We start from the raw sequence: 227,825 nt of genomic DNA on the forward strand, positions 1-227,825 counted from the left end.
TCCGTAGCGGACGTAGTACCCAGGCGGGAGCTGCACGTCGCGGTCGATGGCCGCCATCGCGTCGTGCACGTAGCTCCCGACGTCGCGCTGGCGCACGTTCGCCTGAACGACCACGCGGCGCTTGGCCCACTCTCGATTGATGGCGGTCGGCCCCTCCGCGAGCGTGATCTTCGTGAGCTTGGCCAGCGGGACGCGGTCGCCGTTGGCGGCGGTGACGGGGATGCGGCCGATGGCGGCGGCGTCGAGGCGATAGCGATCGTCGATGCGCAGCGTGATCGGGAAGCGGCGCTCCCCCTCCTGAAGCACGCCGACCTCCCGCGTCCCCAACGCCTCGACGACCTCCAGCACTTCGCGCGCGGCAATGCCGTGGCGGGCGATCGCGGCGCGGTCGACCTCGATCTGGAGCGTGGGCTGCCCGGTCAGCTGCTCCGTCGAGACGTCCGCGGCGCCGGGGATCTTCTTCAACACCGCTTCGACCTCCTTCGCTTTCACCTTCAGCACCTCGAAGTCTTGGCCGAAGATCTTGACGGCCACGTCGCCGCGTACGCCCGCGATCATCTCGTTCACGCGCATCTCTATCGGTTGCAGAAAGGAGGCGCGCATCCCCGGCAGCGTGGAGATCTCCTCCTGCATCTCGCGGACGAGCTCCTCCTGGGTCGTCGCCCGCTTCCACTGCTTCCGCGGCTTGAGCGTGAGGAACACGTCGGAGACCTCGAGGCCCATCGGATCGGTCGCCACCTCGGGTGTCCCCGTCCGCGTCCAGGCCCGCTCGATCTCGTTGGGGAAGGCCTCGAGCAGGCTGCGCTCGATCTGCATGCCGTACCGGGCGGACTCGTCCGCAGACACGCCCGCCAGGCGTACGGTGTTGATGACGATGGTGCCTTCTTGCAGCTTCGGCACGAACTCGGAGCCCAAGCGGGTGGCCACGAAGGCGGCGTTTCCCAGGAGCAAGAGCGCGCCGCCCAGCACGACCCAGCGGAAGCGGAGCGCGGCCCGGAGCACGGGCGCGTAGACCCGCCGGAGGGCGCGCATCACCGCGTTTTCGCCCTCCTTCACCCGCCGCGGCAGGAGCAAGCTCGCGAGCACCGGCATCAGCGTGAGCGAGAGCACCATCGAGCCGAACAGCGCGAAGATCACCGTCAGCGCCATCGGTCGGAACAGCTTCCCTTCGACCCCCTCGAGCGCCAGGATCGGCAGGTAGACGATCATGATGATGAGCTCGCCGAACATCGTCGGCTTGCGCACCTCGAGCGCCGCGTCGCGGACGACGGCCAGCTTGTCGCGCTCGCTGTGGTCCTCCGCCAGGCGCTTGACGGAGTTTTCGACCATGATCACCGAGCTGTCCACGACCAGACCGAAGTCGATGGCGCCCAGGCTCATCAAGCTCCCGGCGATTCCGGCCCGGAGCATCAGGTCGAACGCGAACAGCATCGACAGCGGGATGGCCGCGGCCACGATCAGCCCCGCACGCAAGTTACCCAGGAAAATGAAGAGCACGGCGATCACCAGGAGGGCGCCCTCGAGCAGGTTGGTGCGCACCGTGCCGAGGACGCGGTCGACCAGCGTGGTTCTCGCGTAGACGGGCTCCACGCGGACGCCCTCAGGTAGCGTCTTCTCGATCTCGGCCAGGCGCACCTGAAGGCGTTTCGTCACCTCGTGGCTGTTCTCGCCCATGAGCATGAATCCGAGGCCGAGGACCACCTCACCCTTGCCGTCGGCGGTCACCGTCGCTCGGCGAATCTCGCGACCTTCGACCACCTTGGCCACGTCACGGACGCGAATGGGCACGCCGCCGTGGGCCGCGACGACGATCTCCTCGACGTCGCTCGGCCGCGTGACGATGCCGAGCCCCTGGATCAGGCTGGACTGCCCGGCCTGATCCAGCGTCCCGCCGCCCACGTTCATGTTGTTCTGCTCGAGCGCCTCGGCCAGCTCGGCCAGCGTGAGCCCGCGCGCGTGGAGCTGGGCGGGATCGACGACGACCTGAAGCTGGCGCTCGTCGCCGCCCCAGGCGTTCACCTCCGCCACGCCACGCAGCGGTTTCATCTGCGGTCTGATGATCCAGTCGTGGGCCGCGCGCAGCTCGACCAGGGAACGCTCACCCGTCACCAGATAGTGAAACACCTCGCCGAGCCCCGTGGCCACGGGCCCGAGCTGGGGCTGGGCGATCCCAGGCGGCATCACCACGCTCCGGAGGCGCTCCGACACCACCTGGCGGGCGAGCCAGATGTCGGTGCCGTCCTCGAAGATCACCGTGACCTGGGATAAGCCGAAACGCGTGAGCGAGCGGACTTCCTCGAGTCCGGGCAACCCCGAGATCGCCTGCTCGACTGGGAACGTGACCTGCCGTTCGAGCTCGAGCGGCGAGAGCGCTGGGGCGACCGTGTTGATCTGGACCTGGATCGGCGTGGTGTCCGGAAAGGCGTCGATCGGCAGGCGGCGAAAGGCGATTGCACCCGCGACCACGACCGCGAGCGTCCCGAGCAGCACGAAGAACCGGTGCCGGAGCGAGAGATCGATGAGACGATTCAGCATCGGCGGTCAATCTCCATCGCAGCAGCCCGCGCCGATGCTTTCCTTGGACGTCTCCGTCTTGAGCAAGAAAGCTCCGGTCGTGACGACGTCTTCGCCGACTCGCACCCCCTTCAGGATCTCGACGAAGTCGGGATCCGTGGCGCCCACCTGTACTCGGCGGGTCTCGTACTCGTCCTCTGCGATCTGCACGAAGACGAGCTGCACTTCCTTGGTACGCTCGAGCGCGGCACGCGGCACGAACACGCTCGAACGCGACTCGCCCGCGGCCACCCGCGCCTGACCGTACATGTTCGCGCGCAGCACTCCGTCGGGATTGGCCAGCGGAACGCGGACCTTCGCCGTGCGAGTGTGCGGGTCCACGGCGGGCGCGACGTAGGTGATGCTGCCAGAGAGCTCGCGCTCCCCCAGGCCATCCAGCCGCAGGGACACCGCTTGCCCGACCGCCACCGCGAGCAGGTCGCTCTCGGCGACGTCGAGCTCGGCCCACATCGAGCGCGTGTCCACGATTTCGAGCAGGACTTCCTCGCTGCTCACGAGCTTACCGATCGTCACCTTGCGCTCGGTCACGACGCCGTCGATGGGCGAAGCTCCAGCGTGGCAACTGCCCGCGCCACCGCCGCCCGCACCGAGCACGGAGAGCGAAGCGCGCAGGGCGGCGTATTCGGATTTCGCCTGATCGTGCTCTTGTTGCGCGTCGAGCAGGCTCTTCTTCGACCCGATGCCCTCGGCCTGGAGCTTCTTCGCCCGGTCGTGGTTCTCGGCGGCCACCTGAACGCGCGCCTTGGCGCCAGACAGCCGTGCTCGGTCCGCCCCGACATCCGGACTGTCGATGACGACCAGCGGCTGGCCCTTCTTGACCGCCGTCCCGACATCGACCTTGAGCGCACGCACAACGCCGGGGGAGCGCGGGTTGACCTGGGCGAGCTTCATCGCGTCGTAGGTGAGTCGCGCCGGCGCCGTGAGCGCGGCGGCGTTCGGCCGCGCCGTCGCCTTGACCGTGACGATGCCGGCGCGCTTGGCCGTGTCCTTGCGCTTGAACCGGATCCGAGTGCCGTCCGCGGGCGCCCGTCCGACTTCACCTCGAGCGAGGGCTTTCCACCACGCTCGGGGTGGCAGACGGGGCAGAACGACTCGGGGAAGCCGTGCTCCGCGCACCAGTCACCTTTGGCCTGGAAGACCGGCGCGAGCTTCGGGTTGCACTTGGTGCAGACCGCCTCGAGGACGCCGTGCTCCTTGCACATGGCGCCCTCGGCAGGCGCTTCGCTCTTCGTCTCCGTGCGCTGCTCGCCGGCGCTCGCCTCCGGCTTCGAGCGGCAAGCCACGGCCAAGCCGAGCAGTGGGATGAGCAACATCGAGAGTCTGAGCCGCATGACGAGCCCCTAGTTTGCCTTGGGCGGACGCACGATCTTCAGGTCCGGCTTGCACTTCTTGCACTGCGATTCGGGCAGCCCGTGCTCGTTGCACCAGTCCCCGGTCGCCTTGAACGCTGCGGCGAGCGACGGATTGCACTGAGTGCACTGCGATTCCGGAACTTGGTGCTCCTCGCACCAGTCCTCGTGCGAGCCTGGCTTGACGGTTGCAGCTGCATGGCCCGCCTTCGCCGGCTCGGCCGACGGTGCGGCGCCAGAGGCCGACTCCTTGGAGCAGCCGATGGCGAGGAACAGGAATGCCCAAATGACGGGACGAAACATGACGAAGTCCTTTCTGGTCGTCTCGGTGTGTGGCCCGAGAGACATCTGTGCCGTGCCCCCCTCGAGGCGTGCTCCAGCACCACGCTGGAGCCGCGGAACCGCTCAGCAGCGAGCTCAGGCGCGCGGAGGGTGAAAGACTTCGCTGGCGTAGTCGCAGAGGACGAGCGCCTCAGGAGCGGCGAGCACCGCGAAAGCAGACTCTGGCGGCGGAGCCACTGCCGCCTCCGGACCCGGAGGCACCGCTTGCGGGACCTTGGCGCACGCGCCGTAGGGGCAATTCGGCGGACAGCTCCCTCGTTCATCCGAGCCGCCGCAGTCGCACTCGCAAGAATCCCCGGCGACGCCGAGGAGCTCCGCCGCGTACACCGGCAGACCGGACACGAGCACGAGCAGCAACGCAGCGAGCAGCGGCCACAACGAGCGGCGAAGCGAGCGCCTGCCCCTGCGCATCACCGGCCGTCCTTCGCCCGGCGCTCGAGCGCTTCCCGCACCAAGAGGCGCGCCAGCGGGCTTTCGAGGCGGTAGATGGCCAGCTTGCCGGACATCCGAAAGCGCACCAGGCCCATCCGGCGAAGGCGCTGGAGCTGCTGGGAGGTCGCCGGCATGGAGCGCCCGAGCAGCTGCGCCAGATCACAGACGCAGAGCTCGCGCTCGGAGAGCGCAAACAGGATCTTCAGCCGGGTCGGATCCGACAGCGCGCTGAACTCCTCCGCGACCTGCTCGAACGCCTCCTCGCCTGGCATCGCGGATTGCACCTCCGCGACGTGCGCTCCGTCGACGCAGTAGACCTGGCACTCGCCCTCGGAGGCGTGGGTGGCCTTCACTTCCACGATTCCGAAAGCTAGCAAACGTCGTCTGGCTGTCAAGCGTCGAGAATTTGGGGCTCAGTAGCATTTCCCGGGGTCGTAGGCGGGAGCGCACTCGCACTCGCACACGGCCAGCTCCCCGGCGGTTCCTGCCGCGCAAGACGGAGTCACCGTGAGCTCCGCGCTGGCGCCGCGGCGTTCGGCGTCCGCGGTCGTCACCTCGAGCACCAGACGGAGCTCGCGCCGGAAGACCGGCAGGGCGTCGTTCACGGGACAGGCCGGCACATGGACGATAGCCCCACGCAGATCCAGATCCGGCTCGAAGAAACCCGGCGCGCCTTGGCTCGGCACGAATAGGCCCGTGCGTCGCTCGGCGAACACCGGGTCGGGAGAATCGGTCCCGTAGAGCCTGGCCCGCACTTCGACTTCGCCGCCTTCGATGCCTCGAACCCGCGCGCTGACGAAGGCCCAGTGTCCGCCCTGCGGTGCCTGGCGCAAGGGCAGAGCACCGCCGTCTTCCAGCAGCCGAATCGGCAGGTTCAGCGATTCGTACCAGCCCGGAAGGACCTCGACCTCCTCGAACGTGGGCGGCAGGCGCTGCTCGGGCTCTTCAGCCGAGCACGAGAGCGCCGCGAGCGCGAGCAGCGCACAGGCCAAACGCAGCGGGGTCACCGCGGTGCACGCTCGCGCTGGCGCTGCAGCCCACCATATTTCCACGTTTCCGAAGGCTAGCAAGCGTCGTCGGGGCGTCAAACCCAGGCGAACACGAGCGCCGCGGGCTCACCGTGGCGCGCGCTTGCGCTGTCGCTCGACCTTGGCGATGAGGGCGTCCACGGCTTTGACGTCGGCGCCCGCCGCCGCGCGCTCGCTCTGCAAGAGGTCCAGCGTCTGCGGGTGCTCCACCAGGATCACGGACTCGCCTGCCAGCGTGCGCAGGTTACCCTTGGCGCGGGCGTAGCGCGGCACCAGGGCGTCCGCACAGACCGTGCGCACCTGGAGACCCGTCGCGGCCGCCTTCGGGCCGAGCGACTTCCAGGCCCAGCTCGACCCCAGGCTGCCCAGGGCCGTCGCTGCGGCTTCGGCCACGGCGACGTCCTTGGTGGTCGCCAGGACCTTCGCCACGTGCTTCGCGCTCTCCAAGCGCATCATCTCGCCCAAACCGTGGATGGCCGCCAGCTCCAGCGGATCGCCGCTCTTGGCGTGGGAGGTGAGGGCTTTCAGCTCTGCGTCGCCGCCCAGCCGGCCGGCAGCGCGCGCCGCGGCCAGGCGCACGCCGTTGCGGACGTTGCCCGACTCGAAGATGGCGATCACGACCGCGCTCGCGCGCGCGTCCTTGAGCACCCCCACCGCCTCGAGCATGCCGATGGCGAGGGCGTCCCACTCGGCGTCGTTCAGGCCCCCGCGCTCGGGGCTTTGAGCGCCAGTGCCTCGAGCATGGGCAAGAGCGCCGGCGCCCCGAGCCCGCGCAGCTCGCGCGACACGGTCGGGTACGGGTTGCGGTTCTTCCCGTAGTGCTCGGGGCGATGTCCCTTCACGTTCTTCACTGCGAGGAAGGCCTTGGGCTGCGCGGCGCGCGCCGCGGCGATGTCGTTCTCGAGCTTGGCCCGCGCTTCGCTCGGCAGAGCCGACGACGCGACGCTGATCCCGTTGGCGAGGGCGGAGGGCGCGACCAAGAGCACGCTACCCACGATCGTCGAGACCAACAAATTCCTGAGCGTGCTCATTTGCCACTCTCCCACCAGAAGCTCGGAGCAAAGGGCGCCGGAGCGCTCTCGTTCGTCGCGCAGTGAACCTCCCCCAAGGCCTCGTGATAATACCAATCGTCGGTGAAGAAGATCTTCAGACCTAAACCGTCGGAACCGAGCTCGCTCGCCGGCGAGCCGATTCGAGCGAGCATGTCCTCCTCGAATGGATCCTTGCCGCCGATGTCGGGCCCGAAGGGCTTGGCGACGTCGGCGATGTTGCCCAGCATGCGCATGTTCACCATGCCGGGGTTCCACGCGACCTTTTCGTTGACGCCGAGGTCCTCGAACCAGGTCGGCATCTCGATGATCTCGGCGTCGGTGATCCCCGTCTCGGCCTTCATGATCTCGATCTGGCCCTGGATCTTGGCATCGGCCGTCTGGCTCCACTGAACGAGTTGCGTGTCCGCCAGCGCCTCGTCGACGGTCTTCTCGAAGTTGCCACCGGCTCCCTGGTGCAGGCGGCCCGAGCCGTTACCCTTGGCCTTCATGTCCTCGAGCATCTTGGTCATCAGCGCCGGGGAGGCGACCAGGAGCTTCCAACCGAGCGCCGTCTTGGCGGGAACCCAGTGGAAGAACTCGTCCACGTGCTCGACAGCGAGCCAGGTGGTGTCGACCACGATGGGCGGTCCTTGGACGCCCTGAGCGGCATAGAAGTCCTGCGTCGTCTGCTTCATTTTGCTGCCGATGATGATGCGCCCCAGTTTGTAGTCCTTGTGGGGCGGGACCACATCGTGGTTGCCGTGCGAGTCCTGCGTGTTGCCGCTTTGGCGCTCGGACAGGTTGTAGAACTCGGCAGCGCCCTGGTCGGGCCCGAAGGCCGCGGGCGGCCGCGACTGCTCGGGGTTGCCCATGATCCAGTGGATGGGCCAGTAGTCCTCGACCACTTCCGCGCTGGCGTTCTGCGGCGGCCGGCCCCAGGGGCGCGCGTTGTAAATGCGCATGCCCTGCACCGTGCCGTTCGGGCCGGGGAACGCCGTCCAGCCGGTCTGGAAGAAGTCCTCGGTCCAGATGTCCTGCCAGCCACCGGGCTGCTGCGGGCTCGTCGCGTAGGGCGTGTAGGCGACACCGGCGGCCTGCGCCGCGGTCGAGTTGCCTTCGACCAGCGCGGAGGACGCCTCCGACGAGTACATGACGTCGTGCGCTCCCATGCTGCCGAACATCACCCAGGGCGCGACGCGCAGCTTCACGCGATCGAAGCCATCCGGCACCTCTTTGGTGGCATACCGCTCGGCGGTGCCGGCCTTCTCGACCGCGTAGGTCAGATCGACGAAGCCCGTCCAGAGTAGCTTCTTGCCATCGTCCGCTGGGCTCAGCGTGGGCATGTCCATGCCCTTGAAGCGCCGGGCCTCGATGCGGAAGGTGACGCCGGTGACGACCTCTGCGTTCGGGAAGCGGTACTCGAGCGCGTAGCTGCAATCCGACGCCGACGTGCAGGCGCCCATGCTGCCCAGCACGAGCTTGGTGGTCCCGTCGGGGTTGTCGCGGAAGATGCGCACGCTCTCCGCGGCCTCCGGGTCGATGCGCAACACGCCCTCGCCGTCCTTCGGTGCCGAGGGCCAGGGCGTCACCTTGAACACCGCGAGGTCGAGCAGGTCGGCTGGGCCGTTGACGATCTCGTCCTCGCAGTCGCGCTTGCCGTCGGAGTCGTCGTCATCGAGGTTGGCGATGAAGGACGCACCGACGGTCGCGTCCCACTCGGCCTCACGATCTTGATCTTTGGGGTCACTGGCGTTGACGACGCCGTCTCGATTCGTGTCCGCCACGATGTCGAGCACGTCTGTTTGGGCGGGCGACCCACCTCCGCCCGGGTCGTCGCTCCCGCAAGCGACCAGACCAAGGCCGACGACTCCGGAGGTTAGCCAACGGTATCGGGACATAGCGCGCTCCTTGCGTCGAAGGCCGACGCTGTATGGAGCGTATCCCGCGACCGGAAGCCAACCAGCGAAATCCCTGCGCTGCCAGCGCACACTGTTCCCGCGAGGGACGCTGATCAGCTTCGGACGCGCGCGGGTTGGCCTGGTCGGGCACACCCCAACCCAATGCCCTCGCCGTCTCGCGTTCATCGGTGGGCGAAACGTGGGGCGCTCGCCCGCGGGTTCGAGCGCGCGCAGGTGCGAGCTCAGCGCGTTCCCCTTCGTCCAACGGTGATCTTCGCAAGGCCCGCGAGCGCGGAGCGGTGAGCGAGCGGCGCGATGTTCGCTTGCTGGAGCGCGGCGTCGAGATCGGAGCGCACGAAGCTCGCGTACGTCGCGTGCTCGAAGAGCTCGATCAGGTGGCACCCGAAGAAGCGCACGACGCGATTTCGTGGCAGCGCGTAGTCGACGACGATCAGCGAGCCGCCGGGCGCGGTGACCCTCGCCATTTCCCCGAGCACCCGCTGGCGGACGCTCGCCGGCATCTCGTGGAGCGCGAACGACACGCAGGAGGCATCGAAGCTCTCATCCGCGAAGGGCATGTCGGCGGCGTCGGCCTCCTCGAACGCGACGTTCGCGAAGCGATTCTTTCGGCGCGCGACGCGCAGCATCGCGCGCGACAGATCGATACCCACTACTTCCCGCGCCTTGCGGGCAAACGCGAACGCCTGCGCACCGGTGCCGGTCGCGACGTCCAGCAGCCTCGCGTCGGGGGGAACGGCCGCCGTGTCCGCGACGGTCTGCCTCAGCCTCTGGAACGGGAAGACGACCGCGTCGTAGACGTACGCGAAGATCGCATAGGCGCGCTGACTGAACGCGTAGTACCTGCTCTCCTCATCGGTCCTGCCGCGAGGGGTCGTCGCGCCGCTCTGACCGCCTCCGCTTCGTCGGACTGACGCAGAGTCGGCATCGTGCTGGTAGTCGAGCGGATGCATGTGGGGATTGGAAGCAAGGCGTATGCCCCGCGCCGTGGCGGCGCTTGGTGGATTTTCAAGGCGCGATCGGGCGCAGCTTCTGCGTCAGCACGACAGCGTTGCGCGGACGCAAGCAAGCTCGCCCCGTTGCGCACCCCTCGCGTCAGCGCACCTTTGGGGGGTGATTCACGCGAGTCGCTCGAGCACGCGCGCCAGCTTCTCGCGAACGGTCTTCGCGATCGTCGCGAGACGCTCGTCGCCGGCGGCGATGGTCTGCATGGGATCGATGGCGTGCACGACGGCTCGTCCGTCGTCGCCCTCGTAGACGACGACATTGCAGGGCAACATCGCGCCGATCTCCAGATTCGTCGACAGCGCCTTGTGCGCGAGCCCCGGGTTGCAGGCGCCGAGGATCTTGTAGCGGCGGAAGTCCACGCCGAGCTTGTTCTTGAGCGTCTGCTGGACGTCGATCTCGGTGAGCACGCCGAACCTCTCGCTCTTCAGGGCGTCCGGCAGGCGCTCGAGCGTTTGCTCGTAAGTCGATCCGAGCTCTTTCTTCATCGTGAAGGTCATGGTCTTGCTCCTAGCACGTGAGAGCGCCTGCGGACGAATACGGTTCGTGAAGTGGCTCGCTTCTGCGGCATTGCTGCTCGGCTGCCGTCGGGGCGGCGGGAGCATCACAACCGACCACGGTTTCCGGGTTCAGCGAGCTCGTTCTCGCTGCGCATCGAACGTCGGGTCCAACGGCCGAGAAGCCGCGCCACATGCCGAGGCTAGCCCAGTGGTTCTGCCGGATGATGCTGCGGGCACCACGACCAAGCCCCGCGGCAAAAGGTACCGCGCGGAGGTCGTCGGCCATGAGCGCGACGTCGGTGGCGCGCTGCGCTCGAGACGACCGACGCGCCCGAAAGCCACGAGCAAGCGACTGGTCGTACCTCGGCCCGTTCGGATGGGCTTGGCCGCTATTCGTAGGTTCCACCCGGGATCTTCGGGCCCTTGTGGATGAGCACACCGTTCACCAGTGGGAAGCTGAGGATGTTGCCCCCGGCGATCCAGACGCCGCCTTTCGGGTCGATCCACACGGAGTGGAAGTCCGCGAACACGTCGAACCCGAGGGGCTCGTCGACCCAGCTTCCGGCTTTGCGGCGCATCACGCTGCCGGCGGAGCCGGCGGCATAGCCATCTTCGCCGACCGTGCGGATGCCGATCATCGCATGGTTCGGCGGTGGAGGGCTCACGTCCTGCCAGCTCGCGGAGCCGTCTTCGAGGATCACGGCTTGGCTGACGCCGCCGACCGCGGTGTAGCGGCCGCCGGGCTCGGCGAAGACCGTCAGCAGGCGGCGGTCGGTAGGGGACTGGATTTGCTCGAAGCTCTTGCCGTCGAAATGCACGATGGCGCCGTCCATGCCCACGAAGCGCACGTCGTCGGCCGCGCGTCCCCAGACCTTGAACCACGCTGCGATGGGCACGACCGGAAAGCCCTGGGCCGCGCTCCACTGCGTGCCGTCGAAGCGCCAGACAAAGGCCTGGCCCGACTTTGCCGGATCGCCGCCGACGGCCCACAGCTGGTCCGGCGCCGGTCCCCAGATGCCGAACACGGTGGCGGTCCCAGGTGTGGGCAGCTTCTCGAAGCTGTCGCTCTCGTAGCGCAAGATGGTCCCACCGCTGCCGCCGAAGAAGGCCGGACCACCCGCGAACGCGTGCATCCACCACAGGTCCCCGTCGTGCCCCGTCGCCTTCCGCGCCCACTTTCCGTCGAAGTGCAGCACGAACGCTCCGCTGCCGTCGCCAGGGTTGCCGCCCACAGCCCACACGTCGTCGTGGCTCGTCCCGGAGATGCCGATCAACGCGCCGGGCAGGGACTCGAAGGTCATCACAAACTCGTTGGGATCGTGGCTCGGCTGGGTGCCGCCGTCGTCGTCTCCGCACGCGGCGAGGGTGAGGGCAGCGACCAGGAGCACGGGCGAGCGGCGCATGGCGTTGAAGCTAACCGCTTTCGCGCCCCCGCACACGCGCGTTCCGCCGTGGTCCACGACGCCTGTGGGTTTTTCCTACTCCTGCCGATCGTGATCTGATTATGGCAAGACTGAGACGGGGTCGGGGGAGGGGGGGGGGGGCCCCGGGCGGGAAGGTGAGGGGGGGCGGGGCGCGGGGGGGGGGGCGGGGCGGGGGGGGTAGAAGCAGTTCACGTCGTCGGCCTTCGGATAGTAGTACGCGAAGATATTGCAATGCTCGGAGCGATCCACGACTCCGCCGAAGGTGTAACAGCAGTCCGGCTGCGCTCCGGGATTCGCCTTCTGGTCCAGCGCGTTCAGGCCTTCGCACCCGATGGATGGCGGCGGCGGCGCCCACTGGTATGCGCACGTGTACCAGATGCCGGCGCCTGCCGGCACGGGCAGGTCGAGGTCGGGGGACTTCATCATCGGCGGATCGTCCCAGCTCTCCGAGCTGTAGAAGCGCGCATCCGCAGCGGGCTGGGTCGATGAAGTGCCATCCCACGCGAACATGTCGAAGGACTTGCCGCGGCTGTGAAAGTGGGCGTTCGCACCGATGATGTTGACCGGCTGGGGGCTGTTGAATTGGCAGCTCCCGCTGAACTTCGGCGTCGGATTGGACTGGCAGACACGAATGGACTGCTTGGTGGCGAAGAGCGTGCCGAGCTGGTGAACGAGATCCGCCTTCGGCATGTTCCAGAAGTTGACTTCGACCTTGGCGCTACCCGGAGTCACCTGCGTGGTCGCGTTCACGTAGTGGGTCTGGAGCATCAACCACTCGTCGGGCATGAGCTCGTTGCCGACGCCTTCCGGGTAGGTCCAGTCGAAGCTCTCGTCGTTTTGCGAATTCGCGAGCAGCGGCCAGTCAGCCCAGTTCGGGCTCTTGAAGCACTCTCCCACGCCGTCGGTGCCCGGCTGCACCGCACCGTTCGCCGGATCGAGCCCGACGATGGTACGCACGCGGAAAATGTTCATGTGGTGGCTGCCGTCCCTGAAGGCGATCTCGGTGCGATGCAGCACGAACGGGTCATTCTCGGGGAGCCCCGCCAGCTTGTTGAGCTCGCGAACCTGGAAGAAATGACAGTTCTGGATTTCCGTCCCGGGTGGCACTTCGAACTCACCGGTCGAGAGCTGGACTCCTTTTCCCTGGGGTGGCGGCGTGAGCAGCTCGTCGGGCTTCGGTTGCTCGTCGCTGGCGCCACACCCGAGCACGGCTAGGCCCATTGCGAAGCACCATGGCAAGCGTGGTCTGGTCATCCGATCCTCCGAATTGTGTGCGCCCACGGCGGAAGGCACTGACCTTCTCTTGGCGAGACTACCACTGCGGCGCGCGCTTGCGCTGGCGCTCCACCTTGGCAATGAGGGCGTCGACGGCCTTGCGGTCGGCGCCGGACATCGAGCGTTCAGAGCGCAGTAAGTCCAGCGTCTCCGGGTGATCGACCATCAGTAGGGCCTCGCTCGCGGCGATCCGCAGGCTGCCCTTGCTTCGCGCGTAGCGCGGGATCAGCGCGGCGGAGCACAGCCTGCGGACCTCACGCCCCGTCGGGGCCGCCTTCGGTCCCAGGGACCTCCAGGCCCAGCTCGAGCCGAGCGTGCCGAGGGCGGTCGCCGCGGCGGTCGCGACGGCGTCGTCCTTCGTGGTCGAGAGGATCTGCGCGAGGTGCTTGGCGCTCTCGAGGCGCATCATCTCGCCCAGGCCGTGGATGGCCGCGAGCTCGAGCGGGTCGCCGCTCTTGGCGTGGGAGGTGAGCAGCTTGAGCTCCGCCTCGCCACCGAGCCGACCGGCGGCGCGGGCCGCGGCCAGCCGCACGCCGTCGCGTAGCCCCTGGGCCTCGAAGATGGCGTCGACGACGGCGCTCGCGCGCGTGTCCTTGAGCACGCCGACCGCTTCGAGCATGCCGAGGGCGAGGGCGTCCCACTCGACGTCCGTGAGGCTGCCGCGCTCGGGCGCCTTGAACGCCAGCGCCTCGAGCATGGGCAAGAGGGCCGGCGCACCGAGGCCGCGCAGCTCGCGCGAGACCGTCGGGTACGGGTTGCGGTTCTTGCTGTAGTGCTCCGGACGGTGGCCCTTCACGTTCTTCACCGCCAAGAACGCCTTCGGCTGGGAGGCCTTGGCGGCAGCGATGTCGTTCTCGAGCTTGGCGCGCGCGTCGTTCGGCAGCGCCGAGGACCCGATGCCGATGCCGTCAGCGAGAGCCGCCGGGGCGATCAGGAGCACGCTCCCGAGGATCGCCGAAGCCAACAATTTACGCAGGGTCCTCATTTTCCACTCTCCCACCAGAAGCTCGGAGCAAAGGGCGCCGGAGCGCTCTCGTTCGTCGCGCAGTGAACCTCCCCCAGAGCCTCGTGATAATACCAGTCGTCGGTGAAGAAGATCTTCAGACCTTGACCGTCGGAACCGAGCTCGCTCGCCGGCGAGCCGACTCGAGCGAGCATGTCTTCTTCGAAGGGATCCTTGCCGCCGATGTCGGGCCCGAAGGGCTTCGCGACGTCGGCGATGTTGCCCAGCATGCGCATGTTCACCATGCCGGGGTTCCACGCCACCTTCTCGTTCACACCGAGGTCCTCGAACCAGGTAGGGATCTCGATGATGTCGGCGTCGGTGATGCCGGTCTCGGCCTTCATGATGTCGATGTAGCCCTGGATCTTGGCGTCGGCCGTCTGGCTCCACTGCACGAGCTGCGTGTCCGCCAGCGCCTCGTCGATGGTCTTCTCGAAGTTGCCACCGGTGCCCTGGTGGAGTGTGGCGCCGCCGTTGCCCTTGGCTTTCATGTCCTCGAGCATCTTGGTCATCAGCGCGGGTGATGCCACGAGCAGCTTCCAGCCGAGCGTCGTCTTGGCGGGGACCCAGTGGAAGAACTCGTCCACGTGTTCGACGGCGAGCCAGGTCGTGTCGATCACGATGGGCGGACCCTGGACGCCTTGCGCGGCATAGAAGTCCTGTGTTGTCTGCTTTGCTTTGCTGCCGACGATGATGCGCCCCATCTTGTAGTCCTTGTGGGGCGGAACCACGTCGTGATTGCCGTGCGAGTCCTGCGTGTTGCCGCTTTGGCGCTCGGAAAGGTTGTAGAACTCCGCGGCGCCACGGTCGGGCCCGAACACCGACGGGGGCCGCGACTTCTCGGGGTTGCCCATGATCCAATGGATGGGCCAATACTCCTTGACCACGTCCGGGCTGGCGTTCTGTGGCGGCCGCCCCCAGGGGCGCGCGTTGTAGATGCGCATGCCCTGCACTGTGCCGTTCGGGCCAGGGAACGCCGTCCAGCCGGTCTGGAAGAAGTCTTCGGTCCAAATGTCCTGCCAGCCGCCGTCCTGATTGAAGCTCGTCGGATACGGCGAGTAGCCCACGTTGGCCGCCTGCGCGGCCGCCGTGTTGCCCTCCACCAGCGCCGGCGACGCCTCCGACGAGTACATGACGTCGTGCGTGCCCATGCTGCCGAATAGCACCCACGGCGCGACCCGTAGCTTCACGCGGTCGAAGCCGTCGGGCACATCCTCGGTCGCATAGCGCTCACCCTTCCCGCTCTTCTCCACCGAGTAGGTGAGATCGACGAAGCCGGTCCACAGGGACTTCTTGGCATCGTCGTGCGGGTTCAAAGTCGGCATATCCATGCCCTTGAAGCGGCGAGCCTCGATGCGGAACGTGACCCCGGTCACGACCTCGGCGTTGGGAAAGCGATACTCGAGTGCGTAGCTGCAGTCGGTCGAAGCCGTGCAGGCGCCCATGCTCCCCATCACGAGCTTCGTGCTGCCGTCTGGGTTGTCCCGGAAGATGCGCACGCTCTCGGCCGCTTCCTGGTCGATCCGCACTACGCCTTCGCCGTCCTTCGGGGCGGTGGGCCAGGGGGTCACCTTGAAGGTCGCGAGATCGAGCTTGTCGGCCTCGCCGTTGATGATCTCGTCCTCGCAGTCGCGCTTGCCGTCGGAGTCGTCGTCATCCAGGTTGGCGATGAACGACGCACCCACCGTAGCGTCCCACTCGGCCTCACGATCTTGATCCTTGGGATCGTCGGCGTTGACCACGCCGTCTCGATTGGCGTCAGCGACGATGTCGATGATGTCGGCCGGACCCGAGCTTCCGCCGCCCGAATCGTCGCTGCCACACGCGACTACACCAAGAGTAATGACTCCGGAAGTAAACCAACGATAACGAAACATCGCTCGCTCCTCGCATCGGACAGGGACACCTCGAGGGAGGCTGCCCTCCGACCGGCACGTAGGCAACCCGTTCGGCGTTTTTTGCGCGGTTGGTGCGATCTGGCGACGAAATCGCTACGAGCCTTGCCCGCTCGTACCGGCCACCAGGCCCCCGTTCATGCAAGCATTCGGGGACGCCCGCCGTTTCAGGAAGCGACTCAGGTTTCGCTGCCCGAACCCACGTGCCCAAGGGTACCTCTCCGACCTGAGTGCGCGAGCGCGCCGGGTACGGGCCACGCGCAACCTCCCCGGCGCAGCCACCGGAGCCAGTCGGCTCGCTGGCGCCGGTGGCACGGCCCCCCACAAAGCCCACAAAGGGGCCGTGCACGGCGCCACGTCATCGGTCTTGGTAGCGGCAGCAGCCGTGCCTAGTCGTTTCGGGGAAGCTTCCCCGAAACCCGTGCGCCATCACGCGTTTGCACGGCCCGTCGCGCATCGAAGGTGCGCAGCCATCGCCTTGAGGTGCTCGCGGGGTAACTCCGAGTGAGGTTCGAGTCCTCTCCATTCTGGGGACGTGCCTGATTCAACTCAGTGCGAAGCTGCGCGGGCGCCATCCGAGAACGGCACCGTTCGCTCCCATCGGTTCTTGTCGACCTCAGCGCGGATGTGCATGCTCACCGCGCATGGACCCGTAGCAACAGGCGTGCCACAGGTGTTAAGGAGGAGACTATGTCAGGGTCGCCGCTCCGAACGCTGATCGTGCGCTGGCGTGAGGATCCGGCCGGGGCGTACCACGCCTGGTTCCTGTGGGAAGAGCGGCTGAAGAACTTCCGCTCGATTCGGCGGGGGATCGCCGAGGTCATCCACGAGATCGAAGCGGGGACGTTCGGCAACGTCTACAAGGGGTCTTCACTCGAGACGGTGGTTGGCTCGATCGCCGAGCAGCGTCAGATCTTCCGCGGCGCCGACCACGCGTTCTTGTGGAAGCCGAAGCTCCGGATCCCCGACATCTACGAGGCTCCCGAAAATCAGCGAGCGTTTGGCGCATTCCTGGCGACCTGCGCTTGTTGCGCGGGCGGCGACCCACTGGTGCTTGCGATACGGCAGCTCGACGCAAAGCGGATCAAGGGCCTCGGCCCGGCCGTAGCGAATCTCCTCTACTTCTTGCACCCGACGCTGATGCCCCCGTTCAACACGGCGATCGTCAAGGGCTACAACGCGCTGACGGGGGCGCGCGTGAAGCTCGGTTCATGGGAGGAGTACCTCGCGATGCGAGAAGGTATCCTCCGGCTGAACGCTGACCATCGCGACCTGTTGTCGAACGACCTCGGAGCGATCGGCGGCGTGCTGTTCGACGTGGGCTCGGGGCGGTACCTTGCACCACCCCGCGAGAGCGACGCCGAGGCGCGCGCCGCGTGGGCAGCGGACCTGCTGAAGGTCCGTGAAGAGACGGCGACACAGCGCAAGGCGAGCGCGGCAGCGCGAGACGGGGACAGGACGCACACCGAGATCCAGGGCTGGCTTCGCGATCTGGGCCGCTCGCTGGGATTCGGCGTTTGGGTTGCTGCCAACGACCGCAATCGTCCCTTCGCGGACGGCAGGCTCGCGGACGGGTGCGTGGAGTCGCTGGCCGCCGAGATCACGAGCGCTCCGGGTGCCGACGCCGTTCGACTCATCGACGTCTTGTGGTTGGATCCGGAATCGGGCGGTGTTCAGGCCGCCTTCGAGGTTGAGCACACGACCTCGATTTACTCGGGGATCGTCCGATTGCTGGACCTGGCGCTCGGAGCTTCCGGGGAAGCGACGCGCGCGCTCTACCTCGTGGCGCCGGACAAACGCGAAGACGAAGTACGCGCTCAGCTTCAGCGTCCGGCGTTCCATCACGTGAGAGAGCTGCAAGTCCGGTTTCTGCCCTACAGCGAGCTCGAGGAGAACCGTGGGATGATGGCGCGGTTCGGCGCGGGCCTAAAGGCCATCGAGGCCGTTTCGCGGGTCTTGGTCTGATGTGACCGGCTCCGTCACTCTCGCGTCGGAGTGTCACACGCAATCACCGCGCAGGGGCCGTGAGCCTTTGAGCGCGCGCCAAACCCTCGCGCGCCGTCGCCCCATCGCTCGCCCGAATGCGGACCGCGAATTCGCTGCCAGTGGACGAGACCCGTTTCGTTGAAAAGGCCCAAGAGCGTGGGCGTGACTAACCGATTCGTGACGTTGGCTCACGATCCCTGCGCCGCGAGCGACGGCGTGCTCCTGGCGCGTATTCTCGCTAGCCACTTCCAGAGCTCGAACGCCGGAACGACCGCCAGACACGCGACGGAGAGCTTCGCCACGTCGGCCCAATCCAAGGGGTACGTCTTGAAGACAGGTCTCAGCGGCGGGACGAGCACGGCGACGGCGTGGACCGCCGCACTCACGACGATTGCGATCGTTAGCGGCCTCTTGAACACGCTCAGCTTGAAGACCACCGAGCCTGCGGAACTGCAGCTGAACGCATGGAGAAGCGCGCCCAGGGCAAGGTAGGTGAATCCCAGCGCGCGCGCGCGCAGCATGAGCTCGGGTGGCGACGAAGGGTGCACATGAAAGAGCGCGCTGGTCGCGGTCATCAGCACGCCGACCACGCCGATGGCCACCCAGTCCTTGGTGAGGAGGAGCGGCTGGCCAAGCGCACGGGGCGCCGTCGTCATCACGTCCTCCTTCGTTGGATCGATGCCGAGCGCGAGCGCGGGAAGGCCGTTGGTCACCAGGTTGACCCAGAGAAGCATCAGGGGGGTGAACGGAGGCCAGTCGGAGATGATGGCCGCGAGAAAGACGGCCCCGGAAAGCCCTGCGTTCGCCGAGAGAAGGAAGAAGATGAACTTCTGGATGTTGCGATAGATGACCCGCCCCTCACGGATGGCGTGAACGATGGTAGAGAAGTCGTCATCGGCGAGCACGATGTCGGCCGCCTGTCGCGCCACGTCGGTGCCGCCCAGGCCCATGGCCACGCCGATGTGGGCCTCGCGCAGCGCCGGCGCGTCGTTCACTCCGTCGCCCGTCATCGCGACAACGTGCCCCAGTGCCTTGAAGGCTCGCACGATGCGAAGCTTCTGCTCGGGGCTTGTTTGAGCGAAGATGCGCGCGGGTTCCACACGTGATCGGAACTCGTCGTCGGACAGCGCGTCGAGCTCCGCCCCGGTCATGGTCACATCGCCGGTGCGAAAGAGGCCGATCTCTTTCGCGATCGCCGTCGCGGTCGTGGGGTGATCGCCTGTGATCATGGCCACGACGATGCCGGCGCACTGACACAACACAATCGCCTCTTTCACGCCTGCGCGAGGCGGGTCCATCAGCCCGACGAGGCCGAGAAACGTGAGGCCCGCCTCCACGTCCCCCTCGGGATCCGCGCGATACGCAATGGCGAGTACCCGAAGCCCGCTCTGCGCCAGCTGCTCGGCGCCCGCCTCGACCGCGGCGCGAAGCGCTGGGGTGAGTGCCATCGGCCCCGCCGTGCGCGCGACCGTCGCGCAGTGATCGAGGACGACGTCGAACGCGCCCTTCATCCACGCGAGGCGTTTGCCACCCGCCTCGGTGAACACTGTCATACGCAGGCGCGCGCTCCCGAAGGGGATCTCCTGGACGATGGGATACTGACTGCGAACTTGGTCGGTCGAGAGACCGCCGCGCGCCGCGAGCGTCACCAGCGCGGCCTCGGTCGGGTCCCCCACCGGGCGCCAGGCGTTGGCTTCCTGCTCGAGAGCTGCGTGGTTGCAGACCAGCGCGCCGAGGAGTAGCTCGGGCGCTAGTGGAGGAGCGTTGGGCTGCGACTCGGCGGAGTGCACCGAGCCCTCGGGCGCGTACCCGTCTCCTTCCACGGCGTAGCTCCCGTCGAGCGTCCACACGGCCCGCGCCATCATCAGGTTCTGGGTGAGCGTCCCCGTCTTGTCGGTGCAGATGAAGGTGGCCGCGCCCAGCGTCTCGACCGCGGGCAAGTGGCGAACGATGGCTCCACGCTTCGCGAGGCGCTGCGTCCCGAGGGCGAGGGTGATCGTCGTGATCGCGGGAAGCCCTTCGGGAATAGCGGCCACCGCCAAGCTGACCGCCGCGAGCAAGAGGAGATGCCAAGGTTGTGCGACCGAACCCGAGAAGATCCACGGCCGAGCGAGCCCCCAGAGAAAGAGCAAGAGCGACAGGGCCAGGCAAACCACGAGCACGCGCCGTCCGAACTTCTCGAGCATCGCCTCGAGCGGCGTCGTCTCCTTGGTTGCGGACGTGATCAGCGTGCCGATCCGACCAAGCTCCGTCCGGGCGCCCGTCGCGGTGACCACAGCGGTGGCGCGCCCCCCAACCACCGCGGTGCCGAGAAAGACCATGTTCAGACGATCGGCGAGCGGCGTCTCGCCGGCGAAGACGGGCCCCGCGTCCTTCTCGACCGGCAGGCTCTCCCCGGTCAGCGAGGCTTCCTGGACTTGCAGCTCCGTCATCTCGAGGAGTCGCGCGTCCGCGGGAATCGCGTCGCCCGCCTCGAGCTCCAAGATGTCCCCCGGCACGAGCTCTTCCGCCGAGAGCGTGACGGTGCGCCCTTCGCGCCGCACGCGTGCGCGAGGGACCGACAGCTTCCCGAGCGCGCTCACCGCGGACTCGGCCTTCGATTCCTGCACGAACCCGAGAGCGGCGTTGAGCAGCACGATCAGAAGGATCGCTATCGCATCCCCGTATCGGGTAAAGAGGCCGTCTGCGGCGGAGCCCCTCGCTCCCACCACGACGCTGATCACGGCGGCGCCCAGGAGCGTGAGCACGATGGGGCTCGAGATCTGAGACACAATTCGACGCCAGAGCGGCGCGCGCTTCGGCGGCGGGAGCGAGTTCGGCCCAACGCTCGCGCGCAGCGTCGCGCTCTCGGCGTCCGAGAGTCCATTCTGCGGGTCCACGCCCAGCTCGGCGGCGACTGCATCGCCGCTCTTGGCGTGAGGGCTATCGGCCTTCACCGCGTCGGTTCCGGACACCGGCGCGGCAGCAGCAGCGTCTGGAGCTGATTTCTCCGTGGCGGCCGCAGGCGCGGCCGGCGCGGAACCCGGCCGGCCTGGCGCGGGGTGGCCTTCGTGACCGTCGCTCGCTGAGGTGGTCGCGGGCGCGGCGGACTCGTACCCGCGCTGGCGCACGACCGACTTGATATCGCCGACATCGAGTCGCGTTTCGTCGTAGCGCACAGTGGCACTCCGCGCGGCGACATTCACCGTCACGCTTGCGACACCCGGCACCTCGCCAATCCGCCTTTCCACTTCCTCCACGCTCCACACCGACAGCATGGCGTGCGTTCCAATGACGCTCGTTTTCATCGCATTTCCTTGGTCGACTTGCCGGCGGCGTTCAATCGGGAAGCGGTCAGCGACCTGCACGATCCGAGCCGCTCCAAGCGCTCGAGTTGCTCGGCTCGCCGTCGCGGCCGCCGTCTCACTCGGCGCCATTCGATGAGCTCTTCCGAGCGTCCCGATTCCGAACAGTTGCCATACCTGTGGCGTCATGGGGGCACGACACGAGCCCGGATGCGCTCAGCGCGGCTCGCTCCTTGCAACCGCCCGAACATGCCGAGGATGAAGAACTTGATGGAAAAGCTTGCATCAGAGCGAAGGAGACGTCCGCGCTCAACGCGCGAACCATTTTCGCCACGGTGTGGCGAGAATGCTCACTCCGGCAACGTCTTCCGAGAACTTTGCTGTGCTCGCCCCGCGCCAGCAACGCCATCCGGAGCGGCGACGAGCGGAGATCGAGCGGAGATCCCACCTGCGCCATGAGGGTGCGACTCGCGTGCCGCTGCCGCTGCGTCGCTCGAGTCTATCCGGGGATGAGCGAAGACCACCGCAAGCATCTCCTCGATGTGAAGGAGCCATGGAAAAACGAACGGGACTCGAGCGAACAGCTCATGAAGAAGGATACGCAATGAAAACCAGCGTCATTGAAGTGCACGACATGCTGTCGGTGTGGAGCGTGGACGGGGTAGAAGAGCGGATCGGCAAAGTGCCGGGTGTCGAAAGCGTGACGGTAAATCACGCTGCGGGGAGTGCCACTGTGCGCTACGACGAAACCCGACTCGAGATTGCCGATATCAAATCGGCTGTGCGCCAACGCGGATATGACTCCGCCGCGCCGGCCGCCGCTTCGACGGGCGGACACGAAGGCCACGCCGCATCGGACGCGACGCCTGCTGCCCCCGCAAGGCCGAAGACGCCGCCGGCCTCACCTGCGGGCGCCCTTTCTGCGGAACCCGCAAAGCAAGGCACCGCGTCTTCGGCGGTGGCACCTGTGCCCGCGGGCGCCCCTTCCGCGACTGCCGCAAAGCAAGACAAGGCGGCGCCAGAATGATGTGAACTGCGACAACTCCAGCTCGCAAGGTGATTGGAGCAGTCGCGCGATTCTCGAAGACGAAGCCGACCGAGGAAGCAATGAAAACGAGCGTTATCGAAGTGCACGCCATGCTGTCGGTATTGAGCGTGGACGAAGTGGAGAAGCGGGTTGGTGAGGTGCCCGGCGTCGAGAGCGTGACGGTGAATTGGGCTGCTGGAACTGCCACCGTGCGCTACGACGAAACCCGGCTCGAGATCGCCGATATCAAGTCGGCCGTGCGCCAACGCGGGAATGAGTCGGCCCCGCCCGGCCCCGAATCGGCGGGCGACGGTCACGGAGGCCGCTCAACGCAGGGCGCGCCGGTTGCAACCGCCGCGTCCGTCGTGCCGAACCCGCACGCGGTCGCACCTGTCGCCGCCGGCGCCGCTTCCGCCGGCAGCGCAGAACAAGACAAAGCGACGCCGGGGGCGACGCCTTCGGAGCCCGCCCCACCAAAACCTTCGCCGCCTGCCGCACCCGCGCCCTCAGCCCCGGCCGCCGCTGTCGGCGCGCCCGCGGCTGCCGCAGGCAAAGGCCACGAAGGTCACGGAGCGCCGAGCGCGCAGCCCGCCATGTCGGCGGACATGGCCCACGACATGGGGCATGGCGGCAAGGACCTGCCCGCGATGGTCCGGGACATGCGCAACCGGTTTCTGGTCTGCCTGGTCTTCACCGTGCCGATCTTCATCTACGCGCCCATGGGAGGCTTCTTCAAGCCGCCGGCCCCGCCGTTCGGACTGGAGCTCAACCTGTGGCTGTTCTTCCTCGCGAGCGCCGCGATTCTCTATCCGAGCTGGCCGTTCTTCGTCTCGGCCTGGCGCGCGCTCATCAAGGGCACTTTGGGCATGTCGGCGTTGATCGTCCTGAGCGTCGGCACCGGGTATCTCTTCAGTGTCGGCACCACTTTCTTTTTCAAGCGGGGCGGGCAGTTTTTCGAAGCCGCGGCAGTCCTGCTTGTCTTCATTCTGCTCGGGCACTGGCTGGAAATGCGTGCGCGGGCGGGTGCGTCGTCGGCCATCAAGGCGCTGATGAATCTCACGCCCGCGAAGGCCTCCGTTATTCGCGACGGCGCCGAGATTGAAGTTCCGACGGCGGAAGTGGTAGCGGGCGAGATTGTGGTGATCCGGCCCGGTGGCAAGATCCCGGTCGATGGCATGGTGGAGACCGGCGAATCACTGGTCGACGAGTCCATGCTCACCGGCGAGTCGATGCCGGTGCAGAAGGGGCCGGGCGCCACGGTGATCGGCGCGACCATCAACAAGAGCGGCAGCTTTCGCTACAAGGCGACCAAGGTTGGGGCCGACTCGACGCTCGCGCAGATCGTAAAACTGGTGCAGGACGCTCAGAACTCGAAGGCACCGGCGCAGCTCCTGGCGGACAAAGCGGCTCAATGGCTGGTGATCGCCGCCATCGTGATCGGTCTTGCGACCTTTGCAGTGTGGTTCTGGCTGATCGGACAGCCGCTGCTGTTCGCGGTGACCATGACCATCACCGTCTTTGTGATCGCCTGCCCGGATGCGTTGGGACTCGCGACGCCGATGGCGGTCATGGTGAGTACCGGCTTGGGCGCAGCGAACGGCATTCTGTTCAAGAACGCCTCGGCGCTCGAAGACGCGACCAGGCTCAACGTCATCGTCTTCGACAAGACCGGCACGCTCACGGTCGGCCAGCCGGAGGTCGTGGAGATCGTGACGGCGGACGGGGTCACCGAAGACGTCCTGTTGGCAGCCGCGGCCGCCGTAGAGCAGGGCTCCGACCATCCGCTGGCGCAGGCGATCCTTCGCCGGGCGACCAACCTCACCGTCGCGGCACCGACAGGATTCGAGAGCCTCGACGGCATGGGGGCACGCGCCGAAACCGCTGACGGAACGGTTTTCCTCGGCAACCGGCTGCTCATGGATACGCAAAAGCTCACTCTCGGTCCACTCGAAGCAGACGCCGCGCGCCTGCAGGGGGACGGGCGCACCGTCGTTCATGTGTCTCAGGCCTCTCGAGTGATCGGACTCATCGCCATCGCCGATGCGATCAGGCCGAGCTCGAAGGCGGCGGTGGCAAAGCTGCGCGAACGCAAGATCGAAGTCGTGATGTTGACTGGTGACAACGCGGCCACGGCCAAGCGTATCGCAGCCGATCTCGGCATCGAGAGGGTGTTGGCGGACGTGCTGCCGGCCCAGAAGGCCGACAAGGTGAAAGAGCTGCAAGCCACGGGGAAAAAGGTCGGGATGGTAGGCGATGGTGTCAACGACGCGCCCGCGCTGACCCAGGCCAACGTGGGGTTCGCCATCGGCGCCGGCACTGACGTCGCGATGGAGAGCGCTGATGTCGTGCTGATGAAGAGCGACCCCTACGACATCGTCGCTGCGATCGAACTGTCGCGCGCAACGGTGCGCAAGATGCACCAGAATCTCTGGTGGGCGGTGGGCTACAACGTGGTCGCGTTCCCGCTCGCCGCGGGCGTCTTGTTCCCATTCGTACTCAGCCCGGAGGTCGCAGCGCTGTCGATGTCCGGTAGTACGCTCTTGGTGGCGATCAATGCGCTGATGCTGAAGCGCACCAAGCTGGCAGGCATGCATAAGGCCGCCAAGAACGTCGCGCCCTCGACCACCGGGCGTGGTGGGTCCGTGCCCTCAAAGCAACCCAAGGTTTCTTCGGGACCCGACGAGAGAGGCGCTGTCGAGGCGGTACCCGCAACCGCAGCGCCACAAGGGAGATAGCCATGCAGGTTGGGCCGCAGGCGGCGGAGCGACGGAATGAAGAAGCTCATTATTTTTCGACCTGGACGGCACGCTTGCTGAAAGCAAAGCATCTCTCGATGCCGAGATGGCCACGCTACTCGGTGCTCTGCTGCGCGTTGTAAAGGTGGCCGTCATATCCGGCGGGGGCTGGCCACAGTTCGAGACGCAACTGCTTTCCCAGTTGTCTCACGACGAGCGCCTGAAGGATCTGTCGCTCCTTCCTACGTGTGGAACGCAGTTTTTCCAGTACGCCTCGGGCTGGACACTGCTTTACGCGGAAAACTTCTCCGACGAGGAGAAGGAGAAAATTGTCCATTCATTGAAAGAAGCGATCGAGTCGTCGGACCTTCGGATCGAAACCACGTGGGGAGAGCAGATCGAAGATCGGGGAAGCCAGATCACGTTCTCCGCGCTGGGGCAGCAGGCTCCCATCGAAGAAAAGGAGAAATGGGACCCTGACTTCGCCAAGCGCAAGAAGATGCAGGCCCGTCTCGAGCACCTTGTCCCAGGGTTTTCTGTGCGCCTGGGCGGCACGACCTCTGTCGATGTCACGAAGCTTGGCATCGACAAGGGCTACGGCATGCGAAAGCTCCGAGACACTCTTGGAATTGGGCTCCATGAAATGCTTTTCATCGGGGATGCCTTGTTCCCTGGTGGAAATGACTATCCGGCGAAGGAAGCAGGCGTCGAGTCGATCCAGGTCAGGGATCCCAACGAGGCGAAGCGAGTGATTGAAGCGATCCTCGCGTGTGTGGGGCGCGTCCGACACGGAAGGCTCCGCGAGGACGAGGCGCGATGAGCGGCTTTCAGTTGCAGCGCCTTGGACTGATCATGGAAGCCGGAACCGGGCAATCCGCTCGAGATCGAAGGCGTGCTGAATCTGGCGGCCGTTCGTGGCCCAGATGGCGGATATGGCAGCCCAGAGCAACGCGGGAGCCGACGTGAAGGCAGATGAAAGCGGCTGTGCCGAGAAGGCAAAGGGGCGATGATGCCTCGCATTGAGGCCCGGGCTCTCGGCATCAGCGGCGCGGTTCGTGCCGAGTGCCCTACCGGATTGGAGCTCGGCGGGGCAGGATTCGTCGTTGCTGGCACGTCCATCGCGGCGCGCCGGACCAAGGCCGCGCGTGCCTCGACGCGGCCGGTGGAGACATCCGCCTGATGCCCCATCGAGGTGACCCGCGTCATGATCGCGGCAACGGTCCGCGGCCCTGGGAGACCCGATTCGCATGGTTGCTCCGGGCACTCATCGTCGGCACCGCGGTGGGCCACGTCCTGCAAGGCAAGTACCTGTACGCATTGCTCTGCGTGGCGGTGAGCGCGGTGCTCGTCGCTCCGCCGCTGCTCGCACGAACGAGCCTCGGGAACATACCGGTCGAGCTCGAGCTCGCAGCCCTGTGGGGTGCGGTCAGCGACATGACCCTCGGCCGTATGGCGGGCCTCTACGCGGGAACGATCTGGTTCGACAAGGTGCTCCACTTCGGCAACTCGCTACTCGTCGGCCTCCTGGCCTTCCTCATCGTCTACGCCCTCCGCTTCACGGGTCGGCTTCAGATCTCTTCAGTGGCCAACGCCGTTGTCATCCTCCTGCTGGCGCTCGGCATGGGTGCCTTCTGGGAGATTGCCGAGTACGTCGTCGACTTGGCCTTTCAAGAGGGATCTCAGGGATCACCGGCGATGAAACCGCTCGACGACACGATGTGGGACCTTATCCTCGACGGCGCCGGCGGTGCACTCGGCGGACTACTCGGCTCGGTATACATGCGCCTGTCCAAACGTACGGCGCGCCGGATCGTGGCCTTCGCTCAGGTCGTTCCTCGTGGCGAGCGGCACGCAGGGTAGGACGACGTGGGCGCGGCGCCATCGACCACCTCCTCCGCGCTGTGGAACGCGGAAGGCGTGATGGCCGTGGGTTTCAGGCGGCGCCGAACGAAGGTTCGCCCGCGCCGAGCCCGAGCCCGTAGTCATTACAAGCGGCGCCAGGCTCGCGTGGTGGGCATCCTTCCGCCTGCGCGATCTCGTCGTCGGCGTGCGTCCGCAGCATCGACCTGTGTCCACCACCATTCTCGTCTTCAGCGTCGCGACCGCTGAAAGCACGATAGGCGGCAAACCCTCGGTGGAGGGCACGCAGGCCGAGGCCGGCACGTGGCTCGAACGCCCGCAGCCATTCTACGGGGATGCGCGTTGCTCGCGCTCCGCAGGGTGGCACGCGCGATGCTTGCAGCAAGGAGGAATTCCGCGGACAACTGCCGACACACGAGTCATGCTCGCCGACAAAGGAGGGACGATGGGACGAGTGAGCGAACGAGTCGAGCTCGGAGCCGCGCCGAGGGAGCTCTGGGAGTTCGTGACGGACCCGGACAATTTCAGCCGTTACGTGTCGGGATACGTGACGGGTCGAGCCCTCTCAGACGAGGCGCGTGGTCCTGGCGCTCGGTACGAGTGGACCGCAGCGCTCGGTCCGCTTCGCCTCAGGTGCGCGAGCGTGTCAGCGAGTGGCACGACGAACGCCGAGTCGACTACGAAGGCGAGCTGGCGCACGTGCCTTTCCACTCCTCGATGGAGCTTTCTGCGACCGACACGGGTACCGAGCTCGAAGTTGCAATCGAATATCAGCCACCGCTCGGACGCCTCGGCAGCTTTGCAGACCCGCTGCTTGGGCCGTGGCTCGAGCGCGACATCCGGCAGTCGCTCGAACGGCTTCGACGCCGTTTCCCTCTGCCGGGCGCCGCCGAAGCCGACGTCGAGGCGCTCTATCGCCGCCGCGCCGCCAGCTACAACGCCATGACAGAGCTCTACCGTCTGCTGGGCTTCGACCTCCCGCGCTACCGGCGCTTGGCGGCCGATGCTCTCTCGCTGCGGAAGGGCTCGACCGTTGTCGAGATCGGGTGCGGTACCGGCGCCAACTTCGTCAACTTGCGAAAACGTGTCGGAGAAAGCGGGCGCGTGATCGGCATCGATCTGACTGACGCCATGCTCGCCCAGGCAGCCGACCGCATCCGCCGGGAGGGTTGGCGCAACGTCGAGCTCGTGCGCTCGGATGCCGCGAGGTACGAGTTCCCAAGTGGCGTCGACGGCATTGTCTCGACGCTGGCGCTCAGCTTGAGCCCGGCCTACGACCAAGTGATCGAGCGCGGCACCCGTGCTCTCGCGCGCGGGGGTCGCTGGGTCATTTTCGACCTGAAGCTGCCCGACCGCTGGCCCTCCTGGCTCGTGGAGGCAGCGCTGGTCGTGGCCCGTCCCTACGGCGTCGAGCTCGAGCTCGTCGACCGGCGCGCTTGGGAGTCACTCGAGCGGCACCTGCCCCATACTCGGATGCGCGAGCTATTCTTCGGAAGCGCGTACCTGGCCGTCGGTTGGCGCGATGACCCACTCGGTCACCCGCTGTAACGCCCGCGGTCACAAATCGTCGTCTTTCCCCGAGCTCAAGCTCGAGAAGGACCTTTCCGCTCAACCAGGCCGTCGAAATCCCAATTCCGACCGACACGACGCGGCAGGTCGGCTTCCAGTGCGGCATGGGGATGTACAAGTCGTCCGTCGTAGTCAACTGAGCGCGAGTGGCGCCGAACCGCGCCATGGCTTCGCGGTGTCGCGCGATCGAATGGCGCTTAGTACTGCTCGGGAGGCATGTTTCAGCGCGCCGCCCCGGGTTCCCGGGTGAGGCGCGTGGCGCGGGCGAGCACCTCCGTTGCCGTTTTGCGATCGTCGGCGCGCACGTTCACTGAAAATCCACGGCCGCTCGACTCCACCTTCGCCGAGACGCCGCGGAGAACCAGTGGGCAGTCTGGCATGTTGGGCGAGGAGTGGCCCAGAGCCGCATTGCGGGCGAGGTGACAGTCGATCACCCGCTGCAACCACTCGGCCGTCATCCCCGGCACCGCGTGGAACCTGATGACGGCACCCACGGTCCGCTCCACGTCTGCGAGGGAGTCGCCCGCCAGATCCGGCACGCCGAGGCGTTCGACGCTTGCGATGTCCTCCGTGTGGGCAAATGGACTGATGTCTCGCTCGTCCGACGCAATTCCAGCGCACGACCGCGCTTCGGCAGCGCGCAGCGCTTGGGAGGCAGCACGGTGATCTGCGGCATGCTTTCGATGGCGCTCGGCCTCGTCGAGGTGATGCTTGGTCGGATTGAAGGTCGACGTCCAGCAAACGTCCACGAAGTCGGAGCCCCGCGAGCACTCGCCCGTGCTCTTGCTCGACTTCGGGTCGTAGGCCGCCTGGTGGGTTTTGGCGACCGCTTGGTGTTCTCTTGCGCTGTTTTGGTGTTGCGCGGCGCTCATGTCGTGCGGATCCGCGCCCGGCGTCGACGCGCACGCCGCCGCGAGCAAACCAATCGTGAGCTGCGCGTTCATTGTTTGACGCATTTGGTTCCCTCCTGTCCTCGCGGACGCATCGCCCGTGCCACGCGCGCGCTTCCGATCTCCGCTGCTCCAACGAGCGCACTGCCCGGAAGTGCTTTGAGTGGTGACTCAATCGGTCACGAAGCGAGTGAACGATCGAAGCACGCAATTCGAGCACGCTGGCCGGTGTAATCAAACGGAACAGCGTCGGTCACACCCGAGCTCGCCATTGTGGATTCGCGACTCCGCTGGTGCGGAGGCTCGACGAGTGAGTGATCGGCTCCGCGCCGGCAGATCGCGCTGTGCGCGAGGCACTTGCCCGGCGCGGGCTGCGCAACGGCATCGAGCCACGGCTTGCGCACGACCGACCACAGCCCCGCTGTTTGGCGTTTTGTGACTGAATCGGTCACGTGAGATCGACGTCTACATGCACGATCGAAGGCCTACGGGCCGTGGGCGCGGGCGCGTGATCGGATTTGCTCGACTTCCGGAGCCGTCGCGCTCGTCAGCACTACGCTCTCTCCGTCCTTTGCAACGGCAACCTCGAGGCCCGGAACGTACGACGGACAAGCGGCCATGTGCTCGTAGTGCTGAGAGCGACCGAACGCGTGGTGGCACCTGATGTGATCTGCGACTGCCTGGGCGGATATCCCGCTAGCGACCACGACCCGGGCGCCGTTGGGAATGTTTGGACATCTTTGACGACCGATAACAGCGGGCACACTGCCCGGGTGGCCGGGCGAAAGCGCTTGCACTCCGCTTCCTCGAACGACTCGAGTGCTTTGGCAGCGGCCCTGTGCTCCGCGGCGTGCTCGCGCTGTTCCTCGGCATGCCCGAGATGGACGGCGGTGGGATTGTATTCGCTGTCTTCGTAGTCCGGGAGGGCCAGTCCGGAAGTCCCGGAAACCCGGATCGGGCTCCTGCGCGCGTCGCGGGCGTTCGGTTCGTAGCGCCCCGCGTGCGCATCGGACTGGGACTCCTGCTGCCCGCGTGGGCGCGGTGCTCCGCGGCGCTCATGTCGTCGGGGTGGGCACCAGGGTTGGAGGCGCAGCCAGCGACGACGAGAAGCGCGAGAATGGACGATGTGATGTTGTTCTCCATGCATGAGCCCATACAATCGGCGTGCCAAGCGGACCGCTTTGCTAGCCGTCGACGAGCCGCTTGCACTTCGCCAGGGTGTGGCGAAAGTGCTCATGGCGCCATCGCTCGTCTCGTTTAGGAATCCCCACGGCGGCGCCGACGGGGACCTTCACGAGCGCTGAGCTCGACCTCGTGGGCTTAGCAGCGGCTTGCTTCGTGCATGCCCCATGGGGGGATAGGTCATGCACGCGGCGAAATACATCCATGATGGACTCCGAGAGGAAGAAAGCCGCCGGCCGGTACAAGCGCATCCGCGAGCAGTGACCGCGTCGGGAGCACGGATCTAAACCATGCAAGAGCAGACTGGACTCCGCGAGCATCGATCCGAGCCGGCCACGCCGATGGCTACCGATCCAGTCTGCGGCATGAAGGTCCCGGTCGCGAGCCCGCACCGCTATTCGCCGAACGGGTCAGAGGCGGTTTTCTGTAGCACCCGTTGCCGCGACCGCTTCGCGAGGGACCCCTCGAAGTACCTGTCCGCCGAGCAGCAAGAGCCCCAGCAGCCCCCGGTCACGCAGCCGAATACTCCGCCCGCCAAGGCACCGAGCACGCGCGCGTACACCTGCCCGATGCACTCTGAGGTCCGAGTCGACCAGGCCGGTTCCTGCCCGAAGTGTGGAATGGCACTCGAACCCGTGTCGCCTCGCTCGGCGGCCAAGGCCGAGTGGACCTGCCCGATGCACCCGGAGATCGTTCGGGACGCGCCAGGCACCTGTCCGATCTGCGGGATGGCGCTCGAGCCGCGCGCCGGCACCGGGCAGGAAGAAGACAACTCCGAGCTCCGCGACATGTCGCGGCGTTTCTGGCTCGCGGCGCTGTTCACGGTTCCGCTCGTCGTCATCGCCATGGGCGATCTCCTTCCCGGCCGTCCCATCTCCCAGCTCCTGTCCATGCGAACGCGGACGTTCGTCGAGCTCGGGCTTGCGACGCCCGTGTGCCTTTGGTCGGCGTGGCCCTTCTACGTGCGGTTCGTCGCGTCGCTCAAGAACCGAAGCCTCAACATGTTCACGCTCATCGGTCTCGGCGTCGGCGTGGCGTTCGTGTACAGCCTGATCGCCGCCCTCTTGCCGGACGCGTTTCCGGCGTCCTTTCGCGGCGAGGGTGGCGAGGTCGCCGTCTACTTCGAGGCAGCCGGCGTCATCGTCACGCTGATCCTGCTCGGTCAAGTGCTCGAGCTGCGGGCGCGCAGTCAGACGAGCCAGGCCATCAAGAAGCTGCTGGGCATGGCGGCCAAGTCCGCCCGCCGAATTCGGGATGACGGCTCCGACGAAGACGTGCCCCTCGAGGCCGTTCAAGTCGGCGACCGGCTGCGCGTGCGCCCGGGCGAGAAGGTGCCGGTCGACGGCATCGTGCTCGAAGGAGCGAGCTCGGTCGATGAGTCGATGGTCACCGGCGAGCCGATCCCCGTCGAGAAGCACGACGGCGACCGCGTCATCGGCTCCACCGTGAATGGCACCGGTGGCCTCGTCATGCGCGCGGACAAGGTCGGCGCCGAGACGCTGCTCTCGCGCATCGTCGCGATGGTGGCCGAGGCGCAGCGCAGCCGCGCGCCCATCCAGAAGCTCGCCGACGTCGTGGCTGGCTACTTCGTCCCTGTGGTCATTCTCATCTCCGTCACGACTTTCATCGTCTGGGCGCTCGTCGGGCCAGACCCTCGCATGGGCCATGCGCTCATCAACGCGGTCGCGGTGCTCATCATTGCCTGCCCCTGCGCGCTCGGCCTCGCGACTCCCATGTCGATCATGGTGGCGACCGGCAAGGGCGCCACCATGGGCGTGCTGTTCAAGAACGCCGAGGCAATCGAAGTGCTGCGCAAGGTGGACACGCTGGTCGTCGACAAGACCGGCACGCTCACCGAGGGCAAGCCCAAACTCGTGAGCGTAGTCACGGAGCCGGGCATCGACGAAGCAACTCTGCTCCGGCTGGCTGCCACGCTCGAGCGCGGCAGCGAGCATCCGCTCGCCGCGGCCATCGCCCAGGGCGCCGAGGATCGCAAGGTCGCCCTGGCCAACGCCGAGGACTTCGACTCGGTGACCGGCAAGGGCGTCAAGGGACGGGTCGATGGGCGTGAGGTTGCGCTCGGCAACAAGGCAATGATGGCGAGCCTCGGGATCGAGTCAGCGCACCTGGTCGCGCGCGCGGAGGCGCTCCGCGCCGACGGTCAGACCGTGATGTTCGTGGCTGTCGACGGAAAGCCCGCGGGTCTCGTGGGCGTGGCCGATCCGATCAAGGAGAGCACGCCGGAGGCCATTCGCACGCTTCATGAGGAAGGCATCCGGATCGTCATGATGACGGGTGACAGCGGTACGACCGCGAAAGCGGTGGCGAAGAAGCTCGGCATCGACGACGTGATGGCCGAGGTATTGCCCGACCAGAAGGCCGACAAGGTCAAAGCGCTTCAAGGCGAGGGACGCATCGTCGCGATGGCCGGCGACGGAGTGAACGACGCGCCCGCGTTGGCGAAGGCGCATGTCGGTATCGCGATGGGCACCGGCACCGACGTCGCGATGGAGAGCGCCGGCGTCACGCTGGTCAAGGGCGACCTGCGCGGGATCGTGCGCGCCCGCCGGCTGTCGCGCCGGACCATGGGGAACATCAAGCAGAACCTGTTCTTCGCGTTCGTCTACAACGCCGCCGGCATCCCCATCGCTGCCGGCGTCCTCTACCCATTCTTTGGGCTGCTCTTGAGCCCGATGATCGCGGCGGCCGCCATGAGCTTCAGCTCGGTCTCCGTGGTTGGCAATGCGCTCCGTCTACGGCGCGCGAAGGTTTGAAAGGAAAGACGTCATGAGGAGCTTGGTCATTATTGGGTTCGCGGTCGGAGCAGTGCTCGCGGGCTGTGCATCGACGAGAGGCGCCCGGAGCGAGCCCACAACGAGTGCTGCCGCAGCACCCGCGCTTCAGCACGATCAGGGAGACGGAGGCCAAGCGCTCGGCAGCGGTGGCGAGCCTGCTCCCGCCAATGCGGGCGACGCGGACCACGACGCTCACCACCCGGGGAAGTGAGGACGAAACCATGGCTCAATTCATGGCGGACATCGCAGGCATGCTCGAGCTCTTCGCCATCGCGGCCGGACTCGTCTTGCTTCACCGGGCCGGCAAGGAAGCGCCGGCGAAGTTGCTCAACGTTGCGGGCTGGGCGCTCGTCACCGGCGGCATGGTCGTCGGCGCCTGCACGACGTTCTACTGGTTCAAGTACCGGTCGCGCGGAGAGCTTGACAGCGTGCACATGGGCTACCCTGGAATGATGCACGCCCCCGCGACGGGCATGGGCACTGGAGCGATGGGCCACGGCATGACGGGCCCAGGGATGGGCTCGATGCCGCGCGGCATGACGCCTCCGCCGCAAAGCGATGGAGCGAGGTGAGCCATGCATTGGTGGAACGGAGACGGACACATGGGCTGGCTCCGCCGGGGGCATGAAGCGGATAGATCACTTAGCCGGGTGCGGGCCTCGATCTTGCTTGGACACACATGAGGATCGCTGGGGCCGTTGATTCAGGCGCGCCGGCGACATTTCTCCCATGAACGAGATCCGGGCAGTCACACTCAGAAACCTGGACAAGCAGGGGTTCGACGGTCTCGATGATGCCGCCAAGTCACGTCAGGCGTGGCCGCTACGGTTCACACCCGCCGTGAGCGTCAGCCTGATCGTGATCGGGCTGGCTCTTCGGTCACCGTGGTGGTTGGTGGGCATGGCGCTGGTGGCGCTGAGTGGCGTGTTGCTGCCGGGAGGCATGCTGATCGACACGCCGTACAACATCGGCGTGCGGCATCTGTTCCGTGCGCCCCGTTGCCCCCGACGCCGAAACCCCGTCAGTTCTCCTACCTCATCTCGACAGCGTTCTTGACCGCCTCGGCCGTGCTCTTCTACGCCGGGTTGCCGGTGCTTGGAGCCGTCGTGGGTGGGCTAGTAGCCATCGCCGGCACCATCCTCGCCACGACGCATTGGTGTCTCGGCTCCTTCTACTACCGGCTGATCTTCCGCCGTGCCGCAGGGACCGAGTAGGCGACCGTTCCTGCCGCCGGCCGGGCTAGTCCATTCCCTTTCTGCCGCCGGTCGAGGGCGCTCCAGCACCAAGAACGCCCCCTCGAGGCAACCCGCTCGGGCCAGCTGACGACCCGTCGCCGGCCCTGATTTGGAGGGCGTCGCGGTGAGGCCGGCTCGATTCGTGCATCCCATGGGGAGAGCTCGCGTTTGGCAGCCAGGAGCGAGATGAAGGTCGCAGTCACAATCTCCCCGCGGGGCTACGACGTCGTGCTCTTCGACCGGGCGCATGAGATCAAGACCGGACGGTCGATCTAGTGCAGCGCGTCTCAACGGGTATCGAAGTCAGGGGCGAAGTCCTTCATCTCGCGCCGGAATTGCCGCAGGAGGACGCGGCTACAACAACTACGAAACAACGAAAGAGGCATGCCCATGAATAGTGCGATTACATCCACGACCAAAGACCCTGTGTGCGGAATGACCGTGGACCCAGCGACGGCTCTCCACGCCGAGCGCGATGGGAAGACGTTCTACTTCTGCCGCGAGCACTGTCGGGAAAAGTTCTTGTCCGCACCCGCCGGTGCCAAGCCGGAGGTCAAGTCTGGAGGCTGCTGCTGTAGCTAAGAACGCGGAGACGATGGTGCGATTGTCGGCGTCACGCCGGGCAGTCCGTGCCAGTCGCGCGACCGAGAGCGCATGGCCGCGCGCCCGGCAGGCTGCGCTCTCGGGACGAAGAGGAACGTGGAACCCATGAAGACCAACACACTCACGCCGGAGCTGCTCGACGCGATCGACGCCTACTGGCGCGCCGCCAACTACCTATCGGTGGGCCAGATCTACCTCTTCGACAATCCGCTGCTCAAGAGGCCGCTGACGCTCGCCGACGTGAAGCACATGCTGCTCGGACACTGGGGCACGACCCCCGGGCAGAACTTCATCTACGTGCACTTGAATCGGGTCATCAAGAAGTACGACCTCGACATGATCTACGTCTCGGGGCCTGGGCACGGCGGTCCAGCCGTCGTGGCCAACACGTACCTCGAGGGCACGTACAGCGAGATCTATCCGGACATCAGTCGGGATGAGGCCGGGCTGCAGAGGCTCTTTCTTCAGTTCTCGTTTCCCGGAGGCATTCCCAGCCACGCCTCGCCGGAGTGCCCCGGCTCGATCCACGAGGGCGGTGAGCTCGGCTATTCGCTCAGCCATTCCTTCGGGGCCGTGTTCGACAACCCCGATCTCGTCGTCGCCTGCGTCGTCGGCGATGGCGAGGCGGAGACCGGACCGCTGGCCACGGCCTGGCATTCCAACAAGTTTCTCGATCCCGCGACCGACGGCGCGGTGCTGCCGATCCTGCACCTCAACGGCTACAAGATCGCCAACCCGACGCTCCTCGCCCGCATCACCCGCGAGGAACTGGAGCAGCTCTTGCGCGGCTACGGCTGGACGCCCCTCTTCGTCGAGGGTCACGAACCCGGAGCTGATGCACGAGGCGATGGCCAGGCGCTCGACACCGCGGTCGAGCAGATCAAGGCAATCCAGCAGGACGCCCGCGTTCGCGGCAACCTCAGCCGTCCGCGCTGGCCGATGATCATCCTCAACTCGCCCAAGGGCTGGACGGGGCCGAAGGTGGTTGATGGTTTGCAGGTGGAAGGCACCTTCCGGGCGCATCAGGTTCCGCTCCACCCACGAGCCCATCCCGAACACCTCAAGCTGCTGGAAGACTGGCTTAAGAGTTACCGGCCGGATGAGCTTTTTGATGAGCAAGGCCGCCTGAAACCGGAACTGGCCGAGCTCGCGCCCAAGGGGCATCGACGCATGGGCGCCAATCCGCACGCCAACGGCGGCGTGCTGCTTCAGGAACTGCGGATGCCGGATTTTCGCAAGTACGCGGCCGACGTGCCCACGGCCGGCGTGAACGGCATCGGCGACACGCGTGTGCTCGGGCCTTTCCTGCGCGACGTGGCGAAGCTCAACAGGGAGCAGCGAAACTTCCGGGTCTTCGGACCAGACGAGACGGTCTCCAACGGTCTCGGAGCCGTCTTCGAGGCGACCAACCGCCAATGGGACGCCGCGACCCTGCCAAACGATGAGTTTCTCGCGCCGACCGGACGCGTGCTGGACTCGATGCTCAGCGAGCACCAATGCGAGGGCTGGCTCGAGGGCTACCTGCTCACCGGGCGGCATGGCCTCTTCAACTGCTACGAGGCGTTCATCCACATCGTCGATTCGATGTTCAACCAGCACGCCAAGTGGCTGAAGGTCACGGCGCACCTGCCGTGGCGGCGCAAGATCGCCTCGCTGAACTACCTGCTGGCCTCGCATGTCTGGCGTCAGGATCACAACGGCTTCACCCACCAGGACCCCGGCTTCATCGACCTCGTCGTGAACAAGAAGGCGGAGGTAGTGCGAGCCTACTTTCCGCCGGACGCCAACTGTCTGCTCTCGGTGATGGACCACTGCCTGCGCAGCCGCCACTACGTGAACCTCGTGATCGCGGGCAAGCACCCGGCCCCGCAGTGGCTGACGATGGATGCCGCCATCAAGCACTGCACCGCGGGCATCGGTGTCTGGCAGTGGGCCAGCAACGATCAGGAAGTCGCGCCCGACGTGGTCATGGCCTGCTGCGGCGACGTGCCCACGCTGGAGACGCTCGCCGCTGTCTCCATCATGCGCGAGCACCTGCCCGACCTGAAAATCCGGGTGGTCAACGTCGTCGACCTGATGAAGCTGCAGCCGCAGCACCGAGCACCCGCACGGGCTGAGCGACACGGATTTCGACGAACTCTTCACCAAGGACAAGCCGGTCATCTTCGCCTTCCACGCCTATCCGTGGTTGATCCACCGCCTGACCTACCGCCGCACCAACCACGACAACATCCACGTCCGCGGCTACAAAGAGGAGGGCACCATCACCACGCCTTTCGACATGGCCGTGCTGAACGACCTGGACCGCTTCCACCTCGTAATGGACGTCATTGACCGCGTGCCGCAAACCGGCGCCAGGGGCATCGCCCTGAAGCAGCAACTCAAGGACAAGCGGGTCGAGCACAAGCGATACATCAACAAATACGGGCAGGACATGCCGGAAATCCGCGACTGGCGCTGGGACTCAGGTTGGGCCGCAGGCGGCGGAGCGACGGAATGAAGAAGCTCATTATTTTCGACCTGGACGGCACGCTTGCTGAAAAGCAAAGCATCTCGATGCCGAGATGGCCACGCTACTCGGTGCTCTGCTACGCGTTGTAAAGGTGGCCGTCATATCCGGCGGGGCTGGCCACAGTTCGAGACGCAACTGCTTTCCCAGTTGTCTCGACGAGCGCCTGAGGGATCTGTCGCTCCTTCCTACGTGTGGAACGCAGTTCTTCCAGTATGCCTCCGGCTGGACACTGCTTTACGCGGAAAACTTCTCCGACGACGAGAAGGAGCAAATTGTCCGTTCGTTGAAAGAAGCGATCGAGTCGTCAGACCTTCGGATCGAAACCACGTGGGGAGAGCAGATCGAAGATCGGGGAAGCCAGATCACGTTCTCCGCGTTGGGGCAGCGGGCTCCCATCGAAGAAAAGGAGAAATGGGACCCTGACTTCGCCAAGCGCAAGAAGCTGCAGGCCCGCATTGAGCAACTTGTCCCAGGGTTTTCTGTGCGCCTGGGCGGCACGACCTCTGTGGATGTCACCAAGCTTGGCATCGACAAAGGCTACGGCATGCACAAACTCCGAGACACCCTCGGAATTGGACTTGGGGAGATGCTCTTCGTGGGGGATGCCTTGTTCCCGGGTGGGAATGACTATCCGGCCAAGGAGGCAGGCGTTGAATCGATTCAGGTCAGAGATCCGAACGAGTCGAAGCGGGTCATCGAAGCGATCCTCGCGTGCTTGAGTCGCGTCCGACACACGACGCTCCGAGAGGACGACATGCGATGAGCGGCTTTCGGTTGCAGCGTCTCGGACAGGTCATGGAGCCGGAACCAGGCAATCCGCTCGAGACTGAAGGCGTTCTGAATCCGGCGGCTGTTCGTGGCCCGGATGGTCAGCTTTACCTGTTTCCCCGGCTTGTCGCACGGGGCAACTATTCGCGCATCGGTATTGTCCGTGTGCGGTTCAATCATGCTGGTGACCCGGCGGGGGTCGAGCGGCTGGGCATTGCTCTTGAGCCGGAGGCTGATTACGAACTGCGAGCTGACGGTCGCGGCGGTTGCGAGGATCCGCGCATCACCTTCGTGGAACGGCTCCGGCGTTACATCATGACCTATACGGCGTTCTCGCCCATCGGTCCACGGATCGCTCTGGCCGTATCGGAAGATTTGTTTCACTGGAAGCGACTGGGGCTTGCGACCTTTGCACCGTATCGCGGGATCGATTTCGTCCACGTGGACAACAAGGACGCCGCTTCTTCCCCCTTGCCATTCCCAATCACGTCGGGAAAATGCAGCTGGCCATCCTCCATCGACCACTTTTTTCCGGCACGCGTCCCGAGGAAACCGTCTGCCAGTGCGCGCCCCGTGATGTGGATCTCGATCATGAGAGCATCTGGATTTCCTACTGCCCGATGGCCCTGGATGGCCTCGAACCGCATCACCTCGGCCTGTTCAACTCCCATCACCGGCTCGCGACCCCGGTGTCGCCCTGGGATGCTGAGCACCGTCCATTCGACGCCTGCCGCGGCGCGGGGGCGGAGGTCCGGCGGTTTCCACCGGTGCGGCCGCCCCGGCGGATCCTCCTGCGGGTGCGTCTGGGATGCGGCGTGGCGACGTCGGTCAGGTACATGACGGGTTCCGCCGTTCTTCCGGATGCGAAGATCGGCGGTGGCGCTCGCCCATCCTCACTCGTCATGGCTGGCTGATCGTCTACGGCGTGACAAGTCCGAGCCACGGGGTGACGAACGCCGGGCGGCTCTCGTGGGTCACCGATGGAAGAGCTGCACTCGTGCTCCGCGACTCGGGATGCCTGTTCCGGTACTCCTCGAGCCGCATGCGCTCGAGTCGGCACTCGCGACGGCGAGATGCGCGATGAAGCTCGCAGCCGGCGAGTCTTCTGCGACCGTCAGGCGGTGCTGTGACGATGGTGCCGCAGCGGGCCGCGGGCTCCACACCCGGCCGGATTCCCCGCCAAAAACGGACACGCAAACTGTCCGGCGCGCACCGCGCCGGCCCTGCTTCGTGTTCCCTCGGCGGACTGCGCTTTCCTGCTTCCGCAGGGTCGCTCTTCGCGCCACGGGCCGGCTGGCGTTTGTCGCCCCCCTGCCTGCCTTCAGAGCCGGCTTCGCCGCCAGACGCGAGTTTCGGCAGGCTGCTCCTCTGGCGTTCCTGCTCTCGAGTCTTCGCCTGCGCAGCGGAGTATGCCCTTCCAGCCGCAACCTCGCCGGCGGGACCAACGCCCACCTGGCCGCGGCGGGCCCTACGCTTCCGTCCGCCGCTCACCTGCCCCGGTCCCAAAACACCACCGCCCTCTATGCTACTCGGCTGGCGTGATGGTGCTCTCGAAGGAGCATCCGCGCGTGCTGCTTTACCGGTCGGAAGAGCCGATATTGACACCCTCGATACCGCAGGAACGCCGAGGAGTGGTTTCCAATGTCGTGTTCCCCACTGGCATCGACCGGCGCGACGATCTCGGGCTGCCGGACCGCATCGATGTCTACTACGGGATGGCCGACAACCGGATCGGCGCAGCGCGCCTTGACGTTCCTGAGCGCCTTCCGCCAGGAGCACTCGCTGACCCTCAGCGGCCGATCGAGCTGATGTCATGAAATTCGACTGTGTAGCCGCGCTGCTGCTTTTCATCGCGGGCCAGTTTGGGCTTGCACTCCTGGATGATGCGCGCCGTCCCGCGATATCCGAGCTGCAAGTCCGATTTCTGCCCCTACAGCGAGCTCGAGCAGAACCGTGGGGCGATGGCACGGTTCGGCGCGGGCCTAAAGGCCATCGAGGCCGTTTCGCGAGTCTTGGTCTGATGTGACCGGCTCCGTCACTCCCGCGTCAAGTGTCACACGCAATGATCACCGCGCAGTGCGCGTGAGCCTTTGAGCGCGCGCCAAAACCTCGCGCGCCGTCGCGGCATCGCTCGCCCGAATGCGGACCGCGAATCCGCTGCCAGTGGACGAGACCCGCGCTTCGACGCCTTTCGGGACCAGCGGGCAGTCCGGCATCTCTGGCAGGACGTGGCCGAGCGAGGAATTCCGCGCGAGGTGGCAGTCAACGATGCGCTGGAGCCACTCGGCTGTCATGCCTTCGACGGCACGGAAGGTGACGATCGCGCCCATGGTCTCGGTGGCCGGGGACTTGATGTTGCCACTCGGCCCGGTGAGCGGCTCCACGCTTTCGATGTCCTCGACGTGGGAAAAGGGGCTCATGGCCCGGTCATTCGCGCCGATGCCCCCGCACGCCCGCATCTCGGCTTCCCGCAGCGCCGCTGAGGCGTTTCGATGGTCGGCGGCGTGGCGGCGGTGCTCTTCTGCCATCCGCAGATGCGCTGCCGTCGGATTGCGCACGGAGCTCCAACAAGCGTCGTCGACGTGGGCGGCTTTGTGCCGCGGCGCAGACGCCTGGCAGCGTTCGACCGGTTCCTTCGCTTTCGGATCATACTGTGCCGCGTGCTCTGTTCCGACTTGCTGGTGCTCCTTCGCCTGGGTCTCGTGCCGTGCCGCGCTCATGTCGTGCGGCTGTGCTCCGGGAGTCGCTGCAGCGCAGCCGAAGAAGACCAGCGGGACCAAGGTTGCTCGAAATGAGGGCGTCATGCGCTGGCTGAGTGCATGCGTCGTGCCATCAGTCGGCCTCGCTCACGTAGCGATCGGGCGCCGCCAAGAATGCGTCGCGGCAGCTCGCCGAGCAGAAGACAACGACGCGATCGCCCGATTCGCAGTGGAACGCAGAGACTCCAGCCGGAACGCGCATGCGACAGACCGGATCGACCGCGTAGACACTGATCGGCGCGCCGGCGTCGGAGACCTCGAACAACTCGACGGGATCCAGGACATTCTTGAGCCTGACGGGTCCGAGCGGAGCCAGAGCGACCCAGGGGCAGTCTCCAAGTGCAGCGCGAAACCGCGCGGTGCACAGGGTTTGCCCGGAGCGACTGTACGCAGCCACGCGTGCAGCGACGTTCACGGTCGCGCCGAAGACGTCGCCGTCGCGCTCGACGACCGGACCCACGTGCAATCCGGCACGCATCGCGGGGTAATCCGGCTCGGCGTCGATCGCGGCGCGGAGGCGTAGAAGCGACTCCAGCAACAGAGTCGGCGCCGGCCCCGCCAGCATCACCGCATCGCCAATTGGCTTCACGAACCGCGTCGGGCCACGGAGACTCTGGCGCGCCAACAGGTAGAAGCGCGCGGCGACGTTCGCAGCGTCATCGTCGCCATGCGCCTCGGTCAGCGCGGTGTAGCCGGCCAGGTCGGCGAACAGGATCCCGAGCTCGACGTCTCGGCTCATGTTCGCGAAGGTAGCATCAACCAGGCCGCCAGCTAAGCGGCTCGGGAGCAAGGGTCTCCCGGTTTGACCCCGAGCCAGATCCGCACGCTCTCGCGGTACTTCGCTCGACTCTCGCACGCTCGAAACCCGGCGCCGTCGATCAGCGCGGCCACGTCCCGCCGGACGAAGTCGGCGTAAGCGTCACGCTCGTACAGCTTCACGAAGTGGTAGACGACCGAGCGAGTGAGCCTGCCTGATGGAAGCGAGTAGTCGACCACGATGAGCCTTCCGCCCGGTTTCGTGACGCGAGCCATCTCGGCGAGGACGCGCTCGCGCACGCTCTCGGGCATCTCGTGGAGGGCAAAGCAGATGCTGGCGACGTCGAAGCTCGCGTCCGAGAAGGGCAGCTCCACGGCGTCGGCACGCAGGAAGCTCGCGTCCGGGAAGCGGTTCTTCCGCCGGGCGACGCGCAACATGTGCTCGGACAGGTCGACGCCAACCACCTGGGCGCCGGTTTCGGCAAAGGCCAGGGCCGCCTCGCCGGTCCCCGTCGCGACGTCCAGCACTTTGCTACCGGCGCCGACTTCCGCCAGGGACGCAACCTCGCGTCGCAAGCGCCGGAGTCCGAATACCGCCAGGTCGTAGAACGGCGCGAATTTGGCGTAAACGCGCGCGCTGAGCGAGTAGTACTCGCGCTCTTCTTTCGTTGGGCCGCGCCGCTCGTGCATCTCCATCTCCCCAGCACGAGCATGCGGCGTGCCAAGTCCGGTTCAGTCGGCCACTTCGGTGACATGGAGCGTGAACGGGCCCGGGCTGGTGTCGCCGTCGACGCCCACCAGGTACGCCTCCGTTTGAGGGGGCTCGAGCTCGAGCGCGGTCTCCGTGTTGGGATTGGCGATCGGTGAAACGTCGCCGAGTGCCCCGTGACTGGAGCACGCAGCTTCGATGGCGCCGAACGAGCAGCCGACCCGCTCGGCGAAGGCGTATACGAATCCGTAGAACGTCGGTGTGAGCCGCATCCGGTAGCGCTGATGCGCGTGCAGCTCCAGGCGATAGTAGAGCTGAGGTTGGTCGAACGTGAAGGCCACGTTCGGACTCTCACACGTCAGCTCGGCATGCTCGTCCGTGCCGACCGACGTGTCACCCATGATGATCACGCCGCCGTTGCCGAGCTCGACGGGGAGAGCGCGTCCACAGCGATCGTTGAGCCCGTTCGAATCGGCGACGGGCGGGGCTTCGCCCCAAGCCACTTCGTCGTCGACGGAAACCCGGCCGCCGCAGCCGCTCATGATGGCCAAAAAGCCCAGCAACCATGAAAACCGCATTCCGCGAGGGTAGCGACCCTCCGGCGCGCGACCATCACAATGATCGCATGGCATCGTTGCGCAATCCAGAATGGTCCAGCGAGCTCGGATCTTGCTTCTCGGGCCCACATGCGACCGCTCGACCTCGCCAAAGTCCTGTGGCGACGCTGGCGCTTCGCGCAGCGTGATCGCTGGAGCAAGGGCCGGCTGGAAGCGCACCAGGCCCAGCAGCTTCGCCGCCTGCGCGAGCACGCGTACGCACGTTCGCCTTTCTATCGGAGGTTCCACCAGGGCCTGGAGGGTCGTCCGCTCGGGAATCTGCCGGTGCTCACCAAGCGAGAGCTGATGTCCTCGTTCGACGAGCTCGTCACGGATCGCTCGTTGAGCCGCGAGCGAGTCGAGGCTTTCGCGGCATCTCTCCCGGTGGACGAGCTCCTGTTCGGTCGCTACCAGGTGGCGCTGACCTCGGGCAGTACGGGACTCAGGGTCTCTTCCTCTGGGATCGCGATGAATGGTGCACGGTGTTGGCTAGCTACGCCCGGGCCAATGACTGGGCGGCGTCCGCGCGGGCCTGACCGCAGGATCCGCATGGCGGTGGTGAGCTCGCGACGCCCTGGCACCAGTCCGCGCGGTCGCCGGGCGAGCCTGGAAAGGCCCATCGTCGACGCGATTCGACTTGATGCCACGGCGCCGCTCGCAGAGACCGTGGCGCAGCCTGAACCTCACCAGCCGCAACTGTTGGTCGCCTGCGTCCGTCGCGGGCTTGCTCGCCCAGGAGCAGCTCGGCTTGTCGCCTGCGCATCTCGCCCGAGGCGATCGTGCGCGTCGGAGGTACTCACCGAAGACTCGCGGCGGCGCATCGCGGCGGCTTGGGGCAAGCGGCCGTTCAACGTGTACGCGGCGACCGAGTCTGCCGGTATCGCTCGGAGTGGTGAGCAACACCGCGGGCTGCACTTGTACGGAAGATCTGGTGATCACCGAAGTCGTCGACGAGAAGAACCGGCCAGTGCCGCCTGGGGTCGTTGGGGCGAAGATCCTGGTGACCGTGCTCTTCAGCCGAACGCAGCCGCTGATCCGCTACGAAATCAGCGACCGGTGTGCCTGGCGCGGGAGCGCTGCCCTGCGGTCGGCCGTTCGCGCTCCTCTCTGCAATAGAAGGACGAACGGAGGACGTGCTCCTGCCAGCGCGAGCCGGGGGGAACGATCGCCGTCCACCCCAACCTGTTTCACAACGCGCTCGAAGGGATCGGCGCTTCAGAGTGGCAGGTGGAACAGACGCACGAGGGGCTCGCGGTTCGGGTCGTCGATCCCATCGCGGCGGTCGACGTCCAGGCGCTCCGGCGTGCGGTGTTGGACGCGCTCGACGCTCCATGGCGTCGCGCCGGTCGGCGTGCGGGTTGACCGCGCGCAGGCCGTGTCGCGCACCCAGATCGGCAAAGCACCGCTCATCCGCGCGCTGGCTCCGCCGTAGCAATGCCGGTCGCGCAAAGGTTGCGTTCACCCGCGAACGAGCGTGACGCGCGCGATCACGGCTGATTGGATCCGTCACGCTCGCGACGGGTCGCTCTGCGATTTCTCGTCCCGGCACGCCGGGCACGCGCGGTGCACTGGGGACGCGCGGATCGGGAGAAGGTGTCGATGAAAAGAGTCTTCGTTGCGGCATGGCTCGCCGCGTCTGGCTTTTCCAGGCTGCGGTTCGAGCGATGGCGGTTCGCCCGGCAAGCAGCCGCCGGCGCCCATCGTCAACCTGGTCGCGGACAGCAATCGCAACGGGACACTGGACTTCGACGAGCCCAGCGAAGACGCCGGCGAAGACGCCTGGAGCCGGAACGCCGGCGCGGTGTTTCTCGTGAACCTGGACGACGACGACAGCGACGGCGTGGCGGACAACCAGGACGAGCTTGTCAATGGTGGGGCAGACGAGCTTGATCTAGCCCGCGTCGCCATCCAGGCGTGGCCCGCGGCGCCCGACAAGGCGTTCGGCAAGCTCGAAATCGACGTCGCGGCGCCTGGGGTTCGTGCGGCTCTTCCGCCGCACGGCGGCGGGCTGGGCGCTGGTCGACGTCGCCCAAGCGCTGCCGCTCTCGGTGGAGGACCTTCGCGCCGGAGTCGAGCTCGGTCTCGAGGCCACGGACTTCGTGCGCTCCGCGACTCAACCGTGGCAGGGCCTCGCCACGCTCAGGCTCTCGGTCAGCGACGACGCTGGCCCCATCGGTGACGATGCCGTTCAGCTACGCGCGGCGCCGTGGCTGATGAACCACAACTTGCGGCCGTTCGACACCGTGTACTTCAGCGAGTTCTCCCCGACCTTCGTGGAGACGATGACGAGTGCCGTCGAAGGCGCCGGCCTGGGCGCTCAAGTCATTGCCGGCAACTACACGGACGGCTGGGGCGACATCTGGTTCGAGGACTGGTTCCAGACGGGCTGGACCGCCATGCCGGCGGCGAACGGCGGGGTCCACGGGATGATCGTCTTCAATCCGCGGCCGTGGGGCCGCGACCCGAACCCCGACCATCTGCCCTTGTCGTTCCTCAGGAATCGGATGCTCGGCCCGGACCGCGCGGTCGCCGTGCTGTTCAACGAGGCGAAAGAGCTCGGAACCGGCAATACCTACGATTCCCACGGCAACCACGAGGCGCTGCCGCCGTATGCCGATGCTCCGGCGGGGCGCTTGCTGCTCGGGTCGGGCATCAAGCAGAGCACGCGCGACTTCTACGCGGCCCAGCAGGTGCACGCCGATCTACCTGGATACGAGCTGGCTGATCGTCGGGCACATGGATAAGTCTACGCGGCGGTGCGCGCTGCGACCCCGCGTGGGTTCAAGATGATCCAGAACACGCCGTCGCTGTGCAAAAGCCTGTTCGAGAAGTGGCAAGCGGATGGGCAAGGTGAGGCGCCGATCTTCGAGGGAAAGGTCGACTTCGATTCCAAGCAGTGGAAGACGACGGTGGCCGAAGTACTCGGTGACGCCACGCTCATGGCGTGGAACCAGGAAGCGCAAGCAGCGATCGACCAGATGCACGACGCCTTGTCGGCAGAGGCCGGCCTGACCGACGAAGATTTCGTCGAAGTCCCGGTGTTCTACGAGGAGATCGACGGCGGCAAGATCGCGTACCTTCCGGACACCGCGAACATTCGAGTGCTCGGGGCCGGGCAAACCACGGTCTTCGCCCAGACCTTCGGGCCGATGATCGCCAGGGAAGACGTCTTTTTCCAAAGATCTGCTGGCGCGCCTCACAGACCCCGCGAAGCCTCGGGACCGATGGCAAGGGCCTGAGCGTCCAGTTCGCCGACTCGTGGGATTACCACGTGCTCCTGGGTGACGTTCACTGCGCTAGCAACTGGACCGCGCTGCCGACCGGCGCAGAGCCGAAGTGGTGGGACGCGGCGAACTGAGGCCTTCGAGGAGTAATCATCATGCGCACATTCGGGAAGTGGGTCTTCGGTAGCGTGGTCGCGCTCGCGGCCGGGTTGGTGGCGCGTCCGTCGTTTGCCGAGGGCGCGGTGCTGACGCCGGGGGCGTTGGAGCCGGCGGCCCGCTCCGGTCTGGAGGCCCAGATCGCGGCAGCCCGCGCGCGTCGCCCGGCGACGTTTCGCGCGGTGCGAGCCGTCGACACGTTCCGTGGTCCGGCCCTTACGCAGTCTCGACGCAACCAGCCCACGGCCGCGCGGGCGTTCATGCGCCTCGGCCGAGATGCGCTGCTGCCGATGCTCGAGGTGATTGCCTGGAGCGCGGACCTGCGTGGGCTCGATGAAGCGCAGAAGCGTGCGCTGGGCGATGGCCCTCTCAGGCGGTTGCCGTCGCGCGAGACCGAGGGGCTGCTCCGGTGCTCGGGCGGTGTTCTCCAAGTCGCAGGACCCACGCTTCATCGCGACGGCGGCCGCGGGCCTTGGGATGCTGTGCCGTCCCGAGGATCGAGCGCTCCTTCTGTCCCATGCCGACGCCGGGAGCTCGCGTCGTGCAGCAGCCTTGGCGGGCATGGGTCACTGCCGATCGGTGGACGTGGTCGACAAGCTCACCGCGGCGCTGGCGGAGCCGTTGGACGACGAGACTGCGCAGGTGACCGCCCGCGCCCTCGGCTATGTCGGCTCCACCTGGGCGCTCGCCAGCGTGAAGCTCGATGCCAAACAGGCCGAAGTCATTCGCACGAAGGCCGCGGCGGCCTTGGTGCTCGCGTTTTCGCGTGCAAGCGCCCCGGCGCGCCGCGCCATCGCTCGCGCGCTCTTGATGGTCGAGCATCCGTCGGCGCTGCAACTGCTGCGCGAGGCGGAGCGAGCTGGATCGCCCAGCGTGCGTACCGAAGCGTCAGCACTGCGGGCGCGTCTGGAGAAGAACCTCGCGCGCCCACGGCGCTGAGCCGGTCACATCCCGCCGTCCATCATTCCGCCGCCGCCGGTACCCATGCCGCCGCCGGTACCCATGCCGCCGCTGCCGCCGCCGGTGCCCATGCCGCCGCCGGTGCCCATGCCGCCGCTGCCGCCCCCGCCCACCCCGCCGCCGCCGGCGCTGGTCTGCGTCGGGAAGCAGACGTCTGCGGTGGAATGTCCGGCCGCGTCCGGCTTCGGGAGGCACTCGTAGCCGTCTCGGCAATCCGCGTTGCTCGCGCAGAGCGCCAGGCACGTCTCGGTCGGCGCAAGCACGCACTTCCCGCCTACCTTTGCGGTCCCGCCGAGACCCGGATCGTTCGGGCAGTCGTGCCCGTGCTGTGCGCAGGCCGACACGGCGCAGTAGCCCCCGGCCAGTCCGTCAGGCACACGGTCGTTCCCGAGCCTCCTGCCGGACATTCTCCCGCGCTGGTGCAAGGGTCTCCAACCTTGCCTTGCCCTCCGTCGGTGGCGGCGCTTCCCCCGCCCGCGCTGGTGCCGCGCTTCCGCCCGCGCTGGCACCACCGCTCGACTGGCACCGGCGCCACCGGCTCCACCGAGCCCTGCCCGCTTTCCGAGCTCTCACCTCCACACGCGGTGCCCATCGATGCAGCCAGAAGGCGCAGATCGTCTTTTGCACGGTCGATTTCTCCTGGACTGCGCGCGCGAGCGCGGACCGGGCGCTGGCAGTGCAATCTCCGTACCGAAAGCGTCAGGGCATTGCGCCGTTGCGGTGCCAGTGCGAGATCCCGTTGGGTTTGGTTCCGACCGCGATGGTCGCCACCGTTTCCATCTTCGCCGTGTCGACCACCGACACGGAGTTGTCGGACAGGTTGGTGACGTAGGCGAGCCCGCCGTCGTCGCTCAGGACGACGCCGTGCGCTCCCTGGCCCACGAAGACCGTTCCGACCACCTTCGCCGCCTCCACGTCCAGCGCATAGAGTCGGTTCGAAGCCGGCCGCCCGAGCAAGAGCGCCCTTGGTCGCAGACCCAGAGCGTCTTGCCGTCGGGTGAAGGATAAGAGCTGCACCGGACCCTGAGACTCGGCCGGCAGCGCGATGCGCGTGAGCTGCTGCGTGTCGATCTCGTAGCGCACGACTTCTTTGGTGTCGTAGAGCGACACGAACACGTATCTCCCACTCGGCGCGCAGGCGGTCTGGACGGCGACGCCGCCGACGTCGATCTCGCTAACGGTTGCGGAGGCCGGGTCCAGCCTCGCGAGGTTCTTCGCCGTCATGTTTGCGATCCAGAGCTGGTCGCGACACCAACGCATCCCGGGGTCCGCGATCGGCCCCCAGATCGATGCTGCGTAGGAGCGTCCTGGCCTGCGCGTCGAGCCGAGCACGGCGTTGCCCTCGTTCGCTGATGTAGGCGCGAGATGATGATGGATTGAACACGACATGAGCGACATGGAACCGGTTCCCAGCTCGATGTCGCCGACGAGCTGATTGGACTCGGGATCGATGACGAAAGCCTTCTCCATCCCGCCTTCCGTCATCGGCGCAGCCGCCACCCAGACGCTCTTGCCGTCCGGTGCGGCCTGCACGTTGTGCGGCATGTACATGTCGGGGCTCGTGGGCAGCACGATGCTGGCCAAGAGCGTGTTCTTGGTCTCTTCGATCACCGACACCGTGCCGCTGTCCTCGTCCGCAACGAAGACGTGATCCCTCGCGCTGCTCGTCGCCGGCCCTGCAGCGTCTCCTCCGCCGCATCCTGCAACCCACCAGGTCAACACCACCGCGAACGACACTCGAACCCGTTGCATGCATTACCTCCGCACTCCGGTATAGCTAACGGTGCCGAGATCCGCTCGCACGCGTACTCGCAAGCATGATGCCCGTCAGACCAGCCTGCGACTTGTGACGGCCTTGGTCACAGGTGATGTCCCGAGTCACGATGCGGAGATGCCGGAGCCGTCCAGCCAGACTGTGCAGAGCCTGGGCACGTGCATTGCACGAGCGACGGCAGGCACGCGATGACTCGAGTACGCGGGATCTTCTCGGGCACATCGGCGCGACTCACCGCGGCGTTCATGGCCGTGCTGGCGCTGTTTGCCGTCGCCTTGTGGATCGCCCTCTCCACCTTCCAGCGCCTCGGTGTCGCAGAGGCGGAGGTCGCGGAGCTGGAGGACGCCAGGCACGCTGGCCACGCCGTCGCTGCGGCGATCCGCGAGCAGTACATCCACCAAGCCCACACCATCATCAGCTGGGACCGCTCGCACCTCGCTCACTACGAAGACGCCGCGCGGAACACCGCGCGCTGCGACGCGTCGGCTGCAGGAGATGGCCCAGAGCGACGAGCACCGCACCCGGACCCTGGAGATCGCGCGGCTCGTCGCCCAGGTCGACGGGTCGTTCAAGGCCCGCGTCTTGCCGGGCGTGGAAGCCAGCGACAAGGCGGCCGTGGCTCGTGGTCACGACGAGACAGAGAGGCTCGTGGGCCAGGTCGTCCAGATGAGCGAAGGACTCAATCGAGAGCTCGAGCGCTTCAGCATGGAGGCTCGGGAGCGCGAACGTGGCATGCGTGAGCGCGCGAGACTGGCGTTCATCGGTTGCTTCGCGCTCGCGATTGCGCCTCGCCGCGCTGCTCGGCTTCGTCATGATCCGTTCGATCCGCACCGCCTCGGGCTCGCGCGAAGGTGCGGCTCACATCGCGCGTGGCGATCTGTCGACCCAGATCCGCCTCGAAGGCTCCGACGAGTTCTCCGACCTCGCGGATGCGTTCAACCAGATGGCCGCCGACCTGCAGCGTCATCAGGACAGCGCCGTGCGCTCGCAGAAGCTCGCCACGGTTGGTCAAGTCGTGGCCGGCGTGGCGCACGAGATCAACAACCCGCTGGGCGTGATCCTCGGGTATCTGAAGCTCATGCGCAAGAACGCGACCCTGACCGAGCTCGCCGGCGAGGAGCTGAGGATCGTCGAGGACGAGGCCCACCAGTGCCAGAGGATCGTGCGCGAGCTGCTCGATCTGGCGCGGCCGCCCCGCTTCGAAGGCTACCCCGTGGACCTGGGGGAGCTCGTGAAAGAGTCCGTCGAGCGCTTGGGCGAGTCCAAAAGAGGCGCCGCAGGCGTCGAGGTCGAGTGCTCGGGCGTGTCGCTGGTCCGCGGTGACCAGACCCAGTTACGCGAGGTGGTCGCAAACCTCTTGATTAACGCCATGGAGGCCGGCGGTGAGCACGTAGAAGTGCACGTCGTGGGACGGAACGGTGGTGTGCAGCTCGAGGTGAGCGACACTGGGGTGGGCATGGACGCAGCGGTGCGCGAACGCGCCTTCGAGCCGTTCTTCACCACCAAGCCCCGGGGCACGGGGCTCGGTCTGGCCGTGACCCAGGCCATCGTCCACGCTCACGGCGGGGAGATTTCCATCGACTCCAATGAGGGCCACGGCACGCGAGTGCGCGTTGACTTGCCGGCGGTCGCGCGTACGCCGGAGGCGCGCGCATGAGAAAGCCACGCGTGCTGGTTGCGGATGACAAGGACACGATCCTTGGCCTCTTCGGCAGAATCCTTGGCGGACCGATTCGAGGTCGTGACGGCGACCGACGGGCAGCGCGCTGGCCCTGGCGCTGAACGACGACTTCGACGTGGTCGTGTCCGATATCCGCATGCCCGGGGCCGATGGCTTCACCGTTCTGCGCGAACAAGCGCGCCAAACCCGATGTCGAGGTGGTGCTGATGACCGCCTTCCGGGTCTGTCCAGAAGGCCGTGGAGGCCATGAAAGAAGGGGCATACGACTACCTCGCGAAACCCTTCGATCCCGATGACGCCCTCTTGACCATCGAACGGGCGGCCGAAGCGCAAGCACCTGCGCGAGCAGGCGCGAGACCCTGAGCGCGGCCCTTGGAAACGTCGGGCACTTCGACCGGCTGGTGGGCAGAGCGCGGCCATGCAGCAGCTCTTCGAGCTGCTCAAGCGCGCCGCGGGCACGGATGCGACCGTGCTGATCACCGGCGAAAGCGGAACGGGAAAGGAGCTCGCCGCTCGGGCGGTGATGCCGGAAGCGCGCGCAAGGGCGCACGCTTCGTGGCGGTGAACTGCGGCGCGATCCCGAGAACCTGATCGAGTCCGAGCTTTTCACGTGAAGGGGCGTTCACGGGCGCACTCGGCGACCGTAGGGGCCTCTTCGAAGAGGCGCACTCGGGAACGCTGCTCCTGGACGAGGTCGGGGAATTGCCGCTGCCGATGCAGGTGAAGCTCACTCGCGCGCTCCAGGAACACTCCATACGCCGGGTCGGGGAGTCGCAGGAGCGAAAGGTGGATGCCCGCGTCATCGCCGCCACCAACGTCGACCTCAAGGCAGCCGTCGTCGCCGGGCGCTTTCGCGAGGACCTGTTCTACCGCCTGAACGTCTTTCCCGTGCGCCTGCCCCCGCTGCGGGAGCGGCGGGACGACATCCCGGTATTGGCAGTGCACTTCCTGGAGCGGCACCGGGGCCGGTACGGCGGCGCTGTGGAGGGTTTCAGTTTCGATGCCTTGTCCGCTCTGGTCCGCTACGATTGGCCGGGCAACGTGCGGGAGCTCGAGAACTCCATCGAACGTGCGCTAGCCATGGTCGACGGGCCGCGGATTCCCCTCGAAGCGCTGTCGGATGAAGTTCAGACCCACGGGCGACCCCGGCTAGCAAGCGACTTGGGTCGGCTCAGTTATCGAGAGGTGGTCGACATCGCTCGGGATAGGGTCTCGCGGGAGTATTTGATAGCGCTAATGCGGGAATTCGAAGGCAGCGTGACCCGCGGAGCGGAGCGCGCTGGGATCGAGCGGGAGACGTTGCACCGGCTGCTGAAGCGCTACGGTCTCCGTTCGGACGAGTTCAAACCGGCAAGGTAGCGCAGGCGTCCCGCTGTGGGGAAATGGCAGCCATCGCAGTGACCCTCTTGGTCACAGGTAGCCCTGCGCGACCGTGGACAAGCTGCGCGTTCCTCGCTACGGGAGTCGGTATGGTCAGCAGACGGGACATTCTCGTAGGCGGCGCCGTCGCGGGCGGCGCCTCACTTCTCTCTCGCGCCGAGCGCGCCGCTGCCGCGCAGGCGCCGGGAACCGGACGCGGCTGGGAGAGATCCTACAGCGGCGGCCCGCTCGACGCGGCGCCCGAGTCTCCCGGCATGCCCGGCAAGGACTACACACCGGTGATCACGCCGAACGGCGCGGCGCTGCCGTGGAAGGTCGTGGACGGCGTCAAGGTCTACCACCTGATCGCCGAAGAGGTGCTGCACGAGCTCGCGCCCGGCATCAAGGCGCACTGCTGGGGGTACAACGGCCGCGTCCACGGGCCGACGATCGAGGCCGTCGAAGGCGATCGCGTGCGCATCTACGTGACGAACAAGCTCGACGCGCCGACCTCGGTTCATCCGCACGGGGTCTTCCTGCCGAACGGCATGGACGGCGTGGGTGGGCTCACTCAGGGCGTGATCAAGAAGGGCGAAACGTTCAAGTACGAGTGGACGTTCCGCCAGCACGGAACGCTCATGTACCACTCGCACCACGACGAGATGACGCAGATGGCGATGGGCATGATGGGGCTCATCGTCGTCCATCCGCGCCGGCCGAGCCCTGCTTACCGGGTCGATCGCGACTTCGCGATCATGCTCAGCGAGTGGAAGATCACACCGGGGACGATGCGCCCCGATCCCAACGAGATGACGGACTTCAACATGCTCACCATGAACGCCAAGGCGTTCCCGGGCACGGCGCCGCTCGTGGTCAAGAAGGGCGACCGCGTCCGGGTCCGCTTCGGCAACTTGAGCGCGATGGACCACCATCCGATCCATCTGCACGGCCACTACTTCAAGATCACGGCGACCGACGGCGGCCCGATCCCCTGTCGGCTCAGTGGCCCGGAGACCACGGTGCTGGTACCGGTGGGCAGCACGCGGTGACATCGAGCTCGTGGCGGACAACCCCGGCGACTGGGCCTTCCATTGCCACATGACGCACCACGTGATGAATCAGATGGGCCACGGCGCCCAATATGATCGGCGTGAAGGAGGGCAGGGTTGGCGCGAGTCCAGCGGCTCGTCCCGGGCTACATGCCGATGGGCCAGCACGGAATGGGCGACATGGCGGAGATGGGCATGCCTGTCCCGAAGAACAGCATCCCGATGGTCGGTGCGCGAGGGCCCTTCGACTACATCACGATGGGAGGGATGTTCACCTTGCTCAAGGTGCGCGAGAACCTGAGCAGCTACGACGGCGACCCAGGCTGGTACGCGCACCCGAAGGGCACCATCGCGGGCGCGCGACGCCGGCCGAGCTCAGCGCGACGGCATCGGGGAAGCGATGAGCGCGTTCGCTCGACAGCGCTCTCGGCGGCCGCGCTTCGGGTGCGTCTCGACGACCCTCGAGGTCTCGCAGAACGATCCCGCGAACCCCGACGCGCCCGGCGCCTCGCCACCGGAAACGAGCCGAGCGCTGGCGGCAGGGTTCGATCCCTTCGAAGGCGAAGCAGCCTCGGGACACGAAGGCCATGCTGCACACGGCGCTGCCCCTCCGCCCGACGCAGGGGGCCCAATCTGGTCGTGCTCGATGCATCCGGAGATCGAGCGCTCGGGTCCGGGGAAGTGTCCGATCTGCGGCATGCGCCTGATCGAGAAGCCACGGGCCGGCGGCGAAGGCGGAGTCGGCGCGCCAGACCCGCGCCCGACCGCGGACACGGAGGCAAGCCGTGATCCGATTCGCTGCGATGTCCGTGTTCGCGCTCTCGACCGTGGCGTGCGTCGGACAGGACGCCGGCTACTCCGACGTTCGCCGACTGGTTTCCGAGCGCGCGGGCCGACGTGCGCTGGCGCCACGTCGATGGAACCGCGACCTCCGACCAGGTCCGGCGCTTGCTCGGCGCGCCGCTGACGGCGGACGCCGCGGTCAAGGTGGCGTTGCTCAACAACCCCGCGATCCAGGCGAGCTTCGAGGATCTCGGCGCGGCGCGCGGGCCTGATGCCGGGCGCTCCGGCTGCCGAATCCCCGCAGATGCGGCCTTGTTCTATCATGGCGCGGACGGCGATCCCGAGGTCGACCTGTCCGTGACCCTCGACGTCACCGACTTCTTCTTCCTACCGGCGCGCCAGGGCGCTGCGCAGAGCGAGCTGGACGCCGCCGTCTTGTCCGTCGCCGGCGGCGCGCTGGATCTCGCGCTCGAGGTGCGCCGCGCCCACATCCGCTACGTCGCCGCCAAGCAGATCGTCGAGCTGAGGCGTACCGTGAGCCAGGCGGCCAAGGCGTCCGCCGACGCGGCCGAGAAGATCCACGAGGCGGGCAACTCCACGGACCTCGACCTGGCCAACGAACGGGAGCGCTCTACCAAGAGTCGAGGCTCGCGCTGGCCCAAGCCGAGACCGCGCTCACGACGGAGCGCCAGCGGCTCGGCGCGCTGATGGGCGTCTGGGGAGCGAGAGCAAGTGGACGACCCGGAGCGCTTGCCCGGGCCGCCTGCCAGTGAAATCGATCTGTCCAGCTCCGAGCGCTTGGCCCTCTCCCGCAGCCTCGATCTCGCGCTGGCGCGACAGCGCTTCACGGCCGCTGCCAAGCGCGCGAACCTGGCGCGCGTCGAGGGGCTGCTGCCGGAGGTGCGGGCAGGCGTCGCCGCCGAAAAGGAAATCAACGAGAGCAGGTGGGGCGTCGGTCCGGCCGTCGGTCTCGAGCTCCCGCTCTTCTATCAGGGCCAGGGCGAGGTCGCGGCGGCGCGCGCCGAGATGCGACGCCAGGCGCGCCTGCACGACGTGACCGCCATCCAGGTCCGCTCGGCCGCGCGCACGACAGCGGCCACGCTCTCCGTAGCGCGAGAGCGTGTTCGCTTCTACGAGACGGTGCTCTTGCCTCTCCGGGAGCGTGTCGTCGCCGAGACGCAGCTCCAGTACAACGCGATGAACGCGGGCGTTTTCCAGCTCATCGCCGCGAAGCGGGACCAGGTCGAGACCGGCAGAGCCTACGTCGAAGCCCTGCGCGACTACTGGCTCACGCGCGCGGAGCACGAGCAGCTCTCTCTCCACGCCAGTGCAAGCCGGAATGACGAGAAGCGCGAGGCCCGTTGCCGTCCGAGTTCAGTGTTGGCCGGACATCTTGGTGCCGTCAGGCATGGTGTGCTCCCCGCGCCCGGCGTCAGCGCCCTCGGGTGCGGGCTCGCTGGTCGGTCCCGGCGCCGCAGGCAGGGGCTCGAGCCTCGGGCTGCGATTGCCCCCCGCAGGCGCTCGCGCTCGCGACCATGGCTGCTGCAACGAAAAGGGACCGGAGCTTCAGTTCATTGAACATCCAGGCGACCTCCAGAAGTATCGGCTCATTCAGCTTCGCCGAGCAAAGTGCACGAACCATGCCGTTGTGGCCGCCAACGAGACGCCGAGCGCTGAGCTGCGAGTAGCGCCAGTAGGTGTACGCGACCGGGATCAGCTCGAGCGTCAGGAACGCGCTCGTGGCCAACGCCGCCGACCACGGGCGCGGCGATGTGCTTCATCACGTCGGCGACGCTGCCGTGGCCCAAAGCAGCGGAACGAGGCCGATCATCCAGGGCTGGCAAATGCCCCGAGCGCGCAGAAACGTGTTCGCTGCTGCAAACCCTGCACCCGGACGCTGTGACAGCGCGATCACGTCCGGCGCCAAGCTCACGTTCTTCAACAGAGTCAGCCGCTTGGCATGCCACATGCCGACAGATCTTTACGATGCATCGAGCGATGCTCCTCGCCGTCGGCTTCCTCTGGCGCTCTTCCTTTGCGCTGAGCGGGCCTTCGCCGCGCCGTCGCCGATGGACGTGTTCGTGGCGGAGGTCGTGCGTAACAACCCATCGCTCAGCGCGCGAGCCTTGACCCGAGCGGCCGTCGTCCGAGAGGCGTCTGCAGCCGGACTCTGGCCTGACCCGATCGGGGCCGTGATGCTCGACAACGTTCCCGAGCGCGAGGGCGGAGGAATGCCGATGATCCGCTATCAAGTCAGCCAGATGGTGCCCTGGCCGGGCAAGCTCGGTCTGATGCGCGACGCGGTCACCCGGCGTGCGGACCGGGCGCAAGCGGACACCGAAGCGCGGCGCCTCGAGCTCGTCCTCGATGCGAGCCGCGCCTATCTGATGCTGGCGCTGAACGCCCGGCGGCGAGGGGTCAATCGGGCCAGTACGGGGCTGCTCGACATCGTGCAGCGCGCGTCGATCGCCCGCTACGGGGCGGGTGTCGGAGAGCATCACGACGTGTCGCGTGCCCAGGTCGAGCGCAACGCGCTGGACCTGGCGTTGATCGATCTGGACGGGGAGCGAAGCGCCATCGTGGCGATGATGAACGCGCTCCGGAACCGGAGCTCGGAGGAGCCGATCGCCGATCCCGCGCCCTCGAAGGGCGATGTGCCGGCGCTGCCCCCGCGTCGCGACCTCGAGGCCCTGGCGATCGCCCAGCGACCCGAGCTCAAACGGATGCGAGCGATGCTGCGCGAGGAAAACGCGATGGCGTCACTGGCGCGGCGCGAACGTTATCCCGACGTCATGACCTCGGTCTGGTACAACCAGGTGCTCGGTGCACCCGACAGCGCGGGCATGATGCTCGGCGCGACCCTGCCCGTGTTCGGCGTGCGGAGGCAGAACCGCCTGGCTGGCGCGGCGGATCTCCGAAGCCAGAGCGTGGACCGCGACGTGGAAGCCATGCGCGCGATGATCCGCTTCGAGGTCGCAGACGCTTCCCGCAAGGTCAATACGGCCGGAAAGACCCTGGTGTTCTTGCGCGATGTCGCACAGAAGCGTGCCGAGGACAGCTTTCAGTCTGCGATCGCGGGCTACTCGGCAGGAACGCTCGCCATCGTCGGCGTGCTCGATGCCTGGCGATCGCTTCTGGCGGTCGAGCTGGCTCGTGCCGAGGCCACGGTGATGCAGAGCATGGCCTGGGCGGAGCTCGAGCGGGCCGTGGGAGCACGAGTGGGGGCAGGTGTCCGATGAAACGCGCGACGCGCTGCCTGGCTGCGATCTCCGCGCTGCTTCTCGCGTGGGGGTGCAAGGCGCCCCCTCATGGCGGCGAGCGCGCAGGAGCGTCCGCCGAGCCGCCGCCGAGAGCGGCACCTGCCGGGGGAGAGCACGCGGGGCATGCTGCCGGGCAGGACGCAGGCGCTGGCCCGCCCGCGGGGTATGCAGCCTTCACACTGTCGGCGGACAAGGCACGCGCCGTGGGGCTTCAGACCGCGCACGTCGAGCAGCGGGACTTCACGCGCGCCGTGCGCACGGTGGGAGCGCTGGTGCTCGACGAGACACGCACCTCCCACGTGCACTCCAAGGTGCGCGGCTGGATCGAGAGCGTGAGCGCAGATTTTGTAGGCAAACGTGTTCGCCGGGGAGCACCGCTCTGCAGCATCTACAGCCAAGAGGTCTACGCAGCAGAGCTCGAATTCCTGTCCGTGCTCGAGCAGAGCACGCCTCGCGCCCCGCTCGCGGGGGCGTTCGCAGATGCCGAGCGAAGGGCCCAGAGCCAGCTGCTCGGCGCCGCCCGGCGCCGCCTTCAGCTCTGGGACGTGCCGAAGGCCGAGCTCGAACGCCTGGAGCGCAGTCGCGAGGCGCGTCGGACCTTCACCCTGGCAGCGCCCCGCGCGGGAGTGATCCTGGCCAAGCAGTCGCTCGCCGGAATGTTCATCGAGCCCTCGGTCGAGCTCTACGTGATCTCTGACGTCGACAAGCTCTGGGTGCTCGCCGACATCTACGATACGGACGTTCCCTTCGTCCGCCTCGGTGAAGCGGCGAAGCTCACGTTCGGCGGCTCGGCGGAGGAACGCAAAGCCACGGTGGCGTTCATTCCGCCCACCATCGAAGAACGAACGCGCACGTTGAAGGTGCGTTTCGAGGTCGACAACAAGGACGGGCGGCTCAGGCCCGGCGCGTTCGCCACGGTCGAGATGAACCTGCCCATGGGGCGCTCGCTCGCGGTGCCCGAAAATGCGGTGATCCACGCCGGCACGAGGAAGCTCGCCTTCGTCGTCACGGGCGACCGGGTCGAACCGCGCGAAATCGTGCTCGGTCCCGTCGTCGGTGGCTTCTACCGCGTGGAGCGTGGCCTCTCCGAGCACGACCAGGTCGCGGTCAACGCGCAGTTCTTGATCGACTCCGAGAGCCGCCTGCGCGCAACGAGCAGCCCAGGGGGCGGTCATGCCGGGCACTGACGAGGCCCGGGAGCCCGCAAAGACCGAGAGCCGCGAGACCCTCGTACAGCGCATCATCTCGTTCTCTGGCAAGAACCGCTTCATCGTCTACGTGCTCGCCGGAGTGCTCACGCTCGCAGGCGTGTTCGGGGCGCAGCAAACACCGCTCGATGCCCTGCCGGATCTCTCGGACACGCAAGTCATCGTGGCCACCGAATGGATGGGTCGAAATCCGACGCTGATCGAGGACCAGGTCACTTACCCCATCGCGACCACGTTTCTCGGGGCGCCACGGGTCAAGACCGTGCGCGGGTTCACGATGTTCGGGATGTCGTTCGTGTACGTGATCTTCGAGGACGGCACTGACCTCTACTGGGCGCGCTCTCGTGTCGTCGAGTACCTGTCCAAGGTGCGCGAGAAGCTGCCGGCGGGGGCTTCGCCTCAGATTGGACCGGACGCCACGGGTGTCGGCTGGGTTTACCAGTACGCCCTGGTCGACAGGACGGGCAAGCACAACCTGCAGGAGCTTCGCGCGCTCCAGGACTGGACCCTTCGCTACAAGTTGCAGGGGGTCGAGGGTGTCGCGGAGGTTGCGAGCGTCGGTGGCTTCGAGAAGGAATACCTGATCGAGATCGACCCAGTTCGGATGAAGGGCTTCGGCTTGTCCGTCGGACAGGTCGCCGGCGCGGTGCGCGGCGCGAACGCCGAGGTCGGGGGGCGCGTGGTCGAGCTCGCGCAGCACGAGTACGCCGTGCGCGGCCGTGGCTACGTGAAGGACAAGCGAGATCTGGAGCTCGCGGTGGTGTCGACCGACAGTCAAGGCACTCCAGTCCGCATCGGCGACGTCGCCACCGTGTCCGTCGGGGGCAACATCCGCCGCGGCGTGGTCGAGCTGGATGGGCAAGGCGAAGTCGTGGGTGGGATCATCGTGATGCGCTCGGGCGAAAACGCGCTGAACGTGATCGACGGTGTGAAGGCCAAGCTCGCCGAGCTAAAGCCCTCGCTGCCCGAGGGTGTGGAAGTGGTGCCGGTCTACGATCGCAGCGTCTTGATCCGGGACTCCGTGACGACACTCGGCTCGAACCTGGTCTTGATCCTCGGCGTCGTCATGCTCGTGATCGGGCTGTTCCTGTTTCATCTGCGCTCTGCGCTGGTCAGCGCGATCGTGTTGCCGGTCGCCACCGTGGCGTCATTCGGCGCTTTCTATCTGTTACGCGTGAGCATCAACATCATGTCCCTGGCGGGCGTCATCCTCGCGCTCGGCGACATGGTCGACTCCGCGGTCGTGCTGGTCGAGAACGCGCACAAGAGAATCGAACAAGCGGAGCGTTCTGGCAGCGGAGAGTCACGTGCGTCCATCGTGCTCGGTGCTGCGCGCGAGCTCGGCGGGCAGATGTTCGGCGCGCTTTTGGTCTTGACCATCGCGTTCTTGCCGGTCTTCGCGCTGGAGGGGGAGGAGGGCAGGTTGTTCCGACCGCTGGCCCTGGCCAAGACGTTCTCGATGGCGTTCGCGGCGGTGTTCGCCATCACGCTGGTACCCGCGCTGATGGTCACGTTCCTGAAGGGACGCATCCGTCCCGAGGCAAAAAACCCTATCAATCGCCTGTGTATCGCGGCCTACAGCCGGCGCTCTTTCCGGGTCTGTCTGCGCTTTCGCTGGCTGGTGATCGCCGGCGCGGCGGGGCTGGCTGTCGCGACCTACGTTCCGTTCTCTCGCCTCGGATCGGAGTTCATGCCGCCGCTCTACGAGGGCGATCTCCTGTACATGCCGATCAGCGTGCCAGGCATGCCGATCCAGGAGGCCAAGCGGCTGCTCGAGTGGCAAGACACGCAGATACGCCAGGTGCCGGAGGTCGAACGGGTCTTCGGCAAGGCGGGGCGCGCCGAGAGCTCGCTGGATCCGGCACCACTTTCGATGCTCGAGACCATCGTGCACCTGAAGCCGCGCAAGCAGTGGCGCAAAGGCATGACCACGGAGGCCATCGTCAGCGAGCTCGAACGGAAGGTCGCGCTGCCGGGTCTCCAGGGGGCGTGGACCATGCCGATCAAAGCGCGCATCGACATGCTGTCGACCGGCATCCGAACGCCGATTGGCATCAAGGTCTTCGGTCCCGATCTCGAGCAGATCAGCAAGATCAACGATCAACTGGAGAGCGCTCTCAGCCGTGTTCCGGGCACGCGGAGCGTCTACGCGGAACGTGAGCTCGGCGGGTTTTTCCTCGACTTCACTCCTGATCGCGAGGCGATTGCCCGCTACGGCCTGTCGGTGCGCGACGTGCTCGACGTCGTGGAGAGCTCCATTGGCGGGATGGACGTCGACACCACCTACGAGGGGGCGTGAACGCTATCGCGTCAACGTTCGCTACCCGCGCGAGCTCCGCGACAACGTGGAGGAGCTCAGGAAGGTGCTGGTGCCGATCCCGAGCTTGGTCGCGCGACGCCTGCCTAGCGGTGGATCGGCGAGTGCCCCGGGCGCCCCTTCGATGGCTTCGGGCGGGATGGGAACCACTTCGGCCGGAGCCGGCATGTCCGGCGGCGGGAGTCTCGGGGCAGTGCTCCCGCCCGGCGCGGCGCCCGCTTCGCCAGGCGCTCAGATGCCGTCCGGGAGCGGCGCGACTGTCTCGGGCGCTTCCGATGCACAGCCCGCGTTCGTTCCCCTTGGCCAGCTGGGCCGGCTCGAGACCGTGATGGGCGCGCCGATGATCAAGAGCGAGATGGGCTCGCTCACCGGCTGGGTCTACGTGGACATCGAAGGTCGTGACGTCGGCGGATACGTGCGAGCCGCAAAGACCGTCGTCGCTCGCGATGTGAAGCTGCCTGCGGGCTACACACTCAAGTGGACGGGCCAGTACGAGCTCCTGGAGCGGATCCAGAAGCGATTGGCCTGGATCCTCCCGCTGACCATTCTCCTCGTCTTCTCGGTTCTGTACCTGAGCTTCCGCGGGCTCGGTCAGACCTTGATAGTGATGCTCGGGGTTCCGTTCGCGGCGGTCGGGGCGATCTGGCTCCTGTACGCCGTGAAGTTCAACACCTCGATCGCGGTCTGGGTCGGCATGATAGCGCTCTTGGGCGTCGCCGCTGAGACCGCGAGCGTGATGGTCGTGTACCTGGAGCAGGCGTGGACCGCGGGGCGCGCCTCCGGCGCAATTGCCAGCGTGGCCACGTTGATCGATGCCGCCGTCGAGGCCGGCACGCAGCGCGTCCGTCCACTGCTCATGACCGTGATGACGAACATCTTCGGTCTCTTGCCCGTCCTGATCAGCGACGGTGTGGGCGCCGACGTGGCCAAGCGCATCGCCGCGCCGATGTGGGGAGGCCTAGTGTCGCTGACGCTGCTCACCTTGTTCGTGGTGCCGGCCGTCTACATCGTTTGGAGGAGCTTCAGCTTGCGGCGACCCAGCGCGGCGCTCCCCGAAGACGCTTCGCACTCGGGTTCTGAGTCTGTCGCCGATGCGCGGCCGGTCACGTAGCCTGGACCAATGAGCGCGACGTGCGGTGCCGGCGAACCCGGGTGCTGCGCAAACCCAGTTTCGGCCGCAAGCGGCACACCAACCGACTTGGCGTGGGTCTTGCTAGGCCCGGCGTATGCGAGTCCTCGGTCCAGGGCTGCTGTCCGCCACCGCACTGGTCTTGATTGTCGCTTGCGAAAGCGAAGAGCCGCTGCCATCGCCGGCCGCCCCGGCCGGCGTCCAGGCGACGAGCGCGAACGCGCCGCCCAGCGCGATTCCGCGGGCACCGGCGGCTGCGAAGGCCAATCCGGAGTCCGACAACGCGGCGTGCTGCGGCGCCGCGATGTGCCGCAGCGTTTCGGGCGGGTGCGGCTGCCGCAAGGCGAATCCCAACGCGAACTGTGGGGGCTGACGTTCGATGGCTGAGCTCACGAACCCTGTGACCGCGCCGGTCACGGCCGAGTTTGCCTTTGTGACAGGGACCGCTCTCGTTTTCGTACTCGGGTTCATCGCCATCGTCGGGTGCGCCGACGTGCTCGGCTATGACGACGTCAGCTTCGAGGACGGCACCGGCGGGGCCATCTACGGCACGGGCGGGTCGAGCGCATCAGGAGGAGCCGGAGGCTCGGGCGGAACCGCCGGTCAGCCCGCTGGTGGAGGAGGTCCGAGCGGCGGCGGTGGAGCGCCGAGTGGCGGCGGTGTCTCGAGCGGTGGCGGAGGCGTGCCGAACGGGGGTGGTGGTGCTCCCAGCGGCGGCGGTTCGCCGGGCGGCGGCGGTTCGCCGGGCGGTGGCGGCGGCACGACGGGAACCGGCGGAACTACCGGAAGCCATTACGAGACGCTCACGAATCCGAACGGTACTGGCAATGAGGCGGGCGGTGTCATCCCTGTCTGCTGCGTCCCGAGCTCGACCGAGAAATCCGAGATCGATCAGGTCTTCAACTTGCTGAACCAACATCGACTCGCGAATGGCAAGAGCGCGCTTGCATACGACGCCAAGCTCGAAGCCGCTATTGAAGGACATGTCCATCACATGGCCGTGCACAGCTTCTGGGGACACGACGCGCCTGAGAGCGCAGTGGGCAGTCCCTGGGTGCGAGCATCCTTGTGCGGCTCGAGCGCAAATGGCGAAAACCTTGGTAACGGCTACAGCAGCCCGGCGAGCGTGATGGATGGTTGGAAGAACTCCCCCGGACACAATGCCAACATGCTGGGCGACTTTAGCCGCGTCGGCATTGGTAAGTACAGCGGCTACTGGGGCCAGCTATTTGGTAACTGACCCAGTGCGCCGGTTCCGCTTGAGAGCAGAATCCACGTGACTGCCGGCCGGCGAGCGCCGAGCTGGCGGCGCCCGCCTGGCTAGTAGCAGGCGCCGACCTGCGCTCCCTTGGCTCCGAAGGGCAGGCATGTCTTGGGTGGAGCGCACTGGGCGTTCGCCGTGCAGATCTCGACCTCGTCCGAACCGCAGCTTGACGCGCACTTCGTTCCCGTGAACCCCGTGGCGTAGTTCGCGCAGAGCGGGTCGGTGTTTTTCACCACCGTACCGCTGCCGCAGCACTTCTGGCCTGTCGGGCAGTCGGCGACAGGATCCTGGCACTGCCAGTCGGTATCGCCGGTTGCGCAGGGCTGGCTCAGCGGCTGGCACTTGGACACGGAGCCGTACGCCTTTGGCTCGCAGCAGTGCTCGCTGCCGGACGCGCAGTAGTCGTTCATACCGCCGTCTGCTCCGCTGAAAGGGCAGTAGATGTTGCTCGTGCCCGCGTCGGACTTCGGCGGATGGAGCTTGGTGGGCGTCTTGCAGGTCTCGCCGCTCCCGCCCATGCCGCCGCCCGCCGCCGCCGCCCATGCCGCCGCCGCCCATGCCGCCGCCGCCCATGCCGCCGCCGCCCATGCCGCCGCCGCCCATGCCGCCGCCGCCCATGCCGCCGCCGCCCATGCCGCCGTTGCCGCCTGGGGCAGTGCCGCCGGCTCCGCCGCCGCCCCCGCCAAAGGAGGCGCCGCCGTATCCGGAGCCGCCACCGCCGCCCCCATTGTCCGCGCTGCACGACACGACACCACCGGCAGCCAGGATTGTCGCCGTCGAGAACAACTGGATCACGCTACGATTCATGATTGACCTCCGGAGGCTCGATTCAGGCGCCTTGACCTCGAGTGAGGGTTGATGCGGTCCAACGTCCGCCGCTCGGCGTATCCCGACCGGTGGACAGGACGAGAGCGGACTGCAGGCGGACGTCGGCCGCGCCGTCCGCCGAGCAACATGCATGCCCACCACAGTGCCCTCGAACCGAGCCGAACTACGACGGCTGCGTGTGATCGCGTCCGTTACACGCACCTTCGAGCGTCACGCGCGAGATGGCACAACGTGTCCACCGTGCGCACCGCGGGCACGATCGATCGTTCCCGTTGGGAGCAGGTGACGCCCGCCAAAGTGTGTCCAGTGTGCGAGCGGCGACTCAGCGATGAGCCTTCAGCGCGCACGGCGACGGATCCTGTGAACGGACATCCGGTGGACAAGGCACCTGCCGTGATTTGCAAGCTGAGAGACGGGAGGCGAGGGCCAGCGCCGCAAGCAAGCGGTTCAACCGCGTGCGTTTCGGTCACGGCCCCTCCGCCCGGGGCGAGTGCTCGTGGCCCGCGTGCGCGTGACGATCGAAAGTGCGAGTAACGGACGCGGTCACGCCTGCATGCTCAATGTCCCGAGCAAGGTCCGCTCGATCGACGCCGGCACGGCTGTTGCTCCAGGGGCGTCGCGGCGGGCGCCCGTCGAGTTTCACCGCGCTCCTCCGCTCGGCCTGGATCCCCGAGACGACGGACGCTCGACCGCACCAAGCTCCGAATGGCTGCTCCCATCTTCATCAGCGAAAGGACAAAAACATGACCCGCCCGCTCGTTCTCCAAGTCTTGCTTGCGGCACTGGTATCGACCGGCTGTGGAGGTGCATCGACAGCTAAGTCTCCGGAGGATACGGACCCGCGGGAGGCCAGGGAGGGTGCCACGCGGGAGCCGGTCGAGAGGTCCGAGAAATCCGAGAAGGCCGAGCGACCAGACAAGCCGCAGAAGGAGGAGAGATCTGGCGGCGGGCACGAGGGGCACCACTGAGTCGGCACGCACCAGTTGCGCGCCGCGCTCACGACGGGGACCGAGTGCGTTGCGCGCGCGGGCTGCGCGCCGGTGTTGAGAGACGCGGGCACGTAGGTTGCTTCTGGCCCGGCGCCATCGGTTCCCAAAGGAGATCTCATGCAGCCACGTGCCTTGCTCGCCTCCGTAGCCGTTCTGTTGCTGTCTGCCGGTGCTCGGGCTGCGACGGGGGACGCGCTCAGGAGCTTCCCCTCGTCGTTCCCAAGCCCCGACGGTCTGATGTGGGACGGAGCGTATCTCTGGGCCACCGACTGCGAGTCCACGCGCATCGACAAGGTCGATCCAGCTACCGGTCTCGTCGTCGGCAACATCAACGTGGCAGGCGTGCGCTCCGACGAGCTGGCCTGGGACGGCACATCGATCTGGCTCAGCGATCACACGGCGACCGAGATGCCGAACATGGGTGCGCCGCCGCCCCGCATCTACAAGGTCGACCCCATCTCGCAGCAGGTCATCAGCTACTTCGCTGCTCCGGGCCAGATGCAGTACCCGATGGGAGTCGCGTGGGACGGCGCCGCGATCTGGAACGTGGACACCTGGGATGAGCGCATCTACCGGCTCGATCCCCAATCGGGTGCGGTGCTGAGCTCCATTCCGTCGCCGGCGAGCGGTAGCTGCGGCATGACCTGGGACGGCGCTTGCCTTTGGCTGACCAACGCGGCGACGGACGGCCTCGTCTATCACATCGATCCGGTGAACGGCGAGGTGCTGCGGTCGTTCGCGGGTCCAGGTGGTGCAGGGCATCAAGCGACGGGTGTGGCCTGGGATGGCGAGCACCTCTGGGTCCACGACGAAGCCAAGGGACGCGCTGCCATCTACCAGCTCGAAGTGGAGGACATCACCGAAGCCGGGCGCTGCGCTGGCGCCCTTCAGATCGGCAAGGGCGGCGAAGACGCTGGGGCTCCGGAGGCGGGAGCCGGTCAGCCCCCCGCCGCGGCTCCGGGAGCCACTGAAGAGACGAGCGCGTGCAACAGCGGCGCCCGGCCGAGCTCGACTCTCGGGGCGATCTGGGCCTCGCTGACCGCGTTCTTGCTCGGCATGCAAATCCGCCGGCGCAGGGTCGGTTCGGGCAGAGCGGCGCACCGCTCATGAAGACGCCATTCTACATCTCGACGTTGCTCTTGGCGTTCGGCTGCGGCGAGGGCGCGGGCGAAGCGCCGGCGACGAACAGCGGTGGAACCTCCGCTGCCGGCTCCGCCGGAACGACGGCAGGTGGCAGCGGTGCCACTCTTGGAAGCGGCGGGACGGCGGGCGCAGCCGGCGTCGCGGGCACGCCGACGGGCGGCGCGGACGGCGGCGACGCGTCGAGCGACGCTGGCGCCGCAGATGCCGAGACGCACGTCCCGGACGCCTTCGCCGAGAACATGCCCTTCACCGGCAAGTACGCCGGCGTCGAAGGCCTTGCCGGCGAGGCGCTCGTCCTCTCGCTCTGCGAGCTGGTGACCCAGGGTTACAAGAGCACGAGCTACACGGCGGCTCGGCAGGTCGTCTTTCAGCAAACGGACAACCACGGCGGTCAGGTGCTCGGGGTCTACGACGGGTTCTGGCACGACCCGACGCACTCCGAGGTGAACATCGAGCACACCTGGCCGCAGAGCAAGGGAGCGAGCGCGCTCCCCGCGAAGAGCGATCTGCACCACCTCTTTCCGGTGCAAGCCAACTTTAACAGCGCCAGGAGCAACCTCGCTTTCGGCGAGGTTGTCGTGCGCGATTGGCCCAGCACGCTCCAGGGGGACCCGAATTGCGCCGACGCGATGCCCGGCAACGCTGACGGCTGCTACAGCATCAAGGGGAAGGACGCGTTTGGCATCGAGGTGTTCGAGCCCCGCGACGGCCAGAAGGGCGACGCGGCCCGGGCCGTCTTCTACTTCTCCATTCGCTATGGGATGGGCTGCAAGGTCAAGCCTCTGAGCATCTTCGATCCGGACCATCCAGCGACCAGCGAGTCTGTTCTGAAGAAGTGGAACCTCCACGATCCGCCGAGCGACCACGAGCGCCAGCGCAACGACGTGATCGAGACCGTGGAAGGCGTACGCAACCCGTTCATCGACCACCCCGAGCTCGTGGAGCTGCTCAGCTTTCAGTGACGTCCAGGTCACATGTGACTGGGGCGATCACGGGATGAGAAGCGTGACCGCCGGCGTCACATCCCGCCATCCGACCTCGCAGTAAGATGAGGGTGTGCCGACCGAACGTGGGGAGCCGCCAAGCTGAGATCTCGCCTTGTCATGCTGCGGTCAGCTTGTCGTCGGCTATTGCCTGTCCTCGCGTTCTGGAGCGGCGCTTCGTCCGCCCAGGATGGAGTGCGCTGGGAAGCGGGCGGAGAAGTCGCCGGCTACCACGATACTGACAACGTGCTCGTGGTCACGCCGTCGGTTAAGGGGCAAGCGCCCGGCAGCCGAGCGCGGGCCTGAGTGCCAGCGGCAGCTACCTGGTGGACATCGTGTCCGCGGCGTCGGTGGACATCGTGTCCGCCGCCAGCCCGCGCTGGGCCGAGATCAGGCACGCCGGAGCTCTGAGCCTGGGCTTGAAGGCTGGTGCGGTGGGTGGCTCGCTCTCGCTCGCGACCTCCATCGAGCCCGACTTCGTCTCGGTCCAAGCGGGCCTCACGGGGAGCTACGATCTCGCGCGCAAGAACGTCGTCTTGTCCCTGGGATACGCGTACGAGCACGACATCGCCGGTCGGACCGGAACGCCGTTCTCGGTCTACGCCCTGCGCCTCGATCGGCACCGGTTGGTCGGACGGGCAGAAGTCGTGGTGGGCCCCGCCACCACGCTAACTCCGGGACTCGAGGCGCAGTTCGAGTCCGGACGCCAAGAGAAGCCTTATCGCTGGCTCCCGCTCTTCGACGCGAACGTCGCGCCCGGTGTGCCGGTGGGCGCATCGGTGGACGAGGTCAACCGGTTGCGGCTGCCGGGACGAGTCGCCGAGCGCGTTCCGGACACGCGGATGCGTTGGGCGGCGACCGCGCGGCTGGCTCATCGATTTTCGCGCTCCACGCTCACCCTGGGGGATCGCGCGTACGTGGACAACTGGGGCCTCTTGGCCAGCACCTCGGAGGCGAGCTGGGTGTTCGAGCTCTCGCGCCGCTGGTCGGCCTGGCCGCACGTCAGGTTCCACGACCAGTCGGCGGCGTCCTTCTGGCGCCGCGCCTACGTGGGCACGGTCGCGGCGGGCCAAGCGGTCGTGCCCGAGCATCGCAGCGGGGATCGCGAGCTCTCCCCCCTCTGGACGCTGACAGCTGGCTCCGGTCTCGCGTTCTACATGGGCTCTCGGGACCCCAGGAGCCTGAGCGTTACCCCTGGAATTCGACGCTAGCTCACCGACTTCCGAGACGCGCTGTACATCGACCATCGCTGGGCTGGCTTCGCCGTTGCAGGCTTCAATGCGAGGTTCCCTTGAAGCCGCGCCTGACTGACACCGGCAGCGTGATCGCCGGTGCCGTGGTGACCGTCGTGGTCACGATCGGCGAGGTGCAATCGACCACCCGAGCCGCGCGCTCCGCGCTGATGCAACTGGCGCGGTGATTGCACCAGGCGACGCCATGCCAGAGCCAGCGCTGTTGCCGAGCTTGTTCGGACGAGCCACCGCCTTCCTCGAGGAGCACCGAAACCTCCGAGAGACCCTCGGCCGACTTCAGAGCTATTGCATCTTGCTGGGGCAGGCCGAAGTTGCGCCGGAGCTCGACCCGCAGCACCTGCTCGAGCACCTCTGTCGGCTGATGGTCGACCACTTTGCCGGCGAGGAAGCCGACGACTATTTCGGGACGTTTCGAAGGGAGGCACCTTGGCTGAAAGAGCGGCTCCAGCGGCTCGAAGAAGAACATTGGGAGATCGTCGAGGTCATCGGCGAGCTCCAGCGGGTCGCGCAGAGCACCCATCGGCGAGATGAGCTAGTCGATGGCTTGGCGCGGCTCCTCGAAAGAGTAGATGCGCACGAGCGCGCCGAAGCCAATCTGGTCCACGGATTCTTCTTAGGTTCCGCCGAAGCGGGGGAAGTGCCAAGCGTAGCGGTGTGATCGCTCCCGTCACAGACAGATCGCCGGGCGCCGAGTAACATCTGGCAATGGTCTCGGCGTGGGGACCAGGGGAGCGAAGTGGTGAGCTCGTCGACTGCATTCAGGTTCCGTCCGCGAAGCGCCCTGATCGTCGCCGTCGCGCTCTCGACGCTGGGCTGCGGCAAGCGGGCCAACGAGTCGAGCGCGTCGCCCGCGTCGCCCGCGTCGTCCTCGAGTGCTCCATCCGGTGCGGCGCTCGTTTCGCCGCCTCCGATCCCCGCGCCTGCCAGCGCCCAACCCGCCGATGCCAGCGCCGAGGCGCCGCACCAAGGGGTGACTGTCGAACTCGGGACGGGGAAGATCCGAGTGTCGGCCATCGCGGCGGGGTCCTTTCAAGTGTGGCTGATCGACGAGCACGGCAAGTTGCTGAGCCCCGACGGAGTCAAGGCGCGGCTCACGCTCGACGTTCCCGGTTACCCCGCGGTAGTGCTCGCTCCATCAGGCGACCACCTGAAGGGCAAGGGACCGCCGGTCGCGGTGTCACACCGAGACGCGACGGTGGTCGTCGAGCGTTCGGGTAAGGTGCAGCGAGCTCACTTGACCCTACACTTGGAGACCGGGCCGGTCGGCCATCATCACGAGCACGAGCCGCTTGCCGCGTCTTCGGCTCCCACCTCGCCCCCATGACTGCCGATCACGGTCACGTGTGACCGGAGCGATCACCCCGTGGACAGTCGCGAGCGCATCTAGCTTGGGTTTCCTGCCGGCACAATTTTTGCGACATCCCCAGATGTCACAATGACCACCGAGCTGGATGAGCTTCCCAAGCGCTGGGGCCTGGTCCCGGGGGCCGTGTTGCAGGCGACGCCCGAGGGTCTCAGCGTGATTGGCCGGCGCGCCGTGCACGTCGACCTCGGTTCGCGAGCTCTGGAGCGGAGGTTCCTCGAATGGGCGGCCGCCGGCGGCGAGCAGCGTGCCCTCGACCACATGGGGCGCGGCGCTCGTCGCGCGGTCGCCGAGCTGGAGCGGTTGGGCGCCCTTGGCTGCTCTCCCAGCGCATGCGTGGCGGATCTCTTGCCAGGTGCGGGACCCCTTCCGCTCGCGAGCTCGCTCCGTCCCGGGAAGACGCTCGCCGTGATCGCCGATTCGGGGGACGTGAGAATCGGCGAGTGGACGAACGCAGCACGCGAGGCGCGCGCCATGACGCTCCTGGCCTGGGTGTCCCAGGGCTCGGTGACCGTCGTTCATGACGATGGCGGGGACGGGCCCTGCGTCGAGTGCGCTCTCTTGTTCGATGCCGAGGTCGCGCGCGCCGCGGCGCTGTCGGGTGCAGCCTACGCGGAGGGTTGGCCTGAAGTCGCCGGTGACGCCGCGCCCGCCCACGGACTTGCTCGCGCCATCATGCACGGCTTGCTCTCTCCCGGAGCGCTGCTGCCGAGGCCGGGTCACGCGATGATCATCGACACCCGCTCGCTCTACGCGCGGCGCGCGAGGTACGTCGCGCATCCGAGCTGCGGGTGCCGGCGTTTCGTCCCGACGCTGCGCGCGCTGCCGGGGCGGATCAGCTGGAACCGCGCCCGCAGCGAGCGCTTCGCGCCCCTGGTGGCCCTCAGCAACACCCGCGCGAGCGGCCGCGCGGAGGTGGCTTTCCGGGGCTCTCGCTCGCCATGGCCGGATCGGTCCGGCGGCGTCGGCACGGCGCTCGCTTGCGGACCAGCCGCGCGCAACCGCGCGCTCGCGGAAGGCGTGAAGAGGTTCTGTGCGCTCCACACGCCGCCCGACGTCGTGCACGTCGCAGCCAGCGACCTGAGCGAGCCCCGACTCGCCGGCGAGGACATCGTCTCGCTCCTGTACCGACCCCAGGAGCAAGAGACCCCTGGTTTCCGAATGGCGGCGTATCGAGATGACACGCCGCTCGACTGGTCCTGGGCTCGGAACCCCCTTACCGGTGAGCGCAGGCTCGTGCCGACTTCGCTGGTCGGGCGCCCGTCGACCGGTGCGCACCTGACCGAGACTACTTCGAGCGGATATGCCACCGATCGCTCTGCCGACCTGGCTGCGCTGCGCGCGGTGCTCGAGACCGTCGAGCGGGACGCGGTGCTCGCCGCGTGGTACCTGCGTCTTCCCGTCGCCGTCATCGATCAGCGCTGCGACGCAGCCTATCTTCGGCGCGGGATCATCACGCGCGCGTTCTGCGCGACGCAGGACGTCGCCCTGCCCGTGGTCTGGCTGCTCGCGCTGGACGAGCGGGGTGCCTTGACCAGCGCCAGCGCGGCCGGCACTTCCTTCGATTCGGCATGGGCCGCCGCGTGGCGCGACCTCGACACCGGCCTCGGCATGGACCGCGCGACGGCGACCGAGGCTAGCGTGCTGAGCCCAGTGGCGCGCGCCGGACCCGCGGACCACCGCTACTTTTACGCCGAAGCGCTGCGCGGGCGCGCGGGATTCGAGCATCCGAACGCCGCTGGGCATGTGTCCCCGGAGTCGCTCCGACGTCGTTGGCCGGCCCGGAGCGCAGAGGAGCTGAACCTGGCGGTCGCTGCCGTTGCGGGCGCGGGCCTCGGCGTCTGGCTCGTCGAGCGCAGCCTGCCCGCGGTGTTCGGCCCGGAATGGACCACGTTCCGCGCGCTGATCCCTGGCAGCATCGAGCTCTCGTGGGGTCAGCCCTACCGCAGGCTCGCTTCGCCCCGCGTCTCCGAATGGCTCCGTATCGGCTACAACCTGTCGGAGATCCCGCACCCGATCGGGTCCGCGTGGTGAGCCCGCCGCTCACTCCACCTGGATCAAGCCAGCCATGCCCCCTTCGGCATGCTCGAGGATGTGGCAGTGATACATCCACATTCCGGGCTCGTCGAAACGGGCGATCAAGTCGAGCGATCCCTTCGCAGGAACGATGATGGTGTCCTTGTTGGCTAGGGTATCGGCGCCCATCGGCATGCGGTTCTTTGCGAGCACCTGGAAAAAGAACCCGTGCAAGTGGAACGGGTGGTCCATCTCGCTCTCGTTGGACACGCCGAGAACGCGAAGCGAGCCGTTCGGAACACTCAACGTCGCGACGTCGGGAAACGCCTTGCCGTTCACGGTGAACGCCATGTCGGCGCCGACCATCGCTTCATTCAGCACGATCGGGAAATCGACCGCCTGCGCGGGTAGCTTCTCGATGTCCGGGAACGCCGCCGGCAACACGCGCCCCTTGAGGGCCGGCTGCTTGGAGATGCGCAGAGTCGCGACCCGCATCGGCGGGTCCTCAGCCGTGCCGTGTCCGCGCCCGCGTAGGCTCGTTGGTCAGCTCAGATTCTCGCCTGGCTCGGCCGAGACGACGAGCATGACGTCGTAGCGCTCGCCCGGGGCGATCAACACGCGGTCCGTGTCGTAGGGTTTTGGCACGAGGCCGCCGTCGCTTCCGATCACGCGGAAGGTCTGCCCTGACATGGCCAGATTGAAGAAGCGCCCGTTGGCAGCGTTGACCAGGCGCATGCGCAGGAGGCTCTCCGGCTTGCACCTCCACCGTGGGCGAGACGACGCCGTTCACTAGCAGCGTGTCACCGTGGCGACCGAGCATCTTCGACTCGTCGTCGAGGTACTCCGGCCGCGAGCCGTCGGCTTCGAGCGCGACGTCGTCCAGCATCCAGACGACTTCGCGGTCCGCGCTGGGCTCGTTCGGCCCTCGCACCACGATCGGCGCGTAGAGCCCTTTCTCGACCTGCTCGTCGGACCGAACGTGCGGGTGGAACCAAAACAACCCGGCGTCCTTGACCACGAACTCGTACTCGAACGTCCCGCCCGGCTGCGTCGGGTTCTGCATGGCCATGGTGCCATCCATGGCCGCCGGAATGCGCAGCCCGTGCCAGTGAACGGTCGTCTCCTCCGGCAGCGCGTTGCTGAAGTGAGCCTTGAGGCGATCCCCAACTGCGAGCTCGATCAGCGGCCCCGGGGACGTCCCGTTGTAGGTCCATACGGGCGTTGTTCCCGCAGCCACGTATCTGGCCTTGCCCACCCCAGCCTCCAGCTCGAGCTCGAACACACCCGGCGACGGGTCGAGATCCTTCGCGCGCGGCAACTCGACCGCTTCCCATGGATCGGGCGAAGCTCCTCGGGAGTCTCCTCGCCGCAGCCCAGCAAAGTGAGCGCCATCAGGATTAGCGCCGCACCGGCCAGCGACGATCTCATTTCGTCGCGCCCCCGTCGGGCTGCACGGCGACCAGCGTCATCCCGCACTTGGGACAGGCGGAGGCCTTCGTGTCCATCACCTCGGGATGCATCGGGCACGCGTACACCGTGGCGACCGGTGACGCCGCAGGCGTCGCGCTGCTCGCGTGCCCGTCGTGCTGTGGCGCTCCCGTGGTCGGCTTCTTCTCACATGCCGCCGGGAACACGCCGAGGATGATCGCCAGCGCCACGCTCGAGAGTCGCTCTTTCATGGGCTCGAAGGTAGCAACAGGCGTGCCGGTAGTCCGTGACCATGACGGTCACGCTCGACGTCGACCTCAGTGCCGGTGCTGCGAGTGGTCATGAGGTGGAGCGGCAGGAGGGGAGGACCCCGAAGCCGCAGGCGCGGTTGCGCTGATGGCTGCGGGCGCCGAAGCCGCGGGCGCTGCTGGAGCTCGATCCAGCGGTCCTTCGTCCGGATGCGCGAGCTGTGCGGCCCGGGTCGAAGGCCCGTGGTGGTGGGGCTCGCGCGACCAGGGAGCCAGCCCCGGATGGAGCATGTCGGCGCCGAAGTGAGCTCCCACGCTCAGGCCGGTGGCCGCGAGCACCGACGCCGCGACGGTCAACCAGCGTTTAGCGTCACGTCGTGAGTCGAGGAAGCTGAGCACGGCCGTGAGCAGCATGACGGCCGCGCCTCCGAGCGCGAGGTTGCGATGGATGGCGATCCGCTCGGGGTCACCGCCCATTTCGATCACATGTGACGCCGACAGCAGGCCGCTGGCCGCCGCGATGACGCTGGCCGCCGCTGCAGCGAGCGCGAGGCCGCGCGCTGCTGGAAGCCAGTCTCCCTGCCTGCGCCATGCGATCAGCCAGCAGGGCGCGGCGATGACCGCGAGCGAGATTGCGAAGTGGACGACGAGGTGGTGGATGTACGCCACGTGAAGGGCTGGCGCCTACGCAAGCATCGTGCCGAGGGCCCGCGCATGGAGAGAAGCAGGTCGCGCCGGTGAGACGACGCCAACGAATGTGACCGGCGTCGTCACACTACGTGGGATCGTGAGCCCAATGGTCACAGACTGCGCCGGACGGTGGTGATAGGTGTGGCAGGGCGAAACATGAAAGCTCATCTCTTGCCCATCGCTTGCCTGCTTTTGCCCCTCGCCTGCAGCTCGGAGGACGACGCGGCGGCCGCCAAGGCCACCGCGCTCGAAGCCCCGCAGCTCACGCAGGTGGTTCCGATGACCGGCGCGCTGCACCTCACCTGGACGAACCACCAGCACGATTGCGACAGCACCGATGCTGAGCGCAAGACCGACACCGAAGCCTACGCGGCAGTCTTCAGCGCGCCGGGCAGCGTGGACAACAAGATGGACGGTACCGCGACCGACACGACCAAGACGTACACGTACCGGCTGAGGTGCAAGAGGGCAGCGGACTACTCGCCGTACTCGAACGAGATGTCGGGAAAGCCTTGAACGCTGGCGTGTGAGTGACTGAGCGTGGTGGCCTGCGACTTGCAGTAGCGCCCCGCAGTCAACATGCGTTTCAGTTTGCGGGCAGCATCGATTGGGGTTGCCTCGCTCCTCTTGGCGTGCGTTCCGAGCCGATCGCCCGCAGATAGCGGGAGCGGGCAGCTGTCGGCGCGTGAGCTCGCTGAGGCACCGCCGGCGCAGACGGCACTCTCGGTCGATCCGGGCTCGCCCGCGCCTAGCGCCAGCGCTGCCGCGGTACCCGGCGACGGCGAGGCGGCGGCGGGACCTCGCGCCGAGGCTTCCGGCGTGCTCTCGCGCACGGCGCTGATTCGAGCGGTGATCGCCCGGAATCCGGAGGTCGAAGCCCGCCGTCACGCGCTCCGCGCAGCGCGGGCACGCCGAGCGCAGGTTTCGGCCCTCGACGATCCGGAGTTGGCCTACGGCTTCGCTCCTTTGACCATTGGCAGCGGCACGTTCGGGCAGACAGTTCAGGTGAGCCAACGATTCCCTTGGCCCGGCAAGCGCGCCAGCCTCGGCGAGAGCGCCGAGCGCGAGAGCGACGCGGCCCGACACGACGTGCGCGCGACCGAGCTCGAGCTGGCGCTCGAGGCTTCGCTGCTCTTCGACGACTACTACCTGGCCCACCGCTCGCTGGAGGTGAACGAGCACCATCAGCACCTGCTGCAGGAGCTCAAGAGCAACGCCGAGGCACAACTCTCGGTGGGTCGGGCATCGCTGCAGGATCCGTTGCAGGCCGAGGTCGAGCTGTCGCGGCTCGTCGAGCAAGACGCGACGCTGAGCTCCGACCGTTGGGCCATCGTCGCGAGCCTGAACGGGCTCTTGCATCGCAACCCGAACGAGCCCTTGCCGCCGCCGCCGAGATCTTCAGCGCTGGGTCTGGAGGCGCCTCCCTCGGAGGCGGAGCTCATTCGTGCAGCGCTCGCCGCGAGCCCCGAGCTCCGCGCGCTCCGCGCACGAGAGCGCTCAGCCGAATCCTTAACGCGATACGCAGAGCGGGAGTACTACCCGGACTTCACGCTGATGGCCTCGTACAACACGATGGTCATGCCCGACAGTCGGCTGATGCTGGGCATTTCGGCTCCAATTCCGCTGCAGCGCGGGCGGCGCGGAGGAGCGCTCGACGAGGCGGGCGCGCGCGTGGCGGAGGTGCGCGCGGAGAGTACGAGGTTGATGGACCGCATCCGCGTCGAAGTGAGCGTGGCGCGCCAGCGCCTGGTCGAGATCATACGGGTCGTGAAAATCCTGGACGGGCGAGTTCTGCCGGTCGCCAAAGCGCAGGTGACGGCAGCACGGGTCGACTTCGCGCCCGGGCGGACAAGCTTCCTGGCGGTCGTGGACGGCGAGCGAAACCTGCGCGACGCCGAGCTGTCGCTCCACGCCGCGGTCGCGGAGCTCGGCAAGCGGCGCGCGAGGCTGGAGCGCACGCTCGGCCGCGTTCCGTTCGTCGAGACCATGTCGGGGGTTCGATGAGCACGCCGCCCCCCTCTGCACCGCCAACCGTGGAGCCGGAACGAAGCGCGCCGATGGAGCCGTCCGCTCCGCCCGAGGCTATGCCGCCCGAGGCAGTACCGCCCGAGGTGGTGCCGCCCGAAGCTATGCCGCCCGAGGCAGTACCGCCCGAGGCTCCAGCTCCTCCTCCAGTTGCACCCACCGTTCAGCGCCCGGCGCGAACCTTCGGCTGGCTCAGCCTGATGCTCGTTGCGCTGGTCTCGGCTGCCGTAGCCGGCGCCGCCGGGTATTTCGTCTCGCACCGGTCCCACGGCTCTGGCGCCGCCGCAGACGCAGGCAAGGCGCAGTACCAGTGCCCGATGCACCCGACCATCGTGCAGGACCATCCCGGTGACTGCCCGATCTGCGGCATGAAGCTCGTGAAGATGGGCTCCGCGGGCGCGCCGGCGGAGCGGAAGATCAAACTCTACCGCTCCCCGATGGATCCGAAGCAGACCTCGCCGGTCCCGCGCAAGGACGAGATGGGGATGGACTTCATTCCGGTGTACGCGGACGACGATGGCGCCACAGGCGCATCGTCGGTCGACGGGCTCGCTACCGTCGACATCGACCCATCGAGACAGCAACTCATCGGCCTCAAGACCGTGGCCGTCACGCGCGGCAAGGTGAGCGGGACCTTTCGCACGGTCGGTCGCGTCGCGACCGACGAGACGCGGGTGCGCCACGTCAACATCAAGGTTCCGGTTTACGTCGAGAGGGTCTTCGTCGACTTCGTCGGCAAGCCCGTGCGCAAGGGCGCCGCCCTCTTCTCTGGATACAGCCCCGAGCTCCTGGCTGCGCAGGAGGAGTATCGCATCGCCCTGTCCACCCAGAAATCGCTCAGCTCGTCGTCGGGGTTCTCCGTCGACAGCAGCGGATTGGTGGCGGCTTCACGGCGAAAGCTGGAGCTCTGGGACGTCCCGAAGTCGGCGATCAGGCGGCTCGAACAGAACGGGCAGCCCCTGAAGTCGCTCACATTTCACTCGCCGATCGCGGGCGTCGTCACCAAGAAAGACGTCGTCGAGGGCATGAAGCTCGATGAAGGAGCCATGCCCTACGAGATCGCGGATCTGTCGAAGGTGTGGGTCCTGGCGGACATCTACGAGAGCGATCTGCACCGCGTCAAGCTCGGCATGCGCGCCAAACTGACGCTGAAAGCGTACCCGAATCGCGTTTTCGAGGGCAGCGCCGTCTTCTTGGATCCGGTGCTCGATCCGGTCACTCGCACAGTGAAGCTACGGCTGGAGTTCGCCAACGCGAACGGGGAGCTCAAGCCGGCGATGTTCGGCGAAGTGGTGCTCGAGAACGCCGAGCGTGAGGGCCTGCGCATCCCCGAAGACGCGGTGATCGACTCGGGCAGTCGGAAGGTCGTGTTCGTCGCGCTGGCCGATGGCAAGTTCGAGCCACGCCAGGTTTCGCTCGGCGATTCGGACGGCACCGGTGTCGAGGTCGTCTCGGGGCTCGGCGAGGGCGAGAAGGTCGTGGTTCGCGCGAACTTCCTGGTCGACTCCGAGTCCCGCCTCCGGGCGTCGCTCGCCGCGTTGTCCGCGCCCGCGCCGTCCGTGTCGGCGGCTCCGACGCCGAGCGCAGCCCCGCTAGTTGCGGTGCCGACGGCGGCGGGCACTGCTCAGCGCGCGCCCGCCAACGCGAAGCCCGCAGTTGCCCCGCCACCGCAGTACTCGTGTCCGATGCACCCCGAGGTCACGGACACGAAGCCGTCGCGCTGTCCCAAGTGCGGCATGTTCCTCACGCCCAGCGAACGCAAGGCCGAATGACGCGGGAACGCCTCGGGCCATGATCAAAGCCATCATCCGTTTCTCTGCGGAGAACAAGTACCTGGTCGTGGCCGCCGTGCTGGTGGCGCTCGTCGGCTCGGTGTGGTCGATGCGCAGCATCCCGCTCGATGCATTGCCCGATCTGTCCGATACGCAGGTCATCGTCTACTCGCGCTGGGATCGCAGCCCCGACATCATCGAAGATCAGGTCACCTACCCGATCATCACGTCGCTTCTGGGCGCTCCGAAGGTCAAGGCCATTCGAGGCTTCTCCGATTTCGGCTTCAGCTACGTGTACGTGATCTTCGAGGACGGCACGGACATGTACTGGGCGCGCTCGCGCGTGCTCGAATACCTCTCCAAGATCACGCCGCAGCTCCCGCGCGATGTCAGGACGGAGCTGGGTCCGGACGCGACCAGCGTCGGTTGGGTGTTCCAGTATGCGCTGGTGGACAAGACCGGCCAGCACTCGCTGGACGAGCTCCGTTCGTACCAGGACTGGTACCTGCGCTACGCCGTCCAGAGCGTGCCGGGTGTCTCCGAGGTCGCCACGGTCGGCGGGCAGGTGCGCCAGTACCAGGTGACCGTGGACCCTAACGCGCTCGCCGCATACAAGCTGCCGCTCGAGGCGGTCGTCGAGGCGGTCAGAACCGGCAACAACGACGTGGGCGGTCGCCTGGTCGAGATCAGCGGTCGCGAGTACATGGTTCGTGGTCGCGGCTACGTCAAGAAGATCGACGACATCGAGCGCCTCGTCCTCCGGGCCGAGGGGGGGACCCCGGTGCTGGTCAAGGACGTCGCCAAGGTGGCGCTCGGTCCCGAGCTTCGTCGCGGTATCGCCGACCTGGATGGCCAGGGTGACGTGGTGGGCGGCATCGTCGTGATGCGCTCGGGAGAGAACGCGCTGAACGTCATCAATCGTGTGAAGGCCAGGCTCGAAGAGCTGAAGCCTTCGCTGCCCAAAGGCGTCGAGATCGTGACGACCTACGATCGCTCCGAGCTGATCGAGGCGGCCATCACTACGGTCGAGGAGAAGCTGATCGAAGAGATCATCGTCGTCTCCATCATCATCTTGCTCTTCCTCTGGCACATTCCGTCCGCGGTGATCCCGATCGTTACCATCCCGGTCTCGGTCGCGCTCGCGTTCATCCCGATGTACGCAATGGGGCTGAATGCGAACCTCATGTCCCTGGCGGGCATCGCCATCTCCATCGGCGTGTTGGTGGACGGGGCGATCGTCGAAGTCGAGAACGCCTACAACAAGATCTACCATTGGATAAAGGACGGCAAGAAGGGCAGCTTCCACCAGGTGCGCCTGGAGGCGCTGCTCGAGGTCGGCCCAGGAGTATTCTTCTCCCTCCTGGTGATCGCGGTCGCGTTCATGCCCGTGTTCACGCTGGTCGATCAGGAGGGACGGCTCTTCCGGCCGCTCGCGTACTCGAAGAACCTGGCGATGGCCATCGCGGCGTTCCTTGCCATCACGCTCGACCCGGCCATGCGCATGATGTTCGCCCGGATCGACGATTTCACGTTTCGCCCGCGCTGGCTGGCTGGGGTGGCGAACCGCTTGCTCGTGGGCAAGTACTACTCGGAAGAGAGGCATCCCATCTCGCGAGTGCTGCACCGCATGTACGAGGGTCCTTGTCGGTGGGTCTTGAAGTACCCGCGTCTGACCATCGGCCTCGCCTTCGCGGCGATCCTCACGTCCATACCGGTGTACCTCAAGCTGGGTTCGGAGTTCATGCCGCCGCTCCGCGAGGGCACGATCCTCTACATGCCGTCGGCGGTGGAACCTGGCATGTCGGTGGCCGAAGCGCAGAAAGCGCTCCAGGTCCAGGACAAGATCCTGATGCGTTTCCCGGAGGTCAAGCGCGTGTTTGGCAAGGCAGGGCGCTCCAACAGCTCGACCGATCCGGCTCCGTTCACGATGATGGAGACGACCATCATCCTACAGCCCGAGAGCAAGTGGCGGGAGAAGCCGCGCTGGTACTCTGGCTGGGCCCCGACGTGGCTGAAGCCAGCCCTGCGCCCGTTCTGGCGCGATCGGATCTCCCAGGAAGAGCTGGAGAACGAGATGAACGCCGCGCTCCAGCTCCCAGGCATCTCGAACGCCTGGACCATGCCGATCAAGGGGCGCCTGGACATGCTCTCGACCGGCATCCGCACCCCGATCGGCATCAAGGTGAGCGGCGCGGAGCTCGGCACGATCGAACGCGTGGCCCAGGAGGTCGAAGCGGTGATCAAGAAGCTGCCGGGAACGCGCAGCGTGTACGCGGAGCGCGTCGCGGGGGGTTATTTCGTCGATTTCGTGCTCAAGCGCGACCAGCTCGCGCGCTACGGGATGAGCGTCGACGACGCGAACATGATGGTCATGACGGCGGTCGGAGGGGACAACCAGTCGATCACCGTGGAGGGGCGCGAGCGGTATGGCATCAACGTGCGCTACGCCCGGGACTTCCGCGAAGACCTGACCAGCCTGCGCCGCGTGCTCCTGCCCCTGCCGAGCGGAGCCGGTCAGATCCCGATGAGCGAGATCGCCGACGTGATGCTGGCCCACGGACCCGCGATGATCCGCGACGAAAACGGGCTCCTCGCCGGCTACGTGTACGTGGACTTCGACACCTCGAAGTACGACGTCGGCGGCTACGTGACCGAAGCCAAGAAGGCCGTGGCGGCCGGGGTGACCCTTCCCACGGGCTACAACATGGTCTGGAGCGGGCAGTACGAGAACATGCTGCGCGTCAAGGAGCGGCTGAAGCTGATCCTTCCGCTCACGCTGGTACTGATCTTCGCGCTGCTCTACCTGAACACGAGGTCCTCGGTCAAAGCGCTGATCGTCATGCTCGCGGTGCCGTTTTCGGCGATCGGGGCGGTGTGGATGCTCTGGGCCCTCGGCTACAACGTCTCGATCGCCGTGTGGGTGGGCATGATTGCGCTGATGGGGCTCGACGCCGAGACCGGCGTTTTCATGCTGCTGTTCCTCGACCTGTCGCACGACGAGCACAAGGCCAAGGGGCTCCTACGGACGCGCGAAGAGCTCGTCGAAGCGATCATCCACGGCGCAGTCAAGCGAGTCCGTCCCAAGGCGATGACGGTCTTCGCCGCGATGATCGGCCTGCTGCCCATCATGTGGTCGACCGGCACGGGCGCCGACCTGATGAAACGCATCGCGGCGCCGATGATCGGGGGGCTCGTGACGTCGTTCCTGATGGAGCTGCTCGTCTACCCTGCCGTGTACTTCCTCTGGAAGAAGAGGCACCTCGAACCGCAGCCCGCGCCCGCTGCGGCGTCCGTGTGAGCGCCTCGAGGCACGCATCGTGCTTGTCCGCCGGCATGTCTCCTCCAAGCGTCCGGGCGGCGTCACCCTCACTCTTCGGCCGGGGGCGTACGATCGCAGCCCAACACGTGGAGATAGCCGGGATGCTCGAGCGCATGCGGGAGCTCTTCATCGCCCTCGGGGATGACCAGGACGAACCAGCTCCAGGTCCGCGCGCGCAGCTCGATGCTCTCGCGATTCAGCTGCGCGTTCATTTCGCCGCCGAAGAAGATCCCGAGTATTTCGGGACGATCGCCGCCGAATGCCCCGCCCTGGGCGGGCAGGTCGAGAACTTGCAGTCGGCGCACGCAGCCCTGCTCCGAGCGGCCGAGCACCTGCGCACCCTGGCCGCGGCGCCGGGCGGCCGTCGCGTCCTGGCCTTGCTGATCACACGTTTGGAGGAAGACGTGCGGGCGCACGAGGCTGCAGAGGGTCGACTGCTCAGTGAGTTTTTCGGTCTGCCGTGACCGATTCGGTCACACCACGTGCGCTGGAGCAACCGTTCGCAGGTGCTCGTCCGGGAGCCCCTCGCGATCTTGGTGACGGCACGCATGTTGCTAAACTGCCGCCGCGGGGGAGCGGCCGCTCTCGTCCCGCCTCCCGGGACCTCGCAACCGGTGGACGCTCCTCCTCACCAACTCGATTTACTCGCACACCAAGGACGGAAGGCATGACTCGAGCAGCTTGGATTCTGGCTCTGGTGGTTACGTCGCTAGCAGCGGGTTGTAACAACGCGCCCGCCAGCGCAACGCCGCGTGAGGAACCGCCAGTGGCGAGCGCGGCGAGCCCGGAGCCCGCCACCCGCTACGCTTGCCCAATGCACCCGGAGGTGACCGACACGAAGGCGTCCGATTGCCCCAAGTGTGGCATGAAGCTCGTGCCTGCCCCTGCCGGCGGTGGTTCGGCGCATTGAGGCGCGGCTCCCTCACCGTCGCGGCCGCGCTGACTCTCGCCAGCGCCTGCAAGGATCCGGTGCTCGAAGCGCGGGTCGAAGCGCTTGGGCCCGACACCGGCCCCTACCCAGCCGGTCCCAATCACCGCGCCGGAGCCCCGTGCACGCTGTGTCACATGGAGGGCAGCGCCGCGAGCTCGCCCTTCGACCTCGGCGGTACGGTGTACGCCCGCGTGAGCCCGAAACAGGGCCTTGGGGGCGTGAAAGTCCGGCTCTTCGACAACGAGGGCGACGAGCTCGGCGTCGTGACGAACGAGGTCGGCAACTTCTTTCTCCGGAAGGGTGAGCTCGGCCCCATCGACTTCCCGATCTGGGTCGAGCTCGAGTACCAGGGAGAAGTCACCGCCATGCAGGCACCCATCTTCCGCGAGCGGTCGTGCGCGTCCTGCCACACGGATCCGGCGGGCCCGACCAGCCCCGGTCACGTCTATTTCCGAGAGGAGCCATGAGGCGCGTCGCGGTCGTCGCCGTCGCCGCGGCCTGCACGGTCTCGAGCGCACAGAAGTCGTTCGATGTGCCGAGCTCGGACGGCTTCAGGTACGTGAGCGACATGCTCGGCGCGCGTTGCGGTAGCCTCGATTGCCATGGCCAGGCTGGGCGCAACCTTCGACTCTACTCGAGGTTTGGCCTGCGCCTGTCCAGCGACGACGTGCCCGGTCAGGGTCAGGTCACCGCTGCCGAGCACGAAGCGAACTACGCATCTGTGGTGATGGGCGAGCCCGAGCTCCTGTCGCAAGTGTTTGGCGAAGGAGGTCGCGATCCGCAGCGACTGACGCTGGTACGCAAGGCGCGCTACCAGGAAAGCCACAAGGGCGGTCGCGCCGTCGACGCGCATGGGGACCGTTGCATCGTCTCGTGGCTCGAAGGCGAAATCGACAAGAAGGCGTGCTTCACGGCGTCCACCCTGAGGAAGCCGCCGGGGTTCGGCACGGCCGGCGGAAGTGGTGGAGCAGGCACTGGCGGTGCCGGCGGACAGGGGGGGCTCGCAGGGTCGCCCTCCGGTGGTGCCGGCGGTGCGGGAGGCATCGCTGTCGGTGGCACAGGCGGTACCCTCGCTAGCGGGGGGACGACCGGCAGCGGCGGTTATACGTGTGGCTTGGAGTTCTGGCCATGTGCCCTCGACGTCTACGCCGAATGCTCCGCCGCCGGGCCGTCCCCGCCGGGCCACCAGATCTACGCAAAGACCGACTGTCAGGGCTGCCACGGAGCTACTGGGCCCGGGCAGGAGTTCCTGCTCAGCGGCGTGGTCTGGTCGCACGACACGAAGGCTGGCGCGGAGCATGTCCAGGTTGCAGTGAAGAGCGGAGCCGACTTCTACCTCACGTGCAGCGACCAGCTGGGCTTCTTCTTCGTCCCAACAGCGGAGCAGCCGGCGCCGAACTGGCCGAAGGCGGAGACCCATATCCGTGCCGTGCTCGGCGAGAAGATCATGCCGGCGGACAAGGAGCACAAGCCTTCGTGCAACTCGTCGGACTGTCACGCGCATGTCGAGCACACGTTGTGGGCGCCGTGACGCGTGCGTGATCGCTGCGGTCACAGTGCACGAACTGCGCAGGCGCGCTCCCTGGATGACGGGAAGCTCCTCCGCTGGATCGCGTAGCATCGGGGAGATAGGAGCTTCATATGTTGTGGCGACTTGCACTGATCTCGATCTCGTTCGCGTTGTTCGGGGGCTGCATGATGGGTCACGAATGCGGAGAGAAAGGAGGAATGTGCGGAGGCGGAGCAGACACTGCGGGAGCTTGCAGCTCGAATCACGACTGCCCAAACGGGTCACGCTGCGACTCGAGCTCGACTTGCGTTTCCGATGACGGGCCAAGCGCCTGCAGCGACGACAGCCAGTGTGCGACGGACGGCTACTGCGACGCGAGCGAGGGATTGTGCCGCCAAGGCACTGCGTGCCAGGACGAGGGCGACTGCGAAGCCGGGTTCAACTGCGACCCGACCCGCGCGCTGTGCTTGCCGGCCGCCGACCCCACCTGCTCTGAGCTGAAAGCGGAGGCAGAGTGCGCCGCGCGCGCGGATTGTCTGCCCGTGTACGCGGGCATCGAGTGTTCTTGCGGCGCGGACTGCACCTGCCAAGGTGGAGAGCCGGGCTGCGTCTGCAAGAGCTTCGAGTTCTTCCGCTGCGCGCCCGCGTCATCGGGTTGAGCTTCCTGCTGCCTTGAGCAGCCGGCGTATTGACGCCGCGGTGGCACGGGGCCCCCCGAGCTTTTCAGTCTGTCGTGACGGAGTCGGTCACGTCGCGCGGCCCCGCTGCAGCGGGCTTTCTCCCCACAAGCAGCTCTCGCGCGGCCGGCACGCTGCTTGCTCCAGAGGCCTGCCGTACTTGCCCTCGCGTGCGTGCGCGGTCCGCTCCACCTCGGGTCGCGCCGTACGCGAGGGCGAGACACCTACTTGTGCGCCTGCACGGTGAAGGGGTCCGTCCACCGGCGGTGGTTTCCGACCTGAAGCATGAACGCCCAGTCGCCCTCGTCGTGTTCGCCGTAGACCGGCCGGGCTACGCCCACACGTAGCTGCCAGCCCGTCCTCGGCCACCAGAGGCTCAGTCCGGGGAGCAACGCGACGGTCGTGGCTCCCGCGTCCTCCCCCGCGATCGCCGCACCACCGATGACCTCGAGCGAAAGCGCTGGCACGAGCGCTTGGTCGGGAACCGCCGCGGCAGCGCCGTCGCCCGTCCCGGGTATCAGCGAATACGACACGGCGAGTCCGTATTCCGAGCCCACCGCCTCGGTGCCGAGCACATTCGGATGGCCCCAGAGAACGGCGCCCCAGCCTCGTGACCAGACGCCTTGTTCGGCATGCCGAACAGCGCGGTCGCGCCGACGAACACCGCGACGAAAGCCGCCGTCTCATGCTGTCGTGCCGTCGTGACTGCCACGCTGCCTCAGCGTCGAGCGTCGCTCAGTTTCTCCCCTCGATAGGCAGCGAAGGTTTCGTCGCTTTCGAAGTAGAGCACCTTCTTGCTGCTCCCGGTTCTGAGCTTGCCGATCACGGCGCTCGCTTTGTCGACTCGATGCCCGCTGACTGGATCGGTGGCGCTACGGGTCGCCGGCTCGTCGTTCAGCCGCTTCTCACACATGGGGCAACAGCCGTAGTAGGTCTTATTTTCCACGACGACGGCGGCTTGGTCTTGCCCCATGTAGCGGTTGTTGACCATGCAGACTTTCTTGGGCTCGACGCGCTCGAGCACGGTCTGGGCGGTCGCGCCCGGACCGGAGCCGCTCGTGTCAGAGCCGCCCGCAGGTCTCTGGCAGCTCGCCATGACCATCGCTGCAAGGAAGACCATCACCGGTTTGGTCATTCTTGGCTGCGTTGCAACCACCATGCCGGCATGCCGCAGCGGCGTGAGCCGTTCGTGGCGAGGCACTCGAGATCGGGCTGGCGCGCCGACTCGTGATCAACACACACCGGCGTGATCCGCGCCGTCACTGGGAGGGGAGCGACCGTGGCTGCTCGCTGCGGGGGCGCATCGGACCGCGGAGGTCGAAGTAGAGGTCCCTGAAAGACTTATTGCAAATGAAAATCATTTTCAATAAGGTGCCAGCTGGAGGTTCGAAATGTTCGACGAAATCGCGAAGACCTGTCGGCCACGAAGCTTGGTGCGAGGCAGGGTGGCTCGCATCGATCTGTGCTCGGACTGCGGCTGCGTGTCCGTCCACGTGGGGCCCACGACGCTCAGGATGGACGAGCACACGCTCCGCTCGCTCTGGCTCACGCTCAGAGAAGCCGCCGAAGCGCTCGACGAGCCCGGGTCGGGCGTGCGCGCCGCTCTACCGATCCGAGGCAACGCATGAGGGGAGCCGCGTGGGGCAGTGCCCTCGGTCTAGCGCTCCTCGTCGCCAGCGAATCCGCGCACGCTGGGAACTACGGATACAACGTCACCTACAACTCCAAGGTCGAGGGGGGCGAGCTGGAGCTGATGTCGATGAACGACATCACCGAGCCCTCCTCGGCGCGTCGCGAGGAGGGGTTCGGGACCTACCTGTCGCACATGGTCGAGCTCGAGTACGGCATCAGCAACCAGATGGCGACCGAGTTCATGATCGAGTGGTTCGAAGATCTCGAGAGCTCCGACCGCCGGTTCACCGGTTTCCGTTGGGAGACGCGCTACCGGGTGTTCGAGCGCGAGGTCCCGCTGAACGGGTTCAGGGCCTGGATCACCGACCACGGGCTGGAAGCCACCGTACCAGGAAGCTGAAGGAGAGGAGCCCGATCGCGAGCGCATCCTCGAATCGAGGCTCGTCCTGTCGCAGGACTTCGGACCGGTGAACGTCGCGTTCAACTGGATCAACGAGACCGACGTGACGAGCGGCTACACCGCCTTCGGCTACGCCGCCGGCGCGATGTGGATGGTCGGTCACCATGCCGGCCACGCCATGGAGGGCGCGGACGGCGGCGAAGAACACTCGTCGGAACACGCTGGTGGTGTCGGCGTGGGTCTCGAGATGTACGGGGCGCTCGGCGACACCAGGGCGTTCGGCCTGACGCCGGCCCGCCAGGAGCACACCCCCCACCCACCCTGAGCCCAGGTTCAGATGCACAACAACCCCACGCCTCACAGCGAGCGATAACGTTGCTCAACTTCGGCTACGACTTCTGACGGGCTTCACTCGGGAACGTGAGCGTGCGCGCCCGCTTCGGGCTCGTCGTGATGATCCGCGGCGGCTCGGCAATGGTGCTTGTCCTCGCCGGGAAGGGCGCCGCAGCCTTCCTTGGCGGCGCAGTGGTGTTTCGCCGCGCTCGCTTCCGGAGCGGCCGCGGGCGCCGGCTGTGCCCCGGCGCAGCCGGCTACATGCTTGTACGTGCCATCTGCCTCAGCGTGTAGCGCAGCTCGCAACCTCCTTCAAGTCCGCTCTCGCCACCAACGTCTGGCGCGAAGCACCCACAGCACGACACCGCTGAATACGGTGAGCACGGCGAGCACCGACGCGCCCCGGATCAGCAAGTGGTTGAAGCTCTCTCGCTCGCGGTAGTCCATGATGTGGAGCGACCAGAGGAAGTCGTAGACGCGCCAGAGGTCGCTGCGCCGCGCCGTCACCTCCCCCGAGGTGGCGTCGACGTAGACGACGGTGTGCGCGGCGTCGTCGAATTCGACTCGCCATGCAGGCAGCGGCTTCCCCCGAAGCTCGACGGGAGCCGCTTCGAGCCGGTGCGCTTCGTGTACGGCCGGCGATGCGGGTTGATCGCGGCGCGCGGTTGCTTCGGTTTCTTCGTGCGTGATCGGGGCAGTTTGTTCGCTCTCGGCGGAGAGGCGTATCGCGCGGTTCTTGGCGCGAACCAGCCAAAATCGGCCTGCAGGTGAGGCGCGAAGCTCGAGGCTGGTCGGCGCGTCGAGGCCGAGCGCTGCTGCGCGGCCGAGAGCCACTCCGGGCGCGACGACCTCGCCAGCCTCCAGCGGACGGACATTGGCGTCCTGGACGAAGGGGCCACGCACGGTCTCGATCGGGACCATGGCGAAGAACGCGCCGCTGAGCGTCCAGATCGCGAGCTGCAAGAACGCCGCTGCCGAGAGCCAGCGATGCAGCGCGTAGAGTCGCCGGTTCATCGGCGGCCTTCTAACGCGATTCGCTTCGGGACCGCGTGATCGAATTGGTCACAGGTGACGCTCTCCGTGTCGCGTGCCAAGCTCTGGCGGGATGCGCGGCGGGTCGGGGGTAGGACTGCTCTTCGTTGCGGGCATGGCCCTGGCGTGCGGAAGCGAGGCAGACGGCGTGGCCAAGGAGCAGCCGAAGCTCCCCGACGCGGCGCTCGTGGACGCGTTCAACGACGGAGCCGGGGCTGCCGACGCTGGCAAGGACGCCGCAGTGCCGTTCGCGGGGCCGGCGAGCCTGTCCGAGACCGGCATCTTCAGCGACATGCAGAGCCGGACTCTCGCGCCGGGAGTCCTGGCCTATGACGTACGCTTTCCGCTCTGGTCGGACGGAGCCGAGAAGCAGCGCTTCGTGAGCGTCCCGAGCGGCACCCAGGTGGACACGTCCTACATGGACGTTTGGAAATTTCCCATCGGCACCAAGACGTGGAAGGAGTTCCGCGTCGCTGACAAGCTGATTGAGACGCGCTTCTTGTGGAAGCAAGCCGAGGGTGCCGACGGCTGGCTCAAGGTCGCGTACGTCTGGGACGACTCGGGAATCGACGCCTATCCGAAGCCCGAAGGCGTGCCCGACGCGGCGGGCACGGAGCACGACGTGCCCAGCGTCGAGCAGTGTGAGCAGTGTCACAACGGCGCCGGGGATGTGCTGATCGGCGTGAGCGCGATCCAGCTCAGCAAGGAGGCCGGCGGAGGAGCGCTGGCGGCTTTCGTCTCGAAGGGCTGGCTGTCCCAGCCCCCCGCGGCGGAGTTTCCCGTGCCCGGAGACGGCGTGGTCGAAAGCACGATCGGGTACCTGCACGGCAACTGTGGCCATTGCCACAACGACGAGAGCTTCCTGGCTCAGAAGCGCGCCCTGCGTCTGAAGCTCCTCACCTCCGCCAAGACGCCCGAAGAGACTCCGCTCTACAAGACGGCCCTCGGCGCGCCGGCCTTCCACGACCTCTACGGCACCCAGGTCATCGTCACGCCGGGCGCCCCGCAGACGAGCCAGCTCTATCAGAGGATGAAGGTCCGCAACCTAGATCAGATGCCGCCGCTGGGGACCGAGCTCGCCGACGACGCCGCGCTCGCAACGGTCGGCCAGTGGATCACCGGGCTCCCGCCTTGAGCTCGCACGATGCGCTGCCGGCCTTGTGCTGCTGCCTCGTCCTCCTCGGCTGCAAGGGCGATACGGATCCCGGGCGTCCCGGTCTGACGCTGGTACACGGCGGAGACGATGCCGGCGGCGGGACTGCCGCGGTCGGCTGGGACGCCGGGGCGCCACCGGCTGGGAGTGCGAGGCGCAGGATGCGACTGCTGACACGCCGATCTGCGCTTGCACGATTTCCGAGGCGGTCGACCTCACGGCGTCGAGCGCCGTCACCGTCCAGTTTACCGGCAAGTACACGCCGCGCTGTCTGAAAGTGAAGGTGGACACGACCGTGACGTGGAAGGGGAACTTCCTCGCGCACCCGCTCTGGCCCAGCGCGTGTGCCGGGGACGTCGCAGACAACCCGATCCACGACGTCAGCGACTTCGAGCAGACCTCGCTCGCCATCACCTTCCCAAAGCCGGGCTTCTTCCCCTACTACTGCCCCGACCACGCGAGCGACACGCCGTCCCCGAACGGCATGTGCGGCGTCGTCTACGTCGTGCCGTGACCCTGGCCGCGGGTGCCCTGGGTGATCCCGAGCGATCTCAGGTTGGCGATGAGGCGCCCCAGGCACACGTCCTCGCAGTCGTCCAGGGCGCACGCGTAGTCACTGCGATGCCGCACTTCGATCACCAGCTCGACCTCGCCTGGCGCGTCCGGTGAGGCGGAGTAGTGGAGTGAGTGGTCGAAGGGGCGCACGGCGAAACGCGTTCGCCATTCCGGGCGCGGCAGCGCTGCGTGGGCCAGGGCGCCGAGGTCGATCCACATCGCCTGGCACTTCGTGCACCCCGGGTTCACTAGCGTCTCCGTGTCGGGATGGCGGCCGATCAGCGCCACATCGTAGCCCACCGTGCGCAGCCCACCGCTGACGCAAATCTGCGCGGGCCACACCTCGCACACGACCGAGTGCTTGCGGGCGAGTGCGCGCAGGCGTTCTCTCCGCTGCTCGTGGGCTTCGGCAGGTGGATCCGATTCCATGGCCAGATTCCGTTCGGCGCTCACGTGCACGGTCGGTGCAAGGTCGGTGCCGTTCGCGCGGTTCAGCGCTTCGGGCCGCAAGCGGCGTTCGCGTTGCCTGCCGAGCGGCACCCGCACCCGCCCGGAACTCCCTGGCACATCGATGAGCCGCAGCAGCTCGCCCCGCCATCGGACGGAATGGCCGGGCGCGCCGGCAGGGAGGCCTGGTTGCGCTGCGGCTCCGGAGTCGCGCTGAGATCGGGCGGGTCGCTCTCGCAAGCGACGACGAGGACGAGCGGGGCAAAGCGGGAGAAGCGGGTCAAGGGATTCACAGGGCTCGCCGCGTGCAAGACGTGCGCCGTCCTAAAGGGAGCGGCAGCCGGAAGTCGGGAGAGACGGTGGTTGCGAGGTCCACGTACAGCCCGCCGTCGCAGCCCAGCGCGAGCGCGACGGGACGGAGGTCGAGCTTCGCGGGTTGGTCAGGGAGCACTACTCCGTGGTTGTCGAAGATCGAGCCATGACAGGGGCAAGCAACGCCCTCGGGGACCACCGCGTCGAGGCTCGCGAGATTGCAGCCCTGGTGCGTGCAGATCGCAGAACGGGCGTAGTAGCCCAGCTCGTCGCGGCCGATCAGGGCGCTATCGAACATATCCACCCCCGGCGCAGGTTGGATGCGAAAGCGCGCGAAGTCACACGGCTGGCCGACGTTGCGGCCCGCCGGTGCGGTCGAGCAGCTCACCGCTCCGGATCCGGAGTCATCGCAGCTCGTCGCCGTCAGCGTATCGTAACCTGCGTCGCTAGCGCTGCCGCCGCGGTGCTCGGGAGTATCGCCAGCGCCGCCGCCGCACCCGACGGGCGCAAGCACCGCCAGCGGCGAGCCCCCGAGCACGAGCAGGGTCTGGCGTCTGGAAAGGACCAGGCGGCTGCTCGGAACGATGACGCCCCTGGGCGAGCGGGAGCAGCTCACCACTTCGAAGCTATCTCAATCGCCCATCCGACGCTGTGACCCGGGCGATCACACGAACCCCCCAACGCGGGCCGGCAGCTTCGGGCCGGCCGGCCCGCGGAGCCTTTTCGAGTCCTGCTCGGGACTAGCGAGGATGTCCCTCCTCGCAGTGAGCAATCGGGCGCAGCTTCCATCGTTGCATGCTTCTCTCCTCTCTTCGGTCTGCGCCGGACGGCGCACGGGCCCGGCTTGCACGCACTGTGCCGTGCAGTGGGCCGGCACGCGGGTTGCCCTGGAGAGTGTGGGGCGCTTTCCGTGTCGCAGCCGGAATCACCAAAGCAAGCCTTTACCCGACCGGACCAGCCACATTTGCCTTGGCCTCGGTGAGTGGGATCGAAAGCGCCCCGACTTTCTCTGCGTGATCCAGAACATCACGAGCACCGAGAAAGTGACCTCTTCGGTCACGCAGATTCAGATCACTCACTCGGCTTTGGTGAAGGCGACGACGGCAGCCGCGCGGTGCACGGGCACATCGTCGACCACCACGGTGAAGCCTGCCCTGCCGGCCAGCGTCACCGGCTCACTGCCGGCGAAGGTGTCGCCGTTCCCGGCGACGAAGCTGATGATTGCGGTGAACTTCCCTGGCCCCGCGTACTGGTGGGGGGGCGACTCTCATCGTGGGTGATGAACCTCAGAGCTTGCGAAGCCCTTGAGGGGTGAACGCGAGTCGGGACGGCTTGAACGCATTCGAGGTGCGATCGAAGACCTCGGCGCCAGCCGCGCTTGGGCGAGCGCATCGTGACCACGGGCGGCTTCGACGTTCGCCTCGGCTCGCTGATGAGCAGCGTCGAGTCACATCGGCACTGAGCCCGACCTGCGGGGCGGTTGCCAAGGTCCAGAGGCGAACCGGGGCGAGATGGCGAGCAGCTGATCGGGGGGCGCTCCCGCGGCCCGCCGGCGCGGGACAAACCCCGCAAGACGCCTTGCCTGAGCCCGCTTCGCGACTCATCTTTAGCCGTCGGGCTCGACCTCGCTGCGCGGGGCCAGCGCGCCCGCGCTTTGCAGGAGGATATCTTCGATGCCGACCGACGCTGATCACCCCACCGTTCCAGGAGGCGAGGAGCCCGGGGGCGTTGCCGTCCCCGCTGGCGCGTCGGCAGCGCGCCCAAGGCCTCGGGTAGGGGACGCCCCGCTCAGCGTCGCCGACGTGCAGGCGCTTCTCGAGGTCAAGAGTCGCGCGACGGTGGTCAATTGGATCAAGAGCAAGCGTCTTCCCGCCACGATGGTCGATGGCAAGTACGTCATTCACTGGGCCGCGTTGAGCGTCGCGCCGCTGCTGACTCGGAAAGCGGTGCTGGCCAGGAGCGACGTATCGCAAGCCGGTATCAAGGTGGCAGAGTTGAGCAAGGCGATCGCTGACCGGCTCATTTCTCCGGCGGATCGAGGCATGTTCTCGCTCGATGACGTGAAGCGGCTGATCGCCCATGCGAACGGCGAGCCGATCGTGCCGCCCGTCGAGCCTGCGCTACCAGTAGAGCCGGAAGCCCCCGTGCATTCCAAGCCCGCGCCCTCGGCAACGCCCGCAAGTCGCGGCACCAAGCGCTGGCACGAGCTCCTTGGATACGTCATGGAACACGGGGACCCCGCGGGTCTCAGCGACGAATTCTGGGCTGCTCACACGCAGCCGCCGCGGTTCATCCCGCCTGCGGAGGTGTTCCTGTACCGGTTCATCGGCGAACCGTTCGTCTATCAGGGGAAGATCTACACGGCGGTTTCGCGCTCGGAAGGGTGGCAGCGCGGGTCCGACGGGTCGGCGGTGGCTGTCCCGTGGATTGAGCGCTACCAGGCGGTCGAGGGCGTCCACATCGAAGACGAGGATCCGGTGCCGTTCTTGACGGCGAACGCCCTCTACCGCGAGTGCGAACGCGCCTGGGTGCAGGCCTGGCGCGAGCATTGCGCCCGAACCGGCCGGCCGCTGAAGGGCGAGGATGGGCGCCGTGACCGGCGCGCAGTGCTCGAGCGCTACATCGTGGAGCAGTGGAGCCCTTCGGACCTTCCGCCGTGGTTCTGGGCCGTGCCGCAGGAACCTGAATTTGTCGCCCCTTTTGGCGAAGCGACGTACTCCTGGGGCCAGGTCTACATGAAGCTGTGGTCCGACGGGATCAAGTACCCGTACACGAAGATCCAGCGCTCGGAAGTGTGGGCCTGCGGCAACGACGGTGAGCCTGTTCTGCTCCCGCCTGGGAGGGTCGACGAGGTGGCCGGCGCGCACGAGGGTGGGGATCCGCTGCCCGAAACGTGGGCCGCAGGAAATCACCGCTACGAATGGGCGCGCCACGAGTGGGCGCAGTGCTACCAGCTGTTCGGTCCGCGGCCCGAAGCCGCAACGACAACGACAACTCAGCGAGGAGATGCTGGCGATGTCCAGGTGGATTCGACCGCGGATCCGTCGGTGAACGGCCCCATTCAGCACTAGCGCAGGCTCGCTCTAGCGGCTGATGTGACCCGATATTGGACGCGGACGGACGTCGCCCCGACGGCGTCGTGCGCGCGTCGAGAGCGCAGCCTGGACGGGGGTTGGCGGTTCTCGTCGCTGGTTTGACCGAGTATTGACGGCTGCTGCCGCTGTCGTGGTCGCGGATTGACGCGGCAGTGGCGCCGGTTTGCGAGGCGAATTTCCGGGCGCCGCGGGGGAAGCTTCCTCTGCCGAAGTGCGAAACAGAGCCCACGACCTCGGAGCCGGACTGGCCGCTCGCCGTGAGGGCGTTGGGCGAGCTGCCGATCTCGAATCGGCGTCGCCGGAGCTGTCGGATATACTCGCGCTCGTGGACGAGATCGCTGTGCTCGCCGCCGACCTCTGGTTCGCGGGCGAGCTGGACCATTTTCGCGTCGAAAAGGAGCTGCCTGGTGCCGAGGACGACTGAGGACGGAATCGCGGTTGCGGTCTACTCTCGGTTTTCTACGGACCGTCAGGACGCGCGTTCGATTGACGATCAGATTCGCCGCTGCCGAGCCTATGCAACGAGCTGGGGGTACCGCGTCGTCGCCGAGTACAAGGATGCCGCGATCTCGGGCGCCCACGTCGAGCGCGCAGAGATGCAGCGCCTGCTCGCCGCGGCGCGCTCGAGAGGTGGCCCGCCGTTCCGAGCGGTCCTGGTCGACGATCTCTCCAGGCTGTCGCGCGACCTCGGAGACACGTGGCAAATCGTGTTCCGCGACCTCGCCTCGGCGGACGTGAAGGTGGTCGACGTGACGACCGGCTTGGCCTCGGATGGCGCCGGCGCGCGGCTCACCTTCGGCGCGATGGCGCTGGTCAACGACACGTTCCTTCAGCTCGTGCGCGCCGAGACGCACCGCGGGCTTGAAGGGCGTGCCCTTGGCGGTTTCTGGACCGGTGGCAGATGCTACGGTTACTCGACGGTCACCGAAGAGAACCCGCCCGACCCCGAGCACCCCAGGAAGCGTTCCGTGATCGAGCCCGTCGAGGCGGCGCTGGTCGTACGGGTGTTCCGCCTCTTCGCCAACGGCTCTTCGTTGAAGAAGATCGCGTCTACGCTCAATGAGGAGGGACTCGCGGCGCCGAACGATGGCGGGCGTGGCAACAAGAAAGGCCACGGCTGGGGCCACACGACGATCCGGGCAATGCTGTGCAACGAGCGGTACCTTGGCCGCTTCACCTGGAACCAATCGAAGTGGGTCCGCGTTCCCGGACGCAAGAGCCGCCGGCGCGTGAAGCGGCCCGAGGCGGAGTGGGTCTCGCACGAGTACCCCGAGCTCGCGATCGTTCCGAGGGATCTGTGGGACGCTGCGCAGGCTCGCTTCCGCCGTGTGTACGCGACGGCGAGGGGTCGCCCCGCCGGTACAGGGCATCACGTTCACCTTGTCTCCGGCCTCATGCGCTGCGGGGTCTGCGGGGGCAGCATGACGATTGTCGGACGGAAGGCGAAGGCCGGCGTCTCCTACGCCAGATTCGGCTGCACTGCCCACGCCTCGCGAGGCGCCTCGATCTGCGCGAATTCGCTGTCGGTCTCGGAGAAGAAGGCGTCCCGAACGCTGGTCAACGCGTTGAAGGAGAAGCTCGACCGGCCCGAGGTCATGGAGCGCTTCGTGTCGACGTTCAAGCAGCGGGCGGCGAGCCTGCGCAGCGGGGCGGGCGTGAACGGAGCGGACGACGTCGAACGCCGTGTCCGCGACTGCGAGCGCCGCGTCGCGAACCTGACGGAGTCCCTGGCCAAGCTGGGGTGGTCCGACGCGCTGGCCTCAAAGCTCCGCGAGGAAGAGGCGCAGCTGGGCAAGCTCAAGTCCGAGCGTTCCGTAGCGGCCAAGGAGCGTGGGCCGCGCGTCGTGCCGCATCCGGCCGCGATAGCCGCCTACCTGAAGAACCTCCTCGCTCTCCTCGAGACCGACCCGGTCCGTGGCCGCGAGCTCCTCTCGCGGTTCGTTGCGCCGATTGTGATGACGCCAGAAACCGAAGGCCCCGTCCGCCGCTATCGGGCAACCGGGGCCTTCAATCTTTCGTTTTTCCTGGCCGGTGCTGCTGCCAGCGAAAGTGGGTCAGGAAAGTCGGGTTGCGCGGGCAGGATTTGAACCTACGACCTTCGGGTTATGAGCCCGACGAGCTACCAGGCTGCTCCACCGCGCGGGCGCACTCTACCCGGGGGCGACTGAGTGTCAAGATGGGTTTCGGGGGCGGCGGGTTGGGGGAAACGACGCGGAGTTTTCAGCGAAATGGCCATGGTGGCCGGACGGTGTGACCGAGCAGGGTACACTTGGCCGTTCATGCGCTACCTCGCCGCTTCGTTCCTCGCACTCGCTGGTTTTGGTTGTTCGTCAGAGGACGCGGCGGAGGGCGGCTCCGCCAACGAACAACTCTCCTTCCACTACGAGGCCGACATCGACGCCGGCGACGAGATCCAGAAGTGCCGCTTCACCGCCATGCCGAGCGACCGCGGAGAGCTTGCCATCGGCAACATCAGCCACACTTACACAGCGGGTAGTCACCACTTCCTCATCTACCGCACCGAGCTCACCGAGATGCCCGCGGGAGGCGAAGAGCTGGTGGACTGTGACGAGAGCGGTTGGATGAACCACGTGCGCGGCGTCGTGTACGCCGCGCAGGAGACCAAGGGTCGGTTCGAGCTGCCGCCGGCGGTCGCCCAGATGTTTGCGCCAGGCGAGATTGTCTTGGTCCAGACACACTATCTGAACACCGACAGCGCACCCCTCCACGCCAGCATCGACTTCAAAATGGAGCTGCGCGATCCCGCGACCATCACCACCGAGGCCGGCGTGTTGTTCTTCTACAACCCCGCCATCTACGTGCCGGCCGCCAGCAAACACACCGCAGAGCTCAGCTGTCCGCTGCCCGAAACCGCGAACCTTGCCTTCGCGACCTCCCACATGCACTGGCGCGGCGTGAAATTTCGGGCCGAGAGCACCGATCCCGCCCTCACGGCCTCGCTCGGGCCGCTGTTCGAGACCAGCGAGTGGTCGGAGCCGGTGCCGCGCGCGTTTCCAGCCGACGCCCCCGCCGTGTTACCCGCGGGCAGCTCGATCCAATATCACTGCGACTTCGACAACCCGGAGCCGACCGGCATCGTGCAGGGGCTGAGCGCCGATACCAACGAGATGTGCATGTTCGTCGGCATGTACTGGCCGCGTCAGGCCCGCGCGACGGAGTTCTGCTTCGCCGGCGCGGTGACCAGTGCCGGCACCGCGTCGGCGCTCGAGACCCTGAAGTGCATGGTCGCCTGTGGCGGCAAAGGGGACGCAGCCTGCACGGGCCCGTGTTGGGATGCCGCCTGCCCCAAGGCGTCGACCGCGGTCATGGCCATCACCCGTTGTCTGGGGAATGCTTGTTCGCCCGACTGTTACCTGGCGCCTGAAGGCAAAGAGTGCGCGACTTGCGCCAAGGCGAAGTGCCCCGAGGAATACGAGCGCTTCGTCAACACCAGCTGTCAGTGAGGCGACGCGCGGCGCAAAGAGAAGGGCTGCCGTCGGCCTTCGGCACCACAAACCTGGGCGGGTGGGGCAGTTGCGGTGTGTGTGGATCCGGCTAGAGTGTCTGGGTTCACCAAGGTGCGAGCCCGCGGTCCACGTGACCCCAGCGACTTCTGCCTCCACGTGAAGTGCGGAAGGGTCTTCCGCGCCCCCAAACCAAGCATTGTGGCGCTGGCCGCAGCGTCACCGATCCCCCGAGCCCAAGCAAAACGTGTCCCGCCACACCCCCTCAGCAGCCGATGCCCAGAAGCTTCGCATCGTCATGCAGTATCGAGAGAAGAACGGGATGGCGTACGAGCTCGAGCACAACGGCACCCAGCTCACCGTGCGCGTCGCGCCGCGTTCGAATGAAGACGACCCGGCAGACTGGTGCATCGAGGCGCGAGTCGGCCGAGAAAAAGACGCCGACTGTGTCTCGGGCTGGGCGGTTACGCGACGCGAGGCGCTGCAAGAGGTCGGCCGCCGCTGGGTGTCCAACGAGCTGACTCACGGGCTGCCCAGCTTCGACTGGGAAGCGGTGGCCAAGGCACTGAGCGACGTACGAGCCCTCTGAAACGAAATGAACGGCCCAACCATGAGTTCGTGTTGAACAAGTTCGAGCCGGCCAAAGGCCGGGCCCTCCCCCACTCCAAAGTGATTCTCGAGGTTCGTCGCAAAATGAAAGACAAACGTGTTGGCGTCTTCAAAAAAGCCCTGGAAGAGCTGGTGGAGTCCCTCGACGCCACAGTCCGCCTGGCCCAGTGGGACGGCACGGAGAGTGTTCCCGATCCCCTGAAGGACAGCGCTTCGAGCCTGATGGCGCGACTCGGTACCGCCGACCGCCTGGCGGCGGGGGTGTTCAAGGGGACCATCGCCGACGTGGCACGCGTGACCGCGCTGACCGACGCGATGCGCCGCCTCGAAGTCGCGTACGTCTCGTACCGAAAGAACTCCGGGGGCGCCGCCGGCAACGGCGACAAAGCCACACGCGAGCTGAGTACGACCCTCGACGAGGTCAAAGCCCAGAGCCTGTCGCCGGACTGACTCGCTGCACGACCGTCAGGTCGTGGGCAGGTTGTTCAGGTTGTTCTCGCTCGCTTCGTCGGTCGTGGTCTGGAGCGAGCCCGCCGATACGCGAACGTAGGTTCGTCTCTCGGCCTCTTTCACGTAGTAGCTCTTCTTGCTGCTGTTGATGTCCCGGATGACATCCGTCGCCTTGCGCGGCGACCAAGGCTGCCCCGCGTGGCACAGCGCGACGATCTTTCCGTTTCGGTCCCGCTTCGTCGTAGTCACTCTGCGATCCATGCTCGTCTCCGTCGCCACGCTTGGCGCAAACCTGCCAGTGTTTCCGTGCAGCGGGCTCGAGGCTCGTGGACGAGGCACCCCTCAACGCACGGGAAACCTCAACTTGCGCCCGATCGCGGCTCGGCGCAAGTCGGGTCGCTGAATGTTCCAAGCTTTGCCGCCACAAACCACGTATACGAACCCGAGCCCTGACCGCCCCACGACGCTCGTGGCTCAGGCCCGACCTCTCATGCGACTACTCTTTGCACTGTTCGACCGGTTGGCGGTCACCCTGTTCGACGGTAGGGCGCGTCGCATTCGCGGCTTGGTCGCCACCGTCTACGTGATGCTCGCGCTACTCGCGTTGATGCAGCTCGTCAGCCCAGGAGCTCTCGAGCGCATCGCGTCGCAGCCCGTGGGCGTCGGACTGCTGGCGGTGTTGTGTGCGCTACTGGTGGTGAACGGCCTGTTCGTGATCGGTGGCGTTGCGCTCTGGCGCTCGGAGAGTGCGCTCGACCTGGGCGTCGGCGATGCGTTGCTCAATTTTTCCCTGGCGGTCGCCGGGCTCAACCTGCTGTTCGGCAAATTGCTCGTCTCCGATTCGGTCGGGGCGCTCTGGGTCGGCGGTGCAGGTCTCGCTACCGCCGGTGCGGGCCTCTACCGTGTGGCGCTGGCGCTCTGGAATCGCCCGCCCGTGGTGCCGGACACGGTCCCCTACCGTCCAGCGCGGGCGCGGCGCTCGAGTCAGCTGGTCCGTGGCGCGGTCTTCATCACGCTGGGCGCGCTGCAGTTCGTGGCAGCTGCCGGAAACCTGACCGAGCAGAGCCTGCTAGCCCAGAGCGGCTTGGTCGCCCTCGGGCTGCTCGCCGGTGCAACACTCGCCCTCGGCGGCTACGCGGCCCACATGCTCTGGTCGATGAACGCCGAGGACTCGTTCGGGTTCTCCTGACGGCTCGGGCCGCGCGCCCAGCGCATGCTCTCTGGGCGGAGCAGTTTGAGCTTCGCCGCGACGCGAGGCGTCAGCCCCGCATGCCGGGTGCTTCGTAGCCGACCTCGGACACGTACTCGGCGTAGCCGCCACCGAAGCTGCGCACGCCCTCCGGCGAGACCTCGAGCACACGATTCGAGAGCAAGCGCAGGAAGTGACGATCGTGGGACACGAACAACATCGTGCCGTCGTAGCCAGCCAGCGCTTCGATCAGCATCTCTTTCGTCGCGAGGTCCAGGTGGTTGGTGGGTTCGTCGAGCACGAGGAAGTTCGGCGGGTCGTAGAGCATGAGCGCCAGGACCAGCCGCGCCTTCTCGCCGCCCGACAGGATCTTGCAGGGTTTCTCCACGTCCTCTCCGGGAAAGCCGAACACCCCGGCTAGTGTCTTCAACGAACCCACCGTGGCGTGGGGAAACTTCCCGATCAACATGTCCCAGACGCTGCTCGCGGGATCCAGGAGCTCCATCGAGTGCTGGGCGAAGTAGCCGAGCTTCACGCTGGCGCCGACGGTCACGCGCCCCGCGTCGGGCTCCGTGCTCCCCGCGATGAGCTTGAGCAGTGTGCTCTTGCCCGCGCCGTTGATGCCCATCACACACCAGCGCTCCTTGCGGCGGATCAGCAGATCCAGCCCGTCGTAGATCACGCGGGAGCCGTAGGCCTTCTTCACGCCGTCTAGCTTGGCGACGTCATCGCCGGAGCGGGGTGACTCCGAAAAGTCGAAGCGCAGCTTCTTGCGGCGGATGGGCGGCTCGACCCGCTCGATCTTCTCCAGCTTCTTCACCCGCGACTGGACCTGCGCGGCGTGGCTGGCCCGGGCCTTGAAGCGGGCGATGAATGCCTCTTCTTTGGCGAGCATCGCCTTCTGGCGCTCGAACTCACTCTGCTGCTGGGCGTCAAGCAGCGCGCGCTGGGCGAGATAACTCTCGTAGTCTCCAGTGAAGCTCGTCAGCTCTCCGCCATCGATCTCGACGATGCGATTGACGAGTCGGTTCAGGAACTCGTGATCGTGCGAGGTCATGATCAGCGCGCCGTCGAAGCCCTTGAGGAACTGCTCGAGCCACAGGATCGATTCGAGATCGAGATGGTTCGTCGGTTCGTCGAGCAAGAGCGCATCCGGCCGCATCAAGAGGATGCGTGCGAGCGCAACCCGCATCTTCCAGCCGCCGGAGAGCGCGCCGACGTCGCCGTCCATCACCTCGGCGGAGAACCCGAGGCCAGCCAAGATCTCCCGAGCGCGGGCGTCGAGGGCGTAACCACCGAGCTCCTCGAAGCGGGCCTGGGCGTCGCCGAACTCTTCGATCAGACGGTCCATCTGATCCACCAACTCTGGGTCGGCCAGTTGGTGCTCGAGCTCCGCGAGGCGCTGGGCCACCTCGGAGACCGGGCCCGCGCCGTCGAGGGTCGCGGAGACCACACTCTGGCCCTGCATGTCCCCGACGTCCTGGCTGAAGTACCCGACGGTCGTGCCCTTATCGACCATCACCTGGCCGGCATCGGGGTCCTCTTCCTTGACGATCATGCGGAAGATCGTTGACTTGCCCGAGCCGTTCGGCCCGACGAGGCCCACACGATCGCCGCGAAACACCGCGAAGGAGGCGTCGGCAAACAGGATCTGTTTTCCGTGTTGTTTGGCGACGGAGTCCAGGCGGAGCATGCCGGCCGGCGTTTCTCATGGCAGACCCCTCGTGTCGAGCCGAGTCGGCGGCGAGCCTCCCGAAGCGGTGGAATCAGCTGGAATGTCGCTGGGCTTGACGCGCTCTGGGTCGGCAGCTAAGACAATCAAAGCGCAACCCTAACGCATGCGTAAGGGTTATACCCCACACGTCCGACCCATGGCCCGCAAAGTCCGCCTCAACATCGCACCCGCGCTGCACGAGCATGAGCACGAGCGCTCGCCGCTGGCAGAGCCACGGGTGGACGAGCTCGGCGTGAGCCCGGACGCCGTGCTCTTGGTGGGTGACCTCGCGAAGTCGACCGGCAAGACCGTGCGTGCGATTCACCTGTACGAGGACCTCGGCCTGTTGCGTCCTCACGAGCGCAGCAAGGGGCGCTACCGGATCTTCGGACCCGACGCGCTGATCCGTGTGCGCTGGATCACGAAGCTGCAGTCGCTCGGATTCTCGCTCTCGGAGATCAAGGAGCTGGTGAAGGCTCAGGGCGACTCGGAGAGCGCGAAGCTCGCGGCCAGCCGCCTGTCGGAAGTCTATCTGGCAAAGCTCGCCGAGACCCGGGCCAAGGTCGACGAGCTGAAGCAGCTCGAGGAAGAGCTGGTCGACAGCCTGAACTACCTGAGTACTTGTGGATCCGCTTGTGAGCCTCGCGTGTCGGTGCACGCCTGTCCGACTTGTGAGCGTCACCCCGCGGAGAACGCGCCCGACCTGGTTGCCGGCGCCCAGACGCACTGAACATGGCCCTCAAATTCCCCATCTACATGGACAACCACGCGACGACGCGGGTCGACCCGCGCGTCGTGGAGGCAATGCTGCCGTTCTTCAACGAGACCTTCGGCAACGCTGCGAGCCGTACCCACGCGTTCGGCTGGGAAGCCGAGGCGGCAGTCGAGGACGCGCGCGAGACCATTGCTGGGCTGATCAACGCCGAGAGCGGCAAAGAGATCGTGTTCACCTCCGGCGCCACCGAGAGCGACAACCTCGCGATCAAGGGCGTCGCCGAGTACTACAAATCCAAAGGCAACCACATCGTCACCACGGTGATCGAGCACAAGGCCGTGCTCGACTCGTGCAAACGCCTCGAGAAGCAGGGTTACGAGGTCACCTACGTCAACGTGGGGACCGACGGCCTGGTGGACCCGGACGACATTCGTCGCGCGCTGACTGACAAGACCATCTTGGTCAGCGTGATGCTGGCCAACAACGAGGTCGGCACGATCCAGCCCATCGGTGAGATCGGCAAGATCACCCGCGAGCGTGGGGTGCTGCTCCATAGCGACGCAGTGCAGGGCATTGGCAAGGCGGAGTTCGACGTGCGCGCCATGAACGTCGACCTGGCGTCGCTGACGGCCCACAAACTCTATGGCCCCAAGGGTGTCGGAGCGCTGTACGTGCGGCGGAGCAAGCCGAGGGTGCGGCTGGCGGCGCAGATGGACGGCGGCGGGCACGAGCGTGGCAACCGCTCCGGTACGCTGAACGTGCCGGGCATCATCGGCTTCGCCAAGGCGTGTGAGCTCTTGAAGCGCGAGGGCAAGGCCGAGAACGAGCGCATCCGTGCACTGCGCGAGCGGCTGCACCAGGGCATCGGCAAGGTGCTCGACGAGGTGGTCCTGAACGGCCACCCCGAGAAACGCCTGCCCGGCAACCTGAACCTCTCCTTCTCTTTCGTCGAGGGTGAGGGCTTGATGATGGCGATCAAGGACGTGGCGGTCTCCAGCGGCTCGGCGTGCACCAGCGCCAGCCTGGAGCCGAGCTACGTGCTGCGCTCGATGGGGCTCGACGAAGAGCTGGCCCACTCGAGCATTCGATTTGGTCTTGGGCGCTTCAATACCGAAGAAGAGGTCGACTACGTGATCGAGCTCGTCGTCGGCAAGGTGAAGAAGCTCCGAGACATGTCCCCGCTCTACGAGATGTTCAAAGAGGGCATCGACCTGAAGAGCATTCAATGGGTTCCCCACTGAGCCCTAGCCGAGGATTTTCCCATGGCCTACAGCGACAAAGTCATCGAACACTACGAAAATCCCAAGAATGTGGGGACCCTCGACAAGGAGGACCCCAACGTCGGAACGGGATTGGTCGGCGCTCCCGCGTGTGGCGACGTGATGCGGCTTCAAATCAAGGTCAGCGACGAAGGGATGATCGAAGACGCGCGCTTCAAGACCTTCGGATGTGGCTCGGCCATCGCTTCGAGCTCGCTGGCGACGGAGTGGATCAAGGGCAAACACATCGACGAGGCCCAGACCATCCAGAACAGCCAGATCGCCGAGGAGCTCAACCTGCCTCCGGTGAAGATCCACTGCTCGGTGCTCGCGGAAGACGCCATCAAGAGTGCGATCGAGGATTTTCGCCAGAAGCGCGCGGCGCGTCAGGCGCTGGCGGGCTCGGCGGGCGCCGAGCAGCCCGCGGCACGAGCGAAGGGCGCGGAGTGAGCGGATTGCCGGATGACCATGCAAGCCATGACGACAGAGTCCAGTGCAAGTGAACCCCCGCGGCCGGCCGAGTCGGAGCGCAAGCTCTCGCTCTTGATCACCGACAAGGCGGCGGAGTTTGCCCGTCAGAAGCTGGCGAAGCGTGGTACGCCAGAAGCGGCGATCCGCCTGGGCATCAAAGGCGGGGGCTGCTCGGGTTTCAGCTACGTCATTGCCTTCGAGGACGAGGCGCCGCGGGAGCGCGACCGGGTGTTCGAGGCGGACGGGGTGCGGTTCATCGTCGACAAAAAGAGCCTGATCTACCTGGCCGGCTCGGCCCTCGACTTCGAGAAGACGTTGATGTTTCAGGGGTTCAAGTTCCGGAACCCGAACGAAGCCACGAGCTGCGGCTGCGGGCATTCCTTCACCGTGAAGTAGACGACAACTCCGCCGAGCACGCCTCGGCGGGCCGCCGGCCATGCACGACCCATTCGCGACCTTGGGGCTCGAGCCCCGCTTCGATCTCGACCTCGAGGAGGCGGAGCGCCGCCATCGCGAGCTGAGTCGCACGCTGCACCCCGATCGCTACTCTGGCAGCCCACCGGCGGAGCGTCGTGCGGCGTTGGGGAAGGCCATCGAGGTGAACGCGGCCTGGCGGGCGCTCAAGGATCCGATCCGCCGTGGCGAGGCGTTGCTCGTGCGCTTGGGCGTCCACGTCGAAGAGGGGCAGGAGCCGAAACCCGAGCCGACGCTGCTGTTCGAGATGATGGAAAAACGCGAGGAGCTCGCGGCAGCGGGCAAACACAAGGACATGGCGCGGCTCGCCGCGCTGGTCGCCGAGATGAAGGCGCGCGAAGCGAGCGCAACCCGCGCGCTCGGTGCGGAGTTCGAGCGCGCTGCCGAAAACGGGGGCGCGTTGGCGCACACCCCGGCGCTGCTGACGGGGCTGGGAGAGCTGCGCTACGTCCGCCGGTTTCTCGACGAGGCTGCGGCCATCGAGGACGAGCTCGGCTGAGCCGGACCAGGAATCATGGTGCTACTCGACATCTTCGATCCCAAGGCTCCGCCTAGGCCGATCGGCATCGATCTGGGGACGACGAACAGCATCGTCGCGCACATGCGCGACGAGAGGCCGGTGGCTCTCCTCACTTGTGACGGAACGGCGCTGTTGCCGAGTGTCGTGTACTACGGCGAGCACGGGAACGTGGTCGTGGGTGCGTCGGCCAGGGCGTACGCGACGCTGCATCCCGCGCAGACCATCGCGAGCGTGAAGCGTTTCATGGGGCGTGGCGCCAATGACGCGGAGACGACCCGGCTCGGCACCTACCGATTCAAGGCTCCGGTGAGCGAGGCGGACTCCAAGGTCGTGCGCTTCGACGTGGGGGACGGCAAGGTGGTCACGCCAGTGGAGACAAGCGCAGAGATCTTGAAGAGCCTGAAGTCGAGCGCGGTCGATCAACTGGGCGCGGTCGGCGGTGCGGTCGTGACGGTGCCGGCTTACTTCGATGATGCACAACGCCAGGCCACGAAGGACGCGGGGCGGCTGGCGGGGCTCGACGTAGTCCGACTGCTCAACGAGCCGACGGCCGCAGCGCTGGCCTACGGCCTCGACAAGAAGCAAAATGGCCTGTTTGCGGTCTACGATCTGGGGGGCGGTACCTTCGACATCACGATCTTGCGCCTGGAGGACGGGGTGTTTCAGGTCAAGAGCACCGGCGGCGACAGCGCCCTGGGCGGCGACGACATGGACCGGCTCCTGGCCGAAGAAATGCTGTCTGCGATGAGCGGAGGCGCGGAAACAGCTCGAGCACCCGAGCTGGTTGGACTGGCTCTCGGGGCGGCGCGGCAAGCCAAACACGCACTGACCGACGCTGCCGAGGTGACCGTCGAGCTGCCAGGGCGGACCTCCACGACGGTGGAACATCGCGTGACCCGCGATCACCTCGACGAGCTGATCCAGCCGCTTCTGGAGCGCACCGGTCGAGCATGCCGGCGCGCGCTGCGTGATGCGGAGGTCGAGGCGAATGAGCTGGACGGTGTGATCTTGGTCGGCGGCTCGACGCGCGTTCCCCGGGTACGCGCGTACGTCAAAGAGCTCTTCGGCAAGGAGCCGCTCGGCGACATCGATCCCGAGCTGGTGGTGGCCTATGGAGCGGCGGTTCAGGCGCAGTTGCTCGCGGATTCGAGCGACGAAGTGCTCCTGCTCGACGTGTTGCCGCTGTCTCTGGGCGTGGAGACCATGGGCGGTGGCATCGACAAGATCTTGCCGCGCAACACCACCATTCCGGCCGGTGCGCGCTCCACTTTCACTACCTACGCGGACAACCAGACGGGGTTCGAGATCCACGTCGTGCAGGGGGAGCGCGAGCTGGCGAAGGACTGCCGCTCCCTGGCGCGCTTCACCCTGAAGGGGATCCCGCCCATGCCGGCGGGCCTGGCGCGGCTGGAAGTGACGTTCCACGTGGACGAAAACAACCTGCTCAAGGTCGAGGCCAAAGAGCTGACCACCGGCGCATATCAAGAGGTGGACGTTCGGCCGAGCTACGGGCTCTCCGACGATCAGGTCGAGCAGATGCTGCTGGACGCCCTGGACCACGGTGAAGCGGACTTCGAAGCCCGACGCCTGGCCGACGCGAAGGTCGAAGGCTCGCGCATGCTCCTGGCGACGAACAAAGCCCTGGTCGCGGACGCCGATCTCCTGGAGGCGGACGAAGGGCAGCGCGTCGAGCGCGCAATGCGCGAGCTCGAGCAGGCGATCGAGAGCGCCGAGAAGGTCTCGCGAGTGCAGAGCCGCATCGACGAGCTCGACGACGCAACCCACGCCTGGGCCGGGCGGCGCATGAACCGCGCGATTCAGGCGGCCATCGGAGGCAAGAGCGTGGATAGCGTCGGCGAGAGTGTGGCGAACGCGCGCGGAGTCGAGGCCCACCTGGTCGAGCACGGCGCGCTGCCGACCAAAGAGGAGACGGGCTGATGGCCACGGTTCGATTCGTCGATCAAGGCGTCGAGGTCGAGGTGCCGTTGGGGACTTCACTGCTCGAGGCAGCGCAGCTCGGCAAGGCGCCGGAGGGCTCCGCCTGCGGCGGTGTGTGTGCCTGTTCGACCTGCCACGTCTACATTGCCAAGGGCGCGGAGCTCCTGAGCGAGGCGGAGGAAGACGAGGAAGACATCCTCGACAAAGCCTTCGACGTGCGCATGAACTCACGCCTCGGCTGTCAGTCGAAGATCGTGCGCGAGGGTGTGATCGAGCTGAGCATCAGCAAGGAGAGCCTCGAGGCCTTCTACAACGAACACCCCGACGTGCCGCGGCCGGGGTGACGACGGTTGTCGAGGCCGTCAAGCGGCGACGGCTCAGAACACAAGACCAGTGACCGGTGCCCGCGCCGAGGGTGAGGGCGCACCGGTTCGCGCCTTGCCGCTGCGTCCGCCGGCCCCCGTGCAGCCGTCTGCCCGACCGCTGAGCAGCGCGGCGCCCGCGCCGGGTGTGGACCCGAAGTGGGGAGTGCCGGTTCCGGTTCAGTGAGCGTGGGCGCTCGGGTAGAACGTCAGCCCGGCATCCGACGCCGCGTGGGAGGCGCTCCACTGGACGGGTTGGACGGGCTCGAAGGGTTCAACGCAGACCAGGGCCGCACCGCCCGGTGGTTGGGCGCCGGCGTCTCGGGTGGATGGCTGGGAACGGGGCAGGCTGGAGAGCACCTTCGCGCGGAGTTTGTCGCCGGCCTCCAGCAGCTCTTTGCCCGCTTCGCGCGCCGGTTGGGTGTCGACGATCGCAGCCAGGTGCTCGAGCGCGGTCTTCTTGCCGAGCGGGACGAAGGCAAAGCCGAGCAGGGCGAAGAGCCCCACACCGAGCTCGAGCACGCGGCGTCCGATGCGGGTGACCACCGTTCGACATGGTAGCCGTACGCTCAGTGGGGCATGAACTTGGCGGGGACGCAGCTGCGCCCGCGTGGCGCCGCCCGCGCTCAGCCTTTGCCGGTGAGCTTCAGCACACGTTCCACGAGCTCACTCGAAAACGTGCCCTTGGAGAGCTGTTTCACCGCAGGCACGATGAGCTTGCGCCACTCTTCACGGTCCTCCGGGGACAGGTCCACCACGGTCATCTTCTTGGAGATCCGTGTGTAAGCCGCGGCGTCGAGCTTTCGCACGCGGTCTTTGTTCACCTCCGCCGCGCGTTTCTGCAGAGCCCAGAAGATCACCTGCAGGTCCTTGGGAAGATCGTCGAGCGCCTTCTTGCGAAACACGGTGCCACCGACTGCACACACGCTGGCCCTCGACGAGACGTGATCCAGGAGGGGTGTCCACTGCAGTGCCTCGGCGGCCAGTGCGGGCGCGCTGAGTGCGTCGATCTTGCCTGACCTGAGCGCGGGCAGAACCTCCGGGGGTGAGAGCGGCGTGGGGACGACACCGCTGATCGAGGTGTAGATGGCAGGCCCGATGGGCTCGTTGCGCCAGACCAGCGGATGCCTACCCTTGAGGTCACTCGGCCGCTTGAGCGTGAAGCCGCGGGTCCACTGGCGCGCCAATCCGAGATCGCCCCAGCCAACGACCTGATATCCGGCCTTCTCGAAGCGCTTCTCGAGATCCGGCGCCAGATCGGCGCGCACCTTGTCGAGCAGTGCCCAGGAGTCGACGACCCCAGGCAGCTGCAGCACGAGCACGTCCTTCGTGATCCGGCTCATGCCAACGGAGGTGAGCGCCGCGCCATCGAGCGAGCCGGTCTTCATCTTGGAGACCATCGTGTCTTCGTTGCCTTGTGAGGCGTTGTAGAAGACTTCGAGATCGAGCTTGCCGCCGCTCTTCTGGGAGAGCGCCTTCTGCCAGACCTTGAACACCTTGCCCCAGGCCGAGTTCTTCGGGGCCAAGGTGGCGACGCGGAGTTTGTGGCTGTCTTCGGCTCGGCTCGGCGCGGCGGACGCTAGCAAGAGAGCTGCAACGGCCGCGGCCGCAAAGACCCGCTGTGCTCCGCGAGAACGGACAGCGCGTACGTCGCGCGATAGTGGCATGAGATTGGACATGGGCGCGCTCATTTCGGGGGTTTGATCGGCGCGCAAGTGCTGACGCCGGCGCCAACGATGACCTGGGGCACGCTGGTCACTTTGGTCGTGGTGCCCAGGCTCGGGTCGTAGTGAAAGACATCCGTCGAGGTGCCCGGTCCCACGAACAACCAGAAGCTGCCACCCCAGAAAGCGAAAGCAAAGTTGGAAGCGCCGGGTGGGTACTGAATTGGCGACTGCGGTGCTTGCGACAAGATCTTGGCGTTGCTCTTGTCGATCTGCGACACCACGTACGGGGAGCCTTCGAAAGCGCCGAACAGCTTGCCATCCCCGGTCCCCGTGAGCTCGGCGCGGGAGTTCGTCTGGTCGTAGGCTCCGATCGGCGTGAGCACTAATGACTGAGTGTCGATGATGGCGAGCCCCGTGCTCGTGCCCAACGCGTCCGCCTGGCTGACGAACAAAGTGTCTTTCGTGCTGCCGGCGCCCTCGGTGGAGAACCCCATGCCGAAGGTCACGAAGCCGCTCTGCCCCGGTGTGAAGCCGGTGGGAGTACAGGCTGCGGTCTTGGTGTCGACCTTGTACAGCGAGCCGTCGGTATAGACGACCCAGGCGTTGGCGTTGCGGTCGACGGCCATCGAGAACGGAGTGTCGAGAAAACCCGCGCCGCAGTTGACCGTGCCGACGGGAGTGAACGCGAGGGATGGCGGGTCGAACTTGAACAGGGTCTCGGCGCTGTCGATGACGTAGACGAACTGCGACTCTGCCGAGCAGCCGGTCTGCGTGCCGCCCCCGTTGCCACCTGTGACGACCACGCCGCCACCGCCGCCGGCGCCTCCCACCGCGCCGCCACTACCGCCGAGGTTGACTCCGCCCGTTGCACCCGAGCCGCCGATGCCCGGCCCGCCGCCGCCGCCGCTTGCGCCCGAACATCCGACGGAGAGAAGCACCCAAGCCAACAGCGACGCCCGTTTCACCCTCCGGAGGATAACCGACGCGGCGGCCGGCGGCTGCCGGAGTTGGCACGGCCCGGGGATTTTCCCTCATCCGGCGGGATCGAGGATCACCGTGGGCAGGCCTTCCGGCGCGATGCCGACGGCGCCGTGCACCTTGGGCTCCGGCACGTACAGGGTTCCGGCGGGATCCTCGCTCATCGGGATCCAGTAGCCGTCCACGCTGGCGATGACCTGCGCGTTCTCGTCGAACATCTGCACACGTCGCTTCTGGCCGTTCGGCGTACGGGTCACCGTGATGCTGCGTCCCCAAGACAGCGTGCCGCTCGGGTCCACCAACAGCTTGCGGTAGGTCTCGGGCGCGCCCGGCGTGATGTAGTAGTTCGCGTTGACCCACTGGATGCGCTTGAACAGCTTTCCATAGTTGGTGTCGCTGATCCACTGCGGGTCGCAGTAGCTCATCATGTCGCGGAAGTTGCTCGGCTCCTTGAGCTTCTGGCTGGTCAGGCTGTAACCCCATGCGCCGATCTTGGCGCCCGCGTAAGGGAACGCCTCGCCGGAGACGCCGCACGGCGCGTGCGGGCGACCCATGGTGTGGCCAACCTCGTGCGCCATGATGAAGCCCTCGGTGTCCGCGCCCTTGAAGCCGAGGCCGACGGCGCAGCGCGAGTACTCGTCGGTGGCGCCCGGCACGTACCCTAGGCCGGCGATGCCGCCGCCGTACTGGTTCCATCCGCTCGCCGGCGCCATGATCCCGAAGTAGTAGGTCTTCGAGTCGACCTTGTCGGCATGGCGCAGGTCGCACAACGTGTCCAACCAGGTGGACCAGCCGGAGCCGGCGCTGACGTAGCTCTTGTAGTCGACCGGGTCGCGCAGCGAGACCTCGACCTTGGTGGTCGGGTAGATCGAGAACAAGATGTCGTGGTAGCGCTGCATCTGCTCGGTCGAGGTATCTGGCAATCGACCCGAACCGTCGCCCTGATAGCGGAAGGGCACGAATTTCACGCGCATGATGCCGGACGATTCTGCGCCGACGTCGGCTGGCGTCTGCGCCGGCCACTTTACCGTCGACTGCACCGCGCCGACGCTGCCGCCGGAGGGTTCGTGCAGCGAGACGGTGAGCTTCAGATCACCCGTCACCTGCTCCGGCGGAATCAGGAAGTTGAACGTGCTCGACAGAGTCGCGTCGCTCGAGGCCGAGCTCACGTCTTGGCTGAGGGTCTGGGGTTTGACGTTGGGGTCCGAGCTCTTGAGATCGAGCATCGCGGTGAGCTTGCGGTTCGAGAACCCCGAGGCGGGAGCAACGAACACTCGCACCAGCGCAGGTCGCCCCATCACGATCGGAGCATTCTTCTGGTTGACCTGCTGGCCGCCCTTCATCAAGCTGACCTTGACGGCTTGATAGACGGCGATCTCTTGGATGTTCACGCCGCCTGCGAAGTCGCCGACCGGGCCGAAGGACCCGCCGCCGAAACCACCGTTGCCGCCCCAGCCGCCGCCGCCCGAGCTGCCGCCGTTGCCGCTGGCGCCGCCGCTCGAGCCACCGCCGCCGCTCGAGCCGCCGCCACCACTCGAGCCACCGCCACCACTCGAACCGCCGCCTGCGCCACCGCTCGGTGCGCCACCGCTCGGCCCGCCGGAGCCGCCGCTCACTCCGCCGCCGCCCGGCTCGCCGCCGTTTCCGGATTGGTTGCCGGCGCCGCCGGCGTTTCCACCGCCGCTGCTCCACGACCCACCGGCAACCCCGGCGGTCCCGTTCCAGTTCCCACCGCAATCACACTTCGTGTATGCGTGGCCGTCCGCCGAGCAGCTCTGCGCGCCCTGTTGGCCGCCCGGACAGGCGCAAGCGACCTGGATCCCCGGTGAGCAGACCTTCTGGTCCTCGCCCTCGGCGATCGCGGTGCAACCGGCGGCCAACACGACCAACATCAAGCGCGACAACAAGCGAAACATCATGCCTCCGATTCAGGAGCACTCGACGGCGCACGCCTGCGACGCGCAGCCACCGAGCGACATTGCAGGCGGGAGTGCCTTGAAGTTGAACAGGTAGGTGCCACAGCCGATCAACAAGCAGCCGTAGTCACTCAGTGAACAGCCGCTTGCTTGCGCGCACTGAACGAGCTCGATGCAGCCGGAGGTCTGAGTGCACCCCGAGAGCTCGCTGCCGCAGCTCTGGGCGACACAACCGGTGCAGTCGAGGGCCGCGCCACCGCCGGAGCCGCCACCCGAATAGCCGCCCGAACCGCCGGAGCCCGAGCCGCCGGAATACCCGCCAGAACCCGAGCCGCCGGAATACCCGCCAGAACCCGAGCCGCCGCCGGCACCACTGCCGCCGACTCCCGAAGCGCCACCGCCGGATGAGCTGCCTGCGCACTGCTTCAGGCAGGCTTTTGCGTCGCCGCCCTGACACGCGCACGAATCGAAACACGACGAGCAACCCCCGCAGTCGGGCTCCGTCGTGCAGCCCTCCGTGCTGCCAGTGCAGCCCGTGCAGGCGCCGTATCCATTGCCGTCTGCCGCGCACTCCTGCACTCCCATGCCTCCGCTGGGGCAGGTGCAGGACACCGACTGATTGGGGACACAGAGGTCGTTTGCCGCGGCATCCTCGGGGCTACCGCCGCATCCCGGGATGCAGAAACAGAGGGCCACGAGCCAGGGTGCGAAGCGGGTGCGCGGGGACATTGCCAGTCTCCAGATCCGGCCGGGGGACCCGGCCTGCCCCAGATAGACACGCCTTGCAGGCGACCTTGCAGGTGCATGGCGCCGATGCGCTCACTTTTCAGCAGACTGATCTAGCGGCGGTTTTGGAGTTTCTTCGAGGTCACCCGCGGCGCGCGACCTGCCAGAAATTCGCGACTCATCCCAGGCCAGAGGAGGCATCCGCCGGCCTCACCGGTAGTTCAAGTGGGTTTTCGCCGCTCATGACGAACGCGATCTGTCATCGCAAGACTGCCCAAGTCGAGGCTAGAAGCCCATCACGCTCTTGGTCCAGGGATCGCCGTAGGTCTTTTTTACCCACGCCCGAAGTTGGGCCGCGTCGGAGCTCGTCTGGAGCTTGGCGTAGTAGGTGTCGATGTGTTCCCACTTGAACTCGGTCATGCCCTTGGTCTGCTGGTAGAGGCCCATGGCTCGCTCGGCGTTCCACTTCAAGAACTCACGGAACTGGGCGTAGCCGGAGAAGTAGGTCGGGTCCTTTGCCTCGGCGGCCATGCCGACGGCCATGGCGTACACTGTGAACTCGACGGAGCCGGAGGCGTCTCGCCAACCGCTGTTCCACTTGCCCTCTTTGACCAGGTTCACTCCGGATTCGGTGCCGTTGGTGTACGCCACCCACTCATCGAAGAGATAGAGCGGAGTGTCGTTCCAATCGGTCGAGCCCTGCAGGTAGAGGTTGTAGCGGCTATCTCGCAGGCTCTGCGGCACGTAGGGGTTTGCGTCGGACTTGAGCATCTTGGGTTCGACCACCAGAGCGAACTTGTTCGACCCGACGTAGAAAGCGTTGGCCTTCTTGCCGGTGTCGTTGAAGTAGTTCCGCAGGTGGGAGTTGATGCCGTGGGTGGTCTCGTGGACGTACGTGACCTTGTCGGAGTCGTAGTAGGTGCTGCCGTAGGAGAGCGGCAGGTGACGGATCACGTCGGTCATGTAGCTGCTCCAGCCGGCGTTCGACGTCGAGTGCTGCTCGGGGAAGCTCTTCCAGACCACCGCGCCCGTCGGGAATCCGCCACTGCCGCCGCTGCCGCTCGAACCGCCGCTGCCGCCGGAGCCACCGCTGCCGGCCGAACCACCGCTGCCGCCGGAGCCACCGCTGCCGCCGGAGCCACCGCTGCCGCCAGAGCCACCGCCGCCGGCCGAACCACCGCTGCCGCCGGAGCCCGAGCTACCGCCGGTACCTCCGCCACACGAGCCACAACCGAACGAGCCAACCTCGTCAACACAGATCTTGTCCCACTCGGTCTTGCAGCAATAGTCGTCCTGAGCACAGACGCAGGACTCGACGCTGGTGTCGCTGCAACCCGGGCTCGTGCCAGGCGTGCAGCAGGTGCTCGTGCCGCTGCTGCCACCAGACGACGGCGAGCCTCCTCCGCCGGCGAAACCTCCCGAGCCCGACGAGCCCGAGCTGCCCGAGCTGCCGCCCGCGGGCGCGCCACCGCTTCCCGGATTACCGCCGGAGTTGCTGCCGCCCGCCGGATTTCCGGCGCTCCCGCTGCCCCAGCCGCCGCTGCCGCTGCCCGCGTTGCCACTGCCACTGCCACTGCCACCGCTGCCGCTGGAGCCGCAGGCATGCAGGCACGTCTTCTGATCGTTCGTCTCGCAGACGCAGCGCTCGAAGCAGCTCTTGCAGGTCTCGCACGCGCCCGGTGCGCAGGTGCCGGACTGTGAGCCAGCGTTGCCGCCTTTACCACCCTTGCCGCCTTCAGCAAGTCCGCCGGTCTCGGTGCTGACGCTGCAGCCAACCGCGAGGATCAAACCCAAAAGTAGAGCTGCTTTCATCAGTCTTCTCCGATCAGAACCGCACAGCCACGGCCTGGCGTGCGCCGGCCTCGACCATCACCGAGCGCAAGATCCGCCCCTTGTCCGGGTGCACGAATACGACGACGTGTGAGCCCGGTTTCACGCGCACGCCCAGGCGAGGGCTCATGCCGAGAGGTTGCCCATCGAGGATCACACCGGCGCTGGGAGCGGAGGTGAAGTCGAGCGTGGCTGAGCCGACGGTGATGGGCGTCACCGGCTTTGGCGTTGGTGCAACAGGAGGCGCGACCGGTGGTGTGATCGGTGGCACGAGCGGGGCGAGCGGTTGGGCCGCAGGCAGAGACTCGATCGGGGTCGAGAGCGGCTCCGGCGTGCTCGCGACCCGCGCCGGAGCTCGCTCCTCGCCGGGCTCCGGTCGTGCGAGCTGCATGTGCAGGACCGAGGCTTCTCTGTCCCGGAGGCGCACGACGCGGGGGCTCGTCGGTACGTGTCCCGGCGCCGTGATGGTCACGAAGTGGAGTCCTTCCGTCAACCCTGGCACGAGGCAAGGAGAGCTCTCGCAGCGTCGCACACCGTCGATGAACACCTCAGGAAACTCCACGGCGCCGCCGCCGGGTCCCGCGACGGTGACGAGCAGAGCGTCCGTACTCGCTCCGCCAGCCGCAGGTCGACTTGGCTGGAGCGCAAACAAGGTGGTCAGAAACACCACCAGTCCGAGCACCGCCCCGAGCGCGACGGGCAGCGTGCTCTTCCAGGACCAGGTGCGAGCTCGACCGCGCTCAATCTGCACTGCCCCCGAGACCGGGATCACGCTCGTGCGCTCGCTCTCCTCGGCGTGCTCGGTATGCTCGGCGTGCGCCCGCGTGGCGAGGGTGTCCCACTCCAGCACGGCGGGTAGGCGCGGCAGCTCCCGCGGGATCGGCGCGAGGGGGGGGCGTGCGCCTGCGGTCCTGGCGGCTTCTCCTCGACTGCGGCCGGGTGTGGGCCGTCCGCTGTCACGCTCGCGCGGTTTGAATGGGCGCGCGGCGATGACGCAGGTTGGAAGTGGGGGGAGTGAGTCGCGCTTTGGTCGCATCGAGCTCGGGAAGGCTGGCAAGAGCGGCGACCGCAACGAGGCCGCGTTGCGAGAAGAAGGCGGGGGGCGCAGCGAAGGTGGCGGCGGCAACGGCGTGCGGGGCGGTGGTAGCAGGGTCGATAGCGGCGGAGGTGGCACCGAGTCGACCTTCGGAAGCCGAGGCGGCGGCGGTAGCGGCGCGAGCGCGGCGGCCGTTTCCGTCTGAGCGTGTTCGCGTTGCGTTCGCCGGAGCGTCGGCGCGTCGTCCGCCATGCTGAAGTCCGGCAGCATCTTCACGGTGGGGTCGGCAGGAAAGTCTTCGTAGCGCGAGAGCAGCGGCAGCTCGCTCGAACCGGATTTGAAGCGCGGCATCTCGACCGTGCGACTGGTCTGGTCGCAGTCGTCCTCCGGCTCGTCAGCGGGTTCGATCGGATCGGAGTGCGTATCGCGTGTCTGTTCCGCGCTCTCGCTCGGCGGCAGCTCCTCGATTGAAATCGGGATCCCGCCATCCGTGCCCTCCGTCGCCTGCGCTTCCGCTCCCGGCTCTGCGGAGGCATCCGAGTCGCATACCGCAGCCGGTCTCTCGGCTATGTCCCTCGGGTCCGCGTCCGCGGCTCGTTCGACGAGCAATTCGACCAGATCCGAAGTCCCGGTCACTTCGTGCAAATCAGAGAACGACGGCTCGAGGCTCACGAGGTCCGAGTCCGAGAGCTCGGCGACGCTCTCGATACGCAGGCGCGGATCTGAAGTCTGGTTAAGGTCAGTCATGGATCCTCTCTCGGGCTCAATGCATTTCCGTCATCGACCCTGCGTCGCAGAGCCAGCGTTGCCAGCCCGAGGGCCGCGATGAAGAGGGCGCGTTCCGACGACCCTCGGCGCCCGGCGGTACCGCATGCGCAGCCTGCGGTGACGTCGCTGTTGTCGCGCGTCGACGGTGCGTCCGGCCCCCCGAGCTGGCCACCGGCGCCGGAACTCGGGCCGTAGGGCGCGCACGCGACGGCACAACCTTGGGTGTCGCCCGTTGCGCAGGCGCACTCGTCCAGGCACGAAGCACACGAGTTGCAGTCCGGCGCGTTCGAGCAACCAGGGGCTCCGATGTTCGAACCGCCGCCGGATGAGCCGCTCGTGCCTCCGCCGCCGCTCGATCCGCCAGTGCTCGAGCCGGCACCAAACCCGCCCGGGTTGTTCCCGCCGCCAAAGCCCGCGCTGCCCCCGCCGCCAAAGCCCGCGCTGCCACCGCCGCCGAAGCCGGCGTTGCCACCGCCGCCGAAGCCAGCGCTGCCTCCGCCACCGAAGCTGGTGCCGCCGCTGCCGCCGCTGCTACCCGAGCCTCCGGCGCCACCCGTCGGACCGCCGCCGCCCGTGCCACCCGGCCCGACCGGTCCCCCGCCGTAGGGTGCGCCGCAGGTCGAGCTCGGACCCGACAGGTCAGTCGTAGCGCAGCCTTGTGACCACGCGCTGCCGCCGACGTTCGGGGACTTCGGAAAACCGGTGCAGCCCGCCGTCGGCGCCCACTGTCCGTTGTCGTGGCAAGGTGTGAGGTCGAGCCCCGCCGTCTGCTCCACCCAAGCGATGTTGGTGTGCATCATCGAGTAGTAGCCGCCACCCCCGCAGTAATCGCCGTAGGACGTGATGCCGAACACTCGCCAGCTGCCGTCTGACAGCTGGATGAACACAGGGCCGCCGGAGTCGCCGTAACAGGTGTCCTTGCCGCCGCCACCGATGAAGGCCTCGCCATTCTTGACGGAGTTGAGCGGCATCGTGACCTCGCGCTTTGGCCCCCAACCGAGCCCGTCGTTGGCCTGGCCGAAACCGACGGCAACGACCTGTGCGCCAGGCGCCAGCGCTTGAGTCTCACAGCCCATCAAGATGGGAACGATGGACACGTTGGTTACCGGCTTGCTGAGCCGGCAAAACGCGATGTCGTAGGTCGCGTTCCCCGAATACTTCGGGTTCGCCGAGCAGGATTTCGTCGGCACCGAAAACGCAGGTGAGTTCTCGTTGTCCCCGAACGTGGCCTTGCTCGGCGCCCCGCCGCCTTGCATGCAGTGCGCGGCGAAGATCACCAGCTCCGGGTGCACCAGGGTTCCGGTGCACCCGCCAAGGGCGACAGTCGTCGGCCAGCCGCAGGGTTTTACCTTGCCGCCGCCATAGATCGCCTGAGGCTCGGCCGCCGGCGACGCCGCCGAGACCAGGCAGACCGCCAGGGCAATCAGCGGGAGTTTCGGGAAGGTCGGGATCGGCATTTCTCGCTTCTCGGGCCGCGGGTGTGGTCCACACGAAGGACACCCGCCGCGCGGGACCTTGCAGCGCAATTGCGCTCGGGCCGGTCAGAAGCGGGTATCGAGGGGGTTTCCCGGGGGCCGGCGCCTGCGCCTCGGGGCGGCTCCGGCGTCGTGCGTCGATTTCGGCGCCAGCGTCGGCGTCGGGTCTTCCTCGGGAAGGTCGGCAATCTCGGCAGGCGCTGGCCGGCGCCCCGTCGCGCTCGGGGCCAGGGAAGGGCCCTCGGGCACGGCGCCCTCGTCGTCGGTGGCGATGAGGAAGATCATCAGCGCACTGAATCCCACGACCAACGCTGCAAAGACCCCGACAGCTCGTCGTCGGGTCGACACTTCGCGGCGGAACGATGCCGTATCGGTGATGTTCACCAGGCTCTCGTCCGAGGGACGGGCCCGATCGGGCGCAGGTGCGTCCGCCGACGCGAAGGTCACCGAGGGTGGTGGGATCGGTGTCAGGCGAGGTGGCGGGGGTATGGAAGAAATCCGGGGGACGCTGGCTTCGGCGATCGCTCGGACCTTGTCGAGGGCCACGAGCCCGCCTTCGCCGGCGAAGGGTGCGAGCATCTCCGCCAGGGACCGCACGCTGAACGGGCGCGCGTCCGGGTGTTTGTCCAAACAATGCAGGATCACCGCCTCGAGACCTCGAGGCAGATCTGGGCGCAGCTCTCGAGGGGGCCGCGGATCGTCACTCACGATGGCGGCGCAGAGCGCGGGCAGGTTGTCGGCAATGAACGGCGGGCTGCCCGTGAGCGCCTCGTACAAGATCACGCCGAGCGCCCAGATATCCGTCCGAGCATCGACGCTCTTCGAGCTGCGCACTTGCTCCGGCGACATGTGAGTCGGGGTGCCGAGCACGTCGGCGGTGCCGGTCAACCGGACCCGGGCGGCTTGCTCCAGCCAGTCCGACTTCGAAACCCCGAAGTCGAGCACCTTCACCATGGCGTCGCGACCGGGCTCCCCGAGCACCATGATGTTGTCAGGCTTCAGATCGCGGTGCACGATGCCCATGGCGTGGCATTCGGCGACCGCGGCGCAAGTCTGGAGCACGTAGTGCAGCGCCTCTTTGATCGGTAATGCGCCCCGTTGCTTGAGCACGCGCCCCAGCGTTGCCCCCTCGAGGTGCTCCATCACGATGAACGGCGCACCCTCGTCGCTCTGACCGACCTCCAGCACCCGCACCACGTGTTCACTCGAGACTGCAGAGGCCGCGCGGCCCTCTCTCAGGAAGCGCTCCACCGCCGCTCGGCTGCGCGTGGCCCGAGGCGGCATCAGCTTGATGGCGACGGGCCGGTCGGAGCCGGCCTCGCGCGCCGTCACCACGGCCCCCATGCCGCCGCGACCGAGCAGGCCCTCGACGCGGTATTTGTTGGCGATCATTGCGCCTGTGGTCGGCATCCAGTCGCGATCACGTCCCGCGCTCTTGCGATCGACCGGAAGCCGGTGCTCGAGTTGCACGCGGTGGACGGCGGCCGCGAGCTCGACCACCGATGGGAAACCGTCCGGGCGCTCGATGGCGCTCTCCAAGATCGCGGTGAGGGCCGGGGCTCCACCGCCGCAACGCTCGAGCAAGGTCAGTGCGAGCCGACTCGCGGTCTGAGTGTCGTCCAAGCAGAGCTCTGCGTGGGTTCGGACGTTGCCGTGCAGCGCGTCAGCCAGTCCGAAGTCAGCGACGTGCACGTGACCGGCCAAGTCGATCAGCACGTTCTCTGTCCGCAGGTGACCATGCGGAGTGCCGACCCCATGGGCGCTGGAGAGCGCACCGAGAAACTGCATGACCACGTCCCGCGCCAAGTCGGGCCCAATGCCGCGGGCGCGCAGCAGGCCAGCCAGGTCGTCGCTCGCAACCAGATCTTCCACGAGCAGCAGCGCGCCGTCCGCCTCGTGGCACTCTCGCGGGCGAACCACGTTGTCGCTCGCGATCGCTCGGGCCCGGAGCAGTGTGGCCCGAAGGCGCGCCCCCACGTCCGGGCGTGCGGCCCATTCTTGTCGGATCCACTTCAGACCGACGAGCTCGTCGACCGCCGTGTCCCGGGCGACGTAGGCGATGTAGAGGGAATTTTCCGCCATTTGGCGCAGGAGCACGTAGCGGTTCGCAAATTCGCCGGGCAGTGTCACGTCGAGGCGCTGCGCCGGCACGGTCGGCGTTCCGTCGTCGTCGACGTCCTCGGCGTGGGCGAGCGCGGCGACCACCCTGCGACAGTCGTCACAGGCGTCCAGGTGACGGTCGGCGTTCAGCCGTGCTTCGGAGGAAATACTCCCGTCCGCGAGTGCCAGCAGCTCGTCTTCGTCGAGGCAGCTGCCGAGCGGATCTTCCACCATGGTCACACCTCGACGGTGCCGGCAGGCTCGGTTTGCAATAATCGCGCGATGCTGAGGTGCAAGTCGCTGCGAACCAGGCGCATCACGCTGGCGCACTCCGAAGGCCTCAGCGCATGGCGCTCCAGCAGCTCGTTCTGGGCGTCTTCGAGCAGGCGGCCGCGGATCTTCGTCAGCCAGCGCGAGATGGTCGAGGCGTCCACCGAGTGCAGTCGTCCGAGCTCGGCCAGGGACAGCTCGTCAATCACGTACATACGCAGCAGATTTCGCTGCTCACTGGTCAAGCGCCGGAACGCCCCGGCCACCGCCTGTGCCAGGGTATCGGCGTACTCCGCCTTCATCACTCGCAGCTCTGGATCGGCGGAGTCCTCGGCAATTCGCGTGGCCAGGAGGTCGTCATCCCGCGGTACGTGACGTTTCTCGGCGCGCTGAGTGTTCAGGGCCGTACGCACGACGACCACCCGAATCCAACCGCCGAGCGCGCCGCGGCCGGAGTACTGCGCGAGCTTGGGCGGCGCGTCCGCTCCACCCGTCAGGAGTTTTTCGCGCGCGTGCTGCAGCGCTTCCTCGCGCGCCTGTGAGTCGTTGCGAAAGCGTCCGAGGGCTCGGCCGGAATCGGCGATGAAACGCCGGTCCAGCTCGTTGATGGCGGCGCTCGAGCCGCTGAGGCAGGCGCAGCACAGGTACAGCTCTTCGATCCTGAGCTCGCTCAGGGTCTGCAGCGGATCCGCTCCGGCTGGGCTCCGCTCGCCAAGAAACTGCGCAAACGCCGCCGCATCGACGCTGACCCCGGGCCAGGCGGCACTGCCCCGATTCGCCGCGTCGGTGAGGGCGATTTCGAGCCGCTCTCGGTCGGGTGGCTCGAACCCCGGAGCCGGGGCGCTCTCGAGGAACAGGGTGGATAGGGGGCTCGTCATGGGTCCGCGTGCGAGGCAGCCTCGGCGGGTCGTGCCGTCATTTTCGATGGGGACGGCCGAAGCTGCAAGTCCACGGCAGAGATTTGGCGATCAAGGCCCGGCTTTCGCCACACGAACGAGGACGTACTTGCCAAACGTTCGCTCGACGACGCCGATGCCCTCGGCGGCAGCGTGGTGGCGGGAATCGAGCAGGACGAGGGTCGCGCCGGCTGCGAGAATCCGCGCGCGGAGCGCCTCGGGCGTCTCGAACGGGTCGCTCGCGTCGCGGTGGCGAGGGTCGTGATCGGAGAACGGCAGAACGCGGCTCGGCCGCGCGAAGCCCGCCATGACTGCATAAAAGGCGAAATCCGGCGTGTCCACCAGTAGCCGATCGTTTGGCCCCGCGGTGATGGCCGCTGCGCGCCCCGCCTCGAGCTCCGCGGCGCGGTCGATGAAAGTGTCCCGTCTGCCGAACCACGGGCGGACGATGGCGGTCGCCGGCGCGGTGATCAGGCCGGTGCTGGCGATCAGCAACGCGCGCGCGGGGGGTGCAGCGCGCCGCCAAGCCGAGCTGAGGCTGTCGCCGGCAAAGACCGCCAGCCACAACCAAAGGGTCATGAGCGCCCGCTCGCCGTGGTGGGTCGGTGCGCCATCGCGTAGATCGCCCATCACCAGAAACACCAGCAGCCCGCCGCTTGCGAGCGCCGCGCGGGCATGGCGCTCGAACACGGCACGGTGTCCCAGCAACAGCAGCGCCGTCGCACCCACGACTGCGACCGTCACGAGCTCCGGCTCGGCCCTGAGCAGCATCGACGGATAGGCGACGAGCGCATCCCAGAAATCCCGATTGCCCGCGCCGATTGCTCGCCGATAGTCGCTGACTCGTTTGACGAAGAACAGCCCGCTGCCGTGTCGAAATAACCCGTTGGCGAGCCAGAACGCGGGTCCGCAAAGCGCGAGCAGCGTTGCGCCGAGGTAGAGTTTGTCGTGCGAGCGCAGGGCGTCGCGCCCCGAGTAGAGCGCGAAGACCAGCGCAACCGGCCAGGCTTCGTAGCGGCACAGGCACGCCAACGACAACGCGAGCGCGCCGACCAGCCGAGGCCGCCCGGTCCGGCTGAGCGCCGCGACTCCGAGCAGCGCGAGCGCTGCGCTCGGAAGTTCGGGCAATGCGGCCACACCCAGCCAAGCCGAGTAGGGAAACGACCCAGCCACGAGCGCACCGAGACACGCGCCGGGGCGGGATGCACCGAGCCAGCGCGCGGCCAACCAGACCGACAGCACGGAAGCCAGCCCGAGCACGATAGCGACCGCGCGTGCGACGCTCACACTCGAACCGAAGAGCAGCATCGCGGCGCCGTTGATCCAGAACGGCAGGGGCAGCCAGCTGGTTCCGCTGGGGTCGAGGCTGGGAGCCTCGGCAAACCGCTGAGCGATGACGATGCGTGAGAAGTCGTCGTCGGATAGCGCGCGAAATCCGCCGAAGATCACCAGGCCGGAGACGCAGGTTTTCGCGCCGAGCGCCAGCAAGACGTCCCGACGCGAAGCGTTCGACGTGCGCGCTCGGGCCACCCTAGCTACCCCGCTTCTGCACCGGTTTTGGCCGGAACCGCGGGCCGCATGCCCCCCCGGCCTCGGCGGGCGCGGCCGGCGGAAGCTCTCAGTTCGAGCTCGCCGGCGCCGGGGGTTTGTCTACCTGCGCAGGCTCGCTCTTCTTGTTCTTCGAGTTGCGCTTGGCCAGCGAGTCGTCGGACGAGGTCGACAGATACGCGAGGGTGATGCTGGTGACGAAGAAGATGGTCGCCGTGACCCAGCTGATCTTGGTCAAGATGTTGCCGGCACCGCGGCCGCCGAAGACCTGCTGCGCAGCTGCGCCGGTGATCGCTCCCATCCCGCCGCTCTTGCCCGGTTGGAGCAGCACGACGACCATGAGGAAGATGCACGCAACGATGTGCATGACGGTGATCGGAGTCTTGAGGATTTCGGCCATGGTCAGATTCTCGACGGACAAGCCTCGACGATTTTGGAGAATGAGCCCGCATCGAGCGCGGCTCCGCCGACGAGTGCGCCGTCGACGTCCGGACAGGAGAGCAGCCCCGAGGCGTTGTCGGGCTTCACGCTACCGCCGTAGAGAATGTGGGTGTCACGCGCCAGGTTGGCGCCGGTCTCGTGCAGGCGCTGACGCAGCGCCTGGTGGACCTCTTGGGCCTGTTCAGGGCCCGCGACCTTGCCGGTGCCAATCGCCCACACGGGCTCGTAGGCGAGGGTGGCAAACCCCGGGCGCTCCGCGAGCACACTCTTCACCGCGTCGAGCTGGCGATGAACCACCTCGAGCGTGCGACCGGCGTCGCGTTCCGCCAGTGTCTCGCCCACGCAGACGATGGGCCGCAGTCCGGCTGCCATGGCAGCAACGGTCTTTTCACGCACACTCTCATCCGTCTCGCCGAACAACTGGCGTCGCTCGCTGTGCCCGATGATTACCCACTTGCAACCCGCCTCGAGCAGCATAGGGGCGCTCACCTCGCCCGTGAAGGCACCCTCCGACTTGGCGTGCAGGTTCTGCCCTGCCACCTCGACGCGCGTGCCCTGCACGGCCTGAACGACCGCTGCCAGCACCGTGAACGGGGGCGCCAAGACGACGTTCACGCCCGCCATGTCGCCGCAGGCTTCCACGACCGCCCGCGCGAGCTGCGGGCCTGCGCCGCCGCCTTTGTACATTTTCCAGTTGCCGGCGATGATCGGTGTGCGGTGCATGTTTCGGCTCACTCTCAGGCGCGGGTCGTTCGCAGCGCTTCGACCCCGGGCAGCTTCTGACCCTCGAGCAACTCGAGCGCCGCGCCACCACCCGTGGAAACGAAGCTGATCTTCTGCGTGAGACCCTCACCGGCCTTGCGCAGGGCCGAGGCGCTGTCGCCGCCGCCCACGACGGTGAACCCGCGCGCTTCGGCGAGCGCCCGGGCCATGCCGTTCGTGCCGGCCGCAAATGCCTGGTTCTCGAACAGCCCCATGGGGCCATTCCAGAAGATGGTCTTGGCGTCGAACACACGCTTCTTGAAGGCTTCGAGGGTCGCTGGACCAATATCGAGGGCCAGCGTGCCATCGGGGACCTTGCCGACCTCGACCGTGGTGCCGGTCTCCGCGTCGGTGCTCGACGCCACGATGACGTCGCTGGGCAGCACGATGTCGATGCCCTTGTCGCGGGCTTTGTCGAGCAAGGTGCGGGCGGCGGCCAGGAAGTCTTTCTCGACCAGGCTCGCCTTCATGTCGTGGCCCTTGGCTGCGAGCAGCGTGTTGGCCATGGCGCCACCAATACAAATGGCCGTGCATTTTCCGAGCAACGACTCGATGACGCCGATCTTGTCGGTCACCTTTGCGCCGCCCAGCACCGCCACGAAGGGTTTCTCTGGCGCCTCCAGCACGCGCGACAGGTTCGAGACCTCGTTCTTCATCAAGAAGCCCATGGCGCGGACCTGCATCAGCCGCGGCAATGCTTCGACCGAGGCATGCGCGCGGTGGGCAGCGCCGAAGGCGTCGTTGACGTAGACCGTGCACAACGCCGCCAGCTCCTTGGCGAAGGCTTCGTCGTTCGCCTCTTCTTCGGCGTGGAAGCGCAGGTTCTCGAGCAGCACCACCTGCCCGTCCCGCAGATCTTGGACGACCTTCTTGGCGGCGTCCCCGACACAGTCATCGGGCACGTGCACCTCCCACCCCGTGAGCTCCGCCAGTCTCGCGCCCACCGGTTCGATGGAATACTGAGGCACCGGTTTGCCCTTGGGACGCCCCAGGTGGCTGGCGAGGATGACCTTGGCGCCCGCTTTTACCGCGTGCTCCACGGTCGGCAACGCTGCACGGATGCGCTCGTCGTCGGTGATCGCGCCAGTCTTCTTGTCGAGGGGGACGTTGAAGTCCACGCGAATGAAGACCTTCTGTCCGGCGAGCTCGAGCTCGTCGATGCAGCGGATGCCATCGAGCATTGCCATGGTGCGTCCTTCTCAGCTGAAAAGAGCGGGCCGCTCAGCCCTTCTTCACCATCAGCCGCATCAGGTCGATCATGCGGCAGGAGAAGCCCCACTCGTTGTCGTACCAGGAGAAGACCTTCGCCATGTTGTCGCCCATGGTCAGGGTCTGAGTCGAGTCGAACGCGCTCGATGCCGGGTGACCGATGAAGTCGCAGGAAACCAGCTCTTCGTCGATGTAGTAGAGGATGTCCTTGAGCGGCCCGCTCTCGGCGGCCTTTTTCATTGCCGCGTTGATGCTCGCGACGGTGACGGCCTTCTCCGTCACGACAGTGAGGTCGACCAAGGAGACGTCCACCGTCGGGACGCGGATCGCAGTGCCGTGGCACTTGCCCTTGAGCGCCGGGATCACCTCGGCGATGGCCTTCGCGGCGCCGGTGCTCGTCGGCACCATGCTGACCGCCGCGGCGCGTGCACGCCTCAAGTCACCCTTACGGTGCGGGAGATCGAGCAGGTTCTGGTCGTTGGTGTAGGCGTGAATCGTGGTCATGAACGCGTTTGCGATGCCGAACTCGTCCAGCAGCACCTTCGCCACCGGCGCCAGGCAGTTGGTGGTGCACGAGCCGTTGGAGACCACGTGGTGCTTCGCGCCGTCGTACTCCGCGTCGTTGACTCCCATCACGACCGTCAGGTCGTGGTTCTTGGCCGGCGCGCTGATCAGCACCTTCTTGGCGCCAGCCTCGATGTGGGCAACGGCCTTGGCCTTGTCGGTGAAGAGCCCGGTGCACTCGAGCACGATGTCGACCCCCTGGCTCTTCCAGGGAAGATCCTTCGGGTCCCGGATGGCGGTGACGGCGATGTCACGGCCGCCGACGCTGATCCCGGTGTCCTTGTGCCCGACGGGAGCGGCGGTGAACGTGCGGTGCACCGAATCGTACTTCAGGAGATGGGCCAGTGTTCGCGTGTCGACCAGGTCGTTGATGGCCACGACCTCGACGTCGGTGACCTTCTGCTGAACGAGAGCGCGCAGAACACAGCGGCCGATGCGGCCGAACCCGTTGATCGCGATCTTGGTTGCCATGTCTCGTCTCCTCGGCGCTTGCTATCGGGCCATTTGCCCGACAGCTTCGGCCGCTGCTGGTGCTCCCCACGCACGCTCATCGAGCGCCACGGGGGACCGGAACCTAGCGACGCCCGGGGGGCTGGTCAAGGACGGGTCCGCGCGCCTCCGAGTGCGCTCGTAACCTGCTCCAAGTTCGCGGTTTGGCCGGGAAAATTCTGCGCCGCCGGTCTCCGGTCTCAGCCCTTGAACGACGACTTCACGTCTTGGTTCATCAAGACGACGATGGCCCAGATGCCGATGGGTAGACCGAGGAAGCAGCACGGCGACGTGCAGGGAAGGGCGGCGAGCACGGAGGCAGCCATGGCCAATCCATAACTCTCCAGCTTCTTCATCTTCAGCGCGCCGAAGATCACGAGGCCGCCCATCAACAACCAGATCACGTTGAAGACGAGCCCCAGCACCCCACCGAACAGACTTCCGACTCCGCCGCTGTCACCGCTCGCTGCGGCGAACGCGCCGATCCCAGTCCCGAGCAGGTTCATCAGCAGGCTGACGAGCTGGTAGAGGATGCCGATGATGGCGGTGACGAGCAGGCCGATCGCTGGGGCGCCGACCATGCCCTCAGCCTTGCCCGACATGCCGCCGGGCGGGCCGCCGGGGAAGCCGCCACCCGGAGGTGCGAAACCACCGCCCGGAGGAGCGAAGCCACCAGGTGGTCCCGGTGGCGGCCCGTAGCCGCCGGGAGGACCAGGAGGGGGGCCAGGAGGACCGCCGTAACCGCCGGGGGGATAACCTTGCATTTTGCGTAAGGCACCCGGCCTACGCATGGAAGTCAATCGGAGAGGGCAGGTTCTGCTGCCGCGCAGGCGTCCAGTCGGCGTTTTCCCCGGCAAGAGTGCGCCGAGCTCGTGCTCTCCTGCCCGCGGTCTGCTCCTGCGATCCGCCGGATATCCGTGCTGCCGGCCGGGAACAACTCCAGCCACTCGACCGTTGCGGCCCGGAGGAGGTGAGAAATGGGCCGCGTTGACGTGGTGGTTCTGGGGGCAGCGATCGTGGTCATGGGTTGCGCGACAGCGCGCAATGAAGAGCCGCAGCCCAGCTCGCCATCAGGGGTGTCGAGGCGGGCGAGCGAAAAGACTCCGGCGCCGCGCGTGCACACCCTCTCTGTCGACGGACGGATGCCCGCTCAGCGGCTCGGCGCGGCGCTCGCGGATCGCGCCCGCGAGCTCGGCGTGCAGGGCCCGGTCGCCTTCGTGTGGGGCGACCTGACGCCACCCCCGCAAGGCGCACGGGCGGCCGAGATCAGGGCCGATGGAATCGTGCTTCGTGGTTTCCTCGTACCGGAAGCACACGAGGTGGACATGGGGCAATTGGCCTCCGAGATCCACAACGTCGTCATGGTCGGTTGTGATCGCCGGGGCCTCTACGCAGGTCACCCTTCCGGGCCCGGTCGACATCCCATCGACTTCAGTCTGGAGAGCGCCGACACGCGGCGTGACGGTCGGGAGATCTTCGCCTTCGTCAGCATCTTGCCCGGAGACCTCGACGAGGGTGTCAGCTCCGGGCAGATCGTCGCGGAGCTCCAGAAGCTGCCGACCCGGGTGCGCTACGCGGTCATGGCGCTGTCCGGCTGAATCCATCTCCCGAGCTGCCGGCTCAGACGCAGCATGCCAGCCGAATATGCCCTGACGCGTGCCACCCCCCACTTGACTCAGAGCGCGGCCATCGAGCGCGTGAAGGAGCTGCTCGCGACCGAAGGGTTCGGGGTTCTGACCTCGATTGACGTGGCGGCGACGCTCGAGGCGAAGCTGGGTGTCCTGCGCGAGCCGTACGTGATTCTCGGCGCCTGCAACCCAGCGCTCGCACACCGAGCGCTCAGCGCGGAACCAGCGCTGGGAGTGCTCCTGCCGTGCAACGTCGACGTGTACCAGCTCGATGGCAGCACCGTCGTGCAGGCCATCAACCCGCGCAAACAGTTCGAGCTCGTCGCGAACCCGGCGGTGACTGGGATCGCCGACGAGGTGGCTGTCAAACTGGAGCGGGTGCTCGCAGCGCTCTGACCCGAATGTTCGGCCCGGTCACCTCGGTGGGGGCGCCGAACCGCAGATCTTCAACCGGTGGTGCCCGGCTTCGACGCCGTGATCTTCCAGATGAAGTTGTCTAGCAGCACGACCGAGTCGTACCAGGGATCTCCCGTGTCCCAGATCACGAAGCGAAGCTCGACCGTCTCGCCGGGTTTCACGTTGCCCGCCACGTTGAGCCAACCGGTCCCGCCGCCCGCCTGGTTGTTGGTTCCACACCAGCCTAGATCGTTGATGAACTGCGGCGGCTGATTCAAGAGGTCGAAGCCGGTGCCGACGAGCTCGGTCGTGCCGGTGCAGGTGTTGGTGACCCCGCCGACGGATCCGCCGCCGCAGCCCGTCGTGCCGTTCTTGCACGCCCGAAACAGCCCGGTGTTGCCGTAGGCCAGGTTCACCCCGACCGGGTAGTACGGGGGGCCAGCCGGAGCCGGGTCGTAGAACGCCAGGTTCTTGTCGTTCGGGTTCGGCGTCTCGCCCGGGCCGGGCACGAAGGTCGAGTCGAGCAGGGTCAGGAAGAAATCGTTGAACGCACTGCAGACCCACTCCGGGTACTCACTCGAGAAGAAGTAGCTCTTCAGAGAGAAGGACTTGGCGTTGGTCGGCACCCGCACGCGGATCTTCAGCATGATGGGGTCGTTGGCGACGTTGCCTCCCTGAGGCGCAGGACAACCCGGCGTGTTGGGGAAATTCCCGCCGTTGGCCGCCAGCCAATCCGCCGGCACGCCGCTGTTGGTGCCGTTGTTCTGACCGCCCTGGAACACAGCCCAGGCGGGGTTGGCGTTGTTCGGCGCGGCCTGCGCCGCGGCGCGGCCGGTCGACAAGACTGCCATGCTCGACCCGAGCTGGGGCGGCAGGTTGTTGCCAAAGCCGCTGCGAATCGAGCGCGCGTTGGCGCTCGGCGTGCCCGCTCCGCTCGCGAGGTAGAAGTTCGCGCTGATGACACCCCACTTCTTCTGAGCCAAGGGCGGGGTCTCAGTGGTCGTCTGGCAAAGGTCGATGGCCTTGGCGTAGTCCAGGCCCGTGCCCGAGTTGCTTGCCAGGCCGGTATCACAACCTGTCAGCGCGTTGTCGATGTTGCCGTCGCAGTCGTCGTCGACGCCGTTGCCAGCGAACTCGAACGCGCCGGGGTTCACGAGATTGGGCACGCTGCACTGCGAGGTGTCTTCGCAGCAATCTCCGTTGCACTTGGTCCAGCCGTCGCCATCGGTGTCCTTCACGTCATCGGCGGTGCCGGTGCAGTCTTCGTCGATGCCGTTGGCGCAGATCTCCTCGGACGGGACGACCTGGCTGAGGCAAGGACCCCACAAGATCCCACTCGAGTCGCAGGTCTGGGTGCCTGCCTTGCAGACGCCCTTGTTCTCGGTTCCCGCCGGCCCGGTGTAACAAGACTTGGTGCCGCCGGGTGTGCACGCGCAGCTCGGGATCACGGCCGAGTTGATCTCGCAGCCATCGAGCGGGCTCTGGTTGCAGTCCAAGAATCCGCCGATGCAGGCGCCCATGCCGCAGGCGCCGGTGGTGCAAGTTGCGCTCGCGTTCAGCGGCACAGTGCAGGTGGTGCCACACGTGCCGCAGTTGTTCAGGTCCAACGTCAGGTCGTGGCAGCTCGCTCCGCAGCAGGTCTCCGCGGTGTTCACGCACGGTTGGGTCGCCGAGCAGCCTTGTGCACAGGCGTTCTGCACGCAGATCTGTCCGGCCGTGCAATCGGTGTCCGCCAAACACGCGACGCACTTGTTGGTCGCCTTGTCGCAGTTCGGGCTGGCACCGCTGCAGTCGGTGCCGTCGGTGCAGCCCGCCGCGCAACCGTTGTTGGTCGTGCAATACTGGCCGGTCGGGCAGGTGTCGGTGGTCGGCGTGCACTCGACGCACGTGCTCGTTGCGGTGTCACAGACCGCGGTGGGTGCGGTGCAATCGCTGTCTTGAGTGCAGCCGCCGCTGCCGCCCCCGCCGGCTGCGCCCGCCGCGCCGCCAGTTCCGCCGCTGGCGCTGGTCCCGCCGGATCCTCCGCCATCTGTCTGGGTTCCGCCGCTGGCACTGGTCCCGCCAGTCGCCGCGCCGCCGCTTCCGCCAGCGCCACCGCTGTTCGGGCCGCCTCCCGCGCTCGCGCCGCCGTCGCCGCCGGAGGCGCAGCCCCAGACGAGCCAGCCGGCAAATGTCGCACCCAGGAGAGTCCAGCCGAATTTCAAGCGCATGGCGATTCCTCGAGCGGCGCGTGGTCCTCGGCGCGGCGCTCGCCTCAAGCTTACAGCGCGGACTTCGAACGTGACGAACCGCATGCGTCAGATTGGTGGGCGCCTGTGGGCAACCCGCGCACACGCTCGAGGCTCAGCGGCAGTCGAGTCCCACCACTCGCAGAACCTCGGCGTCGGCCCGACGGCGCTCGGTGAACAACAGCGCGCTCGCGGATCCGCTGCCAAAGACAGCGATGGTGCCGACGAAGTGGCTCGGTTCCGCCACGTCGAGCGGGGGTCCTGCGGGCTGGAGGTTCGCATCAACGACCTGGACGCGAACCCGGCGCCCTGTCTGTTTGTCGCCCTCCGACCAGGCCAGTAGCCAATGGCCCCCGGGAAGCGCCGCGACTGCGGGTCGCCGCTGATCGCGGCTGGCATTGCCGCCGCCGAAATACGTGGGGCCTGTTGGTGGCTCCCCCGGCGCCGCGAGCCCGAGCTCGATGCCGTACAGACCCGTGTTGGATTGTCTGACCGCGTACGCGACGAGCGCGCGTTTCGAATCCGTTGCCAAGCTCGGCGCCTCAAGCTGCGCGGTGACACCGCCGAACGTGCCGAGCTCTCCGCGCTTTGCCCCTCGCGAGTCGAGCCACCCGAAGTGCACGACGCCGCGCTCGGCGTCGCCACGCCGAAACGCCACCGCGAAGCCCTGCGTGCCCACACTCTGAACGGCGGGTCGCGAGATGACCTCCCGGGCTTGTCCGGGCCAGATCGTAGTCTGCGTGCCATCCGCCGCGATGCGACAGAAGCCGGCCGGTGTCATGCCCAGCGAGAAAGCGTCACTCGCGTCGACCGTCCGGGTGAAACGATCGACGGCGAACGCTTCGCCACCTTCCGCGAGCGGGACGACACCGCCGAGGTGTACCGGGTCCGCGAAGACAGTGCGGTTCACGACCGAAAGTGACCCGAGCGAGAGCATGAGCCCGACTCCGCTCTTGTCGCTGCGTGCAAAGCCCACTCGGAGCTCTCCCGGAGCTCCCGGCGCCAGGTGCAGCGAGGTCTCGGGTGCGAAGAGTTCGCCGAGGTCGCTCTCCCGCTGCCGCATCGAACATCGCACCGCGACTGGCTGCGGCGCAAACGCTCGCGGAGCGCCAAGGGAAGGCAGCGCAAGGCCCGACTGCAGGGTGCGCCCGTTGGGTCCCGATGGAGCGAGGGCGACGATGCCCGCCGCCGCAACGGCCCCGATCGCAGCCAAGGTGATTCCAATCAGCATCGGCACACCCCGCCGAGTCGCGTTCCGCGCCAGGGGCGGGGGCAGGGTGTGCGCCGTACCACCCGGCGGGAGCGACGCGCGCAAGGCGTGAGGGCCGGGTGCGGGCGGGCGCTCGGCGAAGGCCCGTGGTTCATGCGTGTGTGGAGCGAGGGGAGTCGTCGTCGTGGCGCTGTCACGAGAGAAATCGTTCAGCGCGGCGATACCGATGGGACGCGTGAGCTCTTCGGCTGTTGCATCCGGATCGAGGCGCGGCCGGTACGCCTCCGGTGCACGCGGGTAGGGCGAAGTAGAGGGCGTCTCGGGCTCTTCGAAACGCGGAGGGTCTCGACGCGTGGAGGCTGCTTCCGGTTCGTCCGTCGTCAAACTGACGCGGCCTGCAGCCCGAGCCTCGGCCAGCAACAACCATGCGGGCCAGCCTTGGCGCCAGATCGGATGCTGCTCGGGTAGAGCACCGGACGCGAAAGCGAGCGCGAGCTCGCGCTCGTTGCCGCTGTGGAGCGCACCGTCGACGCCCACCCAACTGAAGTCTGCGTCCTGCCTCATCACGAGCCCATGCATCCGCAAGCGCGAGCAACCGTCTCGGGGGCGGGAGTGAAATGCTTTCCGGACGAAATGTCCATGGCAAGCCGCAGAATGCGCTGAGTTCGAGTCATTTCGTCATGATCGTTGGGGGCATGAACGGGACCCAGCTCGAGACGCTCAGCGATTGGGGCGCCCATTGGGCAGGGTCGGCCACAGCGTCCGTGACGCCTGAGCCAGCTGCTCGCATTCCGCTTCGTGCATCGACACGCCCTCTCGGCCGCTCCGGAGCTCGACACAGCGCCAACCATCGTCCCAGGCCTGCGACACGAGTGCGTGTTCAATTCCGAGCACGCCCCAGTTGGCAAGCGGGCAGGGGAACCACGGCGTGCAGTTGGTCACGGGTAGGGCGCTGCGCGGCCGTTCGAGGGCTCTGAGCAGACTCTGTCCCTCGAGCTGCTTCTTGTGGCCGGACAACGTGAACGAATCCCAGACTCCCCAAGCGTCGAGCAAGGTGGGGAGCAGATCCAGGTGGGTGACGGTCTCGTCGCGGTGTGCGGCGAGGGCTTCGATTTGCGCGGGCTCGAGCGCGCCATTGCCGAACGCCACGAAGCCCGGAACGTGGATTTGCTCTTCGTACACGTTCTGCCCGTGAAGGATCGCCTTGTGCTCCCCGAAGGCCTCGCCGTGATCACTCGTGAAGAGCACGAGCCACGGCTCGCTCCCCACCCGCGAGAGAAACGCGCGCACCACCCGTGCCACGCTGACGTCCTGGGCATGGATGGCGTTCTTGTAGGCGTTGTGCAGTTCGTCGAGTCCGGTCCAGATCGCGACGCGGCGGTAGGGTGTGAACGGCGCACGGGTTTTGTCCAGGTAGTAGGGCGCGTGGGTGCCCGACCAGTGAACCGTCAGGAATATTGGGCCATCCAGGCTGGGTAGAGTGCGCTCAGCGTAGTCGGCCAAGAGCCCGTCGGCCCCCTCGTCCATGACCTCTTGTACACCGCTCACTCGTCGACCGTAGAGCTCGTCGAGGGTGACGAACGAATCGACGGCGTCGCGAACGTCGCTGCGTTCGAATAGCGAATCCGTCTGCGCCGACCAGTAGTGCACGCGGGGTCTGAGGCGACCCAGCCGAACTGCGCGCGCGAAGTCGAAACAGAGGGGTGTCGAGGCGACCCGTTCGCGTGTGCTCTGTGGCATGCGCCCGGCGAACAGGGCGTTGACGGCGATGGCCGTGTAGCTCCCCAGGCTCCGGAGCTGGTTCAGCGCGATGCGCTCGGGCAGAAGGGCTGCGGTCTCCGGCGCGGTTGGACACGCCTGCGAGGGCAGCCCGCAGTAGTCGCTCGCGCGCACACTCTCGGTGAGCAGGAACAGCACGTGAGGCAGGTGCTCGCGCCGCGTTGGCAGCTCGTCCACATGCACACTCCCGGCCGTGCGCGCGGGCTCGCTCTGGCCGAGCACGCGCGCCGCCGCGAACGCTGTCGCGTCGGGCGTTGGGCTCACGAACGGCAGGAGCATACAGCCCACCAAGCCGAGCCTCAGCGCCGGCTTTGGCGCCCAGACCGCGGCCCGGTACAAACAAGCGAGCTCACCGAGCGCGAGCAGGCCCGACATGAAAACGAAGCTCGGCAGCTTCGCCCAGACGACCGGGGCGACGTCGGTCCACATGCGCCGTGCGGCCCGCGCCGCGTCCACGTCCAGAAACGTGTGGTAGTGCCGGAAGAACGACAGCTGCAAGGCCAGCAGCACGCCGGCCAGCAGCGCGAGCGCCAGCTTGGACCATGCCGGCCGCGCCGCCAGGGCGAGGCCACCCCAGGCGAGCACACTCGAGAGCCCGCTGAGCAGGCTGAGGCGCGGGCCGCGCAGCACCAAGTCGAGCGTGAAGAACTGCAGCGCGAAGAGCCCAGCGAGGACCCAGCGTACGGCGCGCGGCATGCTACCAAGCATTGCACGTTCTCCGCCGCAGCCGCGCCTGTTCACACGGCTCGCCTGTCGCAGTAGGAGGACACGCCCTAAGCGACGAACGAACCCAGGCGCCGGAACCGCTGGTACCGATCGGCCCGCAGCTCGTCGGGAGACAAGCCGTCGAGGGATACCAGCGCCTCGTACATGGCGCGGTCCAAGCGGCGCGCGGAGTCGTCGTGATCTTGATGTGCGCCGCCCGGTGGCTCGTCGACGATGGCGTCCACGGCTCCGAGCTCCAGCAGGTCCGGCGCGGTGATCTTCAGGACGGACGCCGCCTGGGGCGCGCGGGTGCCGTCCTTCCACAAGATGGCGGCGCAGCCCTCGGGCGAAATCACCGAGTAGTAACTGAACTCCAGGATCAGCACACGGTTGCCGATCCCGAGAGCCAGCGCGCCTCCAGAGCCGCCCTCGCCGATCACGGTCGTGACGACCGGCACGCCGATGTGCGCCATGACCTCGATGGCGTGGGCGATGGCTTCGGCCTGGCCCCGCTCCTCACCCTCGATGCCCGGGAACGCGCCGGGGGTGTCGATGAAGGTCAGGACCGGGAGCCCGAACCGGTCGGCCAGCTCGTACAGTCGGGTAGCCTTCCGATAACCCTCCGGGCTCGGCATGCCGAAGTTCCGCACCATGTTCTCTTTGGTGTTGCGACCCTTCTGGTGACCGACCACCACCACACTTCGACCGTGATACCGGCCAAGGCCCCCCACGATCGATGCGTCGTCGGCGAAGCGGCGATCGCCCGAGAGCTCGACGAAGTCGTCGACCAGTCGGCCGATGTAGTCGAGGGTGTAGGGGCGGTTCGGGTGGCGAGACAGCTGGACCTTCTGCATCGGGTCCAGCTGCGAGAACATCTCGCGGCCAGCTTGGCGGCCTTGTCCTCGAGTCGCGCGAGCTCGGGACCGCAGCGCTCGTCGGAGCTCGCGAGCGCCCGCAGCTCGCGCACGCGTGTGACCAGCTCGACAACCGGTCTCTCGAACGCGAACACGTGGGCCATGGGGCGGCGAAGCCTCGCAGAGGCAGGGGGCACGTGCCAAGAGGAACGAAGCGGGGGCAACAGGTCTGACCAGCATCGACGCGGCGCGCCAGCCGAAAACGGGACGCATTTGTCTGCCGGTGCGCCGGTGGTTCAGCGCAAAGCCTGGTCGATGGCGTCGCCGAGCGCGCTCTCGTCCTGATGCTCGCCGCCGACCCAGCGCACGATGCCGTCCTTGCCTGCCACGAACGTCGCGGGCAGATCGCTCACACGGAATCGGCCCGACAGCACCTGGCCCGAGTCGTGGATGACGGGAAACGACAGCGCGAAGAGCCGCACCATGTCTTCGGCCGTGGAGGAGTGTTCGTCCTCGGACACACCGATGAACGTCACCTCCGGGCGCGCTACGTGGGCTGCTTGGGCGGCGGGGAGTGTCTTCTTGCAGGGCGCGCAGTACTCGGCGAAGAACTTCACGACCACGACGCGCCCGGCCAGCGCGTTGCTGTCGAGTGACTCGCCGGTCAAGGTGCGCCGTTTGATGGTCGGAAGCGGTTTGCCGAGCAGGGGGCTCGGCGCCGACGCGGGGGGGGCTCGCCCGCTGCCGGCCGCGCAGCCACACCACAGTGAGGCGAGGCACAATCCGAGCAGGTCACGCCGAGAGGCCACGAACATGCGCTCAGCCGACGGACGCGGGGACTTGGACCTGGGCGACGTTGCCGATGATGTTGAACACCCGGAAGGGTTTGCCCTTGCCCTTGAGGTGGGCCGGAGGCAGCTCCTGGTATTCGAACTTGCCGTTCAGGCGCTCGAGCGTCTTTTCGCTGACGATGATCTGTCCCGGTGTGGCAATGCCACACAGGCGTGCGCTCGTGTTCGCGACATCGCCGATGACCGTGTACGAGAGTGCGAGCGAGCTGCCGATGTAGCCTGCGACCAGGGGGCCGGTGTGGATGCCGATGCCGATGCCGAGCGGTGGTCGGTTGTCGGCGACCCGCAGGCGGTTGAAGCGTCCAAGCGCTTCCATCTGCTCGATGGCGCAGGCCACCGAGCGCGGGGCATCGTCCGGGTGGGCCACCGGCGCACCCCAGAGGGCCATGATCCCGTCGCCCATGAACTTGTCGAGAGTGCCCTCGAACTTGAACAAGATCTCGACCATCTCCTCGAAGTACTCGTTCAGCATCTCGACGATCATCTCTGGCTCCGCGCCCTCGCTCATGCGGGTGAAGCCGCGGATATCCGAGTTGAAGACCGTGCATTCTGCCACCAACTGGCCGCCCTTTTTGACCTCGAGCTCACCCGACAGCACCCGCTGCGCGATGTTCGGGGAGAGCAGGCGGCTAAAACGTTCGCGGTTGACGATCTCTTGCTCGATCTTCTTTCCGAGGATGTTGATTTCGATGAACATCGCGGCCTGAGCGGCGATGGCCGTGACGATCTCCATGTCCTTCGGCTGGAACTGAGCCAGGGTCTCGCTGTCGAGCCACATCACGCCGAGGATGTCCTCGTTGTGGAGCAACGGGGCCACGATGGCCGAGCTGATTCGGTTCAGAATCATGCTCTTGCCCTTGGACGCCGCGAAATCCATCGCCGCGTCGTGGGTCAAGACGGTCGCGCGCTCCTTGATCACGTGGTTCATGATCGTCGACGAGACGCTGATCGGTGAATCCGTCCCATCGCGCCGGAGGCTCGCCCCCGGGCGCAGATCGCCGGTGCTGTCTCGGAGAAAGATCACGCCGCGATCGGCGCGCACACACTTGAAGATCGTCAGCAAGATCTTGTTGAGCAGCACCCTCAGATCGCGCTCCATGGCGATCTCGCGCGAGAGCTCGTGGCTCAGCCGCAGGCGTTCGTAGTCGGCGGCCAGCTGCGGGGTGTTCGTCGCCAGCTGCTCGTACGGCAGAAACCCCTTTTGTGTCGCGGCAATCTGGGTGCCGATCGCGCGTGACTGGTCGTTCATGTCGACGCGCGTCGAGTTCAGCGGCGGCAGCGCGACCGGCTCGGGGTCATCCAACGTCGGCGTACGATCGTACGGTTGGTACTGCGCCTGGCCGGTGACACTCCCCGGACCTTGCACCGAGATCGGAGCCCGCGGGATGCCCGGCGGGCTGGCCGGGGTGGTCGCCGGGATCGCGCTCATCGGCACCGGGCGCTGATGAGATGCAGGTGGCACGCTGGAGTGTACCGGTACGGCGGGCTGCCACGCCGGGGGTGCGGCGCCAGCTGGGGTCATTGGCGGCGCGCCGGGTGCGCCGGGTGCAGGGACCGGCGACCAGACCGGTGGTGCGATCGGCTTACCGGAGCCGTCGTCGAAGCGGGCGCGGGTGCTGCCCAGGGCGATGTCGTCGCCGTGCCGAAGCATTTGCTCGCCTGCGGTCTGCACTCGCTCGCCGTTGATGTAGGTGCCGTTGAGGCTGCCCAGATCTTTGAGCACGAATTCGTTGCCACGACGCTCGACGATGCAGTGCTCCTTGGAGACGATCTTGTCCAAGAGCTGAATCGTGTTGCTCGGATGACGCCCCAGCGAATTGAACGCGCGCAGCTCGACCACCTGTTGGCCTTCCGGCGTGGCGAGAAGCAAGCGCGGCATATTCGAACGGGAAGGCTACAGTCCTCGTTCCCCGCCGACAAGAGAGCGCAAGGATTTCCGGGATTTGCTCTCAGGTCGCCTGCCCTTCCCCGTGGGCCGTGGCCTGATACTCTCGGAGACCGTGACTTTGCACATTCTCGCCATCGATCAGGGCACGACCGGATCCACCGCGCTCGTGATGGACACCAAGGGACGCACCCTCGGCCGAGCCAACCGAGAGTTTGCCCAACATTTTCCCGAGCCCGGCCGGGTCGAGCACGACCCGGAGGAGATTTGGTCGAGCGTCGTCGAGAGTGTGCGCGACGCGTTGTCCAACGCCGCTGTGCGCGGGGAGCAGATCGGCGCGGTAGGGATCACCAACCAGCGCGAGACGGTCGTGCTCTGGGACCGGAAGACGGACCGTCCGATCCATCGGGCCGTCGTCTGGCAGGACCGCCGTACGACGGAGCGCTGCGCAGCGCTCAAGCTGGAGGGACACGAGGCGCGTGTGCGTGAGGTCACCGGCCTGGTGCTCGATCCATATTTCTCTGGCACCAAGCTCGAGTGGTTGCTCGATCACGTGGACGGGGCGCGAGCTCGCGCTGAGCGAGGTGAGCTCGCCTTCGGCACCATCGACTGTTTCCTGGTTCACCGACTCGGTGGTGGCGCGGCGAAGGCGGCGCCGCATGTCACGGACGTCACGAACGCATCGCGCACCTTGTTGATGGACCTCTCCTCGCGCACGTGGAGCGCGGAGATGTGCGCGCTCTTGCGAGTCCCCGCCGGCGTGCTGCCGAAGATCGTCCCTTCGGCCGGCGAGATCGGCCGCACGGCTGGCGTGCCGGGTTTGCCGGATGGCATCGCCATCTCGGGCATGGCGGGCGACCAGCAGGCGGCGCTGTTCGGTCAGGCCTGCTTCACTCCCGGCGACGCCAAGTGCACCTACGGTACCGGTGCGTTCGTGCTGGTGAACGCCGGCTCGGCGCCCGTCCAGAGCCGCTCGGGTCTCATCTCCACCATGGGCTGGCAGATCGGAAACGAGGTGGTTTACGCGCTCGAAGGCAGCTCTTTCATCGCTGGAGCGGCGGTTCAGTGGCTGCGCGACGGCCTCGGCCTCATACACACGGCCAAGGAGATCGAGAGTCTGGCCGAGAGCGTTTCCACCAGTGACGGCGTCTCGTTCGTCCCCGCCCTGGCGGGGCTCGGCGCACCCTACTGGGATCCCGGCGCGCGGGGGCTGATCTCGGGTCTGACCCGGGGCACGACCCGAGCGCACCTCGCCCGCGCAACCCTCGAGGGCATCGCGTTCTCGGTGAACGACCTCCTGGGCGCGATGAGTGACGACCTGGGGAAACCGCTCGCGCGCATGCGGGTCGATGGAGGCGCGGCTGCCAACGACCTCCTGATGCAATTCCAGAGCGATGTCGGGCGACTCGTCGTCGAGCGCCCCAGCGAGCTCGAGTCGACGGCGCGTGGAGCCGCTATGCTCGCCGGCCTGGGAGCGGGACTATTTCGCACGGGCGGCGAGGCGAGCCAAATGGTGAAGGTGGAACGAACGTTTCACCCTGTGATGACCGAGAGCGAGCGTGAGGCACGCGTTTCGGGTTGGCGCGACGCAGTGCGGCGCGCTCGGAGCGCATGAGCCAGGCGCTGGTGGACCTGGTTTGTTGGAAGGTAGTCGAGGAATAATGTCAGACGTGGACCAGACCGGTGCAATGCGTGACGTCCCCGTGGACTGGGAGGCGCTGGAAGATGCATTCGAGAACAATGCGCCGGAGGTGCACAGTTACCTTCACCTGACGACCGGGGAGGTGCTGCGGGTAGTGGATGGCATCGCCGACCCGGAGATGCACTCGCGCATCGCCTCGGACGGCACTTACTTGCGCGTCGAGCCGGTGAGCTCTCGCGAGCAGTACCGCTGGATGGAGCGCTTCATTCCCATGGTCGACGAGAACGAGCTGCGAGATCGGCTCACCTCGGCCATCGATGGAAAGGGCGCTTTTCGGCGCTTCAAGGACGTGTTGATGGCCCACGCGCCGGAGCGGGAACGCTGGTTTGCGTTTCGCAGCGAGCGCCTGCGGGTATTCATGGAAGCCTGGCTCGCCGCCCACATGCTCAGCCCCATTGCCCGCCCGACGGCCCCGGTCGTGGCGCCCGACGCGGCGCAGGACTCCGCGCCGATATCTCAGGACCAACTCACGGGTCGGCGGGTGCGCAGCTCGGAGACCTTGCGCAAACAGATCCGCGAGATTGCGGAGAACCTCGGCGTGCGCGACCTCGACAAGGTGCTGGCATTCGCGGAGTTCGTGAAGGCGCGCCGCGCCGCGCGCACCTACGCGCACCGCAAAGAAGGGCAGGGAGAGAGTGAGGCCGGGGTGGACTCCGAGCGCTCCGACGACTCGTCGGACGACGACGATCCCAAGGCGTCCTCGCCGACCCCCACGTTGGCCCAATGAGCCCAGGTCGGCTGCTGCTGCTGGCGGCGCTCGCGTCGACGCTGTGTTGGGCTCCGGCGGCGCGCGCAGAGAAGCTGCTCCTCGACCGCGCTGTCGTTCGCTTCAGCGCGCCCGAGACCGGTGGCAACCGCACTCCGCGCTTCATCTTCGAGCGCACGCTGGCGTTCGAGGCGCGGACCGAAGCGCTGGCGGATCCCGATCGAGCCCTGGCGCGCGACGGGCGGCCCTACCGTGAGCGTCACGTACGTGCCGCCCTCGAGCGCCACGTCGCCGAGACCTTGCTCTCCAGCCTGCGCATCGATCCGGAGCCCAGCGAGCGTGAGCTCGCGCGTCAAACCGACGCGGCGCGGCGCCTTCTGTACCAGCGTGCCGGAGGGGCGCTGGCGGTGGAGCAAGCGGCCCGGGCCGAAGGCATCGACAGCCGCGAGCTGACCAGCATCTTGCGGCGTCAGGCGCGCTCGAGCCTTTACCTCGATCGCATGGTCGCGCCCATGCTGGCACCGAGTGACGCCGAACTTCGGGATCTCCACCGCTCGGTTCAGACGCCGTTCCGGGACCGCCAGTTCGAGGAGATCGAGGTGCCACTCCGGCGCTGGTACATCGGCAAGCGCCTGGCGCTGGCGCTGGCCGCGTTTTTTCAGAACGCCCGCGCGCGGGTTGCGATCACCGTGCTGCCGCCGCCCTGAGCGCAGCAGGCGACCTGGCGAAAATCACGCCCGCGGTGGCGCCCTCGCTCGGCCCCGAGAGCATGAGCCGCAGCGGAATACGCTACAGCGCGCCGGGCGCTCACTGAGCTAGGCTCTCGGTCATGTCTGGACACGGTGACTCCAAGAAGGCGGTCGTTGCGGCGATGGCGGCCAACGCCGCGATCGCAGTGGCCAAGTTCGTCGCCGCGTTCTTCTCCGGCAGCATCACCATGCTCGCCGAGGGTGTGCACTCGGTCGCCGACACCGCCAATCAGGGATTGCTGCTGGTCGGCATGGGACTCTCGGAGCGGCGAGATCCCGAGCGCTACCCGCTTGGACGGGCGAAGGAGCGGTATTTCTGGGCGTTCATCGTGGCATTGATGCTGTTCTTCCTCGGCGGTGTGTACGCCATCTACGAGGGGGTCCACAAACTTCGAGAGCCAGCCCACGCGCCGGGCTCACAGCTCATCCCCGTGGTGGTGCTCGCCATCTCTATCGTGCTCGAAGGAACCAGCTTCGTCGTTGCGTTCCGCGAGTTCAGGCAACAGAAGGGGGACAGGTCATTTCGCGACGCGCTGTTCGAGGCGCGCGACCCCACGATCCCCGTGGTCTTGCTGGAAGACACTGGCGCGCTGGTCGGTCTGTTCATCGCGCTCGTCTCGGTGATCCTGACCTGGGTGACCGGCAGCAGCATTGCAGACTCGGTCGGGTCCATCGTCATCGGTGCGCTCTTGTGTAGCATCGGTGTGCTGCTGGCGCGGGACACGAAGAGCCTCTTGATCGGCGAGTCGGCCACGCCGGAGATGCGGCGCCGCGCCCTCGAAATCATGCTGGAGGTCCCCGGCGTCGAGGCCATCACCAAGATGCTGACGATGCACCTCGGGCCGGACATGATCGTCGTGGCGCTGAAGGTGCGCTTCCCAGCTGGCATGACCATCGCCGAGTGCGAACGAGTCATCGACGACCTCGAGGGCCGGGTGCGCGCCGGGATCCCGCAGATGAAACGCATCTTCGTGGAGCCGGACGGCGACTACGAGGGCGACGAGCCCATGTAGTCAAGGGCCGAGGTTTTCGCTGCCCATGACGATCGCGATCTGATCATCACAAGACCGCCCAAGTCGAGTCTAGCGCCCGCTCAGGCTATTTCTGATCACCGTCTCTCGCTCCGAGATGATGGCGCCGGCACGCTGGATCACGAACTCGGCCAGGTCGGCGGCGCCGAGTGCCGGACCGGAGTAGGTGATGAACTCTTCCAGCGCTGCTTTCAGACGCAGCGCCGACGGGTATCGGTGAGCGGGTTCCATGGCCATCGCGCGGCGCAAGACCCGCTCGAGGGCCGTGGGATAGTCCGGCACGACGTCGCTCGGGGGCGGGAACTCACCCTTGAGCAGGCGCTCGATGGTGGCCTCCCGGTTGCCCGTGGCGAACGGGCGGACGCCGGTCGAGATCTCGTACAGGCAGACACCCAGCGTGAAGACGTCCGAGAGGCGACTCAGGCGTTTGCCCGCCGCGTGCTCCGGCGCCATGTAGGCCGCCTTGCCGTCGAGCTGCGGAAAGTCTCCGGGCTTTCGGCTGGCGACGGCGCGGGCCACGCCGAAATCGACGAGTTTTGCCTGGCCGGAAGTGGTGAGCATCAGATTCTGAGGTGACACGTCGGCGTGCACGATGCGCACCAGGCTGCCGTCTTCCGCCCTCACCTCGTGGGCGGCGTGCAGTGCCTCGGCGCACTCGGCGATGATCCTTGCTGCGATGCGCGGGTCCACCGGCCGCACCGGATCGTCGCGCGTCGGCTTCAGGATGCGCGCCAGACTCTCGCCCTCGACCCATTCCATCGCGATGAAGAGCACACCACCGGCTTCACTCAGGCCGAACACCTCACACACATTGGGGTGGCGCACGGCAGCGGCGAACCGAGCCTCATCCGAGAAGAGCCGCTGGTAAGTTGCGTTCTCTGCCAGCTCCGGCCGAATCGTCTTCACCGCGACCAGACGACCGGTGGGCAGGTGGCGCGCCGCCCACACCCGCGCCATGCCTCCCTGGGCAACGGCGACCAGTAGCTGGTAGGGCCCGAGCTTCGACCCATCGCGAAGCTCGGCGTAGGCGGAAGCAGCGCTCATGCGACTCGGGGCGGCGGGAATCGTCGCCCCAGTCGGACGCGGTCGTCAAACGTTAGCTCGACGACCGGAGCAGAATCTCGACCAGAGCCGAGGCTTCAATCGAAATTGCGCGCGCCACGCGGGAGTGGGAAGGGGGAGAGAGGGGAGCGAGAGCGGGAGCGGGAGCGGGCACGGGCACGGGCACGGGCACGGAGGAGAATGGAGAGAGAGGGTGTCAGTCGTGGCGGACGTACTCGAACTCGATGGGCTTGCCCTTGATGCCCTTCCGGGGCGCGGCGATCCAGTGGGCCATCTTGCCGGGTTCGAACACGGGCCGGGTCATGATGCTTGCCAAGAATGCGCGGTCGGCCTCGCTCGGCAGCCAGCCCGCTTGTTTTTGCTCCCACTCGGCAGCCGACAACGGCGTGCCGTCCGGGGCGAAGTGCAGCCCGGCGTAGATGCCGACCTGACGGTTGAAGCGCGAGCTCGGCAGCTTCAGCTCGAACGGGACGCCGAACTCCGCGATCGTCTTGTTCCATTTGTCGACGCCGCGCTGGCAGTCCTCCATGTACGACGCGCGCAGCACCTCGTTCATCGCCGTGCGCATCGGCACGGTCTCCTTGACCAGCTTCCCGTCCTTCGGCACGTCCATCTCGATGCCGCCGGAGAGCGCGACGTGGTCCTCGTAACGATCCTCGTGGGCGCGCCCTTTGAGACCCGAGGCGAAATACTGGGCTGCGTTGCTGGAGATCTCACCGCCGAACAGGTCGAGGGAAATCGAGAACCAGTAGTTGACGTAGCGCTGCACCATCTCGAGATCGATCAAGCCCTGAGCGCGCGCGTCGGCGTCCTTGTTGTCGCGCATGAACTCTGCGGTGCGCTCGACGATGCGCTGCACGCCCGTCTCGCCGACGAACATGTGATGCGCCTCTTCGGTGAGCATGAAGCGTGTCGTGCGCGACAGCGGGTCGAAGGAGCTCTCGGCCAGGGCCAGGAGCTGATATTTTCCGTCTCGATCCGTGAAGTACGTGAACATGAAGAAGGACAGCCAGTCGAGCATCGGGGCGTTGAACGCGCCCAAGATGCGGGGGTTGTCCGGGTTGCCGCTGCGGCGCTCGAGCAACGCCTCGGCTTCCTCGCGCCCGTCGCGTCCGAAGTACGACTGCAGCAGGTAGACCATTGCCCACAAGTGCCGGCCCTCTTCGACGTTCACCTGGAACAGATTCCGCAAGTCGTACAGGCTGGGGCAGGTCTCGCCGAGGTGGCGCTGTTGTTCGACGCTCGCGGGCTCGGTGTCGCCCTGCGTCACGATCAGCCGGCGCAGCGCGTTGCGATGTTCGCCGGGGATCTCCTGCCACACCGGCTTGCCCATCTCGTCGCCGAAGCCGATGGTGCGATCCTTGACCGGATCGGCCAGGAAGATCCCCCAGCGGTAGTCCGGCATCTTCACGTAGTCGAAGTGCGCCCAGCCGTCGCTGTCGGCGCTGATGGCTGTGCGCAGCCAGACTTCGTGCTGCTGAAAGCCCGCGGGCCCCATCTCGACCCACCACTTGACGAACTTGGGCTGCCACTCCTCGAGCGCGCGCTGCAGGCGCGATCCGACGTGAGGCTGACGTTGTTCGGGATCTTTTCGTTGGTTGCGATGGTGCTCATGCTCGTCTCTTCTCTCGGGGTCGAGGTCGGGAAAGAAAGTTGGGGGCGGCTCAGGTTCTCCGGTAGTCGAACACCGGGCGCTCCGGAGAGCCGTAGACCGTGAGCGCACCCTTCGGGCCAACGGCGTTGGGGCGCTGGAAAATCCAGTTCTGCCAGGCGCTCAAGCGGCCGAAGATCTTGGTCTCCATGGTCTCCGGGCCGGCAAACCGCAGGCTGGCTTCCATTCCGGTCAGGGCGTCGGGAGAGAACGCGGCTCGCTCCTCGATGGCGATCCGAACCTCGTCGTCCCAGTCGATGTCGTCGGGCGCGAACGTCACCAGCCCGAGCTCGAGCGCGGCGGCGGTCCCGATCGCGCCATCCTTGGCTTTGAGCTCGGTGACCCGTTCGGGTGTGGCAAGGAATCGCGTCTCCAGTCGAGTGAGGCCGTTCGACATCGGGAGGCCGCGGAAGTTGAGCGGTGAGAGTTGAACTGACGGTCCGTTGTCGGCGTCCAGCATGAACGAGCGATCGGCGGACAAGGCCAGCTCGAACAGGGAGCCGGCGAACGCCGAGCCCGGTCGAATGATGGCAAACGTGCTGCGCGCGGAGAGGTCGAGGCGTTTCAGCACGCGCTTCTGGTGCAACAAGACTTCCTTGGCGAACCAGTCGCTCTTGGCGAGCTCTGCGAGGTTCTGGTCGCTCTCGAGCACCCGGGCCGGATCCCCCGTGGTCTCGAGGACGATCAGGCCGATTTCCAGGTGGTTGAAGCGCAGGTCGAGCAGCGCGTCGTCGAGCTCTCGGAAGGCCCGGAGCGCCCAGGCGTCGGCGCCGGCCTTTCTGAGCTCGTCCGCCGTCTTCGGCTGCGAGCTCGCCGGGGCACTCACCGTCAGGGTAGCGACGCGTTTGTCCGCCTCGATGGTCACCGTCACGTGTCGATACTTGATCCCAGCGTCGGAGCGCTCAGGGTCGAGCGGCGGCAGCGCGACGCCTGGTCCTTTCCGCTCCTTGGCCTCCGCCGCGAAGCGCTCCGCTGTCGCCTTTACCGAAGCGTCGAACTTGCTCTTCGGTACACTCTGGTCGACCAAGCGCCACTCGACGGCGCGCTTGCCGCGCACACCCTCGGCCACCGTGCTGAAGGCGTCCGCGAGGTCCCTGCGCACCTTGCGTTTGTCGACCAAACGCGTGAGCCCGCCCGTCCCCGGTAGTACTCCGAGCAGCGGGACCTCCGGCAGGCTGACCGCGCTGTTGCCGTCCTCGGTCAAGATGATGTGCTCACAGGCCATGGCCAGCTCGTAGCCGCCGCCACTGGCGGTGCCGTTCAGGGCCGCGATGGTCGGGATCCCGCTCTCGGCCGCCATGTCCTCGAGGTAGAGTCGGGTCTCGTTGGTGAACTTGCAGAAGTTGACCTTGAAGGCATGGGTCGAGCTGCCCAGCATGTAGATGTTCGCGCCGGAGCAGAAGATGCGATCCTTCGCGCTGGTCACCACCAAAGTCTTCACCTCCGGGTGCTCGAATCGGATGCGCTGGATCGCGTCGGCCAGCTCGATGTCGACGCCTAGATCGTAGCTGTTGAGCTTCAGCACGTAGTCGCCCTGGACGCCGGCATCCTCGGGCACATCCATGGCCAAGGTGGCGACCGGGCCGTCGAACCCGAGCTTGTAACGGCGGTACGCGTCCGGGTGGGTCTCGAAGCGGATGGGGTCCATGGCGGGTCGAATGGATGTAGCGAAATGACGCCCGTCAATCAAGCAGTATCTTGCATATATCCTGGTTGCTGATATGCAGTTTACTGCGCTGCGCCAATGTCCAACTCCAGAAAAGAGGTGCTCCATGCCCTCGGCCAAGCCGTCCGAGCGCGCCGTCACGAACGGCGCCTGACGCTGGCTGGGCTGGGGGAGGCCGCCGGGGTCAGTCCGCGGTTCTTGGCCGCCCTGGAGCTCGGCGACGGCAACATCTCGGTCGCGCGCCTGTGCGACGTCGCCCACGCGCTCGGCGTCACGGCAGCCGAGCTTCTGGTCGGAGTCGACGCGGCGGACGGCCGCGGAGGACTCGTTGCGCTGCTCGGTCTCCGCGGCGCTGGCAAGAGCACGATTGGTCCGAAGCTGGCAGAGCGCCTCGGCACACCGTTCGTCGAGGTCGACGAGCTGGTCGAGAAAGAAGCCGGCATGTCGCTGGCCGAGGTGTTCGAGCTGCACGGTGACGCCTTCTATCGAAAGCTGGAGCGCGAGGTGCTCCGCAGGCTGGCCGCCGGCGAGGTCCGCGCCGTGATCGCCACCGGTGGAAGCATCGTGACCGACAGTGAGTCGTTCGAGCTCTTGCAACGGAGTGCGGTCACCGTCTGGCTCAAAGCCCGCCCGGAGGCACACATGGCGCGTGTCATCGCCCAAGGTGACGAGCGCCCGATGAAGAACCGCAGCGACGCGATGTCGGAGCTTCGCAGCCTGCTCCGAAGCCGTACGTCGCTCTACGCGCAGGCCGATCACGTGGTCGACACGCAGATCCTGGGCATCGAAGGCAGCGTGGCGGAGTTGGCGCGCGCGCTCGGGCCCGAGGCTCAGCTCACCACTTGACCGTCACGCTCGGCGGCTGCACTTCCGAGTCTGCGTCCGCGACGTCGACCGTCACCTTCACGGTGGCAGAGCCGTGGCCCTTCAGGTCGAGCTCCTCGATTTTCGTCAAATCTATGCGAGGAATGACCTGTTCTCCGCGCAGCGCCCGCACGATTTCCGGAGGTCCGATCACCGTCACGTCGACCTGTCGTGGGGTCACGACCGCGTTCGGCACGCCGATCACCTCGATGGTGCGCTTGGGGAAGCGCGCCTCGGACAGCCGCCGTGCAATCGTCGCGGTCACGGTCGCGCTGCGGGGGCCGATGTAGCTGACGCGATTTGGCGGCGCATCGATGGCGATGGGGCGCCGGTAGGCACCCTCGGTCAGGCCCGACACGTCGAAGGCGGCCAAACGCACGTACTGGATCACCTCGACCAGACCCACGGGGCCGCGAACCGTCATCTCGTGGGGATCGACCTCGGGCTCACCCTTCAAGATGAAACCGTCTGCCGCCTTGCCCGTGATGGATGCTTGCAACGGCACCTGGCGCGTAACCACGTCCTGCCACTCGAGGTCGATGTTGGGTGGATCGATGATGATGATCTCGACCTCTGGCGGCAGGGTGAACATGCGCGCCTCGAACGCGACACTCTCGCGCTGGCCGTCGCGCAGGTCGATCTCGACCGGGGCGACCCCCGCCTGCAGCAGCTGATCGATGGCGCGCGTGGAGCCCTTCAACGTGACGTGGATGCTGGCGGGGATCGGGGTCATCAGCTCGCGCTTGGCCGTCTCCGGCGGCAGCCGCATGACGACGCCGACCGGCACGGTCCGCTGTTGCTGGTCTTGCTGCCCTTTTTGGTAGACGAACAATCCGAGTGCAAAGGCGAACGACAGGCCCTTCAAGCCAAGGTTCTGTGTCAGCGCCGCGCGCAGCCAGGTGCTGATTGCCCCGATGATGTCGGGGGTCACGAGCGACCTCCGCTGGGTTCCGCGCCGTCGTCTTCCCCGGAGTCCGGCTCGTCGTCGTCGCTGTGGGTGGCTCTCAGGGGTTTCTCGGCGGCGCGTGGCATGCCGGCCCGCGGCACCGGGGTGCGGCCGGTCGGGGAGCTCGTGATCAGGGATGTGCGAGCGGCTCCTTCTTCCGTCGGCACGGCTCGCGCCCGGAGCGGGGTCGGCGGCTCGCTGTCCCGGTCCTTCGCGGGCTGCTCGCCTCGAATGGAACCCGACGGCCGATCGACGTCGGCAGGGGCATCGACCTCTGCGATTCGCACGCTCGGCGGCGGCCGCGTGCGGTCACCCACGCTCGGGGCGACACTCGCGGCGGCCTCGGCGTCGGCGCGTCGCGTCTTGCGCTTCTTGCCGCGCGCCTTCGGACTGAAAATGGCCTCGAGCATGGTTCGCAGCTTCGGCCCGTCGAGGTTGGAGGCAATGTTGCCGTTGAAGCAGAAGCTGATGGTGCCGCGCTCTTCGCTCACCACGATCACGACCGCGTCGGTCTCCTCGGTGATGCCGAGCGCTGCGCGGTGACGTGAGCCGAAACTATCGTCCAGCACTCGCCCTTCGGGCATCGGGAAGAACACCCCTGCCTTCGCGATGCGATAGTTCCGGATCACGACCGAGCCGTCGTGCAGCTTGTTGACCCCCTCCGGGATGAAGAGTGAGACCAAGAGCTCGCGGGACACGGCGGCGTCCAGGATGTGGCCCTTGTGCACACCCACGAACTCGTCGAGGTTCGCGTCCTGCTCGAGCGTGATGATGGCGCCGATGCGATGACGTGCGAGCTCCGTTGCGGCCTCGACGACCTCGTCGATCAGCTTGGTCTCCTGGGCGCGTCCGATGCCGCCGAACAACGCCCGACTGCCCACGCGTTGCAGACCGCGGCGGATGTCGTTCTGGAACACCACCACAATCACCAAGATGATGCTCGAGATGAGCGCGCCGAGGACCGAGACGACGGTTACCAGCTGCAGGACCTTGGCGCCGATGTACAGCAAAAAGACCATGCCCAGGCCCACACCGACCTGCATCGCGCGTGTGCCCCGGAGCACCAGCAGCGCGCGATAAAACACGTAGTAGACGATCACGACGTCGAGCACGTCGCGGGCAAGCTGTGCGCCGGACCTCTCGGCGAAATAGCGGAACAGGCTATCCAACATGCGCGCTGCTCCCGGTGGCTCGACTGGTTTTTGCCACGTACAGCGCCTGGCGGACCGCTTGCACGTCGTGAACGCGCAGCACACGGGCGCCCTGGTCGACGGCGTGAAGGCATGCGGCAATCGTGCCTCCCAAACGCTCCGATGCCTCAGAGCCGTCGGCGGCCGCGATGAACGACTTGCGACTGGGGCCAACCACCACCGGCACACCCTCGTGTGTGAGCTCGTGCAGGCGGCGGAGCAACTCGAACGACTGTCGGGCGTTCTTCGCGAAGCCGAGGCCCGGATCCATCCACACGCGAGCCTTGCTCACGCCGGCCGCGACCGCGCGATCGCGGGCGGCTCGCCACTCGGTGAGCACGTCGGCGACCACGTCGCCATACGCCGAGTCTGGATACTCGGAGAAGCCGCGGAGCGTGCTCATGGGTTCGCGGCTGTGCATGAGCACCAGGATCGCACCGGCGTCCGCGACGACCTCCGCCAGTCGAACATCGGCCAGGCACGAGACGTCGTTCACCCAGCGCGCTCCAAGAGCGAGCGCCCGTTCGGCGACCGCCGGCAGAGTCGTGTCGATGGACACCAGGGCGCCGCGCGCCACCGCGTGCACGAGCGCAGGTTCGATGCGAGAGAGTTGGTCGTCCGCCGACACGGGCGTCGACCCCGGCCGCGTCGACTCGCCGCCAATGTCGATGACGTCGGCGCCGTCGGCGAGCAACCGGTCGACCTGCGTGACGCTGGTCAGTGCATCCGCGTAGCGCCCACCATCGTAGAACGAATCCGGAGTTGTGTTGAGCACGCCCATCAAGCGCACTCCGCGCTTTTCAGCTGCTCCGTCGACGAGGTCCTCCGAATGCCCCACAGATACCGGGTAGCAAGAGCCAGGCCGACGCGCAAGGTACGGGTTTTGGTTGGAAATATCCGGAAGCCCGGGCGGGGATGTCGAGCCTCTGCCAGTTCGCCTACCTCGACGCACACGGCGTCGGTAAGCGACCGGACTTCGCGATTCGTTCCCGTTTGAACTAGCTTTGGGGCTGGGCGCGAAAGTGCCCCAATTTACGATGCTCCGCACGCGCATCAGAGCCGGTCCGCTTGCGGGCCTCGTGATGAGCGTCCTTTTCGCGCTCGTCTTGGCCGCCGTTCAGGTTGGCGATCACTACGTGGCGGCCTGGGCGCCCAAAATGGGAACCAACACGGCGGTTTCTCTGCGCGTTCCCTATGGGCCCAGGGTCGTGCGCGACCGGGCAACCGGACGCTCCGACCTCCACTACGAACACCAGCGGATTGTCGTGCCGCGCGGGGCGGTGCTGCGCAAGAACAACGACGCGGATTGGACCGCGTTCAGCTACGACCTTCGGCATCGCCCCCCGGAGCCCCCGCGCCTGGTGGCGATATTCGCCATCTTCTTCACCCTGACGATGGGGCTCACGGCGTATCTGCGCCGCTTCGGTCACCAGCGCTTGCGCCTGCTTCGAGTCCAGGCCGGACTCCTGGCGGCGGTTGGAGCGCTGGCCGTGCTCTCGAAGCTGGTGCTCCTTTTCACCGGGCTCTCGGAGTTCTGGCTGCCGGTGGCGGCGGTACCCCTCTGGATTGCCACCAGCTTCGACCGCCGGACCGCGTTCGTGGTCACGGTCGTGCTCGCCTTCATCGTGGCGTCCTTCTTGGACTTCGACCTGATCTTCTTGTCCGTGCTCCTGGCCCGCGGCATGGCGGCAACGTTGCTCTACCTGGATCGCAAGCGCGCGCGCCAGATGATCCTGGCGGGAGCGCTGGCTGGGCTCAGCGCGGTGGGGCTCTACGTCGCCATCATGGTCACCTTCGAGGGCGCATTCGCCTGGCGCTCGGACCTGGCCGTGCTCGCCAGCTCGCAGTTGATCGCCTGTTTCGGCGGTGGACTGACGTCCGGCGTCCTCGCGGCGGCGCTGCGAGGTCCGGCGTCGCGCATGCTCGGTCACGTCCCTCGCGAACGCCTGCTCGATCTCTCGGATCTGGAGCAGCCGCTCCTCATGCAGCTCGCGCGGGAAGCGCCGGGCACGTTCGAGCACTCCCGGACGATGGCGAACCTGGCGGAGCAAGCCGCCAGCGCGATTGGCGCCGATGCCTTGCTCACGCGAGTGGGCGCCTACTATCACGACATCGGCAAGTCGACGCAGCCGAAGTACTTCGTGGAGAACCTGAGCCCCGACGAGCGGTCGCCGCACGACGAGCTGGACCCGGACGTGAGCGCCGACGCAATCATGGCGCACGTCGTGCTGGGCACGAAGATCCTCCGCGAGGGAGCGGTACCGGAGCCCGTGACCGAGTTTGCGTACACTCATCATGGCACGCAGCTGGTGGAGTATTTTTGGACCAAATGCCTGCAGCAAGACAATCCCAAGGGTCTCGATCAGGGTGCGTTCCGTTACCCGGGCATGCGCCCCCAGACTCGGGAGACCGCCATCGTCATGCTGGTGGACTCGATCGAGGCGGCCTCGCGCACGGTCGACCCGCCGGCCCGCGAGGCGTTCGAGACGATGATTCAACGCATCGTCTTCACGAAGCTCAAGGACGGGCAGCTCGACGACTGTGGTCTCGCCATGGATGAGCTCAACGTGATCGTGAACCGGATGGCGGACACGCTGGTGAACATGCACCACCACCGCATCAAGTATCAGTGGCAGGCCAAGCGTGCTCAGGAGTTCGGCGTGCCGTCGACGGCGGTCCCCGGCGCAATCGGGCCGAGCGTCGTCGAAGCAGCACCGCCCGACGCGGTGGCCTCCGAGCCTGCGGCGGAGTCGGCGCATGCACCGCGCCGCGCGTCGGCGCCTGCCATCGAGGTCGCGCTCGCCTCGGTGTTGCCCGCGAGCGCAGAGGCGTCGGTCCTGCCCCCGCCCGCGACTACCCGTTCGGAGACCGAGCTGACGGCGCCCGAGGCCGAACCGGCACCAACGGCAGGCGAGGAGAGCCCGGCGGCCCGCGGCGCGAGCGGGGCTCACCCGGCGCTCCGGCTCGGTGGAAAGAAGACGGGCAGCGCCTCGTGAGTGTGGGAGAGGCGAGCTTCTGCAAGGCGCTCTTTTTCGGAGTGGTGGCGGAGGACCTGATCTTCCCGTTCCCGCAGCTGAGTGCCGACGAATTCCAGAAGACCCACGACCTGGTCGCGAAGGTTCGGCGCTTCGGCGATCAAGAGGTCGACCCAGCGTGCATTGACAGAGAGGCTCGAGTCGACGAGCAGACACTCACTCGGATGCGGGAGCTCGGGCTGTTTGGGCTCGCAGTGCCCCCCGAGTACGGTGGCCGCGGCTCGAGTCGCCTGGCCGCCTGCCGAGTGATCAGCGAGCTGTCCGCGGCGGATGCCTCACTCGGATTGATGAGCGTGGCGCACGGCGCCATTGGCATGCGGGCGCTCCTGTCGTTCGGCAGCGCTGAGCAGCAGCGGCGGCTCTTGCCGCGACTGGCAACGGGTGAGCGCCTGCTCGCGTTTGCGCTCACGGAAGAGGCCTCAGGTACCGACGCCAGTACGACGCGGACCGCGGCGCAGCGGCTGGACGGCGGCTACGTGCTGAATGGCGACAAAGCTTGGGTCACCAACGGCGCGCGCGCGGATCTGTTCGTGGTCTTTGCCCGGACGAGCGTCCTCGACCAGGGGGAGAAACCTCGCCTCACGCCCTTCATCGTCGAGCGGGGTCCGGGCGTCACGGTGAACCCGCGGAGAGATCTGCTCGGGCTGCGCGGAGCGGGTGTGTCCGAGGTGGCGTTTCGGGATGTGCGCTTGCAACCCGAGGCCGTCCTGGGTGAGGTCGGCAAGGGGTTCCGGGTCGCGATGGAGGTCATGGCTGACGCGCGCATATCCGTCTCCGCATGGCTGTTCGGCCAGCTGAAGGCGCTGGTGAACTTCACCGTCGCTCGAGTGCAGTCACGCCGCAGCTTCGGGCGTTCGATCGGGGAGTTTCCGATCCTCAAGAACAAGGTCGCGAAGATGCTGGCGGAGGCGTTCGCCGTCGAGTCGATGACCTTCCTGACCGCGGGACTCGTAGACCGCGGGGTCGACGACACGACGCTCGAGAGCGCGCTGGCGCGGGTCGCCGCTTCGGAGTCGCTGTGGCGCACCGCCAACGACGCGATGCAGATCGCCGGAGGCAGTGGGTACACCGGCAGCTTGCCCCTCGAACGACGCCTGAGGGACGCTCGGGGTGGGTTGGTGGTGGACGGGACGAACGAGACGCTGCGGTGTTTCATCGCGCTGTCTGGCCTGCGGGGTCCGGGGGAACGCATGGGCGGGCTCGACCGCGCGATCTACGAGCCGCTGAAGGGTTTTGGCCTGTTGCGCGACTTCGCCGTGCGCAAGGTGCGTGAAGCGATGCGCAGCGAACGCATGGCGCGCCCGCATCCGCTCCTGGCGCGGGAGGCGGTGCTGTTCGAGGAGATCACGGACGCGCTGCACAGGGTCTCCGAGCGGGCGCTGCGCGAGCATGGTCGCGAGATCGCCGAGATGCAGCAGGAGCAAATCCGCATCGCCAACGTGTTGATGGACCTGTACGCCCTGGGTGCATGTCTGGCGCGAACGACGACGGCCATCGAGCTGCATGGCGAGAGCGGGGCGCGCCGCGAGCTCGATCTCACGGCGATGTTTGCCGCCGCGGCGCGGGGCCGCATGCAGGCGAACCTCGGTCGGCTCGAACACGCCGACGACGCGCTCCGCAAGTTGATCGCAGCGCGAACGTATACCGACGGCGGTTACCCGTTCGACGTGATCTGAGCGGCGATCGCCCAGGAGCGTCAGCCCCGAGACTTGGCAGCTGTGGCCGCGGCCTCTAGGCTGTCTTTTGATGGTCAACCCTCAGGATCCGGACTGGATGAGCCAGGCGCGCGCGATCTTTTCTCGCGCCAACTTCGTGCGCGAGCTCGGCATTCAGCTCGTCGACCTCGGGCCGGGCTGGGTCGAGACGGAGCTGGTCATCGAAGAGCGCCACATGCAGCAGGACGGCGTGGTTCACGCCGGCGTGCAAGCCACCCTGGCGGATCACAGCGCGGGCGCAGCGGCCGGCACCCTGGCGCCGCCGGGGCACGCGACCCTGAGCGTCGAGCTGAAGCTTCAGCTGCTCCGGCCGGCGCGGGGTCAAAGACTTCGCTGTCGCGCTGAAGTGCTGAAGCCCGGTCGTGTGATCGTGGCGACCGAGGCATGGGTGTACGCGTGCCAGGGTGCAGACGAAAGACTGACGTCGAAGCTCAGCGCGACCATGACCTACGCGCGACTCGAGCCGCGGGAGTGAAGGCCGTCAGGGCACGATCTCGGCGTGTTTTATCGCGTCGAGGCCTGGGAATTCGCGATCGAGGAAAGCGTTCCCTTCGCGTTGAATCCGCGCTTGGTCGGGCTTCTGCCCGTGGATGGAGCTGAGCGCGAGCACGACCTCCATGCCCGAGACGACCTCGCCGAACGGAGCGAATCCCATGCCGTCGAGGCGCTCGTTCTCGCCCAGGTTGACGAACACCTGTGTGGTGCGACTGTTCGGGCCCGACATGGCGAACGAGAGCCGCCCGCGGGTGTTGGATTCTTTGACGGGATCGTCCCTGAAGCTCGCGCTGCGCCAACGACCCATCACGGGCTCGCCGTCTGCGTGGATCCCCCATTGGGCGACGAAGCCGGGGACCACCCGGAAGAAGCGCGCCCCGTCGTAGAAGCCGAGCTTCACCAGGTTGTAGAAGCGCGCGGCTCCGTTCGGGGACCAGTCACGTACGACGCGCACCACGAAGTCTCCGCGGCCGGTCGTGAAGCGTGCCTTGAACTCTGCGGGTGCCTCGAGCGTGGCCTGCTCCGGTCCGGGAAAACCGTTGGCCGCGGCGCTGCCCCGCGACTGACAGCCCGTGGCCAGAAGCATCGCGAGGCACAACAGGATCGCTGCATTGCGCATGAGGGCACGGTTACCGCGGACGAGCAGCCGAAGGAAATACTCACTGTCCAGCCGAGGCCTGAACGCCGGCCTCGGCTGGTTTTTGGGGTGGCCCGCTCGGTGCGGACGCATCGCCTGTCGACTCGAGCACGGTGCTCGCCACCACGGTGCTCGACGGATCTCCTTCCCGCGCCGACACCAGCATCGACTCGGCGATGCGGACCAGATCATCGACGTTGCGCAAGGTCCACTCCGGGTGCTCTTCGCTCTGGAACTGCGGCATGTGGCCGGCGCCGGTGATGGTATGGATGCTCCTCGGGGGGAAACCCAGCGCGTCCAGGGTCTTTCTCACGTGGGCTTCGGGAGCGACCGGGTCGTCAGTGGACACGACGATGGCGCAACGGTCCAGGCGATCCGACGGTTCGGGCTTGGCCCTGGCGAGCGAGCGACAGAGCTCGGCCAACGCCGGCGCGGGGAGCGCGAGAAACTGGTGCAGCATGCGCTCGCGTTCCACCACCGTGTAGCCGCGGGTCGCCGGCCCGAACATGAACGAGGCCCAGCCGAGCCAGCGCTTGATGAGCGAGAAGCGTCCGAAGGTCTCGAGCAGGAGCGCGGTGACGTGCAGCGCAACGCGCAGCGGCGCGAGGGTCGACGGGAATATGGGGGTCACCGCGACGCGGGTGGTGCGCTCCCCGAGATCGTCGTCCGTGACGCCGAGCAGCGCGGTGGCCGCAGCCGAGTGCGCGAGCAGCACCGTCGGCAGCTCGCGCACCCCCAAGAGCTCGAGCCAGGCGACCAGCGTACGCACGAGCCTCTGGGTCGACGCGCTCCCGGGCGGTGCCGTGGGGCTCCACTTCGACTCCCCGGAGCCGAGCACATCGGGCACGAGCACCACTGCCAGCGGGTTGTTGCGGCAAATGTTGGCGGCCACGGCGCTCCAAACGCTGCGCGTGCACAAGCTGCCGTGCACCAAGACCACGACGTCACTCGCGCGGGCTAGCATGGCCGAGTCGGCGACGCTGCCGAGCCGGCTCTCGTGGGCGTAGAGCGAAAAACCCAGCTCGGACAGGCCTGCGTCGGCCAGCAGCCCGGCTGCAGCCCCCGCCGGCAGCACGCCAGCCTGTTCGATGGCGCCGAGCGTGTAGTCGGCGCGCGCGACGTCGTGAGAGACCTGCAGCGTGCGCGTGGCGGCACTGCACCAGGCGAAGGGCGCACGAACGCGCAGCTCCGCAGCCAGACGCAGCGGAGGCGCGTTGCCCTCGGGAGAGACACTGCCGAGCGCGTGGGAGAAGTCGTCCATGCTGCGAAAGCGATCGATGGCCTCGGGTGCGCAGGCGCGCTTCAGAATGGTGACCAGCTCGGCGGGGGTGCCCGCGGGTAGCTGGAGCACGGCCTGGTCGATGTGTGGCGAGACTGGACCGCCAGCGAGCATCTCGAGCAGCGTGCGCCCGAGGGCAAACTGGTCCGCCGCGGGTCCCACCCCAGCGCCTCGGTGCTGCTCGGGCGGCATGTAGCCGGGGGTGCCAGCGCGCATCGAGCGGGCCTCGTTGTCTTCTTCGACGAGGGTCGCGAGGCCGAAGTCGGCCAGGAACGCGTTGCCTCGCGAGTCGAGCAGAATGTTGCCCGGTTTCACGTCACGGTGGACCACCCCGACGTCGTGGGCATGCGACAGGGCCGAGGCGATTTGCAGCGCATAAGACAGTGCCTGCCGAGGTTCGATGCCGTTCATCACGCGTTGGGCCAGATTCGGGCCGTCGACGTAGGCCATGGCGATGTGCGTCGGTCCAACCTCGTACAGTCCCACTATGTTTGGGTGAGAGAGCCGACCGATGATCCTGCGCTCGCGGTCGAAAAAACGGCGTGCGCGTCCCCGAAGTGCGGGGTCCTGGCGGAGCAACTTGATCGCCGCGAGACTCTCGGTGTTTTGATGCCAACCGAGCCACACTTCACCCATCGCGCCGCTGCCCAGGCGTCGTTTGAGCGCGTAGGAGCCCACGACGCGTTCACGGCTGTCCGAGCGCTGGTCTCTGGCCTCCATCCCTGGCGCGGATGGTGCCGTGGTCGGGCGCGGAGGGAAAGCTATCCGAGCGCCTCTGGGGTCATGCGGGGCCGAAGATCGCGTCCGCAACGATGGTCATCACACAGTTTCTCAGCTCGGAACGTTTGCCCGGGGGGCTGATGACCGAGAACTTTTCGCTCGGCATGAACGTGCCGGTGCTGAGCTTGTACGGTGTGTGGGCGATCCAGTAGTCCTTGAGCGGTCCGTCCTTCACTCGATAAACGTAGGCGTAGGCCATCGTGCCCGAGGGATGCGCCGTGACCGGGCTCGGTCGGCTGGTCTCGAACGTGACGTCGCGCCACTTCTCTGGCGCGAGTTTGTCCAGGGTCAGGCTGCCAGCCGCCTCGAAGGTCAGGACCCAGGCCGCGGGAGCGGTGCGCACGCGGCACAGGCTCACGCCGGTGAGCGTTTCGGGTTTGCTCGGCACGAGCTGGTGGCTGCCCGAGATGAACCCCTCGCCGATCGAGCACGAATCGATGCTCGGTGTGAGCGTGCTCGGGCGGCAGCGCAGCTGGGCACTCCCGTTGTTGCCGAAGGCAATCACGCCCTTCTGGACGTCTTCGTCCTTGTTCATCAACTTGCACGCGAGCAGGGCCGAGCCGAGCACGAGGATGCCAAAGGTCGTACGCATGGGCCCGAACATCCTAGATTCCGCCGTTCTTTGCAACCGACCGCGGGCAGGCGCAACCAAGACGGGGAGTCGCTGCCCGGAGCGCCCGACTTGGGTTAGCTTTCCCCTCGATGATCTCCAGGGTCGGGTGCCTGTTGCTCTTCTTGACCGGCTGTGCGGCGGCAGCTCCGCCGCCGCCCGAAAACGCCGCGGCTCCGAGCGCGCTCGGGGCTCGACCGGCCGAGCCGAGCGCTTCGACCCCAGCGCCGCCGCCCGAGGAGCACCGTTGTGATGCGGCCGAACAACACCCGTCAGACAACATGAACGCGCTCATCGATGACGCCGACGGCGAGCTGGCGCGCGCACTCGACCGCAGTCCGCCGGACGCCGCGGCCGAGTGGGCGACGGTGCTCCGCCGGCTCTCGAAGGAATGCGCGGGGACCGAGGTCGAGCATGCGTTGCCCTCCACGCGGGTCAGCCTGCGCACGCCGAGCGATTGCAAACCAGGCGCGCCGCTGAACGAGCTCAGCTTCGATTTCGCCCCGAGCGGCACAGGTAGCCAGGTGCGCGCGCAGGGGCAGCTGGTCACGCAGGGCAAGAACCTCGGCGTGAACGCCGCGGTCTCGCCCGCCAGTGATCGCAGGGCGTTGTGTGCGTCAGGTCGGGTGGAGCTTGGAAAGAAGGCGGCGCCCGGGCCGGCGCGTCCTGAGACCAAGCCCGACAGCCCCGCCGCGAAGATAGCGCGAGAGCGCTGGCTCGTGGTGCCGTTTCAGCTGATCGGCGGGGTGCTCGGCTTGTTGCCGATCGGGCGCTGACGCGCTGTTCGACGCAGCGTTCGGCGCCGCGGCTCAGGCGTCGACGCCAACGATAAAGGAGAGGGTTGCCCAGCGCTGGAACCACCCAGCGAGCTCGGCTTCGATCCCGCTCGCCTGCGCTGGCAGGCGTTCGATCGCCGCCTGACAAGCCGGCACCAGCGCGGTGCCTTGGCCGAGGGCCTCCAGAATGGCGAAGGCTCCGTCGTCCAGAGCCTCGTGGTGCAGGTTGCGATCTTGGGCGCGGTAGACCACGAGATTCTGCGCTTCAGGCTCGGGGATGGCGACGTCGCTCTTTCCCAAACGCAGATCCCGCCGCAGCGCCGCGACGGGATACCGAACACGCAGCATGCGCAGGGCAGGGTTGAGCGTCAGCCGCGCCGTCTCCCAGGCGCTCTCCGGGATGCTTGCGAGTCGAGCTGGATCGAGCGCTGCCGAGTCTGCGGCGTCGAACACCTCGATGTACGCCCACTCGACCCGCGCCATGTCGACACACAGCTCGTGGTGCGGCAGCCAGGTGGACTCCTCGACGAAGCGAGGCAGGAGCTGTCCGAGGTCGCGCAGGTTGAACGAGAGTGGCGGGTACTTCTCGAGGTACTCCTCGACCAGGCGCTCCCAGTCGGTCTGGCCCATGATGCCGCCGAGTCCGACGAAGTCCTCCACCAAACAGCTGGTGTGCCGGAGCCAGAACTGCTCCCGGTAGATCTCGATCTGCTCCGCGGGCGAGAGGCGATCGTTGCCCGTTGCGATCTGCGCGCTCGCGTCCGCCAGCGAGCCGTCGGCGGAAATCGAACGGCGGCGGCGCAAGAGCTTCGCCAGTTCGGCTTGCACGTCGGAGAAACCGCTCACGCCTCGTCTCCATCGAGGGCAATTCCGTCGCGCGGACCGCCCTGCGCCCAGCCGCGTCCTTCCGCGAGCGCGGCGGGCGAGATGGGTGGCGGTCCCTCGGGGTGCGGCGTCCGGGGCACGTGCTCGCCCGCCAGGCGACGCTCCCGGGTGAGTGCCGCGCTCGTGCGCAGTGCCTTGGCCTTCGCGGCTTCAGCAGCGAGCAGGGGAAACTCCGGGATCTGGTCGTCCCATTCGATCAGAGTCGACACCGAACCGGTGAGCTCGATCGTCTCCCGGTACAGATCCCAGACCGGATCGATCACGGGACCGCTGTGGGTGTCGACGATGTATTTCCCGAGGTTGGTGTGGCCCGCCAGGTGGATTTGCACGATGCGGTCGTGGGGCACGTTACGCACGAACTCGTAGGGATCGAAGCCGTGGTTGTAGGCCGACACGTACACGTTGTTCACGTCGAACATGAGCCCGATGTCCGCGGCCTCGCAGATCCGGGAAATGAACTCCCACTCCGGCATCGTGCTCGCCGTGAACGCCATGTAGCTGGAGGTGTTTTCCAAGGCCAGCCGCACACCAAGGAAATCTTGGATGCGCTTGGCCCGCTCGCTGACGCGTCGAATCACCTCTTCGGTGTAGGGCAGCGGCAAAAGATCGTGGAGGTTGGCCCCGGGGACGCCACACCAGCAAAAGTGATCACTGAGCCATGGCGTCTTCGTCTGCTGGACGAGCTGCCTCAGCGCAGTGAGGTACTGCTCCTCCGGCGGAGTGGGCGCGCCGATGCTCATCGAGACGCCGTGCTGCACGACGGGGTAACTCTCGAGCACGGCCTTCAAGTGGTAGAGCGGCTTGCCGCCATCGACCATGAAGTTTTCACTGATGACCTCGAAGAAGTCGACGGACGGACGCTGCTCGAGGACGTGTCGGTAGTGGGGGACACGGAGTCCCACTCCGACACCCAGATCCGGAAGGCCGAGACGAGGACGCATGCTGGAGCCCAGTTTAGACACAAAAATGACGAGGCCCGCGCGAGCATCCCCGCGCGGGCCGACGTCGTCACTCAAGAGCGAAAGAGGGAGCTCACTTCGGGCAGTGCGCGTTGCAGCCGCCCTGGCCCTTGCACGCGTTCTTTCCCGCGCACTCGTTCTTGCCCTCGACCTTGCAGCCGCCCTTCCCGCTGCACTCGTGCTGGCCCTTGCAGCAAGCCTTGGCGCCTGCCGCTGCTCCTGCCGGATCTCCGGCGCCACCCGGCGCTTTCGCGTCCGGCTGGTTTCCGCCGCAAGCTACGGCTCCGAGCATGAGTCCTGCCGATGCTGCCGTCGCAATGGTCTTAGAAAAATTGAACGCCATCCGTTTGTCTCCTCTTTCTGCTGCTGATTCGGGTCGTGTTGGCGAGCGAATCGCCCGCCCGCGCCTGACTTGTCCCTCCACTACGGTGGGACCGGGGTTCCGGTTTCAGTCAGTGCGGAGGCGGGAGTCTATACTTTAGGACCCGCCCCTGTCCCTTTTCGGCTCATCCAAACAGCGGTACGACCGCTGGGTCGCCTCGGATCGTAGGCTTTTGCATGCCCTCTCCCCCCACCCCAGCTGCGGTCTTCGCCGAGCGCCGCCGTCGACTGCGCGCCCGGATCGCCTTCCCAGCTCTGATCCCCGCCGGTTTCGCGAGACCGCGTAACTTCCAAGCGAACCGCTTCCCGTTCCGGGCCGAGAGTCACTTTCTCTACCTGGTTGGCGCCTCCCTCGAAGGTTCGGTCTTGGTCCTGACGCCGGACTCGGAATTGCTGTTTGCCGAGCCGCCGGATCCGGCGGAGGCCCTGTGGAGCGGACCGCAACCGACGCTCGCAGAGCTCGGACGCGAGCTCGGGCTCGAGGTGCTGCCTCTCGACGAGCTAGCCGTGCCCGCGGGCGCCGCCGTGCTCGCGCCGCAAGATCGGGAGAGTGCCGACTGGTTGGAGGAGCGACTCGACCGTCCCGTGGATGCGGGCGGCGCCGAGCTTTCGGGGGTGGATGCGGCGCTCGCCGACGCGATGATCGAGCTCAGACTGCGCCACGACGAGGCCGCCATCGAACGTCTCTGCGAAGCCGCGCGCGTCACTGCCCTGGCCCATGAGCGAGGCCTGGCGACCGTGCGGCCGGGGATCCGCGAGTGTGTCGTGCGTGCGGCGATGGAGGCGGCGATCATCGAACAGGGCATGAGCACGAGCTACGGCTCGATCGTGACCGTTCACGGCGAGGTGCTGCACAACGAACGCCACGACGGCCTTTTGTCGGAGGGTGATCTCTTGTTGGCCGACGTCGGCGCGGAGACACCGGACGGTTGGGCAGGGGACGTGACTCGGACCTGGCCGGTGTCGGGTCGGTTCAGCACCACACAACGCGAGTTGTACGAGGTCGTGCTGACGGCGCAGCGCGAGGCCATCGAGGCGGTGAAGCCGGGCGTTGGTTACCGCACTGTGCATCGCGTCGCGGGGGAGGCGCTGACTCGCGGCCTGGTCGAGCTCGGCATCTTGCGCGGGGAGGCCGGTGAGCTGTACGCCCGGGGGGCAGCAGCGCTGTTCTTCCCGCACGGTGTCGGCCACCTGCTGGGGCTCGACGTGCACGACATGGAAGACCTCGGCGATCGCGCCGGCTACGCGCCGGGGCGCAGCCGCTCCACCTCGCCGGGGGATCGTTACCTGCGTCTCGACCGCGATCTCGAGCCGGGCATGTGTGTCACGATCGAGCCCGGGTACTATCGCATCGCCGGCATCCTGGATGACCCCGCGGTGGTGGGAGCGCTCGAGGGTGCACTCGATCGCGAGGTGCTCGCGCGCTACGCCGACGTGCGCGGCATCCGCATCGAGGACGACGTGCTGGTGACGGAGACCGGCTGTCGGGTCCTGACGGCGGACATCCCGAAGCTTGCTCGGGAGCTCGAGCGGTAGTGTCGTGAGTCCGCAATTCGCAACCGAATTGCGGACCGCGCTCCGCGCGGCGCTGCTATCGCAGCGCGGACACCATCTTCCTCGAAAGGGCGCCGCGCGCCCCTCTCGCACTTCGCGCGATTCACCCCGCGGAATTCGCTCCGCGAATTCGCTAGTGTGCCGAGGTCACATCTTGCCCGATTTGCGGACTCGGCACCCTAGAACACCGATCAGCTTGCGCTGCTCGTGTTCTAGGACCTTTACGTTGGGGCTGCGCCCCAAACCCCCGGCCTTCGGCCGTGCGCGCTCCGCGCGCGAGCGCCGAACACCTTGCAAGTCCCGGAAAACAAACGACGTTCAACCTGTTCGGCGCTCTAGACCCCGTCGCTCTCCCCGCTCGCTTAGGAGCTGGCCCGTTCGCGACGGGCCTCGGCGTCGAGCACGACCTGTTTCCAGCTGGCGTCGACCGGCGAGACGAGCTGGGCAATGTCGTTGGGAAGCGCACCGGAGAGGATGGCCTCGCGCGCGGCGGCCGAGCCAGTGAGCAGATCGAAGGCGGGGACCTCCGCCTCGAACTCGTAGGCCCTGTCGAGGAACGCAAACGCCTCCGGGTTCTGCATGCGGCACAGGGTGATGATGGCGAGATAAGCCGCCACTGGGCGAAACAGCGACGGATCCGTCACCTGCAGGAAGACACCGCTGCACACCTCTCCTGCGTGTTTCTCGAATGACGGTCGGAAACGCGCGGGGCGGACCTGGGCACCGGGGATGCGCTGCTCGTCGAGGGCGCTGCTCAGGCGTGAGCCGTCGAGGAACGGCGCGCCGATCAGCTGGAAAGGCAGCGTCGTGCCGCGGCCCTCCGATAGGTTCGTGCCCTCGAGCAAACAACCGCCCGGATAGACCAGCGCCGCCTCGAGCGTCGGGATATTGGGCGAGGGTGGCGAGAACGGACGCCCCCAGGCGGCGGCGGTGCGGAAGCGCTCCCACCCGAGGCTCGACACCAGGGACAGCGCTCCTTCGGGGCCGAGCGGCAGCGCGTCGCGTTCGGCGAACATCGCGACGATTTCGCCCAGCGTGAGCGCGTGGCGAATGGGCAGGGGCTCGAGCCCGACGAAAGACAAGAACCCGTCCTGTTGCGGCGCCCCTTCGAGCGTCGAAGGATCACCGGAGATCGGGTTGGGGCGGTCGAGTACCACCACGTGCACGCCGGCCTTCGCAGCCGCGCGGAGGGCGAGCAACGCCGTCCACACGTACGTGTAGTAGCGGCTGCCAACATCCACGAGATCGACGACCAGGACGTCGATCTGCGAGAGCTGCTCCGGCGTCGGAGAGAGGGACTCCTTGGTGGTCCCATACAGACTGTGGAGTGCGGGTCCTTCCGTCGGCGCGGTGTTCGGAACCGCCTCTTCGGCCTGGGCGACACCGTCGAGCCCGTGCTCCGGCGAGAAGATCAGGGAGGGACTCGCGCCGAGCTCCTCGAGCACTGACAGCAGATTGCGCCCGCGCCGATCGACGGCGGCCGCGTGGGTGAGCACGCCGACTCGGGAGTCTCGTAGGCGCTTCCGGAGGTTCGAGAGCTGGCCACTGAAGAGTTGGTCGATGCCGGTGAGCATGGGGATGTCTACGTCAGGACGACCCCCAGGCAGGCGACAAATCTGCAAGAATTCCCTGTTCCTCGGGTTTCGGCTCCCGGAGGTACGCAATGAGTTGCGGCATGAGCCTGTCTTGGCTAGCATTTTTTGCAGAGTGCGCCGGGTCCTGGTAGTCGACGACGAGGAGAACCTCCGCCTGGTTCTGCGCACGCTGTTGCGGCGCAACGGCTACGAGGTCGAAGCCGCCGGCAGCGGGGAAGAGGCCCTCGGCCTGGTCGACTCCTTCGGACCCGACTTCGTGATCACCGACGTGCGCATGCCGAAGATGGGGGGCCTCGATCTGCTGGCCACGCTCAAGGCCAAAGGCAACGACGCGACCGTGATCGTGATGAGCGCGTACGGCAACACCGATCTCGCCCTGGAGGCCATGAAGGGCGGTGCGTACGACTACATCCAGAAGCCGTTCAAGCCCGACGAGGTCGTGCTCACGCTGCGCAAGGCGGAAGAGCGTGAGCTACTCCGGCGAGAGAATCGCGCGTTGCGAGAGGAGATCCGGAAAGAGCACAAGTTCGAGGACATCCTGGCGAAGAGTCCGAACATGCAGGCGATCTTCCGCACCATCTCGAAGATCGCCGAGTACAAGACCACCGTGCTCGTGACCGGCGAGAGTGGCTCGGGGAAAGAGCTCGTGGCTCGTGCCATCCACCGCCGCAGCACGCGTCGCGGCGGGCCGTTCACCCCGGTCAATTGCGGCGCGATTCCGGAAAATCTGCTGGAGAGCGAGCTATTTGGTCACAAGAAGGGTGCGTTCACCGACGCGGTCTCCGATCGCCGTGGTCTGTTCGAGGAAGCCGACCAAGGCACGCTGTTCCTCGACGAGATCGGCGAGCTGCCGTTGGCGCTGCAGGTGAAGATGCTGCGGGTGCTCGAGGACGAGAAGATCCGCCGGGTCGGTGAGGCGCGAGACATCAAGGTGGACGTCCGGATCATCACCGCAACGCACCGCGACCTCGCCGCCGAGACCAAGGCCGGACGTTTTCGCGAGGACCTCTACTATCGACTGAACGTGTTGCCGATCCACGTGCCCCCGCTCCGGGAGCGGCGCGAGGACATCCCGCTACTGATCGACCATTTCCTGACCCGGAACAACGCTCGCCTCGGTACCAACATCCGGGGCATGGACAGCGAGAGCCGCAGGCTGCTCTACGAATACGCCTGGCCCGGCAACGTGCGGGAGCTGGAGAACACGATCGAGCGCGCGATGGTGCTCTCCGAGGGGGAGCAGCTGGTCGCCGCCGACCTACCGGAGCGGGTCCGCGAGGCCCGGGACCCGGTGCAGATGCAGCTCGCCTCGGGCGAGCTGAGCGTGAAGAAGACCATGCGCGCGATCGAGGAAATCCTGATCCGTCGCGCGCTCCAGAAGACCAAGGGCAACCGCACCCGGGCGGCCGAAGTGCTGGAAATCAGCCACCGCGCGCTGCTCTACAAGATCAAAGACTACGAGATCACAGACCTCTGACCCCGCTCGGGACACCGCGCTGAGGCACCTTGTCGCCCCCGGTGTTGGCTCGGGCGGGCGTCTGGATCTAGGATCCCCGCCATGAAGTGCGCCCACACCGTCCTCGTTGCTCTGTTTGTCCAGCTGATGGCCTGCGGTGGTCCCACGAACGAAGGACAGGGAGTAAAGACTCCCGACGAGCTCCTCGCGGAACAGGAGCGCCTCGCCGAGGAGCAGGAGAAGGAGCGCCAAGCCAACGCACCGAACGGCCCGGGCGAGGAGACCGACCTCGAGAAGAAGGCGAAGTTCGACAAGCGCCAGGCCGACCTGGAAATGAAGCGCGCTGCGCGCTCCGCCGAGTCCTGCCCGGGCTCGGTTCCAGAGGACAGCCCTGCCGGCAGCGCCAAGATTTCGGTGACCTTCGGCAACGACGGCCACGCGAAGGGCGCGACGATCAGCGCTCCCTATGACGAAAACAGCGTGGGCAAGTGTGCGATAAACGCCTTCAACAGCGTGATCGTACCGCCGTTCGAAGGAGCAGAAGAGACGATGGAGTGGGAGGTCACCTTCGCGGAGAAGGAAAAACCCAAGGACGCCAAGGACCCCAAGAAGAAGGGCAAGTAGTCCTCGCCACGCGCCGGCTGGCCGGCACGTCGGGTTTTAACCCGACCGCGGTCGGCGGAATTCGACGGTTGAAGCCGGCCAAATCGAACCGGCGCTCGGTTCGTCTTACACTGGAGGCCCGAGCCCGAACCGAGCATCGTCGATGAACTGCGCAGTCTGCAGCCTAGAAAACCCGGAGGGCGCGCGCTTTTGCCAGTCGTGCGGCGCGCCGATGGCTCAGGCGAACGCCGATCCCACCAGCCTGGTGGGCCAGCTGGTCGGCGGACGCTACCTGGTGACCCGCGTCATCGGCGAAGGCGGCATGGGTGTCGTCTACGAGGCGGAACAGAAGATGGGCCCCCACACCCGCAAGGTGGCGATCAAGACGCTGCTGCCATCGCTGAGCGCCGATCACACCATTGTGTCGCGGTTTTATCGCGAGTGCGGCATCGTCGCACAGCTCGAGCACCCCAACACGATTCGCTTCTACGACTTCGGCGAGACCCCGGACAAACGGCTCTACATTGCCATGGAGTTCGTGAAGGGCGAGGCGCTCACGGAGCTCATCAGCCGGGGTCCGATCCCCATTGACCGTGCCCGCAACATCCTGAAGCAAGCGTGTGGAGCGCTCGCCGAGGCACACGGCCTCGGGATCGTTCACCGGGATCTCAAGCCGGACAACATCATCCTCACGCGTCGAGCGGGGGAAGAAGACTTCGTGAAGGTGTTGGATTTCGGCATCGCCAAGACCTCCGAGGCAGCGGAAAAACACACCAAGCTCACCCAACAAGGAATCGTGCTCGGCACGCCGCCGTACATGAGCCCCGAGCAGCTCGCAGGCAAAGAGCTCGACCTGCGGAGTGATATCTATTCACTCGGCATCATCGCCTACGAGATGGTCACGGGGGGGCTGCCGTTCGAAGGTGAAACACCGTGGCAGTGGGCCACACAGCACATGACGGTAGCTCCGCCGTCCATGCGCTCGCGGACCCATGTGCCCATCACGGCGGAGTTCGAGCGAGCGGTGCAACACGCGCTTGCAAAAGAGCCTCGTGCGCGGCCGTCGACCGCCATCGAGTTTCAGCGCGAGCTGGTCGGAGATGCACCGCGCCGGCCGACGACGGAACCGGATCTCGCGGCCCCAGCCCACACGGCACCAATGGTGGCCGGAGTTGCCACACCCGAGCGTGGGCAAACACAAATGGCCGCCCAGGGCCCGGTGCTCCCGGCCTATCGCACCGACGTTGCTGTCGCGACGCACATTCCGGCGCCTCCGCCGCCGCGCTCCGGGTCCGGCAGCGGTGCAGCGGTGCTGCTCGCCCTCGCTGGGTTGACGTTCGGCGGTTTGATCGCGGCTTTTGCGGCCTGGAAGTACTACGACACGCCGGAGGTGGGCTCCCCTCCGCCACCGATCGCGGCGCCGCCTTCCTCTCAGCTCCGCGTCGTCGAACCGGAGCCCCCGCCGGATGAGCCGCTGTTGACGCCGCCGCCGGCGCTCTCGTCTTCCAATACGAAACCTCCGGTCAAACCCACCAAACCTCCGGTCGGACCGCTACCCCCGCCGCCGAGCGCATCCACGCCACCGCCACCGCCACCGCCCCCGCCGCCGGCCAGCACTCCTCCTCCTCCTCCTCCTCCCCCTCCGTCGGGGCCGCAGGGTGATGCCGCCTGTGCCGCGTCCCAGCAAGCCGCGGCCGGTTGGAATATCGAGGGCGCTGTCTATCTCTTTCGTCAGTGCGAGAAGACCGGCGGAACTCCCGCGGGTCTCACCAACGCGCGACTCCGTATCCGGCTCTCATCCCCGAAGGCGGTGCGTGACCGAGCCTTCCAGGGCAACTGCAAGGGCGCCAAGTCGGCGGCAGACGCCGCGAGCTCCATCGGCGAGGGAGCTGCCGCGCAGGCCAGCCACGCCAACTCGAGTTGCGCCGGGAAGTAGGCCTCGCTCACCAGAACCAAAGGCCGGCGACGATCAGCACCGACGTCAGCGCCACACAGCCCATGGCAGCAATTTCCCAGGGGCCCGTGCGCCGATCGGAGAAGCGCAGCTCGATCGACGCAAAGCGACTCGCCTCGCGGCGCTGCTGACCGCCTAGCGCCAGGTTGGCCGCGCGTAGCGCGAACTCCTGCTCTACCTCGTGCATGTAGCTGCCTTCTGCCATCCATCTCCCGGGTGTGTCCATGACCGGAGTTGGGGGAGGCCGATGGCCTCAGGAAAAGCGAGCCTTTCCGGTCGCTTCCCACCATTGCCGGTAGGCAAGCTGGGCCCGCTGCCGCTCCTTTGCAGGTAGGTCTTCGTAATAACCAAAATACTCCTTGGTCACGCTCTTGAGCTCTTCCCCGGCCGCCCGCCGAAGCTCCAGCGAGTCGTGCGCGAGTGCATCGATCAGCCACTCGACACGGTGGCGCGCAGAGTTCTCCTGCCACCAAGCCGACCAGCGCTTGCCCTCGCGGCCGAAGTCCTGACGCGCGATCGTCACCAGCGCGGCATGCGCCGAGCGCACGACCGCGGCGTCATCAGTGCCAAGCAACGGGATGAGCCGAGGCACGGCGCGCGGATCCCGGAGGTCGGCCAAGGCCTCGATGCCGCTGTGGCGGACCTCCGGCGGAAGCGATGTCTCGGCAGCCAAGGTCGCTAGCCCGTCGCGAAGCGCGGTGCGCGCCTCCGCGTCCGCTTGCATCAATTTGCCGGCGGCGAGCGCCGCCCGGCGCACCTCGGCGTCTCCGTCGCTGAAACGCCGCACGATGGCCCGGGCGGAGTCGGCGTTCGGAAGCTCACCGAGCAGCCAGGTCGCCCAGCGACGCACGTCGGGTTCACGGTCGGCGGTGCGCACCACCAAGAACGCCACGGCGACCTGACCGATGCGGGCGATGGTACGCAGCACTGGACCCGCGTCCGAGGCCCGGGCACCTGGCTCCGCGAAGCGGCGTGCGCGATCGGGGTGGACGGGGCCGGGGAACTCCGCGACCAACACACTGACGGCCGGGTCCCCGATCTCGACCAGCCGGTCGCCGGCGCCCTCGTCCCCTTCGACCAAGCGCACGAGCAGCGTTCTCAAGTCCGAGTCGATGTCGAAGATCACCGAGGGCAGGAGGTGGTCTTTGGCGTCCTGCCGGGGAAACGGCGGGCGTGGGCCCAGCGCGAGCTGTCGGGACGCCGGTGCCAGGGGCGCTTCGTGCCCCACGTCGCTCTTTTGCTCGGGCTCCGGCGGTCCAAACGGCCCGCGGTGGGTTCCTGGATCCGCTTCCGGCTCGGCCTGGACGTCCCAACCGGCATCGACTGCCGCTTCGGTCTCGCTGGAGCGCGGGGCCTCTTCGCCGGCGAAGAAGCGGCCACTCGGCGTGCGCCGAGTGAGTGGGAACGGCTGCTCCTGCGTGGCGTCCAACGTCCCCGGGGTGCCTTGCGGTGGCGTGTCGTGCCGGCGCGGTGCTCCCACTGCCACGACGCGGGCCGGCGCCGTGCTCGCCCTGGCTTTTGCCTGTGGTGACTCGTGCGGAGTCGATGGGCTCTGAGTGGGCACCGACGCTTCGATCACGCCGCGTGCTTTTGGAGAGGCGTCTGCGGTGATCGGGGCGGCGAGAGCGCGGGGTGAGGCGCTGACGGTTGCCGGGCCCGACTGCCCGAAGCCTTTGGCCGCCGGCGAAGCGTGGGTCGTCGTCGGCGGCTCGCTCGGGGGACGGCTGGGTGGTCGGGTCGAGTCGAGGGCTTTGGCGAGGGCGTCGACGCGCTGGTCGACGTTCGGCAAACGATGCCGCCGTCGCTGGGGCGCTTCTGAAAACGGCTGGCGAACCGCCGGCATCTCCGACGAGCTGGCCCGAGCGCCTAGCTTCTTGCGCAGAATGACCCGCTCCAGCGCGGTTGCGACGAGGGGCGCAAATGCGATCACGTCGCCAACTTCGGACAAGGGCACGTCCCCGGTTCCGTGGTCGCCGTACAGCACCAGCACGACGCGTCCGCGCACGACCAACGGAAGGAGCAGCACAGCTCCGGAGCTTTCGCGCTGCAGATCTTTGGACAGGCTGGCGTCGATCCCCGTCTTGTCGAGCGCTCGGACCAGAAACGTGCCCGAGGTCTTTGCGTCCGAGAGAGAGCTCGGCAGGTCCAGCGGCACGCCGATGCTGCGGAGCTTCGCGCCGTCGGTACCGGGACCGTGGGCGTCTCGGCCTTCGGCAACGTCCCCTTGCACGGCGAACAGCGCGGAATACTCGAAGTATTGCGACGCAAAATCGAAATAGGCGCCGACGACGTCGTCCCGGGAGTCCGCGTCCATGAGGTCTCGCTCGGCCAGCGCGGCGGTGTACGGACCGCGATGGCGTTTGCGTCCGCGTTCACGCCCGGGCGTGCCAACCAGCCAACGTGGTGCCTCCGACTCAGGAGCGGTTCGCTCGGCCGGGTGGCGGGGAGTGATCAGGGTCGTGACTCGGGCGGGGACGTCCGGATCGGCGACCGGCGCGGGACGGGGTGGAAGCTCGGGCGCAACCGATGGGGGGCGTGCGGCGACGGGCGGGATCGGCAGCGCAGGCTCACTCGAGCGCAGCGTTGCCGCGGGTGGGTAGCCGATCGGCGGCATGCTGGCGGGCCGCGGAAGTTTCGGGAAGGGCGGCGAGCCATCACGCAGTGGCGCCGGCATCGAGCTTGGGCTGGGGTCCGGGCGCCCTTCGAGCTTGGCGAGCAAGCGCACCATGCGGCGATCGAGCGGCACTCCGTAGTCCCGGGACAGAGCCTGGCGAATACGGACAAGTGGCGCCGAGCGCTGCTCGATCCGCGCGCCCAGCGAAAATGACAGGTCTCCCTCCACCTCTGCCGGCAGCGGCTCGCTCACGGCGATGGTCAGGATGCCTGCGACCTCGTCGAGCGGGTAAAATGCATGACGGCCCGCGAGTTCGGGTGGGACCAGGCTCATCAGAGCATCCGTGGCCCGGGGCAGCTCACCATGCGGCGCCGGCTCGAGCCCGTGGCTATCCGCGAGCAAGGGAGTCAGCAGGTGCTCACTCACCAGCGCGAGCTCGAGCAGGTTCGTCACCAGGTCACCGCCGTAGATGACCTGGCGTGCGAGGGCCTCTTCGACCTCGCGCATCGACGCGACGTGGGCCTTGACGATCGCCGAGCTCAGGGTGGGCATGGTGCGAGCCAGGGCCCCGCCCCCGGCGCACGGAATTTCCGCGCGGGGTGGGGCAAAGTCAATGGTTTCCGGGCGTTTCTGTGGCGCAAGCCTCAAGGTGCGGTGATTTGGGCCGCACCGAGGAGCATCAGCTGGGCCAGGCTCAAGTAGATGAGAATGCCAAAAACGTCGACCAGCGTGGCAATGAATGGGGTCGAGCTCGTGGCCGGATCCACACCGATCCGGTGAAGAAACAGCGGCATCATGCCGCCGACCACGCATCCCATCACCACGTTCGCGATCAGGGTCACGGCCACCAGGCCGACCATGCCGACCGGATCGCCGGCGATCAGGACCCGCAGCACGCCGAACGACGCGAGCATGGCCCCGAGCACCAGCCCCTGCATCAGCTCTCGCCCGAGGACCCGCAGCCAGTCCTTGGTCTCGATCTCGCCGACGGCGAGCCCGCGGATGACGAGCGTCGACGACTGCGAGCCCGAGTTACCCCCGGCTGCGATCAACAGCGGCACGTAGAAGCTGAGCTGCGCGACGTCGGACAAGACTCGATTGAAACCGCGCATGGCGGTGGTCGTGAAGAACCCGCCCACGAACAAGATCGCCAGCCACGGCGCGCGCTTCTTGATGTACTCGAAGAACGTGGCGTCGAAGTAAGTCTCGCGGATCGGCGCGACGGCGCCCATCTTGTGCACGTCCTCTGCCTGCTCCTCGTTCATGACGTCGAGGATGTCGTCGGAGGTGATCAACCCAAGGAGCTCCCCTCGGCCGCTCACGACCGGCATGGCGTGCAGGTCGTACTTGGCCAAGACCTTGGCGACCTCTTCTTGATCCAGCTCCGGCGGCACCGAGATGACGTTCTCGTGCATCACGTCGCGCACCTTCTCGGCGGGCTCCGCCAGCAAGAGATCGCGCAGTCGCAGAAATCCCAGCAGGCGCTCCCGGTTGTCGACGACGTACACCGTGTCCAAGGTCTCCGCTTCGCGGGCGCGCTTGCGCAGCTCGTCGATTGCGCCCCCGATCTCGATGTCCGGCCCTACCGAGATCAGCTCGGTGGTCATCAGGCCGCCGGCGGAGCTCTCCGGCCATCGGCGAAGCTCCTCCACCTCTTCGGCTGCTTCCGGGTCGACTCGCTCCAGGCTCTCGAGCACCGTCTCGGCGACGCCCGGTGGCATGATGCTGAAGAAGTCCACGCGCTCGTCGGCGCCCATTTCCGCGGCGATGCGCGCGGTCGAGTCGGCGCCCATGGTGTGCGACAGCGCCTCTTGATCGTCCTCGTCGAGCCGCTCGAAGACCTCGGCGGCGTACTCCGTCGGCAGTGCCTTCAGGACCTCTCCGGCGTCTTTGGCCTCGAGCTCCGCGACGATGTCAGCGAGATCCTCCGGGTGGATCTCGTCGAGCAGGTCGCGCACCTCACCGGGGCTCTCGCGCAAGAGCGCTTCGAGCTCCGGTCCAATGAGCCGCACGAGCCGCATGAGCGGGGCATTAACACAAAAGCGCGCTGAGCCGGGGGCTCGATCCCCGAGGCTTGAGTGAGCGTCCCCGTTCTGGCATGGGGCAAGGATGACCGTTCGCTTCGAGCCCTCTGCCCCCGTCCTGACCATCACGTTGGATCGACCCAAGGCAAACGCCTTCGATCAGGCGCAGCTGGACGCTCTCGTCGATGCGCTGACTCGAGCCGAGGCCGTGCCGGATGCCCGCGCGCTCGTCATCGCGGGCTCAGGCGAGCGCGCTTTCAGCGCCGGGGCCGATCTGTCGGCCGTAGGCCCGTTCGGTGATCCGGAAGGCTTCCAGCGCTGGACGCGACAAGCTCACGCGATGCTGGACCGGATCGCGGAGTTTCCGGTGCCGGTGATCGCAGCCATCGAGCGGCCCGCGGTCGGGGGCGGTTTCGAGGTCGCGTTGGCCTGCCACTTCCGAGTGCTCGGTCGCGGGGCCCATCTGGCGCTACCGGAGATCCGCCGGGGATATCTGCCAAGCTGGGGAGCGCTCGAGCGCTTGGTGCCGCTGGTCGGCCTGGGGTTTGCCACGGAGCTCCTGCTCACCGGCCGAAAGATCGAGGCGGCCGAGGCGCTCGCGTGCGGGCTCGTGCATCAGGTCGCGGAAGACGCCAACCTGGCCGCGCGGGAGCTGGCGGACAGTCTCGCTGCCCTGCCGCCCGTGGCGGTGCGTGTCGCCATGGGACAGCTCGCCGGGTTTCGACGCGGGGACGGCCGCGACGTCGTGCGCAAGCGCGAAATCGCGGATCTCGAGCGCCTCGTGCGGACCGAGGACACCGTCGAAGGGATCCTCGCCTTCTTCGAGAAGCGCACGCCTGTGTTCAAAGGCAGGTGAGCCTGGGCTCCCGGGGAGCGGCTCAGGGGCAGTCGCCGTTGATCTTGAAGCCCGACGCCGCAAAGTCGGCCGCGAGCAGATACGCATCTTTGCAGCTCGCGTCTGCGGCTGAGTTGGTCGCCGCGCACCAGTCGCCTTCCGGACGTGAGCCGGCCTTCCATTGATCCGAGCTCTGGCAGTTCTTCTCGGGACCTTTCCACGAGACGCCGGCGAGCAGCACGCACAGGGAAGCTCCGAGGGTGTCGATGTTCACCTTGTCGGCCTCGTCCACGGTGATGTAGCCCTTCAGTGCGCCGCCGGGCGTCCAGGTTCGCTGGGGCGGAATCGCCTTGGTGTCCGGCTGACAGCTGTTGATCGGCTCGAGCTCCGCGCCATTGAACTTGCCGGCGCAGTTGTGGGTTGCGTCGTTGAAGGTGGCTTCGATCTCGACCTTGTGGAGCGGCAGGATGATGGGGTTCGAGAGATCGGTCGGTGACAGGAAGATCGGCACGTTGACGTCCAGGTCCTTGGCACTGAAGCTCATGTCGCCGGCCCCCAACGTCACGTCGACGTCGATGGGCGCGACGGGGACGGCTGCCCCGGGCAAACTGACGAAACAACCCCCGGCTTTGGGGTCGGTGATGGGCAAAGCCCCGCCCGTCCGCATCTTCTTCGTGGCCGGGTCGATCTCGAACAGCCACGAGAACGTGCCGTCGCCGTTCTCGTTGCAGCTCGGTTGTTTCAGGCTGATGCCCTTGTCGATGACCTGCGCCTGAACGAACTCGGCAGCCAGTGCCGGCGGTGACTTCACGAGGATGCTGGAGAGGCGCCCCTGCCATTTGGCCGACGAGCTGTTGTCGGCTTTGGCCAGGCACTCCGCTCCGGGCCCCGAGGGTCCCGCGCTGTAGCACTCCGCAGCCTGGGGGATACATCCGGTGTTCCCGCCACCACTGCCACCACCCCCGCCTCCGCCGTCGTCGCCGCCGCAAGCGGCAGCCAGGCTGAGCGCCAAACAAGCCATTCCTGAAAGCAAGAACCCACGCATGCGCGTCCTCCGAGGCCGAGCACAATAGCACCGAATGGCGGCGCTCGGGGGCTTTCGGCGCGCTCTCCGCCGCGATCGAGTAGAACGATGGTCTGCAATGAGTTCGCGTTGGTCGGGGCTGTCGATCTGGGGGTACGCCTTCGGGTACTTCGCCTGCTACGTCCCGTACAGCGCGCTCACCAAGGCTCTGAGCGGCGGCATGTTGCCCGGCATGCGCGGCGGCTTCTCCGGCTTCCAGCTGTTGCCGATCGCAAACCTGGCCTCGCTGCTCGGCATGTTCGCGTTCATCACCGCGATGGGTTGGTGGCGCTTTGCGGGTCGGCGAACGGTCTTTGGCATCAGCCTGCCGATGCCGAATTTCTGGACCTTCCTCTCGGGCCTGTGCACCTCGGTGATCATCGCCACGACGACCCTCGCCTATACCTTCGAAGGGGTGTCGATCGTCTTCATGATGCTCCTGATGCGCGGCGGCGTGCTCGCCATCGCGCCCGTCGTCGACTTCGCGAGTCGGCGCAAGGTTCGCCTCGCCTCGTGGGTTGCCCTGTCGCTGTCCCTCGGCGCGCTGTTCGTGGCGTTTTTCGGCGGCAGCAAGAGCAGCTTGGCCATGACCTGGGTCGCCACGGTCGACGTCATCTTCTACCTGCTGGGGTACTTCGTCCGCCTGCGTTTCATGAGCCGCTTGGCCAAGGGTGATGACCCCGACGTGACCAAGCGCTACTTCGTGGAGGAGCAGATGACCGCCACGCCCATCGTGGTGCTCGTCTTGGTGGTCTGTGCGTTGGTCGGGCGTGGGCAGATGCTGATGCACATCCGCTCCGGCTTCACCGACGTGTGGTCGAGCGGCAGCGCCGGCCTGATCTTCCTGGTTGGCATCTTGTCCCAGGGGACCGGCGTGTTCGGCGGGCTGATCTTGCTCGACGGGCGGGAAAACAGCTTCTGCGTGCCGGTCAATCGCGCGTCGAGCGTGCTGGCTGGGCTCCTGGCCAGCTTCAGCCTCGCCACCCTGCTCGAGACCCGCCTGCCGGGCGGCGCGGAGCTCTTCGGCGCGCTGTTGGTGGTCGGGGCAATCCTGGCGCTCAGCCTGCCGACGCTGCTGGCAAGGCGGGCGGCGGCAAAACAGGCGTAGCTTCTGCCGCCCAGGAAAAACCACGAGCCCACGCGTTCCGGATGGCCCGCGTGGGCTCGCTCACAGCCCCAGTCAGAAGCCGACCGCGTTATCGAGAATCGCGTCCACCGGTTCGGTGTCGGCGAGCCATCCCCCGTCGCCGAGGTCGCTCGACGTGCGGCGCGAGCTCAAGAGGTGGATGTCTCGCGCCGTGACCTCCGTGTGCCAGCGGCGCGTGCCATCCTTCTCGTAGCTCGAGGTGCGCAGGGTCCCCTCCACCAGCAGCCGCGAACCCTTCGACAAGATCTTCGACAGCGGCTCGGCGCGGTTGCCCCAGAGCACGACGTCGTGCCACTCGGTGCGCGTCTGCCGCTCCTTGTTCTTGTCCAAGTAGCTCTCGTTGGTGGCCATGCGGAAGCGCAGCAGGTTTGCCCCCGACGCCACGCTCTTGAACTCCGGATCGGAGCCCAGGTTGCCCATCAAAAAGACCTGATTGATACCTTCACTCATGATTGTCCCTTACCTTTCTGTTGTTCGTGAAAAAGCGGCCCAAGCTCAGGCCGCGCGTTTCTGTGTCCGTGCCCCGAGCCCCGGCAGGCGCTCGTAGGTCGCGGCCTCGAGGGCCTCGCGCAGCTCGGTGCTCGCGAGCACGGCCTCGCGCGCCCGCTCGCGTCCCTGGCCGATCGTCTTGCCCCCGAGCACCAGGTGCGAGCCGTTGCGGTCCAGCGCTCCGACCCGGACCGCGGTGTCGAGCAGATCCGTGATCGAGTCGATGCCGATGCCCCAGCGCACGTCGAACTCCGCCTCGGCGAATGGCGGCGCGACCTTGTTCTTGACGACGCGCACCCGCGTTCGATTGCCGACCACGTTGTCCCCCGCCTCGACCTTGCCGATGCGACGCACGTCCAGGCGCACGCTGGCGTAGAACTTGAGCGCCGTGCCGCCCGGGGTCGTCTCGGGGCTGCCATAGACGACGCCGATCTTCTGCCTCAGCTGGTTGATGAAGAGCAGCGTGGTGCCGCTCTTGTGGGTGATGGCGGTGAGCTTGCGGAGGGCCTGGCTCATCAGGCGCGCTTGCAGACCCATGTGGCTGTCGCCCATGTCGCCCTCGATCTCCGCGCGGGGCGTCAGCGCCGCCACGGAATCGATGACCACCAGGTCGAGCGCGCCGGAGCGGGTCAAGGCCTCGGCGATGTCGAGCGCCTGTTCGCCCGAGTCTGGTTGTGAGACCAGGAGCTTGCCGAGGTCGATGCCGATGGCGCGGCCGTAGCGCATGTCGAAGGCGTGCTCGGCGTCGATGAAGGCGGCCACGCCTCCCTGTTTCTGCACCTCCGCGATGGCATGCAGGCTGAGGGTGGTCTTGCCGCTCGACTCGGGTCCGAAGACCTCGACGATGCGTCCTCTCGGGTAGCCACCGACACCCAGGGCTTGGTCGAGGGCGAAGGCGCCGCTCGGGATGATGGGGATCGGCGTGGTCGCGGCGTCGCTACCAAGACGCATGATCGCGCCCTTGCCGTGGTTCTTTTCGATTTGATCGACCACCTCGCGGACGACGTGATCTCGGGTTCGGTTCTTTTCGCTCATCGTGTTCTCCTGTTTTCTTTGGTTGAAAAAATCTCCACCCTCGTGCGGGTCAGCCCGAGAGCGCGCGGTCGATCAGGCGCCCTTGAATCGCCTCGGCGACGTGCACGGCACGCACGCTTGGGCTGGCCTCGAGATCCGCAATGCTGAGCGCAACCCGCCGGATGCGCGCAAAGGCTCGGGCGCTCAGTCCAAGGCGGTTGACGGCGTCCTCGAGCAGCCGCCGGCTCTCCGGGTCCAGTGGCGCGACGCGATCGAGCTCGGAGTCTTTGAGCGCTGCGTTCAGCGACGAGCTCGCAACGCCCCGAGCGGCGCGTCCCTGGGCGATGACGCGGGCGGCGAGCACTCGCGCTCGCACCGAGGCCGAAGACTCCGCCGGCTCACTGCGCGCCAGGGCGGCGGTGTCCACCGGTGGCACCAGCACGTGCAGATCGATCCGGTCGAGCAGCGGCCCGGAGAGCTTCGACAGATACCGCGCCGCTTGTTTGTCCGAGCAGCGGCACTCGCGTCGGCCGTGCCCGCGGTAGCCGCACGGGCACGGGTTGACCGCAGCCACCACCATCGGCCGCGCGGGGAACCAGGCTCGTGCCCGCGCGCGGGCGATGCACACCACACCGTCCTCGAGGGGCTGGCGCAGGGCCTCCAGGGCGCTGCGGCGGAACTCAGCGAGCTCGTCCAGGAACAGCACGCCGTTGTGGGCGAGGCTGACCTCACCGGGGCGCGGATGTTCGCCGCCGCCGACGAGCCCGGCGTCACTGACCGAGTGGTGGGGTGCGCGGAACGGTCGTGTGCGCACCACGCCGAGCTCCGAGTCCACCAGGCCCGCCACGCTGTGAATGGCCGTGGTCTCGATGGCCTCGGCAAAACCGAGCGGAGGCAAGACGGTCGGCAGCAGGCGCGCGAGCAGGGTCTTGCCGCCGCCGGGCGGCCCCAACATGAGCAGGTTGTGGCCGCCTGCTGCGGCGATCTCGAGGGCGCGTCGCGCCGTGGCCTGGCCGCGCACGTGCATCAAGTCGCCACCGCCGGGCGTGGTCGTGACCGGGGTGAGCTCGGTGAGCGGTGCCCGCGTCAGGGATTGCCCACCCGTCAGGTGCTCTCGGATTTCTGCGAGGGAGCTGGCAACGAACACGTCCATGCCGCGCACGAGGCCGGCTTCGCGGGCGTTCTTCGCGGGAACGACGGCGCGTTTCATGCCACGCGCGCGGGCGCCCTCCAGCTGCGGCAAGACTCCCGGCACCGGGCGCAGACCGCCTTCGAGGGAGAGCTCGCCCAGCACCAGCACACCTTCGAGCTCCGGCGCGGGCAGCTCGTCGAGTGCGCCGAGCAGCGCGAGGGCCATCGCGAGGTCGAGTCCGGTGCCGCGTTTTCTGAGATCAGCGGGCGCGAGGTTCACCGTGATGGCGTGCTCGTCCAGGAGCACGCCGAGTCGCGCGAGGGCGGCAGCGACCCGGACTCGCGCCTCGCGCACCGCGGCCTCCGCGAGACCGACCAGCTGAAAGAACGAAGGTCCGCGCGAAGCCGTGACCTCCACCGCGATCGGGTGCGCCTCCAGTCCGATCAGCACACTGGTGTGCGCGGTCGCCATGCCGAGCGGGCGATCGGGAAGTGAGAAGGTCGGGAAGCTGGGGAGTGCCACGTCGATGGCTTGAGCAGCGAACATGCCAACGGAAAAACTCCGAGTTCTGCGCGGGAAACTGCATTTCAGACAGGCGGCGAACCTGGCGACCGGTGGCGATCGCCGGCGCTCACGGCCATGCGATGGTCAGCGCATGTCACCCGGCTCGAGGCGCCACGAGGTCAACGCGATCGTTTGCCTCGTTGCTTCTGTCTGCGTTGATTGTCTCCGCAGCCTGCGGCGGAGGCATCCCGCCCACCGATCCCGTCGGGGCGAACGTGCAACCTGCACCCCCAAGACGCGGCTCCGACCCACCTTCCACGGCATCAGCAGCAGCGCCCGAGACGCCGCCCCCACCCGCCGCCACTTCAGCAACCCCACCGCCCGCGCCGAGCGAAGCGCCGGCTTCGGCCGCGTCCGCCACAACGGCCGCCGCCAACATTGGATCACTACGGTAGCGACGCTGGCGGCTCAGCCCGAGAGCGCCCGAGCCGGTACAAGACGTGGCGGCGAAATCGCTCTGGAAGAGCTGGCCGATCGAAGTCGCCTTCCAAGTCCCGCAGCATGCCAAGCCGCTCCATGAGTCGGCGCGAACGCAGATTCTCGGGCACCGTGAACGAGACAATTTCGTCGAGGCCGAGCTGGCCGAAGCCGAACGAGAGCGACGCTCGGGCCGCCTCGCAGGCATACCCGTGGCCCCACCAGGCGGCGGCGAGACGCCAGCCGATCTCCACGCACGGCGTGAAGTGGGCTTCGAAGTGTGGAACAGCGAGACCTGTGAAGCCGATGAACGGGGCGACTCCGGGGAGCTCTAGCGCCCAGAGACCAAACCCGCGTTGGTCCAAGAAGCCACCGATCAGATCGGCGATGTGGTCACTCTCTTCGCGGCTGAGCGGCGCCGGAAAGTGCTCCATCACACGGGGGTCGCTGTTGAGGGCGAAGAACGGCTCCTTGTCTTCCGGCCGCCAACGGCGCAGCAGCAGGCGGTCGGTGCGGAGCTCGGGAGCTGAGGCGGGCGGGGGGTTCATGGCGTGGTGGATGACCCGACTCCCGACGTCCAACGCTTGAGCTCCACGCGCCCGTCGATGATCTCGACGTAGGTCCCGCCGTGCATCCAGTTGCCCGAGTTGACGTAGAGCTGATTGGGCCCGAGCTCGACTCGCTCCGCGCGGTGAGTGTGGCCGAACACGACCGTGTCGAAGCCACGCTGGAGCAGCAGCTCGGCGGCCTGGTGATAGGCGGAGGGTTCGTTATTGTCGCTGCGCTGGGCGCGGCGGTCTTTGAGCCGCTCGAAGCCCGACCAGAGTTTGTAGATGTCCGGGTAGACGTGCAGGACCGGCCCGGCCGCCCGCGTGAGGGCTTCATACAGGCGCGGGTGGCTGACGAAGAACGGATCGTACAGGTGGCCGTGCTCCACTCGGATGCGCTGATCGCCGGAGCGCACGTTCAAAAATGGACAGATGCGGATCTCGGCCCAGCTCTCCAGGTAGTGCTCGAGCACGATGTCGTGGTTGCCCACCACGTAGTAGACCGAGAGCCCGTTGGTGAGCAGCGCCCGGATCCGCCGGATCACGTTGACGCTGTCGTTGGCGAGGTTCGCGAAGCTCGTCTGGAGGATCTCGAACCCGTCGCCGTTGATGCACACGTGGAATCGCTCGCGCGCGGCGTACTCGAGGAAACCCGACAGGGACGAGCTGGCCTCCGAGAACGGGTTCCCCAGGTGTAGATCGGAGACCACGAGCGCTCGATCGAGCGTGGCGTTGGTGATCACGGTGGGTCCGGTTCGTCCGCGTCCGATGACGCATAGAGCATGCTCAGGCCGGCGCCGCCGTTTCCGCTGTCTTCGAGCAGCTTGACCAGGCGTGCGTTCAGCGAACGCACGCGGCCACTCAGCCGCTGCAGCATCTCGAACGCAAAGGTCGGATCTCTGCGCATGCGCACCAGGAGCGCGCTCGCGCTCACCACCAAGAGTTTTGCCTCGCCCATTGCCCGCGCACTCGCGTCCCGAGGTAGTGACTCCAGAAGCGACATCTCGCCGAAGAAATCGCCCCGTTCCAGGGTCGCGAGCTCCACGTCCTTGTCGGCTACGCGCTTGGTGATGCGCACTCGTCCCGATTGGATCACGAACATGTCCCGGGACAGATCCCCCTCCTCGACGATCAACTCACCGTCGTGGAACGTCGCTTCGAGCTCGTCGGCTCTGGACTGCCTGCTATGAGCCATACGCGCCCGCAGCTTGCTGCAACTTTGCCGCCGTGTCGAACGCCTTCGGCGGTGACCGGGCAGGTGCGTTGATCGATGCTCGCCGCCCGGGTATGAGCGTGCCCCATGACGACTCACACGGTGGTGCTCATTCCCGGCGACGGCATCGGGCCCGAGGTCAGTACGGCCGTGCGCCGGGTGCTCGAGGCCGCCAACGCGCCGGTTCTGTTCGTGGTGCGTCACGCCGGCGAGGCCGCGCTCGAGCGGGGGCTCGACGACGTCCTCCCGAGCGAGACGGTCGAGGCAATTCGCCAGCACCACGTGGCGCTCAAGGGCCCGTGCACGACACCCGTGGGTCGAGGGTTCTCGTCCGTCAACGTCGCGCTGCGCAAGAAGCTCAACCTGTATGCCGCAGTCAGGCCTTTTCGCAGTCTGGTGGGTGTCAAGACTCGCTACGACGACGTCGACCTGATCGTGATCCGAGAAAATACCGAGGGACTCTACAGTGGCATCGAGAACCTGATCACCGACGGGGTGGTGGTGAGCATGAAGGTGGCGACGCGGGGTGCTTGCCACCGCATCGCCCACTGGGGCTTCCGCTACGCCACCCACCGGCGCAGGAAGAAAGTCACGGTGTTCCACAAGGCGAACATCATGAAGATGTCCGATGGCATGCTGCTCGACGAAGCACGCAAGGTGCACGAGCGGGACTACCCGAACATTGCGTACGACGAGGTCATCGTGGACGCCGGCCACATGCGACTGGTGCAGAACCCCAAACAGTTCGACATCATCCTGTGTGAGAACCTGTACGGCGACATCGTGTCCGATCTGTGTGCGGGCTTGGTCGGCGGGCTCGGTGTCTCACCCGGCGCGAACATCGGTGAGGACGACGCCGTCTTCGAGGCGGTGCACGGCTCGGCGCCGGACATCGCCGGCCAGGGTGTGGCGAACCCCCTGGCGCTGTTGATGAGCGCGGTCATGATGCTGAAACATCTGGGCGAGACGCGTCACGACGAGGCGTGCCAGACGGCAGCGTCGCGCATCAAGGTCGCCTACGATCGCGCCCTCGACGACGGGCAGAAGACCCGTGACCTGGGCGGCGAGCTCGGCACCGAGGCGTTCACCGACGCGGTCATCACACGCCTGCCGAGCTGAAGACGGTGCCTCGCCGGTGAGCTGAGAGTGACCGAGCTACTTCTTGCGAGTTGCCATGTGGCACGACGAGCAGGTCGCGAGCAGGGAAGCGTATAGCTTCGCGCGGTCCTCCGGCTTCTTCTGGTCGTTGGCCGTCGCGACCAGCGACTTGAGCTCCTGGGCGCTGCTGCGCGCATGCACGCCGCCGCTCTTCAAGATCTCTTCCGGGAACGGGTCGGCTCCGGCCAGGAGATCAGCGCCGGCTTTCCAGGCGCTGTCCGACGGGACGTAGAGTCCTTCCCAGAGGCGCTCGGTCGCCCAGGCGTGGCGTCGCATGCGGCCCTTCAGGGTCGCGTCGGCCGCGGGCGCGGCGCTCGCGTCGGCCTTCGGCCCCCCGCCGAGTTTGTGACACCCGCCGCACGCCACACCGACGTCGGCGATGGCGGCAGCCGTGGCGGGAATGTCGGGGCTCGTGCCGATGCGCTTCGCCGCCGATTTCATCGCCGCGATCAGCGGCGCGGACTTGGCCGGGAGTTTGCCCATGCCCTCCATTTTGGTGAGCGCGTCCGCTGGCGAAGTTGCCGCCGCCAACCTGCCCGTGATCACCGCGTTGCGGATCAGCTCCGCCTCCTTGAAGTGCGCGCGCATGAGCTTCTCGGCGGGGGAGCCCGGCGGCGGTTCGGCCGCCTTCGGTTCGGGTGCCGCCTCGGGCGGAGCCTCTGGCGCGCTGCTGGAGGCCGCCGCAGGTGGAGCTGCCGTTGCGCTCGCGGTTACCGCGACCGGCGGAGTCTCAGCTGGTGCTTCGGCGGGCGGAGCAGCCGGGCTTGCACAGCCAGAAAGAACGAACACGGCGAGGCCGAAAGTGTGCGTCTTCATGCGCCGGTCCTAGCACGCGATCAGGGAAGGGCACACACCTCCAGCTGAGAGAAATCATGCTGGATGCGCGCATTTTTGGCGCGATGTCCTGGCGAGTTCGAGCGCAGTGTTCACGCCCTCGTTTCAGATCGGCGAGGGCAGTGCCCTCACGAACTCAGGCGTCGCTGTCGTCGGCTCCGCCGGCTCGTCTAGAGCCGATCCCCGGCTCGGACAACCAGGCCGAGAAATAAGCGCGGAAGCGCGTCGTGATCGCCGACGGGCGTTCCGCGAAGACCTGCTGCCCGCGGGCAATCGCAAGCTGCCGCAGTGTTTGCCGGCGGGTCTGGATCAGCTCGAGCACGTGCGCGGTCGCGCCTCTGAGCTCGTCCGGTGGCGCGCGCTCGAGCAGCGTGAGCCGCAGGTCGTCGAGGTCGTGTTCGGTGCCGAGCTCCTCCGTCAAGGTCTCGAGCGTCTCGCTCAGAGCCGCCATTGGCCCCGGCCAGATCGAGGACAACAGTCGAACGTGGTACCAGTGGTACTTGGCGTGTTTGCGCCACTCGTGCAGCTGCTCCGTGGTCGGCTCGTGGCCGGCCTGTCGGAACGCCCGCCGGCCCCGGCCATAGGTCGTGCGGAAACCGGACGACAGCGTGGCCCACCCCGCATGCCGTATTGGCCAGGCGGGCAGGCGTGCACGAGCGCCAGCAAGTAGCTCGGCGGCTCGCACGGTTCGATCTTCCTCGCGTAACAGCTCGAGCGCGCGGTCCCGCTCGGCGTTCAGCGCGGCCCGCAGCAGCGCCCGCGACTCACCCAAGAGCACGCCAGGATATTCGTGGTGCAAGGCTTCGAGCGCGGCGAGGGACGCGGCCGCCCGGCGCGGTCCAGCGAGCAATCGTCCCGCGTCTCGGAAGCAGGCGTTCTCCTCAGCGAAGGCCTCCCGGCCCATCGCACCCTCGAGCAGGCGCAGGAGCCCGCGCAGCTTCTTCAGGCGCTTGCGCACGCTGTGCACGCCTCTGTCGATACCGCGCTCGGCCTCGGACAGTTCGCCGAGAGCGCGCTCCAGCTGCTCGTCGGCGATCCGACGCACGGCCGCTGGGCTGCTTTCGTCACGAAGGAATGAGTAGACCATGGACATCGCCTTGCCGGCGCTCGACTACGGTGGGACAAATACAGGAGGCGCGTCGCCTTGAGAAGCGCCAGGACCGTCACATGGTCGTCACAAAAGCGGATCTCGAGCGCCACATTGCCCGCGTACGCGACGAGATCACGGATCCGCGAGTGGGGATCTACGGGCCCGACAGCGTCTCGTGGCGCATCAACAAGGAGGCCGCGCTCTTTCTGGGTGGTGGGAAGGCCGCGTTGCTACAGCTCGCACACCCGTTCGTTGCGCATGCGGTCGATCAACACTCCCAGACGAAGACCGACCCACTTGGGCGCTTCCAGCGCACATTCGACAACGTGTTCGCGATGGTGTTCGGCGACTGGGCCTCGGCCGAGCGTCGTGCCCGTCGCGTGCACGCGATACATAGTCGCATCAAGGGTGAAATCAGCGAAGACGTCGGGGCGTTCCAGCAGGGCTCCCATTACGAGGCCAACCAGGAGCAGGCGCTGCTCTGGGTCCACGCCACGCTGCTCGACACCGCGCTCGAGGTGTATCAGCTCGTGAAGGGCCGCTCTCGGCCGGAGAGAAGTCCGGTTACTACGAGGAGAGCAAGCGCTTTGCGCGCCTGTTTGGCATCCCGGACGGCGTGTTACCCGAGGACCATGCCGCGTTCGAGCGGTACTATCGCGACATGCTCGCGTCCGATGTGATCACGGTTGGGGCACCTGCCCGAGAGATCGCGTCGTTCTTGTTCAAGAGCCCCCGACCCGCGTTTGATCCCTTGTTTGCGTGGTTGCGCACCCTGACAGCGGGGCTGATGCCCCCGCGACTGCGCGCCGACTTCGGCCTGCCGTGGGAGCCGGCTCATCGCATCGTCTATCACGGCTCGATTTCGACGCTTCGGCGCACCTACGGGTTCATTCCTCGACGCCTGCGATATGTGCCGGCCTATGTGCGTGCCCAGCGCCGCCTGCACGGTGTCGAAGGCCCCGATCGCGTCGGCAATTTTCTGGAGCGCCTCGCCACCGCCCCGCTCAATGTGCGGCATCGAGGTTGAACCCCGTCGGGGTTCGAGCTGACCGGCCTGCTCGCGGTCAGCGTCGGCGCTGAAAATCACCGAGCTTGGCCAGGAGCGGGCTGGCGGCGCGTTTCGGCGGCGCCACCTCCATGCCGTAGCTGTCGGCGCGCCCGAGGCTGAAGCTCTCGACCGGAGGGTGACGTCCACCCGAGCCGTCGCGGTCGACCGGCTCGAACCCTGCGAGCAAGCTGCCCTTGCAGCCGCCACAGCGGCCGCAGGCGTCGATGCTTGGCTCACCAAAATAACGAGCCAGCCGCGCACTGCGACAGCCGGTACCGTCCAGGTACGCAGTCATGGCCGAGAGCCGTCGATCGTCCTGCGCGCGCAGACGATCGAGGCGAGCAGCGAGCCGCTGTGCGCCGGAGCTGAGGCCCGGCGCAGTCGCTGTGACCCGGAGCCAGCCCGCAGACAAACTCACCAGCCCCGCATCGTCGAGCATCGCAGCCAGGCTCTCGGTGAGCTTGCGGCTCAGGCCACTGGCGAGGGCCAGAGACTCGAGCGTCCGCGGCCGCGTATCGATCGCAGCGGGTTCCAGCGACCGCGCGAAGTGCGTAAGGTGACGCGACGGGATGCGCGCCTGAGCCAGCGTGGCCTCGTGGCGAGCTCGATCACTTCCATCGTGGAACAGGATGCAAGTGGCGGACTCGCCGTCCCGGCCGGCCAGGGCAATCTCCCTCAAATACTGCTCCAGGCTCGCCGGCGCCGACCAGTGGAGCACAAAGCGCAGATCCTTCTTCTCGAAACATAGGCCGAAATCGGTCGGAGCTTTGTCGAGCAGTGCTGCCTCGCCCACGCCGACGATGCCGGTCGCGCTGAACAGCGCGCTGGTCGCCACCATGATCGAGCGGCGTCCGGGCAAAGTGAAGTTGAGCTGCTCACCCACTCGATCGCCCGGGGGCATGAACGGGTGGAAGCGGTGCACCGGCAGACGCAGCGCCGACAGCGCGGCGTAGATCTCGTCCACCTCCCGGGCGGTCGGGGCGAAGATCACGCCGGGGCGGCGCAGCTCGCCCACCAGCTGCAGGAGGGCGCGCTGGCGTGCGTCGCCGCCGATGGCGAGCACGTCGAGCTCGATGTTCCTGCCGACCAGCGGAGCCTCGACGTGGACCGGGCTCTGTAGGGCCAGGGCGTCCACCACGTCGTAGCGGGCAACGGGCGTTGCCGCGCCGAGCAGCGCCATGATCGGCGGACGGCCCAGTTGTTTCAGCACCGGACCGAGCTCGGTCATGGCTGGGCTCAATTCGTCCGAGGCTCCGGTCAGAGTGTGGGCATCGACCACCGCAACGAGCGAGACACCGCTGCGGGCGAGGGACAGCGAAAGGTCGTCGCGAAATAGACTGCTGGCCGTACACAGCACCAACAGCGAGCCACCTGCTGCGATGCGCTCGAGCGCCTGACGTCGGCTGCTCTCGCTACCGCTCGGCTCGAAGCGCACGACCGGCGCACGGCGTTGCAACAGCCGATCGTGGAGCTCACGCATGGCAGCGGGCCGCGGCCCGACCACCAGCACGGGTTGAGGCAGGATACGCGACGGGATCACGAAGCAAGCCGCCCGCGCGAAGCTCGAGCGCATCGATACGAGCGCATCGCGTCCTTCGACAGCCGCGCGGATGGCCTTCTTCAGGTCAATGGACAGCTCCGTCAGCTCGAGCTCTCGCGCCACGGTCTCGACGCGTTGCCACAGCGCGGCATCGACGAGCGGGCGAGGGGAGCTGTGTGCAATTGGAGGGCTCGGGTCACTCGCCGAGTCGACGCGGCTCGAGTTGGTGAAGGTCGGCGCCGGTGAGCTGCTGGTCGCACCGCGAGGGGGAAGGCGACCGATGCGCACCGAGGAGGACAGCGTGGCATCCGCCTGCGCCGGCGCTCGAGTCGACAGCGCGCTGTCCGCGACCGAGAGCGCTCGGGCCGGTTGGGTCGGCGCCAACGCCGCCACAGGCAGTGCAGGCGCCAAACGGAGCGGCTCCCCTGCCGTCGGAACACGGAGCTTGGCTGTGTTCGGTTTGACGGTTGTGCGTCGAGACTCTGCGGCAGTCGCCTTCGGTTTGGCGCGGAGCTTGGCAGTATTCGACTTGGTGGCCGCGCGTTGGGACTTTGCTGCGGTCGCCTTCGGCTTTGCGCGGAGCTTGGTGTTCGGCTTCGCTGTCGTGCGTCGAGACTTTGCTGCAGCCGCCTTCGGCTTTGCGCGGAGCTTGGTGTTCGGCTTCGCTGTCGTGCGTCGAGACTTTGCCGCGGTCGCCTTCAGCTTCGCGCGGAGCTTGGTGCTCGGCTTGGCGGCGGTGCGTCGAGACTTCGCCGCGGTCGCCTTCGGTTTTGCGCGGAGCTTGCTGCTCGGCTTGGCGGCGGTGCGTCGAGACTTCGCCGCGGTCGCCTTCGGTTTTGCGCGGAGCTTGCTGCTCGGCTTCGCCGCTCGAGACGCCTGACGCCGCTGCGCCGGCTTCGCGACCCGCGCCTTGACCTTGGTCTTCTTGCTCACGCGGGCCTTCGCACGCCCCCGGGCGCCCACCGACTTGGCCCGTGTGGCCCTGACCGCGGACGGCGGCTTGCTGACCTTCTTCGACGCCCCCGCCGACCTGCTCTTCTGTGCAGTGCCCGCAGGTTTCCCCCCTGCGCGGGAGCTGCGCTTGGTCGATCTCACAGTGATTTTCCTTCTCGCTCCCATTGGAAGCGGTGCGTCCTGCCGTACCACCGTCGATCCACGATGTGAACAGAAAATCACTGCGCATCCGCCGAGCCAAACGCCCGCGCAGGCTGAACACTCGATCGGAGCCGTTCCCCGATGGCCCGAAACCGGCGAGAATCCCCGGACCATGTTGCGTCGATTGATCCTCTGCTCCGCACTCACCGCCGTCGTCGTTCTTCCGCCCGCGGCGGCTCACGCGAAGGGCAACCCAAGCGCGAAGACCGCTGACAAGGACGGGCAGAAGCTCGAGAAGCAGAAGAAGTGGGACGAAGCCAAGAGTGCATACGAAAAGGCGCTCGAGCTCGACGACAAACCCGACACTCGCCTGCGCCTCGCGGGCGTCGAGGACAAACTCGGCAACCTGGTCGAGGCCAGCGAACAGGTGAAGAAGGTCCTCGACGCCAAGGGTCTGTCCGGCGCCGTGCGAGCGAAGGCGAAGAAACTTCAGAAGTCTCTCGAGAAGCGCACACCGACCCTCACGTTCGATTTGCCCAAGGGGTTCAGCGGCAGTGTGAAGATCGATGACCAGGTGATTCCCCAGAGTGAGCTCGGTGGTCCGGTTCCAGCGAACCCTGGCACGCGCAAGATCAGCGCAGAGGCTGACGGCATGAAGCCGTACAACGAGACCGTCGAGCTGAAGGAGAAGGACAAGAAGAACCTATCCATCCTGCTCACCGAGCTCCCCAAGGAAGAGACGGCGGCCGAAGAAGAAGGGCCGGCCGAGCAGGAGAAACCGAAAAAGGGCGGTGGCAACAAGACTCTGGCCTACGTGAGCTTGGGTGTTGGTGTCGTCGGCGTCGGCGTCGGCGCGTTCATGGGTCTGAAAGCCAAGTCGACCAAGAGTGAGATCGACGACAAGTGCAAGAACGGCGTCTGCAGCGAGGGCGAGCGCGACCTCTACGACACGGGCAAGACCCAAGCGACGATCTCGACCGTCGGTTTCATCGTCGGCGCCGTCGGGATCGGTGTTGGTACCGTGCTGCTCCTGAGCGGCGGAAGCGGAAAAACCGAGGGAAAACTCAGCGCCCGGCGCGTCACGCCGTATGTCGGGCCGCGCGAGCTCGGTGTGTTCGGGAATTTCTAGGCCGAACCAATGCAGCTCGATGCCCGACGCATCCGGCAGCTGATGCCGCTCGCCTTCTTGGCCATCGGCGCGTGTTCGAAACCCGAGCCGCCGACCATCACCCCGTACGCCGCCCGCGTGACCGCGGTGACACCGCTCGCCATTGGGCTCGACCTCGAGCTCGACGTGGAGAACCCCAACGGGTTTGCCCTCATGGTTCAGGAGGTCTCCGGAACGATGAAGCTCGGTGACGGGGTCAACGTCGGCACGGGACGCTCGGAGCCCAAGGGCAGCGTGCCCGCGCACGGCAAGGCGCGGGTGTCCGCCCAACTCTCCGTGCCCTGGACCAACGTTGCCGCCCTCGCGCCGTTCGCGGCGAGCCAGAAACCCGTGCCCTATTCCTTCGTCGGCGTCGCAAAGGTGGGCAGCACCAAGCTGAACCTCGACGTGCCGTTCGTGGTGCGCGGTGAGATCACGCGGGACCAGGCGTTGAAGGCGGGGTTGCGTGGCCTCGGCGGGCTGATCCCGGGGTTGCCCTGAAGCGGGCGAGCGGGCGCGCTCACTCGAGCTTCGGACGCGCGCCGAGCTCGGCGATCACAGCGGCGTAGCCCTGCCGATACGTGGGGTACCGGAGCGCGTAACCCGTGGCCCGCAGCCGCGCGTTCGAGCAGCGTTTGTGACCCCCTCCGCGCCGTGGGTTCGGCGCCTCGTGTTCGATGGCTCTCGGCGGCGGCGCGCCGAGCTGCTCGGCGATCCACTGCATCACGTCGCGTCGCGGTGTGGGTTCGTCGTCGACCCCCAGGTAGATGGACTCGGGCTCCGAGCAGTCGAGCAGGTGCAGCAGCGCACCGGCGCAGTCGTCGCGGTGGAAGCGGTTGACGAAATGGGTGTCGCCCGCAAAATAACTGGCATCGCCGCGCCGGATCGCCTCGACCATGCTGGCGCGGCCCGGGCCGTAGATCCCGCCCAGCCTGAGCACCACCGCCCCAGGGCAGCGTTCGAGGAGCCGCGCCTCGGCCTCGAGCAGCGTCGCGCCCGAGAAGTGCGTCGAAGTGGCTGGCGAAGTCTCGTCGACCCAGCCGCCGTCGCTCTGGGCATACACGGCGGTGCTCGAGGTGAAGAGCACTCGCCGCGCGCGGTGGCCCACGGCGTTCAGCAGGTTCTCCAGGCCCACCAGATAGGTTCTTCGGTAGGCCTCTCGCGTGCTCTCGCCTGGGCCCGCGGCAAACACCACCGCGTCGAGCTCACCCGAGAGCGCGTCGAGGCTGGAGGGGTCGAGGAGATCCGCGACGACCGGCACGAGACCTCGGGGCAAACCCTGCGCCGAGCGCCGCAGGCAGAGCACCTCGTCACCGCGCTGGGCGCACAGCTCACCGAGCCGCGCACCGACGTACCCCGCGCCCGCTATCAGGATACGAGGCATTTCACCCGCGACACTTTCACTTTCGGCACGCCTGGGGTGGCAGTGTATGCTGCACTGCCATCGCGAATGCGCCTGCCCATCTCCCGTGAAGTCAGAGAGCGGCTCGGCCGACTCGAGCTCCCGTTCAACCAGGACGGTGTGGATCCGTACGGCATCGATCGCGAGCGTCTTGGCTTCATGTTCTCGGCCTTTGGCCTGATGTACCAACGATACTTCCGCTGTCGCGCCTTTGGTGTCGAGAACATCCCGAAGCGCGGCCGAGCGATGCTGGTGGGCAACCACTCTGGCGGGGTGGCAATCGACGGCATGATGGTGATCGCCTCCTGCTTCTTCGAGCCGGATCCCCCGCGGCTGGCTCAGGGCATGGTCGAAAAATTCTTGAACAAACTGCCCTTTGCCTCCGAGTGGTCGAGCAAGACGGGACAGTTTACCGGCCTACCCGAGCACGCCACGCGACTGCTCGAGGAAGATCGTCTGCTGATGGTCTTCCCCGAGGGCGCCCGGGGCACGGCGAAGCTGTACGTGGAGCGCTACAGCTTGGTGCGGTTTGGTACCGGTTTCATGCGCCTCGCGCTCGCGACCAAGACGCCGATCGTCCCGTTCGGGTTTCTGGGCGGCGGAGAGGCCCTGCCGACCGTGACCAACCTCGAGAAGATCGGGCACATGATCGGCGCGCCCTACATTCCCATCACGTCGTACCTGCTGCCCGTGCCGCTGCCCGTGCGCATGGAGGTCCACTACGGCGAGCCGATCACGCCGAGCGGCAGCGGGAACGAGGACGATCACGTCATCTTGGAGAAGGTGAACGCCGTGAAGGCGACCATCGCGCGGCTGATCGAGCGCGGCCGCAAGAGCTACGAGGCGGTATGAAAGTTTTGGTCACCGGCATCTCGGGCAAGATCGGCCAGCTCGTGTGTCACGAGCTGCTGAGGGCCGGGCATCAGGTCGTGGGCATCGACCGGCGAGCGTGGGCCGGCGCTCCGGACGGCGTGAAGGTCTACCAGAGTGACATCCGCAAGCGCGCCGCGGAAGAGGCCTTCCGAGTGGAGCGCCCGGACGCCGTGATTCACATGGCGACGGTCACCCACCTGACCGCGCAGAGCGAGGATCGCTACCGTATCAACCTGGGCGGCACGAAATCGATTTTCGATTTTTGCCACAGCTACGGCGTCAAACAGGCGCTGTTCGTCGGCCGCCACACTTACTACGGCGCTGCCGCCGACTCCCCGCTCTACCACACTGAAGACGAGCCCCCGCTCGCGCTCGAGACCTTCCCCGAGCTCGCGGATCTGGTCGCCGCCGATCTGTATGCGGGGACGGCGCTCTGGCGCTTCCCGGAGATCGATACTGCCGTGCTGCGCATCGTGTACACGCTGGGCCCGTCTCGGTCGGGCACCCTCGCTTCGTTCTTGCGCGGGCCGCGGGTGCCCCAGGTCCTGGGCTACGATCCACTATTTCACTTCATGCACGAGGAAGATGTCGCGCGTGCCATCGTGCTCTCGCTCGACAAGAAGCTGCGGGGTGTGTTCAACGTCGCCGGGCCCCAGCCCCTACCGCTGTCGATGATCATTGGCCAGGTGGGGCATCAGCCGCTGCTGGTACCGGAGCCATTGTTCCGCGTGCTGCTCGGCCGCTTCGGCCTCCCGCGCCTGCCGCGCGGAGCGCTCACCCACGTCAAGTACCCGGTGGTGATCGACGCGGCGTCGTTCCGGGAAAAGACCGGCTTTCGCCACACCCGGGATGAAAACGCGACGCTGGCCGATTTCAGGCGGGTGCTCCGGAGCTGAGTCGCTGAGTTCGAGTAGCGCTTCCAGGTGCTGCTTTCACGGGTGCAGCGTGCGCATCAGCCCGAGGGCGCGGCGCATGTTCCAGATCAGGTCGCCTTCGGCCTTCGTGATGCGAGCGCTGCCCGGGAACGGTCCCGGCGACGCCGCAGCGACCTTCTCCGCGAACTTGACTAGCATCTCGGCGAACTGAACGGCCTCGGTCTCACCCACGCGCCGATGCAAGAGGGTGCCGAGCTCTTCGAGGTGCGCGTCGAGCTCAGCCTCGGACATGCTCGTTGCACCGTGGGCCTGGGCCGTCGTGGGCCGAGAGGCTTCGTCGAACACGGTCCGCATCCACGACCCGCTTGGGCACTGTGCAGCCATGCGCTCGAGCAAGGTCCCGAACGCGATCTCCCCTGCGTCGAACGAGTCGACGGTCAGCTCCGTGGTGAGCATGGCGAGGTAGATCTCGAGCGGCAGCTCCGTCACGAGCTCCCATTCGTCGGACGTGAACCCAAAGTGCTCGCTCACGCGGAAAGGATCAGGCGTGACGTGTGGGTCGTCGAGCGACAATTTTGCGCGAATCCACGGGCCACGCCGGCGGGGGCCGAAGCTCGGAGTTGGCGCAAGTTCGCGGGCCACTCGGCGTCCACGCGGGGCGCTCCGCGTCCTCAGGCCGCCATACGCCGCAGCTCGATACGCTCGGCGACCCGGGTCGCGAGCGCCATGATGGTGATCTGCGGGTTCACACCGATGGCCGTGGGGAACAGGCTTGCGTCCGCGATGTAGAGACCGGGCAGATCCCAGACCTGCCCGCTCAGATCCACGACCGAGCTCTCGGGTCGAGCGCCCATGCGGGCCGTTCCCATCAGGTGAGGCGTGAACAGCTCCAGCGTGCTCGGATCTTGCTGCAGGTCTTCGATCTTGCTCAGCTCGTCCGGGCTCTTGACCGAGTGCTGGTTGAAGAACGGAAGCAGGACTTCCTCGGCGCCCATGGCAAAGTGCATCTCCGCGAGCAGCTTCACGCCGCGCCGGAAACGCCGATGATCGAGCGGCGTGATGTTGTAACGCGCGATTGGCACGCCGAGCAGGCTGCGGGACACGGTCCCGGATGACGAGTCCTCGACCAGGACCCCGGACACGACCATCTGGTTGTAGCGCTGCATCAGCTCCCAGATCCGCTCGCCGTGGCAGGGCAAATACGCGCCGAGCACACTCGGGGTCACGAAGTTCTCCGCCATCAAGATGCCGTCTTCGTGAAAATGTCGGATCTGCGCGCTCTGGCTCACGCCGTGCCAGCCGCGGATGTCCCGCGGATAGAGGGCGACGACCTTGGCGTTCGGGTGACATTTGAAGTTCTTGCCGAGCTGCCCGCTCGGACGGCCGAGCTTGTGCTTCTGCAAGAGGTAGGGGGTCTGGATGGCGCCACAAGCCGCCACGACCGCGCGCGCACGCACGGTCACCTCGACGCCGGCGCGACGCGTTCGTGGGTCGATGGCGCGAGCGACGACGCCTACCGCGCGGCCGCCCTCGATCAAGATGCGCTCCACACGAAGTTCAGTGAGGCAGCGCGCGCCGGTCGCCATGGCGCGCGGCATGTAGCTGACCAGGGTCGACTGCTTGGCGCCCGTCGGGCAACCGAGACCACAGTTGTTTGCGCCCACACACGCCTCTTGGTTGCGCTGATTGACCGTGTACGACCAGCCCATCTTGCGCGCGCCCTCGGTCATGACCCGGTTGTCCTCACCGATGCTCTCCGGCAGCTGCGGGTTGACCTTCACGCGGGCCTCGACCCGCTCGAACAGCGGCTCGAGGCTGCGGGCGCCCAGATCCGCCGCCGTCTCACCCCACTCGGCGAGCACGCGCTCCGGCGGCCGATAGGCCATGCCGCCGTTGATGGTGGTGCTGCCCCCGACGCAACGCCCCTCGACATAGGGGATCGGCGGGTTGCCGAAGATCACCGTGGCCGCGGCGTCGCGATACAGGCGCGGCACACTCTCGCTGCTGTACGGGTTGAAACTGTCCGTGGTGATCCAGCTGCCCTCTTCCACGAACAGCACGTCGTAGCCGGCCTCGGCCAGCTCGGTTCCGACCACGGCGCCGCCGGCACCGGTTCCGACCACGACGACGTCCGTGGTGAACGTGTGGGACTTGGCGTAGTCCGTGAACCCGAAAATCATCGCACACCTCCCACACGGACCGGAGCCGGCAAGAGCAAGAGCCGACGGCGTTCGACCCGCTCCCGAAGGAACGGCAAGGGCGCGTAGCCGATTGCCTGGTGCACCTCGTCCTGATCGAAGTAGGCGCTGAGCACGAGCCCTCGCACCGCCACCACCAGTGTGCGCAGGATGGCGAAGCGGCTCCGCGCCATGCGGGTGAGAATGCTCGAGGCTTGGGTGCGGCCGAGTGCATGCAAACGACGCGAGCTGACGAACAGCAAGCGCGGTGCCCAGTCGAGCACGAACAGGCACAGCACGAAGCCGCGGGCCGCGAGCGGCGGCATGTAACGGAGGAAGTGGCGAACGTGGAGCGACACCCGGGCGAAGAGCTCGGGGGTTGCCGGCGCCGGGGCAGCCGGACAGAGCGTGATGATCAGCGCGTCGAGCGCGCGCGTTGCGCCGGTGCCCAGAGGATATGGCTCCGCGAGCTGCCAACCGTCGTCCGGGTGGCGGGTGAGCGGCGCGCGCGCCGTTCGAACCGGGAGCTTCTTCCTGACGTGGGAGTCTTCCAGGGCACCGTGCTCGATGGTCATGGGTTTTTCCGTTTCTTTTTGGGATCTGGCGGGCGATCTGCCGAGGTCGCGCGGCTGCCGAGCGCGCTCTGCATGGCCTTGGTGAAGTTGGCATCGACCCGGCGGTAGTAGACACGCGTCACGTCGATGGCGCGGGCCTCGTCGCCGGCGTCGAGGGCCGCGATGAAGTCCCTCAGGTGCTGCGGGAAGCTGGGTTCGAGCACCCACAAGGCCGGGAAGCGATCGAGGATGTCGCGGTAGGCTTCCAGGAACGGGTTGGCGACCCAGCGTATTGCGATGGAGTGGCTCGCGTCGATGAGGGCGTCCAGCCAGCGCTGGAAGCCGTGGGCGATGACGACCTGGTCTCCACGCTCGAAGGCTGGAATCAACAGCTCGGTGATGTCGCGCAGGCGTTCGATGTCGCTCTTGGTGGCGCGACGAACCGCGAGCCGCGCCGCGAACTCGAGCACCATCAAGCGTGCCGGCAGGATGTCTTCGAGGATGTGGAACATCTCCGTCGGATCCGAGGCGGCCTCCAGGAACGCGGGCAAGAGCTCCATCGTGCCGGTGCGACGAAAATCGGCGACGGTGACACCTTGGCCGTGGCGCACCGTCACGAGGCGCGCTTGTTCCAGGCGCCGCACCGCTTCGCGCAAGGTGTTGCGGTTGGTGTGGTAGGTGGCTGCCAGTTCGCGTTCACCGGGCAGGCGCTCGCCGGCGCTCAGCTCACCTTTCAGGATCTGCCGGCGCAGATCCGAATAGACGGTGCTCTCGATCTTCGATGCCAGGGGCGCGTTGGACATGGCGGGTTGCTCTCGGGGATGGGGCCGGGGGCAACTGGTTCAACCAATGGTAGCTGGTTCAACCAGTTAGTCAAGGGCCACCTCGGCGTGTGGTTGAACCCATTTCGCCTCAGCCCGAGTCCGGCTCCAAGCTCGCCCGAGCAAACCCGGGAATTCAGCGCGATTCTGAAGCACCACGGCCGGAGGCCGAGTCCCTGGGAGCGCGTGAGCAGGCTCGTCATGGTCAGGGCGCCCGCCGCCATTGAGACCGGAGCGGGAGAACCGGCCGGGACCGGCGGCGGCTGGCTTGACCGTGTGGAAGCGGCGCGTGGCGTTCGCGGTCGTCAACCGAGCGAGAACTCAGCTCGCGAAGCCGTAGACTTCGCTGTGCTCGAGGGCCGGCAGCTGCTCTTTCGCCAGCAAGATCGTGCGCACCGACCACAGCTCGTCGAAGATCCGGTAGCGCGCGGTCTGGTCCAGGTAGTCGACCCCGCTCGAACCGCCGGTGCCGACACGGCGGCCGATGATGCGCTCGACCATACGGGCATGGCGTGAGCGAAAAATCACCAGGTGCGCCTCGAGCTCCACCACGCTGTCGATGAGCAGACGTGGCCAGGCGAGGAGCGGCAGCTCGCGATAGCTCTCGATGAAGAGCACGCCGGCTCGGACCCGGCGCACCCGCTCGCGCTCGGCCTCGGGCACGTCTTCCGCGAACAGGAATTTCTTCGCGGCTGCTTCACCCTCCGCGATGCGCTGCTTGATCGCCACGCCGTCTCCGCCGAGCGCGCCGAGCATGTGCACGACCTTCGCCGCGTTCGAACGCTGCAGCTCTGCGAAGTACTGGCTGATGAAGCGCTCGACGGCCTCGCTGTCGCCGGCATCATTGGGACCCGAGCCCTGGACGGGGGTCCGATACAACCACTCGTGCATGGCGGCGCGGAGTGTCTGCTCGCTCCTGGCCTTCTCGATCCGCTTCCAGGCAAGCTCTCCGGTGGGTGACTTCTGCGCCAGCTGGCGAATGTGTTCGAGGGGATCGACTCCGGCGTAGGCGATGCGTTCTTTGTCGTCGAGCCCGAGCAGGATCTCCAGCTCGCGTAGCTGGAACGACTGAAAGCCGCTGGCCGGGATGAGTTTGTCGCGGAACGCCAGGAAATCTTGGGGGGTGAGCGTCTCCATCACCCGGAACTGATCCACCGCCAGCTTCATGATCTCGGTGACCCGCCGGATGTGATGCACCACGTAGGGGATCTTCTCTTCTGCGACCTTGGGCGCAGCCAGGTGATCGCGGGCGTCGCGCAGCTCCCGCAGCACCAGCTTGAACCAGAGCTCGTAGGCCTGGTGCACGATGATGAAGTGCAGCTCGTCCGGCATGAGCTGCGATTCGTCCTCTTCCACACCGCCTTGCAGATCGAGCAAGCGGTCGAGCTTCAGATAATCCCAGTAAGCGGGGCCGGGTTGGCTCATGGCTCAGTGCCATAGACCAGCCTCGGCCCGGCACAAACGACGACGGGCGCCCCGAAGGACGCCCGTTGCCTGGCTCCCGGTCAGGGGAGCGCTTTGTGCGGGACGCTCAGCCGCCGGTGCCCGGCAGCGTGGCGTTCGGCAGCCACTTGAAGCCGTCCATCAAGGCGAGTGAGTCGTAGGCGCTGTCACCCACGTCGAAGATCACGAAGCGAACTTCGACGATCTGGCCGGGGATGACGTTGCCCGCGGTGGTGAGCCAGTAGGTGCCGCCACCGACCACGTCGCAGCTGCCCGCCGTGCCGGCTTCCCAGCCGGTGCCGAGCAGGTCCGTGACGCCGAGAGAGCACGATTTGTTGTTGATGTTGGCCTCGTAACACGACGCGCCGGTCTGGCTGACCTTCGGGTCGCACACCGCGAACAGGTTGGTGCCCTTCGCGATGTTGATGCCCACCGGGTACTTCGTGTTGGTGGTCAGATCGATGTAGGTCATCAGGTTCTTGTCGGACGGGTTCGCGATCGGCTGCGGGGTGCCTCCGGGCGTGTCTACCAGCGCGATGAACTGATCGTTGAACGTCGTGCAAACGAACTCCGGATACTCGGACGAGAAGAAGTAGCTGTTGAACGAGAACGAGCGAGCGTTGCTCGGCGCGCGCAGCTTGAGCCGGAGCATGACCGAGTCGTTCGCCGTGCTCGCGGCGCCAGCGGTGCCGCAGTTGGGCGCTGCCGGATACTGACCTGCCGCCTTGAGTGGCAGGTTCGCTGCCGCGACCCAGTCCTTGATGCACTTGGCACTGGAGCAGCTCGTCACGTTGACGCTCGAGCTCGGGCTGTGGGTGTTCGAGACGTTCGCCCCGGCCCCGCCGCCGTTCGGGCCCGGCAGGGTCTGGGTCTTGTCGGCGGCGATACCGCTGGACAGGACGACCATGCTCTTGCCCTCGAGGGACGCGATGCTGTTGCCGAACTTCTGGCGGATGCTGCGGGCCTTGACGTCGCCGAGGGGCGTGCCGTCGGCGCGCAGGATCTCCGCCTCGATCAGGCCCCAGGTCTTGTCCTTCTTGTTGGCCGGGTTCTCCTCGGTCGTGCGGCAGATGCCGAGCGCCTTGGCGTAGTCCTTCGGGTCGGACGAGTCACTGGCGAGGCCCGTGTCACAATCCTGGGTGTCGGACTTGTCGAACAGGTCGGCCAGGCCGTTGCAGTTGTCGTCGATGCCGTTGCCCACGACCTCGATGGCCGCCGGGTTCACGAGCGCGGGGTTTGCTCCGCAGACGCCGGGGACCTCGCAGCAGTCACCCTCGGCCTTGCCGGCGAAGCCGTCGCCGTCGCAGTCGGTGGTGTTGACGTCGCAAGTGCCGCACTTGCCCTGAACGCAGGCCTGGCCTGCCGGACAAACCGTGCCACAGGCGTTGCAGTTGTTCTTGTCGTTGGTGATGTCGACGCAGGAGTTGCCACACTTGGTGTAGCCCGCGCCGCAGCTGGTCGCGCACGCGCCAGCCGAGCAGACCTGGCCGACGGTACAGGCAGCGCCGCAACCACCGCAGTGGTTCGGGTTGCTCTGGATGTCGACACACTCGGCGCCGCACTGGGTGGCGCCGCCGGCGCAGTTCACGCCGCACTTGCCAACCGAGCAGACCTCGCCGCTCTTGCAAGCGGTGCCACAAGCCCCGCAGTTCGTCGGGTCGGTGTCGGTGTCGACGCACTTGCCGCTGCAGTTGGTGGTGCCGAGACACTGGCCCGCGCACTGACCCTGGGAGCAGAACTCGCCGGTCTGGCAGGCGGTGCCGCAGGTGCCGCAGTTGCCGGGGTCGAACTCGGTGTTGGTGCAGGTTCCGTTGCAATCCTGCAGCGTGCCCGGGCAGCCGGCCGTTCCGCCGGTGTTGCCGGTTCCGCCGGTGTTGCCGGTGTTGCCGACGCCGCCGCCGCCCGTGTTGCCGACGCCACCGCCGCCGGTGTTACCGACGCCGCCCGTCGCGGCCACGTTGCCGGTGCCGCCCGTTGCCGTGCCGCCACCGCCGCCATCACTGCCACAGCCCGGCGCGATTGCCGCCACGCCGACGCTGAACGCACCCAGCGCCGAAGCGCGAAGCCAACCCTTATTAAGACCCATATCCGATAACCTCCCGAGAGGGAGGTGGGGTAGCCTCATGTGGGTCTTGGTGCAACCTCTGCGCCCAAACAAGCGTGAGGTGCGGGCGGTTTGTGCCTCGGTCTCGGACGCGCGAGCAGGAATTGCCCAAAAATCCACGCCGCACGGCCGGCGCGCTGTTCACCGTGCTCGGGTCATGGGACGGGCAGGATTTCGACGACGGTCTGTCCGTCCCCGAGCCGGGCTGCCGTGCCGGCGCGGATCCGGCCATCGGGCAGACCAAAACGCTCGCTGGCTTCCCGCGCAAGGCGCTCACCCTGCGCCTTGTCTCCGGCGCTCAACCGCAGCGGTGAGCGTTCGAAGACACCCGCCAGAAAACCAAGCTCGTTCTTCACGAGATCGGCGTCGAACGGTCCCGGAATGCGTGCGACCAGCGTCGCGCGGGGTTGAGTGCCGGCTTGGGGTTTGTTCGGGGTCGCAACCCCCGCGGGTTTCGCGGCTGAGGGATCCTTCCGCACCAGCGCCGCGACGAGCGACGACACGATGGGTGACCGTTCGGGAGCTGGCTGGCTCTCGAGCTTCGTGTTGCGACGCAGTCGCCACATGCGCGCGAACAGAGCTTCGACCGTCAGAGCCCCGCGCCCCGAGAGCGCAAACAGCTCGGCGTTGTCTGCGAGTCCGACGCTGGTGAGCTCTCCCAAGCGTCCGAGTAACGCAATCGGCTCCGGCGCGCCGTCGATCGCAGCGATGGTGCGAGCTGCGAGCGCGGGATCGGAGCTGATGCGCTGGTCGCCGAGCATCCAGTCTTTCAGGAACGACGACAGGACACTCGCGTGTTGCTCGACCATGCTCGCAGAGCACACGACGACGTAGGGTGAGAAACGCATGGCCTCGGTGGTGCTGAGCAGAACGTCCTTCTGTTCACCCGGGCGCAGCTCACTCTTCAGCATGGCGGACACGGAGAGTTTGGCGTCTCCGCGTTCGACCAGGCGCACCCGCGACGGGGACGCACCCGAGAGGTCGAGGGCGAAGAGCGAGAGCAAGGTGCTGCTGGCGTCCGTGGTCCCGGCGAGCGCGATTTCTCCGGTCGCGGGCAGCTTGTGGAGGGGCTGTTTGCCGTGCACGACCTCGCGGCCTCGGGACCACGCGCTCACCCAGATCACCACCGGGCGGAGAGCCTGGAGCTTCTGATACGAGGCCACGAGCTCCGCGAGGGGCAGGACGGCGACGTCTCGCCCCGCCTCGTCGGAGCCGCCGCGGGCCAGGCCCGCCTCGATGGCTGCTGTGTCGGGCGCGATGCTGAGGCTGACGCTGAGCCCGGACTTGTCGACGTCGCTGTCCTTCTTGGTCGAGAGTCCTCCGTTTGCCAGCGCGATGGGCGCGAGCACGTCCCACGCCGAGCCGGTGACCCGCAGTGGGCGGCCGAGTCCCTGGGTACCTGCGTCGGCGCCGGCGCCAGCGGCGGATGACGAAGGCGCGACGCTCGCCGTAGCGGCAGCGCTGGCGGACGCGGAAGTCGAGAGTGATGGTTCCGCAGAGGCGCTCGGCGCGACCGTGACGTGTGGGGAGAGTTGGCGTGTCGCCAGGCTCACACCGAGGACTCCGAAGAGGCCGAGCAGGATCAAGAAGACGAGGTTCGCGCGCACGGTTTCACCAGGTAGAAGACTTGCCGGACGTGCCGAACTTGCGGCGCTGTGGGTACTCTGGCCGGATCAGCGACTTGAGTGCGTTGATCGGCACCGCGAGGTTCAGGTTCTGACCAAAGCCCGGGCCGACGATGGCCGTCGTCACGCCGATGACCTTGCCCTTGAGGTTGAACAGCGGGCCGCCGGAGTTGCCCGGTGAGACTGGCGCGGACATCTGGATCCACTGCCGCCCCATGTACGTGCGGCGCTGGGAGACCAGACCGTCCGTCAGGGTGTGGTCGAGGCCGAGCGGGTTGCCGATCGAGATCACTCGTTCACCGACCTCGACGCGGTCGGAGTCCCCGAGCTCGACCGGATCGACCTTGGGTGCCTCTCCTTCCTTGGGTTTCCCGAGCTCGACGCGCAACAGCGCCAGATCTTGCCCGGCGTCTTCGACCAACAGCTCGACGTCCTCGTACAGCGCGCCGTTCATGAACTTGACGGTCAGGCGATCGGCGCGCTCGACCACGTGGTGGTTGGTCGCGATGGTGCCGGCGCGGTCGAGCAAAAAACCGGTGCCGCCGCCGTCCAGTGAGTGGAACTTGAAGCTGACGGTGACCACCGCCGGCGAGAGTCGCTTGAACAGCTCTGCCGGCGCGAGATCGCCGGGCTCTTCCTTCTTCCTCGGTGGCGTCCCCGCGCTCGGTGGGACGCTCGGTTCGGGGGCGGTGCTGGTGCCTGGGCTCGCCGCGGATGGTGCAGCCGCCGCGGAGGGCTCGGCGCTCGGTGTGGGCGGCGCGGGCGGGGCTTCGGGTCGCGCGCCGCCCAGAAAATACGCAAGCCGTGCCGGCGTGGCGAGCCCGGCGGCGGTGAGGCGATCGCCTTCACGGACCAACAGTGGCCGCGAGAAGCTGCCCGCGGCCACGTACGCCACGCCGAGGCCCAGCCAGACCAAGACGAACACGTCGCCGGGCAAGCCCTTGGCTCGCGCGGGATCGTCCTCGGGCAGCAAACGATCGGTGAGCACCGCGGGGATCACGATCAGCGCGACCGCGGCGACGCCGAGGCGCGCCCAGCCATTCGGCGTCAGGCTGCCGACGAGGGACATCAGCGAGACGAGGCTGAGCACAAAACCCGCGCCGAGCGCGATCGCCTTGACCACGCCCCGCACGATCTGAAACCCGCCGCCCTGTTCCGCCATTGGCGCGGGCGAGCCTACCACCACTCAACCTCGAACGGGGGGCTCGTCCGCCTCCAATCCAAGCCGGAGCTGTTCGACGATGAACGGTGTCTGCTCGAGCACGGCGCCGCGGCTGGTGTCCGCCCAACGCTCGACGCGGGCGACATCTTCCGTGACCAGTGCGAGCCTCGGGCGCCCAGCGAGGGCACGCTCGACCCGATACGCGACCACCGCCGGCTGGGTATGCTGGCGTGAAATGCCGCGGCTCCGCAGGGCTGCGAGCAGCTCGGCAAATGCGCGACCTTCGGAGGCCGAGCGCCAGACCAGCGCATCGCTCGCGTCGACAGCGGCTTCGAGCGCAGCGAGGTAGGCCCGCCGCGCGGCCTGCTCGTGCGCGAGCACACCGTCGAGCAGGATCTCGACGCCGATGTGCGCGACGGCGCGTGCGCTGCCGCGACCGAGCCCCAGGTTCGACAACGCATCGAAGGCCTGGGCCGTGAGCGCCCGAAACGCCCCGCAGTCGTGGAACACGAGATCGGTCCGGTGGTGTAGGGCGACGCCTGCAGCGAGCCCGTCGCGGGTGACCTCCGGCGGGCGCGCGCGCAGCATCGACGCGAAGTCCGGGAGCATCGCGCCCAGGACGAATTCTGGAGCGGTGTCGTGCCAAGCCGCGACGGCGGCGTGTCCGAAGAAGTTCACGAGCCTCGTATCGTTTCGCGCGGGGCCGGTGGGCGGGTCACGGCGCGTTGCACGCGACGCGCAGCCCGCCTCCATCGTCGTAGCAGTTGCACCACGCCAGAGCCGCCGGCAGACAGCCACAGGCGGGTGCGCCCTGACAGGTTACTGGCAAGAGCTTGCAGCCCTTGTTGCCACTCGGACCGGCTGCGTCACACGTGGCCGCGTCGGGGCCAGGCGGAGGTTTGAGCCCGCCCGAAAACGAGTAGCAGTAGCTCGTGGTTCCGTCGCACGCGCAGCCGAAACAATCGAACCAGCCCGCATCCGCGACAGAGACCCCGCCGTCTGCTGCGGCGCCACCGAAGCCCGCAGTGCCGCCGCCGCTGAACGCGCCGATGCCGCCGCCGCCGCTGGCCGCGAATCCACCGCCGCCCGTCGCCGCGCCCCCCGCGCCGCCCGTGGCTGCTCCGCCCGCGCCGCCGCCGGAGCTGGTCCCCGCTTGCGCGCCCGAGCCGGCGCCACCGTTGCCGTCCCCAGGGTCGCTCGACGTGAGCCCACAGCCAGCGATGGCCCCGAGGGTGATGAGCGTGACCGCGCTCGTCCAGTCCCAGCGCGCCGCCGACATGCCCGGTAGCCTAGCTCAAATTCCGGAGCGCTGCGCAGCTAGCGAGCCGCGCAGGCCTGCCCGACGCATGCTGGCCTGCGGTCTCAGCGCTCGAGCACCGCGCGAATGCGAGCGCGTACCGCATCGGAGGTCCACACCGGCAAGTCTTCGGTCTCGAACTGTGCAGTCTCCTCGGCGGTGAGCGACAACACTCCGGCGCGCAGCATGTGTTTTGCCCGTGCGTACGCGTCGCGCGGGTGGAGCGCGAGGGCGGCCAGTCGCTCGCCAGCGACTTGGCTGGCGTCGATGGCGACCTCGTCGACCAGGCCGTGCAGCTGTGCGCCCATCGGGTCGAACAGCTCCGCACCCAGGATCACTCGCTCGAGCGAGCGGGACGGGACACGCGCCTTCACCAGCTTCATCACGCGCGGCGGGAAGCGTAGACCGAGCGCCACCTCATTCAGACCAACGCGCAGCTTGGGACCGTCCGTGACCACCCGATGGTCGCAGGTCATCGCGAGAATGCAGCCACCAGCAATGGCGTGCCCGTTCACCAGCGCCACGGTCGGGCCCGGGTACTCCCAGAGCGCCACGGTCACTTCCTCGAGCAGCGCGAGGAACGTGCGCATGGCCCGGGCGTCCATCGAGAGCACCTCTTTCAGGTTGAGCCCCGCGCTGAAAGCGTCGCCTGCGCCGGTCACGAGCAAAGCGTCGCCGTCCGCGTCGCGCAGCTCCGCCAACACCTGCCGCATCAGCTCGGAGTTGATGGCGTTCTTGCCGGGTGCGCTGAGGATGAGCTCTTTCATCGGGCCTCGACCCGAAGCCTAGCGGACCGGGCCGGGCGCCGCGAGGCTCACGCTGCGGGCTCGGTGACCAGCTCGAAGGCCAGGGAGTCAGCCTGTTTCGGATCGAGCTCGAGGTCGACCGCCGTGGCGCCCTCCGCCAGCGTGACGGCCGCGCCATTCACTCGGGCGCTCTTCACCCGCTCGCCCTCGGGTGCCTCGATGCGCAGCGTGCGCAGGGTCTTGCCCCCCGGGCGGTAGCGGCCCGAGATCGTAGCGCCCCGTTGCGAAAGCTCGATCACGGAGGTGCGGAGCGCGAAGCTGCGCTGCGGCACCCTCGGTGAGATCACCAGCCCACTGGCGATGGCCTCTACACCCGCGAGCTTGAGGGCCGCGAACAGGGGCATCGCGTGGTAGTTGTTGTTCTGGACGGGGAAGTCGGTCATCGGCGTGACCTGACTCTTCCAGGCCAGTCCACTCTGACTGCTCACGCCATCAGGTCCGCTCCAGATCCCGTACCACACGTCCGGAAACGTCTGCGCGTGGGCAGCCATCGTGTTCCTCGTGAAGTGCTGCCAGGCGCGCGCTGGATCCGAGCGAGCGTAGCCCCAGGTCAGCGGTGCGCTGATGGCGGGCCAGACCTGGGCGCCGGGCGTCAGGGTCGCGCCGATGGGCGAAGGCTCGTCGAGCTCGTCGGCGATCTTCTGGACGAGCGTTGCACGAGCCAAACCCGGGTCGAAGGTATCGGCGATGAGTGCCCAGATCTGCGCCTCGAGGTTGATGCTGTCGGCGTAGCGCGGCACACCGTCACCGTAATAACAGCGGTAGAAGAACTCGCTGTTGTGCGCGCCCTGGAGGGCTTTGCGGTACCCCGTCACGCGCTCGCGGATCTCCTGCGCGAGCGCCGGGTCGCGCGGCTCGACCAGATCCGCCACGCGGGGCAGCACGGCCACCGCCATCTGGGTGTTGGGCACACTCTCGCCCTTCTTCACTGCCAGGTCCCGGTCTGGCGCTTCGACCACGATGCCGTCGCTCCAGTCCCCGGTGCCGATCCGGATGAGTCCGTGTTCGCCGGTAGAGACCTGATCGAACAGGTGGCGCAGCGCACCTTTCGTGTGATCCCAGACGCTTGCGTTCGGGCGGGCCTCGCGCGGCCAGTACGGCGCGTTTTCGTCCAGGAACGCCAGATCCCCGCTGGCCCCGAGGTACTCGCCGAGCGCCCACAAGAAGAACAGCGGCAGGTCGCTGGGCGCGGTGTGAATGCTGGCGTCGTCGAGCATGCCGTGACCTTGAAACGCATACGAGAAACGCTCGTTCGCGTATTGGATGCCCATGAACAGACGCAGCTCGGCGCGCGCGAGCTCGGGGTTCGTGTAGACCAACGGCAAGGCGAACAGGCCGAGGTCTCGCGCCGCGCCATCAGCCCCGTGCAGGTACAAGTAGGCCGAGCCCTGTGGCACGACCGCGCCGTGCCAGTAGTCGCGGTAGCCGACCGAGCTTTCCATCTGATACGAGTGCCACACCAGTTCGCGAGACAGCTCGGGCGCACCGCCGGCGCTGAAATAGAAGAGCTTGTCGTCGAGATCTTCGGTCGCTGCTTCGCGAGCGCTGAAGCCCGGGTCGTGCCAGCGCGCTTCGTCAGGAAAGTTCTCGTCCGCGCGGGCGTAGCCGTACACGAAGCGCAGCGTTCGTTCTTCGCCCGGCCCGAGCTCGAGCTCACTCTTGATCACGAATGCGCGGCCCTGACCGGCGCCGTTCTGGGCGGGCAAGCTGAAGCTCTCGCTGCCGTGCCCCGGCGAGTCGAAGAGCACCGTTTCGGGCTGAGCCACCGGGCCGCGTCCGAAGAAGCTCGTCTGGTCGGTGAACACGTCGGCGACGCCGCCGAGCGGCGCCAGCAAGAAGGGGCTGTTGGCGTAGTAGTCCGCGGCGCTTGGGACATCCCTGCCAGGCCGGGGAGTCTCACCCACGTAAGCTCGCGTGAGCCCGATCCGTGAGCTCTTGGCGTCGAACGAGACGCTCTCGTCGAACCAGGCGTTGCGGGCATCCCGGCTCTTGCGAGCCGTCTCGGGTGCGAGCACGAAGGGATCTCCGGCGACGACCCAGTTGATCTCGATGGGCCGCCGGAACACGTCCCAGTACTCCCAGTGTGTCAGGCGGCGGGGGCTGTCACTCAGGTTCTGGAGCGTGACGTCGCTCACCACCGCGGCCACGTCGCCGGGCGGCGCCGCCGTCACACGCCGCGCGCGGATCCCACGATACTCCAGGCTGGTCTCGGCGTAGCCCATGCCGAAGCGGCGTGTGGTCTTGCTGCGTTCGGGGCGCCAGCGGTACGCGCTGCACCAGGTCTCGTCGCCGTCCGACAGCCAGCCGAAGCCACCCGCGTAGGCGCCGGCCGATTCATCCAGCTTGTTCAGGTACTCGACGCCGCGGTCTTGAGTCACGACCTCGATCACACCGTCGTTGAAGATGTGGGCGTTGATGCGGTGGTTGCCGAACGCTGCCCAGTGGTCGCGGCGATCGAGCGGTTCGCCGTCCGGGCCCTGCTCGGTGACGGAGTAGCTGGCGCGGCTGTCCGCGTGCTGATCCAGTCGGTAGTCGTAGGCGGGCTGGGCGCGGGCGTCGAGCGTCCAGCGGCCGAAGCTACCGCTGCCGATGGAGCACTCGTGAAGCTGCGTCGGGTCGTCGAGATCCGGGGCCTCGCAGGTCTCCGGCGCGGGGTTCCAGACTGGGTCGCCGGAGTCGGGCGTGGGTGCGCGTTCATCGCTTCCGCACCCGGCGAGGCCGGGCAAGAGCCAGCACAACGACCACGTTCGGCGCATCGAGGCGAGAGGTTAGCAGCACGACGAGCTGACCGGCGTGCGGGGCAATCGTGCCCGAGAGTGTGCCAGTGAGCGCGAGTGGCACGCTCGGACCGCCAGCTCGATCCCGGCGTATCTCGCTGGCACCTTGCTTGCACTCAATGCCCGCTCGAGGCTCGAAACCAATGAAGACGACCGTGATCGCCGTGGCATTCCTGCTGGGCGCGTGTGGCGGGCAATCCGCAGCAGACTCGACTGGAGGTAGCGCCGGAGTCAGCGGAACGGGGGGTGGAAGCTCCGGCGGCGCCGGTGGTTCGAGTGCGGGGGCAGGTGGCTCGGGCGCCAGCAGCGGCGCGGGGGGCGTCGCGGGTGCCGGCGCCAGCGCTGGAGCGGGAGGCAGTGCGGGTGATGCTTGCAACGATCCCTCGCTCAAGCTCTGCAATGGGCCAGGTCAGTGTGCGCTCACGACCTCGGACTGCTGTCTGTGCGGTATGCCCGAGATCACCGACTACGTGGCGATGAATCAGGCCTCGGCGGCCAAGTGCGACTGCGGCGGACCGGTCTGCGACTGTGCGTCGGCGCCGAACCCGAACCTCGCGGCGAGCTGTGAGAGCGGAACCTGCGCCGCGTGGGACGTCCGGCAGCGCAAGGACTACGCTGGCTGCGCCGACGACACCGACTGTCGACTGCGCAACGGTCTCGATTGCTGCGAGGGCTGCCAAGCCAGCAACTACTCGGTCGTAGCGGTGCGGAAGGACGCGGAGAATGCGCTGAAGGCAGCGCTATGTGAAGGCGGCAGCGCCTGTTCCAAGTGCATGGTGCAGTACCCGTCGACCGTGACGGCGGTGTGCAACGCGGGCAGCTGTCAGGTGATGTACATCAAGTGAGGACCCACTGCGGCAGCGTGAGCTGCGCGCGGGTCACGCGCTCGGCCCGAGCACCGCGAGCACGACTTCGGACTCGACCTGTTCACCCTCGCTCACGCGCATCTCCACGACGATGCCGGCTTCGGACGCCTTCACCGAGTGCTCCATCTTCATGGCCTCGAGCACCACCAGCACGTCGCCGGTCTGGACCGCGTCGCCCAGTTTTGCGACGACCTTGACCACCTTGCCCGGCATCGGCGCGACACAGGCACCCGCGGCGGTGGCCAGCTGTTTCTCCGGGAAGCGGGGCAACTCGAGGAACACGACCGAGCCGTCGAGGCCGTGTACGAAGACGTGATCGTCACGCCGGCTGACACGGAAAGCGTGACCGAGACCGCTCTCGTCCTCGAAGGAAACCCGGGGAAGCGCCACAATGACCTGCCGCACCTGATGCTCGGCGCCGTCAGCGGATACCTGCAACGTGTTGCTGTCGAGCCCGGCGTACTCGACGCGTAGGCTGCGCTCACCGAGCCGGTACTCGACCCACTCGCGGCTCACGCGGTTGTTGCGGAAGCCCAGCGGAAGCGCCGGCAGGGTGCGCCGAGCTCGCATCCGGGTGTCACGAGCTGCGAGCGTCGCCGCGACCGCGGCCCAGGCCTCGCGCTCGGGTCGCAACGGATCCGTGGCGGGCTCTCGCAGGTGGTCCTGGATGAAGTGGGTGTGGGTCGCTCCGGCGCGAAACTCGGGGTGAGCGAGCACCCGCATCAAGAACTCGCGGTTGGTCGTCACACCTTCGGCAGCCAGGTGGGACAGGGCTCCGAGCATCTTCTGGATTGCCTCGCCGCGCGTCGCCGCGTGGGTGATCACCTTCGCCAGCATCGGGTCGTAGTGGATCCCGATCTCGGTGCCTTGCTCGACTCCCGAGTCCACTCGCAGGCCCGGCATGTCCGGAACGAACCAGTCCACGAGCTGGCCCGTCGTCGGCAGGAAATCCTTGTTGGCGTCCTCGGCGTACAACCGGCACTCGATGGCGTGGCCGGACTGGGTCAGGTCGGACTGGGCGAACGCGAGTGGAGCGCCCTCGGCAATGCGGATCTGCTCACGCACGATGTCGATGCCGGTGACGAGCTCGGTCACGGGGTGTTCGACCTGAAGGCGGGTGTTGACCTCGAGGAAGAAGAACTCACCGTTCGGCGCCAGGATGAACTCGACGGTGCCCGCGCTCGCGTAACCCACGGCCTTGCCCACGGCGACCGCGGCTTCGCCCATTCGAGCGCGCAGCCCGGCGTCGAGGGCTGGCGACGGAGACTCCTCGATGATCTTCTGGTGGCGGCGCTGGATCGAGCACTCCCGCTCGAACAGGTGAAGCAAGTTGCCGTGCTGGTCCCCCAGGATCTGGATCTCGACGTGACGCGGAGTCTGGACGTACCGCTCGATCAGCAGTGTGTCGTCGCCGAATGCGCTCTTGGCTTCACGTTTGGCGCCATCGATGGCGAGGATCAGCTCTTCGCTGCGCTCGACGATGCGCATGCCTTTGCCGCCGCCCCCAGCGCTGGCCTTGATCAAGAGTGGGAAGCCGACCGCTTCGGCTTCGCGCGCGAGGTGGCTGGTGGTCTGATCGTCGGGTTCGACACCGGGCACCACCGGCACACCGGCGGCGGCGACCAGGCGTTTTGCGGCCTTCTTGGAGCCCATGTCGCGGATCGCACGCGGGCTGGGGCCGATGAAGATCAGACCGGCGTCGCCGCAGGCTTGGGCGAAGTCTGCGTTCTCGGCGAGGAAGCCGAAGCCAGGGTGAATCGCGGTCGAGCCGGTTCGCTTCGCGGCGTCCACGATCTTCTCGATGCACAGGTAACTCTCGCGGCTGGCGGCGGGGCCGATGCGCACCGCCTGGTCGGCTGAGAGCACGAACGGCGCGCCGGCGTCGGCGTCGGAATGGACGGCTACGGTCCAGATGCCCATGTTCCGCAGAGTTCGCTGGATGCGAGCGGCGATCTCTCCGCGGTTGGCGATGAGGACCTTGGAAATTGGGCGCATGTCGGGGCGCAGGCTATCACGGCAGGCCGGGTAAACGACGCGTTGCAGAGAGCGTGGACCTTGGACTATTGAGGCGCCCCATGGAACTCCGAGAGCCGAGGCTCTTCAGGGCCGAGCTGGTCGCCGACAGCGCGCTCTCGCCGCGCGTTCGCGCGCTCTCCCTCGCGACGCTCGGTCCCGAGCCGCTCGAGTGGATCCCTGGGCAATACCTGGAGCTTGGTCTGGCGGGTGCCGACAAACGCATGCCGTATTCCATCGCGAACGCACCCGGTTCGGCGCTGGCTGGGCGCTTCGAGCTGGCAGTGTTGCGCGGTTCCGGTGGTGGTGCCCTGGACGAGCTCGTCGTCGGTGCGGCGGTCGACGTCTTCGGTCCTTGCGGGACCTTCGTGCGCAGTGCCCCGCCTGACGTGCCGACGGTGTTTGTGGGTACCGGAACGGGGTTGGCGCCGCTCCGAGCGATGTTTCAGTCGGCGCTCGAGGAGCAGAGCAGCGCGCCGATCGTCGTGCTGTTCGGCGCCCGGACCGAGCCGGAGATCTTGTGGCGGGGGGAGCTCGAGGCTTTGGCGGACAGGGTGCCGCGCTTCCGATACGAACCCACACTGACACAACCTCAAAATGGTTGGTCCGGTCGGCGCGGCCGCGTGCAAGATCATCTGGCGGAGCTGGTCTCACCGCTGGCGAACGCGCACGTCTACCTGTGCGGGCTCAGCGAGATGGTGGTCGACTGCACGCGCGTGCTCACCACCGAGCTCGGCCTGGCTGCGTCGCGGATTTCCACGGAAGGGCACTGACGCGGCCGGGGAATGCTGACGGTGAATGCCTTCGTGCCGGCATTTGCCACGCCGCACTCGTCGGCGCATCATGACGGCATGGGTGACGCCGAGAACAAGCGACTGATCTTGGCGCGTCGGGCCCGGTTTGTTGCGATGGCGTTGGCGAGCGCCGGAGTGGCGTCGGTGGCCGCGACCGCTTGCGGCGGCAAGAGTGACGATGGTGGTAGCGGTGGCAGCGCTGCGGCGGCGAGCGGTGGCGCCGGCGGTGCTGCGGGTGGCGCCGGCGGTTCAGGTGCAGCGGGTGGTGCAGACGGAGCTGCTGGAGCGAGCGGTGGGGGTGGAGCGAGCGGCAGCTCCGGGGACGGCGGGAACACCGGTGGCGCGGCGGGTGAGCCTCAGGTGTGCCTGTCGCCGCCGCCACCGCCGGATCCGAAGCCGTGATTCACGGGCCCTTCAGCATTCCGAAGCCCATCATTCCAAACATGAAGATGACGAGCACGGCGCCCGCGAGCAAGAGGAGCCCGTTGATCGCGATGGCGGCGATGGCCACTCCGCGACTCCCGTAACGATCCGGGGCCGCGCGCACTCGAAACAGGGAGGCGACGCCGAGACCCAGCCCCACCATGTTCAGGACCAGCGCCAACCCACCGCAGCACAGGTAGAGCGGCAGGCTGAGCACGCCCAAGATCAGGCCGACAAGACCGGTGGGTTCGACACCGCTACCGCCCTCCTGGCGGTACGCACTGTCGGTGCTGACGCCGGGCGGCAGCGCCAATCCGTAACCCCCGACCGGACCGTGAGCTGGCGGGGCAGGTGGCACGCCGGGCGCGGGCGGGCCGGGGGGGCCGGGAGGCTGCATCGCGCTCAATCTCGCGAGCTGGCCCCTTGATTGTCAAGCGGCGGGCGCAAGGTCTCACACAGGAGGTCAGGTCGATCACTCATGATGCCGTCGACGCCGAGCGCGACCAGCGCGCGCATCTCCGTCGGATCGTCGATGGTCCAGGCATGCAGCTCGACCCCGCGTGCGTGGGCGGCACGCACGAACTGGCGAGTGATGACCCGAAGCCCGTGAAAGACAGGGGGCACCTGGAGCGCGTCGTAGGCAATGGGGACGAGGCGGCTCGCACCGAGCTTGCACGCGGACCAGAGCTCGAGCACTTCGGACGCCGAGGCGCTCTGAGCCACGCGGCCCCGGGCGATGCGCCGAAATTCGCGACCGAGCGCGCGCTCGGCCGCTGCCACCAGGATGCGGTCGTGCAGAGCGCGCCGCTCGATGAGCTCCCAGAGCGCCAGCGGGAGACCGACGCCCTGCTGCTTCATCTCCACATTCATGCGCAGTGTGGGGTCGAGCGCGACGAGCTCCTCCAGCCTCGGGATGCGCACGCCTTTGCCGCGCCAAGGTCGGTGTTTGCCGTCGTCAGAGAACCAGTAACCTGCGTCTAGCCGCTCGAGCTCGGACAAGGTGTGCTCACGGACTTGCCCATAACCATTGGTCGTGCGCTCGAGGCGGGCGTCGTGGAAGAGCACCAGGTGCCGGTCGCGGGTGAGGTGCACGTCGGTCTCGATGAAGTCGCAGCCCAGCCCGAGAGCTCCTTCGAACGCCGGGAGTGTATTTTCCGGCCAGAGCGCCGCTCCGCCCCGGTGCGCGAAACAGTGCGGGCGCGGTCCGTTCAGGATGGGTCTCGGCTCCGTCATGGCTCGGGTGTTCGAGCCTAGAGCACCGAACAGGTTGAACGTCGTTTGTTTTCCGGGACTTGCAAGGTGTTCGGCGCTCGCGCGCGGAGCGCGCACGGCCGAAGGCCGGGGGTTTGGGGCGCAGCCCCAACGTAAAGGTCCTAGAACACGAGCAGCGCAAGCTGATCGGTGTTCTAGTGTCGTGAGTCGGCAATTCGTAGACGAATTGCGGACTCGGCACACGAGCGCAAAGCTCGCGCACCCTCGGGCTTGCGCCGAATGGCTCGAGCGGCGAGGCTTCCCGACCGGGAGCGCGGCTCCCCTCGGAGGTCGTCATGCGCATCGTTCACTTCTTCTTCGCCCTGACCCTGGTGTTCGTCTCCGCGAGCTGCATGGATGGGAAATTCGGTGCCCTCGGCGGGCTCGCGTGTCCGGCGCTCGGCTCGGGCGATCCGATGCAAATGAGCTTTTCAGCCAACGCCAAGGCCAACGCCGAGGTGCGGGCGTTCGTCGCCGCGACCAAAGATCTGATGCAGGCCTCGATCCAGATGGAAGCTCTGGCGACGACCGCGTGCACCAACATGGGTCGTGATCTCGGGGTCCCGGATCAGGCCATGAAAGCCAAGAACGACGAGCCGGGAGCGTCGGCCAAGGCCGCCTGCGGCGCGCTCTCGGCTCAGGTCGATTGGATCCTCAAACAGGGAATCCAGATCTCGGTACAAGCCGCGCCGCCGCAGTGTCAGATGGACTTCCAGGCGAAGGCGCAGTGCGAGGGTCAGTGCAACGTTCAGGTCGACCCCGGTCAGATCGTGGCGCAGTGCGAGCCAGGCAAGCTCTCCGGTTATTGCCAGGGCACCTGCCAAGGACAGTGTGAGGGCCGCTGCAATGGCCAGTGCAATGGCCAATGCAGTGCGGTCGACGCGCAGGGACGATGTGCCGGTACCTGTAACGGCACCTGCAATGGTGGCTGTGACGCGACCTGTCACGCCAGCTGCCAGGGGCAGTGGCAATCACCGAAGTGCGAGGCCAGCGTTCAAGGTCCGAGCGCGTCGGGGGAGTGCCAGGGAAGCTGCAACGCCCGTGCGAGCCTGCGAGCCCAGTGCACGCCGGGGCAGGTGAACGTCAGCGTGAGCCAGAACGCCGAGGCGGCGATGCGGCTCGCGGCAACGCTGCGGGCGAATCTGCCGTACTTGATCCAGGCGGAGGTGGGCCTGGGCAAACGCGTGCTCGGAGACGTGAAGGTCGTCGTCGACATCGGCGGTCGGCTGCCGAAGGTCATCGGCAACGCTGGTGCGCAGGCCGTTGCGTGCGTCGCGGCGGCCGCGAACGCCTCGGTGCAGGCGTCGGTGCGGATCAACGTCAGCGTGCAAGCGAGCGCGAACGTCAGCGGTCGGGTCGGCGCGGGGAGCTGAGCGCGCGCCGAGCCAGGCACGCGGGGCGCATCCGTCGAGCCCGGATCACGCAGCGAGCCGACGGCTGCGCTCGGCGCGCCGCACGCGGGAGGCGAGCGCAACCGCGACCGCCAGACCGGGCAGGGTCAGGCGCAGTGCCGCCCGGTCGGCGTAGCCGCAGGCCTCGAGTCGGTCGATGGCAGTGACCACTGTCTCCCGGGAGAGCAGGGTCTGCTCCCACAGGCGCCCTACGGTGGCCGCCCGGTCCGCCCGCGCCAGGTCGAAAAGTCCCAAAAGCACCAGGGTTTCTGAGGTCGTGAGTTTCATGAGGCTGTTCATACTGGCAGTACTGAATGACTGTCCAGTTTTCGGCGTGGGGACGTGGGCGCGCCCAGCGGTAGCGGCGGCCGCCGCCGGGTGCTGCGACTCCACGGCGCCTCCCGAGCTCGTCAACCGATGAAACGCGCCGCGATCAACGCCGCGCCCGCGAGCCCTGCCGTCAGCAGGACGGCCTGGCGCAAGCGTCCTCGATCGAGCCAGCGGGCGGTGCGGCTGGACAGCAGAAATCCCAAAAACACCCCCGGCGCGAGCAATGCCGAAGCTTCGAGCTCCCAGCTCCCGAAGCGACCAACGAGCGCCAGGATCACCAGCGAAAGGATGGCCCCGAGCGTAAAATAGACGGCGAGGGTGCTGCGCATGCGCGTGCCGGCTTCGTGTTGGTAAAGAAGCGCCATCGGCGGGCCTCCGATGCTGGAGCTGGTACCCATCACCCCACTGACGAAGCCTGCCACGAGCAAGGCCGTTTGGGTCGGCCGGACCGGCGGTCCAAACGCCATCGTGGCGCAGCCGAGCACGATCAGCGCGCCGAACAGCACCCCGAGATCGGCGCCCGCAACTCGGGTGAGCAGCCACGCACCCACGAGGGTGCCCGGAACACGTCCGACGAGCGCGAGTCCGACCCCTTTCAGGTCCATGGCGCCGCGGTCGCGATAGGCGACGAGCACCGTGAGCAACGTGGAGGACAGGATCAGTGGCCCGGGCACCAGTCGCGGTTCGAGCCAAACCAGAAACGGCGCGGCCAGGAGCGCCACACCGAAACCGACCGAACCTTGGACGACTGAGGTGAGGGCGAGGACCACGCTGGCAACGGCCAGAGAAGAAGGCGGGAGTGCAGTCACTCAGGGCCCGGTCGGCGGAGTCACGCTGCAGCTCGGCCCCGAACAGGTGACGGCAGCGGTGTATTCGATCTCGGGGCGACCGTCCCCGTCGAGGTCGGCTCGAGCGATGGCCTTGCCGCTGCTGGGGCTGGTCTGCTGCCACTCGTACTGAAAGTATTGCGGCGTCGACAAGCTGAACCGCGCGCAGGTGTAGCTGGGCCCCGTCCAATCCGCGGGGCTCGACATGTATTTTTTGCCCGAGATGTCCGCCAGGCTCCCCGGGACCGGCGGGGCGCTGGCCGGCAGGGACGCTGCCGTGCTCGAGTCGGACGCCGCGCTGTCCTCCGCGCACTGACGGATCCCCGCCGCCAGCCGCTGTACCTCGCTGCGTCCCTCTACGGACTTGGCGCGCACCATGTAGCTCCGGAAGCCAGAAATCGCGAGGGCGGCCAGGACACCGACGATGGCGACGACCCCGACGAGCACCGCGCCCACTATCACCAGGACCGTGGGCAACGCACTCTTGCCCTGCTGCTCGTTCGACATGCGGGGCGTATACCCAAGCGGCGGGAAGCGATCTAGAAGCAGCCAGGATGCCTCGCGCGAAATCGATCTGGGTGGCGTTGATTTGGCTGGTGAGCATCGGTCCGGCGGCCTGCCGGGGCCGCGCACCCGCGGACGGTCCCCCCTCGGACGACCTCTCGGTGAGCTACGGGGTCGACTCGGTGCGCCCGCTCTCGGGTTTTGCGCTCACGCTCCCAGGCAAGGGCCTCGCGCGTGTGTTGCTCCAGAAACCCTGGCGCGGTGATCCCTACGGGCCGGTCGGATTTTTCGCGGTGCGTCCAACGGCGGAAACACGCGGCGAGCTCGAGCGAGTGGTTCGCGAGCACTCACTGCTCGATCGAAACGAGGAGCCGGGCATGACGGCGGAGGGCTCCGGTCATCTCAGGCTCACTCACGGCCGACGCCAAGCCGAGCTGTCGCTGCTCTCCAAGGACGAGGGCACTCGCGAGCTCGTGCTCTTGCTCGACGGCCTCATCGGCACTGCCAAGCAGCGCCCGCTCGCGGCGGTCCAGGTGAGATCGAAGGCGCGCGTCGATGGCCCGAACGCGGTCGTCGACGTGGTGCTCGCGCAGCTCGGACCAAGACCCTTGGAGCTCGCCCTCCACGATCCGAAATCGCCCGGTGGCACCCTGGTGCTGCGCGTGATCTTCGAGCGCGGCGGGCGCCTCGCCGACGAACGCATCATTTCACCGGCAGACATCGCGAAGCTGGCCTCGCGCGGCAAACTGCCCGACGGTTGGCACTCGATGGGGCCGGCGAGCGCGCTCTCGATCCCGCTGCCCCTCGTGCGCCTGCCACCGTCGCCCGAGCAGGTCAGCCTCCGGGTGGAGGCGCGGGTCCGAGGCCGCCTCGGCCAACAAACCGCCGACTTGTTCCTCTCCTCGGCGCCGGCGGAGCTCGAGCCGGAAGCTCCCGCCGAGGAGTGAGGCTCGGGCCGAACCAGCGCCGCGCGGGGCGGGTTTCGTGGGTGTTCTTCCGGCCGCCCCTCGCTCCCTGCGCAACCGCCGGCACGGGCGACCGAAGGCCGAGCTACGATGAGTGGGATGAAGCGCGGCGCTTGCTGGACCGTGGTCGTGTGCGCCGCGGCGCTCGCACCCTGGGCCTGTAGCGGCGACGACGGCGACTCAGGGAGTGCTGGCGGCGGAGCGGCGGGTCACGACGCTGGTGGCAGCGAGGTGTCGGATCAGCAAGCGGAAGAGGCCGCCCCGCCGGGTGACGCAACGGACTCTTCTGCCGTGAGTGATGCCCCCACCGAAGCCGAGGCAGAGGCTGCCAGCGCCTGCCCTGCGGACATGCAGCTCGTCGAAGATTATTGCGTCGATCGCTTCGAGGCTCCGAACGTGGTCGGAGCGTTGCCCTTGGTCATGTACACGTTCACCGAGAGTGAGGCCTGGTGTCAGGCTCGGGGCAAACGCCTGTGTTTCGACGACGAGTGGACGCGTAGCTGTGCGGGACCGAGCGGTGCCAAATACCCCTACGGGGACGCGCACCAGCCCGGAACGTGCAATGACGAGGAGAGCTGGAAGCTCTACGATCAGTCCAAGCTCAACGGCTGGCCGTGGAGCGTCTCGAAGCCGAACATCGAGACGTTGACTCAGCTCCTGGATGCCGCTCGGGCGATCTCGCCCTCGGCGAAGATCGCGGCTGATCACGTAGAGACGTTGTACCAGGCGGAGCCGAGCGGTTCGAACGGAGCCTGCGCGGGTCCGGACGCGGTCTTCGATCTCTGCGGCAACGTGGAGGAGTGGACGCGGCGCCGGGATGGCGGTTCGGGTCCGGAGCTCTCCGGCTCGCTCAAGGGTCGTTACTGGGCGGAGTCGCGCACGTGCCAAAACGCCGTGACCAACCACGGAAACAGCTTCCGTTTCTACGAGATCGGGTTTCGCTGCTGCAAGGGCGTCGAGCCGGGTTAAAGGGGCGCGCCCCGGGCAGGCCGCAATTGTCCGTGCAGAAGGCTGCGGGCACCGCTACCATCAGCAAGGCTTACCCTCGGAGGACTCGATGACGCGATGGCTCAGCGCGGTGGTCTTGATGGGGGGACTCGCGTCCCTCGCTTTCGGCTGCGGGGGCGATGACGGGGGCGAGGTCGTCGGTGGTGGCGCGGCAACGTCGACCGGGGGCAAGGGCGGAACCAGTGGCGCGGGCGGAAGTGGCGGCTCGAGCGCCGGCTGCACCGACGATGTGGACTGCGGAGCAGGCAAGTTCTGTTCGGTATCGAACACCTGCGCGCCGACCGGAACGTGTGTCGCCGACGGCGACTGCGAGTCCGGGAACTTCTGTAGCTCCACCAAGGCGTGCATCCCGACCGGAACGTGTGCTGCAGCGGGGGACTGCGGAGCGGGGCTCACCTGCGACGCGGCGACCCAGAAGTGTGTGCCCGGCGGTGGGTGCGGCGCCGAGGAGTTCGCCATCGAAGCCGTGGCGCCCAACATGTTCATCTCGCTCGACCGAAGCTGTTCGATGACCGGTGCTGGCGGCGGCGGGAAGACCAAGTGGGTGATCGCCGTCGATGCCCTCAACCAGATGATGACGACCTTCAATGGCAAGATCCGCTGGGGCATCGGGCTCTTCCCCGACATCACCGGCGACAAGTGCACACAGGACGCGCCGGCGTTCGCGGTGGCGGACGGCAACGAGTCGAAGATCCAGGCGCTCTTGACCGCGGCGCTGCAGAAGGCCGACAAGTATTTTCCCGACGGCCCGTGTGTGACGAACATCGACACGGCGATGCAGCAGGCGAGCCAGGAGCCGGCGTTTCAGGACACCACGCGCAAGAGTTACGCGCTGCTGATCACGGACGGAGCCCAAGCGGGCTGCTCGGCGGCGGGGGGTGATGCGGGTACCGAGAAGATCATCACCCAGATGAACGCCGCGGGAGTCTCCACCTTCGTGCTGGGTTTCGGGACCGGCATCGACGCCGCACAGATGAACAAGTTTGCGATTGCCGGTGGCGTCCCCAACAACGATCCGACGGCGCCAACCGTCAAATACTACAAGGCGGACGACACCCAGAGCCTGCAAGCGGCGCTGGGGAAGATCGCCGGCAGCATCATCGGCTGCACCTTCACGCTCAGCACCACACCCAAGGATCCGAGCAAGATCTTCGTGTTCTTCGACAACGTCAAGGTGCCACAGGACAAGACCCACCAGGCTGGATGGGACTACGACGCGGCCACCAACCAGCTCACGTTCTACGGGGTCGATTGCGACAAACTGAAGTCGCAGTCCGTCACCGACGTCGACGTGGTGTTTGGCTGTGATCAGCCGACTCCGGGTTGAGACGAGCTCTGGATGGACGGCAATGACTCGACGCATCCGCTGATCGGGCGCGTGCTGGGCAACAGCTACCGCATCGTCCGTTGCATGGCAGAGGGTGGCATGGCCAGTGTGTTCGAGGCCGAGCACGTGCGGCTGAAACGGCCGATTGCGGTCAAGGTCATCGCGCAGCACCTTGCGGGAGACGCCGATGCCGCACTGCGGTTCCAGCGTGAGGCGGAGACCATCAGTCAGCTCCACCACCCCAACATCGTCCAAGTCACGGATTTCGACGCTACCCCGGAGGGAGAGCTCTACCTGGTAATGGAGCTCTTGCAGGGCGAGAGCCTCGCCACGCTCCTCGCTCGAGAAGGCACGCTGGAGTTCAACCAGGTCGTGTTGATCGTCTGGCAGATCGCCTCTGCGCTCGCCGAAGCTCACGCGAAGGGTCTGATCCACCGGGACCTGACGCCGGCGAACGTGTTCATCACGACCCGGCCGGGTCAGCCACTGTTCGTCAAGCTGCTCGACTTCGGCATCAGCCGCGCGGTGGTGGGCGGGCGCAAGATCACCCGACAGTTCGAGGTCGTTGGCACAGCGCAGTTCATGGCGCCCGAGCAGGCCATCGGGGGTGAGATCGGCACGGCCGTCGATCAGTTTGCGCTTGCGTGTGTCGTCTACCGTTCGCTCACCGGCAAGCTCCCGTTCGTGGGAAAGAGCCCCACGGAGACGCTCCAGTCGGTGGCTTTCTCACACCCTGTCCCGCTGCGCCAGCTCCGGCCGACTCTGCCGGCTGGCATCGACGCCGTGATGGCGCGCGCGATGTCGAAGAGCGCCGCGGAGCGCTACCCCCACGTGAGTGACTTCGCCGTCGCGCTCACCCGTGCTGCTGACGCAAACATGGAAGTGAGCTTCAGCAGCGCACCACCCCCGCTCGTGAACACGGCGGGGGCGCAGCCGCTGGCCATTGCGCTGCTCGATCCGCTTCGACCCGTTGGAGGCGACGCGGTGACCATGCGCCATATGCCAGAGCCGTCGATGCTCGCGGAGTCTGTGGCTGCCGCGGAGCGCGCGCTCTTGCAAGGGGACATTGGGGCTGCGCGTGGTTTGTGTGCGGTGGCCGAGTCCCACGCCGACATGGGTGCGGGGGGTGAGCTCGCGCAGCGCTTGGAGGCGGTCTACGAGGGACTGCTCGGCGGTACGGAGCGGGCGGTCAAGGTCGTCGAGGACACCAAGGACGGACTCAGTCCGCGACAAGCCTTCCTGTTGTCCCGCATCGAGAGCGGCTCGGTGGTGGAAGACCTGCTGGACATTTCGCACTTGCCGCGGCGCGAGACGCTCAGCCTGCTCGTCGCGCTGACCGACGCCGGCCACATTCGGCTCAGCTGAGCCCGAGTCCGCGTTCGCAATCGCAATCGCGCCGCATCTGCACTTGCGCCAGCTCGAGCTGCCCCAGCGGCGTCCGCGCCCAGCGCCCGCGTCCGCTCCAAATTCGAGCGCCAGCCCGCGCCCGCTTGGTGCAGCTCCGCCGGCCACTGCTGGAATTTTCGGCGTTTCTTTCCCAGCACGCCCCTTGCACCTCGGCGGCCCATGCCGTCCGCCGACCCCTTCGCGCCGCCCGTCGAAACGCGTCTGGTCTGGAACACAGGCTCCCGAGAAGAGAGCTTCCGGCTTGTCGGCTCCCACCGCATCGGGCGCCACCCAGCCAACGACATCCAGCTCCTCGATAGCGTCGCCTCGAAGGTTCATTGCCGGATCGAGCGGCGCGGAGACGCTCACTATCTGCGCGACCTCAGGTCGCTCAATGGGACGTACCTCAACGGGCAGCGGGTCCGCGGTGAGTGTCGCCTGCACCACCGCGACGTCATCGCCGTCGGCTCGACGACGCTGCGCTTCGAACAGGCGAGCTCGCCGCTCAGTCCAGACGCCAGCGTCGCTGCTGACCACCGGTTCGTGTGCGCGGTCGGCGGGCTGCTCGACGCGACGAACGTTGCAGCAGCCTTCACCGGTGCGCTCAGGGTCGCCATCGATCTTGCGCGGGCTGACTGGGGCGCTCTGATCTTGGTCGAGCCGGCCGGCATGCAGGGCCTCGCGCCGATCACGTTGCTGCCCGGGAGCTGTGCCGCACCCGAGAAACCCGAGTTCGACGTCGCTCTCATCGGGCAGGCGCTGACGAGCGGAGCGATTGCCCAGCGTGTGGAGTCGGAGGGGAACGCTTACCGGAACTGGCGGCCTCGAACACGAGTCGCCATCCCGCTGGTCGTCGCGAACATCGCGTTTGGGGTGTTGTGGCTCGAACGGCAGGGCAGCGAGCCGGTCCGCGCCTGGTCCGAAATCGGGTCGATCGGCAAGCTTGCCGCGCTGGTTGCAGCGGCGCTCGAGGCGAGGCTTCGCGGTCTTGCCGCTCCCCGCCCGGATTGACCGAGTGCGGGCTCTGCCCCTTGGATCGCTCGCTGGCGGAGCCGGTCAGGGGGTCTCGTCCGGCGGCGTGCCTGGGCGCGTCAGCAGTCTGAGGGAGCGTGGGCTGACGCGGATCCGGGCGCCATTTTGCAGCTCGCGTCGTCCGGCTCCGCGCCCGTCCGGCCGGGCCGTGTCCACGAGGTCGCTCCACGGGCCGCCGACCCGATCGGGAAGGCGAAACGCCAGCGGCTCGTGGTGGGCGTTGAACATCACGTAGAAGTGATCGTCCAAGACCTTCTCCCCACGCGAGCCGGGACCGAGGCCATCACCGTTGAGAAATACGGCGAGCGATTTGGCGAACGCAACCTGCCAGTCCCGGTCGGTCATCGGTTTCCCGTCGGGTCGGAACCAGCCGATGTCCGAGAGGCCGTCTCCTCGCACGTCGTGCCCGGCGAAGAAGCGGCGCCGGCGAAAGACTGGGTGTTTCGTCCTGAGCGCGACGATCATGCGGGCGAACTCCAGCATGCCCTGGTCCGCGTTCTCCCAGTCGAGCCACGAGACGGGCGAGTCCTGGCAGTAGGCGTTGTTGTTGCCGTGTTGAGTTCGACCGAGCTCGTCGCCCGCCGCGATCATCGGCACACCCTGCGAGAGTAGTAGTGTGCCAAACAGGTTCTTTTGCTGGAGCGCGCGCAGCTCGAGCACGGTCGGGTCGTCCGTCGCCCCTTCGGCGCCGCAGTTCCAGGAGCGGTTGTGGCTCTCCCCGTCGCGGTTGTGCTCGCCGTTCGCCTCGTTGTGTTTCTCGTTGTAAGAGACGAGGTCGCGCAGCGTGAAACCATCGTGGGCCGTGATGAAGTTGATGCTCGCGTTCGGGCGCCGCGAGGTCCAATCGTAGAGGTCGGAGCTGCCGGTGTAGCGGTAGGCAAACTCGCCCAGCAGGGCGTCACCGCCCCGCCAGAAGTCGCGCAGGGTGTCGCGATAGCGACCATTCCACTCGGACCACTGCGCCGGGAAATTCCCAACTTGATAGCCGCCCTCACCCACGTCCCAGGGCTCCGCGATCAGCTTCACGCCGCGCAGCAGCGGGTCCTGCTGGATCAAGTCGAAGAAGGCCGACAGCCGGTCTACCGCGTGCAGTTCCCGCGCCAGAGCGCTGGCCAGGTCGAAGCGGAAACCGTCCACGTGCAGCTCGCCGGCCCAGTACCGAAGTGAGTCCATGATCAGCTGCAACACGTGCGGATCGCGCATGTTGAGGCTGTTGCCGCAACCCGTGTAGTCGACGTAGTAGCGCGCGTTTTCCGGGGATATTCGGTAGTAGGCCGCATTGTCGAGCCCCCGGAAACACAGCGTTGGGCCAAGCTGATTGCCCTCGGCGGTGTGGTTGTAGACGACGTCGAGGATCACCTCGAGACCGGCGGCGTGCAGCAGGCGCACCATCTCCTTGAACTCTGCAACCTGCTCACCGGGGCGACTGGCGTAGTCGGCGTGCGGCGCGAAGTAGCCGATGGTGTTGTAACCCCAGTAGTTGACGAGCCCGCGCTCCGCCAGTGCGTGGTCGTGAATGAAGTGGTGAACGGGCAAGAGCTCGACGGCGGTCACACCCAGGGCGAGGAAATGCTCGATCATTGCCGGGTGTGCCAGCCCCAGGTAGGTGCCGCGCAGCGAGTCTGGAATGCGAGGGTGGAGCTTGGTCATGCCCTTGACGTGGGCCTCGTAGATGATCGTGCGGTGCCAGGGGGTGCGCGGTCGTGTGGCTCCCCGCCAATCGAAGTACGGATTGACGACCACGGACTTCGGTACGTGAGCGGCGCTGTCGTCCGTGTTCATCGCGCCGTCGGGTTCTGCGAACCGATACGAGAACAAGCTCTCGCCCCAGGTGAGCTCACCGTCCAGCGCGCGCGCGTAGGGGTCGAGCAGCAGTTTGTGCGGATTGCAGCGCAGTCCGCGCTCGGGAGCGTAGGGGCCGTGAACTCGGTAGCCGTAACGCTGTCCGGGCCGCACGGAGGGCAGGTAGCCGTGCCAGACGTCGCCGGTTGCCTCGACGAGGTCGAACCGAGTCTCGGTGTTCCGCCCGTCGAACAGGCACAGCTCGACGCGTTCAGCGATCTGGCTGAAGAGCGCGAAGTTCGTGCCCGAGCCGTCGAACAACGCGCCGAGCGGGTAGGGCTCACCGGGCCACACCTCTGCCGCCTTCAAGCGTAGCCTCCGTCGATCACGGCCAGGGAATCGCCGGGCATTTGCAGCACCCCATCCGACAGCGTCACGTTCGGCTGAGAGGCGAGCAATACCCCGCGCTTGCCGGCACGGAGCGAGGTCCGAGAGGGCGAGAGGCTGGCCACGATGGTCGTGCGTTCGCGCTCGATTCGCAGCGCCTCTCCGACGCTGACCCGCACGGAGCCGAGGTCCGGGTTACGAAGATCCGAGCGCTCCTGCCGAAGAGCGAGCAGGCACTTGTGCCAGTCGAGCATCGCACGATGGGGCTCTCGGTCGAGCTCCGTCCAGACCAGGCGGGATCGGACGAAGGTCTCCTCGCTCTGCGGGTCCGGGACGTCGGCCTCGGGCCAACCGAAAGCCGCGAACTCCTGCCTGCGGCCCTTGCTCACTGCCTGACCGAGCTCGAGATCCGTGTGGTCGGTGAAGTACAGAAACGGGGTCGACGCGGCCCACTCTTCGCCCTGAAACACCATCGGCACGAAGGGTGACGTCAACACCAGGCCGGCGGCGATCTTGGCGCGCTCGTGCCCGGCTAGGGCGACCAGCCGCTCACCCAGGGCGCGATTGCCGATCTGATCGTGGGTCTGGGCGTAGGCGAAAAACCGATCGGCCCCGAGCCCATCCGCTGAACGCCCGTGGCGTCGGCCGCGCGACACGCTCTTCTGGCCGCGGTACACGAAGGCGTGCGCGAGCGCCTCGGCGACGTGTTCGACCTCACCAAAGTCCACGTAGTAGCCGGCGCGCTCGCCGCTGAGCCATGCATGCAGGGCGTGGTGCAGATCGTCGCTCCACTGCGCGTCGAGGCCGTAGCCCCCGCGCGCGTCTGGCCACAAGAGTCGGGGATCGTTGAGGTCGCTCTCTGCCACCAGCACCAGCCGGCGACCGAGCTCGGTTGCGCGCTCGGCGACTCGCTGACGCAGCTCCTCCAGGAAGTGCAGCGCCGAGCGGTCGTAATAAGCGTGCACTGCGTCGAGGCGCAATCCGTCGACGTGATAGTCGGTGAGCCAGGCGCAGGCGTTGTCGCAGAAGAAGCGCCGCACCTCGTCGCTGCCTGCTCCGTCGAGGTTCACGGCTTGCCCCCAGGGCGTCCGATATTCGTCGGTGAAGTACGGAGCAAAACGCCCGAGATAGTTCCCGTCGGGTCCGAGGTGGTTGTAGACGACGTCGAGCAACACTCCCAGGCCGCGAGCGTGACAGGCGTCCACGAAGCGCATCAGGCCTTGGGGCCCACCGTACGCGCGATGAACCGCCCAGAGTCCGACCCCGTCGTAGCCCCAGCCGCGCTGCCCCGGGAAATCAGCTACCGGCATCAGGCTGACGTGCGTCACGCCCAGGTTCACGAGATGAGTCAGTCGCTCGGCTGCACCTTCGAAGGTGCCCTGGGGCGAAAAGGTGCCCAGGTGTAGCTCGTACACCGCGCCGCTTCCCAGAGGCGGCGCCGAAAAACCCGCGTCGGTCCAGGGGAAACTCCCGAGGTCCACGATGCGCGACGGCCCGTGCGGTCCCGCGGGCTGCTCGCGGCTGCGTGGATCGGGCGTGTGCGCGCCGCCGTCCAACGAGAACCAGTAGTCCACGCCGGGCGCGAAGCGGGCGTCGGTTGCGCGATGCCAACCGTCGCCATCGGCGTGCATGGGGATCTTCACCTCGCCGACGACGACGTCGGCGCGCTCGGCGAGCGGTGCCCAGACTTCCAGCGTCCTCATGCACCCTCTCGTTCGAGCAGCGCGACCGGGAATCGCCCGAGCAGCTCTGCGACGCGGTGTTCGCCCGCATGCCAGCTCTGACCGCTGAGCACATCGCGCCAGCTCCCCCGCGGAACACTGAGAGTGGTGTCCTGCCAGCCCCGCTCGGCGACACCCAGACACAGGCGAGGCGCCAGCGTGAGCACGCGATCGGAGCGCATGAAGGCCACGACTCGGTCCGCGCGCGGGCCGGATGCCAGCACGGGTTCGTAGGCCGCGCCCACGAAGTGTTCGGGCGCCCGCTTGCGGAGCGCCAAGGCCCGAGCCGTGACCAGAAACTTCGGCAGCCCCTCGTTGCTACGCGCGAGGGCCGTCTCGGCCGACATCGAGCCGACCTCTTGGAGCAGGCGCCGTCGGAGCTGGAAATCCACCGGCCGACGATTGTCCGGATCCGTGAGGCTGAGGTCCCACAGCTCGTTGCCCTGATACAGGTCCGGCACACCTGGCGCGGTCAACAGCAAGAGGTGCTGCGCGAGCGCGCTCGAGCACCACGCGGGCCTCAAGAAGCCCACCAGCTGCTCGATCTCGCGCCGGACCGACTCGTCGGTGAAACACGCTCGGCAGAAGGCCGCGAGAGCCTGCTCGTAGCGAAGGTTGGGGTGTGTCCATGCCGTGTGGGTCTTTGCCTCACGCACGGCCTTGAGCATGTGGTTCTCCAAGCGCTCTGCCGTCACGGGTGCAGCTCCGACCCAGCTCTCGAAGAAGTAGTGGAGGGTCGCACGATCGAGCGGTTCTTCGACGTAGCGTTCTGCCTTCTCCCAGACCGCGTCCAGCGTGTCACCCCAGTACGTCGCGCACTCCGACAGCAGGCAGAGTCGCGCGCGCACGTCGGCGCTGCGTTTGGTGTCATGCGTCGAATTGGACAACATGGAGTGGGGCAGCTCGGTCGCGCGCCGAGCGCACTCGGCGTGGAACTGTTCCAGGCTGACGCAGGGTTCGCCCGGGTCGTGTCCGACCTCCAGAGTGCACAACAGATGCCCCCAGGCGAAGAACGCCGTGTCCTCCGCGCCCTTGGCCATGGCGGGCCCGGTCAGCTGTTGAAAGCGCAGCGCGAGATCGGTCTCCCGCGGGCCGGTGCGGGTCCCGTTCAGGACGGGAGTCAGCACGTCCAGGAGCTCGGGGTCGATCTCGGGCCGCTCTCGGCGCACACGCGACAGCGCGGCGTGGAGCAGCTCGGAATCGGCGGGTCGAGGGGGATGTCCCGCGCGCAGGTACGTCCGGTAGACGGGCATGCAGGCCGCGATCTCTTTCAGCGCCTGTCGGATCTCCTCCGTCGTGAAGTCTCGTGACTCACGGTGCTGCTCGCACAGCGCCCGGCCGACCACCGCCAACCGGTCGAGATCGGCGCCGAGCAGCTCCCGCAGGGCCTTGCGTTTGTTCTCGCGCACGAACTCGCTGAAGTCTCCCCGGGCCTCGCCGCTGAACCGCTCGAACACCACCGCCAGCGCTCGGGAGCCCTCGGGATCGAGCTGAAGGCCCGTCAAGAAGCGCATGAAATCGTAGCCGGTCGTCCCGTCGACGGGGAACGTCTCCGGCAGCCGCTCGCCCGGCTCGAGGATCTTCTCGATCACGAGCCAGGCGTCCGGCGCACTCTCACGCAGCCGTCGCAGATAGGCTTCCGGATCTCGGAGACCATCCGGGTGATCCACCCGCAGGCCGTCGGCGATGCCCCGCCGTACCCAATCCAGGACCAGGCCGTGCGTCTCGGCGAACACCGTTTCGTCTTCCACGCGCAGCGCGGCGAGCTCGCTCACGTCGAAGAAACGCCGGTATGCCAGATCGTGCCGCGCCGCGCGCCAGTGTGAGAGTCGGTAGTTCTGCCGCTCGAGCAGCGCGTCGAGGCGCTCGAAGTCGGACACGATCGCCGAGAGCTCGCGGTCCACCGCTGCGCCGACCTCGGGTTGCTCACGGAACAAACGCGCAAGGAGCTGACCGAGCACACGCCGGTCACGCTCTCGCGCGCGCACCTCGGCCGGGTCGGTCGTTGTCGGGGCGGGCAAGCGCGCCACTGCTTCCGCGCAGAACCGCAGCTCATCCGACCCGCAAGCGATGGCTGCAGCTTCGAGCACCTCCGGCAGGGACAGTGGCGCCATGGGCAACGTGCGATCGTAGACAACGACCACGAAGTTGCCGCCGCGTCGCTCCAGGCGAATGTTTCCCGCCTCGAGCTCGGTGCCGTAATGTTTACCGAGGATCGGCAGCAGCACGCGGTTCTCGTGTTTCTGCTCCAGCGCATGCCAGTCGACGTCGAAGTACGATGCGTACAGGCTCGCGCGGCCGTTTTCCAGGATGTCCCACCACCAGCGGTTGGCGTCCGTGCCGATGGACATGTGGTTCGGCACCAGATCGACGACGACGCCGATGCCGCGGGCGCTGAGAGCGGCGTGCATGCGCTCGTGCGCTGCCTCGCCGCCCAGCTCCGCGTTGACTCGGGAGTGATCCACCACGTCGTAGCCATGAGTGCTACCGCTTGCGGCCTGCAGGTGCGGGGACAGATAGGCGTGGCTCACGCCGAGCGCCTCGAAGTAGTCCGCCAGCTCGCCGGCCTGATCGAGCGTGAATTCTGGCTGAAGCTGGAGCCGATAGGTGGACTTGGGGATCTTGCGCATCAGAGGTCGAAGTCTCGAAGCTGAGAGGTTACCAGAGTTGCTCTCGCCGACTGAAGCGGCGGTCGCCAGCAGCGAGCTGACGCTTCGGCCTCGTCGCCGGCCTCCGCGCGCTCGAACGCCAGTGCGGGCGAGCTCGGTGGTTCCCTGCCCACGCCGCTCACGGCCCCGCAGACGAGTCTTCTTCGCACGAAAGCTGCAAAGTGGAAAGCCCAAGCCGAGGCGTGCGTATTTCCGGAGCGACGAGGGCCGGCAGTTTGGCAGTGAATTCTTGGATTTCCGCTAAGCTCGCGTGCGAGGTGCAGGTCATGCAGTCTTCGAGCCCGCGACGCGATCACGTCGTCTCCGTGTGTGCACGTGGCGCGGCACGGCCTCCGCGTCCTCGGCCGCGTTGGCTGTCTCTCTGCGTGTGCCTGACGCTCTGGAGCTGTGGTTCCGACGATGGCGCAGGCGGCGGTGGCAGCGGCGGTGCAAGCGGCGGCAGCGGTGGCGCCGTGGGGGGTGCAGCTGGAGCGTCGGGTGGCAGCGGCGGGGCAACCGGCGGTAGCGGTGGCGCGGGCGGCGCGTCGGGTGGCGTGGGCGGCGCGGCGGGCAGCGGTGGCAGCGGTGGCAGCGGTGGCAGCGGCGGCGCGTGTGGTGCGATCACGACGTTCGCCACGGGGCTCACTCCGACTCAAGAGCTGCACGTGAGCGCGAGTGGTGACGATGCGACGGGTGACGGGTCGTTGCCAAAACCGTTCAAGACCATCCAGAAGGGCGCTGCGCTCGCCAAACCCGGGACGGCCGTGCGGATCCACGCGGGCACCTACAGCGGCGGTACCTACCTGAGTGATCTCGCCGGTTCGGTCGGCGCGCCAATCTGGATCGGCGGCGCGCCGGGCGAGAAAAAGCCCATCATCGACGGAGGAGGTGAGGGCGTGCACCTCACGAAAGTGCGCTACCTCGTGCTGCACGATCTCGAGGTAAAGGGCAGCACACAGAACGGCATCAACGTCGACGACGGCGGCGACTACGCCAACGCGGAAGCCACCCGCTTCGTGAGCTTCGTGGGGCTGGACATCCACGATGTCGGGTCCGGCGGCAACGAGGACTGCCTCAAGCTCAGCGGGCTCGACGACTTCTGGATCGTGGATAGCAAGTTCGCCCGTTGCGGCGGAGCGGGGTCCGGCAGCGGGATCGACCACGTTGGCTGCCATCACGGGCTCATCGCTCGCTCGACCTTCACACAGATGAGCGGTAACGCCGTCCAGGCGAAGGGTGGGAGTGAGGACATCGAGATCCGTGCGTGCTCGATGCAAGACGCCGGGG

Annotated in this window: 200 protein-coding genes, 1 tRNA gene and 9 pseudogenes (1 of these 210 running past the window's edge); 101 read left to right on the plus strand and 109 right to left on the minus strand. The window is 67.1% G+C overall.

Annotation, left to right across the window (positions count from 1 at the left end):
* From IPI67_07790 to IPI67_07860, 15 genes and pseudogenes are all read right to left on the minus strand, one after another.
* A partial coding sequence (locus tag IPI67_07790) for an efflux RND transporter permease subunit (protein MBK7580095.1) occupies positions 1-2,535 on the minus strand: 2,535 nt, incomplete at its 3' end.
* 6 nt (positions 2,536-2,541) lie between these two features.
* Positions 2,542-3,905: pseudogene (locus tag IPI67_07795) on the minus strand (efflux RND transporter periplasmic adaptor subunit).
* A 9-nt stretch (positions 3,906-3,914) separates the two neighbouring features.
* Positions 3,915-4,226: a hypothetical protein gene (locus IPI67_07800; protein MBK7580096.1), complete on the minus strand. Its 312-nt coding sequence runs from the start codon at positions 4,224-4,226 to the stop codon at positions 3,915-3,917.
* Positions 4,227-4,340: 114 nt separating this feature from the next.
* Positions 4,341-4,676: a hypothetical protein gene (locus IPI67_07805; GenBank protein ID MBK7580097.1), complete on the minus strand. Its 336-nt coding sequence runs from the start codon at positions 4,674-4,676 to the stop codon at positions 4,341-4,343.
* Positions 4,676-5,056: a winged helix-turn-helix transcriptional regulator gene (locus IPI67_07810; GenBank protein ID MBK7580098.1), complete on the minus strand. Its 381-nt coding sequence runs from the start codon at positions 5,054-5,056 to the stop codon at positions 4,676-4,678. The genes IPI67_07805 and IPI67_07810 overlap by 1 nt, the downstream gene beginning before the upstream one ends.
* A 54-nt stretch (positions 5,057-5,110) precedes the next feature.
* Positions 5,111-5,749 (minus strand): hypothetical protein, encoded by a 639-nt coding sequence (locus IPI67_07815; protein MBK7580099.1) that lies wholly within the window; start codon positions 5,747-5,749, stop codon positions 5,111-5,113.
* 63 nt (positions 5,750-5,812) lie between these two features.
* A complete protein-coding gene (locus IPI67_07820; protein ID MBK7580100.1) occupies positions 5,813-6,391 on the minus strand; it encodes a hypothetical protein in 579 nt (192 codons plus the stop codon).
* Positions 6,392-6,423: 32 nt separating this feature from the next.
* A complete protein-coding gene (locus IPI67_07825; protein MBK7580101.1) occupies positions 6,424-6,756 on the minus strand; it encodes a hypothetical protein in 333 nt (110 codons plus the stop codon).
* A complete protein-coding gene (locus tag IPI67_07830) occupies positions 6,753-8,654 on the minus strand; it encodes a hypothetical protein (GenBank protein ID MBK7580102.1) in 1,902 nt (633 codons plus the stop codon). The genes IPI67_07825 and IPI67_07830 overlap by 4 nt, the downstream gene beginning before the upstream one ends.
* Before the next feature lie 242 nt (positions 8,655-8,896).
* Positions 8,897-9,625 (minus strand): methyltransferase domain-containing protein, encoded by a 729-nt coding sequence (locus tag IPI67_07835; protein MBK7580103.1) that lies wholly within the window; start codon positions 9,623-9,625, stop codon positions 8,897-8,899.
* A gap of 165 nt (positions 9,626-9,790) precedes the next feature.
* Positions 9,791-10,177, minus strand: a complete 387-nt coding sequence (locus IPI67_07840) for a DUF302 domain-containing protein (GenBank protein ID MBK7580104.1) — start codon at positions 10,175-10,177, stop codon at positions 9,791-9,793.
* 389 nt (positions 10,178-10,566) lie between these two features.
* Positions 10,567-11,580, minus strand: coding sequence for a hypothetical protein (locus IPI67_07845; protein ID MBK7580105.1), 1,014 nt, complete (start codon positions 11,578-11,580; stop codon positions 10,567-10,569).
* A 99-nt stretch (positions 11,581-11,679) separates the two neighbouring features.
* Entirely contained in the window at positions 11,680-12,822 is a 1,143-nt protein-coding gene (locus IPI67_07850) for a hypothetical protein (protein MBK7580106.1), read from the minus strand.
* Positions 12,823-12,913: 91 nt separating this feature from the next.
* Entirely contained in the window at positions 12,914-13,861 is a 948-nt protein-coding gene (locus IPI67_07855; GenBank protein MBK7580107.1) for a hypothetical protein, read from the minus strand.
* Complete coding sequence (locus IPI67_07860) at positions 13,858-15,756, minus strand: hypothetical protein (GenBank protein MBK7580108.1); 1,899 nt, start codon at positions 15,754-15,756, stop codon at positions 13,858-13,860. Before IPI67_07860 ends, IPI67_07855 begins: the two co-directional genes overlap by 4 nt.
* 708 nt (positions 15,757-16,464) lie before the next feature.
* On the opposite strand from IPI67_07860, the gene IPI67_07865 reads away from it, so the two are divergent.
* Positions 16,465-17,739: a type II restriction endonuclease gene (locus IPI67_07865; protein ID MBK7580109.1), complete on the plus strand. Its 1,275-nt coding sequence runs from the start codon at positions 16,465-16,467 to the stop codon at positions 17,737-17,739.
* A 209-nt stretch (positions 17,740-17,948) separates the two neighbouring features.
* Here IPI67_07865 and IPI67_07870 read toward each other — a convergent pair whose 3' ends face one another.
* Positions 17,949-21,047 (minus strand): cation-translocating P-type ATPase, encoded by a 3,099-nt coding sequence (locus tag IPI67_07870; protein MBK7580110.1) that lies wholly within the window; start codon positions 21,045-21,047, stop codon positions 17,949-17,951.
* Between the two features lie 601 nt (positions 21,048-21,648).
* Here IPI67_07870 and IPI67_07875 point away from each other — a divergent pair.
* The 6 genes from IPI67_07875 to IPI67_07900 all read left to right on the plus strand — a co-directional run bounded on the left by IPI67_07875 (position 21,649) and on the right by IPI67_07900 (position 28,214).
* On the plus strand, positions 21,649-22,071 hold the full coding sequence (locus IPI67_07875) for a cation transporter (protein MBK7580111.1): 423 nt from the start codon (positions 21,649-21,651) through the stop codon (positions 22,069-22,071).
* An 80-nt stretch (positions 22,072-22,151) separates the two neighbouring features.
* Entirely contained in the window at positions 22,152-24,806 is a 2,655-nt protein-coding gene (locus IPI67_07880; protein ID MBK7580112.1) for a heavy metal translocating P-type ATPase, read from the plus strand.
* Between the two features lie 61 nt (positions 24,807-24,867).
* Complete coding sequence (locus IPI67_07885) at positions 24,868-25,626, plus strand: HAD-IIB family hydrolase (GenBank protein ID MBK7580113.1); 759 nt, start codon at positions 24,868-24,870, stop codon at positions 25,624-25,626.
* A gap of 186 nt (positions 25,627-25,812) precedes the next feature.
* Positions 25,813-25,986, plus strand: a complete 174-nt coding sequence (locus IPI67_07890) for a hypothetical protein (protein ID MBK7580114.1) — start codon at positions 25,813-25,815, stop codon at positions 25,984-25,986.
* Complete coding sequence (locus IPI67_07895; protein MBK7580115.1) at positions 25,986-26,666, plus strand: hypothetical protein; 681 nt, start codon at positions 25,986-25,988, stop codon at positions 26,664-26,666. Before IPI67_07890 ends, IPI67_07895 begins: the two co-directional genes overlap by 1 nt.
* Positions 26,667-27,266: 600 nt before the next feature.
* On the plus strand, positions 27,267-28,214 hold the full coding sequence (locus IPI67_07900) for a methyltransferase domain-containing protein (protein ID MBK7580116.1): 948 nt from the start codon (positions 27,267-27,269) through the stop codon (positions 28,212-28,214).
* 242 nt (positions 28,215-28,456) lie between these two features.
* Here the strand turns inward: IPI67_07900 and IPI67_07905 are convergent, their stop codons facing one another.
* The gene (locus IPI67_07905; protein MBK7580117.1) at positions 28,457-29,179 is read right to left on the minus strand and encodes a hypothetical protein; all 723 of its coding nucleotides are present in this window, start codon (positions 29,177-29,179) and stop codon (positions 28,457-28,459) included.
* 1,469 nt (positions 29,180-30,648) lie between these two features.
* Between IPI67_07905 and IPI67_07910 the strand changes: the two genes are divergently transcribed.
* The 10 genes and pseudogenes from IPI67_07910 to IPI67_07955 all read left to right on the plus strand — a co-directional run bounded on the left by IPI67_07910 (position 30,649) and on the right by IPI67_07955 (position 40,241).
* A complete protein-coding gene (locus IPI67_07910) occupies positions 30,649-33,081 on the plus strand; it encodes a heavy metal translocating P-type ATPase (protein MBK7580118.1) in 2,433 nt (810 codons plus the stop codon).
* Between the two features lie 242 nt (positions 33,082-33,323).
* On the plus strand, positions 33,324-33,674 hold the full coding sequence (locus tag IPI67_07915) for a hypothetical protein (protein MBK7580119.1): 351 nt from the start codon (positions 33,324-33,326) through the stop codon (positions 33,672-33,674).
* Between the two features lie 157 nt (positions 33,675-33,831).
* The gene (locus tag IPI67_07920) at positions 33,832-34,158 is read left to right on the plus strand and encodes a hypothetical protein (GenBank protein MBK7580120.1); all 327 of its coding nucleotides are present in this window, start codon (positions 33,832-33,834) and stop codon (positions 34,156-34,158) included.
* Positions 34,101-34,316, plus strand: coding sequence for a DUF4395 family protein (locus tag IPI67_07925; protein MBK7580121.1), 216 nt, complete (start codon positions 34,101-34,103; stop codon positions 34,314-34,316). The genes IPI67_07920 and IPI67_07925 overlap by 58 nt, the downstream gene beginning before the upstream one ends.
* A 405-nt stretch (positions 34,317-34,721) precedes the next feature.
* Positions 34,722-34,919 (plus strand): YHS domain-containing protein, encoded by a 198-nt coding sequence (locus tag IPI67_07930; GenBank protein MBK7580122.1) that lies wholly within the window; start codon positions 34,722-34,724, stop codon positions 34,917-34,919.
* A gap of 126 nt (positions 34,920-35,045) precedes the next feature.
* Positions 35,046-37,440: pseudogene (locus IPI67_07935) on the plus strand (phosphoketolase family protein).
* Positions 37,437-38,215: pseudogene (locus tag IPI67_07940) on the plus strand (HAD-IIB family hydrolase). The pseudogenes IPI67_07935 and IPI67_07940 overlap by 4 nt, the downstream one beginning before the upstream one ends.
* Positions 38,212-39,134: pseudogene (locus IPI67_07945) on the plus strand (hypothetical protein). Before IPI67_07940 ends, IPI67_07945 begins: the two co-directional pseudogenes overlap by 4 nt.
* A 597-nt stretch (positions 39,135-39,731) precedes the next feature.
* Positions 39,732-40,037 (plus strand): annotated as a pseudogene (locus IPI67_07950) (glycosidase).
* A gap of 63 nt (positions 40,038-40,100) precedes the next feature.
* Entirely contained in the window at positions 40,101-40,241 is a 141-nt protein-coding gene (locus tag IPI67_07955; GenBank protein ID MBK7580123.1) for a hypothetical protein, read from the plus strand.
* 45 nt (positions 40,242-40,286) lie between these two features.
* Here IPI67_07955 and IPI67_07960 read toward each other — a convergent pair whose 3' ends face one another.
* The 5 genes from IPI67_07960 to IPI67_07980 form a co-directional block, all read right to left on the minus strand.
* Positions 40,287-40,778, minus strand: a complete 492-nt coding sequence (locus IPI67_07960) for a hypothetical protein (protein ID MBK7580124.1) — start codon at positions 40,776-40,778, stop codon at positions 40,287-40,289.
* 274 nt (positions 40,779-41,052) lie between these two features.
* The gene (locus IPI67_07965) at positions 41,053-41,718 is read right to left on the minus strand and encodes a YHS domain-containing protein (GenBank protein ID MBK7580125.1); all 666 of its coding nucleotides are present in this window, start codon (positions 41,716-41,718) and stop codon (positions 41,053-41,055) included.
* A gap of 32 nt (positions 41,719-41,750) precedes the next feature.
* Positions 41,751-42,425, minus strand: coding sequence for a methyltransferase domain-containing protein (locus IPI67_07970; protein ID MBK7580126.1), 675 nt, complete (start codon positions 42,423-42,425; stop codon positions 41,751-41,753).
* Between the two features lie 42 nt (positions 42,426-42,467).
* The gene (locus IPI67_07975; GenBank protein ID MBK7580127.1) at positions 42,468-43,022 is read right to left on the minus strand and encodes a hypothetical protein; all 555 of its coding nucleotides are present in this window, start codon (positions 43,020-43,022) and stop codon (positions 42,468-42,470) included.
* A 1,233-nt stretch (positions 43,023-44,255) separates the two neighbouring features.
* Positions 44,256-44,450 (minus strand): hypothetical protein, encoded by a 195-nt coding sequence (locus tag IPI67_07980; GenBank protein ID MBK7580128.1) that lies wholly within the window; start codon positions 44,448-44,450, stop codon positions 44,256-44,258.
* A gap of 569 nt (positions 44,451-45,019) precedes the next feature.
* Here IPI67_07980 and IPI67_07985 point away from each other — a divergent pair.
* The 3 genes from IPI67_07985 to IPI67_07995 all read left to right on the plus strand — a co-directional run bounded on the left by IPI67_07985 (position 45,020) and on the right by IPI67_07995 (position 47,359).
* On the plus strand, positions 45,020-45,784 hold the full coding sequence (locus IPI67_07985; GenBank protein MBK7580129.1) for a hypothetical protein: 765 nt from the start codon (positions 45,020-45,022) through the stop codon (positions 45,782-45,784).
* Positions 45,785-45,796: 12 nt separating this feature from the next.
* Complete coding sequence (locus IPI67_07990; GenBank protein MBK7580130.1) at positions 45,797-46,279, plus strand: hypothetical protein; 483 nt, start codon at positions 45,797-45,799, stop codon at positions 46,277-46,279.
* Between the two features lie 702 nt (positions 46,280-46,981).
* Positions 46,982-47,359, plus strand: coding sequence for a hypothetical protein (locus tag IPI67_07995; GenBank protein ID MBK7580131.1), 378 nt, complete (start codon positions 46,982-46,984; stop codon positions 47,357-47,359).
* A gap of 5 nt (positions 47,360-47,364) precedes the next feature.
* Here IPI67_07995 and IPI67_08000 read toward each other — a convergent pair whose 3' ends face one another.
* The 3 genes from IPI67_08000 to IPI67_08010 form a co-directional block, all read right to left on the minus strand.
* Positions 47,365-47,757 (minus strand): hypothetical protein, encoded by a 393-nt coding sequence (locus IPI67_08000; protein ID MBK7580132.1) that lies wholly within the window; start codon positions 47,755-47,757, stop codon positions 47,365-47,367.
* A gap of 322 nt (positions 47,758-48,079) precedes the next feature.
* Complete coding sequence (locus IPI67_08005) at positions 48,080-49,132, minus strand: hypothetical protein (protein ID MBK7580133.1); 1,053 nt, start codon at positions 49,130-49,132, stop codon at positions 48,080-48,082.
* Between the two features lie 126 nt (positions 49,133-49,258).
* Positions 49,259-49,762 carry a hypothetical protein gene (locus IPI67_08010; protein ID MBK7580134.1) on the minus strand — a complete coding sequence of 168 codons (504 nt, stop codon included), beginning with the start codon at positions 49,760-49,762 and terminating at the stop codon, positions 49,259-49,261.
* 203 nt (positions 49,763-49,965) lie between these two features.
* Here IPI67_08010 and IPI67_08015 point away from each other — a divergent pair, with 203 nt between their 5' ends.
* From IPI67_08015 to IPI67_08035, 5 genes and pseudogenes are all read left to right on the plus strand, one after another.
* Positions 49,966-50,811, plus strand: coding sequence for a HAMP domain-containing protein (locus IPI67_08015; GenBank protein MBK7580135.1), 846 nt, complete (start codon positions 49,966-49,968; stop codon positions 50,809-50,811).
* Positions 50,808-52,194: pseudogene (locus IPI67_08020) on the plus strand (sigma-54-dependent Fis family transcriptional regulator). Before IPI67_08015 ends, IPI67_08020 begins: the two are co-directional and overlap by 4 nt.
* 110 nt (positions 52,195-52,304) lie before the next feature.
* Positions 52,305-53,597 (plus strand): annotated as a pseudogene (locus IPI67_08025) (copper oxidase).
* Between the two features lie 543 nt (positions 53,598-54,140).
* Complete coding sequence (locus IPI67_08030) at positions 54,141-54,734, plus strand: TolC family protein (GenBank protein ID MBK7580136.1); 594 nt, start codon at positions 54,141-54,143, stop codon at positions 54,732-54,734.
* A 24-nt stretch (positions 54,735-54,758) separates the two neighbouring features.
* A complete protein-coding gene (locus IPI67_08035) occupies positions 54,759-55,604 on the plus strand; it encodes a TolC family protein (GenBank protein ID MBK7580137.1) in 846 nt (281 codons plus the stop codon).
* A 202-nt stretch (positions 55,605-55,806) separates the two neighbouring features.
* On the opposite strand, the gene IPI67_08040 is transcribed toward IPI67_08035, so the two are convergent.
* Positions 55,807-55,995, minus strand: a complete 189-nt coding sequence (locus tag IPI67_08040; protein MBK7580138.1) for a hypothetical protein — start codon at positions 55,993-55,995, stop codon at positions 55,807-55,809.
* Here IPI67_08040 and IPI67_08045 point away from each other — a divergent pair.
* The 4 genes and pseudogenes from IPI67_08045 to IPI67_08060 all read left to right on the plus strand — a co-directional run bounded on the left by IPI67_08045 (position 55,994) and on the right by IPI67_08060 (position 63,180).
* Entirely contained in the window at positions 55,994-57,265 is a 1,272-nt protein-coding gene (locus IPI67_08045; protein ID MBK7580139.1) for a TolC family protein, read from the plus strand. The two genes, IPI67_08040 and IPI67_08045, sit on opposite strands and share 2 nt — an antisense overlap.
* Positions 57,262-58,473: an efflux RND transporter periplasmic adaptor subunit gene (locus IPI67_08050; protein ID MBK7580140.1), complete on the plus strand. Its 1,212-nt coding sequence runs from the start codon at positions 57,262-57,264 to the stop codon at positions 58,471-58,473. The genes IPI67_08045 and IPI67_08050 overlap by 4 nt, the downstream gene beginning before the upstream one ends.
* Positions 58,460-61,922: pseudogene (locus IPI67_08055) on the plus strand (efflux RND transporter permease subunit). The gene IPI67_08050 and the pseudogene IPI67_08055 overlap by 14 nt, the downstream one beginning before the upstream one ends.
* A gap of 397 nt (positions 61,923-62,319) precedes the next feature.
* Positions 62,320-63,180 carry a CAP domain-containing protein gene (locus tag IPI67_08060; GenBank protein ID MBK7580141.1) on the plus strand — a complete coding sequence of 287 codons (861 nt, stop codon included), beginning with the start codon at positions 62,320-62,322 and terminating at the stop codon, positions 63,178-63,180.
* An 80-nt stretch (positions 63,181-63,260) separates the two neighbouring features.
* On the opposite strand, the gene IPI67_08065 is transcribed toward IPI67_08060, so the two are convergent.
* Positions 63,261-63,722 (minus strand): hypothetical protein, encoded by a 462-nt coding sequence (locus IPI67_08065; protein ID MBK7580142.1) that lies wholly within the window; start codon positions 63,720-63,722, stop codon positions 63,261-63,263.
* A 23-nt stretch (positions 63,723-63,745) separates the two neighbouring features.
* On the opposite strand from IPI67_08065, the gene IPI67_08070 reads away from it, so the two are divergent.
* From IPI67_08070 to IPI67_08100, 7 genes are all read left to right on the plus strand, one after another.
* Positions 63,746-64,063: a hypothetical protein gene (locus tag IPI67_08070; protein MBK7580143.1), complete on the plus strand. Its 318-nt coding sequence runs from the start codon at positions 63,746-63,748 to the stop codon at positions 64,061-64,063.
* A 1,075-nt stretch (positions 64,064-65,138) separates the two neighbouring features.
* A complete protein-coding gene (locus IPI67_08075; GenBank protein ID MBK7580144.1) occupies positions 65,139-66,131 on the plus strand; it encodes a hypothetical protein in 993 nt (330 codons plus the stop codon).
* Entirely contained in the window at positions 66,128-67,126 is a 999-nt protein-coding gene (locus IPI67_08080) for an endonuclease (GenBank protein ID MBK7580145.1), read from the plus strand. Before IPI67_08075 ends, IPI67_08080 begins: the two co-directional genes overlap by 4 nt.
* A gap of 356 nt (positions 67,127-67,482) precedes the next feature.
* On the plus strand, positions 67,483-68,358 hold the full coding sequence (locus IPI67_08085) for a DUF3570 domain-containing protein (protein MBK7580146.1): 876 nt from the start codon (positions 67,483-67,485) through the stop codon (positions 68,356-68,358).
* Positions 68,359-68,584: 226 nt separating this feature from the next.
* Positions 68,585-69,058 carry a hemerythrin domain-containing protein gene (locus tag IPI67_08090; protein MBK7580147.1) on the plus strand — a complete coding sequence of 158 codons (474 nt, stop codon included), beginning with the start codon at positions 68,585-68,587 and terminating at the stop codon, positions 69,056-69,058.
* Between the two features lie 81 nt (positions 69,059-69,139).
* Positions 69,140-69,724: a hypothetical protein gene (locus IPI67_08095; protein MBK7580148.1), complete on the plus strand. Its 585-nt coding sequence runs from the start codon at positions 69,140-69,142 to the stop codon at positions 69,722-69,724.
* Between the two features lie 111 nt (positions 69,725-69,835).
* Positions 69,836-71,797: a YcaO-like family protein gene (locus tag IPI67_08100; GenBank protein MBK7580149.1), complete on the plus strand. Its 1,962-nt coding sequence runs from the start codon at positions 69,836-69,838 to the stop codon at positions 71,795-71,797.
* Positions 71,798-71,806: 9 nt separating this feature from the next.
* Here the strand turns inward: IPI67_08100 and IPI67_08105 are convergent, their stop codons facing one another.
* The 4 genes from IPI67_08105 to IPI67_08120 all read right to left on the minus strand — a co-directional run bounded on the left by IPI67_08105 (position 71,807) and on the right by IPI67_08120 (position 74,124).
* Complete coding sequence (locus IPI67_08105; GenBank protein MBK7580150.1) at positions 71,807-72,274, minus strand: multicopper oxidase domain-containing protein; 468 nt, start codon at positions 72,272-72,274, stop codon at positions 71,807-71,809.
* A 10-nt stretch (positions 72,275-72,284) separates the two neighbouring features.
* On the minus strand, positions 72,285-73,097 hold the full coding sequence (locus IPI67_08110) for a multicopper oxidase domain-containing protein (GenBank protein MBK7580151.1): 813 nt from the start codon (positions 73,095-73,097) through the stop codon (positions 72,285-72,287).
* 106 nt (positions 73,098-73,203) lie between these two features.
* Positions 73,204-73,458 (minus strand): hypothetical protein, encoded by a 255-nt coding sequence (locus IPI67_08115; GenBank protein MBK7580152.1) that lies wholly within the window; start codon positions 73,456-73,458, stop codon positions 73,204-73,206.
* A 66-nt stretch (positions 73,459-73,524) separates the two neighbouring features.
* The gene (locus tag IPI67_08120; protein ID MBK7580153.1) at positions 73,525-74,124 is read right to left on the minus strand and encodes a hypothetical protein; all 600 of its coding nucleotides are present in this window, start codon (positions 74,122-74,124) and stop codon (positions 73,525-73,527) included.
* 177 nt (positions 74,125-74,301) lie between these two features.
* Between IPI67_08120 and IPI67_08125 the strand changes: the two genes are divergently transcribed.
* The 9 genes from IPI67_08125 to IPI67_08165 all read left to right on the plus strand — a co-directional run bounded on the left by IPI67_08125 (position 74,302) and on the right by IPI67_08165 (position 84,361).
* Positions 74,302-74,661, plus strand: a complete 360-nt coding sequence (locus tag IPI67_08125; GenBank protein MBK7580154.1) for a hypothetical protein — start codon at positions 74,302-74,304, stop codon at positions 74,659-74,661.
* Positions 74,662-74,964: 303 nt separating this feature from the next.
* Positions 74,965-76,149 carry a TolC family protein gene (locus IPI67_08130; GenBank protein ID MBK7580155.1) on the plus strand — a complete coding sequence of 395 codons (1,185 nt, stop codon included), beginning with the start codon at positions 74,965-74,967 and terminating at the stop codon, positions 76,147-76,149.
* A gap of 221 nt (positions 76,150-76,370) precedes the next feature.
* The gene (locus IPI67_08135; protein ID MBK7580156.1) at positions 76,371-77,942 is read left to right on the plus strand and encodes an efflux RND transporter periplasmic adaptor subunit; all 1,572 of its coding nucleotides are present in this window, start codon (positions 76,371-76,373) and stop codon (positions 77,940-77,942) included.
* A 19-nt stretch (positions 77,943-77,961) separates the two neighbouring features.
* Positions 77,962-81,240 (plus strand): efflux RND transporter permease subunit, encoded by a 3,279-nt coding sequence (locus tag IPI67_08140; protein MBK7580157.1) that lies wholly within the window; start codon positions 77,962-77,964, stop codon positions 81,238-81,240.
* A 134-nt stretch (positions 81,241-81,374) separates the two neighbouring features.
* Complete coding sequence (locus tag IPI67_08145) at positions 81,375-81,725, plus strand: hypothetical protein (protein MBK7580158.1); 351 nt, start codon at positions 81,375-81,377, stop codon at positions 81,723-81,725.
* Between the two features lie 203 nt (positions 81,726-81,928).
* Positions 81,929-82,171, plus strand: coding sequence for a hypothetical protein (locus IPI67_08150; GenBank protein ID MBK7580159.1), 243 nt, complete (start codon positions 81,929-81,931; stop codon positions 82,169-82,171).
* Complete coding sequence (locus tag IPI67_08155; GenBank protein MBK7580160.1) at positions 82,168-82,659, plus strand: hypothetical protein; 492 nt, start codon at positions 82,168-82,170, stop codon at positions 82,657-82,659. Before IPI67_08150 ends, IPI67_08155 begins: the two co-directional genes overlap by 4 nt.
* Entirely contained in the window at positions 82,656-83,723 is a 1,068-nt protein-coding gene (locus IPI67_08160) for a hypothetical protein (protein ID MBK7580161.1), read from the plus strand. The genes IPI67_08155 and IPI67_08160 overlap by 4 nt, the downstream gene beginning before the upstream one ends.
* 110 nt (positions 83,724-83,833) lie before the next feature.
* Positions 83,834-84,361 carry a hypothetical protein gene (locus IPI67_08165; GenBank protein ID MBK7580162.1) on the plus strand — a complete coding sequence of 176 codons (528 nt, stop codon included), beginning with the start codon at positions 83,834-83,836 and terminating at the stop codon, positions 84,359-84,361.
* Positions 84,362-84,603: 242 nt separating this feature from the next.
* Here IPI67_08165 and IPI67_08170 read toward each other — a convergent pair whose 3' ends face one another.
* Both IPI67_08170 and IPI67_08175 read right to left on the minus strand, forming a co-directional pair.
* The gene (locus tag IPI67_08170) at positions 84,604-84,912 is read right to left on the minus strand and encodes a hypothetical protein (GenBank protein ID MBK7580163.1); all 309 of its coding nucleotides are present in this window, start codon (positions 84,910-84,912) and stop codon (positions 84,604-84,606) included.
* A 185-nt stretch (positions 84,913-85,097) separates the two neighbouring features.
* Positions 85,098-85,514 carry a TRASH domain-containing protein gene (locus IPI67_08175; protein ID MBK7580164.1) on the minus strand — a complete coding sequence of 139 codons (417 nt, stop codon included), beginning with the start codon at positions 85,512-85,514 and terminating at the stop codon, positions 85,098-85,100.
* A gap of 256 nt (positions 85,515-85,770) precedes the next feature.
* On the opposite strand from IPI67_08175, the gene IPI67_08180 reads away from it, so the two are divergent.
* From IPI67_08180 to IPI67_08195, 4 genes are all read left to right on the plus strand, one after another.
* Positions 85,771-86,007, plus strand: coding sequence for a hypothetical protein (locus tag IPI67_08180; protein MBK7580165.1), 237 nt, complete (start codon positions 85,771-85,773; stop codon positions 86,005-86,007).
* Positions 86,004-86,411, plus strand: coding sequence for a hypothetical protein (locus tag IPI67_08185; protein ID MBK7580166.1), 408 nt, complete (start codon positions 86,004-86,006; stop codon positions 86,409-86,411). The genes IPI67_08180 and IPI67_08185 overlap by 4 nt, the downstream gene beginning before the upstream one ends.
* Positions 86,412-86,478: 67 nt before the next feature.
* The gene (locus IPI67_08190) at positions 86,479-86,736 is read left to right on the plus strand and encodes a hypothetical protein (GenBank protein MBK7580167.1); all 258 of its coding nucleotides are present in this window, start codon (positions 86,479-86,481) and stop codon (positions 86,734-86,736) included.
* Positions 86,737-86,831: 95 nt separating this feature from the next.
* On the plus strand, positions 86,832-87,038 hold the full coding sequence (locus IPI67_08195) for a hypothetical protein (GenBank protein MBK7580168.1): 207 nt from the start codon (positions 86,832-86,834) through the stop codon (positions 87,036-87,038).
* An 18-nt stretch (positions 87,039-87,056) separates the two neighbouring features.
* Here the strand turns inward: IPI67_08195 and IPI67_08200 are convergent, their stop codons facing one another.
* Entirely contained in the window at positions 87,057-87,758 is a 702-nt protein-coding gene (locus IPI67_08200; GenBank protein MBK7580169.1) for a PepSY domain-containing protein, read from the minus strand.
* Positions 87,759-87,849: 91 nt separating this feature from the next.
* On the opposite strand from IPI67_08200, the gene IPI67_08205 reads away from it, so the two are divergent.
* Both IPI67_08205 and IPI67_08210 read left to right on the plus strand, forming a co-directional pair.
* The gene (locus tag IPI67_08205) at positions 87,850-88,911 is read left to right on the plus strand and encodes a hypothetical protein (GenBank protein MBK7580170.1); all 1,062 of its coding nucleotides are present in this window, start codon (positions 87,850-87,852) and stop codon (positions 88,909-88,911) included.
* A 313-nt stretch (positions 88,912-89,224) separates the two neighbouring features.
* Positions 89,225-89,443, plus strand: coding sequence for a hypothetical protein (locus IPI67_08210; GenBank protein MBK7580171.1), 219 nt, complete (start codon positions 89,225-89,227; stop codon positions 89,441-89,443).
* Here IPI67_08210 and IPI67_08215 read toward each other — a convergent pair.
* A complete protein-coding gene (locus tag IPI67_08215) occupies positions 89,428-89,994 on the minus strand; it encodes a hypothetical protein (GenBank protein ID MBK7580172.1) in 567 nt (188 codons plus the stop codon). The genes IPI67_08210 and IPI67_08215 overlap by 16 nt on opposite strands.
* Positions 89,995-90,220: 226 nt before the next feature.
* Positions 90,221-90,541, minus strand: coding sequence for a Rieske (2Fe-2S) protein (locus tag IPI67_08220; GenBank protein MBK7580173.1), 321 nt, complete (start codon positions 90,539-90,541; stop codon positions 90,221-90,223).
* A 715-nt stretch (positions 90,542-91,256) separates the two neighbouring features.
* Here IPI67_08220 and IPI67_08225 point away from each other — a divergent pair.
* The 4 genes from IPI67_08225 to IPI67_08240 all read left to right on the plus strand — a co-directional run bounded on the left by IPI67_08225 (position 91,257) and on the right by IPI67_08240 (position 95,425).
* Positions 91,257-91,523: a hypothetical protein gene (locus tag IPI67_08225; GenBank protein ID MBK7580174.1), complete on the plus strand. Its 267-nt coding sequence runs from the start codon at positions 91,257-91,259 to the stop codon at positions 91,521-91,523.
* A 522-nt stretch (positions 91,524-92,045) separates the two neighbouring features.
* A complete protein-coding gene (locus IPI67_08230; GenBank protein ID MBK7580175.1) occupies positions 92,046-93,314 on the plus strand; it encodes a hypothetical protein in 1,269 nt (422 codons plus the stop codon).
* A gap of 235 nt (positions 93,315-93,549) precedes the next feature.
* Positions 93,550-93,762, plus strand: a complete 213-nt coding sequence (locus IPI67_08235; protein MBK7580176.1) for a hypothetical protein — start codon at positions 93,550-93,552, stop codon at positions 93,760-93,762.
* On the plus strand, positions 93,746-95,425 hold the full coding sequence (locus IPI67_08240; GenBank protein ID MBK7580177.1) for a recombinase family protein: 1,680 nt from the start codon (positions 93,746-93,748) through the stop codon (positions 95,423-95,425). Before IPI67_08235 ends, IPI67_08240 begins: the two co-directional genes overlap by 17 nt.
* On the opposite strand, the gene IPI67_08245 is transcribed toward IPI67_08240, so the two are convergent.
* Positions 95,407-95,480 (minus strand) — tRNA-Met (locus IPI67_08245). The two genes, IPI67_08240 and IPI67_08245, sit on opposite strands and share 19 nt — an antisense overlap.
* Positions 95,481-95,617: 137 nt before the next feature.
* On the opposite strand from IPI67_08245, the gene IPI67_08250 reads away from it, so the two are divergent.
* From IPI67_08250 to IPI67_08260, 3 genes are all read left to right on the plus strand, one after another.
* Positions 95,618-96,802: a hypothetical protein gene (locus IPI67_08250; protein ID MBK7580178.1), complete on the plus strand. Its 1,185-nt coding sequence runs from the start codon at positions 95,618-95,620 to the stop codon at positions 96,800-96,802.
* Positions 96,803-97,049: 247 nt separating this feature from the next.
* On the plus strand, positions 97,050-97,391 hold the full coding sequence (locus tag IPI67_08255; protein ID MBK7580179.1) for a hypothetical protein: 342 nt from the start codon (positions 97,050-97,052) through the stop codon (positions 97,389-97,391).
* Positions 97,392-97,495: 104 nt separating this feature from the next.
* Positions 97,496-97,861, plus strand: a complete 366-nt coding sequence (locus IPI67_08260; GenBank protein MBK7580180.1) for a hypothetical protein — start codon at positions 97,496-97,498, stop codon at positions 97,859-97,861.
* 15 nt (positions 97,862-97,876) lie between these two features.
* On the opposite strand, the gene IPI67_08265 is transcribed toward IPI67_08260, so the two are convergent.
* Positions 97,877-98,122, minus strand: coding sequence for a DUF3892 domain-containing protein (locus IPI67_08265; GenBank protein ID MBK7580181.1), 246 nt, complete (start codon positions 98,120-98,122; stop codon positions 97,877-97,879).
* 229 nt (positions 98,123-98,351) lie between these two features.
* Between IPI67_08265 and IPI67_08270 the strand changes: the two genes are divergently transcribed.
* Entirely contained in the window at positions 98,352-99,050 is a 699-nt protein-coding gene (locus IPI67_08270) for a hypothetical protein (protein MBK7580182.1), read from the plus strand.
* Positions 99,051-99,120: 70 nt separating this feature from the next.
* Here the strand turns inward: IPI67_08270 and IPI67_08275 are convergent, their stop codons facing one another.
* On the minus strand, positions 99,121-100,743 hold the full coding sequence (locus IPI67_08275) for an ABC-F family ATP-binding cassette domain-containing protein (GenBank protein MBK7580183.1): 1,623 nt from the start codon (positions 100,741-100,743) through the stop codon (positions 99,121-99,123).
* A 178-nt stretch (positions 100,744-100,921) separates the two neighbouring features.
* On the opposite strand from IPI67_08275, the gene IPI67_08280 reads away from it, so the two are divergent.
* The 7 genes from IPI67_08280 to IPI67_08310 are packed head-to-tail and all read left to right on the plus strand — an operon-like array spanning position 100,922 to position 106,485.
* The gene (locus IPI67_08280; GenBank protein MBK7580184.1) at positions 100,922-101,494 is read left to right on the plus strand and encodes a MerR family transcriptional regulator; all 573 of its coding nucleotides are present in this window, start codon (positions 100,922-100,924) and stop codon (positions 101,492-101,494) included.
* Positions 101,495-101,496: 2 nt separating this feature from the next.
* On the plus strand, positions 101,497-102,720 hold the full coding sequence (locus IPI67_08285; protein MBK7580185.1) for an IscS subfamily cysteine desulfurase: 1,224 nt from the start codon (positions 101,497-101,499) through the stop codon (positions 102,718-102,720).
* A gap of 21 nt (positions 102,721-102,741) precedes the next feature.
* Complete coding sequence (gene iscU, locus IPI67_08290) at positions 102,742-103,188, plus strand: Fe-S cluster assembly scaffold IscU (GenBank protein MBK7580186.1); 447 nt, start codon at positions 102,742-102,744, stop codon at positions 103,186-103,188.
* Between the two features lie 18 nt (positions 103,189-103,206).
* The gene (locus IPI67_08295; GenBank protein ID MBK7580187.1) at positions 103,207-103,605 is read left to right on the plus strand and encodes an iron-sulfur cluster assembly accessory protein; all 399 of its coding nucleotides are present in this window, start codon (positions 103,207-103,209) and stop codon (positions 103,603-103,605) included.
* A 40-nt stretch (positions 103,606-103,645) separates the two neighbouring features.
* On the plus strand, positions 103,646-104,182 hold the full coding sequence (gene hscB / locus IPI67_08300) for a Fe-S protein assembly co-chaperone HscB (protein ID MBK7580188.1): 537 nt from the start codon (positions 103,646-103,648) through the stop codon (positions 104,180-104,182).
* 15 nt (positions 104,183-104,197) lie between these two features.
* A complete protein-coding gene (hscA, locus tag IPI67_08305; protein MBK7580189.1) occupies positions 104,198-106,141 on the plus strand; it encodes a Fe-S protein assembly chaperone HscA in 1,944 nt (647 codons plus the stop codon).
* Positions 106,141-106,485, plus strand: coding sequence for a 2Fe-2S iron-sulfur cluster binding domain-containing protein (locus IPI67_08310; protein MBK7580190.1), 345 nt, complete (start codon positions 106,141-106,143; stop codon positions 106,483-106,485). The genes hscA and IPI67_08310 overlap by 1 nt, the downstream gene beginning before the upstream one ends.
* Positions 106,486-106,683: 198 nt before the next feature.
* Here the strand turns inward: IPI67_08310 and IPI67_08315 are convergent, their stop codons facing one another.
* The 16 genes from IPI67_08315 to IPI67_08390 form a co-directional block, all read right to left on the minus strand.
* Entirely contained in the window at positions 106,684-107,049 is a 366-nt protein-coding gene (locus IPI67_08315) for a hypothetical protein (GenBank protein MBK7580191.1), read from the minus strand.
* 80 nt (positions 107,050-107,129) lie between these two features.
* The gene (gene dctP / locus IPI67_08320) at positions 107,130-108,182 is read right to left on the minus strand and encodes a TRAP transporter substrate-binding protein DctP (GenBank protein MBK7580192.1); all 1,053 of its coding nucleotides are present in this window, start codon (positions 108,180-108,182) and stop codon (positions 107,130-107,132) included.
* A gap of 8 nt (positions 108,183-108,190) precedes the next feature.
* On the minus strand, positions 108,191-109,135 hold the full coding sequence (locus tag IPI67_08325) for a hypothetical protein (protein ID MBK7580193.1): 945 nt from the start codon (positions 109,133-109,135) through the stop codon (positions 108,191-108,193).
* 66 nt (positions 109,136-109,201) lie between these two features.
* Positions 109,202-111,067 (minus strand): hypothetical protein, encoded by a 1,866-nt coding sequence (locus IPI67_08330; GenBank protein ID MBK7580194.1) that lies wholly within the window; start codon positions 111,065-111,067, stop codon positions 109,202-109,204.
* A gap of 9 nt (positions 111,068-111,076) precedes the next feature.
* On the minus strand, positions 111,077-111,793 hold the full coding sequence (locus IPI67_08335; protein MBK7580195.1) for a hypothetical protein: 717 nt from the start codon (positions 111,791-111,793) through the stop codon (positions 111,077-111,079).
* Positions 111,794-112,075: 282 nt separating this feature from the next.
* Positions 112,076-113,602, minus strand: a complete 1,527-nt coding sequence (locus tag IPI67_08340) for a hypothetical protein (protein ID MBK7580196.1) — start codon at positions 113,600-113,602, stop codon at positions 112,076-112,078.
* Between the two features lie 13 nt (positions 113,603-113,615).
* Positions 113,616-115,403, minus strand: coding sequence for a hypothetical protein (locus tag IPI67_08345; protein MBK7580197.1), 1,788 nt, complete (start codon positions 115,401-115,403; stop codon positions 113,616-113,618).
* The gene (locus tag IPI67_08350; protein MBK7580198.1) at positions 115,400-116,881 is read right to left on the minus strand and encodes a trypsin-like serine protease; all 1,482 of its coding nucleotides are present in this window, start codon (positions 116,879-116,881) and stop codon (positions 115,400-115,402) included. Before IPI67_08350 ends, IPI67_08345 begins: the two co-directional genes overlap by 4 nt.
* A gap of 84 nt (positions 116,882-116,965) precedes the next feature.
* Positions 116,966-119,233 carry a protein kinase gene (locus IPI67_08355; protein MBK7580199.1) on the minus strand — a complete coding sequence of 756 codons (2,268 nt, stop codon included), beginning with the start codon at positions 119,231-119,233 and terminating at the stop codon, positions 116,966-116,968.
* Positions 119,234-119,235: 2 nt separating this feature from the next.
* Positions 119,236-120,147, minus strand: a complete 912-nt coding sequence (locus IPI67_08360; protein ID MBK7580200.1) for a sigma-70 family RNA polymerase sigma factor — start codon at positions 120,145-120,147, stop codon at positions 119,236-119,238.
* A 90-nt stretch (positions 120,148-120,237) separates the two neighbouring features.
* Positions 120,238-121,695: a glycosyltransferase family 39 protein gene (locus IPI67_08365; GenBank protein MBK7580201.1), complete on the minus strand. Its 1,458-nt coding sequence runs from the start codon at positions 121,693-121,695 to the stop codon at positions 120,238-120,240.
* 88 nt (positions 121,696-121,783) lie between these two features.
* On the minus strand, positions 121,784-122,113 hold the full coding sequence (secG, locus tag IPI67_08370; GenBank protein ID MBK7580202.1) for a preprotein translocase subunit SecG: 330 nt from the start codon (positions 122,111-122,113) through the stop codon (positions 121,784-121,786).
* 2 nt (positions 122,114-122,115) lie between these two features.
* The gene (locus IPI67_08375; protein MBK7580203.1) at positions 122,116-122,877 is read right to left on the minus strand and encodes a triose-phosphate isomerase; all 762 of its coding nucleotides are present in this window, start codon (positions 122,875-122,877) and stop codon (positions 122,116-122,118) included.
* A gap of 14 nt (positions 122,878-122,891) precedes the next feature.
* Complete coding sequence (locus tag IPI67_08380) at positions 122,892-124,097, minus strand: phosphoglycerate kinase (protein ID MBK7580204.1); 1,206 nt, start codon at positions 124,095-124,097, stop codon at positions 122,892-122,894.
* 40 nt (positions 124,098-124,137) lie between these two features.
* Positions 124,138-125,160: a type I glyceraldehyde-3-phosphate dehydrogenase gene (gene gap, locus IPI67_08385; protein MBK7580205.1), complete on the minus strand. Its 1,023-nt coding sequence runs from the start codon at positions 125,158-125,160 to the stop codon at positions 124,138-124,140.
* Positions 125,161-125,378: 218 nt separating this feature from the next.
* Positions 125,379-125,942, minus strand: a complete 564-nt coding sequence (locus tag IPI67_08390; GenBank protein MBK7580206.1) for a hypothetical protein — start codon at positions 125,940-125,942, stop codon at positions 125,379-125,381.
* Between the two features lie 213 nt (positions 125,943-126,155).
* Between IPI67_08390 and IPI67_08395 the strand changes: the two genes are divergently transcribed.
* Entirely contained in the window at positions 126,156-126,776 is a 621-nt protein-coding gene (locus tag IPI67_08395) for a hypothetical protein (GenBank protein MBK7580207.1), read from the plus strand.
* Between the two features lie 33 nt (positions 126,777-126,809).
* Complete coding sequence (locus IPI67_08400) at positions 126,810-127,202, plus strand: DUF302 domain-containing protein (GenBank protein MBK7580208.1); 393 nt, start codon at positions 126,810-126,812, stop codon at positions 127,200-127,202.
* Positions 127,203-127,252: 50 nt separating this feature from the next.
* Here IPI67_08400 and IPI67_08405 read toward each other — a convergent pair whose 3' ends face one another.
* The 6 genes from IPI67_08405 to IPI67_08430 form a co-directional block, all read right to left on the minus strand.
* The gene (locus tag IPI67_08405) at positions 127,253-129,412 is read right to left on the minus strand and encodes a hypothetical protein (GenBank protein MBK7580209.1); all 2,160 of its coding nucleotides are present in this window, start codon (positions 129,410-129,412) and stop codon (positions 127,253-127,255) included.
* A 133-nt stretch (positions 129,413-129,545) separates the two neighbouring features.
* On the minus strand, positions 129,546-131,204 hold the full coding sequence (locus IPI67_08410) for a hypothetical protein (protein ID MBK7580210.1): 1,659 nt from the start codon (positions 131,202-131,204) through the stop codon (positions 129,546-129,548).
* A gap of 156 nt (positions 131,205-131,360) precedes the next feature.
* Positions 131,361-133,115 (minus strand): sulfatase-like hydrolase/transferase, encoded by a 1,755-nt coding sequence (locus IPI67_08415; GenBank protein MBK7580211.1) that lies wholly within the window; start codon positions 133,113-133,115, stop codon positions 131,361-131,363.
* 77 nt (positions 133,116-133,192) lie between these two features.
* Positions 133,193-134,218 carry an acetyl-CoA carboxylase carboxyltransferase subunit alpha gene (locus tag IPI67_08420; GenBank protein ID MBK7580212.1) on the minus strand — a complete coding sequence of 342 codons (1,026 nt, stop codon included), beginning with the start codon at positions 134,216-134,218 and terminating at the stop codon, positions 133,193-133,195.
* Between the two features lie 56 nt (positions 134,219-134,274).
* The gene (locus IPI67_08425; GenBank protein ID MBK7580213.1) at positions 134,275-134,793 is read right to left on the minus strand and encodes a TlpA family protein disulfide reductase; all 519 of its coding nucleotides are present in this window, start codon (positions 134,791-134,793) and stop codon (positions 134,275-134,277) included.
* A gap of 4 nt (positions 134,794-134,797) precedes the next feature.
* Positions 134,798-136,708, minus strand: a complete 1,911-nt coding sequence (locus IPI67_08430) for an FHA domain-containing protein (GenBank protein ID MBK7580214.1) — start codon at positions 136,706-136,708, stop codon at positions 134,798-134,800.
* Positions 136,709-136,829: 121 nt separating this feature from the next.
* On the opposite strand from IPI67_08430, the gene glpK reads away from it, so the two are divergent.
* The 4 genes from glpK to IPI67_08450 all read left to right on the plus strand — a co-directional run bounded on the left by glpK (position 136,830) and on the right by IPI67_08450 (position 140,884).
* Complete coding sequence (gene glpK / locus IPI67_08435) at positions 136,830-138,329, plus strand: glycerol kinase GlpK (protein MBK7580215.1); 1,500 nt, start codon at positions 136,830-136,832, stop codon at positions 138,327-138,329.
* A gap of 46 nt (positions 138,330-138,375) precedes the next feature.
* Positions 138,376-139,143: a hypothetical protein gene (locus IPI67_08440; protein ID MBK7580216.1), complete on the plus strand. Its 768-nt coding sequence runs from the start codon at positions 138,376-138,378 to the stop codon at positions 139,141-139,143.
* Positions 139,140-139,829 carry a hypothetical protein gene (locus tag IPI67_08445; GenBank protein MBK7580217.1) on the plus strand — a complete coding sequence of 230 codons (690 nt, stop codon included), beginning with the start codon at positions 139,140-139,142 and terminating at the stop codon, positions 139,827-139,829. Before IPI67_08440 ends, IPI67_08445 begins: the two co-directional genes overlap by 4 nt.
* Positions 139,830-139,951: 122 nt before the next feature.
* Positions 139,952-140,884: a cation diffusion facilitator family transporter gene (locus IPI67_08450; GenBank protein ID MBK7580218.1), complete on the plus strand. Its 933-nt coding sequence runs from the start codon at positions 139,952-139,954 to the stop codon at positions 140,882-140,884.
* A 69-nt stretch (positions 140,885-140,953) separates the two neighbouring features.
* Here the strand turns inward: IPI67_08450 and IPI67_08455 are convergent, their stop codons facing one another.
* The 3 genes and pseudogenes from IPI67_08455 to IPI67_08465 form a co-directional block, all read right to left on the minus strand.
* Positions 140,954-141,946: a serine/threonine protein kinase gene (locus IPI67_08455; protein ID MBK7580219.1), complete on the minus strand. Its 993-nt coding sequence runs from the start codon at positions 141,944-141,946 to the stop codon at positions 140,954-140,956.
* Positions 141,947-142,160: 214 nt separating this feature from the next.
* A pseudogene (boxB, locus tag IPI67_08460) lies at positions 142,161-143,578 on the minus strand (benzoyl-CoA 2,3-epoxidase subunit BoxB).
* Positions 143,579-143,628: 50 nt separating this feature from the next.
* Positions 143,629-145,263, minus strand: a complete 1,635-nt coding sequence (locus IPI67_08465) for a benzoyl-CoA-dihydrodiol lyase (GenBank protein ID MBK7580220.1) — start codon at positions 145,261-145,263, stop codon at positions 143,629-143,631.
* A gap of 96 nt (positions 145,264-145,359) precedes the next feature.
* Between IPI67_08465 and IPI67_08470 the strand changes: the two genes are divergently transcribed.
* A complete protein-coding gene (locus IPI67_08470; protein ID MBK7580221.1) occupies positions 145,360-146,127 on the plus strand; it encodes a helix-turn-helix domain-containing protein in 768 nt (255 codons plus the stop codon).
* Here IPI67_08470 and IPI67_08475 read toward each other — a convergent pair.
* From IPI67_08475 to folP, 3 genes are read right to left on the minus strand one after another with little or no spacing between them, the layout of a single operon-like run.
* On the minus strand, positions 146,117-147,076 hold the full coding sequence (locus tag IPI67_08475) for a YbbR-like domain-containing protein (GenBank protein ID MBK7580222.1): 960 nt from the start codon (positions 147,074-147,076) through the stop codon (positions 146,117-146,119). The two genes, IPI67_08470 and IPI67_08475, sit on opposite strands and share 11 nt — an antisense overlap.
* Positions 147,073-148,263 (minus strand): TIGR00159 family protein, encoded by a 1,191-nt coding sequence (locus IPI67_08480; protein ID MBK7580223.1) that lies wholly within the window; start codon positions 148,261-148,263, stop codon positions 147,073-147,075. Before IPI67_08480 ends, IPI67_08475 begins: the two co-directional genes overlap by 4 nt.
* Positions 148,253-149,062: a dihydropteroate synthase gene (gene folP, locus IPI67_08485; protein ID MBK7580224.1), complete on the minus strand. Its 810-nt coding sequence runs from the start codon at positions 149,060-149,062 to the stop codon at positions 148,253-148,255. The genes IPI67_08480 and folP overlap by 11 nt, the downstream gene beginning before the upstream one ends.
* 256 nt (positions 149,063-149,318) lie before the next feature.
* Between folP and IPI67_08490 the strand changes: the two genes are divergently transcribed.
* The 3 genes from IPI67_08490 to IPI67_08500 all read left to right on the plus strand — a co-directional run bounded on the left by IPI67_08490 (position 149,319) and on the right by IPI67_08500 (position 153,506).
* Positions 149,319-151,277 carry an HDIG domain-containing protein gene (locus tag IPI67_08490; protein MBK7580225.1) on the plus strand — a complete coding sequence of 653 codons (1,959 nt, stop codon included), beginning with the start codon at positions 149,319-149,321 and terminating at the stop codon, positions 151,275-151,277.
* Positions 151,274-152,992, plus strand: a complete 1,719-nt coding sequence (locus IPI67_08495; protein MBK7580226.1) for an acyl-CoA dehydrogenase family protein — start codon at positions 151,274-151,276, stop codon at positions 152,990-152,992. Before IPI67_08490 ends, IPI67_08495 begins: the two co-directional genes overlap by 4 nt.
* Positions 152,993-153,089: 97 nt before the next feature.
* Positions 153,090-153,506 carry a PaaI family thioesterase gene (locus tag IPI67_08500; GenBank protein ID MBK7580227.1) on the plus strand — a complete coding sequence of 139 codons (417 nt, stop codon included), beginning with the start codon at positions 153,090-153,092 and terminating at the stop codon, positions 153,504-153,506.
* A 6-nt stretch (positions 153,507-153,512) separates the two neighbouring features.
* On the opposite strand, the gene IPI67_08505 is transcribed toward IPI67_08500, so the two are convergent.
* The 3 genes from IPI67_08505 to IPI67_08515 all read right to left on the minus strand — a co-directional run bounded on the left by IPI67_08505 (position 153,513) and on the right by IPI67_08515 (position 156,814).
* On the minus strand, positions 153,513-154,112 hold the full coding sequence (locus IPI67_08505) for a peptidylprolyl isomerase (protein ID MBK7580228.1): 600 nt from the start codon (positions 154,110-154,112) through the stop codon (positions 153,513-153,515).
* Positions 154,113-154,185: 73 nt separating this feature from the next.
* Positions 154,186-156,162, minus strand: coding sequence for a protein kinase (locus IPI67_08510; protein MBK7580229.1), 1,977 nt, complete (start codon positions 156,160-156,162; stop codon positions 154,186-154,188).
* Between the two features lie 61 nt (positions 156,163-156,223).
* The gene (locus IPI67_08515) at positions 156,224-156,814 is read right to left on the minus strand and encodes a hypothetical protein (GenBank protein MBK7580230.1); all 591 of its coding nucleotides are present in this window, start codon (positions 156,812-156,814) and stop codon (positions 156,224-156,226) included.
* 110 nt (positions 156,815-156,924) lie between these two features.
* On the opposite strand from IPI67_08515, the gene IPI67_08520 reads away from it, so the two are divergent.
* Complete coding sequence (locus tag IPI67_08520; GenBank protein ID MBK7580231.1) at positions 156,925-157,608, plus strand: hypothetical protein; 684 nt, start codon at positions 156,925-156,927, stop codon at positions 157,606-157,608.
* Positions 157,609-157,641: 33 nt separating this feature from the next.
* Here IPI67_08520 and IPI67_08525 read toward each other — a convergent pair whose 3' ends face one another.
* The 3 genes from IPI67_08525 to IPI67_08535 form a co-directional block, all read right to left on the minus strand.
* Entirely contained in the window at positions 157,642-158,454 is an 813-nt protein-coding gene (locus tag IPI67_08525) for a putative DNA-binding domain-containing protein (GenBank protein ID MBK7580232.1), read from the minus strand.
* Entirely contained in the window at positions 158,451-159,434 is a 984-nt protein-coding gene (locus IPI67_08530; GenBank protein MBK7580233.1) for a DUF692 domain-containing protein, read from the minus strand. The genes IPI67_08525 and IPI67_08530 overlap by 4 nt, the downstream gene beginning before the upstream one ends.
* Before the next feature lie 91 nt (positions 159,435-159,525).
* Positions 159,526-159,744 carry a hypothetical protein gene (locus IPI67_08535; GenBank protein MBK7580234.1) on the minus strand — a complete coding sequence of 73 codons (219 nt, stop codon included), beginning with the start codon at positions 159,742-159,744 and terminating at the stop codon, positions 159,526-159,528.
* A 266-nt stretch (positions 159,745-160,010) separates the two neighbouring features.
* On the opposite strand from IPI67_08535, the gene IPI67_08540 reads away from it, so the two are divergent.
* Positions 160,011-161,369, plus strand: coding sequence for an aminopeptidase P family protein (locus tag IPI67_08540; protein ID MBK7580235.1), 1,359 nt, complete (start codon positions 160,011-160,013; stop codon positions 161,367-161,369).
* A gap of 380 nt (positions 161,370-161,749) precedes the next feature.
* Here the strand turns inward: IPI67_08540 and IPI67_08545 are convergent, their stop codons facing one another.
* Positions 161,750-162,961, minus strand: a complete 1,212-nt coding sequence (locus IPI67_08545) for a DUF1343 domain-containing protein (GenBank protein ID MBK7580236.1) — start codon at positions 162,959-162,961, stop codon at positions 161,750-161,752.
* A gap of 133 nt (positions 162,962-163,094) precedes the next feature.
* On the opposite strand from IPI67_08545, the gene IPI67_08550 reads away from it, so the two are divergent.
* The 3 genes from IPI67_08550 to IPI67_08560 all read left to right on the plus strand — a co-directional run bounded on the left by IPI67_08550 (position 163,095) and on the right by IPI67_08560 (position 166,977).
* On the plus strand, positions 163,095-164,459 hold the full coding sequence (locus IPI67_08550; GenBank protein MBK7580237.1) for a sigma-54-dependent Fis family transcriptional regulator: 1,365 nt from the start codon (positions 163,095-163,097) through the stop codon (positions 164,457-164,459).
* 81 nt (positions 164,460-164,540) lie between these two features.
* Positions 164,541-165,062, plus strand: coding sequence for a hypothetical protein (locus IPI67_08555; protein MBK7580238.1), 522 nt, complete (start codon positions 164,541-164,543; stop codon positions 165,060-165,062).
* Positions 165,063-165,204: 142 nt separating this feature from the next.
* Positions 165,205-166,977, plus strand: coding sequence for a protein kinase (locus tag IPI67_08560; protein MBK7580239.1), 1,773 nt, complete (start codon positions 165,205-165,207; stop codon positions 166,975-166,977).
* Between the two features lie 7 nt (positions 166,978-166,984).
* Here IPI67_08560 and IPI67_08565 read toward each other — a convergent pair whose 3' ends face one another.
* From IPI67_08565 to mgtE, 3 genes are all read right to left on the minus strand, one after another.
* Positions 166,985-167,200: a hypothetical protein gene (locus IPI67_08565; GenBank protein MBK7580240.1), complete on the minus strand. Its 216-nt coding sequence runs from the start codon at positions 167,198-167,200 to the stop codon at positions 166,985-166,987.
* Between the two features lie 48 nt (positions 167,201-167,248).
* The gene (locus IPI67_08570) at positions 167,249-170,161 is read right to left on the minus strand and encodes a HEAT repeat domain-containing protein (GenBank protein MBK7580241.1); all 2,913 of its coding nucleotides are present in this window, start codon (positions 170,159-170,161) and stop codon (positions 167,249-167,251) included.
* 92 nt (positions 170,162-170,253) lie between these two features.
* Entirely contained in the window at positions 170,254-171,630 is a 1,377-nt protein-coding gene (gene mgtE / locus IPI67_08575) for a magnesium transporter (GenBank protein ID MBK7580242.1), read from the minus strand.
* An 88-nt stretch (positions 171,631-171,718) separates the two neighbouring features.
* On the opposite strand from mgtE, the gene IPI67_08580 reads away from it, so the two are divergent.
* The gene (locus tag IPI67_08580) at positions 171,719-172,489 is read left to right on the plus strand and encodes an enoyl-CoA hydratase/isomerase family protein (GenBank protein ID MBK7580243.1); all 771 of its coding nucleotides are present in this window, start codon (positions 171,719-171,721) and stop codon (positions 172,487-172,489) included.
* Between the two features lie 22 nt (positions 172,490-172,511).
* Here IPI67_08580 and IPI67_08585 read toward each other — a convergent pair whose 3' ends face one another.
* Positions 172,512-173,513, minus strand: a complete 1,002-nt coding sequence (locus IPI67_08585) for a hypothetical protein (protein MBK7580244.1) — start codon at positions 173,511-173,513, stop codon at positions 172,512-172,514.
* A 97-nt stretch (positions 173,514-173,610) separates the two neighbouring features.
* On the opposite strand from IPI67_08585, the gene IPI67_08590 reads away from it, so the two are divergent.
* Positions 173,611-174,639, plus strand: a complete 1,029-nt coding sequence (locus IPI67_08590) for a hypothetical protein (protein ID MBK7580245.1) — start codon at positions 173,611-173,613, stop codon at positions 174,637-174,639.
* A 72-nt stretch (positions 174,640-174,711) separates the two neighbouring features.
* Here IPI67_08590 and IPI67_08595 read toward each other — a convergent pair whose 3' ends face one another.
* From IPI67_08595 to IPI67_08620, 6 genes are all read right to left on the minus strand, one after another.
* Positions 174,712-175,128, minus strand: coding sequence for a single-stranded DNA-binding protein (locus tag IPI67_08595; protein MBK7580246.1), 417 nt, complete (start codon positions 175,126-175,128; stop codon positions 174,712-174,714).
* Positions 175,129-175,173: 45 nt separating this feature from the next.
* The gene (recA, locus tag IPI67_08600; protein MBK7580247.1) at positions 175,174-176,202 is read right to left on the minus strand and encodes a recombinase RecA; all 1,029 of its coding nucleotides are present in this window, start codon (positions 176,200-176,202) and stop codon (positions 175,174-175,176) included.
* Between the two features lie 49 nt (positions 176,203-176,251).
* Entirely contained in the window at positions 176,252-177,784 is a 1,533-nt protein-coding gene (locus tag IPI67_08605) for a YifB family Mg chelatase-like AAA ATPase (GenBank protein ID MBK7580248.1), read from the minus strand.
* A 479-nt stretch (positions 177,785-178,263) separates the two neighbouring features.
* Positions 178,264-178,842, minus strand: coding sequence for a GNAT family N-acetyltransferase (locus IPI67_08610; protein MBK7580249.1), 579 nt, complete (start codon positions 178,840-178,842; stop codon positions 178,264-178,266).
* Positions 178,839-179,585: a UDP-2,3-diacylglucosamine diphosphatase gene (locus IPI67_08615; GenBank protein ID MBK7580250.1), complete on the minus strand. Its 747-nt coding sequence runs from the start codon at positions 179,583-179,585 to the stop codon at positions 178,839-178,841. Before IPI67_08615 ends, IPI67_08610 begins: the two co-directional genes overlap by 4 nt.
* The gene (locus IPI67_08620; GenBank protein MBK7580251.1) at positions 179,582-180,037 is read right to left on the minus strand and encodes a cyclic nucleotide-binding domain-containing protein; all 456 of its coding nucleotides are present in this window, start codon (positions 180,035-180,037) and stop codon (positions 179,582-179,584) included. The genes IPI67_08615 and IPI67_08620 overlap by 4 nt, the downstream gene beginning before the upstream one ends.
* A 105-nt stretch (positions 180,038-180,142) precedes the next feature.
* On the opposite strand from IPI67_08620, the gene IPI67_08625 reads away from it, so the two are divergent.
* Positions 180,143-181,174, plus strand: coding sequence for an isocitrate/isopropylmalate dehydrogenase family protein (locus IPI67_08625; GenBank protein ID MBK7580252.1), 1,032 nt, complete (start codon positions 180,143-180,145; stop codon positions 181,172-181,174).
* Between the two features lie 36 nt (positions 181,175-181,210).
* Here the strand turns inward: IPI67_08625 and IPI67_08630 are convergent, their stop codons facing one another.
* The gene (locus IPI67_08630) at positions 181,211-182,029 is read right to left on the minus strand and encodes a hypothetical protein (GenBank protein MBK7580253.1); all 819 of its coding nucleotides are present in this window, start codon (positions 182,027-182,029) and stop codon (positions 181,211-181,213) included.
* A gap of 154 nt (positions 182,030-182,183) precedes the next feature.
* Positions 182,184-183,092 carry a CHAD domain-containing protein gene (locus IPI67_08635; GenBank protein ID MBK7580254.1) on the minus strand — a complete coding sequence of 303 codons (909 nt, stop codon included), beginning with the start codon at positions 183,090-183,092 and terminating at the stop codon, positions 182,184-182,186.
* A gap of 122 nt (positions 183,093-183,214) precedes the next feature.
* Here IPI67_08635 and IPI67_08640 point away from each other — a divergent pair, with 122 nt between their 5' ends.
* Positions 183,215-183,817 (plus strand): DUF2236 domain-containing protein, encoded by a 603-nt coding sequence (locus tag IPI67_08640; protein MBK7580255.1) that lies wholly within the window; start codon positions 183,215-183,217, stop codon positions 183,815-183,817.
* The gene (locus IPI67_08645; GenBank protein ID MBK7580256.1) at positions 183,754-184,164 is read left to right on the plus strand and encodes a DUF2236 domain-containing protein; all 411 of its coding nucleotides are present in this window, start codon (positions 183,754-183,756) and stop codon (positions 184,162-184,164) included. Before IPI67_08640 ends, IPI67_08645 begins: the two co-directional genes overlap by 64 nt.
* A gap of 37 nt (positions 184,165-184,201) precedes the next feature.
* Here IPI67_08645 and IPI67_08650 read toward each other — a convergent pair whose 3' ends face one another.
* Positions 184,202-186,013, minus strand: coding sequence for a RecQ family zinc-binding domain-containing protein (locus IPI67_08650; GenBank protein MBK7580257.1), 1,812 nt, complete (start codon positions 186,011-186,013; stop codon positions 184,202-184,204).
* Here IPI67_08650 and IPI67_08655 point away from each other — a divergent pair.
* The 3 genes from IPI67_08655 to IPI67_08665 all read left to right on the plus strand — a co-directional run bounded on the left by IPI67_08655 (position 186,006) and on the right by IPI67_08665 (position 188,468).
* A complete protein-coding gene (locus tag IPI67_08655) occupies positions 186,006-186,605 on the plus strand; it encodes a hypothetical protein (protein ID MBK7580258.1) in 600 nt (199 codons plus the stop codon). The two genes, IPI67_08650 and IPI67_08655, sit on opposite strands and share 8 nt — an antisense overlap.
* 387 nt (positions 186,606-186,992) lie before the next feature.
* Positions 186,993-187,949, plus strand: a complete 957-nt coding sequence (locus IPI67_08660; protein ID MBK7580259.1) for a tetratricopeptide repeat protein — start codon at positions 186,993-186,995, stop codon at positions 187,947-187,949.
* A gap of 9 nt (positions 187,950-187,958) precedes the next feature.
* Positions 187,959-188,468 carry an LEA type 2 family protein gene (locus IPI67_08665; GenBank protein ID MBK7580260.1) on the plus strand — a complete coding sequence of 170 codons (510 nt, stop codon included), beginning with the start codon at positions 187,959-187,961 and terminating at the stop codon, positions 188,466-188,468.
* Positions 188,469-188,487: 19 nt separating this feature from the next.
* On the opposite strand, the gene IPI67_08670 is transcribed toward IPI67_08665, so the two are convergent.
* Positions 188,488-189,351, minus strand: coding sequence for an SDR family oxidoreductase (locus IPI67_08670; GenBank protein ID MBK7580261.1), 864 nt, complete (start codon positions 189,349-189,351; stop codon positions 188,488-188,490).
* Positions 189,352-189,417: 66 nt separating this feature from the next.
* On the opposite strand from IPI67_08670, the gene IPI67_08675 reads away from it, so the two are divergent.
* Positions 189,418-190,221, plus strand: a complete 804-nt coding sequence (locus IPI67_08675) for an acyltransferase family protein (GenBank protein MBK7580262.1) — start codon at positions 189,418-189,420, stop codon at positions 190,219-190,221.
* Positions 190,218-191,138: an NAD-dependent epimerase/dehydratase family protein gene (locus IPI67_08680; protein MBK7580263.1), complete on the plus strand. Its 921-nt coding sequence runs from the start codon at positions 190,218-190,220 to the stop codon at positions 191,136-191,138. Before IPI67_08675 ends, IPI67_08680 begins: the two co-directional genes overlap by 4 nt.
* Before the next feature lie 36 nt (positions 191,139-191,174).
* Here IPI67_08680 and IPI67_08685 read toward each other — a convergent pair whose 3' ends face one another.
* The 12 genes from IPI67_08685 to IPI67_08740 all read right to left on the minus strand — a co-directional run bounded on the left by IPI67_08685 (position 191,175) and on the right by IPI67_08740 (position 205,862).
* Positions 191,175-191,648: a hypothetical protein gene (locus IPI67_08685; GenBank protein ID MBK7580264.1), complete on the minus strand. Its 474-nt coding sequence runs from the start codon at positions 191,646-191,648 to the stop codon at positions 191,175-191,177.
* A gap of 140 nt (positions 191,649-191,788) precedes the next feature.
* Complete coding sequence (locus tag IPI67_08690) at positions 191,789-193,297, minus strand: GMC family oxidoreductase (GenBank protein MBK7580265.1); 1,509 nt, start codon at positions 193,295-193,297, stop codon at positions 191,789-191,791.
* Positions 193,294-193,869 (minus strand): hypothetical protein, encoded by a 576-nt coding sequence (locus IPI67_08695; protein ID MBK7580266.1) that lies wholly within the window; start codon positions 193,867-193,869, stop codon positions 193,294-193,296. The genes IPI67_08690 and IPI67_08695 overlap by 4 nt, the downstream gene beginning before the upstream one ends.
* Positions 193,866-194,651, minus strand: coding sequence for a FadR family transcriptional regulator (locus tag IPI67_08700; protein ID MBK7580267.1), 786 nt, complete (start codon positions 194,649-194,651; stop codon positions 193,866-193,868). The genes IPI67_08695 and IPI67_08700 overlap by 4 nt, the downstream gene beginning before the upstream one ends.
* 339 nt (positions 194,652-194,990) lie before the next feature.
* Entirely contained in the window at positions 194,991-196,094 is a 1,104-nt protein-coding gene (locus IPI67_08705; GenBank protein ID MBK7580268.1) for a tryptophan 2,3-dioxygenase, read from the minus strand.
* A gap of 106 nt (positions 196,095-196,200) precedes the next feature.
* Positions 196,201-198,198 (minus strand): choice-of-anchor L domain-containing protein, encoded by a 1,998-nt coding sequence (locus tag IPI67_08710; protein MBK7580269.1) that lies wholly within the window; start codon positions 198,196-198,198, stop codon positions 196,201-196,203.
* Positions 198,199-198,371: 173 nt separating this feature from the next.
* The gene (locus tag IPI67_08715) at positions 198,372-199,823 is read right to left on the minus strand and encodes a hypothetical protein (GenBank protein MBK7580270.1); all 1,452 of its coding nucleotides are present in this window, start codon (positions 199,821-199,823) and stop codon (positions 198,372-198,374) included.
* Positions 199,824-199,827: 4 nt separating this feature from the next.
* Positions 199,828-201,024 carry a trypsin-like peptidase domain-containing protein gene (locus IPI67_08720; protein ID MBK7580271.1) on the minus strand — a complete coding sequence of 399 codons (1,197 nt, stop codon included), beginning with the start codon at positions 201,022-201,024 and terminating at the stop codon, positions 199,828-199,830.
* A 3-nt stretch (positions 201,025-201,027) separates the two neighbouring features.
* A complete protein-coding gene (locus tag IPI67_08725) occupies positions 201,028-201,681 on the minus strand; it encodes a hypothetical protein (GenBank protein ID MBK7580272.1) in 654 nt (217 codons plus the stop codon).
* Positions 201,682-201,718: 37 nt separating this feature from the next.
* The gene (locus tag IPI67_08730) at positions 201,719-202,282 is read right to left on the minus strand and encodes a hypothetical protein (GenBank protein ID MBK7580273.1); all 564 of its coding nucleotides are present in this window, start codon (positions 202,280-202,282) and stop codon (positions 201,719-201,721) included.
* Positions 202,283-202,365: 83 nt separating this feature from the next.
* Positions 202,366-203,067 carry an enoyl-CoA hydratase/isomerase family protein gene (locus tag IPI67_08735; GenBank protein ID MBK7580274.1) on the minus strand — a complete coding sequence of 234 codons (702 nt, stop codon included), beginning with the start codon at positions 203,065-203,067 and terminating at the stop codon, positions 202,366-202,368.
* Positions 203,068-203,114: 47 nt separating this feature from the next.
* Positions 203,115-205,862 carry a hypothetical protein gene (locus IPI67_08740; protein ID MBK7580275.1) on the minus strand — a complete coding sequence of 916 codons (2,748 nt, stop codon included), beginning with the start codon at positions 205,860-205,862 and terminating at the stop codon, positions 203,115-203,117.
* Between the two features lie 164 nt (positions 205,863-206,026).
* Between IPI67_08740 and IPI67_08745 the strand changes: the two genes are divergently transcribed.
* The gene (locus IPI67_08745; protein ID MBK7580276.1) at positions 206,027-206,728 is read left to right on the plus strand and encodes a hypothetical protein; all 702 of its coding nucleotides are present in this window, start codon (positions 206,027-206,029) and stop codon (positions 206,726-206,728) included.
* A 33-nt stretch (positions 206,729-206,761) separates the two neighbouring features.
* Here IPI67_08745 and IPI67_08750 read toward each other — a convergent pair whose 3' ends face one another.
* Positions 206,762-208,744: an acetyl-CoA carboxylase biotin carboxylase subunit gene (locus tag IPI67_08750; protein ID MBK7580277.1), complete on the minus strand. Its 1,983-nt coding sequence runs from the start codon at positions 208,742-208,744 to the stop codon at positions 206,762-206,764.
* A gap of 80 nt (positions 208,745-208,824) precedes the next feature.
* Here IPI67_08750 and IPI67_08755 point away from each other — a divergent pair, with 80 nt between their 5' ends.
* Together IPI67_08755 and IPI67_08760 are read left to right on the plus strand one after the other, a co-directional pair.
* Entirely contained in the window at positions 208,825-209,535 is a 711-nt protein-coding gene (locus tag IPI67_08755) for an oxidoreductase (GenBank protein ID MBK7580278.1), read from the plus strand.
* Positions 209,536-209,547: 12 nt separating this feature from the next.
* The gene (locus tag IPI67_08760) at positions 209,548-209,958 is read left to right on the plus strand and encodes a hypothetical protein (GenBank protein MBK7580279.1); all 411 of its coding nucleotides are present in this window, start codon (positions 209,548-209,550) and stop codon (positions 209,956-209,958) included.
* A gap of 1 nt (position 209,959) precedes the next feature.
* Here IPI67_08760 and IPI67_08765 read toward each other — a convergent pair whose 3' ends face one another.
* Entirely contained in the window at positions 209,960-210,376 is a 417-nt protein-coding gene (locus tag IPI67_08765; GenBank protein ID MBK7580280.1) for a hypothetical protein, read from the minus strand.
* A gap of 5 nt (positions 210,377-210,381) precedes the next feature.
* On the minus strand, positions 210,382-211,212 hold the full coding sequence (locus tag IPI67_08770) for a glycerophosphodiester phosphodiesterase (GenBank protein MBK7580281.1): 831 nt from the start codon (positions 211,210-211,212) through the stop codon (positions 210,382-210,384).
* 314 nt (positions 211,213-211,526) lie between these two features.
* Here IPI67_08770 and IPI67_08775 point away from each other — a divergent pair, with 314 nt between their 5' ends.
* Positions 211,527-212,603, plus strand: a complete 1,077-nt coding sequence (locus IPI67_08775) for a hypothetical protein (protein MBK7580282.1) — start codon at positions 211,527-211,529, stop codon at positions 212,601-212,603.
* A gap of 45 nt (positions 212,604-212,648) precedes the next feature.
* Here the strand turns inward: IPI67_08775 and IPI67_08780 are convergent, their stop codons facing one another.
* From IPI67_08780 to IPI67_08790, 3 genes are all read right to left on the minus strand, one after another.
* Positions 212,649-212,909: a hypothetical protein gene (locus IPI67_08780; protein MBK7580283.1), complete on the minus strand. Its 261-nt coding sequence runs from the start codon at positions 212,907-212,909 to the stop codon at positions 212,649-212,651.
* Positions 212,910-213,031: 122 nt separating this feature from the next.
* Positions 213,032-213,760 carry a sulfite exporter TauE/SafE family protein gene (locus IPI67_08785; protein ID MBK7580284.1) on the minus strand — a complete coding sequence of 243 codons (729 nt, stop codon included), beginning with the start codon at positions 213,758-213,760 and terminating at the stop codon, positions 213,032-213,034.
* Positions 213,761-214,285 carry a hypothetical protein gene (locus IPI67_08790; protein ID MBK7580285.1) on the minus strand — a complete coding sequence of 175 codons (525 nt, stop codon included), beginning with the start codon at positions 214,283-214,285 and terminating at the stop codon, positions 213,761-213,763. It abuts the gene before it with no gap.
* A gap of 47 nt (positions 214,286-214,332) precedes the next feature.
* Between IPI67_08790 and IPI67_08795 the strand changes: the two genes are divergently transcribed.
* The 5 genes from IPI67_08795 to IPI67_08815 all read left to right on the plus strand — a co-directional run bounded on the left by IPI67_08795 (position 214,333) and on the right by IPI67_08815 (position 219,979).
* Positions 214,333-215,229: a hypothetical protein gene (locus IPI67_08795; protein ID MBK7580286.1), complete on the plus strand. Its 897-nt coding sequence runs from the start codon at positions 214,333-214,335 to the stop codon at positions 215,227-215,229.
* A 117-nt stretch (positions 215,230-215,346) separates the two neighbouring features.
* Complete coding sequence (locus tag IPI67_08800) at positions 215,347-216,216, plus strand: SUMF1/EgtB/PvdO family nonheme iron enzyme (protein ID MBK7580287.1); 870 nt, start codon at positions 215,347-215,349, stop codon at positions 216,214-216,216.
* Between the two features lie 88 nt (positions 216,217-216,304).
* Complete coding sequence (locus IPI67_08805) at positions 216,305-217,582, plus strand: VWA domain-containing protein (GenBank protein MBK7580288.1); 1,278 nt, start codon at positions 216,305-216,307, stop codon at positions 217,580-217,582.
* Positions 217,583-217,594: 12 nt separating this feature from the next.
* Positions 217,595-218,947: a serine/threonine protein kinase gene (locus tag IPI67_08810; protein MBK7580289.1), complete on the plus strand. Its 1,353-nt coding sequence runs from the start codon at positions 217,595-217,597 to the stop codon at positions 218,945-218,947.
* 201 nt (positions 218,948-219,148) lie between these two features.
* Entirely contained in the window at positions 219,149-219,979 is an 831-nt protein-coding gene (locus IPI67_08815) for an FHA domain-containing protein (protein ID MBK7580290.1), read from the plus strand.
* Between the two features lie 45 nt (positions 219,980-220,024).
* On the opposite strand, the gene glgX is transcribed toward IPI67_08815, so the two are convergent.
* The 3 genes from glgX to treY are packed head-to-tail and all read right to left on the minus strand — an operon-like array spanning position 220,025 to position 226,520.
* Positions 220,025-222,151, minus strand: a complete 2,127-nt coding sequence (gene glgX, locus IPI67_08820; GenBank protein MBK7580291.1) for a glycogen debranching protein GlgX — start codon at positions 222,149-222,151, stop codon at positions 220,025-220,027.
* Complete coding sequence (gene treZ, locus IPI67_08825; protein ID MBK7580292.1) at positions 222,148-223,872, minus strand: malto-oligosyltrehalose trehalohydrolase; 1,725 nt, start codon at positions 223,870-223,872, stop codon at positions 222,148-222,150. Before treZ ends, glgX begins: the two co-directional genes overlap by 4 nt.
* Entirely contained in the window at positions 223,869-226,520 is a 2,652-nt protein-coding gene (gene treY / locus IPI67_08830; protein MBK7580293.1) for a malto-oligosyltrehalose synthase, read from the minus strand. Before treY ends, treZ begins: the two co-directional genes overlap by 4 nt.
* A 404-nt stretch (positions 226,521-226,924) precedes the next feature.
* Between treY and IPI67_08835 the strand changes: the two genes are divergently transcribed.
* A protein-coding gene (locus IPI67_08835) for a DUF1565 domain-containing protein (protein MBK7580294.1) crosses the window boundary here: on the plus strand, positions 226,925-227,825 show its 5' portion. It continues 605 nt past the right edge of the window; 901 of the gene's 1,506 nt are visible here — the first part of the coding sequence; it begins with the start codon at positions 226,925-226,927; its stop codon lies beyond the right edge, outside the window.

It is taken from the genome of Myxococcales bacterium (assembly GCA_016706225.1).
Classification (GTDB): Bacteria; Myxococcota_A; Polyangia; order Polyangiales; family Polyangiaceae; genus JADJKB01.

Excerpts from the sequence above, each read along its gene's own strand:
- IPI67_08205 (MBK7580170.1), top strand. The coding sequence starts at position 87,850 with ATGCGCGGCGGGTCGGGGGTAGGACTGCTCTTCGTTGCGGGCATGGCC.
- IPI67_08005 (MBK7580133.1), bottom strand. The coding sequence starts at position 49,132 with ATGCAACGGGTTCGAGTGTCGTTCGCGGTGGTGTTGACCTGGTGGGTT.
- IPI67_08115 (MBK7580152.1), bottom strand. The coding sequence starts at position 73,458 with ATGAAAGAGCGACTCTCGAGCGTGGCGCTGGCGATCATCCTCGGCGTG.
- IPI67_08015 (MBK7580135.1), top strand. The coding sequence starts at position 49,966 with ATGATCCGTTCGATCCGCACCGCCTCGGGCTCGCGCGAAGGTGCGGCT.
- gap (MBK7580205.1), bottom strand. The coding sequence starts at position 125,160 with ATGGCAACCAAGATCGCGATCAACGGGTTCGGCCGCATCGGCCGCTGT.
- IPI67_08430 (MBK7580214.1), bottom strand. The coding sequence starts at position 136,708 with ATGCCGCGCTTGCTTCTCGCCACGCCGGAAGGCCAACAGGTGGTCGAG.
- IPI67_08630 (MBK7580253.1), bottom strand. The coding sequence starts at position 182,029 with ATGAAGACGCACACTTTCGGCCTCGCCGTGTTCGTTCTTTCTGGCTGT.
- IPI67_08730 (MBK7580273.1), bottom strand. The coding sequence starts at position 202,282 with ATGTCGGCGGCGCGCTGGGACTGGACGAGCGCGGTCACGCTCATCACC.
- IPI67_08500 (MBK7580227.1), top strand. The coding sequence starts at position 153,090 with ATGAGCCAGGCGCGCGCGATCTTTTCTCGCGCCAACTTCGTGCGCGAG.
- IPI67_07850 (MBK7580106.1), bottom strand. The coding sequence starts at position 12,822 with ATGGGCCTAGCCGTGCTCGGGTGTGGCGCCAGCGACGAGCAACCGAAG.
- IPI67_08815 (MBK7580290.1), top strand. The coding sequence starts at position 219,149 with ATGCCGTCCGCCGACCCCTTCGCGCCGCCCGTCGAAACGCGTCTGGTC.
- IPI67_07905 (MBK7580117.1), bottom strand. The coding sequence starts at position 29,179 with ATGAACGCGCAGCTCACGATTGGTTTGCTCGCGGCGGCGTGCGCGTCG.
- IPI67_08580 (MBK7580243.1), top strand. The coding sequence starts at position 171,719 with ATGACCGTTCGCTTCGAGCCCTCTGCCCCCGTCCTGACCATCACGTTG.
- IPI67_07965 (MBK7580125.1), bottom strand. The coding sequence starts at position 41,718 with ATGAGCCGAGACGTCGAGCTCGGGATCCTGTTCGCCGACCTGGCCGGC.
- IPI67_08420 (MBK7580212.1), bottom strand. The coding sequence starts at position 134,218 with ATGCTGGTCAGACCTGTTGCCCCCGCTTCGTTCCTCTTGGCACGTGCC.
- IPI67_07910 (MBK7580118.1), top strand. The coding sequence starts at position 30,649 with ATGGCTACCGATCCAGTCTGCGGCATGAAGGTCCCGGTCGCGAGCCCG.
- IPI67_08220 (MBK7580173.1), bottom strand. The coding sequence starts at position 90,541 with ATGTTCGATAGCGCCCTGATCGGCCGCGACGAGCTGGGCTACTACGCC.
- IPI67_08770 (MBK7580281.1), bottom strand. The coding sequence starts at position 211,212 with ATGACGGAGCCGAGACCCATCCTGAACGGACCGCGCCCGCACTGTTTC.
- IPI67_08610 (MBK7580249.1), bottom strand. The coding sequence starts at position 178,842 with ATGAACCCCCCGCCCGCCTCAGCTCCCGAGCTCCGCACCGACCGCCTG.
- IPI67_08515 (MBK7580230.1), bottom strand. The coding sequence starts at position 156,814 with ATGCGTACGACCTTTGGCATCCTCGTGCTCGGCTCGGCCCTGCTCGCG.
- IPI67_08795 (MBK7580286.1), top strand. The coding sequence starts at position 214,333 with ATGCCTCGCGCGAAATCGATCTGGGTGGCGTTGATTTGGCTGGTGAGC.
- IPI67_08470 (MBK7580221.1), top strand. The coding sequence starts at position 145,360 with ATGTCCAACTCCAGAAAAGAGGTGCTCCATGCCCTCGGCCAAGCCGTC.
- IPI67_08735 (MBK7580274.1), bottom strand. The coding sequence starts at position 203,067 with ATGAAAGAGCTCATCCTCAGCGCACCCGGCAAGAACGCCATCAACTCC.
- IPI67_08345 (MBK7580197.1), bottom strand. The coding sequence starts at position 115,403 with ATGACTGACCTTAACCAGACTTCAGATCCGCGCCTGCGTATCGAGAGC.
- IPI67_08400 (MBK7580208.1), top strand. The coding sequence starts at position 126,810 with ATGCCAGCCGAATATGCCCTGACGCGTGCCACCCCCCACTTGACTCAG.
- IPI67_08530 (MBK7580233.1), bottom strand. The coding sequence starts at position 159,434 with ATGCGTCCTCGTCTCGGCCTTCCGGATCTGGGTGTCGGAGTGGGACTC.
- IPI67_07845 (MBK7580105.1), bottom strand. The coding sequence starts at position 11,580 with ATGCGCCGCTCGCCCGTGCTCCTGGTCGCTGCCCTCACCCTCGCCGCG.
- IPI67_08295 (MBK7580187.1), top strand. The coding sequence starts at position 103,207 with ATGCAAGCCATGACGACAGAGTCCAGTGCAAGTGAACCCCCGCGGCCG.
- IPI67_08520 (MBK7580231.1), top strand. The coding sequence starts at position 156,925 with ATGATCTCCAGGGTCGGGTGCCTGTTGCTCTTCTTGACCGGCTGTGCG.
- IPI67_08620 (MBK7580251.1), bottom strand. The coding sequence starts at position 180,037 with ATGGCTCATAGCAGGCAGTCCAGAGCCGACGAGCTCGAAGCGACGTTC.
- IPI67_08775 (MBK7580282.1), top strand. The coding sequence starts at position 211,527 with ATGCGCATCGTTCACTTCTTCTTCGCCCTGACCCTGGTGTTCGTCTCC.
- IPI67_08780 (MBK7580283.1), bottom strand. The coding sequence starts at position 212,909 with ATGAAACTCACGACCTCAGAAACCCTGGTGCTTTTGGGACTTTTCGAC.
- IPI67_08100 (MBK7580149.1), top strand. The coding sequence starts at position 69,836 with ATGACCACCGAGCTGGATGAGCTTCCCAAGCGCTGGGGCCTGGTCCCG.
- IPI67_08395 (MBK7580207.1), top strand. The coding sequence starts at position 126,156 with ATGGGCCGCGTTGACGTGGTGGTTCTGGGGGCAGCGATCGTGGTCATG.
- IPI67_07980 (MBK7580128.1), bottom strand. The coding sequence starts at position 44,450 with ATGAGCGGTGCTTTGCCGATCTGGGTGCGCGACACGGCCTGCGCGCGG.
- IPI67_08755 (MBK7580278.1), top strand. The coding sequence starts at position 208,825 with ATGGAACTCCGAGAGCCGAGGCTCTTCAGGGCCGAGCTGGTCGCCGAC.
- IPI67_08765 (MBK7580280.1), bottom strand. The coding sequence starts at position 210,376 with ATGCAGCCTCCCGGCCCCCCCGGCCCGCCCGCGCCCGGCGTGCCACCT.
- IPI67_08710 (MBK7580269.1), bottom strand. The coding sequence starts at position 198,198 with ATGGGTCTTAATAAGGGTTGGCTTCGCGCTTCGGCGCTGGGTGCGTTC.
- IPI67_08760 (MBK7580279.1), top strand. The coding sequence starts at position 209,548 with ATGCTGACGGTGAATGCCTTCGTGCCGGCATTTGCCACGCCGCACTCG.
- IPI67_07875 (MBK7580111.1), top strand. The coding sequence starts at position 21,649 with ATGAAAACCAGCGTCATTGAAGTGCACGACATGCTGTCGGTGTGGAGC.
- IPI67_08625 (MBK7580252.1), top strand. The coding sequence starts at position 180,143 with ATGACGACTCACACGGTGGTGCTCATTCCCGGCGACGGCATCGGGCCC.
- IPI67_08595 (MBK7580246.1), bottom strand. The coding sequence starts at position 175,128 with ATGAGTGAAGGTATCAATCAGGTCTTTTTGATGGGCAACCTGGGCTCC.
- recA (MBK7580247.1), bottom strand. The coding sequence starts at position 176,202 with ATGAGCGAAAAGAACCGAACCCGAGATCACGTCGTCCGCGAGGTGGTC.
- IPI67_08390 (MBK7580206.1), bottom strand. The coding sequence starts at position 125,942 with ATGCAAGGTTATCCCCCCGGCGGTTACGGCGGTCCTCCTGGCCCCCCT.
- IPI67_08075 (MBK7580144.1), top strand. The coding sequence starts at position 65,139 with ATGCAGCCACGTGCCTTGCTCGCCTCCGTAGCCGTTCTGTTGCTGTCT.
- IPI67_07835 (MBK7580103.1), bottom strand. The coding sequence starts at position 9,625 with ATGCATCCGCTCGACTACCAGCACGATGCCGACTCTGCGTCAGTCCGA.
- IPI67_08445 (MBK7580217.1), top strand. The coding sequence starts at position 139,140 with ATGAGCCCAGGTCGGCTGCTGCTGCTGGCGGCGCTCGCGTCGACGCTG.
- IPI67_08810 (MBK7580289.1), top strand. The coding sequence starts at position 217,595 with ATGGACGGCAATGACTCGACGCATCCGCTGATCGGGCGCGTGCTGGGC.
- IPI67_08375 (MBK7580203.1), bottom strand. The coding sequence starts at position 122,877 with ATGCACCGCACACCGATCATCGCCGGCAACTGGAAAATGTACAAAGGC.
- IPI67_08665 (MBK7580260.1), top strand. The coding sequence starts at position 187,959 with ATGCAGCTCGATGCCCGACGCATCCGGCAGCTGATGCCGCTCGCCTTC.
- IPI67_08745 (MBK7580276.1), top strand. The coding sequence starts at position 206,027 with ATGAAGACGACCGTGATCGCCGTGGCATTCCTGCTGGGCGCGTGTGGC.
- IPI67_08380 (MBK7580204.1), bottom strand. The coding sequence starts at position 124,097 with ATGCTCGATGGCATCCGCTGCATCGACGAGCTCGAGCTCGCCGGACAG.
- IPI67_07915 (MBK7580119.1), top strand. The coding sequence starts at position 33,324 with ATGGCTCAATTCATGGCGGACATCGCAGGCATGCTCGAGCTCTTCGCC.
- IPI67_08740 (MBK7580275.1), bottom strand. The coding sequence starts at position 205,862 with ATGCGCCGAACGTGGTCGTTGTGCTGGCTCTTGCCCGGCCTCGCCGGG.
- IPI67_07975 (MBK7580127.1), bottom strand. The coding sequence starts at position 43,022 with ATGCGGTTTTCATGGTTGCTGGGCTTTTTGGCCATCATGAGCGGCTGC.
- IPI67_08360 (MBK7580200.1), bottom strand. The coding sequence starts at position 120,147 with ATGACGAGCCCCCTATCCACCCTGTTCCTCGAGAGCGCCCCGGCTCCG.
- IPI67_08140 (MBK7580157.1), top strand. The coding sequence starts at position 77,962 with ATGATCAAAGCCATCATCCGTTTCTCTGCGGAGAACAAGTACCTGGTC.
- IPI67_08670 (MBK7580261.1), bottom strand. The coding sequence starts at position 189,351 with ATGCCTCGTATCCTGATAGCGGGCGCGGGGTACGTCGGTGCGCGGCTC.
- IPI67_08105 (MBK7580150.1), bottom strand. The coding sequence starts at position 72,274 with ATGCGGGTCGCGACTCTGCGCATCTCCAAGCAGCCGGCCCTCAAGGGG.
- IPI67_08680 (MBK7580263.1), top strand. The coding sequence starts at position 190,218 with ATGAAAGTTTTGGTCACCGGCATCTCGGGCAAGATCGGCCAGCTCGTG.
- IPI67_08405 (MBK7580209.1), bottom strand. The coding sequence starts at position 129,412 with ATGCGCTTGAAATTCGGCTGGACTCTCCTGGGTGCGACATTTGCCGGC.
- IPI67_08270 (MBK7580182.1), top strand. The coding sequence starts at position 98,352 with ATGCGACTACTCTTTGCACTGTTCGACCGGTTGGCGGTCACCCTGTTC.
- dctP (MBK7580192.1), bottom strand. The coding sequence starts at position 108,182 with ATGTCCAATCTCATGCCACTATCGCGCGACGTACGCGCTGTCCGTTCT.
- mgtE (MBK7580242.1), bottom strand. The coding sequence starts at position 171,630 with ATGCGGCTCGTGCGGCTCATTGGACCGGAGCTCGAAGCGCTCTTGCGC.
- IPI67_08705 (MBK7580268.1), bottom strand. The coding sequence starts at position 196,094 with ATGAGCCAACCCGGCCCCGCTTACTGGGATTATCTGAAGCTCGACCGC.
- IPI67_08330 (MBK7580194.1), bottom strand. The coding sequence starts at position 111,067 with ATGATGTTTCGCTTGTTGTCGCGCTTGATGTTGGTCGTGTTGGCCGCC.
- IPI67_08505 (MBK7580228.1), bottom strand. The coding sequence starts at position 154,112 with ATGCTTCTGGCCACGGGCTGTCAGTCGCGGGGCAGCGCCGCGGCCAAC.
- IPI67_07955 (MBK7580123.1), top strand. The coding sequence starts at position 40,101 with ATGATGCGCGCCGTCCCGCGATATCCGAGCTGCAAGTCCGATTTCTGC.
- IPI67_08250 (MBK7580178.1), top strand. The coding sequence starts at position 95,618 with ATGCGCTACCTCGCCGCTTCGTTCCTCGCACTCGCTGGTTTTGGTTGT.
- IPI67_08265 (MBK7580181.1), bottom strand. The coding sequence starts at position 98,122 with ATGGATCGCAGAGTGACTACGACGAAGCGGGACCGAAACGGAAAGATC.
- IPI67_08060 (MBK7580141.1), top strand. The coding sequence starts at position 62,320 with ATGGCTGAGCTCACGAACCCTGTGACCGCGCCGGTCACGGCCGAGTTT.
- IPI67_08590 (MBK7580245.1), top strand. The coding sequence starts at position 173,611 with ATGAGTTCGCGTTGGTCGGGGCTGTCGATCTGGGGGTACGCCTTCGGG.
- IPI67_08125 (MBK7580154.1), top strand. The coding sequence starts at position 74,302 with ATGAAAGCTCATCTCTTGCCCATCGCTTGCCTGCTTTTGCCCCTCGCC.
- IPI67_08555 (MBK7580238.1), top strand. The coding sequence starts at position 164,541 with ATGAAGTGCGCCCACACCGTCCTCGTTGCTCTGTTTGTCCAGCTGATG.
- IPI67_07820 (MBK7580100.1), bottom strand. The coding sequence starts at position 6,391 with ATGCTCGAGGCGGTGGGGGTGCTCAAGGACGCGCGCGCGAGCGCGGTC.
- IPI67_08660 (MBK7580259.1), top strand. The coding sequence starts at position 186,993 with ATGTTGCGTCGATTGATCCTCTGCTCCGCACTCACCGCCGTCGTCGTT.
- IPI67_08750 (MBK7580277.1), bottom strand. The coding sequence starts at position 208,744 with ATGCGCCCAATTTCCAAGGTCCTCATCGCCAACCGCGGAGAGATCGCC.
- IPI67_08150 (MBK7580159.1), top strand. The coding sequence starts at position 81,929 with ATGACTCGAGCAGCTTGGATTCTGGCTCTGGTGGTTACGTCGCTAGCA.
- hscB (MBK7580188.1), top strand. The coding sequence starts at position 103,646 with ATGCACGACCCATTCGCGACCTTGGGGCTCGAGCCCCGCTTCGATCTC.
- IPI67_08185 (MBK7580166.1), top strand. The coding sequence starts at position 86,004 with ATGAGGGGAGCCGCGTGGGGCAGTGCCCTCGGTCTAGCGCTCCTCGTC.
- IPI67_07880 (MBK7580112.1), top strand. The coding sequence starts at position 22,152 with ATGAAAACGAGCGTTATCGAAGTGCACGCCATGCTGTCGGTATTGAGC.
- IPI67_08090 (MBK7580147.1), top strand. The coding sequence starts at position 68,585 with ATGCCAGAGCCAGCGCTGTTGCCGAGCTTGTTCGGACGAGCCACCGCC.
- IPI67_08605 (MBK7580248.1), bottom strand. The coding sequence starts at position 177,784 with ATGGCGACCGCGCACACCAGTGTGCTGATCGGACTGGAGGCGCACCCG.
- hscA (MBK7580189.1), top strand. The coding sequence starts at position 104,198 with ATGGTGCTACTCGACATCTTCGATCCCAAGGCTCCGCCTAGGCCGATC.
- IPI67_08350 (MBK7580198.1), bottom strand. The coding sequence starts at position 116,881 with ATGCCGATCCCGACCTTCCCGAAACTCCCGCTGATTGCCCTGGCGGTC.
- IPI67_07995 (MBK7580131.1), top strand. The coding sequence starts at position 46,982 with ATGGGTCACTGCCGATCGGTGGACGTGGTCGACAAGCTCACCGCGGCG.
- IPI67_08285 (MBK7580185.1), top strand. The coding sequence starts at position 101,497 with ATGGCCCTCAAATTCCCCATCTACATGGACAACCACGCGACGACGCGG.
- IPI67_07920 (MBK7580120.1), top strand. The coding sequence starts at position 33,832 with ATGAACGAGATCCGGGCAGTCACACTCAGAAACCTGGACAAGCAGGGG.
- IPI67_08690 (MBK7580265.1), bottom strand. The coding sequence starts at position 193,297 with ATGATTTTCGGGTTCACGGACTACGCCAAGTCCCACACGTTCACCACG.
- IPI67_07830 (MBK7580102.1), bottom strand. The coding sequence starts at position 8,654 with ATGTCCCGATACCGTTGGCTAACCTCCGGAGTCGTCGGCCTTGGTCTG.
- treZ (MBK7580292.1), bottom strand. The coding sequence starts at position 223,872 with ATGAGGACGCTGGAAGTCTGGGCACCGCTCGCCGAGCGCGCCGACGTC.
- IPI67_08540 (MBK7580235.1), top strand. The coding sequence starts at position 160,011 with ATGCCCTCTCCCCCCACCCCAGCTGCGGTCTTCGCCGAGCGCCGCCGT.
- IPI67_08425 (MBK7580213.1), bottom strand. The coding sequence starts at position 134,793 with ATGTTCGTGGCCTCTCGGCGTGACCTGCTCGGATTGTGCCTCGCCTCA.
- IPI67_08340 (MBK7580196.1), bottom strand. The coding sequence starts at position 113,602 with ATGAAAGCAGCTCTACTTTTGGGTTTGATCCTCGCGGTTGGCTGCAGC.
- IPI67_08455 (MBK7580219.1), bottom strand. The coding sequence starts at position 141,946 with ATGAGCGCTGCTTCCGCCTACGCCGAGCTTCGCGATGGGTCGAAGCTC.
- IPI67_08805 (MBK7580288.1), top strand. The coding sequence starts at position 216,305 with ATGACGCGATGGCTCAGCGCGGTGGTCTTGATGGGGGGACTCGCGTCC.
- IPI67_08675 (MBK7580262.1), top strand. The coding sequence starts at position 189,418 with ATGCGCCTGCCCATCTCCCGTGAAGTCAGAGAGCGGCTCGGCCGACTC.
- IPI67_08200 (MBK7580169.1), bottom strand. The coding sequence starts at position 87,758 with ATGAACCGGCGACTCTACGCGCTGCATCGCTGGCTCTCGGCAGCGGCG.
- IPI67_08450 (MBK7580218.1), top strand. The coding sequence starts at position 139,952 with ATGTCTGGACACGGTGACTCCAAGAAGGCGGTCGTTGCGGCGATGGCG.
- IPI67_08260 (MBK7580180.1), top strand. The coding sequence starts at position 97,496 with ATGAAAGACAAACGTGTTGGCGTCTTCAAAAAAGCCCTGGAAGAGCTG.
- IPI67_08490 (MBK7580225.1), top strand. The coding sequence starts at position 149,319 with ATGCTCCGCACGCGCATCAGAGCCGGTCCGCTTGCGGGCCTCGTGATG.
- IPI67_08070 (MBK7580143.1), top strand. The coding sequence starts at position 63,746 with ATGCCGCCGCCGCCCATGCCGCCGCCGCCCATGCCGCCGCCGCCCATG.
- IPI67_08465 (MBK7580220.1), bottom strand. The coding sequence starts at position 145,263 with ATGGACCCCATCCGCTTCGAGACCCACCCGGACGCGTACCGCCGTTAC.
- IPI67_08545 (MBK7580236.1), bottom strand. The coding sequence starts at position 162,961 with ATGCTCACCGGCATCGACCAACTCTTCAGTGGCCAGCTCTCGAACCTC.
- IPI67_08165 (MBK7580162.1), top strand. The coding sequence starts at position 83,834 with ATGTTGTGGCGACTTGCACTGATCTCGATCTCGTTCGCGTTGTTCGGG.
- IPI67_08560 (MBK7580239.1), top strand. The coding sequence starts at position 165,205 with ATGAACTGCGCAGTCTGCAGCCTAGAAAACCCGGAGGGCGCGCGCTTT.
- IPI67_08800 (MBK7580287.1), top strand. The coding sequence starts at position 215,347 with ATGAAGCGCGGCGCTTGCTGGACCGTGGTCGTGTGCGCCGCGGCGCTC.
- IPI67_07895 (MBK7580115.1), top strand. The coding sequence starts at position 25,986 with ATGCCCCATCGAGGTGACCCGCGTCATGATCGCGGCAACGGTCCGCGG.
- IPI67_07800 (MBK7580096.1), bottom strand. The coding sequence starts at position 4,226 with ATGTTTCGTCCCGTCATTTGGGCATTCCTGTTCCTCGCCATCGGCTGC.
- IPI67_08695 (MBK7580266.1), bottom strand. The coding sequence starts at position 193,869 with ATGACCATCGAGCACGGTGCCCTGGAAGACTCCCACGTCAGGAAGAAG.
- IPI67_07855 (MBK7580107.1), bottom strand. The coding sequence starts at position 13,861 with ATGAGGACCCTGCGTAAATTGTTGGCTTCGGCGATCCTCGGGAGCGTG.
- IPI67_08135 (MBK7580156.1), top strand. The coding sequence starts at position 76,371 with ATGCTCGTTGCGCTGGTCTCGGCTGCCGTAGCCGGCGCCGCCGGGTAT.
- IPI67_07825 (MBK7580101.1), bottom strand. The coding sequence starts at position 6,756 with ATGAGCACGCTCAGGAATTTGTTGGTCTCGACGATCGTGGGTAGCGTG.
- iscU (MBK7580186.1), top strand. The coding sequence starts at position 102,742 with ATGGCCTACAGCGACAAAGTCATCGAACACTACGAAAATCCCAAGAAT.
- IPI67_08180 (MBK7580165.1), top strand. The coding sequence starts at position 85,771 with ATGTTCGACGAAATCGCGAAGACCTGTCGGCCACGAAGCTTGGTGCGA.
- IPI67_08160 (MBK7580161.1), top strand. The coding sequence starts at position 82,656 with ATGAGGCGCGTCGCGGTCGTCGCCGTCGCCGCGGCCTGCACGGTCTCG.
- IPI67_08275 (MBK7580183.1), bottom strand. The coding sequence starts at position 100,743 with ATGCTCCGCCTGGACTCCGTCGCCAAACAACACGGAAAACAGATCCTG.
- IPI67_08640 (MBK7580255.1), top strand. The coding sequence starts at position 183,215 with ATGGTCGTCACAAAAGCGGATCTCGAGCGCCACATTGCCCGCGTACGC.
- IPI67_08080 (MBK7580145.1), top strand. The coding sequence starts at position 66,128 with ATGAAGACGCCATTCTACATCTCGACGTTGCTCTTGGCGTTCGGCTGC.
- IPI67_08415 (MBK7580211.1), bottom strand. The coding sequence starts at position 133,115 with ATGCCGCGCGCCGTACGCTGGGTCCTCGCTGGGCTCTTCGCGCTGCAG.
- IPI67_08480 (MBK7580223.1), bottom strand. The coding sequence starts at position 148,263 with ATGTTGGATAGCCTGTTCCGCTATTTCGCCGAGAGGTCCGGCGCACAG.
- IPI67_08175 (MBK7580164.1), bottom strand. The coding sequence starts at position 85,514 with ATGACCAAACCGGTGATGGTCTTCCTTGCAGCGATGGTCATGGCGAGC.
- IPI67_07805 (MBK7580097.1), bottom strand. The coding sequence starts at position 4,676 with ATGCGCAGGGGCAGGCGCTCGCTTCGCCGCTCGTTGTGGCCGCTGCTC.
- IPI67_08585 (MBK7580244.1), bottom strand. The coding sequence starts at position 173,513 with ATGCGTGGGTTCTTGCTTTCAGGAATGGCTTGTTTGGCGCTCAGCCTG.
- IPI67_08045 (MBK7580139.1), top strand. The coding sequence starts at position 55,994 with ATGCCGACAGATCTTTACGATGCATCGAGCGATGCTCCTCGCCGTCGG.
- IPI67_08565 (MBK7580240.1), bottom strand. The coding sequence starts at position 167,200 with ATGGCAGAAGGCAGCTACATGCACGAGGTAGAGCAGGAGTTCGCGCTA.
- IPI67_07870 (MBK7580110.1), bottom strand. The coding sequence starts at position 21,047 with ATGAAAACGAGCGTCATTGGAACGCACGCCATGCTGTCGGTGTGGAGC.
- IPI67_08535 (MBK7580234.1), bottom strand. The coding sequence starts at position 159,744 with ATGCTCGGAGCCGTAGCTTGCGGCGGAAACCAGCCGGACGCGAAAGCG.
- IPI67_08040 (MBK7580138.1), bottom strand. The coding sequence starts at position 55,995 with ATGTGGCATGCCAAGCGGCTGACTCTGTTGAAGAACGTGAGCTTGGCG.
- IPI67_08280 (MBK7580184.1), top strand. The coding sequence starts at position 100,922 with ATGGCCCGCAAAGTCCGCCTCAACATCGCACCCGCGCTGCACGAGCAT.
- IPI67_08570 (MBK7580241.1), bottom strand. The coding sequence starts at position 170,161 with ATGCCCACCCTGAGCTCGGCGATCGTCAAGGCCCACGTCGCGTCGATG.
- IPI67_07865 (MBK7580109.1), top strand. The coding sequence starts at position 16,465 with ATGTCAGGGTCGCCGCTCCGAACGCTGATCGTGCGCTGGCGTGAGGAT.
- IPI67_08355 (MBK7580199.1), bottom strand. The coding sequence starts at position 119,233 with ATGGTGGAAGATCCGCTCGGCAGCTGCCTCGACGAAGACGAGCTGCTG.
- IPI67_07840 (MBK7580104.1), bottom strand. The coding sequence starts at position 10,177 with ATGACCTTCACGATGAAGAAAGAGCTCGGATCGACTTACGAGCAAACG.
- IPI67_08050 (MBK7580140.1), top strand. The coding sequence starts at position 57,262 with ATGAAACGCGCGACGCGCTGCCTGGCTGCGATCTCCGCGCTGCTTCTC.
- IPI67_08510 (MBK7580229.1), bottom strand. The coding sequence starts at position 156,162 with ATGGAGGCCAGAGACCAGCGCTCGGACAGCCGTGAACGCGTCGTGGGC.
- IPI67_08335 (MBK7580195.1), bottom strand. The coding sequence starts at position 111,793 with ATGTCCCCGCGCACCCGCTTCGCACCCTGGCTCGTGGCCCTCTGTTTC.
- IPI67_07860 (MBK7580108.1), bottom strand. The coding sequence starts at position 15,756 with ATGTTTCGTTATCGTTGGTTTACTTCCGGAGTCATTACTCTTGGTGTA.
- IPI67_08655 (MBK7580258.1), top strand. The coding sequence starts at position 186,006 with ATGCGCACCGAGGAGGACAGCGTGGCATCCGCCTGCGCCGGCGCTCGA.
- IPI67_07930 (MBK7580122.1), top strand. The coding sequence starts at position 34,722 with ATGCCCATGAATAGTGCGATTACATCCACGACCAAAGACCCTGTGTGC.
- IPI67_08410 (MBK7580210.1), bottom strand. The coding sequence starts at position 131,204 with ATGAGGCAGGACGCAGACTTCAGTTGGGTGGGCGTCGACGGTGCGCTC.
- IPI67_08145 (MBK7580158.1), top strand. The coding sequence starts at position 81,375 with ATGCGGGAGCTCTTCATCGCCCTCGGGGATGACCAGGACGAACCAGCT.
- IPI67_08310 (MBK7580190.1), top strand. The coding sequence starts at position 106,141 with ATGGCCACGGTTCGATTCGTCGATCAAGGCGTCGAGGTCGAGGTGCCG.
- secG (MBK7580202.1), bottom strand. The coding sequence starts at position 122,113 with ATGGCCGAAATCCTCAAGACTCCGATCACCGTCATGCACATCGTTGCG.
- folP (MBK7580224.1), bottom strand. The coding sequence starts at position 149,062 with ATGGGCGTGCTCAACACAACTCCGGATTCGTTCTACGATGGTGGGCGC.
- IPI67_07890 (MBK7580114.1), top strand. The coding sequence starts at position 25,813 with ATGATGCCTCGCATTGAGGCCCGGGCTCTCGGCATCAGCGGCGCGGTT.
- IPI67_08700 (MBK7580267.1), bottom strand. The coding sequence starts at position 194,651 with ATGTCCAACGCGCCCCTGGCATCGAAGATCGAGAGCACCGTCTATTCG.
- IPI67_07970 (MBK7580126.1), bottom strand. The coding sequence starts at position 42,425 with ATGCACGAGCGGCGCGGCCCAACGAAAGAAGAGCGCGAGTACTACTCG.
- treY (MBK7580293.1), bottom strand. The coding sequence starts at position 226,520 with ATGCGCAAGATCCCCAAGTCCACCTATCGGCTCCAGCTTCAGCCAGAA.
- IPI67_08065 (MBK7580142.1), bottom strand. The coding sequence starts at position 63,722 with ATGGGCGGGAGCGGCGAGACCTGCAAGACGCCCACCAAGCTCCATCCG.
- IPI67_08440 (MBK7580216.1), top strand. The coding sequence starts at position 138,376 with ATGTCAGACGTGGACCAGACCGGTGCAATGCGTGACGTCCCCGTGGAC.
- IPI67_08790 (MBK7580285.1), bottom strand. The coding sequence starts at position 214,285 with ATGTCGAACGAGCAGCAGGGCAAGAGTGCGTTGCCCACGGTCCTGGTG.